This window comes from Acinetobacter sp. MD2 (genome assembly GCF_035615575.1).
GTDB lineage: Bacteria > Pseudomonadota > Gammaproteobacteria > Pseudomonadales > Moraxellaceae > Acinetobacter.
Genome location: NZ_VTDK01000005.1, coordinates 1 through 230,686 on the forward strand (window position 1 = coordinate 1; position 230,686 = coordinate 230,686).

General features: G+C 40.2%; 189 protein-coding genes, 11 tRNA genes and 1 pseudogene (1 of these 201 cut by a window edge). 108 read left to right on the forward strand and 93 right to left on the reverse strand.

The features are described 5' to 3' along the window. On the reverse strand, positions 1 to 737 hold a 737-nt coding region (gene rnhA / locus FXN70_RS08205), incomplete at its 3' end, for a ribonuclease HI (RefSeq protein ID WP_324646984.1). Between the two features lie 210 nt (positions 738 to 947). Here rnhA and FXN70_RS08210 point away from each other — a divergent pair. From FXN70_RS08210 to FXN70_RS08235, 6 genes are all read left to right on the forward strand, one after another. After that, entirely contained in the window at positions 948 to 4,199 is a 3,252-nt protein-coding gene (locus FXN70_RS08210) for a LysM peptidoglycan-binding domain-containing protein (protein WP_324646985.1), read from the forward strand. Between the two features lie 19 nt (positions 4,200 to 4,218). Further along, the gene (locus FXN70_RS08215; protein ID WP_420714395.1) at positions 4,219 to 6,048 is read left to right on the forward strand and encodes an extracellular solute-binding protein; all 1,830 of its coding nucleotides are present in this window, start codon (positions 4,219 to 4,221) and stop codon (positions 6,046 to 6,048) included. Between the two features lie 19 nt (positions 6,049 to 6,067). Then, complete coding sequence (locus FXN70_RS08220) at positions 6,068 to 7,132, forward strand: ABC transporter permease subunit (protein WP_324646987.1); 1,065 nt, start codon at positions 6,068 to 6,070, stop codon at positions 7,130 to 7,132. Further along, positions 7,132 to 8,145 (forward strand): ABC transporter permease, encoded by a 1,014-nt coding sequence (locus FXN70_RS08225; RefSeq protein WP_324646988.1) that lies wholly within the window; start codon positions 7,132 to 7,134, stop codon positions 8,143 to 8,145. Before FXN70_RS08220 ends, FXN70_RS08225 begins: the two co-directional genes overlap by 1 nt. Beyond that, positions 8,120 to 9,730, forward strand: a complete 1,611-nt coding sequence (nikE, locus tag FXN70_RS08230; RefSeq protein WP_324647185.1) for a nickel ABC transporter ATP-binding protein NikE — start codon at positions 8,120 to 8,122, stop codon at positions 9,728 to 9,730. Before FXN70_RS08225 ends, nikE begins: the two co-directional genes overlap by 26 nt. Positions 9,731 to 9,911: 181 nt before the next feature. Next, complete coding sequence (locus FXN70_RS08235) at positions 9,912 to 11,132, forward strand: glycoside hydrolase family 28 protein (RefSeq protein ID WP_324646989.1); 1,221 nt, start codon at positions 9,912 to 9,914, stop codon at positions 11,130 to 11,132. A gap of 203 nt (positions 11,133 to 11,335) precedes the next feature. Here FXN70_RS08235 and FXN70_RS08240 read toward each other — a convergent pair whose 3' ends face one another. From FXN70_RS08240 to FXN70_RS08285, 10 genes are all read right to left on the reverse strand, one after another. Continuing rightward, positions 11,336 to 12,172: a site-specific integrase gene (locus tag FXN70_RS08240; RefSeq protein ID WP_324646990.1), complete on the reverse strand. Its 837-nt coding sequence runs from the start codon at positions 12,170 to 12,172 to the stop codon at positions 11,336 to 11,338. Positions 12,173 to 12,639: 467 nt separating this feature from the next. Then, positions 12,640 to 14,088, reverse strand: a complete 1,449-nt coding sequence (locus FXN70_RS08245; protein ID WP_324646991.1) for a zonular occludens toxin domain-containing protein — start codon at positions 14,086 to 14,088, stop codon at positions 12,640 to 12,642. A gap of 67 nt (positions 14,089 to 14,155) precedes the next feature. Then, positions 14,156 to 14,431, reverse strand: a complete 276-nt coding sequence (locus tag FXN70_RS08250) for a DUF2523 family protein (RefSeq protein WP_324646992.1) — start codon at positions 14,429 to 14,431, stop codon at positions 14,156 to 14,158. Then, entirely contained in the window at positions 14,424 to 15,743 is a 1,320-nt protein-coding gene (locus FXN70_RS08255) for a virulence factor TspB C-terminal domain-related protein (RefSeq protein WP_324646993.1), read from the reverse strand. Before FXN70_RS08255 ends, FXN70_RS08250 begins: the two co-directional genes overlap by 8 nt. Positions 15,744 to 15,816: 73 nt before the next feature. Then, positions 15,817 to 16,101 carry a hypothetical protein gene (locus FXN70_RS08260; protein ID WP_324646994.1) on the reverse strand — a complete coding sequence of 95 codons (285 nt, stop codon included), beginning with the start codon at positions 16,099 to 16,101 and terminating at the stop codon, positions 15,817 to 15,819. Positions 16,102 to 16,126: 25 nt separating this feature from the next. Continuing rightward, the gene (locus FXN70_RS08265) at positions 16,127 to 16,327 is read right to left on the reverse strand and encodes a hypothetical protein (protein WP_324646995.1); all 201 of its coding nucleotides are present in this window, start codon (positions 16,325 to 16,327) and stop codon (positions 16,127 to 16,129) included. A 4-nt stretch (positions 16,328 to 16,331) separates the two neighbouring features. After that, positions 16,332 to 16,523: a hypothetical protein gene (locus FXN70_RS08270; protein ID WP_324646996.1), complete on the reverse strand. Its 192-nt coding sequence runs from the start codon at positions 16,521 to 16,523 to the stop codon at positions 16,332 to 16,334. After that, positions 16,520 to 16,810 carry a hypothetical protein gene (locus FXN70_RS08275; protein WP_324646997.1) on the reverse strand — a complete coding sequence of 97 codons (291 nt, stop codon included), beginning with the start codon at positions 16,808 to 16,810 and terminating at the stop codon, positions 16,520 to 16,522. Before FXN70_RS08275 ends, FXN70_RS08270 begins: the two co-directional genes overlap by 4 nt. 39 nt (positions 16,811 to 16,849) lie before the next feature. Beyond that, a complete protein-coding gene (locus FXN70_RS08280) occupies positions 16,850 to 18,169 on the reverse strand; it encodes a replication initiation factor domain-containing protein (protein ID WP_324646998.1) in 1,320 nt (439 codons plus the stop codon). Next, positions 18,159 to 18,407, reverse strand: coding sequence for a hypothetical protein (locus tag FXN70_RS08285; protein WP_324646999.1), 249 nt, complete (start codon positions 18,405 to 18,407; stop codon positions 18,159 to 18,161). Before FXN70_RS08285 ends, FXN70_RS08280 begins: the two co-directional genes overlap by 11 nt. Before the next feature lie 146 nt (positions 18,408 to 18,553). On the opposite strand from FXN70_RS08285, the gene FXN70_RS08290 reads away from it, so the two are divergent. Beyond that, entirely contained in the window at positions 18,554 to 19,003 is a 450-nt protein-coding gene (locus FXN70_RS08290) for a hypothetical protein (protein WP_324647000.1), read from the forward strand. A gap of 376 nt (positions 19,004 to 19,379) precedes the next feature. On the opposite strand, the gene FXN70_RS08295 is transcribed toward FXN70_RS08290, so the two are convergent. The 4 genes from FXN70_RS08295 to FXN70_RS08310 form a co-directional block, all read right to left on the reverse strand. Continuing rightward, positions 19,380 to 19,455: transfer RNA gene (locus FXN70_RS08295), tRNA-Glu, on the reverse strand. Between the two features lie 26 nt (positions 19,456 to 19,481). After that, positions 19,482 to 19,557: transfer RNA gene (locus FXN70_RS08300), tRNA-Glu, on the reverse strand. Between the two features lie 161 nt (positions 19,558 to 19,718). Then, positions 19,719 to 20,645 (reverse strand): hypothetical protein, encoded by a 927-nt coding sequence (locus FXN70_RS08305; protein WP_324647001.1) that lies wholly within the window; start codon positions 20,643 to 20,645, stop codon positions 19,719 to 19,721. Positions 20,646 to 20,755: 110 nt separating this feature from the next. After that, complete coding sequence (locus FXN70_RS08310) at positions 20,756 to 22,177, reverse strand: amino acid permease (RefSeq protein ID WP_324647002.1); 1,422 nt, start codon at positions 22,175 to 22,177, stop codon at positions 20,756 to 20,758. 155 nt (positions 22,178 to 22,332) lie between these two features. Here FXN70_RS08310 and FXN70_RS08315 point away from each other — a divergent pair, with 155 nt between their 5' ends. Next, complete coding sequence (locus FXN70_RS08315) at positions 22,333 to 23,235, forward strand: lysine exporter LysO family protein (RefSeq protein ID WP_324647003.1); 903 nt, start codon at positions 22,333 to 22,335, stop codon at positions 23,233 to 23,235. Between the two features lie 14 nt (positions 23,236 to 23,249). Here FXN70_RS08315 and FXN70_RS08320 read toward each other — a convergent pair. The 4 genes from FXN70_RS08320 to argG all read right to left on the reverse strand — a co-directional run bounded on the left by FXN70_RS08320 (position 23,250) and on the right by argG (position 26,560). Beyond that, positions 23,250 to 23,325 (reverse strand) — tRNA-Glu (locus FXN70_RS08320). Between the two features lie 20 nt (positions 23,326 to 23,345). Then, a complete protein-coding gene (gene rnt / locus FXN70_RS08325; RefSeq protein ID WP_324647004.1) occupies positions 23,346 to 24,005 on the reverse strand; it encodes a ribonuclease T in 660 nt (219 codons plus the stop codon). Beyond that, positions 23,990 to 25,024, reverse strand: a complete 1,035-nt coding sequence (pyrC, locus tag FXN70_RS08330) for a dihydroorotase (protein ID WP_324647005.1) — start codon at positions 25,022 to 25,024, stop codon at positions 23,990 to 23,992. The genes rnt and pyrC overlap by 16 nt, the downstream gene beginning before the upstream one ends. 177 nt (positions 25,025 to 25,201) lie before the next feature. Then, positions 25,202 to 26,560 carry an argininosuccinate synthase gene (argG, locus tag FXN70_RS08335; RefSeq protein WP_324647186.1) on the reverse strand — a complete coding sequence of 453 codons (1,359 nt, stop codon included), beginning with the start codon at positions 26,558 to 26,560 and terminating at the stop codon, positions 25,202 to 25,204. 454 nt (positions 26,561 to 27,014) lie between these two features. Between argG and FXN70_RS08340 the strand changes: the two genes are divergently transcribed. Together FXN70_RS08340 and FXN70_RS08345 are read left to right on the forward strand one after the other, a co-directional pair. Continuing rightward, a complete protein-coding gene (locus FXN70_RS08340; RefSeq protein ID WP_324647006.1) occupies positions 27,015 to 28,325 on the forward strand; it encodes an MFS transporter in 1,311 nt (436 codons plus the stop codon). Positions 28,326 to 28,485: 160 nt separating this feature from the next. Then, positions 28,486 to 28,575: transfer RNA gene (locus FXN70_RS08345), tRNA-Ser, on the forward strand. Between the two features lie 477 nt (positions 28,576 to 29,052). Here FXN70_RS08345 and FXN70_RS08350 read toward each other — a convergent pair. Then, positions 29,053 to 29,940 carry a DMT family transporter gene (locus tag FXN70_RS08350; RefSeq protein WP_324647007.1) on the reverse strand — a complete coding sequence of 296 codons (888 nt, stop codon included), beginning with the start codon at positions 29,938 to 29,940 and terminating at the stop codon, positions 29,053 to 29,055. Between the two features lie 202 nt (positions 29,941 to 30,142). Beyond that, the gene (gene garD, locus FXN70_RS08355) at positions 30,143 to 31,690 is read right to left on the reverse strand and encodes a galactarate dehydratase (protein ID WP_324647008.1); all 1,548 of its coding nucleotides are present in this window, start codon (positions 31,688 to 31,690) and stop codon (positions 30,143 to 30,145) included. Between the two features lie 361 nt (positions 31,691 to 32,051). Here garD and gudD point away from each other — a divergent pair, with 361 nt between their 5' ends. From gudD to FXN70_RS08375, 4 genes are all read left to right on the forward strand, one after another. Continuing rightward, positions 32,052 to 33,386 (forward strand): glucarate dehydratase, encoded by a 1,335-nt coding sequence (gene gudD / locus FXN70_RS08360; RefSeq protein ID WP_324647009.1) that lies wholly within the window; start codon positions 32,052 to 32,054, stop codon positions 33,384 to 33,386. 336 nt (positions 33,387 to 33,722) lie between these two features. Further along, positions 33,723 to 35,120: an MFS transporter gene (locus FXN70_RS08365; RefSeq protein WP_324647010.1), complete on the forward strand. Its 1,398-nt coding sequence runs from the start codon at positions 33,723 to 33,725 to the stop codon at positions 35,118 to 35,120. A gap of 72 nt (positions 35,121 to 35,192) precedes the next feature. Continuing rightward, the gene (locus tag FXN70_RS08370; RefSeq protein ID WP_324647011.1) at positions 35,193 to 36,527 is read left to right on the forward strand and encodes an enolase C-terminal domain-like protein; all 1,335 of its coding nucleotides are present in this window, start codon (positions 35,193 to 35,195) and stop codon (positions 36,525 to 36,527) included. Positions 36,528 to 36,864: 337 nt separating this feature from the next. After that, the gene (locus FXN70_RS08375; RefSeq protein ID WP_324647012.1) at positions 36,865 to 37,818 is read left to right on the forward strand and encodes a 2-hydroxyacid dehydrogenase; all 954 of its coding nucleotides are present in this window, start codon (positions 36,865 to 36,867) and stop codon (positions 37,816 to 37,818) included. Between the two features lie 145 nt (positions 37,819 to 37,963). On the opposite strand, the gene FXN70_RS08380 is transcribed toward FXN70_RS08375, so the two are convergent. From FXN70_RS08380 to FXN70_RS08400, 5 genes are all read right to left on the reverse strand, one after another. Then, positions 37,964 to 39,262 carry a glycoside hydrolase family 28 protein gene (locus FXN70_RS08380; protein ID WP_324647013.1) on the reverse strand — a complete coding sequence of 433 codons (1,299 nt, stop codon included), beginning with the start codon at positions 39,260 to 39,262 and terminating at the stop codon, positions 37,964 to 37,966. A 303-nt stretch (positions 39,263 to 39,565) separates the two neighbouring features. Continuing rightward, positions 39,566 to 40,453, reverse strand: a complete 888-nt coding sequence (locus FXN70_RS08385; protein ID WP_324647014.1) for an aldose 1-epimerase — start codon at positions 40,451 to 40,453, stop codon at positions 39,566 to 39,568. Then, entirely contained in the window at positions 40,453 to 41,319 is an 867-nt protein-coding gene (locus FXN70_RS08390) for an SMP-30/gluconolactonase/LRE family protein (RefSeq protein ID WP_324647015.1), read from the reverse strand. Before FXN70_RS08390 ends, FXN70_RS08385 begins: the two co-directional genes overlap by 1 nt. Continuing rightward, entirely contained in the window at positions 41,303 to 42,133 is an 831-nt protein-coding gene (locus FXN70_RS08395) for an NAD(P)-dependent oxidoreductase (RefSeq protein ID WP_324647016.1), read from the reverse strand. Before FXN70_RS08395 ends, FXN70_RS08390 begins: the two co-directional genes overlap by 17 nt. 38 nt (positions 42,134 to 42,171) lie before the next feature. Beyond that, the gene (locus FXN70_RS08400; protein ID WP_324647017.1) at positions 42,172 to 43,452 is read right to left on the reverse strand and encodes an MFS transporter; all 1,281 of its coding nucleotides are present in this window, start codon (positions 43,450 to 43,452) and stop codon (positions 42,172 to 42,174) included. Positions 43,453 to 43,746: 294 nt separating this feature from the next. On the opposite strand from FXN70_RS08400, the gene kdgD reads away from it, so the two are divergent. The 6 genes from kdgD to epmA all read left to right on the forward strand — a co-directional run bounded on the left by kdgD (position 43,747) and on the right by epmA (position 50,524). Next, positions 43,747 to 44,658: a 5-dehydro-4-deoxyglucarate dehydratase gene (gene kdgD / locus FXN70_RS08405; RefSeq protein ID WP_324647018.1), complete on the forward strand. Its 912-nt coding sequence runs from the start codon at positions 43,747 to 43,749 to the stop codon at positions 44,656 to 44,658. A gap of 29 nt (positions 44,659 to 44,687) precedes the next feature. After that, complete coding sequence (locus FXN70_RS08410; RefSeq protein ID WP_324647019.1) at positions 44,688 to 46,268, forward strand: aldehyde dehydrogenase (NADP(+)); 1,581 nt, start codon at positions 44,688 to 44,690, stop codon at positions 46,266 to 46,268. 214 nt (positions 46,269 to 46,482) lie between these two features. Then, positions 46,483 to 47,199, forward strand: coding sequence for a FadR/GntR family transcriptional regulator (locus tag FXN70_RS08415; protein ID WP_324647020.1), 717 nt, complete (start codon positions 46,483 to 46,485; stop codon positions 47,197 to 47,199). 238 nt (positions 47,200 to 47,437) lie between these two features. After that, positions 47,438 to 48,397: an NAD(P)-dependent oxidoreductase gene (locus FXN70_RS08420; RefSeq protein WP_324647021.1), complete on the forward strand. Its 960-nt coding sequence runs from the start codon at positions 47,438 to 47,440 to the stop codon at positions 48,395 to 48,397. Between the two features lie 91 nt (positions 48,398 to 48,488). Continuing rightward, positions 48,489 to 49,556 (forward strand): 4-phosphoerythronate dehydrogenase, encoded by a 1,068-nt coding sequence (locus FXN70_RS08425; protein WP_324647022.1) that lies wholly within the window; start codon positions 48,489 to 48,491, stop codon positions 49,554 to 49,556. Next, positions 49,553 to 50,524, forward strand: coding sequence for an EF-P lysine aminoacylase EpmA (gene epmA, locus FXN70_RS08430; protein WP_324647023.1), 972 nt, complete (start codon positions 49,553 to 49,555; stop codon positions 50,522 to 50,524). The genes FXN70_RS08425 and epmA overlap by 4 nt, the downstream gene beginning before the upstream one ends. 38 nt (positions 50,525 to 50,562) lie before the next feature. Here epmA and FXN70_RS08435 read toward each other — a convergent pair whose 3' ends face one another. From FXN70_RS08435 to ahcY, 4 genes are all read right to left on the reverse strand, one after another. Next, positions 50,563 to 51,807, reverse strand: a complete 1,245-nt coding sequence (locus FXN70_RS08435) for a multifunctional CCA addition/repair protein (RefSeq protein WP_324647024.1) — start codon at positions 51,805 to 51,807, stop codon at positions 50,563 to 50,565. An 81-nt stretch (positions 51,808 to 51,888) separates the two neighbouring features. Beyond that, complete coding sequence (locus FXN70_RS08440; RefSeq protein WP_324647026.1) at positions 51,889 to 54,162, reverse strand: NADP-dependent malic enzyme; 2,274 nt, start codon at positions 54,160 to 54,162, stop codon at positions 51,889 to 51,891. 407 nt (positions 54,163 to 54,569) lie between these two features. Then, complete coding sequence (locus tag FXN70_RS08445) at positions 54,570 to 55,283, reverse strand: 16S rRNA (uracil(1498)-N(3))-methyltransferase (RefSeq protein ID WP_324647027.1); 714 nt, start codon at positions 55,281 to 55,283, stop codon at positions 54,570 to 54,572. A 106-nt stretch (positions 55,284 to 55,389) separates the two neighbouring features. Beyond that, positions 55,390 to 56,772, reverse strand: coding sequence for an adenosylhomocysteinase (gene ahcY, locus FXN70_RS08450; protein WP_324647028.1), 1,383 nt, complete (start codon positions 56,770 to 56,772; stop codon positions 55,390 to 55,392). Between the two features lie 228 nt (positions 56,773 to 57,000). Here ahcY and FXN70_RS08455 point away from each other — a divergent pair, with 228 nt between their 5' ends. Continuing rightward, positions 57,001 to 57,540 carry a cysteine peptidase family C39 domain-containing protein gene (locus FXN70_RS08455; RefSeq protein WP_324647029.1) on the forward strand — a complete coding sequence of 180 codons (540 nt, stop codon included), beginning with the start codon at positions 57,001 to 57,003 and terminating at the stop codon, positions 57,538 to 57,540. Positions 57,541 to 57,587: 47 nt separating this feature from the next. Here the strand turns inward: FXN70_RS08455 and FXN70_RS08460 are convergent, their stop codons facing one another. Further along, entirely contained in the window at positions 57,588 to 58,730 is a 1,143-nt protein-coding gene (locus FXN70_RS08460; protein ID WP_324647030.1) for a DUF1624 domain-containing protein, read from the reverse strand. Positions 58,731 to 59,099: 369 nt separating this feature from the next. Here FXN70_RS08460 and FXN70_RS08465 point away from each other — a divergent pair, with 369 nt between their 5' ends. Beyond that, positions 59,100 to 61,034, forward strand: coding sequence for an oleate hydratase (locus FXN70_RS08465; protein ID WP_324647031.1), 1,935 nt, complete (start codon positions 59,100 to 59,102; stop codon positions 61,032 to 61,034). Positions 61,035 to 61,088: 54 nt separating this feature from the next. On the opposite strand, the gene proP is transcribed toward FXN70_RS08465, so the two are convergent. Continuing rightward, positions 61,089 to 62,576, reverse strand: a complete 1,488-nt coding sequence (proP, locus tag FXN70_RS08470; protein WP_324647032.1) for a glycine betaine/L-proline transporter ProP — start codon at positions 62,574 to 62,576, stop codon at positions 61,089 to 61,091. A 526-nt stretch (positions 62,577 to 63,102) separates the two neighbouring features. Between proP and FXN70_RS08475 the strand changes: the two genes are divergently transcribed. Together FXN70_RS08475 and FXN70_RS08480 are read left to right on the forward strand one after the other, a co-directional pair. Further along, a complete protein-coding gene (locus FXN70_RS08475) occupies positions 63,103 to 63,522 on the forward strand; it encodes a YeeE/YedE family protein (RefSeq protein WP_324647033.1) in 420 nt (139 codons plus the stop codon). Continuing rightward, the gene (locus tag FXN70_RS08480) at positions 63,519 to 63,938 is read left to right on the forward strand and encodes a DUF6691 family protein (protein WP_324647034.1); all 420 of its coding nucleotides are present in this window, start codon (positions 63,519 to 63,521) and stop codon (positions 63,936 to 63,938) included. Before FXN70_RS08475 ends, FXN70_RS08480 begins: the two co-directional genes overlap by 4 nt. A 63-nt stretch (positions 63,939 to 64,001) precedes the next feature. Here the strand turns inward: FXN70_RS08480 and FXN70_RS08485 are convergent, their stop codons facing one another. Then, positions 64,002 to 66,206, reverse strand: coding sequence for an OsmC domain/YcaO domain-containing protein (locus tag FXN70_RS08485; RefSeq protein ID WP_324647035.1), 2,205 nt, complete (start codon positions 66,204 to 66,206; stop codon positions 64,002 to 64,004). Between the two features lie 607 nt (positions 66,207 to 66,813). On the opposite strand from FXN70_RS08485, the gene FXN70_RS08490 reads away from it, so the two are divergent. After that, entirely contained in the window at positions 66,814 to 67,995 is a 1,182-nt protein-coding gene (locus FXN70_RS08490; RefSeq protein WP_324647036.1) for a lactonase family protein, read from the forward strand. Between the two features lie 60 nt (positions 67,996 to 68,055). Here FXN70_RS08490 and lipA read toward each other — a convergent pair whose 3' ends face one another. Beyond that, entirely contained in the window at positions 68,056 to 69,069 is a 1,014-nt protein-coding gene (gene lipA, locus FXN70_RS08495) for a lipoyl synthase (RefSeq protein WP_324647037.1), read from the reverse strand. A 208-nt stretch (positions 69,070 to 69,277) separates the two neighbouring features. Here lipA and sthA point away from each other — a divergent pair, with 208 nt between their 5' ends. From sthA to FXN70_RS08545, 10 genes are all read left to right on the forward strand, one after another. Beyond that, on the forward strand, positions 69,278 to 70,693 hold the full coding sequence (sthA, locus tag FXN70_RS08500) for a Si-specific NAD(P)(+) transhydrogenase (protein ID WP_324647038.1): 1,416 nt from the start codon (positions 69,278 to 69,280) through the stop codon (positions 70,691 to 70,693). A 163-nt stretch (positions 70,694 to 70,856) separates the two neighbouring features. Then, entirely contained in the window at positions 70,857 to 71,729 is an 873-nt protein-coding gene (locus FXN70_RS08505) for an urease accessory protein UreD (protein WP_324647039.1), read from the forward strand. Positions 71,730 to 71,831: 102 nt separating this feature from the next. Further along, positions 71,832 to 72,134 (forward strand): urease subunit gamma, encoded by a 303-nt coding sequence (ureA, locus tag FXN70_RS08510; protein WP_324647040.1) that lies wholly within the window; start codon positions 71,832 to 71,834, stop codon positions 72,132 to 72,134. A 12-nt stretch (positions 72,135 to 72,146) separates the two neighbouring features. Continuing rightward, the gene (locus FXN70_RS08515; protein ID WP_324647041.1) at positions 72,147 to 72,455 is read left to right on the forward strand and encodes an urease subunit beta; all 309 of its coding nucleotides are present in this window, start codon (positions 72,147 to 72,149) and stop codon (positions 72,453 to 72,455) included. Positions 72,456 to 72,480: 25 nt separating this feature from the next. Continuing rightward, on the forward strand, positions 72,481 to 74,181 hold the full coding sequence (gene ureC / locus FXN70_RS08520; protein WP_324647042.1) for an urease subunit alpha: 1,701 nt from the start codon (positions 72,481 to 72,483) through the stop codon (positions 74,179 to 74,181). Positions 74,182 to 74,211: 30 nt separating this feature from the next. Continuing rightward, the gene (ureE, locus tag FXN70_RS08525) at positions 74,212 to 74,718 is read left to right on the forward strand and encodes an urease accessory protein UreE (RefSeq protein ID WP_324647043.1); all 507 of its coding nucleotides are present in this window, start codon (positions 74,212 to 74,214) and stop codon (positions 74,716 to 74,718) included. After that, entirely contained in the window at positions 74,708 to 75,370 is a 663-nt protein-coding gene (locus tag FXN70_RS08530; RefSeq protein WP_324647044.1) for an urease accessory protein UreF, read from the forward strand. The genes ureE and FXN70_RS08530 overlap by 11 nt, the downstream gene beginning before the upstream one ends. 59 nt (positions 75,371 to 75,429) lie before the next feature. Beyond that, on the forward strand, positions 75,430 to 76,044 hold the full coding sequence (gene ureG / locus FXN70_RS08535) for an urease accessory protein UreG (RefSeq protein WP_324647045.1): 615 nt from the start codon (positions 75,430 to 75,432) through the stop codon (positions 76,042 to 76,044). A 17-nt stretch (positions 76,045 to 76,061) separates the two neighbouring features. Then, positions 76,062 to 76,634 (forward strand): HupE/UreJ family protein, encoded by a 573-nt coding sequence (locus FXN70_RS08540; RefSeq protein ID WP_324647046.1) that lies wholly within the window; start codon positions 76,062 to 76,064, stop codon positions 76,632 to 76,634. Between the two features lie 170 nt (positions 76,635 to 76,804). Further along, positions 76,805 to 77,050, forward strand: a complete 246-nt coding sequence (locus FXN70_RS08545; RefSeq protein WP_324647047.1) for a hypothetical protein — start codon at positions 76,805 to 76,807, stop codon at positions 77,048 to 77,050. Here the strand turns inward: FXN70_RS08545 and rsmD are convergent. Together rsmD and mrdA are read right to left on the reverse strand one after the other, a co-directional pair. Continuing rightward, positions 77,045 to 77,596, reverse strand: coding sequence for a 16S rRNA (guanine(966)-N(2))-methyltransferase RsmD (rsmD, locus tag FXN70_RS08550; RefSeq protein ID WP_324647048.1), 552 nt, complete (start codon positions 77,594 to 77,596; stop codon positions 77,045 to 77,047). The genes FXN70_RS08545 and rsmD overlap by 6 nt on opposite strands. 5 nt (positions 77,597 to 77,601) lie before the next feature. Further along, positions 77,602 to 79,629: a penicillin-binding protein 2 gene (mrdA, locus tag FXN70_RS08555; protein WP_324647049.1), complete on the reverse strand. Its 2,028-nt coding sequence runs from the start codon at positions 79,627 to 79,629 to the stop codon at positions 77,602 to 77,604. A 392-nt stretch (positions 79,630 to 80,021) separates the two neighbouring features. Between mrdA and FXN70_RS08560 the strand changes: the two genes are divergently transcribed. The 3 genes from FXN70_RS08560 (at position 80,022) to FXN70_RS08570 (ending at position 82,306) form a co-directional block, all read left to right on the forward strand. Beyond that, positions 80,022 to 81,338, forward strand: a complete 1,317-nt coding sequence (locus FXN70_RS08560) for a hypothetical protein (protein WP_324647050.1) — start codon at positions 80,022 to 80,024, stop codon at positions 81,336 to 81,338. Between the two features lie 62 nt (positions 81,339 to 81,400). Continuing rightward, positions 81,401 to 82,060: an adenylate kinase gene (gene adk / locus FXN70_RS08565; RefSeq protein ID WP_324647051.1), complete on the forward strand. Its 660-nt coding sequence runs from the start codon at positions 81,401 to 81,403 to the stop codon at positions 82,058 to 82,060. Positions 82,061 to 82,132: 72 nt separating this feature from the next. Beyond that, positions 82,133 to 82,306 carry a hypothetical protein gene (locus tag FXN70_RS08570; protein WP_324647052.1) on the forward strand — a complete coding sequence of 58 codons (174 nt, stop codon included), beginning with the start codon at positions 82,133 to 82,135 and terminating at the stop codon, positions 82,304 to 82,306. Between the two features lie 2 nt (positions 82,307 to 82,308). On the opposite strand, the gene nth is transcribed toward FXN70_RS08570, so the two are convergent. From nth to FXN70_RS08585, 3 genes are all read right to left on the reverse strand, one after another. After that, the gene (gene nth, locus FXN70_RS08575) at positions 82,309 to 82,971 is read right to left on the reverse strand and encodes an endonuclease III (protein WP_324647053.1); all 663 of its coding nucleotides are present in this window, start codon (positions 82,969 to 82,971) and stop codon (positions 82,309 to 82,311) included. Next, positions 82,968 to 83,765 carry an RnfABCDGE type electron transport complex subunit B gene (locus FXN70_RS08580; RefSeq protein ID WP_324647054.1) on the reverse strand — a complete coding sequence of 266 codons (798 nt, stop codon included), beginning with the start codon at positions 83,763 to 83,765 and terminating at the stop codon, positions 82,968 to 82,970. Before FXN70_RS08580 ends, nth begins: the two co-directional genes overlap by 4 nt. Before the next feature lie 157 nt (positions 83,766 to 83,922). Then, positions 83,923 to 84,702, reverse strand: coding sequence for a ferredoxin--NADP reductase (locus FXN70_RS08585; RefSeq protein WP_324647055.1), 780 nt, complete (start codon positions 84,700 to 84,702; stop codon positions 83,923 to 83,925). 100 nt (positions 84,703 to 84,802) lie between these two features. Here FXN70_RS08585 and tsaA point away from each other — a divergent pair, with 100 nt between their 5' ends. Both tsaA and FXN70_RS08595 read left to right on the forward strand, forming a co-directional pair. Continuing rightward, positions 84,803 to 85,519 carry a tRNA (N6-threonylcarbamoyladenosine(37)-N6)-methyltransferase TrmO gene (tsaA, locus tag FXN70_RS08590; RefSeq protein WP_324647056.1) on the forward strand — a complete coding sequence of 239 codons (717 nt, stop codon included), beginning with the start codon at positions 84,803 to 84,805 and terminating at the stop codon, positions 85,517 to 85,519. 134 nt (positions 85,520 to 85,653) lie between these two features. Then, entirely contained in the window at positions 85,654 to 87,423 is a 1,770-nt protein-coding gene (locus FXN70_RS08595; protein WP_324647057.1) for a GspE/PulE family protein, read from the forward strand. Positions 87,424 to 87,525: 102 nt separating this feature from the next. Here the strand turns inward: FXN70_RS08595 and hemP are convergent, their stop codons facing one another. Beyond that, positions 87,526 to 87,696 (reverse strand): hemin uptake protein HemP, encoded by a 171-nt coding sequence (hemP, locus tag FXN70_RS08600; protein ID WP_324626326.1) that lies wholly within the window; start codon positions 87,694 to 87,696, stop codon positions 87,526 to 87,528. Between the two features lie 139 nt (positions 87,697 to 87,835). Between hemP and FXN70_RS08605 the strand changes: the two genes are divergently transcribed. Next, positions 87,836 to 88,729 (forward strand): thiamine phosphate synthase, encoded by an 894-nt coding sequence (locus tag FXN70_RS08605; protein WP_324647058.1) that lies wholly within the window; start codon positions 87,836 to 87,838, stop codon positions 88,727 to 88,729. A gap of 14 nt (positions 88,730 to 88,743) precedes the next feature. Here FXN70_RS08605 and FXN70_RS08610 read toward each other — a convergent pair whose 3' ends face one another. After that, complete coding sequence (locus FXN70_RS08610) at positions 88,744 to 89,262, reverse strand: tetratricopeptide repeat protein (protein ID WP_324647059.1); 519 nt, start codon at positions 89,260 to 89,262, stop codon at positions 88,744 to 88,746. A 19-nt stretch (positions 89,263 to 89,281) separates the two neighbouring features. Continuing rightward, positions 89,282 to 91,657, reverse strand: a complete 2,376-nt coding sequence (mrcB, locus tag FXN70_RS08615) for a penicillin-binding protein 1B (RefSeq protein WP_324647060.1) — start codon at positions 91,655 to 91,657, stop codon at positions 89,282 to 89,284. A 190-nt stretch (positions 91,658 to 91,847) separates the two neighbouring features. On the opposite strand from mrcB, the gene FXN70_RS08620 reads away from it, so the two are divergent. The 3 genes from FXN70_RS08620 to FXN70_RS08630 are packed head-to-tail and all read left to right on the forward strand — an operon-like array spanning position 91,848 to position 93,489. After that, the gene (locus FXN70_RS08620) at positions 91,848 to 92,756 is read left to right on the forward strand and encodes an NAD(+) kinase (protein ID WP_324647061.1); all 909 of its coding nucleotides are present in this window, start codon (positions 91,848 to 91,850) and stop codon (positions 92,754 to 92,756) included. Position 92,757: 1 nt separating this feature from the next. Then, a complete protein-coding gene (locus tag FXN70_RS08625; protein ID WP_324647062.1) occupies positions 92,758 to 93,030 on the forward strand; it encodes a YeaC family protein in 273 nt (90 codons plus the stop codon). Between the two features lie 45 nt (positions 93,031 to 93,075). Continuing rightward, positions 93,076 to 93,489, forward strand: a complete 414-nt coding sequence (locus FXN70_RS08630; RefSeq protein WP_324647063.1) for a hypothetical protein — start codon at positions 93,076 to 93,078, stop codon at positions 93,487 to 93,489. A 54-nt stretch (positions 93,490 to 93,543) separates the two neighbouring features. Here the strand turns inward: FXN70_RS08630 and FXN70_RS08635 are convergent, their stop codons facing one another. Next, complete coding sequence (locus tag FXN70_RS08635) at positions 93,544 to 94,554, reverse strand: glycosyl transferase family protein (RefSeq protein WP_324647064.1); 1,011 nt, start codon at positions 94,552 to 94,554, stop codon at positions 93,544 to 93,546. A gap of 358 nt (positions 94,555 to 94,912) precedes the next feature. Here FXN70_RS08635 and pheA point away from each other — a divergent pair, with 358 nt between their 5' ends. The 3 genes from pheA (at position 94,913) to FXN70_RS08650 (ending at position 99,972) form a co-directional block, all read left to right on the forward strand. Further along, positions 94,913 to 96,019, forward strand: coding sequence for a prephenate dehydratase (pheA, locus tag FXN70_RS08640; RefSeq protein ID WP_324647065.1), 1,107 nt, complete (start codon positions 94,913 to 94,915; stop codon positions 96,017 to 96,019). A 95-nt stretch (positions 96,020 to 96,114) separates the two neighbouring features. Then, positions 96,115 to 98,361 (forward strand): bifunctional prephenate dehydrogenase/3-phosphoshikimate 1-carboxyvinyltransferase, encoded by a 2,247-nt coding sequence (locus FXN70_RS08645; protein ID WP_324647187.1) that lies wholly within the window; start codon positions 96,115 to 96,117, stop codon positions 98,359 to 98,361. A 147-nt stretch (positions 98,362 to 98,508) separates the two neighbouring features. Further along, positions 98,509 to 99,972, forward strand: a complete 1,464-nt coding sequence (locus FXN70_RS08650; protein WP_324647066.1) for an aminoacyl-histidine dipeptidase — start codon at positions 98,509 to 98,511, stop codon at positions 99,970 to 99,972. A gap of 224 nt (positions 99,973 to 100,196) precedes the next feature. On the opposite strand, the gene FXN70_RS08655 is transcribed toward FXN70_RS08650, so the two are convergent. Continuing rightward, positions 100,197 to 100,826: a hydrolase gene (locus FXN70_RS08655; protein ID WP_324647067.1), complete on the reverse strand. Its 630-nt coding sequence runs from the start codon at positions 100,824 to 100,826 to the stop codon at positions 100,197 to 100,199. Positions 100,827 to 100,946: 120 nt separating this feature from the next. On the opposite strand from FXN70_RS08655, the gene yaaA reads away from it, so the two are divergent. After that, the gene (gene yaaA, locus FXN70_RS08660) at positions 100,947 to 101,726 is read left to right on the forward strand and encodes a peroxide stress protein YaaA (protein WP_324647069.1); all 780 of its coding nucleotides are present in this window, start codon (positions 100,947 to 100,949) and stop codon (positions 101,724 to 101,726) included. Positions 101,727 to 101,779: 53 nt separating this feature from the next. Here yaaA and phrB read toward each other — a convergent pair whose 3' ends face one another. The 3 genes from phrB to FXN70_RS08675 all read right to left on the reverse strand — a co-directional run bounded on the left by phrB (position 101,780) and on the right by FXN70_RS08675 (position 105,479). Beyond that, entirely contained in the window at positions 101,780 to 103,207 is a 1,428-nt protein-coding gene (gene phrB / locus FXN70_RS08665; RefSeq protein WP_324647070.1) for a deoxyribodipyrimidine photo-lyase, read from the reverse strand. Positions 103,208 to 103,291: 84 nt separating this feature from the next. Next, complete coding sequence (locus tag FXN70_RS08670; RefSeq protein ID WP_324647071.1) at positions 103,292 to 103,774, reverse strand: peptidylprolyl isomerase; 483 nt, start codon at positions 103,772 to 103,774, stop codon at positions 103,292 to 103,294. A 406-nt stretch (positions 103,775 to 104,180) separates the two neighbouring features. Next, positions 104,181 to 105,479 carry a D-alanyl-D-alanine carboxypeptidase family protein gene (locus tag FXN70_RS08675; RefSeq protein WP_324647072.1) on the reverse strand — a complete coding sequence of 433 codons (1,299 nt, stop codon included), beginning with the start codon at positions 105,477 to 105,479 and terminating at the stop codon, positions 104,181 to 104,183. A gap of 168 nt (positions 105,480 to 105,647) precedes the next feature. Here FXN70_RS08675 and FXN70_RS08680 point away from each other — a divergent pair, with 168 nt between their 5' ends. Beyond that, positions 105,648 to 107,348, forward strand: coding sequence for a M61 family peptidase (locus FXN70_RS08680; protein ID WP_324647073.1), 1,701 nt, complete (start codon positions 105,648 to 105,650; stop codon positions 107,346 to 107,348). A gap of 81 nt (positions 107,349 to 107,429) precedes the next feature. On the opposite strand, the gene uraH is transcribed toward FXN70_RS08680, so the two are convergent. Continuing rightward, entirely contained in the window at positions 107,430 to 107,831 is a 402-nt protein-coding gene (gene uraH, locus FXN70_RS08685; RefSeq protein WP_324647074.1) for a hydroxyisourate hydrolase, read from the reverse strand. Positions 107,832 to 108,244: 413 nt separating this feature from the next. Between uraH and FXN70_RS08690 the strand changes: the two genes are divergently transcribed. After that, the gene (locus tag FXN70_RS08690) at positions 108,245 to 110,476 is read left to right on the forward strand and encodes an NADP-dependent isocitrate dehydrogenase (RefSeq protein WP_324647075.1); all 2,232 of its coding nucleotides are present in this window, start codon (positions 108,245 to 108,247) and stop codon (positions 110,474 to 110,476) included. Positions 110,477 to 110,628: 152 nt separating this feature from the next. Here the strand turns inward: FXN70_RS08690 and FXN70_RS08695 are convergent, their stop codons facing one another. From FXN70_RS08695 to epmB, 3 genes are read right to left on the reverse strand one after another with little or no spacing between them, the layout of a single operon-like run. Then, positions 110,629 to 112,749 carry an EAL domain-containing protein gene (locus tag FXN70_RS08695; RefSeq protein WP_324647076.1) on the reverse strand — a complete coding sequence of 707 codons (2,121 nt, stop codon included), beginning with the start codon at positions 112,747 to 112,749 and terminating at the stop codon, positions 110,629 to 110,631. Then, a complete protein-coding gene (locus FXN70_RS08700; protein ID WP_324647077.1) occupies positions 112,746 to 114,500 on the reverse strand; it encodes a GTPase in 1,755 nt (584 codons plus the stop codon). Before FXN70_RS08700 ends, FXN70_RS08695 begins: the two co-directional genes overlap by 4 nt. A 27-nt stretch (positions 114,501 to 114,527) precedes the next feature. Then, positions 114,528 to 115,544 (reverse strand): EF-P beta-lysylation protein EpmB, encoded by a 1,017-nt coding sequence (gene epmB / locus FXN70_RS08705; protein ID WP_324647188.1) that lies wholly within the window; start codon positions 115,542 to 115,544, stop codon positions 114,528 to 114,530. A 70-nt stretch (positions 115,545 to 115,614) separates the two neighbouring features. On the opposite strand from epmB, the gene efp reads away from it, so the two are divergent. The 5 genes from efp to FXN70_RS08730 all read left to right on the forward strand — a co-directional run bounded on the left by efp (position 115,615) and on the right by FXN70_RS08730 (position 120,811). Next, positions 115,615 to 116,184 (forward strand): elongation factor P, encoded by a 570-nt coding sequence (efp, locus tag FXN70_RS08710; RefSeq protein ID WP_324647078.1) that lies wholly within the window; start codon positions 115,615 to 115,617, stop codon positions 116,182 to 116,184. A gap of 187 nt (positions 116,185 to 116,371) precedes the next feature. Then, on the forward strand, positions 116,372 to 118,456 hold the full coding sequence (locus FXN70_RS08715; RefSeq protein ID WP_420714400.1) for a carbon starvation CstA family protein: 2,085 nt from the start codon (positions 116,372 to 116,374) through the stop codon (positions 118,454 to 118,456). Continuing rightward, positions 118,453 to 118,752, forward strand: coding sequence for a YbdD/YjiX family protein (locus FXN70_RS08720; RefSeq protein ID WP_324647080.1), 300 nt, complete (start codon positions 118,453 to 118,455; stop codon positions 118,750 to 118,752). Before FXN70_RS08715 ends, FXN70_RS08720 begins: the two co-directional genes overlap by 4 nt. 144 nt (positions 118,753 to 118,896) lie before the next feature. Beyond that, positions 118,897 to 120,108, forward strand: a complete 1,212-nt coding sequence (locus FXN70_RS08725) for an aminotransferase class I/II-fold pyridoxal phosphate-dependent enzyme (protein ID WP_324647081.1) — start codon at positions 118,897 to 118,899, stop codon at positions 120,106 to 120,108. A 67-nt stretch (positions 120,109 to 120,175) separates the two neighbouring features. After that, positions 120,176 to 120,811, forward strand: a complete 636-nt coding sequence (locus tag FXN70_RS08730) for a CatB-related O-acetyltransferase (RefSeq protein WP_324647082.1) — start codon at positions 120,176 to 120,178, stop codon at positions 120,809 to 120,811. 36 nt (positions 120,812 to 120,847) lie between these two features. Here the strand turns inward: FXN70_RS08730 and FXN70_RS08735 are convergent, their stop codons facing one another. Both FXN70_RS08735 and FXN70_RS08740 read right to left on the reverse strand, forming a co-directional pair. Beyond that, entirely contained in the window at positions 120,848 to 121,837 is a 990-nt protein-coding gene (locus tag FXN70_RS08735) for an ABC transporter substrate-binding protein (protein WP_324647083.1), read from the reverse strand. Between the two features lie 3 nt (positions 121,838 to 121,840). Further along, the gene (locus FXN70_RS08740; protein WP_324647189.1) at positions 121,841 to 122,428 is read right to left on the reverse strand and encodes an ANTAR domain-containing response regulator; all 588 of its coding nucleotides are present in this window, start codon (positions 122,426 to 122,428) and stop codon (positions 121,841 to 121,843) included. Between the two features lie 471 nt (positions 122,429 to 122,899). On the opposite strand from FXN70_RS08740, the gene FXN70_RS08745 reads away from it, so the two are divergent. From FXN70_RS08745 to nirD, 3 genes are read left to right on the forward strand one after another with little or no spacing between them, the layout of a single operon-like run. Continuing rightward, a complete protein-coding gene (locus FXN70_RS08745) occupies positions 122,900 to 124,246 on the forward strand; it encodes an MFS transporter (RefSeq protein WP_324647084.1) in 1,347 nt (448 codons plus the stop codon). A 20-nt stretch (positions 124,247 to 124,266) separates the two neighbouring features. After that, complete coding sequence (gene nirB / locus FXN70_RS08750; protein ID WP_324647085.1) at positions 124,267 to 126,807, forward strand: nitrite reductase large subunit NirB; 2,541 nt, start codon at positions 124,267 to 124,269, stop codon at positions 126,805 to 126,807. Between the two features lie 24 nt (positions 126,808 to 126,831). Beyond that, a complete protein-coding gene (gene nirD, locus FXN70_RS08755) occupies positions 126,832 to 128,436 on the forward strand; it encodes a nitrite reductase small subunit NirD (RefSeq protein ID WP_324647086.1) in 1,605 nt (534 codons plus the stop codon). A gap of 140 nt (positions 128,437 to 128,576) precedes the next feature. On the opposite strand, the gene FXN70_RS08760 is transcribed toward nirD, so the two are convergent. Beyond that, on the reverse strand, positions 128,577 to 132,725 hold the full coding sequence (locus FXN70_RS08760; protein WP_324647087.1) for a bifunctional nitrate reductase/sulfite reductase flavoprotein subunit alpha: 4,149 nt from the start codon (positions 132,723 to 132,725) through the stop codon (positions 128,577 to 128,579). A gap of 303 nt (positions 132,726 to 133,028) precedes the next feature. Here FXN70_RS08760 and FXN70_RS08765 point away from each other — a divergent pair, with 303 nt between their 5' ends. After that, positions 133,029 to 133,607, forward strand: coding sequence for a YceI family protein (locus FXN70_RS08765; protein WP_324647088.1), 579 nt, complete (start codon positions 133,029 to 133,031; stop codon positions 133,605 to 133,607). Between the two features lie 359 nt (positions 133,608 to 133,966). Here the strand turns inward: FXN70_RS08765 and FXN70_RS08770 are convergent, their stop codons facing one another. The 3 genes from FXN70_RS08770 to FXN70_RS08780 form a co-directional block, all read right to left on the reverse strand. Beyond that, positions 133,967 to 134,683 carry a glutamine amidotransferase gene (locus FXN70_RS08770; RefSeq protein WP_324647089.1) on the reverse strand — a complete coding sequence of 239 codons (717 nt, stop codon included), beginning with the start codon at positions 134,681 to 134,683 and terminating at the stop codon, positions 133,967 to 133,969. A 148-nt stretch (positions 134,684 to 134,831) separates the two neighbouring features. After that, entirely contained in the window at positions 134,832 to 135,620 is a 789-nt protein-coding gene (locus tag FXN70_RS08775; protein WP_324647190.1) for a 5'-methylthioadenosine/S-adenosylhomocysteine nucleosidase, read from the reverse strand. Positions 135,621 to 135,674: 54 nt separating this feature from the next. Further along, complete coding sequence (locus FXN70_RS08780; RefSeq protein WP_324647090.1) at positions 135,675 to 136,577, reverse strand: 5'-methylthioadenosine/S-adenosylhomocysteine nucleosidase; 903 nt, start codon at positions 136,575 to 136,577, stop codon at positions 135,675 to 135,677. Between the two features lie 457 nt (positions 136,578 to 137,034). On the opposite strand from FXN70_RS08780, the gene tsx reads away from it, so the two are divergent. Then, positions 137,035 to 137,886 carry a nucleoside-specific channel-forming protein Tsx gene (tsx, locus tag FXN70_RS08785; protein ID WP_324647091.1) on the forward strand — a complete coding sequence of 284 codons (852 nt, stop codon included), beginning with the start codon at positions 137,035 to 137,037 and terminating at the stop codon, positions 137,884 to 137,886. A 123-nt stretch (positions 137,887 to 138,009) separates the two neighbouring features. Here the strand turns inward: tsx and FXN70_RS08790 are convergent, their stop codons facing one another. Next, a complete protein-coding gene (locus FXN70_RS08790) occupies positions 138,010 to 139,521 on the reverse strand; it encodes an aldehyde dehydrogenase family protein (RefSeq protein ID WP_324647092.1) in 1,512 nt (503 codons plus the stop codon). 160 nt (positions 139,522 to 139,681) lie between these two features. Between FXN70_RS08790 and FXN70_RS08795 the strand changes: the two genes are divergently transcribed. From FXN70_RS08795 to FXN70_RS08805, 3 genes are all read left to right on the forward strand, one after another. Then, entirely contained in the window at positions 139,682 to 140,863 is a 1,182-nt protein-coding gene (locus FXN70_RS08795; protein ID WP_324647093.1) for a transcriptional regulator, read from the forward strand. A gap of 133 nt (positions 140,864 to 140,996) precedes the next feature. Then, positions 140,997 to 142,712 (forward strand): AAA family ATPase, encoded by a 1,716-nt coding sequence (locus tag FXN70_RS08800; RefSeq protein ID WP_324647094.1) that lies wholly within the window; start codon positions 140,997 to 140,999, stop codon positions 142,710 to 142,712. Positions 142,713 to 142,726: 14 nt separating this feature from the next. Next, the gene (locus tag FXN70_RS08805; RefSeq protein WP_324647095.1) at positions 142,727 to 143,092 is read left to right on the forward strand and encodes a 5-carboxymethyl-2-hydroxymuconate Delta-isomerase; all 366 of its coding nucleotides are present in this window, start codon (positions 142,727 to 142,729) and stop codon (positions 143,090 to 143,092) included. Between the two features lie 109 nt (positions 143,093 to 143,201). Here the strand turns inward: FXN70_RS08805 and FXN70_RS08810 are convergent, their stop codons facing one another. After that, on the reverse strand, positions 143,202 to 144,359 hold the full coding sequence (locus FXN70_RS08810) for a hypothetical protein (protein WP_324647096.1): 1,158 nt from the start codon (positions 144,357 to 144,359) through the stop codon (positions 143,202 to 143,204). Between the two features lie 274 nt (positions 144,360 to 144,633). Here FXN70_RS08810 and pepN point away from each other — a divergent pair, with 274 nt between their 5' ends. The 3 genes from pepN (at position 144,634) to FXN70_RS08825 (ending at position 148,709) form a co-directional block, all read left to right on the forward strand. After that, positions 144,634 to 147,240 (forward strand): aminopeptidase N, encoded by a 2,607-nt coding sequence (gene pepN / locus FXN70_RS08815; protein WP_324647097.1) that lies wholly within the window; start codon positions 144,634 to 144,636, stop codon positions 147,238 to 147,240. 370 nt (positions 147,241 to 147,610) lie between these two features. Further along, complete coding sequence (locus tag FXN70_RS08820; RefSeq protein WP_324647098.1) at positions 147,611 to 147,829, forward strand: cold-shock protein; 219 nt, start codon at positions 147,611 to 147,613, stop codon at positions 147,827 to 147,829. A 220-nt stretch (positions 147,830 to 148,049) separates the two neighbouring features. Beyond that, a complete protein-coding gene (locus FXN70_RS08825; protein WP_324647191.1) occupies positions 148,050 to 148,709 on the forward strand; it encodes an epoxyqueuosine reductase QueH in 660 nt (219 codons plus the stop codon). Positions 148,710 to 148,753: 44 nt separating this feature from the next. Here FXN70_RS08825 and FXN70_RS08830 read toward each other — a convergent pair whose 3' ends face one another. Further along, complete coding sequence (locus FXN70_RS08830) at positions 148,754 to 149,845, reverse strand: zinc-binding metallopeptidase family protein (RefSeq protein WP_324647099.1); 1,092 nt, start codon at positions 149,843 to 149,845, stop codon at positions 148,754 to 148,756. Between the two features lie 302 nt (positions 149,846 to 150,147). Between FXN70_RS08830 and FXN70_RS08835 the strand changes: the two genes are divergently transcribed. Genes FXN70_RS08835 through FXN70_RS08850 form a run of 4 tightly spaced genes read left to right on the forward strand, consistent with a single transcriptional unit; the run spans position 150,148 to position 153,058 of the window. Then, the gene (locus tag FXN70_RS08835) at positions 150,148 to 150,906 is read left to right on the forward strand and encodes a HesA/MoeB/ThiF family protein (protein WP_324647192.1); all 759 of its coding nucleotides are present in this window, start codon (positions 150,148 to 150,150) and stop codon (positions 150,904 to 150,906) included. A 58-nt stretch (positions 150,907 to 150,964) separates the two neighbouring features. Continuing rightward, positions 150,965 to 152,257 carry an ABC1 kinase family protein gene (locus FXN70_RS08840; RefSeq protein WP_324647100.1) on the forward strand — a complete coding sequence of 431 codons (1,293 nt, stop codon included), beginning with the start codon at positions 150,965 to 150,967 and terminating at the stop codon, positions 152,255 to 152,257. Beyond that, on the forward strand, positions 152,254 to 152,655 hold the full coding sequence (gene folB, locus FXN70_RS08845) for a dihydroneopterin aldolase (RefSeq protein ID WP_324647101.1): 402 nt from the start codon (positions 152,254 to 152,256) through the stop codon (positions 152,653 to 152,655). Before FXN70_RS08840 ends, folB begins: the two co-directional genes overlap by 4 nt. Beyond that, positions 152,612 to 153,058: a 2-amino-4-hydroxy-6-hydroxymethyldihydropteridine diphosphokinase gene (locus FXN70_RS08850; RefSeq protein WP_324647102.1), complete on the forward strand. Its 447-nt coding sequence runs from the start codon at positions 152,612 to 152,614 to the stop codon at positions 153,056 to 153,058. The genes folB and FXN70_RS08850 overlap by 44 nt, the downstream gene beginning before the upstream one ends. Before the next feature lie 76 nt (positions 153,059 to 153,134). On the opposite strand, the gene coq7 is transcribed toward FXN70_RS08850, so the two are convergent. After that, positions 153,135 to 153,770, reverse strand: a complete 636-nt coding sequence (gene coq7, locus FXN70_RS08855) for a 2-polyprenyl-3-methyl-6-methoxy-1,4-benzoquinone monooxygenase (protein ID WP_324647103.1) — start codon at positions 153,768 to 153,770, stop codon at positions 153,135 to 153,137. Positions 153,771 to 153,772: 2 nt separating this feature from the next. After that, the gene (locus tag FXN70_RS08860; RefSeq protein ID WP_324647104.1) at positions 153,773 to 155,089 is read right to left on the reverse strand and encodes an MFS transporter; all 1,317 of its coding nucleotides are present in this window, start codon (positions 155,087 to 155,089) and stop codon (positions 153,773 to 153,775) included. 155 nt (positions 155,090 to 155,244) lie between these two features. Here FXN70_RS08860 and FXN70_RS08865 point away from each other — a divergent pair, with 155 nt between their 5' ends. The 6 genes from FXN70_RS08865 (at position 155,245) to FXN70_RS08890 (ending at position 166,603) form a co-directional block, all read left to right on the forward strand. Continuing rightward, on the forward strand, positions 155,245 to 157,836 hold the full coding sequence (locus FXN70_RS08865; protein WP_324647105.1) for an autotransporter assembly complex family protein: 2,592 nt from the start codon (positions 155,245 to 155,247) through the stop codon (positions 157,834 to 157,836). 18 nt (positions 157,837 to 157,854) lie between these two features. Beyond that, positions 157,855 to 162,354, forward strand: coding sequence for a translocation/assembly module TamB domain-containing protein (locus FXN70_RS08870; protein ID WP_324647106.1), 4,500 nt, complete (start codon positions 157,855 to 157,857; stop codon positions 162,352 to 162,354). A gap of 62 nt (positions 162,355 to 162,416) precedes the next feature. After that, positions 162,417 to 162,752, forward strand: coding sequence for a hypothetical protein (locus FXN70_RS08875; protein ID WP_324647107.1), 336 nt, complete (start codon positions 162,417 to 162,419; stop codon positions 162,750 to 162,752). Between the two features lie 334 nt (positions 162,753 to 163,086). Beyond that, a complete protein-coding gene (locus tag FXN70_RS08880; RefSeq protein ID WP_324647108.1) occupies positions 163,087 to 165,726 on the forward strand; it encodes a bifunctional aconitate hydratase 2/2-methylisocitrate dehydratase in 2,640 nt (879 codons plus the stop codon). Between the two features lie 442 nt (positions 165,727 to 166,168). Further along, the gene (locus FXN70_RS08885; RefSeq protein WP_324647109.1) at positions 166,169 to 166,402 is read left to right on the forward strand and encodes a hypothetical protein; all 234 of its coding nucleotides are present in this window, start codon (positions 166,169 to 166,171) and stop codon (positions 166,400 to 166,402) included. A 21-nt stretch (positions 166,403 to 166,423) separates the two neighbouring features. Beyond that, a complete protein-coding gene (locus FXN70_RS08890) occupies positions 166,424 to 166,603 on the forward strand; it encodes a hypothetical protein (protein WP_324647110.1) in 180 nt (59 codons plus the stop codon). A 109-nt stretch (positions 166,604 to 166,712) separates the two neighbouring features. On the opposite strand, the gene rbsK is transcribed toward FXN70_RS08890, so the two are convergent. Then, on the reverse strand, positions 166,713 to 167,648 hold the full coding sequence (gene rbsK, locus FXN70_RS08895; protein WP_324647111.1) for a ribokinase: 936 nt from the start codon (positions 167,646 to 167,648) through the stop codon (positions 166,713 to 166,715). A 578-nt stretch (positions 167,649 to 168,226) separates the two neighbouring features. Between rbsK and FXN70_RS08900 the strand changes: the two genes are divergently transcribed. The 3 genes from FXN70_RS08900 (at position 168,227) to FXN70_RS08910 (ending at position 172,125) form a co-directional block, all read left to right on the forward strand. Then, a complete protein-coding gene (locus FXN70_RS08900) occupies positions 168,227 to 169,477 on the forward strand; it encodes a NupC/NupG family nucleoside CNT transporter (RefSeq protein WP_324647112.1) in 1,251 nt (416 codons plus the stop codon). Between the two features lie 313 nt (positions 169,478 to 169,790). Continuing rightward, on the forward strand, positions 169,791 to 170,738 hold the full coding sequence (locus FXN70_RS08905) for a nucleoside hydrolase (protein WP_324647113.1): 948 nt from the start codon (positions 169,791 to 169,793) through the stop codon (positions 170,736 to 170,738). Between the two features lie 325 nt (positions 170,739 to 171,063). After that, on the forward strand, positions 171,064 to 172,125 hold the full coding sequence (locus FXN70_RS08910) for a diguanylate cyclase (RefSeq protein WP_324647114.1): 1,062 nt from the start codon (positions 171,064 to 171,066) through the stop codon (positions 172,123 to 172,125). Between the two features lie 90 nt (positions 172,126 to 172,215). On the opposite strand, the gene FXN70_RS08915 is transcribed toward FXN70_RS08910, so the two are convergent. Continuing rightward, positions 172,216 to 173,712: a CoA-acylating methylmalonate-semialdehyde dehydrogenase gene (locus tag FXN70_RS08915; protein ID WP_324647115.1), complete on the reverse strand. Its 1,497-nt coding sequence runs from the start codon at positions 173,710 to 173,712 to the stop codon at positions 172,216 to 172,218. Positions 173,713 to 174,027: 315 nt separating this feature from the next. Between FXN70_RS08915 and FXN70_RS08920 the strand changes: the two genes are divergently transcribed. Both FXN70_RS08920 and FXN70_RS08925 read left to right on the forward strand, forming a co-directional pair. After that, on the forward strand, positions 174,028 to 176,277 hold the full coding sequence (locus FXN70_RS08920) for a TonB-dependent hemoglobin/transferrin/lactoferrin family receptor (RefSeq protein ID WP_324647116.1): 2,250 nt from the start codon (positions 174,028 to 174,030) through the stop codon (positions 176,275 to 176,277). A gap of 31 nt (positions 176,278 to 176,308) precedes the next feature. After that, positions 176,309 to 177,115, forward strand: a complete 807-nt coding sequence (locus FXN70_RS08925) for a hypothetical protein (RefSeq protein ID WP_324647117.1) — start codon at positions 176,309 to 176,311, stop codon at positions 177,113 to 177,115. 176 nt (positions 177,116 to 177,291) lie between these two features. Here the strand turns inward: FXN70_RS08925 and FXN70_RS08930 are convergent, their stop codons facing one another. Beyond that, a complete protein-coding gene (locus FXN70_RS08930; protein WP_324647118.1) occupies positions 177,292 to 178,164 on the reverse strand; it encodes an ATP-binding protein in 873 nt (290 codons plus the stop codon). A 159-nt stretch (positions 178,165 to 178,323) separates the two neighbouring features. On the opposite strand from FXN70_RS08930, the gene FXN70_RS08935 reads away from it, so the two are divergent. The 8 genes from FXN70_RS08935 (at position 178,324) to FXN70_RS08970 (ending at position 181,684) form a co-directional block, all read left to right on the forward strand. Next, positions 178,324 to 179,799 (forward strand): DUF3336 domain-containing protein, encoded by a 1,476-nt coding sequence (locus tag FXN70_RS08935; protein WP_324647119.1) that lies wholly within the window; start codon positions 178,324 to 178,326, stop codon positions 179,797 to 179,799. A gap of 16 nt (positions 179,800 to 179,815) precedes the next feature. Continuing rightward, positions 179,816 to 180,616 carry a protein kinase domain-containing protein gene (locus FXN70_RS08940; RefSeq protein ID WP_324647120.1) on the forward strand — a complete coding sequence of 267 codons (801 nt, stop codon included), beginning with the start codon at positions 179,816 to 179,818 and terminating at the stop codon, positions 180,614 to 180,616. 101 nt (positions 180,617 to 180,717) lie between these two features. Further along, positions 180,718 to 180,802: transfer RNA gene (locus tag FXN70_RS08945), tRNA-Leu, on the forward strand. 63 nt (positions 180,803 to 180,865) lie between these two features. After that, positions 180,866 to 180,939, forward strand: a tRNA-Trp gene (locus FXN70_RS08950). Between the two features lie 150 nt (positions 180,940 to 181,089). Further along, positions 181,090 to 181,174 (forward strand) — tRNA-Leu (locus FXN70_RS08955). Between the two features lie 63 nt (positions 181,175 to 181,237). Beyond that, positions 181,238 to 181,311: transfer RNA gene (locus tag FXN70_RS08960), tRNA-Trp, on the forward strand. A gap of 150 nt (positions 181,312 to 181,461) precedes the next feature. Then, a tRNA-Leu gene (locus tag FXN70_RS08965) sits at positions 181,462 to 181,546 on the forward strand. Between the two features lie 64 nt (positions 181,547 to 181,610). Continuing rightward, positions 181,611 to 181,684: transfer RNA gene (locus FXN70_RS08970), tRNA-Trp, on the forward strand. Positions 181,685 to 181,898: 214 nt separating this feature from the next. On the opposite strand, the gene FXN70_RS08975 is transcribed toward FXN70_RS08970, so the two are convergent. Next, on the reverse strand, positions 181,899 to 183,332 hold the full coding sequence (locus tag FXN70_RS08975) for a pyridoxal phosphate-dependent aminotransferase (RefSeq protein ID WP_324647121.1): 1,434 nt from the start codon (positions 183,330 to 183,332) through the stop codon (positions 181,899 to 181,901). Positions 183,333 to 183,555: 223 nt separating this feature from the next. Between FXN70_RS08975 and msrB the strand changes: the two genes are divergently transcribed. The 3 genes and pseudogenes from msrB to FXN70_RS11990 all read left to right on the forward strand — a co-directional run. Then, positions 183,556 to 183,975 carry a peptide-methionine (R)-S-oxide reductase MsrB gene (gene msrB, locus FXN70_RS08980; RefSeq protein ID WP_324647122.1) on the forward strand — a complete coding sequence of 140 codons (420 nt, stop codon included), beginning with the start codon at positions 183,556 to 183,558 and terminating at the stop codon, positions 183,973 to 183,975. Continuing rightward, positions 183,972 to 184,457, forward strand: a complete 486-nt coding sequence (locus tag FXN70_RS08985; RefSeq protein ID WP_324647123.1) for a glutathione peroxidase — start codon at positions 183,972 to 183,974, stop codon at positions 184,455 to 184,457. The genes msrB and FXN70_RS08985 overlap by 4 nt, the downstream gene beginning before the upstream one ends. A 43-nt stretch (positions 184,458 to 184,500) precedes the next feature. Beyond that, positions 184,501 to 184,645: pseudogene (locus tag FXN70_RS11990) on the forward strand (AraC family transcriptional regulator); the annotation flags it as partial. Positions 184,646 to 184,759: 114 nt separating this feature from the next. On the opposite strand, the gene FXN70_RS08990 reads toward FXN70_RS11990, so the two are convergent. Both FXN70_RS08990 and FXN70_RS08995 read right to left on the reverse strand, forming a co-directional pair. Continuing rightward, the gene (locus tag FXN70_RS08990; RefSeq protein ID WP_324647124.1) at positions 184,760 to 185,509 is read right to left on the reverse strand and encodes a YebC/PmpR family DNA-binding transcriptional regulator; all 750 of its coding nucleotides are present in this window, start codon (positions 185,507 to 185,509) and stop codon (positions 184,760 to 184,762) included. A gap of 107 nt (positions 185,510 to 185,616) precedes the next feature. Further along, a complete protein-coding gene (locus FXN70_RS08995) occupies positions 185,617 to 186,180 on the reverse strand; it encodes a 1-acyl-sn-glycerol-3-phosphate acyltransferase (RefSeq protein ID WP_324647125.1) in 564 nt (187 codons plus the stop codon). 253 nt (positions 186,181 to 186,433) lie between these two features. On the opposite strand from FXN70_RS08995, the gene FXN70_RS09000 reads away from it, so the two are divergent. Further along, positions 186,434 to 186,523 (forward strand) — tRNA-Ser (locus FXN70_RS09000). A gap of 374 nt (positions 186,524 to 186,897) precedes the next feature. On the opposite strand, the gene FXN70_RS09005 is transcribed toward FXN70_RS09000, so the two are convergent. Further along, positions 186,898 to 187,695, reverse strand: a complete 798-nt coding sequence (locus FXN70_RS09005) for a MipA/OmpV family protein (protein ID WP_324647126.1) — start codon at positions 187,693 to 187,695, stop codon at positions 186,898 to 186,900. A gap of 119 nt (positions 187,696 to 187,814) precedes the next feature. Between FXN70_RS09005 and FXN70_RS09010 the strand changes: the two genes are divergently transcribed. The 4 genes from FXN70_RS09010 to FXN70_RS09025 all read left to right on the forward strand — a co-directional run bounded on the left by FXN70_RS09010 (position 187,815) and on the right by FXN70_RS09025 (position 193,999). Then, the gene (locus FXN70_RS09010) at positions 187,815 to 188,507 is read left to right on the forward strand and encodes a response regulator transcription factor (RefSeq protein ID WP_324647127.1); all 693 of its coding nucleotides are present in this window, start codon (positions 187,815 to 187,817) and stop codon (positions 188,505 to 188,507) included. Next, on the forward strand, positions 188,504 to 189,685 hold the full coding sequence (locus FXN70_RS09015; RefSeq protein ID WP_324647128.1) for a sensor histidine kinase: 1,182 nt from the start codon (positions 188,504 to 188,506) through the stop codon (positions 189,683 to 189,685). Before FXN70_RS09010 ends, FXN70_RS09015 begins: the two co-directional genes overlap by 4 nt. A gap of 97 nt (positions 189,686 to 189,782) precedes the next feature. Then, positions 189,783 to 190,913: an efflux RND transporter periplasmic adaptor subunit gene (locus FXN70_RS09020; protein WP_324647129.1), complete on the forward strand. Its 1,131-nt coding sequence runs from the start codon at positions 189,783 to 189,785 to the stop codon at positions 190,911 to 190,913. After that, on the forward strand, positions 190,910 to 193,999 hold the full coding sequence (locus FXN70_RS09025) for an efflux RND transporter permease subunit (RefSeq protein WP_324647130.1): 3,090 nt from the start codon (positions 190,910 to 190,912) through the stop codon (positions 193,997 to 193,999). The genes FXN70_RS09020 and FXN70_RS09025 overlap by 4 nt, the downstream gene beginning before the upstream one ends. 232 nt (positions 194,000 to 194,231) lie before the next feature. On the opposite strand, the gene FXN70_RS09030 is transcribed toward FXN70_RS09025, so the two are convergent. From FXN70_RS09030 to ppsA, 15 genes are all read right to left on the reverse strand, one after another. Beyond that, on the reverse strand, positions 194,232 to 195,467 hold the full coding sequence (locus tag FXN70_RS09030; RefSeq protein ID WP_324647131.1) for a chloride channel protein: 1,236 nt from the start codon (positions 195,465 to 195,467) through the stop codon (positions 194,232 to 194,234). A gap of 144 nt (positions 195,468 to 195,611) precedes the next feature. Next, positions 195,612 to 196,685, reverse strand: coding sequence for an alanine racemase (gene alr, locus FXN70_RS09035; protein WP_324647132.1), 1,074 nt, complete (start codon positions 196,683 to 196,685; stop codon positions 195,612 to 195,614). A gap of 18 nt (positions 196,686 to 196,703) precedes the next feature. Next, complete coding sequence (gene dnaB / locus FXN70_RS09040) at positions 196,704 to 198,149, reverse strand: replicative DNA helicase (protein ID WP_324647133.1); 1,446 nt, start codon at positions 198,147 to 198,149, stop codon at positions 196,704 to 196,706. Positions 198,150 to 198,331: 182 nt separating this feature from the next. Next, positions 198,332 to 198,778 (reverse strand): 50S ribosomal protein L9, encoded by a 447-nt coding sequence (gene rplI, locus FXN70_RS09045; RefSeq protein ID WP_324625162.1) that lies wholly within the window; start codon positions 198,776 to 198,778, stop codon positions 198,332 to 198,334. 9 nt (positions 198,779 to 198,787) lie between these two features. Then, entirely contained in the window at positions 198,788 to 199,015 is a 228-nt protein-coding gene (rpsR, locus tag FXN70_RS09050; RefSeq protein WP_004278792.1) for a 30S ribosomal protein S18, read from the reverse strand. A 14-nt stretch (positions 199,016 to 199,029) separates the two neighbouring features. Beyond that, positions 199,030 to 199,419 (reverse strand): 30S ribosomal protein S6, encoded by a 390-nt coding sequence (gene rpsF, locus FXN70_RS09055; protein ID WP_324647134.1) that lies wholly within the window; start codon positions 199,417 to 199,419, stop codon positions 199,030 to 199,032. 135 nt (positions 199,420 to 199,554) lie between these two features. Beyond that, entirely contained in the window at positions 199,555 to 200,316 is a 762-nt protein-coding gene (locus tag FXN70_RS09060) for a DUF3142 domain-containing protein (RefSeq protein WP_324647135.1), read from the reverse strand. 6 nt (positions 200,317 to 200,322) lie between these two features. Beyond that, positions 200,323 to 202,425 (reverse strand): hypothetical protein, encoded by a 2,103-nt coding sequence (locus FXN70_RS09065; protein WP_324647136.1) that lies wholly within the window; start codon positions 202,423 to 202,425, stop codon positions 200,323 to 200,325. 80 nt (positions 202,426 to 202,505) lie between these two features. Next, positions 202,506 to 203,384: a heme o synthase gene (cyoE, locus tag FXN70_RS09070; RefSeq protein ID WP_324647137.1), complete on the reverse strand. Its 879-nt coding sequence runs from the start codon at positions 203,382 to 203,384 to the stop codon at positions 202,506 to 202,508. 10 nt (positions 203,385 to 203,394) lie between these two features. Next, positions 203,395 to 203,721: a cytochrome o ubiquinol oxidase subunit IV gene (gene cyoD, locus FXN70_RS09075; protein WP_324647138.1), complete on the reverse strand. Its 327-nt coding sequence runs from the start codon at positions 203,719 to 203,721 to the stop codon at positions 203,395 to 203,397. Beyond that, on the reverse strand, positions 203,718 to 204,341 hold the full coding sequence (gene cyoC / locus FXN70_RS09080; protein WP_324647139.1) for a cytochrome o ubiquinol oxidase subunit III: 624 nt from the start codon (positions 204,339 to 204,341) through the stop codon (positions 203,718 to 203,720). Before cyoC ends, cyoD begins: the two co-directional genes overlap by 4 nt. A 4-nt stretch (positions 204,342 to 204,345) precedes the next feature. Continuing rightward, a complete protein-coding gene (cyoB, locus tag FXN70_RS09085) occupies positions 204,346 to 206,337 on the reverse strand; it encodes a cytochrome o ubiquinol oxidase subunit I (protein ID WP_324647140.1) in 1,992 nt (663 codons plus the stop codon). Between the two features lie 3 nt (positions 206,338 to 206,340). Continuing rightward, positions 206,341 to 207,384 (reverse strand): ubiquinol oxidase subunit II, encoded by a 1,044-nt coding sequence (cyoA, locus tag FXN70_RS09090; protein WP_324647141.1) that lies wholly within the window; start codon positions 207,382 to 207,384, stop codon positions 206,341 to 206,343. Between the two features lie 296 nt (positions 207,385 to 207,680). After that, positions 207,681 to 208,403, reverse strand: coding sequence for an RDD family protein (locus tag FXN70_RS09095; RefSeq protein ID WP_324647142.1), 723 nt, complete (start codon positions 208,401 to 208,403; stop codon positions 207,681 to 207,683). Between the two features lie 72 nt (positions 208,404 to 208,475). Then, positions 208,476 to 210,899, reverse strand: coding sequence for a phosphoenolpyruvate synthase (gene ppsA / locus FXN70_RS09100; protein WP_324647143.1), 2,424 nt, complete (start codon positions 210,897 to 210,899; stop codon positions 208,476 to 208,478). Between the two features lie 114 nt (positions 210,900 to 211,013). On the opposite strand from ppsA, the gene ppsR reads away from it, so the two are divergent. After that, the gene (gene ppsR, locus FXN70_RS09105; RefSeq protein ID WP_324647144.1) at positions 211,014 to 211,850 is read left to right on the forward strand and encodes a pyruvate, water dikinase regulatory protein; all 837 of its coding nucleotides are present in this window, start codon (positions 211,014 to 211,016) and stop codon (positions 211,848 to 211,850) included. A gap of 62 nt (positions 211,851 to 211,912) precedes the next feature. Here the strand turns inward: ppsR and FXN70_RS09110 are convergent, their stop codons facing one another. Continuing rightward, positions 211,913 to 213,166: a D-amino acid dehydrogenase gene (locus FXN70_RS09110; protein ID WP_324647145.1), complete on the reverse strand. Its 1,254-nt coding sequence runs from the start codon at positions 213,164 to 213,166 to the stop codon at positions 211,913 to 211,915. Between the two features lie 139 nt (positions 213,167 to 213,305). Here FXN70_RS09110 and FXN70_RS09115 point away from each other — a divergent pair, with 139 nt between their 5' ends. Next, positions 213,306 to 213,770: an Lrp/AsnC ligand binding domain-containing protein gene (locus tag FXN70_RS09115; protein ID WP_324647146.1), complete on the forward strand. Its 465-nt coding sequence runs from the start codon at positions 213,306 to 213,308 to the stop codon at positions 213,768 to 213,770. A gap of 13 nt (positions 213,771 to 213,783) precedes the next feature. Here the strand turns inward: FXN70_RS09115 and FXN70_RS09120 are convergent, their stop codons facing one another. Further along, positions 213,784 to 214,524 (reverse strand): YcbK family protein, encoded by a 741-nt coding sequence (locus FXN70_RS09120; RefSeq protein WP_324647147.1) that lies wholly within the window; start codon positions 214,522 to 214,524, stop codon positions 213,784 to 213,786. A 78-nt stretch (positions 214,525 to 214,602) separates the two neighbouring features. Further along, a complete protein-coding gene (locus tag FXN70_RS09125) occupies positions 214,603 to 215,052 on the reverse strand; it encodes a glycine zipper domain-containing protein (protein ID WP_324647148.1) in 450 nt (149 codons plus the stop codon). A 308-nt stretch (positions 215,053 to 215,360) separates the two neighbouring features. On the opposite strand from FXN70_RS09125, the gene prfA reads away from it, so the two are divergent. The 4 genes from prfA (at position 215,361) to FXN70_RS09145 (ending at position 220,039) form a co-directional block, all read left to right on the forward strand. Beyond that, a complete protein-coding gene (prfA, locus tag FXN70_RS09130; protein WP_324647149.1) occupies positions 215,361 to 216,449 on the forward strand; it encodes a peptide chain release factor 1 in 1,089 nt (362 codons plus the stop codon). Then, positions 216,449 to 217,273 carry a peptide chain release factor N(5)-glutamine methyltransferase gene (prmC, locus tag FXN70_RS09135; protein WP_324647150.1) on the forward strand — a complete coding sequence of 275 codons (825 nt, stop codon included), beginning with the start codon at positions 216,449 to 216,451 and terminating at the stop codon, positions 217,271 to 217,273. Before prfA ends, prmC begins: the two co-directional genes overlap by 1 nt. Before the next feature lie 331 nt (positions 217,274 to 217,604). Beyond that, complete coding sequence (locus FXN70_RS09140) at positions 217,605 to 218,924, forward strand: NCS2 family permease (protein ID WP_324647151.1); 1,320 nt, start codon at positions 217,605 to 217,607, stop codon at positions 218,922 to 218,924. 116 nt (positions 218,925 to 219,040) lie between these two features. Beyond that, positions 219,041 to 220,039 carry an adenosine deaminase gene (locus FXN70_RS09145; RefSeq protein WP_324647152.1) on the forward strand — a complete coding sequence of 333 codons (999 nt, stop codon included), beginning with the start codon at positions 219,041 to 219,043 and terminating at the stop codon, positions 220,037 to 220,039. A 38-nt stretch (positions 220,040 to 220,077) separates the two neighbouring features. Here the strand turns inward: FXN70_RS09145 and FXN70_RS09150 are convergent, their stop codons facing one another. Further along, entirely contained in the window at positions 220,078 to 220,638 is a 561-nt protein-coding gene (locus FXN70_RS09150; RefSeq protein WP_324647153.1) for a cytochrome b, read from the reverse strand. A gap of 243 nt (positions 220,639 to 220,881) precedes the next feature. Here FXN70_RS09150 and FXN70_RS09155 point away from each other — a divergent pair, with 243 nt between their 5' ends. Both FXN70_RS09155 and rnhB read left to right on the forward strand, forming a co-directional pair. Then, complete coding sequence (locus tag FXN70_RS09155; protein ID WP_324647154.1) at positions 220,882 to 221,286, forward strand: hypothetical protein; 405 nt, start codon at positions 220,882 to 220,884, stop codon at positions 221,284 to 221,286. 10 nt (positions 221,287 to 221,296) lie between these two features. Further along, positions 221,297 to 221,863: a ribonuclease HII gene (gene rnhB / locus FXN70_RS09160; RefSeq protein ID WP_324647155.1), complete on the forward strand. Its 567-nt coding sequence runs from the start codon at positions 221,297 to 221,299 to the stop codon at positions 221,861 to 221,863. A 160-nt stretch (positions 221,864 to 222,023) separates the two neighbouring features. Here rnhB and csrA read toward each other — a convergent pair whose 3' ends face one another. The 3 genes from csrA to alaS form a co-directional block, all read right to left on the reverse strand. Continuing rightward, complete coding sequence (csrA, locus tag FXN70_RS09165) at positions 222,024 to 222,278, reverse strand: carbon storage regulator CsrA (RefSeq protein ID WP_324647156.1); 255 nt, start codon at positions 222,276 to 222,278, stop codon at positions 222,024 to 222,026. Between the two features lie 240 nt (positions 222,279 to 222,518). Next, a complete protein-coding gene (locus FXN70_RS09170) occupies positions 222,519 to 223,799 on the reverse strand; it encodes an aspartate kinase (RefSeq protein ID WP_324647157.1) in 1,281 nt (426 codons plus the stop codon). A 63-nt stretch (positions 223,800 to 223,862) separates the two neighbouring features. Then, on the reverse strand, positions 223,863 to 226,511 hold the full coding sequence (gene alaS / locus FXN70_RS09175; RefSeq protein ID WP_324647158.1) for an alanine--tRNA ligase: 2,649 nt from the start codon (positions 226,509 to 226,511) through the stop codon (positions 223,863 to 223,865). Positions 226,512 to 227,063: 552 nt separating this feature from the next. On the opposite strand from alaS, the gene FXN70_RS09180 reads away from it, so the two are divergent. Further along, complete coding sequence (locus tag FXN70_RS09180) at positions 227,064 to 228,092, forward strand: type I glyceraldehyde-3-phosphate dehydrogenase (RefSeq protein ID WP_324647159.1); 1,029 nt, start codon at positions 227,064 to 227,066, stop codon at positions 228,090 to 228,092. 28 nt (positions 228,093 to 228,120) lie between these two features. Here FXN70_RS09180 and FXN70_RS09185 read toward each other — a convergent pair whose 3' ends face one another. After that, positions 228,121 to 228,420, reverse strand: coding sequence for an AzlD family protein (locus tag FXN70_RS09185; RefSeq protein WP_324647160.1), 300 nt, complete (start codon positions 228,418 to 228,420; stop codon positions 228,121 to 228,123). Next, positions 228,417 to 229,160 (reverse strand): AzlC family ABC transporter permease, encoded by a 744-nt coding sequence (locus tag FXN70_RS09190; protein WP_324647161.1) that lies wholly within the window; start codon positions 229,158 to 229,160, stop codon positions 228,417 to 228,419. The genes FXN70_RS09185 and FXN70_RS09190 overlap by 4 nt, the downstream gene beginning before the upstream one ends. A gap of 157 nt (positions 229,161 to 229,317) precedes the next feature. Here FXN70_RS09190 and FXN70_RS09195 point away from each other — a divergent pair, with 157 nt between their 5' ends. Together FXN70_RS09195 and FXN70_RS09200 are read left to right on the forward strand one after the other, a co-directional pair. Then, positions 229,318 to 229,770, forward strand: a complete 453-nt coding sequence (locus FXN70_RS09195) for an Lrp/AsnC family transcriptional regulator (protein WP_324647162.1) — start codon at positions 229,318 to 229,320, stop codon at positions 229,768 to 229,770. Positions 229,771 to 229,993: 223 nt separating this feature from the next. Further along, positions 229,994 to 230,686, forward strand: the 5' portion of a protein-coding gene (locus FXN70_RS09200) for an ATP phosphoribosyltransferase regulatory subunit (RefSeq protein ID WP_324647163.1). It continues 474 nt past the right edge of the window; the window shows 693 of its 1,167 coding nt (coding positions 1–693); its start codon is at positions 229,994 to 229,996; its stop codon lies beyond the right edge, outside the window.

The window sequence follows — 230,686 nt, forward strand, 5'->3', positions numbered from 1 at the left end:
ACGGCTTCAACGGCTTCAACGGCTTCAACGGCTTCAACGGCTTCAACGGCTTCAACGGCTTCAACGGCTTCAACGGCTTCAACGGCTTCAACGGCTTCAACGGCTTCAACGGCTTCAACGGCTTCAACGGCTTCAACGGCTTCAACGGCTTCAACGGCTTCAACGGCTTCAACGGCTTCAACGGCTTCAACGGCTTCAAGCTGATCCATTTCAGTTTCATCATCAAAATCTAACCCAAAAGGGTCGTTTAGCAGCCAATCGGTCTCAGGCTTTTTTGTATCTTGCATGGGTGAATGAGTGGTTTTATTGGGTTGTGTGGCTTGATCTGCACCTAAATTGGCTAAGTGATCCGCCATTTCATTGCCTGCATGACCTGCATGGCCTTTAATCCAGTTCCATTCAATGTTACGGCCTTGGCAAACTTGATCTAGTTTTTGCCAAAGATCAGGATTTTTAACATCTTTCCAATTTTTCTTTTTCCAATTGTGAATCCAACTGGTAATGCCATCTTTGACATATTTGGAGTCTGTCCAAATAATCAGATGGGCCTGTTGAGGGCAGGCGAGTATCCCTTCAATTGCTGCGGTCAGCTCCATACGGTTGTTGGTTGTGCCAAGCTCTCCACCATAGATTTTCTGTTCGTGATCTGCATGGATAATATAAGCGCCCCAACCACCTATTCCACCCGGATTTCCGCGACAAGCGCCATCAACATATAGTGTGATTGTTTGTGACATGATACAAAACCCAAACTCAATTGAAAAAGAAAACGTAATATTCTAAACCCAAAATCGTAATATTCGTGCATTGATGCCAACTTTTTAATTTCTTGTAACATTTATCTCTAAATCAGCAGGAGATATAGCCTTGTCTGCTGCGTATGCTTCAATACAATGGCTTGATGTGAATATTACAATTCTCACGACTTTGTTTGGAATCTTACTTATATGTTTAAACCCACTACGGCATTGTGGCAATTTCCTGCACCGCAATTTTTTAAACTTACGCTTTTAAGTTCAACGATGGCCGCTTTGGCACTCACAGCAGGTTGTAGTTCAACCACCACAACGACTCAGCCTACAAAATCCAAACAAGTCGGGAGTGGCGATTATTTAGATGCATCATCTTTAGACTCTTTAGAAGACTTATTATCTGCTACAGATATGCGTGCTGTAGAGGGTGACCGGTTACTGATTTTAAAACATGGCGATGTGTGGAAGCGCATGACGGTTGGTTTTAAAATGGATGAAAATCATTGGGATCCACGAATTGATGCACAGCGTAATTGGTTTATTTCTCGTCAGCCATATTTAGACCGTTTGAGTGCCCGTGCCAGTCGTTACTTGTATCATACTGTAAAAGAAGCTGAACGCCGTGGTATGCCAACCGAATTGGCCTTATTACCTGTGATTGAAAGTTCGTACGATCCTGCTGCAACTAGCTCGGCCGCTGCCGCCGGGTTATGGCAGTTTATTCCAAGTACAGGACGTATTTATGGCTTACAACAAGTCGGTTCTTACGATGCTCGTCGTGATGTGGTTGAATCAACCCGCGCTGCGTATGAGTTTTTAGGTAGTTTGTATAATCAATTTGGTTCGTGGGAGCTGGCTTTGGCCGCTTATAATGCAGGCCCAGGACGCGTACAACAAGCAATTAACCGCAATGCTGCCGCAGGCTTGCCAACTGACTATTGGTCGTTAAAGTTACCTGCAGAAACCATGAACTATGTGCCACGATTCTTGGCTGTGGCACAAATTGTGAAAAACCCACGAAACTACGGTGTGGTTTTACCGCCGATTGCCAATCGTCCCCATTTCCGTGAAGTGAAAGTGCCTGCGGGCGCATCGCTAACCGATATTGCAAATTTAGCAGGGTTAAGTCGACCAGAATTGTATTCATTAAATCCAGGTTATCGTGGGGATACGGTTGAGCCTTCAAGTCCTGCACGGATTTTAATTCCATCTGATATTAGCCCCGCGATTGACCGTAAATTAATGGCATTACAAACCAATTATGCGGGAACCTCTGGTGGTCTTTGGGCAAATAACACGACTGTAACGACAACAACCTCACCCAATAGTACGGTATTAACACCAAGTAAAACGACACCACCACCAATTCAAGCTGCAAAAAATACCGCCAATAATGCGAATCTAACAGCTTTAACTGCTGCAATTAGCCAACCAAGTAGTAATGGTTCAGTGGGACGTACGCAAAAAACGACCCCGCAAAGTGCAGATGCTTTGGCGATGTTTGCCAATAATGCTGACGTACCAAGCGCACCACGGATTCCTGTTGCAGTCACTACATCAACAACAGTAAAAAGTCCCATTTCTGTAGAACCACCAGTTTCACAAAAAGAACGTGAACGGATTTTGTCGGAAATTCGTCAAGATGATTTGAAAAATGAAACTGTGAATAAAGTGGTGAATCCTGTTGCAACAACAGCACAACAACAGCAAGTTGTGAATGAAATTAAGGCGATTGCCCCTGCAGGAACTGAAATTGTTGATCCTTATGATGGAAAAATTAAGCTAACGGCGATTCAAACCAGTTTATCTGTTGCCGAAAATGAAGGAAAAGAGGTCAGTAAAAGTTTTACTTATCCAAAACAATTAGTGGATGCCACGCCTGCCAATTCAGATGAAATGCAGCGTAATAAAGGCAAAAATGTTATTAAAACCGACACAGATATAGTTGTAGTTGCGCCAAAGGGGCAACGTAGCACCTATAAAGTGATTGCAGGTGATACCTTAGCTGTTATTGCTATGAAGAACGGTGTTGCTTGGCGTGATATTGCCAAATGGAATCAGATTGACCCTGACGCACCGTTATTTGTGGGTACAAGCTTATATTTATATGATGCTAAGCCACAAAATAATACGCCGCCATCGGCAGCAAAAGTATCTAAACCTGATAGTTATACAGTGAAAGCGAATGATAGCTTAACTGTGGTGGCGAGTCAGTTTGGGTTAACTGTAAAACAATTGGCAGATTGGAATAAGCTTACGCCAAGCAGTAATTTGTTTGTGGGTCAGAAGCTAAGCCTAGTTGCACCAGATGAAGATAAAACAGCAGTTGCTGAAACAACGAAAAACAGCAAAATCAGTAAAGTCAAAACCAAAGTTTATTTAGTAAAACGTGGTGAATACTTAAAAGTGATTGCAGACCGTTATGGATTGTCGGTACAAGAGTTGGCAGATTTAACCCCTGACTTAACTGTTGCGAGTACCGTAATGGTGGGGCAAAAAATCAATGTGCCTTTACATGAAGTTGTAGATGCGCCTGATACTTCAGTTGCTGACGCGCGTCGTAGTGCAGATAAAGACACCACAGTCACCGAAAGTTATAAAGTACAACGTGGCGAGAGCTTAGCCAGTATTGCCAATAAAGCCAAAATGTCGGTGGCTGATTTCGCTAAATTAAATAACTTGAAAGTAAATAGTACGATTCAGGCAGGGCAAAGTTTGAAGGTGCCTCAAGGTGTTATTGTGCCCGATGTTTATACGGTAAAAAGTGGTGATCATCTGTCGAGTATTGCCGCTCAATATAATTTAACGGTCGATTATATTACTAAATTAAATGGTTTGAGTCGTAATGCGGGCGTGCGCGTTGGGCAACATTTGAAATTGACTGGGTATGTACCTGAGCCAACCAACAGTAGCCGTAATGATTCAGCGGATGCTAGTCGTTATGTGGTGAAATCTGGCGATACTTTAGCAAGTGTGGCAAAAAAATATCATTTCCAAGTGGCATATTTGGCACAGCTGAATGATTTGAAAACCTCATCTAAGCTACATAGTGGGCAAACTTTGACAGTCACAGACGATTCTACACCTGCTAAAGAAGCGAAAAATACGGCTGCTGCAAATACTGCGAAAACACCAGTTTCGACAAAAAGTAGTGAAAGTTATGTCGTACAATCGGGTGACTCTTTAACAAGCCTTGCTAATCAATATAGTTTAAGCGTAAAAGAGCTGGCCGAAATGAATGGCTTGAGTGCAAAAACCAGCTTGCGCCGTGGACAAAAAATCGTTGTGCCGAAATTAACCACGACATATAAGGTGAAGTCAGGCGATTCATTGATTCGTGTAGCGGCTAAATATAATCTCGATGCGAAAACCTTGGCTGACATGAATGATTTAGAGCCGAATGCTGCACTGCGTTTAGGCACAACATTAAAAGTGCCAAATTTATAAGTTTGTGGCATTCGCTGCATTGAGTTTAAGGTGTTGTGCTTGGTTGGGACTTGTTTTGGCAAGTCCTGTTACTTTAGCACAGCTACAAACAACGCCGTATTTGGCACTTGGTCATGCATCGCCTTTATCTTATTTAAAGGCGATGCCTTATGCGAACCCTACTGCGCCTAAAGGCGGCATATTAACGCGTGCAAGTTATGGCACTTTTGATAATTTAAATAGCATGAATGGTAAAGGTAGTGCCACCGAAGGGGTGAACTACTTATTTGATAGTTTGATGAGCAAATCATTAGACGAACCGAATATCTTTTATCCTTTGCTTGCTACTCGTGTCAGTTATGAGCCAAATCATCTCCATTTCATTATTTTTCATTTAAATCCTGCCGCACGCTTTAGTAATGGTCAGCCTTTAACTGCCGATGATGTCAAATTTAGTTTTGATACCTATCAAAAGAAATCTAATTTTGGCTTACAAATGTATTTAGCCGATCTTGCTAAAACGGAAGTTTTATCTAAATATACAGTTAAATTTAGTTTTAAGTCGCAAAATAATCCCAAGATGCCTGCCATTGTGGCAAGTTTGCCCATTTATGCTCGGGCAGACTGGCAACATAAAGATTTTACCCGTGTCAGTTTGGCACCCATTTTAGGTTCAGGGCCTTATTTAATTGCAGGGATGGATGCAGGACGCAGCATTCGTTATCAACGTAATCCACATTATTGGGGCAAAGATTTGCCGGTAAATAAAGGGCGTTATAATTTTGATCAGCTAATTTATCGTTATTATCGTAGTGTAGACAGTGCCTTTGAGGGCTTTAAAGTGGGGCAATATACCTTACAAGAAGAAACCGATGCTAGACGTTGGGTGACAGGCTATCATTTTCCTGCGGCCCAAGCAGGCAAAGTCGTGCAGTACCGTTTTGCACATCGTAACCCGATTATCCCACGCAGTTTTGTGTTTAATACCCGCCGTGCGCCATTAAATGACATTCGTTTACGTCAGGCCATGACCTATGCTTATGATTTTGAATGGCAAAATAAAGCCATGTTTTATGGGCAGTATCAACGGTTGCAAAGTTATTTTGCCAATAGTGAACTTGCCGCTACAGGTAAGCCGAGTGCGCTTGAGTTAAAGTGGTTGCAGCCTTGGTTAAAACAAATTGATCCGATTGCACGCCAAGGGGTGTTAAGCGATTGGCATTATCCTGTTTCGGATGGTGATGGTTTTAATCGTCATAACCTCATTCAAGCACAGCACATTTTAAAGCAAGCGGGCTATGTGATTCGGCACAATCAATTGTTCGATCCGCATGGCAAAGCGGTTAAATTTGAGTTTTTATTGAATCAAGACGCCATGCAGCGGGTGCTGATGCCATTTGCCCGTAATTTAAAAAAACTCGGTATTCAACTTAATATTCGCATGGTAGATACCCCTCAATATATCGAGCGTATGCGCCGTTACGACTTTGATTTAAGTACGAATGATATGCCGCAAAGCCTGACGCCAAGTCATGAGCAAGCACAGTTTTGGGGCAGTCGTGCGGCAACAGAAATAGGTAACTATAATTATGCAGGGATTCAAAATCCTGTCATTGATGCGGCAATTACTGCCATTGTTCAGGCACAAAATCGTCAGCGATTGATTTTGGCAACCCATGTTCTCGACCGTTTGTTACGGTCAGGCTATTATCAAATTTTAACCTACGGCACAGGCGAAACATGGTATGCCTATTGGAACATGTATCGACAGCCGAGCCAAAAACCAAAACTGAGCGCAGGGATTGACTATTGGTGGTCGGACCCAAAAGCTGCACAGCAGTTACAACAGCATGATTTAAAATCATTTTAATGATGAGCGTGGAGGGTAAATGGGGCGTTATGTATTGAAACGGCTCGTATTGATGTTGCCGACTCTATTTGTCATTTTATTGATTAATTTTGTGATCGTGCAAATTGCCCCAGGTGGTCCTGTCGAGCAAGCGATTTTACAGGCACAGCAGTTTCAAATTGAACCAAATCACCCGCACACAAACATGGATGATGCACAGCATTATCAAGGAGCGCAAGGTTTAAGCCCTGAAATGTTGGCTCAACTTAAAGCACAATATGGTTTTGACCAACCCATGGATGTACGATTTTGGCAGATGCTCAAACGTTATGCTCAGTTGGATTTAGGCGAGAGCTTTTTTAAGGGCAAGGCGGTGAGTCAATTAATTTGGGAAAAACTGCCCGTTACCTTGTCGCTAGGTGGATGGAGTTTGCTGCTGATTTACCTGATTGCCATTCCATTAGGCATATATAAAGCCAAGCGGCACGGCAGTCTCTTTGATCGTACCACTTCGTTACTTTTGGCAATGGCTTATGCTGTGCCAAGTTTATTGTTTGGGGTGCTATTGCTGACTTTATTTGCAGGGGGGAACTATTGGCATTGGTTTCCGCTACAAGGTTTAACGTCTGAAAATATTCAACACTTAAGCTTTGTTGGAAAAATAAAAGACTATTTTTGGCATTTAACTTTACCTGTTTTGACCCTCACTTTAGGCGGTTTTGCAAGCTTAACTTATCTTACCCAAGCATCGTTTATAGAAGAAATGCACAAAACATATGTGCTTGCTGCACGAGCCAAAGGTTTGAGCGAAACACAAGTATGGATAGGGCATATTTTTCGTAATGCCATATTGGTGGTACTTGCAAGCTTGCCTGAAACCATTGTTGGGGTATTTTTTGCAGGAACACTATTTGTGGAAATTTTATTTAATTTAGATGGCATTGCCTTGTTGGGTTTTGAGGCGGTATCTGAGCGAGATTATCCAATTATTTTTGGAATATTATTGTTGTATACCTTATTGGGTTTAATACTCAGATTAGTGGGCGATATGTTGTATCACTGGATTGACCCTCGGATTACTTTTGATTTAGAGCGAGCGCCATAATGTCGCGGTTATGGTCTGAACGTGTGCAACGTTTTAAGCAAAATCGTTTGGGATATTTCAGCTTGATTGTATTGGGGCTAATTTTTTTCATTTCAATGTCGGCCAAGTGGATTGCCAATGACAAACCGTTACTGGTTTATTATCAGCAGCAGTATTATTTACCTATTTTAACGTCTTACCCTGAAACGACTTTTGGGGGCGTATTTGAAACAGAAGCCGATTATAAAGACCCTGTGGTACAACGCTTAATACAAACACATGGTTGGATGTTGTGGCCCATGATTCGCTATGCAGCCAATACGCCTAATTTGGACTTACAGCGGTCTGTACCATCACCCCCTAGCCAAGACAATTGGTTGGGCACAGATGACCAAGGGCGTGATGTTTTGGCACGGGTATTATATGGGTTGCGTAACGCCTTGCTGTTTAGTTTTGCTTTAAGCTTAGCCTCGGCGGTTGTAGGTATTTTGGTCGGGGCGATACAAGGCTATTATGCAGGATGGATTGATTTAATTGGGCAGCGCATTTTAGAGATTTGGAGTGGTTTGCCGATGCTCTTTATTGTGATGATTTTAGTGAGCATGTTTAGCCCAAGTATTTATTGGTTATTTGCAATCATGCTATTTTTTGGTTGGACAAGTTTGGTGAGTCTGATTCGTGCAGAGTTTTTGCGGAGTCGTCATTTAGATTATGTCCGTGCGGCGAAAGCCATAGGTGTCCCCAATTATTTGATTATTTGGCGCCATATTTTACCCAACGCTATTACCTCAAGTTTGTCACAATTGCCCTTTTTGTTGATGGCCAATATGACTGCCTTAACAGCACTCGACTTTTTAGGTTATGGTTTGCCGCCAGAAACTGCTTCGTTAGGTGAGTTGCTATTACAGGGTAAAAATAATTTAACTGCGCCGTGGTTGGCATGTGCGGGCTTTATCAGCTTAGCATTGGTGCTAGCTTTATTAATATGTGTTGGAGATGCCATTCGTGATGCCACTGATCCAAGACAACTTTAAAGGTGCTTTTTGCAGGCATGAGGATGGCATGCTCTTAGATGTTCAACATTTGCAAATTCGGACTGAACAACAGCTTTTACTTGAGGATTTAAGCTTTCAACTGCGGGTAGGACAGACTTTGGCTTTTGTGGGGGAGAGTGGTTCGGGAAAATCGCTGACGCAATTGGCAATATTGGGTTTGGCCGCGAAAAATTTAAAGGTTACGGGGCAGATTGAATTTCAAGGTCAAAATTTACTTCAGTGTTCAGAACAATATTTGCAGCAAGTTCGTGGTAAAAAGATTGCGTTAATCTTTCAAGAACCCATGAGTGCTTTAAATCCATTACATACGGTTTTGCACTTGGTTGGGGAATGCTTTTTTTTACAAGGGATGCAGCGAGATACTGTCCAACAGCGTGTTATTGCACTGCTAACTGAAGTTGAATTGGCAGATGCCCATCATTACTTAAATGCTTATCCACATCAGCTTTCGGGTGGTCAGCGACAGCGAGTGATGATTGCTGTTGCTTTAGCGCAAGCACCTGATATTTTAATTGCCGATGAAGCCACGACTGCTTTAGATGCTCATTTGCAAATACAAGTTTTACAGCAACTTAAACGGATACAGCAACAACGCAATATGGCGCTCATTTTAATCAGTCATGATTTGGCTTTGCTACGCCATTTTGCTGATGATGTGATTGTAATGAAACAGGGGCGTGTCATAGAGCAAGGCAATCTTGAGCAGATTTTTTCACATCCCCAACACAGATATACCCAGCAATTGTTAACATGTGATTTTGGCCAAGCTGCTGCGCTTGTACCGAATCGATTAAATTCATTGCTTGAACTTAAACAGTTAAGCATTCGTTTTGCAAAACCTCGGACAAAATTTTGGCGTAAAAAGCAGTTCAAAACGGTATTGACTGCACTCAATTTGACATTACAGCAAGGTGAGTCGATTGGCGTGATTGGTGAAAGTGGTGCAGGTAAAACATCGTTGGCTTTGGCTGTGGCGCGTTTACTACCTAGTCAGGGTGAGATTGTTTTTTTAGGGCAAAACTTAAATCAATGCCAAGAAAAAGCATTACTGGTGTATCGCCACCAATTGCAAATAGTGTTTCAAGATCCTTATAGCAGTTTAAACCCACGTTTGACAGTTGCAGAATCAATTGGGGAAGGGGTAGATCCAAGCTTAAAGCAAATAGAACGTCAACTTAAAATTGAACAGGCTGTGACTGAGGCTGAATTACCACTGTCATTATTGATGCAATATCCACATCAACTCTCGGGTGGGCAGCGTCAGCGTGTGGTTCTCGCGCGTGCGATGATTTTAAAACCCAAGTTACTTATTTTAGATGAACCGACGTCTGCATTAGATCGAGCGACGCAACGTGAAATTGTGTATTTATTGCGGCGTTTACAACGGCAATATCAAATGAGTTATTTGTTAATTAGTCATGATTTGGATTTGGTTCGTGCTTTATGTCAGCAGGTACTTGTGTTACATCAAGCAGAAGTCGTAGAGTTCCAAGCTACAGAGCAGCTTTTTCAATCACCTAAACATTTTTATACCCAACAACTTTTGAAAGCGAGCAGATATTAATTTTTACTGTTGTGATTATTATCGTCTTTCATGTGTTGTTTTGTGATTTAAATCAATATTTATGGTGTGATTGTATTATTTTTTATATAAATAACAAATGCATAACAATTAAATCTTAAAAAAATAATATAAAAAATTTAATATTAAGCACTCTACTTGATTGTTTAGGAAATTATTTTTCATGTTGAATCTTGCACGCGTTTATTCTACAGGAATGGTGTTAGGCGCCAGTATTTTTATGATTCAAACTGCTTCTGCAGCAGACACACGTACAGTAAAGGAACCTGTAATTCCAAGCGCATGTACTATTTTGAAGGCAACAGGCGCAGATGCGACTCAAGTTATTCAAAAAGCGCTTAATGGTTGTTCGAGTGGTCAAGCGGTGAAATTAGTTGCCAATGGTTCGCAAGGTAATTTTTACTCAGGCGCTTTGGTTATTCCAACAGGGGTAAGTTTGTGGATTGATCAAGGTGCAACCTTACATGCATTAAATAAAGCCAGTGCTTTTGACAATGGTAGTGGAACTTGTGGGACTTTAGACACGAAGGGGAATGGTTGTTCTGCACTCATTACCATGAATAGCGCAACTAATTCAGGTATTTATGGTTTAGGGACGATTGACGGACAAGGTGGTGCAACTTTAAGCGATAAGAACGTAAGTTGGTGGACGTTGGCACAACAAGCCAAAACTGCGGGAAGCAAGCAAAATGCACCGCGTTTAATCCAAATTAATAAAGGGAAAAATATTACGTTATATAAAATTACGTTAAAAAATTCACCAAACTTTCATGTGGTATTTAAACAAGGTGATGGCTTAACAGCATGGGGTGTAACCATTAATACGCCAAGTACAGCACGTAATACCGATGGTATTGATCCAATTTCATCTAAAAACGTGACTGTTGCACATAGTTATATTAGTACTGGCGATGATAATGTCGCAATTAAAGCCAATGCTGGTGCTGGTTCATCAAGCTATATGAGCTTTATTGATAATAATTTTGGTGCGGGGCATGGCTTATCTATTGGTAGTGAAACGACAGATGGTGTTTATAATATTGATGTAAATGGTTTGACTTTAAATGGTACAACCAATGGTTTGCGTATTAAGAGTGATGCATCAGCTTCGGGTGAAGTTGCGAATGTGAACTATAATACGGTGACCATGACCAATGTTGCAAATGCATTGATGATGGATACCATTTATGAGAAGAAATCAGGAAGTACCAAAGCGAATTGGCACGATGTGAGCTATAACAATATTACGGTGAATGGCAAATCTAAGTTCATTTTTAATGGAACGAATGCTTCAAAGCCATTAGCTGCAACCATGCGTAATATGCATTTGTCTAATGCAAATATTACGTGGACCAAAGTGAATGCGAATATTTTGCAATATTAATTGATATTTTATGACTTAATATAAAGGCGTAGAGAATGTATTGATAGTGTATCAGTACATTCTTTTTTATTGTGATAGGTGGTGATTAAGTATTTGAGTCATAAAAAAATCCCAACTATTGCTAGTTGGGATTTTTCGAATTTGGCGTCCCTACGGGGATTCGAACCCCGGTTACCGCCGTGAAAGGGGGCTTGCCCCCTTTCTTATTCTTTTTGTAAACTTTTGTAATCTTGCGTTAAAACAGGCAAAACATTTAAGCAATCGTGTAAATTTTCGGGTGCTAAATGGGCATAACGCTGGGTGATTCTTACATCGCTATGACCTAATAATTGCGACACATGGTAAAGCGGAACAGCTTGTTTTATCAAAAAGCTTGCAAATGTATGTCTCAAATCGTGAATTCTCACATCGCCAATCTCTGATCTATCAACAGCATTCTTAAAACCTTTGTAAAAGCTTTTGATGTTTGTATTGGTTTTTTCATTATAAAACACATATTTCTTATGGTTTTTTAACCTAAAAAGGGCATGTATTGATGTGTCATTCAGTGGCTTATAAATCGTCTTTTTGTTTTTTGATAATGAATTGCGAATGATGAAATATTTTTCATTAATGAAAACATTATCCCATGTGAGCGTGAGCAACTCTCCAGATCGACAGCCCGTGTTTAATAGCAGCAATATGTAATCATGCAATGCCTGATTGCCATATCGTTTTGAACACTGGAGAAGCTTGGTGCATTCAGAAGCATTTAAAAAGCGTGGAATAAAATCTTGCTCGAAAAGCTTAAAACCATTAAAAGCATTTTTAAAATTTGCTGTATGTTTGTGTTTTAAATAATAGTTCATTGCAGATTTTATGACATGCAATTCTCTATTTATTGTTGAATTTTTAACACCATCTAACTGCCTAAGCGTGCAATATTCATTGATGATTTCAATTGTAATCTCGTCAAAAGCATAAAAAAATTCCAAATTTTGGAATTTTTCTTGATAACCATGCTTGGATTGAAACAAACCATTTTTGGCATAAAACTGCATTATTTCCCTAACATTCATGTGTCACCCAAAAACAAGAGCAAAAGCAAAGGCAACATCTTGGGGCGTTGCCCCAAACCCCATGAGGGGGATAATCCCCCTCAACCCTTAAAACTGTTCACAGTTTTATCAATCGGGAAATGAGCGCAGAAGCGCACATTTCCTCTTGATAAGTGTGTTTCTATTTATGCGCTGATCAATATGTTTTCCGATAAGCCGAGGCGCTACGCGCCCCGTTTAGTCGGAAAAATATTGACAGTGTATTAGGCATTGCGAACTCAAATAAAAAGCAAAAAGAATTGTAACAGACTGAAATACATTGTTTATAAAGCAAAAACTCATGTTTTCAAAAAACAAACATCGCTCAAAACGCACAGATTTGCGTTTTAAGCGATGTTTATATAAAGACATACAAACACCAAGGCACACACGATAAAACGCAAATTTGACAATAGCTAAAATTTATGCTTCTAAACGCTAGGTTTTGTAATGTCCTTTTCAGGAAATGTTGAAGTGTTTTCTACAACACGAACATTTGATTGATTTAAATTATTGTCAGTATTAGACGTTTGATTAGAAACCAGAGTGGTATTAGTAGCATTAGAGCTATGAGAGCGAAAATAGTCATAAGGGCGGTCTCCAGCCATAATTTTTTTACAATCGTTTTGTGAAACTTTTAGTTTTGTTCCTTGTTCCGTATAAGCGGTGTATTGTCCGTTATATTTAACGCATCCTGCAAAAACGGGTTTGTTGACGACTGTGTACTGTATTGTGTTTGCAATATTTGAATCATCAAAAGGCTTGCTAGGATTATAAGACACACTATTAACTTGGGCATTTTGTTGCACTCCAACCGAGGCACCGCTTTTTGATAACTGATCAAACCATTGTTTGCACTCAGGTTTGTCTAGATTTTCTGCATGCCTACATTTATCAGCTAATTGCTGATTTTGATTGTTCGATGCAATCGTTTTAATTGTTTGTTGGTTAGCACTGGAGAGCTGCTGCACATGCTCTTTTTCTGTTTTGTTAATTTCTCTCTTATCATTCAGACCCCATAAAAGCATAATTGCAGCACAACCAACAAAAAGGGCAAGGGGAATTAAACCCGCAGGCAAGCGTTTTTGGTGTGTATTAATTGTTGTCGATTTATACAGCTTGAAAATACGGTCTTGTGGTTTAAATGAAAACTTAGATTCGCAGTTGAGCTTATTAATAAGCGTGTTTGGGTATTGTCTTGTTGAACCGAATTGATAAACCTTTGGTGTACGTCCGTAGGGCCGTGTGATGTGATAATGCACACCAATCAATTCTTTGACTGTAGGATGTAAAAAAGATGGTGACTGCGTAATAAAATAAAAGTCAAAACCTCGGTGACGATGGACTGTTAAGTCTTGAACGATGTCATCCTTCTTTTTTGTATCTGAATAAGGTTCAACAAGTTGAACCTCATCAATAACGAATATTGAACCATCTGGCGCTTCTCTCCAGTCTTTAATTAATGCCCTTGTGTAATCAATTTTTAAAGCGTTAATGTTGGAGTAGATTGTTCTTACATCTTGAAGATATTCAAACTTTTGTTTGCCTTCTCTCTCATTAATGCGCTCAATAATTTCATTGTATTGTGTTGAGCGTTGAAAATAAAAGTCGGGGCGCAAATCATCAAAATCTTGTGTCAAAAAGTCAAAATAGTCATTCGGCAATACTTGCAAATGTATTTTTAGCTCATGCGCTGAACCTGTTTCAATCTCAAGATAGCCAAAATCAGAACGATATATTTCAAACAATGGCATATTGTGAGCATAAACAACTTTATTTTTCTGCAAATGCACTTTGTTTTTGCGCTCAATTTCATCAAGCTTTGTAACAACAAAAGCGGTTTTGCTTGCACCTGGAACACCCGTGACTAAATGTAACATTTTTTGATTTCTCCTTTGGCGCTGCTATGGTCGCTCGTCGAAGCTCCTCGCTCCCTAGCGCAGCGCCTTATTTTTTTCTTAAAACGAGTTTTGAAATGTTGGCTTGATGCTTAGCGACCATTGCGCCAAGAATGAGCGAAAAAAAGATGTCGAATCCCGACAAACCCATAAGCTGCATTAGTGCAGATGGAATAGAGTTGGCTGTTTGCTCAAAATAGTTAATTGCTTGATGCAAAGCGACTAATGTGACTCCAGTGGTTCCAAGTGCAACGCCTGCACCCTCCAATACATTTTTGAGAAAACCCTTTTGAGTGCTTTTTAAGATCGTAGCTAAATTAATCATCTGTTGTTCGAACCCCGCCTAAAATTAAAGCAGCGATAAAAGCACCCATTGCAATAAGAACAGGTCGCACATAAGTCGAGAGAATTGTGCAAAAGTCTGTAAATTCAAACTTCCAGTCAATATCTATATCTGCAATTTGACCACTTGCTAATTGAATTGATGCAGGGCATTGACCGCTAAAATTGAGATTAGGCGCTTCTTGGTTATCATCCTCTTGTTTTATATCAAGCTCATCGTCTGATGAATCAGGTTCGCCCTTAAAATAGTCAACTGCATCGTTGTATGCAGCTTTAATGCCATCAGCCCACTGGACGGGTTTTTGTATAATTACTTGCATGGCTTCACATACAGACGGCATCCATCCACAGGCAGCAGGTATATCAGTCGTAGATGTTGATGTTGTTGTGCCGTCGGCATTGGTTTTTGTATCTGTTTTTGTGTCAGCGGTCGTATCACTCGGATATGTTGCTGTATTATCTAATTGCGTGACAATTGGTTTTGCTTTTGTATCGTCTTTTTCAGCATCTTGAACAATATCAGCAGCTACAGCACGAACTAATGCCTGTGCATCTGCATCACCTGCTTTGGCTTTATCTAAAACTTGTTGCGCAACATCTGAAAGCGGTCTTGTTTTTGTTTCATTTTGATTATTTGCTTCAGTTTCGTCATAATTTGGATTGATAATCACATTTAAAGCTGCACCGATATTGCCATTATAATTATTTGACCCCCCCATCAACTTGCAGTAATCATCTTCGAAATAAACAGTGGGAGATATTGAACCAAAACCCCTTGTATCAAATGCTGAACATGCAGCAGAACCCGAACTATAGAATTTTCCGTCATATTTATACAAATATTGAGCATATCTACAATCTAAACCATTTTGATTACATGTTGTTGAAGCAACTTTCGGCTTATATTGAACAGTATTATTTGCAGGATCTAAAACGTAATCAACACCATTCAACAAGCCATCTAATACAGTCGTCACTACAGCAGCAGCACCGACACGGCCAATGAATTTTGCAATATCTGCCGCCACTGGAGCAATTGTAGCTGTACCAGTTACAACTTTGTTTGCACCATTTATCAAAACATTTCTAACACCGTCATAAACAACAGTAGCACCGTGAGAAACAGGGTTTGATAAAGACCATGTAGAACCTGCAAGAGAAGCAGATGCGTTTTTAACAAATATGAATTGAGAAACAATAAGCATTGCAACGAGCAAAAAGACATTTGTTCGATGTATTAAAAGACTTTTAGAATTGCCCATGTTGCGCATATCATCACCAATATTGGTATCCAATTTAAGACAGAAGCCGATTCGATCATTTCAGAACCTCAAAGAAGAAGCCCCCCATCACTGGAGGGCATTCGCATTAAGCAGAGTTTGCACCGCGTTTTGTATAACGCCATGCTACAAACAAGCCTAAAACGACAAGCGCAGCAGCAAAGATGATTTTCACGTTAGAGCTAACAGACTGTAAGCCCGTTTGGAATGCTGTTACATCAAGTGATGAATCACCATCCGCAGCATGTGCAGAACCAATCGTTAATGCTGTTACAGTTGCAGCAGCACCGACTTTGGCATAATTGTTGTCAAGAATTTGTTTAACACGAGCTAAACGACTTTTTTTTGATTCATAAACAGCTAATTGATTCATAAGAATCTCCTTTCAGGTTGGTTTTTTACAGCAGTTTTGCTGCCTTTCCGACAGCGACAAAGCCAATAAACAGAACGCAGATTTTTGAAAATTCAACATAAAGAACTTTTGCTTGCGCTCCAGTAATCGCTATTGATTTAAATAAATCGGGTTCAGTGTAAATAGCCCATTGAACACACGTCTGGACGTTGTCTATTGTTTGTAAAACCTCACAGACGTATGCCATTTCTTTAATTCCTAATTGTTTCGAGCATTCCCGCAGTAAAACCGCGGCGATACTCTGCTAAAAATTCGCGCATTAATTCATTCGAGTTGTCGACTAAATCAATGATGTCTTGTTCCAATGGCACATCATTCGTGTATTTTCCAAATGCAAAGCCCTTGGCAAATGCAGCGTCTTGAACGCGCTGTAGTTCACTCATTTTTGAGCCGTTGTAATTGGCTGAACATCGTGAATAATTGTGGTTTGACGAGAACCTGTAGTCACAATTTCAAGCACGATTTTGGCGTTGAATGGAAAATTCAAATCCTGAATTTTTTTAATGTTTTCTGACGAACCCCATTTGTATTCAACAGTTGCTTTGCCAAATCCACTTTGTTCAGCAAGATCTGTCATAACAAAGACTTTGGTGAAATCGTGCTTAACGCCATCAATCGCGTTGTTATAGTGTTTAGCACCAGTAATCACAGCTTCAGTTGTAAATTTCATGTTGTATTTCCTTTTAATAGCCTAAGTTAGAACCTTGTCCTATGCTGGCAATGGCATAGGGGGCATGGATTTTGAGTAATCAAGGTAGAGCGGTTTTAATCGGTCTGGATAGTCATATTTGTCATGTGTCAGAATGTCTAAAAGCAAAGCATCATCTTCATAGAATGATCTGAATGCAGATAGGTATTTACCGAACTGGTGACGTGTGACCGAAATGGCTTTTTCCCATGTAATTTCGGCAGTCTTTTTGATTGTTTCAAATTTCAAAGGCTGCATTTGATTGTCAAATGTATGAAAGCATGGATATGCTGCTAGAAAGTGCTGTGAGGGATGAAGCAAAGCATCTAGTGGGATGTGAAAATCCTTGCCTTTATATTCAACTTCAACACGTACCCAAGGCGATTCTTTACAACCAAGTTGTTTGCCTTTTTCATAAATACGACAGAATTTTGATGATTTTCGATTGCCAATATATGCAGTAGTGCCACTGCCATCAGGTTGCCAATAGTCACCAATAATATTGAACTGGGGAGGGCGACCACCACTTTGGAATCCTTTTAATTCGAATTGTTCCTTGGCCCATTGAACATTTGCAATTTGACCGTCGTGATCATCAAATGCGTAATCAATACGTGTGATTTTGGGGCGATCTGCAAATAAGCATAACCAAGCATGCAAATCTGCTTCCCATCCATAATATCCAAGGGTACAGCCGACACCAGTGATGCTAATTAGCATTGTGTCACGTTGTGAATCACCACCAACGCAGATAAATCCACAACCATTTTCAAGCTTGTAAGCTTCTTTATAGTGGTTAATACCACCATTCATTTTGCATTCGATACCGAATCCGAATATGTCTTTAATCACAGTGCCCATTGCATAAGCATAATCTGAATCAGACACGTAACAATCGGGTAGGTTTAAATGCTCATAACCTTTTAATTTTTCTCTTTTCATTGAGCTAAATGTAGATTTATTCAATGTAAAATTGAGCCAATCTGTTACTGCAACCTCACAATGTGCAGGTCGTCTGAATAAAACAGGTTTTTCACCATCGTCAGTTAAGACCATTTGTGTGTCTAAAAGCGGGTAATCACGGTATTCTTCTTTTAGTGCAAGCTTGATTTCTTCAATTTCTTTTTCAAATTTTCCAACAATAACGGCTTTTTCTTCACTATCACTGGTGTGAATCATTTGCTCGATATAGCTTTTGCGTATCCGAGTTAACGCACGGTTTGCTGATTCCAACTTTTCCCCCGTATTACTAAGGGGGTTAACTCCAGCCCATTCAAATACCTTTCCCCACAGTGGCAATGTGGAGAAAGTCCCATTTGTATGTAATGAATTAGTAGCCATAACGGTCATCTCCTAATTCAGAGAGAAGGTCTTTACATTTTTGATCTTCTGTTAATAGGTCGTCGGCTAAAGCTGTAATGATTGATGATTCAATGCTTTGGGTTTTTAAATATTCTTCAAGATAAACTAATAGTGATGCTGTATAAGTGCATGGGTTTCCCCCAGCTAAGGTTTCAACACCATCAGCATGAATTTTTTTTGCTATTTCTTCATAGCATTTTAATTCTAAATCTTTCATTTTTGGGGTTCCTTAGTTTTCTGGGCGTTCCCTTCGGGCGGGCTTGTCGGTAAACTCAAGCCAAAACGATGAAGCTGTTTTGTCTTGCCCCTTCGGGCGACATCCCTAACGCAAAAGCAAAAGCAGCACGAATAGAGAAAATGTGAATGAGCAAAATATTTTTATTATTGATGGGCATATTTATTGGTTTTTTGATGGGGAGAAGCTCAGTCAAACAAGTCAAAGAGCAAGAACCCAAAAAACCAACTAGACGTGCATTCACGTATAGCCAAAGGCAATACTTAAAAGTGATGTATGCATCGGATGCAGATCGAATCAGAGAGCTAAATCTTTTATCGGCAAATGACAGCATTTTTTTAAGATTGCTAAAGCAAGAATTCTCGAATAAAGATGTCGTAGTAAAAGACAAACGATTCTTTATTGTTGATGGTGAGAAATTTCCAATAGCGATTTTTGAATACAGAGATGGAGTGCAAGGGATGAGAACAATGACCATCGAAGATGGTTTACCTTTGTTTTTATACAAAGGCATACTTTCAAGCGAAAAGATACGTGAAGATGCAAAGCTCATTGATGAGCAGTATCTACGCAAATAAGTATTCTCTTTCATAAAAAGCCCCTTGATTTTTTACTCCATGAACTTTATGTTCAGGAGTAATAAATACCCCAAATGGATAATTATCCTTTTGGGTAAATTAATACTCCATTTGGGGTAAGTCAAGAGGTGAGAATATGTGCAAAGAGTTGGTTGATCTAATAGATCGTGCAAGATGGAAACTAGGAAGCTACAAAAACGTAGCTGAAAAAATGGGAATTAGTGCAGGAAGATTATCTGATTTTAAACATGGAACACGTGTGCCGTCGACACTAAATATTTGTCAACTTGCTGATATTGCGGAATTAAATGTTGCAGAAACGCTATTCCAAATAATGGAAAAGCTCGACATTGAAAATGCCGAGCTTTACCGAATGTGGCGTCCCTACGGGGATTCGAACCCCGGTTACCGCCGTGAAAGGGCGATGTCCTAGGCCTCTAGACGATAGGGACTTCTAGAGTCTTCTGAAAAAATTAAGTGGCGTCCCTACGGGGATTCGAACCCCGGTTACCGCCGTGAAAGGGCGATGTCCTAGGCCTCTAGACGATAGGGACACATCAGAAGTTGGGCGTATATTAGGGTGAATTGAAAAAACTGTCAAACACTTTTTATAGAAAAAAGCAGTTTTTTCAATTGATTGTTTAAAAAATAGTAAATTTAACTTAAAAAAATCTTTTTTGATGAAAGTACCATCAAATTTAATAGGTTGTAAATTTTATATAGGTATTAGGCTGTGTGAATTTATAGGAAAATTTAACCCGGGATGTTGATCTAAAATACAACGAATAACTTGAGGGTGTTGTAAATACCCAATAATTTCATGCGGTTTATCAATAAAGGTGTTAATGAGATGATTCTGCACCGCAGGCTCGAAGTTAAAAAGAGGTGCTTGCATGGGAAAGGTGGTGAGATAGTCATCTTGTGCAAAGAAATTATACCAATCGCCTGTTAATGCTTTTGGTCGTTGCACCGCATGATCAAGATGTCGTTGTACTACATTAAAAGGTAGTGGCGATGCGAGGGTAATAAAGCGCTCGATTTGATAATGTTGCTGTAATTCTTGCAGAACATTGTAGGAAATGACGGTGCCTAGTGAGTGTGCAATGACAATATGCTTTTGGTTAGGCTCAAAACAGGCGTGAATGCGTTCATGCACTTGCTGTTTAAACAGTGGATCATACCAATACAAATAAGCTTCAGAAATAAATTTCTCGACGAGAGACTCGTGTAAATTTGGAAAGTGATTGAGTAAAATCACCATTTCTTTTAAAACACGATCTTTGGCCAATTGCGAGAGCAAGAAGAATTTGTTTTTAAGTGAATAAGGTTGATCTTGCGCATAATGTGGCAATAATGGAATTTCAAAGGCTTTTTGCAGACTTTGGCGATGATGTTCGCGAAATTTTGGCAGTTTGTTAAAAAAAGCCCAGTTAGGCAGCATGGTATTAATATCAAGTGCATTTTTATGGTTATGTTGAGTCAGAATGTCGCCATAAAAAGGAAAAGACAATTTCAAAGCATCGACATCAACGGCTAAATTATTTTTTTCTAGCCCCAAGTTGAAAACTTCTCGCCAATGTTGCTCAAAGCTGTTTGCATCTAAATTTTGTTGATTGATGCCATGAATAAAAATAATTTTCATCTTATTTTAACGTGCTGCCATTGTATTCCATTGAGCATTTAGTATAGGTCGATATAAAAAAAGTGTAGCATTTAGCTACACTTTTATAATAAAAAACAGATGTCTAGCAATTAATGGTTTTGTTTGCGGTAAAATAAGTAGTGACTTAAATAACACAGTGCAATAAAAGCTAAGCAGCTATAAAAGCCAGGTAGCATTGAGCTGTCTTGGGTCATACTAATGCCTGTAATTACGCAGAATACAAAACCTAAAATTGGCGTGAGTGGAAACAGGGGGGCTGCAAAGCGTAAGTCGGATACTTTATGCCCCGACTTATACCACTGGCGACGGAAACTAAATTGGCAGATACAAATTGCAGTCCATACAATCACCATGGTAAATGCGGCCACACCTAACAAGTTTTTGAAGATGGTTTCAGGTGCGAATTGTTCTGAAAGTAACCCTGGAAGTGCGCCAAACATCGTGACAATAATGGCAACAATCGGCGTGCCTGATTGAGTTAATTTCGAGAAAACACGTGGTAATTGTTTTTTAGCAGATAAAGACCACATCATGCGCGACGCTGCATATAAGCCTGAATTGGCAGCCGATAACAATGCAGTAATAATCACAAAACGGATAATATCTTCTGCATATGGAATACCGATATAACCAAATACAGTCACAAATGGGCTGCTACTGACGTGACTTGCGCTTAAACCTGCTTGTTGATATGGCAGTAAGGCGCTAATGACCACAATCGTTCCAACAAAGAAAATAAGCAAACGCCAAATTGCTGCATTAATCGCTTTGGGTACATTATGTGCTGGATTTTCAGTTTCTCCCGCGGCAACACCAATCAATTCTGTGCCTGAGAAGGCAAAGTTTACAATCAGCATGGTCGAGAAAATAGGGAGTAGCCCTTGTGGGAACCAGCCTTGAGCAGTGAGATTGTGGAACAGTGGTGCTTGGTGTGCGCCATGCATTGGAATTAAACCAAAAATGGCAATCAGTCCAAGCAAAATAAAGCTAATGACTGTCACGACTTTGACCAATGCAAGCCAAAATTCAGATTCGGCAAACATGCGAGTTGAACCAATGTTTAAACCAAAAACCAAGGCTGCAAAAATGACGGTCCAAATCCACATCGACACATGTGGGAACCATTCTTGCATGAGCAGTGCTGCCGCAGTAAATTCAGTACCAAGCGTTGCCGTCCAAGTGAGCCAATAGACCCAAGTAATCATATAGCCTGTGCCTGGCCCAATGTATTGATTGGCATATTCGCCAAAAGAGCCTGAAACAGGCATGTGTACAGCAAGTTCACCTAAGCAGAGCATGACCATATAAGCAATCAGTCCGCCAAGGAAATAAGAAATAATGGCACCTACAGGCCCCGTTTGTGCAATGACTTCACCCGAACCTAAAAATAGGCCTGTGCCAATGGCACCACCTAGTGACAACATCACCAAGTGTCGGGTACTCATAGCGCGTTTAAGTGGCGCAGAATTGCCCTGATGCGAAGCATCATTCGGAGAGTGAGATGGCTGCATAAAATTAGTAAATACAGGAAATGAAGCGGGCTATTGTAGAGAAAACCAATAAATGTGCAATAGTGAACTTAATTTGGCTATATTCATCACTGCTGTTGAAAAATGCTACATTAGCAAAAGTTTTTGATATCACTTAAATTTGGATAAAAATTAAAATGCTGAGTTTATTATTTACTTCATTGGCCCCCATTTTGTTGGCTTTGGTTTTAGGTTGGGGATTCGGAAAATTTGCTGCTACATCGCTCAAGCAAAAATTGATTGGTAGTATTACCTATTTAGTGTGGCTGTTGTTGGTCGCGATAGGTTTTCAGTTTGCCGAAGTGCTTGCGAATCCTAAAATTGGTGTATCGGTATTGTGGCATGCTTTCTTGTATGCATCGATATTATCAGGCATCACCTTTTTATGTTTGTATCGAAACACAGCACAGCAGTCAACCGCATGTCTCGCAACACGTAGTTTAAAAGACCTGTTAAGCCCAATTAAAGAATGCATCATTGCCATGTTGATGGTGGTGCTTGGGGTGGTGTTGTATGTGCTATTGAATCATAAAATTTCGACAGGGCATTTATCGAGTAATTTATTATATGTGCTGATCTTTTTAATTGGTGTGGATTTATCGACTGTACAATTGCAAAGTTTAACTAAACGCCATTTTAGTGTGCCTGTGGTGGCGGTTGTTGCAATGCTGATTTCAGCAGGGATTTTATCATTACTTAGCCATTATTCTTTCTTAACGTTAATGATGGTTGGCAGTGGTTTTGGTTGGTTTAGTTTATCGGGCTCATTGATTGCGACTTTGACCAATCCTGAATTGGGTAGTTTTGCACTTTTAACTGATTTAATGCGTGAATTTTATGCAATTGCTTTGTTGTATTTGTTGGGACAGCGGATGCCATATCCTGTGATTGGTGTATGCGGTGCAACTTCAATGGATTCGACTTTACCGTTTGTGAAAAAGAACTGTTCACAATTAGAGGTACAGGTTGCAATTTTTAGTGGTTTTGTATTGACGCTGATTGCACCATTTTTGATTGTGCTATTTGCATCGTTTCAATGAATATTGAAAATAGATGGCGTCCCTACGGGGATTCGAACCCCGGTTACCGCCGTGAAAGGGCGATGTCCTAGGCCTCTAGACGATAGGGACGCTGCGAGGATGGCGGTATCTTATTGATCCGCCGTCATCGTGTCAAGTAGGTTGGGTGCGAGTTTGTTCAAAATATAGCAAAACAGTTCCGCAGTCTTTTGTGTGTCGTATAAAGCAGAGTGTGCTTCTTTACCATCAAAATCAATGCCTGCCTGAATACATGATTTGGCTAATACCGTTTGACCAAACATAACTGCGCTTAAAGTTACGGTATCAAATACCGAAAAACTATGGAACGGACTTTGATTTTTGGTGCCTGTACGTGCGACAGCAGCTTGTAAAAAGCCTAAGTCGAAGTGGGCATTGTGTCCAACAAGTACAGCATGGGTACATTCTTGTTCACGGCGAATTGCAGTCAGTTCTTTAAAAATACGCTTTAATGCCGATTTTTCATCTTCTGCCATTGCCATGCGCATAGGATTGAATGGATCAATACCAATAAAATCTAAAGAGCGGCGGTCTAAATTTGCCCCTTCAAACGGATTAATATGCGCATGTAACGCTTTCCCCGGTACAAATTCACCTTGTTCGTTGTATAAAATAGGGATACAGGCAATTTCAAGCAGTGCATCGGTTTTGGCGTTAAAGCCTGCTGTTTCAACATCGACAACAATCGGCAAAAAACCACGAAAACGTTGACCGATAATGGGTGCAGTTATATCTGTCACACTTTTCTCCATTGAATGGTTTTACCTGCATAAAGCGGAATAATTTTCTGATTATCTAAATAATCAAAACTTTCGGGGATGATTTGGTCTTCTTTTACCAAGGTAATGGTATTGGTATTACGTGGCAGACCATAAAAATCTGCACCAAAATGACTTGCAAAGCCTTCTAAACGCTCAATTTTTCCCACTTGGTCAAATGCTTGTGCATAAAGTTCAATGGCGGTTGGTGCGCTATAACAACCTGCACAGCCACAAGCATTTTCTTTAGCATCTTGGGCATGTGGTGCGCTATCTGTACCTAAGAAAAACTTAGGGTTGCCACTGGTTGCCACTTCAAGTAAGGTTTGCTGATGAGTTTGGCGCTTTAAAATAGGTAAGCAATAGAAATGCGGTTTCACGCCACCGACTAACATGTCATTACGGTTAAATAATAAATGTTGTGGCGTGATGGTGGCAGCGACATGACGACCTTGTTCTAACACAAAATGTGCGGCTTCACTGGTGGTGATGTGCTCAAGTACCAATTTTAAGTCAGGGAATTGTTTTAAAAGCGGTGCTAACACGTCATCTAAAAAGCGTTTTTCACGATCGAAGATATCGACATGTGAATGTGTCACTTCGCCATGAAGTAGTAATGGTACTTGATACTTTTCAAGTTGCTCAATCACCGCATAAACTTTGCGAATATCACTCACACCGTTGTCTGAATTGGTGGTTGCACCGGCAGGATACAGTTTGATGGCATTCACATGTGCAGAATCTTTAATTTTTTTGACCTCACTTGGCGAGGTGTGGTCGGTAAAATACAACACCATGCGCGGGTCAAAGGCAATCCCTTCAGGGATATGCGCGAGAATTCGTTCACGATACGCTTCAGCCTCAGCAACCGTTTTAACCGGTGGCACCAAATTTGGCATACAAATCGCACGGTGGAATTGTTTGGCTAAGTCAGGAACGGTACGTTTAAGTGCAAGACCATCACGTAAATGTGCGTGCCAATCATCTGGCTGAATGAGGGTGATTGTATTCAAGGGAATTCAAACTGAAAATAAAGCAAATGATAAAGCATTTAGGTCAGAATGATAATCCGAGATTCAGATAATTGTTGTAATTCGGATGAGATATTAGATTTGGCATAAAAAACCAACATCGAAATGTTGGTTTTTTAGTTTTCTTACACAATAGACGTGTAAGAAATTGAATTTATCTTACTTTTTTTTGCTTTCTAATTGCGGTACAGCCGAACCTTGTGCAATTGAAAGTAAGCCAGCATTGCTATAAATGCCTAATTTGGCACGCGTATCAATAATATCAAGGTTACGCATTGTTAACTGACCAATACGATCCATTGGGGTAAAGGTAGAATCACCTTTTTCCATGGTTAAGCGTTCAGCTTCGTAAGTTAAGTTTTCTGACTCTGTATTCATAATGGTATAGTCATTACCACGACGAAGTTCTAAAGTAACTGTACCTGTAATGGCTTTAGCCACCCAACGTTGTGATGTTTCACGTAGCATTAATGCTTGTGAGTCGAACCAACGACCTTGGTAAAGTAGACGACCTAAACGTAAACCGTTAATGCGGTATTGTTCGATGGTATCTTCGTTATGAATACCTGTAACCAAACGTTCGTAAGTAATGTGCAATAACGCCATACCTGGAGCTTCGTAAATACCACGCGATTTCGCTTCGATAATACGGTTTTCGATTTGGTCTGACATACCTAAACCATGACGACCACCAATACGGTTGGCTTCTAAAATAAGCTCAACAGGGTTGTCGAAACGTTGACCGTTCAATGCAACTGGCATACCTTCTTCGAAAGTAACAGACACAGTTTCAGCTTGAATTTCGACGTCATCTTTCCAGAATGCAACGCCCATAATCGGCTCAACAATTTTGATGCCCGCATTCAGATATTCTAAATCTTTGGCTTCGTGGGTTGCACCTAACATGTTTGAGTCAGTTGAGTAGGCTTTTTCTTTTGACATTTTATAGTCAAAACCGTTGTCGATGAGGAACTGTGACATTTCGGCACGGCCGCCTAATTCATCAATAAAGGTTTGGTCTAACCACGGCTTATAAATTTTAAGCGCAGGATTGGTTAATAAGCCGTAACGATAGAAACGTTCGATGTCGTTGCCTTTATAGGTCGAACCATCGCCCCAAATGTTCACGTCGTCTTCTTTCATTGCGGTTACTAGCATGGTACCAGTTACAGCACGACCAAGCGGAGTCGTGTTGAAATATGGTACGCCGCCAGTACTAATATGGAATGCGCCACATTGAATTGCAGCAATCCCTTCAAGTGCCAATTGTAAACGGCAGTCGACTAAGCGTGCTTTAATCGCGCCGTATTGTTCTGCTTTTTTTGGAATTGCATCGTAATCGTCTTCATCTGGCTGACCCAAATTTGCAGTATAAGCATAAGGTTCTGCACCTTTTTGTTTCATCCACAACAAAGCTGCTGAAGTATCTAAACCACCAGAAAAGGCAATACCCACTTTTTTGCCTACTGGTACATGCTGCAAGATGGTTGCATTATCAGTCATTGCTAATCCTAAGATATGAAGAGGCACTGCCACACAGGCTGCCCTGAGAAAAATTTAAACGCTTTATTGTAGCACTATCATTCTCATTTTTTTGCGAAAAGTAAGCCACGTGCGAAATTTAATTAAAATTTTAATCGGTCAAAATTTTATGACATCAATTTAACCATTTCATTTTTTAAAAATTAAGCTGTGTTGTGCAAGCCAAAAATGTATGCCTACGCTGTTACTGTGCTTGAAGATTGCCAAAACTTAAAAACGCATTAAGATATAAAAAATATAAATTTGTTGGTTTTAGCTTTATTTTTATTAAAATGATAATCGATTTAAAGTATTAAAAAATATGCGTTATTTAAATAAAAACGTATTCTTTTGTTTTCTTATTAAGCTAATTTAAGTTTGGGTTAAGCTTTCTGCCGTCATTACATTTTATGCTTTGGGTGAAAAATGGACAGAAGATAGGGAGCATCAGATGGTGCAAGCTCAAGCGGAGCAACAAAGTACATCTCGAGTACGGGCAATTTTTAATGTTACTAGTGGTAACTTCCTAGAGCAATATGATTTCTTTTTATTTGGTTTGTATGCCAAATTTATTGGAGAAACTTTTTTTAAGTCTGAAAGTGCTTATGCTGCGTTAATTAAAACATTTCTGATTTTCGCAGTGAGTTTTTTAATGCGTCCAATTGGCGCTTTGGTACTAGGCCCCTATGTAGATCGAATTGGGCGGCGCAAAGGTTTAATGTTGACCTTAACCATTATGGCATTTGGTTCTGTGGTCATTGCATTTACCCCAGGTTATGAAACTATTGGGATTGCCGCAGCGGTTTTAATTTTTGTTGGTCGATTGGCGCAAGGATTCTCGGCAGGTGTAGAGCTTGGCGGCGTGTCGGTTTATCTGTCTGAAATTGCAGATGAACATAACAAGGGGTTTATTACTAGTTGGCAGTCTGCTAGTCAGCAAGTGGCTGTTATTTTTGCAGCATTACTTGGTTTTGGGATTCATCAAATTTTTACCGAACAGCAAGTTTCGGCATGGGCATGGCGAATTCCTTTTATTGTGGGCTGTTTAATTATTCCCGCAATTTTTTACTTGCGTGGTAATTTACAAGAAACGGAGGATTTCGCTTCACGTAAGCATCATCCAACCACCAAAGAAATTTTATCGACATTGGCAAAAAATTGGAAAATTGTGATTGCAGGTATGCTCATGGTGGCAACCACAACCACCATGTTCTATTTTATTACCGTTTACACTCCAACGTATGGCAAGGAAATTTTGCATTTAACCAGCACGCAAAGTTTGATTGCGACTATTTTTGTTGGTGCAAGTAATTTTATTTTCTTACCAATAGGCGGCATATTGGCAGATAAATTTGGTCGTAAAGTCATTTTATTGAGCATGACCATTTTAATTTTATTTAGTGCCTATCCGTTACTCAATTGGTTAACTCACGATATTAGTTTGGCACATATGCTAGTCGTACTTTTTGTGTTGTCGGTTCTATATAGCTTTTATAACGGTGCTTTGGTGGTGACACTTACCGAAATTATGCCAAAAACTGTGCGTACAGCAGGATTTTCAGTGGCATATAGCTTAGCAACTTCGGTGTTTGGTGGTTTAACGCCAGTTATCTCTACTTATATTGTTGAACAAACTGGCAGCCAAAGCGCTCCTGCATTTTGGTTAATGACAGCGGCTGTGGTGAGTCTAATTGCGACCTCTTATGTATTTATGGTCGCCAAAATGCACGTTGTGCCTAAAGCAGCTGCTGTGGAATTGTAAGTTTAGATCCTCATTTGAAATTATTCTTTAATTGAGATGCTTTAAAGTTGTGTAAATTTAAATCATAAATTGATTTTTTGGTGAAACAATATGCAGTTGTTTGTTTTTGATTGAAATATTACTTGATCAAAATCAAGAATCTTTATATGATGGCGCACATGGAAGCGTGGCAGAGCGGTTTAATGCACCGGTCTTGAAAACCGACGAGGGTGTGAGTCCTCCGTGAGTTCGAATCTCACCGCTTCCGCCAAATTTTAAATAAGCCCTTGTTTTTACAAGGGCTTATTTTTTGTCTGTATGTTTACCCATCAATTTACTCCTTATCAAATTTTGGATTCCATAATATTTAAGATGATATCTTTTTACTGGTTTGGATGGTTTTGTAAGTACATGAATAGATAGATTGTCTAAGAACTTCATACAATAGATCATCTAATAATACACGAGCATGGACATTATTTTTGCTAAGATCATTGGTTGATTTTTATGAACCGATCTTTTATTTATGTCTCGTTTTAGCCAAAAATAAAATGGTGAAATTAAAATATGAAGTGCTTGAGTTATTAAGGTAATTGGCATCATTGGTGTTTCGCATAGGCATACCAGACTGATTTTCTTTGGCAAAGTTGCTGCCATATTTTTTAGAAATCTATGTTTCATTGCTGCATTTTTGCTGTAAATTATATCTGTGAAGAAGTGGCGACATCCTTGTTGCCATATGTTGTGGTTATGTAGATGCCGAAAAGAAGCGTTTTTGAATACGTGGGTTACACAGTAAAATTGCAAAAATAATAATCGCAATACCAATTAAACTGGATGTGTCTGGCAGTTCGTGCCAAAAAATAAAGCCCCAAATCCCTGCAAAAACAATTGCAATATAGTTCATTGGGCCAATTTGTCCTGCAGGGGCAAGGCTATAAGCATAAGACATAAATAGTTGACTGGTATTGGCAAGTAAGCCTGCGGCAACCAATAATGCAAGTTCATTCCATGTAAATGCTCGCCAATGCCAAAACATTGGAACTGATGAGATAATTGTGCCGAAAATACAGAAATAAAAGACGATACGTTCTGGTGGTTCGGTATTGGTGAGGGCGCGAACCGTTACAAAGGCCATTGCCGATAAGAAACATGCACCTAAGCCAATAAAAGATAATGCATTAAACATGCCTTGGTCAGGTTTGGCGACAAAGAGCACGCCAATTAAGCCAATTACAGCTGCAAAAATCATTGATTTGGTGACTTTTTCTTTTAAAAATAACCATGCAATCAGTGGAATAAAAATGGGAGATGAGTAACTAAATACCATCGCATTCGAAAGTTTTAAATTGGCAATTGCATAGAAAAAACCATACATTGCGGTAAGTCCCACTAGACTGCGCCAAGTATGCATCCAAAGTTTTTCGGTTTTAACAAAGTTTAAGCCTTGCTTGAACAACATCGGAATAAAAATAAACAGCCCAACAGCATTACGGAAAAAGACGATGGTGGCATTGTCGACTGTATGTGAAGCAAAGCGAATACAAACGCCCATAATTGAAAATAAAAATGCTGATGTCATTAAACACATTAAAGCCTTGGCAAGCGAAATGTCTTTGGTGGCAGGATTCTGCATAATAGGGGTGGGGGAAAATGGAAGACGACCATAGTCTAACAGTAATTATCAGATTGAGTGAAAAATAGCTTAAGAAATTAGACGACTGACATGTGATCAGTCATAAATGAATAAAATTGAAGGATGATGCTTGTGAAAAAAAGCCCGACTGCTGATTTAAAAAGCACTCGGGCATTATAAGTCGGTATAAATCTAGGTCTTTTTAGGTCACAGGTGCAGGGTTAAATACGGCAAGTGAATTATGGATGCCCCAGCGATCTGACCATGTTTGTTGTTCACCACTTGCGACTCGTAAAATCATTTCAAATAATGTCCAACCCACTTGCTCAATGGTTTTTTGACCAATTGCAATGTCACCTGCACTGATATCAATCAGATCATACCAACGATTAGCAATGGTATTGCGGCTAGCCATTTTAATGACAGGAACAGCCGCTAAGCCATAAGGTGTGCCACGCCCTGTGGTAAATACTTGCAGAGTAATGCCTGATGCCATTTGCTGTGTGCCACAAATAAAATCGCTTGATGGGGTTGCTGCAAAAATTAAACCTTTTTTAGTTGGCTTTTGCCCTGGCGATAGTACCTCAACAATTGCAGATGTTCCTGATTTAGCAATTGAACCCATGGCTTTTTCAACAATATTATTCAAGCCACCTTTTTTGTTGCCCGGTGTGGTGTTAGCACTACGATCTACTCGACCTGCAGCCAAATAATCATCGTACCATTTCATTTCACGAATTAAGTCTTGCGCGACTTCCTTGGTTGCTGCACGTGGAGTCAGTAGGTGAATGCCATCACGCACTTCGGTTACTTCAGAAAACATCACGGTACCGCCACAGCGTACAATTAAGTCTGAAGCAAAACCAACAGAAGGATTTGAAGTGACACCCGAAAAAGCATCGCTACCGCCACATTGCATCCCCACTACTAAGTTTGATGCATCGACTTCTTCGCGTTGGCGTAAGTTAAGTTTTTCTAAATGCTGTTTGGCGACCTCTAAAATATGATTGACCATACTTTCAAAGCCATTATGGCGTTCATCTTGCAATTGAATGATGTCTTCGCTGGCAAGCGGAATACGCTTATTTTCACTGCTAATATTAAGTAAACGCTCAGGTTGCATTTTTTCGCAGCCAAGGCTGACCACCATAATTTCACCACCAAAATTTGGATTTAAAGCCAAATTATGAATGGTGCGAATAGGTACAATCGCCGCAGGTGCATCAATTGCAACACCGCAGCCATATAAGTGATTGAGTCCAACCACACCATCAACATTTGGAAACTGTGGTAGTAAATCGCGTTCGATAATTTTCACTACATAATCAACAATGCCTTCGACACAGTTTACACTGGTGGTAATGCCCAACACATTTTTAGTACCTACGCTGCCATCTTTATTTTTATAACCTTTAAAGGTGTAGCCCGTTAATGGCTCTAATTGCGGTGCAGGGCGGGTGGCCATTTCGAGTGAGTCCAGTTCAGGAGCTGTTGGCATTTGGGTGACTGCTTCATTGACCCAAGCCCCAACTTCTAAGTCGATGTTGGCATAGCCAATAACTTCGCCATAACGAATAATTGGTTCACCTTGTTTTAAACCATGTAGTAATACTTTATGGCCTTGTGGAATATCATCAACTAAGGTGATGTTATGGTCTTCAATAAAGGTTGATTTCGCTAAACCACCTTCATTAACGACAATCGCAACATTATCCTGTGGGGTAATTTTGATGAGTAGTGGTTTTTGCATGATTCTTCCTTGAGCGATGATGAAATTACATTGCATTGAGCAGTGTAAAAGCATCTAGTTTTTACTTTTATGATGTATGACATCGTATAACATCATTATGAGTTTGGCAATTATTTAATAAAAAATGAAAGCCTGCTGTCAAATTTTATTTGATTCGTTTTTGATTGTTTTTTATTTTATATATAATTGTATTTAAAGTATATTTATTATTTTTTGTATATTTAATTTGTATTGGATTAAAGATGGAGTAATGTAATTTTTTAAAATAAGTCTTCTTGCAATTCTAGGTGGAATGTTATAGATATGATGTCTTATCTGTTTTAGATATCACGACGATTACTCATATTCTAAGGAGCATGGAATGCCGACGTCTACCCCAATAATTAAATCAATCCGAGCAATTCCTGTAGCAGGACATGACAGTATGTTGCTGAATTTAAGCGGCGCACATGGCCCATATTTTACCCGTAATATTTTAGTCATTGAAGATAATGCTGGAAATGTAGGTGTGGGTGAGATACCTGGGGGTGAAAAGATTTTAGCCACGTTAAATGATGCAAAAAGCTTAGTGATTGGTCAGCCGATTGGTGAATATAAAAATTTACTCAAAACTATCCATCAAACATTTGCGGACCGTGATAGTGGTGGCCGTGGTAATCAAACATTTGATTTAAGAACAACAATTCATGTGGTGACAGCATATGAGTCCGCTCTTTTGGATTTACTTGGAAAGCATTTGAATGTCAATGTTGCAAGCTTGTTAGGTGATGGACAGCAGCGGACTGAAGTGGAAGTGCTGGGCTATTTATTCTTTATTGGCGACCGTACACAGACTAGATTAGATTATGCAACATCACCGCATTTAACCCATGATTGGTATAAAGTTCGGCATGAAAAGGCATTAACACCAGATACCATTCAACGCTTAGCTGAAGCATCTTTTGATCGTTATGGTTTTAAAGATTTTAAGCTCAAAGGTGGTGTGTTGCAGGGTGAACAAGAAGCTGAAGCAGTGACTGCAATTGCTCGCCGCTTTCCTGAAGCACGGGTAACACTTGACCCAAATGGTGCATGGCACTTAGATGAAGCAATTGCCTTAGGCAAGCACTTAAAAGGTGTGTTGGCTTATGCTGAAGACCCATGTGGCGCGGAACAAGGCTTTTCAAGCCGAGAAATTATGGCCGAATTTAAGCGTGCAACAGGCTTGCCAACTGCAACTAATATGATTGCAACTGACTGGCGAGAAATGTCGCATAGCATTCAGTTACAGTCTGTTGATATTCCATTAGCCGACCCACATTTTTGGACGCTTGAAGGCTCAGTGCGTGTTTCACAATTGTGCAAAATGTACAATTTAACGTGGGGTTCTCATTCAAATAACCATTTTGATATTTCTTTGGCAATGTTTACCCACGTTGCTGCCGCAGCTGTTGGTAATGTTACAGCAATTGATACACATTGGATTTGGCAAGAAGGAACAGATCATCTCACCAAAGCACCACTTGAAATTAAAGGTGGAAAAATTCAGGTGCCTACTGCTGCGGGTTTAGGGGTGGAATTAGACTGGGATGCAATTGAGCGTGCCCATGAATTGTATAAGGCTAAAGGCTTAGGTGCACGTAATGATGCCGATGCGATGCAATTTATGATACCGAATTGGACATTCGATAATAAAAAACCGTGTTTGGTGCGTTAAAAAACTAAATCAAAAGAGGGTAAATACCAAACTGTATTACCCCCTTTATTTTTTAAGCACATATCTGATTAGCATTTTAATGTTGCAATACAGCACTATTCTTTCATGATTTAGCATTGCTTAAAAATATCAGTATATAAGAGTTTTAGCGATGAAGTTAAAAGGGAAAAATAGATAAGGTGTATTTGCATCACTATTAAGGATTGTCTTAAGTCAAAAGTCTGCGAGTTAATTCTAAATGATGAAGTGTGATGACAGATAACATATCTAATTTTAGTTATAGGATAAAATTAGTCTGATTGAATCACACGACTCACTATTTTCTATGGAGAGAAAATGGAACAAATTCAACAAAACGGTCATGGTGATACGACCACAAGTTTGGCGACAGCAAAGGCGAGTAAAGCTCGTTTTTATATTGTGGCAATGTTATTTCTTGTAACTGCATTTAACTATGGCGATCGTGCGACATTGGCCATGGTTGCGCCATCCATGAGTCATGACCTCGGTTTAGACATGGTTGGTATGGGCTATATTTTCTCTGCTTTTTCTTGGGCGTATGTGATTGGACAAATTCCTGGAGGTTGGTTACTTGACCGTTTTGGCTCAAAAAAAGTCTACTTCTGGAGCATTTTCATTTGGTCATTCTTTACTTTGCTTCAAGGATTTGTACATATTTTTCATGATGTCAGCATGATTGTGGTTGCATTGTTCATGCTGCGCTTTTTGGTCGGTCTCGCTGAATCCCCATCTTTTCCAGGTAATAGCCGTATTGTATCGACATGGTTTCCTGCACAAGAACGCGGCACGGCTTCGGCAATTTTTAATTCAGCACAGTATTTTGCAACTGTTATTTTTGCACCATTCATGGGGTGGCTCATCCATCAAATTCACTGGCAATCAGTATTTTGGGTGATGGGTAGCTTAGGAATTGGTGTTGCATTTATCTGGCTGAAAGTGATTTATGTACCACGAGAACATCCAAAGGCCAATCAAGCAGAAATTGACTATATTGCTGCAGGTGGAGCACTGGTTGATATCGATCAACAAGTTGCGACCCAAGTGAGCGCAAAACAACCCGTTAAAAAATCAATTCAATGGGGCGATATCCGTTTCTTGCTTTCACAACGCATGATCATGGGCGCATTTTTAGCCCAATATTGTATTAATGCACTGACTTACTTTTTTATTACATGGTTCCCTGTGTATTTAGTGCAAGAACGTCATATGACTATCTTAAAGGCAGGTTTTGTAGCTGCAATTCCTGCAATTTGTGGCTTCCTTGGCGGCATTATTGGTGGGGTGGTCTCTGACTTTATTATTCGTAAAACCAATTCAGTGACCTTGGGACGTAAAATTCCGATTATTTTTGGCATGTTGTTATCGACCTCGATGGTGATCTGTAACTATGTAGGTTCGGATGTGTTGGTGATTGTGTTTATGTCCTTGGCATTTTTGGGTAAAGGTATTGGTGCATTGGGTTGGGCTGTGATGTCTGATATGGCACCAAAAGAAATGAGTGGCCTTAGCGGTGGTTTATTCAATATGTTTGGCAATATCTCAGGCATTGTAACCCCGATCGCTATTGGTTATATCCTAGCTACTACGAAATCGTTCAATGGTGCGCTAATTTATGTTGCCATACATGCGGTATTGGCAATTTTCAGTTACCTCTTTATTGTCGGTAAAATTCAGCGTGTCGAATTACAACCGAAGTTTTATTCAAAAAATTAATCATTTAAAAGACAGTGGATTGTTAAGTTAATCCCTGTCAATTTTCCGTTTATATTGATCAGGATAGACAACATGTTTGAAGCTAAAGTCCCTGTAATTGTTGATATGAAAGTCATTCCATTGGCGGGTTATGACAGTATGTTGTTGAATATTGGTGGTGCACATAGCCCGTATTTTACCCGTAACTTAGTTGTATTGACCGATAATTCCGGACAAACAGGTGTAGGTGAAGCACCAGGTGGGGAAAGTATTTTAAACACCCTTCAATCTGCCAGAGCTCAAATTATTGGTCAACCAATTAGCTTGATGAATAAAATTATTCATCAAGCTCATGTGGGGCAAAAAGGTGCTGATTTTGAAAAATTTGGTGGTGGTGCATGGACTTTTGAGTTGAATGTTAATGCCGTGGCTGCACTTGAAGCTGCATTTTTAGATCTGCTTGGAAAATTCCAAAATGTACCTGTGTGTGAATTATTAGGGCCTGGCAAGCAGCGCGATGAAGTGGAAGTACTGGGTTATTTGTTTTATTTGGGTGATAAAGATAAAACGACACTAGCATATCGAGATGAAAAAAATGCCAATAATGCTTGGTATCAGGCTCGTAATGAAGTGGCATTAGACTCAGATGCAATTGTACGAATGGCACAAGCTGCCGAAGAACGCTACGGCTTTAAAGATTTTAAACTCAAAGGTGGTGTGCTGAGTGTTGAACAAGAAGTAGAGAGTGTTCAAGCACTTGCAAAGGCTTTTCCTGAAGCACGGGTCACAGTTGATCCTAATGGTGCATGGTATTTACAAGAAGCCATCGCTGCCGCGAAAGAGCTCAAAGATGTCGTGGCATATATGGAAGACCCGTGTGGTGCTGAGCAAGGCTATTCAGGTCGTGAAATTATGGCGGAATTTAAACGTGCAACAGGTTTACGTGTTGCGACGAATATGATTTCGACCAATTGGCGCGAAATGTGTCATACCATTGCTTTAGGTGCGATAGATATTCCATTGGCTGATCCTCATTTTTGGACCATGACGGGTGCTATTCGTGTAGCGCAAATGTGTAATGATTTTGGCTTAACATGGGGTTGTCATTCGAATAATCATTTTGATGTATCTTTAGCGATGTTTACTCATGTTGGTGCAGCTGTGCCAGGTAAACCAACGGCAATTGATACACATTGGATTTGGCAGGAAGGGCAGCGTATTACCAAACAGCCTTTACAAATTGAAAAAGGTAAAGTTAAAGTGCCAACTGTAGCAGGCTTAGGTGTAGAGCTAGATTGGGATCGGATTAATCAAGCCCATGACTTGTATAAATCACTGCCAACAGGCCGCCGTAATGATGGTGATGCAATGCAATTTTTAATTCCAAACTGGACATTTGACCGTAAAAAACCGTGCCTTATTCGTTAATTGTGATATTTAGGCATGTCATACTGTCGCATACAAAGCACTATTATGATTGGAATATTGTTTGTAGATACGTTGATTCTTTGTAATTTTACCAACACATAGTGGATTCTTACTGTTGTAATAGCACCTGTCTTTTTAGGTAAAGAACTTGGTGAGAATAAGTTGAATGGTATCTCATATAAAAGACCCTAAAGAGGCAATTGCTTTTAACTAAATATTGCAAATGGATATGAATTTTGTAGCTGCACATTCACTTTTGGCTTTGTTGAGTTATTTATTTATTGTTGGAAAAATTAAGCGACTTGAACTCACAAAACCTGAGTAAGGAACTCTGTATATGAAAAAATTAGCACAAGAAATTTTAATGCTAGGTCCACAAATTGATGTTTATGTTCAGGAATTAGAACGTCAATTTTCAAAAGTGCATAAGTTTTGGCAAATTGAGGACCAAGCGACTTTCTTGAAAGATCATGCTGAAAAAATACAAGGTCTTGCAACCAATGGTGGTCTTGGGGTTAAAAAAGAATTGATCGAGCAACTTCCTTGTTTAGAAATTATTGCCAGTTCTGGTGTTGGCTATGATGCTATTGATGTGGCTTATGCACACAGTCGAAAAATTATTGTGACCAATACACCTAATGTTTTGAATGATTGCGTTGCTGATACAGGCATGATGTTGATATATGCCGTTGCACGTCAGTTAGTCAAAGCAGATCACTTTGTGCGTAGCGGGGCTTGGGGGAAGGGAGCTTATCCATTAACTACCAGTTTAAAGAATAAAGTCTGTGGGATTGTAGGCTTAGGAAACATTGGGCTTGAAGTTGCAGCAAGGGCAAAGGCATGTGGGATGAAGATTGCCTACACCAGTCGAAGTGACAAAAAACTAGACGGCTATCAATATGTTGAAAATATTGAAGCGTTGGCTGAACAAAGTGACTTCTTGGTTCTTACCTTACCAAGTACTCCCGACACCCATCATTTAATTAATGCTAACGTATTAACCAAATTAGGTTCACAAGGGTTTTTAATTAATATTGCGAGAGGTTCTGTGGTGGATGAACAGGCATTAATTGTAGCACTTCAAAATCATGAAATCGCAGGTGCTGGTTTGGATGTATTTGAAAAAGAACCTTGTATTGAGAGTGCGTTATTTCAGATGAACAATGTTGTACTTACACCCCATTATGCAAGTGGAACTCGTGAAACGCGCAAAGCAATGGGTGATTTAGCATGTGCGAATCTATATGAATATTTCACACAGCATAAAGCTATTACGCCTGTTCTTAGTTAAATGATTTAAAGACGTGTTTAAATGCAATTTTTAGAATTAATTCTATGATTTTTGTTAAATAAAACGGCGGTATAAAAAAAGCTCAACTTTAAGTTGAGCTTTTTCTTTTTTTAATTCACAACAAAAAAGTCATAAATTTCGCAGTTTAATTTGCTTTTAAATTAGGCTGTGGGCCATTTTGCGTGCTGGCACTGTGTTTTGCAAAAATCATTACATTACGAAGTGAACCGATTGCATAGCGGTTTTGTAAGCCGTTATCTGCTTCAATTCTGACATCTTGTAATGACACATTACGAATTGGTGATTCAGGTAAGCCGCTAATTAAACCGGCCTGCACGGCATTTGTGGCAGTTAAACGGCGAATGCTAATATTACGCATAATTGGCGTTGTTGAGGTCACCGCTTGTTTGGCAATCGGAACGAGGAAATTTTTATCGTACCCACCAGTCATGCTGCTATATAAAGACGTAAATACAATCGGATAGGTCACGCGATCCATTTTAATATTTTCGGCGGAAATATTTTCTATAATATTACCACGGTCACGGGCTGACTTAATTCGAATGCCATTATCCGTTCCTTGGAAATTAACATTTGAAATTTTTACATTTCGAATGCCATAAACCGTTTCACTTCCAATGGATATACCATGACCTACACCAATACTGGCACGGTCAATATCAATATTTTCACTCATACCCACAGCACCTAATGCTGTTTTGGTTAATCCAGATTTAATCGCAATATTATCATCGTCAGTAGTAATATCTACATTCGATAATCTAATATTTTTTGATGAAACAATATCGATGCCATCGGTATTTGGCGCACTCGGTGGATTATAAACGGAAACATTTTTAACTTGAATATCATTGCTGTTGCGAATAACCACAGTCCACATCGGTGAATTAATAAATTTCACCCCATCTATACTTGAATTTTGTACGTGATCAAACTCGAATAACCATGGTCTTGGCATGCCATTAGAAGGTGGAACATTCGGGAATAGTTTTTGAAATTCAGTGTAATTTCCCTGACTCATCTGCTGTTTTAAACGTAATGCAGTTGCCCAGTCGCTTTGACCTTGTCCATCAATCGTTCCTTCACCCATAATGCGAATATTGTGTGCATGTGATGCAAATAAAAGCGCTTCGCCAGCTTGTGCGGCATTTTGAATATACGCAGCTTTAAAGGTTTTTTGTTTATTCGCTTTTAAAATACTGTTTTTATCTAACTTTAATGTTGTGTTGCTTGGTAAGTTGAGTGGACCGCTAAACCACGTACCCGTTCTTAATTGAACCACGTTATTTTGACAATGATTCAATGCATTTTGAATAATTTCTGTTGCATCTTGATTGGTCGGTTCAGGAACACAGATATTTGCAGCATATACGCTGTGACCAATAAAAAATAATGCACTTGGGATAATAAAATTTAATTTCATGTTGAACATTCCTGTTTATGATTTAACTTATTTAAAAGTTAAAAATATCGATAGATTTTATCGATATTTGAGTCCTTAATAACAAATTGCAACGCTATATTTGAAAAATATAATTCAATTGGCATAATTGATTTTTTAGCAATGATAATAAAGATTACCGTATTTAAATTAACGTTTAATTAATTTGAAACGAGATTTAATTTATTATCATAAGACATCATATAACTCTATTTTTTAGGATTCAATATTATATTGAAAAATATTTTTATTTTATGGTATCTATTTTAAAGTAAATTTAAATGCTTAAAATTCTGATGCAGAAATAGTTTTATATTGTAATTTGACTTGCCATGTCAGCTCATCATTCTGCTTTAAATATTTGAGTCCGGGTTGATTCGGCAAATGATGCGCATTAATAGGATGGCTTACTGGCTCTAAACAAAAAAATGGCTGCTTTAACGGAAAATACATAATTAAATATGCAGCATCTTGGCTGGTTAATTCGAGTTCATAGCCTAAATCGGGTTGTTGAATACGACAAGTACCTTGCCAATCTGAAAAAGCATGATCGACTAAACGCTCGGGCAGTGTGTGAATCGTGGCAAAGTCTAAATCGCATGGTAAATCCACTTCATGGGTAGACAAACCTTGTTCATCACGATGCCACATCTGACCAACTTGGCTTTGAAGTTGAGTGTATTCATTGCGATAAAAAAATGGATGCCAGCCATAACCATGTAGGAATGGTCGTTCATCTAAATGCGTGAGATGAAAATTGAGCGTTAAGCAACCATCGTGTAATTGAATTTGCTGTTCGACTCGAAGATGAACAGGGGACTTACATTCACAGACCAAGCGCACATGATGTTCATCTTGTTCAAGCACTTGCCACGCATGTTGCCACGTGCTGCCATGCATGGCAAATGGAGAGTCGATGGTATTTGCAGGTAATTCAAACCAACCATTCGGTGTGTTTGTCCCGCCTTGAGCAATACGATTTGACCATGGGATGAGTGCAAACGCAGCAGATTGTCGCGCAGTTACAGTCGATTGAATTGGGTGTTCAAGCGTTAATGGGCGCAGTAAATCGAATCCATCCTCTACACGTTGCCAACGGGTGATTGCCCCACCAAGTTCGGGGGCAATGGTAAGCTTGGTGTATTGATCTTGGATTTGAATTAATGCAGACATTAGCGTTTCACTTGTGCTTCATGGAGGCCTTGATAAGGCGTTTGAATGGCAAATACGCTGCCATCAAATTCATTGGCATGTTCTGGTTTTAACGAAGTCACAAATAACGTTTTGAGGTCGCGACCACCAAAAGTACATTTGCTTGGTTTGCTAATCGGCAATTGATACTGGATTAATAATTCACCTTGTGGCGAAAAGCGCAGCACACAGCCGGAATCAATTGCACAAATCCAGTAGCAGCCATCGGTATCTATCGTTGCACCATCAGGGCGTCCTGCATACTTTTGCATATCGACAAAAATACGCCGATTCGATAACTGCCCATGATCAATGTCGTAATCAAAAGCCCAAATTTTTTGAACACTTGGATGCGAGTCTGATAAATACATGGTGCGCCCATCTGGACTAAACGCCAAACCATTTGGCGTGGCAAGTCCTTCTATGTGCGAATGCAATTGCTCGTTCTCGGCACAATACAGTGTTCCCACCAAGCTGCCATTATTTTGGAGGTGCATGGAACCAATCCATGCACGACCTTGGCGATCAACACAACCATCGTTAAAACGTAAATGAGGGTGGGGGTGCTGAATTTGTTGCGTTGTTTCAATGCTCAGTTCATCTTGGTTAAATACCAATTTTGATATTTGATCTTCTTGAAACAGTTTAAAGCTGCCATCGGCATGTTGCATCAGACATCCCGCCATTTGCGGTGTATCCCAATGCTGAACGCCTGTTGTTTCATGCCAGCGATAAACTTTTTTGTCGGTAATATCCACCCAATATAAGCGTTGTTCGCTTGCAGACCATGACGGACTTTCACCCGTCATGTTGACCGCTTTGGCAATAATCTCAAACTGGGCTGACATGGCGAACATCTTCAAATGGGCCAGCTTCGGTAAATCCACCACCTTGATATTGAACGCCTGGGTCAGCAGCTGGTGGATTTTGACTTTGTACAGCTTGCGTATAAGGGTCGGCACTGTGCTGTGGTTGATAACCTAAGTGGCTTGCACCAGTATTATCCCACCATGTTTTGGCATTATTCGATGCGCCAAACACCACGGTATGTCCAACATTAGCCACAGTTAAACCTTTAAAGATCAGTTGCTCTAAATCGTCATAATGTAACCATGTTGATAACATACGTGGATTGTTCGGTTCAGGGAATGCAGAACCAATACGGATACTCACGGTTTCAATGCCGTAACGATGCCAGTAAAAAGTCGCTAAATCTTCCCCATAAGATTTAGATAAACCGTAGTAACCATCAGGTTTACGTAAGCAATCAGTTTCTAGTGTTTCACCACGAGGGTGAAAACCGATCACATGATTTGAACTGGCAAAAATGACCCGTTTTACACCATGTTGACGTGCCGCTTCGTAAATATGGTAGGTACCACAAATATTGGGGCCAAGCACATCTTCAAAAGAATGTTCGGTAGAAACGCCACCAAAATGGATGATGGCATCGACACCTTCAACTAAGTCATGTACAGCGTGTTTGCTAGAAAGATCACACAAGCGTATCTCTTCATTGGCATCCTCTAAATCGACAATTTCGCTAATATCCGATAATCGAATGACTTGGGCATATTTTTGTAGGCGTTGGCGTAGAACTTTGCCTAAACCACCTGCTGCACCTGTCAATAAAATCCGATGAAAATGAGTTGAAGCATGCATGATACTTTCCTTAATAATGCTAAAAATGACGCGTGAACTTATTTGGCTACTTTTAGTTCAGCAAAGCTTTTTACGCTAAACCAGACCAAAATTGCTGCGAAAATATCGAAGCCTGCAAGTAGTGCAAACAATGGACCATAACCAATTTGGGTTACAAGTAAACCAAACAGTAAGGTAAAACCTGCTGCACCTAAATAACCAGACATACCGCCAATACCTGTTGCTGTTGCCACTTCTTTTTTACCAAAAGAGTCAGAGGTAATTGAGTAAAGCGCGCCAGATAAGGTTTGATGTGCAAAACCACCCACACAGAGTAATGCAATGGCTGCATAAGGGCTTGCCACAAGGCTGACACATGCAGGGCCAATCATACACAGTGAACCAAACACCATGACCACTTTACGTGAAGTTTCCATAGACACATTGAAGTGTTTGATTACAAACGGGCTGAGGTAACCACCGAGTACACAACCTAAGTCTGCTGCTAAGAAGGGTAACCATGCAAACATAGCGACTTCTTTAATATTCATGCCACGTTGGGTCATTAAATATAAAGGAATCCAAGCATTAAAGGTCTGCCAAGCCGGCTCTGTTAAGAAACGAGCTGCTAAGATACTGTAAATATTTCGGTTCTTGAAAATATTTTTCCATGTATTTTGTTTTGGTGCATCTGTACTTTCTTCAGTTTCTTGAAAGCGTTGTTCTTGACCATCAACAATATATTGATGTTCTTCGGCAGTTAATGCTTGGTGTTTTTGAGGATGTTTGTAAAAAATAACCCACAAAATTGACCAAATAATCCCAATAACGCCCACCACAACAAATGCAAATTGCCATCCACCGTGAAACATTGCCCAAACTACAATTGGTGGTGCAAGCATCGCCCCAAAACTTGCACCAACATTCATCCAGCCAATCGCAACAGAGCGCTCTTTTGCAGGGAACCATTCCGTTGCAGTTTTTACCCCAGCAGGTAAGCCCGCTGCTTCGGTAATGCCGAGTAAACCACGGAAGAAGGCAAAGCCTTGCCAAGATGTTGCCAAGCTAGGCAGCATACATACAATTGACCAAGCGAAAGCAAATATGGCAAAGCCTGCTTTTGTACCTAAAAAGTCAACAATCCAACCTGCAATCGGTTGCATGAAGGCGTAGCATAACTGCCATGCGGTGACAATATAGGCATATTCTTGTGTGGAAACATTTAAGCTTGTCATCATGTCTGCAGCAGAGACAGATAGGGTATTACGTGCTAAGTAGTTGGTGACTAAGCCTAGTGTGACTAAGCTGATCATCCACCAACGGAGTCCTCTTATTTTCATGATATTTTCCTTTATATCATTAGATGTATGATGTCCTATGATTAGGATATACAAATTATATTCTGAACTCAATATCTGACCATAAAAATATTTCCGATATAATTTTTAATATAAAACAAATGTTTATTTTGTTTTTCAGTGGAATTGCATGTGTTTTTAGACGCACAGTTCACATCTTGTCTATAAAAGTCTTAGTCCCGCATGAAAAAAATAAAAGCAAAAGGATTGCAATCAAAAAACATTGAGGTATGATGTCTTATAACATGTAGTTTTATATCTGAGGAAAATATAATCATGGATGCGCTTGAACTAAAAAAAATTGTTTCTGATGGCTTGCTTTCGTTTCCTGTAACTGACTTTGACCAAAATGGTGACTTCAACCAAGCTACGTATCAAAAACGTTTAGAATGGCTTGCACCTTATGGGGCAACTGCATTATTTGCTGCGGGCGGTACGGGCGAGTACTTCTCTTTGGTTGGGAATGAATATTCACAAATTATTAAAACTGCAGTAGATACCTGTAAAGGCACTGTACCTATTATTGCAGGTGCAGGTGGTCCAACACGCCAAGCAATTGCACATGCGCAAGAAGCAGAGCGTTTAGGTGCGCATGGTATTTTGCTTATGCCGCATTATTTAACTGAAGGCAGCCAAGAAGGCTTAATTGAACACGTTAAACAAGTGTGTAACTCGGTGGACTTCGGTGTGATTTTTTATAACCGTAGTGTATCTCGTTTAACTTTAGAGTCATTACAAAAATTGGCCGATATGTGTCCAAACTTAATTGGCTTTAAAGACAGTTCAGGTCAAATTGATTTTATGACTGCTGTGACGCACAGTATGGGAGATCGTTTCTCTTATTTAGGTGGCTTACCAACGGCTGAAATTTTTGCTGCACCATATAAGGCACTAGGTTGTCCTGTATATTCATCTGCAGTATTTAACTTTATTCCAAAAACTGCAATGGAGTTTTATAACGCCATTCGTAGTAATGACACCGCAACAACCAATCATTTAATTGATAATTTCTTCTTACCATTAATTAAGATCCGTGATCGTAAATCGGGCTATGCGGTGAGTATGATTAAAGCAGGCGCGAAAATTATTGGTTATGATGCAGGCCCAGTACGTCCACCATTAAGTGATATGACACCACAGGACTACCAAGACCTTGCAGATTTAATTGCGACTTTAGGTCCACAATAAATCACATCATTCGGTAAAGGAACGCGAAAATGAGTCAAAATAACGGTCAACAGTTTATTAATGGTCTGCGTGTTGCGACTAATGCGCCAAGTATTGAAAGCATTAATGCAACCGATTATCAACCGACAGGTTATGTATTTAGCCAAGCGACTTTAGATGAAGTTAATCAGGCTGCTGAAGCGGCACATCAGGCATTTTCAACTTATCAAAATACCACGCAGCAGCAGCGTGCTGAATTTTTAGAAGAAATTGCAGTGCAAATTGAAGCACTTGGCCCAAAACTCCAAGAAGTAGCTTCTTTAGAAACAGGCTTACCTTTGGCTCGTTTGCAAGGTGAAACTGGACGTGTAACCGGCCAACTGCGTTTATTTGCTCAACTGCTGCGCCGTGGTGATTTTTATGGTGCACGTATTGATACTGCATTGCCTGAGCGTAAACCTTTGCCGCGTGTAGATTTACGTCAATATAAAGTGGGTGTTGGCCCTGTAGCAGTGTTCGGTGCAAGTAACTTTCCATTGGCATTTTCAACCGCTGGTGGCGATACCGTTGCGGCGCTAGCTGCAGGTTGTCCAGTTGTGTTTAAAGCACATTCAGGTCACATGGCAACTGCGGAATTGGTTGCAGAAGCGATTGAACAAGCCATTGTAGTTAGTGGTATGCCAAGTGGTACGTTCAATATGATTTTTGGTGGGCGTGTAGGTGCAGATTTAGTCAAGCACCCTCTCATTCAAGCGGCTGGTTTTACAGGTTCGCTTGAAGGTGGAATGGCGTTATTTGGCCTTGCACAAAACCGTCCACAGCCAATTCCATTCTTTGCCGAGATGTCGAGTGTGAATCCTGTTGTGGTTTTACCAAATGCCTTAAAAGCACGTGGTGAAAAAATTGCACAAGACACGGTTGCTTCATTTAACATGGGTTGCGGTCAGTTCTGTACCAAACCAGGTTTAATTTTAGGTGTGAAAAGCCCTGAATTTGATCAGTTTGTTGCAACACTAGTTGAAAGCACAACACAAGCTGCGCCACAAGTGATGTTGAACCAAGGAACTTTAAAAAGTTATCATCACGGTTTAGCAGCGCTTGAAGCTGAAGCTGGTTTTGATGTGATTGCTAAAGGTCAGGCGGCAAGCTTGGTGTCTCAAGCACAACCGCATTTAATCCAAGCAGATCAAAGCGTATTGCTTTCGGGTAATCCAAAATTACAGCATGAAATTTTTGGCCCAGTGTCAATTGTGATTGCAGTCGATGACTATGCGACTTTATTGCAAGGCATTGAAGCATTGGCGGGTCAATTGACTGCAACCATTATTATGGATGACGCAGATGCAAATGAAGCTGCACCTTTATTGCAACTGTTTACCCGCAAAGCAGGTCGTGTGTTGTTTAACGGTTTTCCAACAGGGGTAGAAGTCAGCGATGCCATGGTGCATGGCGGCCCATTCCCTGCAACCAGTGATGCACGTGGTACATCGGTGGGAACAGGTGCAATTGAACGTTTCTTACGTCCAGTATGCTATCAAAACACCCCACAAGCATTATTACCTGAAGCATTAAAAGATGGCAATCCACTCAATCTTAATCGTTTGGTGAATGGTCAAGTTACACAAGCTTAAAACAACAATGATTTTATAAAAGTTGTTTGTTTTAACAAGATGGATTGGTAATTGTATCAATCCATCTTGCTTCTGATACGATAAACTTAAAAGTTAGTATCTTGGTGAATGATAATAAAAATTGGTTTGCGTTGGTCAGAGTCTATGCCTTTGAGACAATAGTATAGTAAAATTAAGTAATTATATTTTTTCCCAATTTGAATGAGTTTAGCCAATGACGTCACGCGTGACAAAATCGAGATCAACAAAAAAGCTCAGTCAAGTGATTGTTGAACAATTTATTGATAAAATTCAGTCGGGTGCATTTGGTGTAGGTGAAAAAATTCCAACTGAGCTTGAATTAATTGAGCAATTTGAAGTCAGTCGTTCAGTGATTCGTGAAGCGATTACAGAATTGCGTTCATTAGGATTTGTAGAGACACGTCACGGCATTGGTACTTTTGTAAAAGAACAAATCGTTGAACAAAATTTTTTACTTTCAAATGCAAGCTTAGAAACCATTCACGACATTGTTTCATTATTAGAATTACGCATTAGTTTAGAGTCGGAAGCAGTATTTTTGGCCTGTGAGCGCCGTAAACAAACCCATTTAGACAAAATGAAAATTGCCTTAGATGATTTTGAGTCGCATATTTCATCGAATGTGAATGACGGTACGGTCAAAGCCGATTATGATTTTCATATTGCAATTGCTGAAGCCTCGGGTAATCAATATTTTGTTGATTTTTTAAAATATTTGGGTGAAAAGATTATTCCACGTGCACGGGTTAAATCGATTGAAAAAAGCCCTGAGAACCGTGAAGAATATTTAAAGTCAGTGCATCATGACCATGTTAATATTTACAATGCGATTAGAGATAAAGATGGGCAATTGGCACGTCAAATGATGCGTGCGCATTTATCGAAAAGTATTAAAAAATTTAAGCAATAATATGCCGATGCACTAGAAAATTAGTACAAAAAAGCAGAAGGTGATTCTTCTGCTTTTTTTTTAGATGATGTTGGTGATATTTTTATGCACTATAAATCTGCTTTAAATAATCCGTAGCTACGGCTCAGAAATAACGATCTTTTTTTGGCTAGAAGTTAAGTAGAATGGCTTTACATTAGTGTGATTGTCGGTATGGTATGATGTCTTATCTGAATAATTTTGATTGGATCATATTGTCATGGATCAACTAAAAATCACCTGCGTGGAAAAATATGTACTTTTGCAACAAGCTTTTGAATTTAACTTTCCAGTTGAATATACCGAGCATCAGCATTTAACGCAGCAACAATTTGAACAAGATGTGCATGACCAAGATATCATTATTTTAAGTGATTTAATTTTAACTGAAGCAGTACTTAAAAATAATCCAAAACTTCAGTTATTGGCACTTTGTTCAACGGGCTATAACCACGTCGATTTAGATTTATTAAAAAAATATAATGTGCGGGTGTGTAATATTCGAGGTTATGCAGGTGATGCAGTTGCAGAACATGCCTTTACCTTTATGATTAATTTAATTAAACATTTTCCTGCACAAGTGGCTGGCGTTGCACAAAATGAGTGGGCAAAGGGTAGTAGCGGCTTTTATATTGCTGCCCCGATGGGTGAATTGCAACATAAAACCTTAACTATTTTGGGTAAAGGGGAAATTGGATTATCTTTGGCGAAAAAAGCCGAAGCATTTGGCATGCGGGTAATTTTTGCAGAACGTCAAAATGCCAGTGAATGCCGTGCAGGTTATGTACCGTTTGATGATGCAATTGCCCAAGCTGATGTTTTGTCGCTACACTGTGAATTAACGCCAACCACACAGCAACTGATCAATGCTGATGTTCTCGCAAAAATGAAAGCAGGCAGCCTGTTAATTAATGTGGGTCGTGGTGGCTTAGTCGATCAACACGCAATTATTGATGCAATTGAGTCTGGGCATTTGGCGGGTTATGGTGCGGATGTTTTAGACCAAGAACCACCACCGGTCGATCATCCATTGGTTGTGTTACAACAAAAATATCCCAATGTCATGCTGACAGGGCATGTTGCATGGGCAACCAACGAAGCACAGCAACGCTTGTTTGATATTTTGCAAACCAATGTGAATGCTTTTGTTACTGGACAGCCACAGAATGTAGTGGTTTAACCGATTCTTAAATAGAGAATCATCATCCAATATAGCGCAATTTTCGTGTAGCGGTTATGATGCTGAACATTGAATTTTCGGTAGTGTGCACATGAAAATTGTTGCGGATGAAAACCTTGCATTTACAGACTATTTTTTTGCCGACTTCGCAGAAGTCGAGACAAAATCGGGGCGGACACTCACTCAAGCAGATTTAAAATACTGTGATGCATTGTGTGTGCGCTCTGTGACCCAAGTCAATCAGGCTTTATTAGAAAATACCCCCGTACGTTTTGTCGGTAGTGCGACCATTGGCACCGACCATCTCGATTTAAATTATTTACAACAAGAAAAAATTACTTGGGCAAATGCCGCAGGTTGTAATGCGCAAGCAGTTGCTGAATATGTCATTACGGCTTTATTACATGTGCAACCAGAACTGCTGCATGCCAATGCTAGCTTTACTCTAGGCATTGTTGGGCTAGGAAATGTCGGACGTAGATTAGCTGTGATGGCGCAACTGTTAGGTTGGCAAGTGATTGGTTATGACCCTTTTGTGCAGCAAGATACAATTACCCAAGTGTCGTGGTCTGAGCTATGCAAGCAAGCCCATGCCATTTCTTTGCATGTACCGCTCACTAAAAGCGGCGAATACCCAACCTATCATTTATTCAATGCGCAGCGTTTGGCAAGCCTAGCACCAAGCACCATTTTAATTAATAGTGCGCGCGGCGCAGTCATAGAAGAAGCTGCTTTAATTGTTGATATTTTACAAACGGGGCGTAAAGTGGTGCTAGACGTATTCGAGCATGAACCTCGCATTTCACAAGAATTGTTAGAGCTAGTTTATTTAGTCACGCCGCATATTGCAGGTTACAGTTTAGAAGGCAAGGCGCGCGGGACACAAATGATTTATCAGGCCTTATGTGAATATCTTGCAAAAAGTCCAAACAAAGATTTTCGTACCCAATTGCCTGTGGGTGAGGATTATTTTTCTCAGTTGCCACTAAAACAAGCACTCGCAGATCATCTCAGCCAAATTTATGATATTCGCCAAGACGATGCCAATTTACGTGCGTGTTTAAATAATGGTTTTGTGGATCAGCCATCTTTTGATGCTTTGCGCAAGCATTATCCGCTACGCCGAGAGTGGGCCGCACATGGAGGGCCAGCTGCATGATGAGCTATCAACCCACCTGTGACTTAAATGCATTAAAAGCCCGTGCTACGCTATATCAACAAATCCGACAGTTCTTTTCTGAACGGCAAGTGTTAGAAGTTGAAACGCCAATTTTGTCGCAAGCAGGCGTGACCGATGTGCATTTGGCCTCTGTGCAGGCTCAGCGGCATATGGCAGGCAAAAAACAAACCCATTATTTGCAAACCTCGCCTGAATTTGCCATGAAGCGCTTACTTGCCAGTGGCAGTGGGCCGATCTATCAAATCTGTAAAGTTTTTCGCGATGATGAACACGGACGAAAACACAACAGTGAATTTACCATGTTGGAATGGTATCGACCGAATTTTAGCTTGCAAGATTTAATGCATGAAACCGCAGATTTACTGAATCTGACTTTGGCGGAACGCTTTGGCGAGCTGCGTCCTGTGGTGCTGAGCTATAAACATGCTTTTATGGATCGTTTAGACTTAAATCCCTTACAAGCAACGCTAAAACAGTTAAAAGATGCCGCACATCGTTTAGGTATCAACCTTGATTTAGGCGATGATCGCTTGGGCTATATAGACTTGCTCTTTTCCCATTTTGTAGAGCCAAGTTTAGGTTTTGATGCGCCAGTGTTTTTAACCGATTTTCCACCAGAAATGGCGTCGCTTGCGAAAACCAAACAAGATGAAGATGGCGAGTGGGTTGCCGCACGCTTTGAGGTGTATATTGAAGGCTTAGAGCTTGCCAATGCTTACGATGAATTGGTCGATGCTGCGGTGTTACGTAGTCGTTTTGAGGCAGATAATTTCGAGCGAGAAAAGCTTGGTTTACATGTCATGCCGTTAGATGAATATTTGTTGGCTGCTTTACCCAATATGCCTGCGTGTTCAGGCATTGCTTTGGGGATTGATCGTTTATTGATGATTGCGCAAAACCAAGTGCAACTTGAAAAAGTGATCACATTCCCTGCATCTATTGCATAACAACATGCGTCATATTGTGGTATGACGCATGCTGCTATTTAGCAGCTTTCACCATTTTGTTGCTGTGTCTGCTGCTTTAAGTGAGTCAATGCTTCAATGCGTCGCTGAATGAGCATTTCACCAATATCAGGGCCTTTAATGTCGCTTGGTAAGTCTTGGGCTTTAATGTTACGCACGCATTCAATCGCTTTATACAAATAGTCCGCTTGAGGATAAGGTCTGTTTTCTAAACCCAAACGACCTCGTGCATCGCATTGGCAAGCTTGAATAAAGGCTTCAACACGTTCGGGGCGGCGCAGTACATCAAGCCGTTGCAATAAACGCCATAATGTACCGGGTTTAAGTGTTAAGGCTTGATGACACTTTAAATGCTCTTTGCAGACTGCTAAAGCCAATTGTTTTGTTTGGGCTGGAACTTTGAGACGATCACACACGTCTGTTACAGGTGCAATGCCACGTTCTTCATGCATAATGTGTCGCGGTAAAATATCAGTAGGGGTGAGCGCTTTGCCTAAGTCATGTACCAAAACGGCAAAGCGGACATCTAAACTGTAATTTTCTTGGCAAGCTTGGCGTAATGACAATAAAGTGTGAATGCCACAATCAATTTCAGGATGAAATTCAGGGCGCTGTGGTACGCCAAATAAGGCATCAATTTCAGGAAAAAGTACCTTTAACGCACCACATTCACGCAGCACTTCAAAATACACTTCGGCATTTTTTTCCATTAATGCACGTGAGGTTTCTTTCCAAACGCGTTCCGTGGTTAAGCTGTTGAGTTCCCCCGATTGTGCCAATTTTTGCATTAAAGCCAAGGTTTCATCAGCAACTTTAAAACCATATTCAAAATAGCGCGCAGCAAAACGTGCAACTCGTAACACACGTAAGGGGTCTTCAATAAAGGCATCCGATACATGGCGTAAAATTTTGTGTTCTAAATCTTGTGTGCCATGGTAAGGGTCGTAAATTGTGCCGTGTTCATCTTGCGCAATGGCATTAATGGTTAAGTCGCGGCGAATTAAATCTTGTTCGAGCGTAATTTCAGGGGCGGTGTAAAATTCAAAGCCATGATAGCCCAAGCCTTGTTTGCGTTCGGTACGTGCAAGCGCATATTCTTCTTTGGTTTCAGGATGCAAAAATACAGGAAAATCTTTTCCAACAGGTTGATAACCTTGAGCTAATAACTGCTCAGGCGTTGCACCAACCACGACATAATCTTTTTCGTGATAGGGGTGTCCCAGCAGTTGATCTCGAACTGCTCCACCGACTAAATAAATACGCATGAAAAAACCTCTATTCTGAAGGCAATCATGCAACAGAATAGAGGTTTACACAAGCCTGTTTTTACAGGCTTTTGTGTAATGTTAAGCTTGTTGTTCCTGTTGGATTTCAGCCACAGTTAATGCAGTCATATTCACCAAACGACGAGTTGTTGTGGTTGGTGTTAAAATATGTACAGGTTTGGCCGCGCCTAATAAAATAGGTCCAATGGTTACGTTATTACCTGAAGTTGATTTTAACAAGTTAAAGGAAATATTCGCAGCGTCTAGGTTTGGCATAATTAATAAGTTTGCTGAACCTTTGAAACGCGAATTTGGGAATGCAAATTGACGGATGCCTTCATCCAATGCCGCATCACCATGCATTTCACCTTCAACCGCAAGTTCAGGTGCTTGTTCTGAAAGCAAGCGATACACTTCACGCATTTTTTGCGCGCTTGGATCGAACTCGTTGCTGCCAAAGCTTGAATGCGACAACAATGCAACACGCGGTTCAATACCGAAACGACGGACTTCTTGAGCTGCTAAAATAGTCATTTCAGCCAATTGTTCCGCTGTTGGATTGGTGTTGACATAAGTGTCGGCAATAAACAAGTTACGATCTTCAAGCATTAAGGCATTTAAAGTAAAGAACGTATTGCGGCCTTCTTGTAAACCAATCACATTTTTAACAAAGTCTAAATGGATGTCGTAACTTGAATAGGTTCCACACAACATACCATCGGCTTGACCAAACTTAACCAGCATGCTGGCAATTAAAGTTGAACGACGACGTGCTTCACGCTGCGCATATTCAGGAGTGACCCCTTTGCGTTGCATGATGTTGTAATATTCATCGGCAAATTTTTGATAATCAGGATGATTTTCTTGATCAACAATTTCAATATTTTGACCATTGACTAAGCGTAAGCCAAGTTTTTGAATATTGGCTTCAATAATATGCGTACGACCCACCAAAATTGGGAAAGCCAAACCTTCATCGACCACGACTTGTGCTGCACGTAACACACGTACATCTTCACCTTCTGCGTAAGCAATACGTTTTGGCGCACTTTTCGCTTGGGCAAAAATCGGTTTCATCATAAAGGCAGAGTTATAAACAAACTCTGATAATTGTTGATGATACGCAGTAAAGTCGGTGATTGGACGTGTCGCAACGCCTGAATCCATTGCTGCTTTGGCAACGGCTGGGGCAATTTCTAAAATTAAACGCTGATCTAGTGGGCCCGGGATAATATAGTCACGACCAAACGATGCCGATTTTTCGCCATATGCGGCTGCATCTGCTTCAACATGCGCCATACGTGCAATGGCATGTACGCAGGCAATTTTCATTTCTTCATTGATGGTGGTTGCACCCACATCTAATGCGCCACGGAAAATATACGGGAAGCACAGCGCGTTGTTGACTTGGTTTGGATAATCCGAACGACCGGTTGCCATAATCACGTCTGGGCGAACTTCATGGGCGTATTCAGGTAAAATTTCTGGATCTGGATTGGCAAGTGCGAAAATGATTGGATTTTCAGCCATCACTTTCACCATTTCTTTGGTTAAAATGCCTGCTGCTGAAAGACCCAAGAACATATCCGCACCTTGCATGACTTCTGCAAGCTGCGTTTCTGGAATATCTTGTACATATTCTTTTTTCGAATCATCTAAGCCTTGGCGTGAAGTAGTAAGTAAACCACGAGAGTCCGCCACGATGATATTTTCTTTTTTTGCACCTAATGCGCGAAGCAAATTCAGGCAAGACAGTGCCGCTGCACCTGCACCTGAAGCCACAATTTTAATGTCTTCAATTTTTTTGCCTGTTAACACCAATGCGTTTAAAAGTGCCGAACCTACAATAATACTGGTGCCGTGTTGATCGTCATGGAACACAGGAATGTTCATGCGTTCACGCAGTTTTTTCTCAATATAAAAACATTCTGGTGCTTTGATATCTTCTAAGTTAATGCCACCAAAGGTTGGCTCTAATGCAGCAACAATATCGACAATTTTGTCAGGATCATTTTCTGCAATTTCAATATCAAAAACGTCAACACCTGCAAATTTTTTAAACAGAACGCCTTTACCTTCCATTACAGGTTTAGACGCAAGTGGGCCAATATTCCCTAAACCTAAAACGGCGGTACCATTACTAACAACGGCAACCAAATTTCCACGTGCGGTATAACGAGCTGCGGTGGATGGATCTCGGGCGATTTCTAAACACGGTTCTGCAACCCCAGGAGAATAAGCAAGTGCTAAGTCACGTTGGTTGCTCAGTTGCTTGCTTGGAGTGACACTGATTTTACCTGGGCGTGGAAATTCGTGATAATTCAATGCTTGTTGCTTGAGAGTTTGATCGTCCATTTGCATTCCATATACGACAGTGGATACCAGAGCATCGTGATGCTCTCGGAAAAAATTTAATCGAATATAGCATTAGTTTGTAACTTCGCACAGTTCAAAAGTGCTTAATTTTCTGTATGTATGATGGTATTTTCATAAATTATTATGATGAACCTTAATGTCTTTTTGAATATAGATAGCATCTTAGATAATGCATATGAAAAAGAAAAAAGAGCTTATTTTCAGGTAGATTGGTTTGTATTGATGAAATTATCGCGGATAATCAAATTTTGAATGAAGATAAAACTGTATTTATCTTGTTTTAAGCACAATGATATTTTTGCTCAATGTGCTTAAAATGTGGTCGTGCGCTGATAGATGAAATAGTTAGAATTCATCATCTTACCGCGATGATGATAAATCAAATTTTATGCTGAAATATAATTTAAAATAGAGAGGGCAACAACAGGTGCAGTTTCTGTTCTGAGTACACGCTCACCAATACACCAATTTTGAAAACCTGCCTCGTTTGCTGTGGTAATTTCAGCTCCGCTTAACCCACCTTCAGGGCCAATCAGTAAGGCGATGTTTTTAAGTTGATTGGCATCCAGTTGTAAGGCTTGTTTGTTGGGTGCTAAAACGAGTTTGGTATTCGGTAAGTCTTGCTTAAACCAATCAGTGAGCGTCATCGGTGCTAAAATTTTAGGCACAATATTTAAGCCACATTGTTCACAAGCGGCAATCGCAATGCCTTGCCAATGGTCTAATTTTTTTTGATCACGGTCGTATTTTAAACGCATTTCACAGCGTTCAGATGTTAAAAGTTGAATCTCGGCAACACCCAATTCCACCGCTTTTTGAATCGCATAATCCATACGATCGCCTTTACTCATCACTTGCCCAAGTAAAGCGTTAAAATGTGGTGTACGGTTGATCGGATCAAAAGTATCGACTGAAATACGTGCTGATTTTTTGGCAATATCGACCAAAGTTACCTGATATTCACCGCCTTGCCCATTAAACAGGGTGGCTGTTTGTCCTACTTGCGCACGTAACACTTTCACCCAATGATGAAAAACAGTGTCTGTTAATTCGACCTGCGTATTTACATTTAATTGAGCTTCAATATAAAAACGGGGCATAACATGGTACTCGCAAAAGTTGGGGGGAGAATAAAAATAATCGATTTGATGGATAAAAAGGGCAGTCCAAAGACCACCCTTTATCTGTCATATTTTGACGTTGAACTTAGTATTTATAAGCATCGGCTTTAAATGGTCCTTCAACAGGCACACCTAAATAATCGGCTTGTACTTGGGTCAATTGAGTCAGTACACCGCCAAAACCTGCCACCATTGCAGCTGCCACTTCTTCATCTAATTTCTTAGGTAATAACTCAACGCGGATTTTTGCGGCTTTTTCTGCTTCAGGAAGATCAGCAAATTTCTCATCAAATAGATACATTTGACCTAATACTTGGTTGGCAAAAGAACCATCCATGACACGTGAAGGATGACCTGTGGCATTGCCTAAGTTGACTAAACGACCTTCAGACAGCAAGATTAAATAATCGTTTTCATTTTCTGTGCGGTAAACTTGGTGAACTTGAGGTTTCACTTCAACCCATTTGTAACCACGTAAATAGTTGGTGTCAATTTCAGTGTCGAAGTGACCAATGTTACAAACCACAGCACCCGCTTTTAGCGTGTCTAACATGGCAGCATCGCAGACGTGATAGTTACCTGTGGTGGTCACAATCATGTCGGTGTTTTTGAGAAGGTCTACATTAATGTCTTCTTTATTGCCCGTTTGTACGCCGTTTTTGTAAGGCGATACCACTTCGTAACCATCCATGCATGCTTGCATCGCACAAATTGGATCAATTTCAGACACGCGAACAATCATGCCTTCTTGACGTAACGACTGTGCTGAACCTTTGCCCACGTCACCATAACCAATCACGAGCGCACGACGACCTGACAATAACATGTCTGTACCGCGTTTAATCGCATCGTTGAGGGAGTGACGGCAACCGTATTTGTTGTCATTTTTAGATTTAGTTACCGCATCGTTGACGTTAATGGCAGGCACTTTAAGTGAACCATCTTTCCACATTTCCAGTAAACGTGCTACGCCTGTGGTGGTTTCTTCGGTAATGCCATGAATTTTTGCAATTAAATCTGGATATTCATTGTGCACGATAGCTGTTAAATCACCGCCATCATCTAAAATCATGTTGGCATCCCAAGGCGTGCCATTCACGTTAATTTGTTGGTTAATACACCATACATATTCTTCTTCAGTTTCGCCTTTCCAAGCAAAAACAGGCACGCCACTGGCTGCAATCGCGGCGGCTGCATGGTCTTGAGTTGAGAAAATATTACATGATGTCCAGCGAACTTCTGCGCCCAATTCCACCAAAGTTTCAATTAAAACCGCAGTTTGAATGGTCATGTGGATACAGCCGAGAATTCTCGCTCCTGCCAATGGTTTAGCGGCTGCATAGCGTTTACGCAAACCCATCAGGGCAGGCATTTCTGCTTCAGCCAATTTAATTTCTTTACGGCCGTAATCGGCAAGGGTGATGTCTGCAACTTTATAATCTGTGAATGAAGCATTAACCGCGTTCATTTGGATCTCCTTAATATTCCCTGATGATCGTTGTGTTCGCGGATGCCGTTGTTGATCAAAATCTCTTTATTTTAAAGATTGATCGTAGCGCCGAGCCTAGCAAATTTACCTTAATGTCGCTGTAAATTGTTGCAGCATCCCTCGACTGGTAACATTGTACTTTGAAAAGACTTTAGTGCCAATCGGCTTTTGTTTATTATCGGGCGGATTATTTTAAGGAATTTGACGATGGCAATTGATATCCCAGATGCGTTGATGAATCTTGACGCCAATTGTGGTGTATTTGCAGTATGGATGTTATTGCAACATCATGGCATACAGATGAATATTGCTGACTTAGCCCAAACCTGCCGACATGATGCAGAAGACGGCACATTTACGATTGCCTTGGCGATTGCACTGAAAAAATTAGGTTTTGAGGTGTCATTTTACACAGCACCTGACCCGAATATTGAGGTAATGGAACGCCAATGTTATCAAGATGCACAGAAAATGCAGATTCCCATTGAAGGTGTTTTGAGCTATTCAAAACTACGCAGTGCCATTGAAAATGGCAAGATGGCGATTGTCTATTACGACACTTTAGATGGAATCGGCAATCAATCTTTAGTGTATTCAATTGATGATCAAGACATTTGTTTTTTTGATAGTTTTGAGCCGATGCCTAAGCACATTTTTGAGCAACAACGCCATGCTGAAGGTATTTGTGCACAGGTGATTTTAATCGATGATCGAAACTTTGTGCCCAGTGCCATTCGTTCCAATTAAGTAAAACGGAGTGGATCTTTAAATTTTCGATCCACTCACGTTTCGACTTAAAAATATTTTAAAATTGCAATATGCTTATTTTGGTGTTTGAATTTTGAGAATTTCACCACAGCAGGATACAGTAAAAAAATTAAAATCAGACTGATGATCCACAGTTGATAAACCTCTGACACACCAAAATATTGTCCCTGATTTGCCCCCCAAATGTGGAATGCAATTAAATATAAAGCTTTAAGCACATAGAGGTGTAGCACATAAAAAAACATTGGTACAGAACCTAAAACAATCAGCGGACGTAGCCAATTTTTATGCTCAAATTGATTTAATCCAAGTAAACATAAAATACCTAAACTGACATTCCATAAAATAAAAAATAACGAAGGTGGATATTTGGTTAAGTTAAAAAAGCTCATGGTGGTTTGGCTGAAACTATTGAGATGTAACCAAGGTTGATCACCATAAATATTAATGGCACGCATAATAAAAAACGTAGTCAAACCTGTGATAGCAAATTTAAGTAGTTTTTGATTACGCTCAAGGCTACTTATGCCATCTTTAAAGCAGGCATATCCTAAGCAATAGCCAAGTGTAATAACCCCAATCCACGGTAAAACAGGATAGGTGGTGCGAAGGCGCAGCGATTCGCTCACTTCAATCAAATCTCGGTGATGCAAAATATTCCAAAATGCTTGTAGGGTTTCTGACTGAAAATGTATGTGGTCTAGAGCATTGTGCAAAAATATAATGCCCAAAGCCAATACCCAAAGTAGTTTTTTTGATAAGCCAATCAGTAAGCTTAATGCCAACATACTGATTCCGATTGCCCAAATCACTTGTAAATATAAAACATCGGGTGGGAATTTTGCTGTCCATGCAAAGTTAATCACGGTCAACTCTAGACCAATTAAAAATAAGCCACGTTTAAATAAAAATTCGCGTGTCATTTTTAAGTCATATTTTTGTTGATATAAATAGGCTGAAAGCCCTGTAAGTAACAAAAAAACAGGTGCGCAAAGGTGCGCAAGTGAACGACTGATAAATAAAGCCGGCTCAAGTTGATCGATCTGCATGGGGTCGCTGACTTGATGATGTAAATAAAAAGTTTCACGAACATGGTCAAGTAGCATAATGAGCATAACCAAGCCACGTAAGGCATCGATGGCGTGTAGACGTTGAGAAGTGACTGACATAATAAAAAATGAATATGTGTTTTTATGTTTTGTTATAGTATAACAAATTAAAATAATGTAAAAGAGAATTATTTAAATAGTATGAATGGATACAACAACCTAAATTTCTTTCTACTATTTTAAACAGCATCAATTTATTGAACATGCTTTTATTATTTTATTGAACGACGAGCATTTTATTATTAATTTTACTTTTTGGTAAAATAGGCTTAATCTAATTTTAGATGTTTAAAATTTAAATCAGACAAAAATACTCGGATTAATTTATTGATTTTTATAAAAATATTTCTTTAAAAGTGAGGTGAATCGGCATATTGTATAAACATGACAGTATTAATAATGATTCAATAATACATGTGGAGAAGAACTGTGGAAAACATCACAGCAAAATTTAATCAAATTTTACAAACATCAGAAAATTTCGGTAAGGTTGTACATCAACCCGATGCCAGTTGCGAAGCGGTGACCAATACCGCAGAAAAAACGTTTCCAAATGCCGATTATATGGGAAATTATCAGCGGAATCGTGCTGTGCCCGCGCAATCGTATGCCGACAGCAAAGTGTATATTGTGGGTAGTGGCATTGCAGGGTTGTCGGCTGCGTATTACTTTATTCGAGATGGTGCGATTCCTGCCGAAAATATTACCTTCTTAGAGCAGCTGAGTGTTGATGGCGGTTCACTCGATGGAGCAGGCAATGCCACAGAGGGTTACCTTATTCGTGGCGGCCGCGAAATGGACAATTCTTATGACAATATTTGGAATATTTTTCAGGATATTCCTGCCTTAGAATTGCCTGAACCGTATAGTGTTTTAGATGAATATCGATTATTGAATGATCACGACAGTAACTATTCAAAATCTCGTTTAATTCATCAACAAGGTCAAGTCCAAGATTTTAGCCGTTTTGGTTTAAGCAAAAAAGACCAATTGGCCATGCTGAAATTGCTGCTAAAGAAAAAAGAACAATTAGATGACATCACGATTGAACAATATTTTAGTCAAAGCTTTTTAGACAGTACTTTCTGGATGCTGTGGCGAACTATGTTTGCCTTTGAAAACTGGCACAGTTTACTTGAATGTAAATTGTATATGCATCGTTTTTTACATGATTTAGATGGCTTACACGATTTATCTGTGGTGGTTTTCCCAAAATATAATCAGCATGATACCTTTATAAAACCACTACGCAATGATTTAAAAAACAAAGGTGTAAAAATCCAATTCGATACTTTGGTACAAGACTTAGAGCTTGAACAACAAGGTGATGAAAAAATTGTCCGTGCATTGGTAGTGCAACAGCAAGGACAGTCACAACGCATTGAAATTCGGACGAATGATTTTGTAATTGTCACCACAGGTTCGATGACTGAAGACACCGCTTATGGCAACAATATTACGCCTGCACTGAATCCTCAGCAGGCTAAAGTAAGTGGCCAGAGTGCAGGTTGGCAGCTTTGGAAAAATTTGGCTAAAAAAAGCCCTATCTTTGGTCGTCCTGAAAAGTTTTGTCAGGATATTTCCCGTTCGGCTTGGCAGTCAGTTACTTTAACTTGTAAGCCTTCGGCTTTTGTAGAAAAGTTAAAACAATATGCAGTGAATGATCCATATTCAGGTAAAACCGTAACAGGCGGGATTATTAGTATTACCGACTCAAATTGGCTGATCAGTTTTACCTGTAATCGACAACCACATTTTCCAACGCAGCCCGATGATGTGCTTGTGATTTGGGTCTATGCCTTGTTTATGGATAAAGCAGGTAATTACGTACAAAAAACCATGCCTGAGTGTACAGGCAACGAAATTTTGACTGAACTTTGTTATCACTTGGGAATTTTAGACCAAGTGGATGATGTGATTACCAATACAATTGCCCGTTCAGCCTTTATGCCTTATATCACCTCGATGTTTATGCCACGTGCCAAAGGTGACCGCCCAGAAGTTGTACCACAAGGTTGTAAAAATTTGGGCTTGGTTGGGCAGTTTGTTGAAACCAAAAACGATATTGTCTTTACCATTGAGAGTTCTGCGCGAACAGGACGTTTAGCGGTCTATCAGTTGCTTAATTTAGACAAGCAAGTACCAGATATTGCACCGTTGCAATATGATATTCGTCAAATTTTAAAAGCAGCAAAAGCTTTAAATGATGGTGGTTCATTCCCGGGTGAGTGGCTGTTAACGCATTTGTTAAAAGGGACTTATTATGAGCATATTTTGCCTGTTTCTTCAAAAGTACAGTCACAACAATTTGTACTAAAAAATGCATTTAAAGAATTAAAACAGTGGAAAAAACGGTTTAAATAAGTATGCATAAAAAAGCCTCTAGCTTTGGCTAGAGGCTTTCTTGTAAAAGGTAAATTATTCAATATCTGGATGTTGCTTGGCTAAGTGTTCACGCTTGCTTTGCAAAGCATCGATTTGCTGATCAATCAGTTCGATTTTTTGCTCTAAATTATCATGATATTGTACCAATAATTCTTCGGCTTCTTCAGTATCTACTGCCATTGGTTTAGCACCTTTAAGTGGTAAATTTGCAGTTTCTTTTAAATAAAAAGCAGTGATAATCCCAAAAACGCCACAGATCATTAAGTAATATGCTGGTACCATAATGTCATGGGTGGTTTCAACCAATGCTGCGGTAAGCGTTGGTGTTAAACCTGCAATCACGACTGAAATATTAAATGCAATTGCTAAAGCGCTATAGCGTATTTCTGTTGGAAATAGCGCAGGTAAGGTGGATGCCATCACACCGATCAACATATTTAAAGACAATGCTAAAATAAGTAAACCTAAGAAAATTAAGCCAATATTATTACTATCGAGCAATTTAAAAGCAGGGTAAGAAAATAAAACCAGTGCAATGCTACCGATAAATACAAACGGGCGCCGGCCAATTTTATCGCTAAGTAAACCAACAACAGGCTGTACAAACAACATACCAATCATTACGGCAATAATAATGAGCACGCCGTGGTCTTCTGAATAGCCTAAATTATGTGAAAAGTAACTTGGTAAATAAGTTAATAGCATGTAATAGGTGACATTGGTACAAATGACCAAACCAACGCAAACCAAAAGGCTACGTCTATATTGAGTGATGATTTGCTTAAATCCAATTTTTTCAGGTTTTTTATTCGCAGCTTGATCTTCACTATGCGCTTGAAAGGCGGGGGTTTCATCTAAAGAATGACGTAAATAGAGTCCAATCATACCTAATGGTAAGGCTAAATAAAACGGAATACGCCAGCCCCATTCCATAAATGCTGCTTCACCAATCGAAACACTGATAGCAGATACGACCCCCGCACCTACTACAAAACCTAAAATCGAACCAAAGTCGAGCCAACTGCCCATAAAGCCACGTTTACGGTCAGGTGAATATTCGGCGACAAAAATTGCAGCACCTGCATATTCTCCCCCTACCGAGAAACCTTGGGCAATTTTTACAATCAACAGTAATATTGGTGCCCAAATCCCAATACTGTCAAAGGATGGAATGAGACCGATACCAAAAGTACTCACCGACATAATAATAATGGTCATTGCCAATACTTTTTGACGGCCGTATTTATCCCCTAAACGTCCAAAAAAGAGACCACCTAGAGGTCTAAAAATAAAAGGAATAGAGAATGTTGCAAGCGCAGCAATCATTTGTACGCTTGGAGATGAGTGTGGAAAAAAGACTTTACCTAAAACATAGGCAACATAGCCGTACACACCAAAATCAAACCACTCAATTGCATTTCCCAAAGCCGCCGCTTTAATGGCTTTTTTGGTTTTTTCATAATCGACAATTGCAATATCATCAATTTGGAGTGGCTTTTTTCTTCTTTTAAATGGGCGCATTTACAATTCCTCTAAATGCAATGTTTAGCTTGGTGTTTGATCAACGCAAACACAAAAATCAACATCGTTTATAAGTTGTTAAAATGCGATATTTAAATTGGTCATTTTCTAAAAAAGTATAGGATGCAGATTGAATCTATACTCTTTTTGAAAAGTTATAAATATCAATGAATTAATATTATAGGGTGGATTGAATGAATGGTATGTTGTGTGATGATGAATGAAATGTATTCGTTTATTTTAATTTATGTAATTTAACTAGTACATAGGGCTTGAAGTATGTTAGTGGTTAATTTTTGTGTATTTTGATTGCTTGTGTTAGTGCTTTGTATCTTCATTTCTTGTGAATGCATTAAAAGGTGTAAGACAAGAGTTGGTTGTTTTTAATTTTGCTTGAATATTGAAGCGCTGTGCGATAGTTGATGAAATAGTTGGGTTCAACATACTTTTTTTGATGTTTAAACATGATCAAAATATTGTCATAATTATAAATTATTGGCTTTATCGATCTTGATTTAGGTGAATTATGCCAAATTTCATAGCTGCTTTGATAGGTGGGGCCATGATTGGCTTTGCTACGATAGGTTATTTATATGTAAATGGTCGTATTGCGGGAATTAGCGGCTTAATTGCACAATTACTACAGCCAAAGTTTTTTTTTAATCACTCTGGGTTTTGGTTTTTAGCTGGATTAATCAGTGTATCATTTGTTTATAAACAATTTATAAAGCCTGAAATTGTATTTCAGTCTTCTGTAAAGATGTTGATTATTGCGGGCTTATTGGTGGGTTTTGGAACACGGTTAGGATCTGGTTGTACTAGTGGTCATGGTATTTGTGGGATTAGCCGCTTGTCTTTCAGGTCTATTCTTGCCACGATTTTATTTATCATGACAGGAATGCTGACTGTATATGTAATCAGACATGTGATTGGAGCAGTGCGATGAAAAATGGCTTAGCTTTCTTGTTTGGTTGTTTATTTGGCTTAGGGTTATTAATTTCAGGAATGTCCAATCCACAAAAAGTATTGAATTTTTTAGATATTTTTGGTCAATTTGATTCTAGTTTAATCTTTGTGATGGTTGGGGCAATTGCTGTTGCAATTATTCCATTTCAAAAAGCGAAGCGACATCCTAAAACTTTGTTCAATGATGATATTTCATTGCCAGAAAATAGAAAAATTGACTTGAAGTTAATCGTTGGTGCGATGATGTTTGGTATTGGATGGGGGATTGCCGGCATTTGCCCAGCACCTGCGCTTACTTTAATTGGTCTAGGCTATATTCAAATTTGGTATTTTATTGCCGCAATGTTGGTTGGAATGTGGTTGTATCTTATTTATGCTCGGTTGGCAGGTGATTAATTCGTTGGTAACATGAACCATTTGAACCCCAAGATTCATCTGGTTCACATTCTTTTTGCTGAATTAAAGGCTTAAATTGACTGCTTTAGCACGGGCTTTGTGCAGTTTTTTATAGCTTTCAATTAAGCGTAAATGACGATCAAGTCCTTCAAGCTGCATATTGGTTGGCGTTAAGCCATAAAAGCGCACCGTTCCTTCGACTGAACCTATCACTGCATCCATACGTTCTTGACCGAACATACGACGGAAATTGGTTTCATAATCTTCCAATTCCATTTCATCATCAAGCAGGACTTCTAGCACGACGTTCAGACATTGATAAAATAAACCGCGTTCAACGGTATTGGTGTTGTACTGTAAGAATGCTTCTACTAACTCTTTAGCCTCTTCAAATTGCTCAAGTGCCAGATAAATTAACAGTTTTAGCTCCAGAATAGTGAGCTGTCCCCATACCGTATTGTCATCAAATTCAATGCCAATTAACGTCGCAATTTCGGTATAGTCATCGGCATCACATTCTTCTAAACGTTCAACCAACGCTTCAAGTTGGGCTTGATCTAAACGATGTAGATTTAAAATATCTTCACGGAAACCTAAGGCTTTGTTGGTATTGTCCCAAATTAAGTCTTCTACCAAATAAATTTCAGAATAATCAGGTACTAAAATACGACACGCCGTTGCACCTAAATGCTGATACACCGCCATATAGGCTTCTTTGCCCATATCTTCTAAAATGCTAAATAATTCAGCCGCCTCTTCTTCAGTTGAATATTCTCCATCGTTGGTAAAGTCCCATTCCACAAAATCGTAATCCGATTTTGCACTAAAGAAACGCCATGACACCAAACCGCTTGAGTCAATAAAATGTTCCACAAAGTTATTGGGTTCGGTTACTGCTTCGGATTGGAAAGTTGGCTGAGGTAAATCATTTAAGCCTTCAAAACTACGCCCTTGTAATAGTTCGGTCAGGCTGCGTTCTAATGCCACTTCAAATTTTGGATGTGCGCCAAAAGAAGCAAAAATACCGCCCGTACGTGGGTTCATTAGGGTCACGCACATCACTGGGAAGTCGCCACCCAACGAGGCATCTTTGACTAAAACAGGGAAGCCTTGTTCTTCTAAACCTTGAATGCCTGCCACAATGCTTGGATATTTGGCCAAAACTTCTTGTGGTACGTCAGGTAAGGCAATTTCACCTTCTAAAATTTCACGTTTCACCGCACGTTCAAAAATTTCAGACAAACATTGCACTTGAGCTTCAGCCAAAGTATTGCCTGCGCTCATGCCATTACTTAAATATAAATTTTCAATTAGGTTAGATGGGAAATATACCACTTCTTGGTCGGATTGACGTACAAAAGGCAATGAACAAATGCCACGTTCGGTATTGCCTGAGTTGGTGTCATACAAATGTGTGCCGAGTAATTCATCCTCTGGATTGTAAATTCCAAGGCAATATTCATCTAAAATTTCTTGTGGCAATTCCCCATTTGGGCCAGGTTTAAACCATTTTTCATCTGGATAATGCACAAATTCTGAATTGGCAATGTCCTCACCCCAGAATTGATCATTATAGAAGAAGTTACAATTTAAACGTTCAATAAATTCGCCCAAAGCCGATGCTAAAGCACTTTCTTTGGTTGAGCCTTTCCCATTGGTAAAACACATTGGCGACTGCGCATCGCGAATATGTAAAGACCAAACATTAGGGACAATATTGCGCCAAGATGCAATTTCAATCTTCATGCCTAAATTGGCTAAAATGCCCGACATATTGGCAATGGTTTCTTCAAGCGGAAGGTCTTTACCTGCAATATAGGTGCTACTTTCTGAAGCAGCATTTGGCATCAATAACGCTTGTGCATCGGCATCAATGCTAGATACTTCTTCAATAATAAATTCAGGGCCAGTTTGAATCACTTTTTTGACCGTACAACGATCAATTGAACGTAAAATGCCTTGACGATCCTTGTCCGAAATATCGGCAGGTAACTCTACTTGAATTTTAAAGATCTGTTTATAACGGTTTTCTGGGTCAACAATATTGTTTTGTGATAAACGAATGTTGTCGGTTGGAATATCGCGTGCAGCACAGTAAACTTTGACAAAATAAGCGGCGCACAGTGCAGATGAAGCCAAAAAATAGTCGAATGGGCCCGGCGCTGAACCATCGCCTTTATAGCGAATGGGTTGATCGGCGATTACGGTAAAGTCATCAAACTTTGCTTCTTGTCGAAGGTTGTCGAGATAATTAACCTTGATTTCCATGCTAGTACCTAAATATTTTGATGTGTTGCAAGCAGATAAGATTGCAAATATTGATCGATAAGCCGAATCACAAAGAAGAAATTGACTTAAAAGCAGTCGCTAAAGTTTAAGTTTTATGGGTTAAAACAGACTTTCGCGTTAATGGGGATCTATTATAGAAGTATTTTATCGCATTGATAACTTTTCTCGGTGTTTATGATGGATTTATATAAAAAATAAATTACAGATGCGTATGCAAGTGACTGGATGGAATAATCATGCTGTTTGAATTTCATTGCCGATGTTGTTTTTGCTTTATTTTTACTCAAATGATGAGATGAATAGCTGCATTTACGAAAACAATAATGCGAGAGATGAGTTTATGTTTTATTGTAATATGGTGTGAGTGAAAATGGAATTTAGATGCTATTTCGACAAAATAGCAGCGTAAAAGCTTGGTAAATGAATGATGATGGCGGTCAATAGGGAATCGGCTGTTACTTCATCATGTGAAAGCTTATTCACTTTCATTTGCTCGAGATGGAAAAAATACGTTGAGCAAAGCAGGATTTCGACAGAAAGACTGTTTTGTATGAAATGGAACAACAATTATTGAATGGAACAATACATGACTTTAAAAAAACTTGCATTAATGAGTATTCTCTCTGCATCATCCCTTTTTTCTGTACACAGTTTTGCAGCCGAGCAGGTGCCTGTACAAGAATTTTTTGTGGGTACATGGACCAGTGAGAGTCCAAGTGCTGTGCCTAGTGTGACTGAAAGTCAGGGCATTTATCGGGTTCGATTAAATGCTGATGGTTCATTGGTAGCGTTGGGTTCAACCTCGACCATTAGCCCATCGTGGTTAGCTGTATCAAAAGATCAAAAAACACTTTATAGCACCAATGAGGATGGCCGTGAAATTAATGGTGGTGTCTCGGCATTCAAAATTGATGCTGATGGTAATTTAAAATTATTAAATCGTGTCGATAGTCAAGGACAGCAACCTGCACATGCCGAAGTTTCTCCAGATGAAAAGTATCTTTTAATTTCGAATTACTCTGTGAGTGGTCGAGGTGCGGGCGTTGCGGTGTTTGCATTAAATCAAGATGGTTCGATTGGTCAGTTTGTGCAAAATATTGCATTTGGTGAAGGCAGTAAAGTCATTGCAGAGCGCCAAGCCAGTGGACATGCGCATTCGGTAACTTTTACACCAGATGGTAAACGTGTCTTTTTAGCAGACTTGGGTGGTGATGTTATTCGAGCTTATGCTTATCAGGCAAATGCAAAGACACCATTAAAAGCGACACCTGAGCAAAATTTACGTTTTCCTGCGGGCAGTGGCCCACGTCATTTATTGTTCTCAAAAAATGGTCAATATGCCTATGCAACCACCGAAATGGCAGCGCAGGTAACGGTATTTGCAAAGAAAGCAGGGAAATATCAATTACTTCAACAAGAGAACTTAACCACAAAAACAAATGCAGATACGAAAAGTGCCTCTGGGTTGTTGTTCTCACCTGATGGTAAATTTTTGTATGTAGGTAACCGTGGTAAAACTAACGAAATTGTAGTGTATGCTGTGGATGCTAAGACAGGAAGATTAACATTGTCAGGGCAGTATAACAGTGGTGGTGCAGAACCGCGTGCATTTGCATTTGACCAAACAGGAACGTATTTGTTCGTCTCGAATGTCTTTAGTAATACTGTTTCGACATTTAAGCGTAATGCTGTAGATGGTTCATTGACACCAACACATACTGCACTACAAATTGGTCGCCCAACCGACATTAAATTTATTGCTAAATAAGTTGAGCGTTATATCTGAAATAAAAAACCTCTCAACTTGAGAGGTTTTTTATTTTAGCATTTAAGCTTCAACAGCGTGAATTGCAATTTTCTTGGCAGGATCAGCTTTACGGCGTACCGCAGGCACAGGCTCACCATAATATTGACGGTCGGCAAAATAGCTTGAACGCACCATTGGTGCAGACCAAATATTTCTAAAGCCAAGTTTACGCCCATGTTCAGCATAACGCTCGAACTCTTCTGGGGTCACAAAACGGTCGAGTGGTGCGTGTTGTTTCGATGGCTGTAAGTATTGGCCAATAGTCACATAATCGACACCGTGCGCGCGTAAATCATCTAGCAATGAAATGACTTCTTCTTCCGTTTCACCTAAACCTACCATTAAACCGCATTTGGTTGGTACATCAGGGCAATATTCTTTAAACATTTTGAGTAAGGTTAAAGAATGCTGATAGTCTGAACCTGGACGCATGGCTTTATATAGGCGTGGTACGGTTTCAATATTGTGGTTGAAAACGTCGGGTGGGCATTCAGTCATAATACGCAGTGCGACATCCATACGACCACGGAAGTCAGGCACTAAAATTTCTAATAAGGTTTTTGGACTTAAAGCGCGTGCTTCTTTAATACAGTCGACAAAATGTTGTGCGCCACCATCGAGTAGGTCGTCACGGTCAACCGAAGTAATTACGGCATATTTCAAATTTAAGTTTGAAATGGTTTCTGCCATGTGGCGAGGTTCATCGGCATCGAGTGCATTTGGACGACCATGTGCAACATCACAAAATGGACAACGACGGGTACAAATGTCGCCCATAATCATAAAGGTTGCTGTGCCACCACCGAAGCATTCAGGTAGGTTTGGGCAGGCAGCTTCTTCACATACGGTATGTAATTTTTGTGCGCGTAACGTGGTTTTAATGCGTTGCACTTCTTCTGGTGCAGTCATTTTAACGCGAATCCAATCGGGTTTACGCGGCACTTCAACCGTAGGAATCACTTTTACAGGAATTCGAGCGACTTTCTCTGCGCCACGTAGTTTGACCCCCTGTTCAGGTTTACGGTTACTTGTCATATTCAACTTTTCCACTGTTTGACGATAGCGATTTGCGTGCTAAGTCCACTATTATAACGAAAAATCACATGCTTTAGCGATGAAAACGCATTTCGCTAAAAAATAGTGTCATAAAAGATATATGTTGTGGAAATACAATAAAATCACCGATATTTTACTAAAATTTGCGATAAAATAGCGCCAAAATAAATTGAAAGGGACGTGTTGAATGCGACGCAAGAAAGAAGTCATTCGAGGGAATTTTGTTAAATATGATGCCGTTGTGCTTGGCTCAGGTCCTGCGGGTGAAGGTTCAGCCATGAAACTTGCCAAATCTGGTAAGCGAGTTGCAATTGTCGAAATGCATGAGCAACTGGGTGGCAACTGTGCGCATGTGGGGACTATTCCAAGTAAAGCGTTGCGTCAAACGGTTTCGAGTATTATTCGTTACCAACGTGACCCAATGTTTCAAAAAGTTGGTGAGTGGAAAAAATTCACCATGAAGCAAGTGTTAAGTCACGCGCATCGCGTGATTCAACAACAAGTGGCGACCCATACTCGTTTTTATGACCGTAATAATATTGATGTATATCATGGTCGTGCCTATGTGCAAGACAAAAATACAGTGATGGTGTTTACCCCTGAAGGCATTAAAGAAACCATTATTTTTGATGAATTGGTGATAGCCACAGGTAGTCGTCCATATCAACCTGAAATTTTAGACTTTAAACATCCACGCGTATTTGATTCAGATAAAATTTTAGACCTCGATTACAGCATCAATAAAATTATTATTTATGGTGCAGGGGTGATTGGTTGTGAATATGCTTCGATTTTTATTGGTTTGAATCATAAAGTTGATTTAATTAATACCCAACCACAATTGCTAAGTTACTTAGACACCGAAATTTCAGATGCTTTATCGTATCACTTACGTGAACAAGGTGTTTTGATTCGTCATAATGAACAAATTGATCATTTAGAAACGTTTGATGATCACGTGGTATTGTATTTACAAAGTGGTAAGAAAATTAAAGCCGATGCCATTTTATGGTGTAACGGCCGTTCGGGTAATACCGATGGTTTAGGGCTTGAAAATGTCGGTTTAAAACCAAATAGCCGTGGTCAATTAACGGTAAATGAAAAATACCAAACCGAAGTTGAAAATATTTATGCTGCGGGCGATGTTGTCGGTTGGCCGTCTTTAGCGTCTGCCGCTTATGACCAAGGGCGCTGTGCGGGCGCCAACATGAGTGGTGAGGAAAATGTAAAACCTGTGACCGATATTCCAACAGGGATTTATACCATTCCTGAAATTTCATCGTTCGGGAAAACCGAGCAGCAACTTACCGAAGAAAAAATTCCGTATGAAGTTGGACAATCGTCATTCCGTCATTTGGCGCGTGCGCAAATTACGGGCGATACGGTAGGTGAGCTTAAAATTTTGTTCCACCGCGATACCTTAGCTATTTTAGGGATTCATTGTTTTGGTAATAATGCAGCTGAGATTATTCACATTGGCCAAGCGGTTATGCAAAGCCCGAATAACAGCATGAAGTACTTTATTGAAACCACATTTAACTACCCAACCATGGCAGAGGCTTACCGTGTTGCGGCATTAAATGGTTTAAACCGTTTGTTCTAAATTACGGTTTAGTGCGGTTAAAAAGGATGCTGATATAGCATCCTTTTTTATGTTGTGATAAAAAAGAATGATGAAAATTAATCCACTAAAATTTTAAAAATTCAAACTTGGCGTAATTTTCGCTAATAAAACTCAAAACAGAATGTTGAATGATGTTATTAAGATGAATATTTCGCTCAAACCGCAGCATTCTGCAACGTCCCAGTGGTTCGCACAATTAGAACTGGGTTTTTGTGCGCAAGATGATCGCACTATTTTAAAGCATAGAAAACATTTTGGCCCTATACGCGTGCAAAAAATGTTGTGGCCTGAAAAAACTGGTGTTTGTCACGCCATTATTGTGCATCCACCTGCGGGCATTGCCGGTGGTGATCATTTAAGTTTCCAAATTCATGTAGCAGAAAATGCACATGGATTGGTCACCACGCCGGGGGCAGGAAAATGGTATCAAACCAATGCCAAACAAGCGTTTCAGCATATTCAAATTAAAGTCGATGCCAATGCAACTTTAGAGTGGTTGCCACAAGAAACCATGCTCTTTAATGGTGCAGTTGCTGAAAGCAGCAATCATATTCATTTGGCTCAGTCGGCTAGTTTTATTGGTTGGGACATGTTGGTGATTGGTCGGCAGTCGCGTGCAGAACAATTTGCGAAAGGGCATTATCGTAGTGAAGTTAAATTGTGGCGTGAACAAAACTTACTTGTTGCCGATATTCTAAGTTTTGCAGGTAATGATCGTTGGTTAAGTTCTTGTTTAGGGATGAATAATTGTGCAGTGATGGGAAGCTTGTGGGCGGTTGCACCTGAAAAATTTCGTTCCTCGGTGATTTTAGAACAACAGCTTGAATGGATTCGTGAGTTGATGGTGCGGATGAAAGCTTCTGTTACCTTAACTTTGTTAGGTGATGTGATGTGCGCGCGTTATTTAGGTAATGATGCACGACAATGTCACGATGCATTTGCGGCTATTCGTGCCAAATTACGCCGCTATTGGTTTCTATTAGATGAGGAATTCCCACGAATTTGGCGGACGTGATATCAGTCAAATCGTTTATTTTCAAAACATATAAATAGATTATGCTGTTTTCTAGCATACATTTTGCTTAAGTTAAAACCAGACTAGATTTAGGAAAAATGCATGGAACTGAATCCTACAGAAAAAGACAAAATGTTAATTTTTACCGCCGGCCTAATTGCCGAGCGACGCAAAGCCCGTGGTTTAAAATTAAACTATCCAGAAGCGATTGCTTTTATTTCGGCAGCACTGCTTGAAGGCGCACGTGATGGTATGAGCGTAGCCGAGTTAATGCATTATGGTACGACGCTTTTGAGCCGTGATGATGTGATGGATGGCATTGCAGAAATGATTGCAGAAGTACAAGTCGAAGCCACTTTCCCCGATGGTTCGAAATTGGTCACGGTGCATCAGCCGATTGTATAAAAGGAGAACGCGATGATTCCGGGTGAAATTATAACGCCAAATACTGATATTGAACTCAATGTTGGACGTAGCACCTTAAAAATACGCGTGGTGAATACAGGTGATCGCCCAATTCAAGTTGGTTCGCACTTCCATTTTTTTGAAGCCAATGATGCATTACAGTTTGATCGAGCGCAAAGCAGAGGATTCCGTTTAAACATTGCAGCAGGTACAGCAGTACGTTTTGAACCGGGGCAAAGTCGTGAAGTTGAATTGGTGGCTTTGGCAGGTAAGCGTGAAGTCTATGGTTTTGCAGGTCGTGTGATGGGCGCATTGGATTAGACTAAAAAGATAAGGGTTATTACAAATGAAAATGTCACGCCGTGCATACGCAGAAATGTTTGGCCCAACAGTGGGTGATCGCGTTCGTTTAGCAGATACTGAACTATTTATTGAAGTTGAACAAGACCTCACCACCTATGGCGAAGAAGTCAAATTTGGTGGTGGCAAAGTCATTCGCGATGGTATGGGGCAATCACAATTACTTGCTGAAGATGTTGCGGATACCGTGATTACCAATGCGCTGATCATCGATTGGTGGGGGATTGTTAAAGCTGATGTAGGCTTAAAAAATGGCCGCATTTGGAAAATTGGTAAAGCGGGAAATCCTGATATTCAGCCCAATGTAACTATTCCACTGGGAGCCGCCACCGAAGTCATTGCAGGTGAAGGACAGATTTTAACCGCAGGTGGTGTCGACACGCATATTCACTGGATTTGTCCGCAACAAGTTGAAACAGCACTCATGTCAGGCGTTACCACCATGATTGGTGGCGGGACAGGGCCAGCAGCAGGGACATCGGCAACGACCGTCACGCCGGGTCCTTGGCATATTGGCACTATGTTACAAGCCATTGATGATTTACCGATGAATATTGGCTTGCTCGGTAAGGGAAATTTAAGTTTACCCGATCCAATTCGTGAACAAATCAAAGCTGGTGTGGTGGGCTTAAAACTGCATGAAGATTGGGGTTCAACGCCCGCAGCCATTGATAACTGCCTGACCGTCGCAGATGAATTTGATGTACAAGTCGCCATTCATACCGATACGCTTAACGAAAGTGGTTTTTTAGAAGAAACACTGGCAGCATTTAAAAATCGTACCATTCATACTTATCATACTGAAGGGGCGGGCGGTGGACATGCACCTGATATTCTAAAAGCGATTGGTCAAGCCAATGTTTTACCCTCATCGACCAATCCGACTCGTCCATATACCGTCAATACCATTGATGAACATTTGGATATGTTGATGGTCTGTCACCATTTAGATCCAGCAATTTCAGAAGATGTGGCATTTGCCGAAAGTCGAATCCGCCGTGAAACCATTGCCGCCGAAGATATTTTACAAGATTTAGGCGCAATCGCCATGATGTCATCCGATTCACAAGCGATGGGGCGAGTCGGTGAAGTGATTATTCGCACGTGGCAAACTGCGCATAAAATGAAAGTTCAGCGTGGCGCATTACAAGGTGATAATACGACGCATGATAACAATCGTGTGAAACGCTATATTGCAAAATACACCATTAATCCAGCCATTACCCACGGTATCAGCCATGAAGTGGGTTCGGTTGAAGAAGGGAAGTTGGCGGATTTAGTGCTGTGGAAACCGGCATTTTTTGGCGTTAAACCCTCCATGATTATTAAAGGTGGCATGATTGCAGCTGCACCAATGGGCGACATTAATGCCTCAATTCCAACACCACAGCCTGTACATTATCGTCCGATGTTTGGTGCACATACCCGTGGTGTACATCGAACTTGTATGACTTTCTTGTCAAAAGTGGCGATTGAGCAGGGTGTGGCCGAGCAATTGCAATTAAAAAAAATGATTAGCCCGTGTAAAAATACCCGAAATATCAGCAAAGTAGATATGAAGCATAATTCGTATTGTCCTGTGATGGACGTTCATCCTGAAACCTATGAAGTCCGTGCCGATGGTGAATTGTTGACTTGTGAGCCTGCCGATGTATTGCCGATGGCACAGCGATACTTTTTGTTTTGATTAAATGTATACATTGATGGATAGAATGTAATGAAAATCTACACCCAACGTCTCGACGAAATTGCATCGAATCAACATTTTGAAACGGTCGCGTTAACCTTTGACACCCGCCAAAAATCACGTTTTCGTGCCACTTTAGCCAATGGTACAGATATTGGTGCAGACCTGCCACGTACAGGTATTTTGCGTAGCGGTTCATTTATTGCAACCCGTGAAGGTGACATATTACGTGTAGATGCCAAACCCGAGCAGTTAATGCAAGTGACGGCAAAAACCGATTTTGAATTACTCAAGGCGGCGTATCACTTGGGGAATCGCCATGTTCCCTTAATGTTAACGCCGACCGCTTTATATTTTGAACCTGACCATGTTTTAGCAGAAATGGTTGAAGGCTTAGGTTTAAATGTGACGCAAGTACAACATGCCTTCGAGCCTGAAAGTGGTGCTTATGCACAGCATGCGCACAGCCATGAGCGTTTATCGAAAGCAGAGAGCAACGGTTTAAGCCCAATTAAGTCTTTACACCATGTCCATTAATGCTGCGCAGTTGTTAAAGCTACTTACTTTGTCTTCAACAGCATTACCTGTTGGGGCATATTGCTATTCTCAAGGGGTGGAAACTGCAATTGAAATTGGCTTAGTTCACGATGAAGCAAGCAGTATTCAATACTTTGAAGAAGTATTGCAGATGCTCTTGGTTCGCTTTGAATTGCCCGTGTTAAAACGCTTGATACAATTTTATGACGATGATGAACAGTTTTTACATTGGGCAACCTTATATAAAGCCAGTCGTGAAAGTAAGGAATTATTGGCAGAGTCGCAGCAATTGGCATTTTCTTTGAATGCTTGGATTAAAGATGTGTTGAAAATGCCCGTATTGGTTAAAAAACAATTTGGTTTTGTACCTGTATATGCAGAACTGTGCGGACGACTAAACTTGAACGCAGCCGATGTACTCACCGCATATAGCTTCAGTGTGCTTGAAAACCAAGTGTTGGCCGCTGTAAAAACAGTGCCTTTAGGGCAAATGGCGGGACAACGCATTTTGTGGCATTTACATGGTTTAGTGCCCACAGCTGTAGAGCAAGCTTTGGCGTTAGAGGACGATCAACTCAGTAGTGCTTTACCTCGCTATGCCATGCTCAGTATGCAACATGAAATGCAATATTCAAGATTATTCCGATCTTAATCGTATTTAAAAAACCCATCGTAATGTAGTGAATAACACTCAATTAAAAGGAATGAAGCATGATAGAACGTAGCCCATTACGTGTTGGAATTGGTGGCCCAGTCGGTTCAGGTAAAACTGCGTTAACCTTAAATTTATGTCGTGCGCTGCGCGATAAATACAATATGGCGGTGGTCACCAATGACATTTATACCAAGGAAGATTCAAACTTTTTGACCCGTAATGAAGCGATGTCACCTGAGCGCATTGTTGGAGTTGAAACGGGTGGGTGTCCACACACAGCCATTCGTGAAGATGCCTCCATTAACTTGGCTGCAATTGATGATTTATGTGAAAAATTTGAGGGTTTAGAGCTGATTATCATTGAAAGTGGTGGTGATAATTTGGCTGCAACTTTTAGCCCTGAATTATCAGACTTAACACTTTATGTGATTGATGTGGGAGGTGGCGAAAAAATCCCACGTAAAGGCGGGCCGGGTATTACCAAATCCGATTTACTCATTATTAATAAAACCGACCTTGCACCAATGGTCGGGGCAAATTTAGATGTCATGGATCAAGATGCTAAGCGTATGCGTGGTGAGAAACCATTTTTATTTTCAAATATGAAAACTGAAGATGGTTTGGCACAAATTATCGAATTTATTGAAAAACAAGGCCTATTTAAAGCCTAAGCTTGCAGGAGATGACAATGCAAAAAATAAATAAAGTTTTTATTGCGCTATTGGCAGGTCTACCTGCTGTGGCAATGGCACATCCTGGACATGAGTTTCCTGAACTTGGATTTTTAAGTGGCTTCTTTCATCCATTCACTGGTTTAGACCATATGTCGATGGCAGTGGGTTTGGGTGTTTTGTTGTATAACGCTAAGCAACGTTGGCAACTTACCGGTTTGCTTGGATTGGCATTTTCATTAATGTTAGGTTTTATCGTTGGTACGCAAAATTGGCTTGCAAGTAGTGCTGCGGAATATGGCATTGTGGCATCGCTCTTATTTTTAGCTTATACCTTGTGGCGCAAACAAGAAAGTTTACTACCCATGGCAACAGTTTCGTTGGCCGTGTTTCATGGTATGGCACATGGTACAGAGCTGAGTGGGCATGGGCACTGGGCGGCACTCATGTTAGGTATGGTGAGCGCAATGGCAATTCTTTATGCCGCAGGCTTAGGGCTTGGTGCGTTATTACAACGCTTTTTACCACAGCAAGGGCGTAAAATTGTGGCTGCCTTAGTCGCTTTAGTTGGCTTTATCGGGTTGGCATAATTCTATTTGGTCGCTTTATTTAAAGACATTCGAATTTGGTGTTGTTGGTATAGCCTTCAGTATATTTAAAAAAAAGCATGCAAGATTGAGCGTGATTCGTTACCTAATCTTGCATGATTCTTCATGATTTAAGTTTAAAAATAGTCGCACATTATTTTAAGAGCGGTGCGATGAAATACTTTTGGGCATATTTATTGTGCTTGGTTTCGTTGAATGGTTGCATTGTGCCGCAAGTTCATGCACACCATACACGATTGCCTTCACGTTTAGTTACGCCAATATTGGTCGATAATGGTTATCACGATGATGATGGACGAGAACATGAGCCCATGCAAACACGCCGCGAACAATTGCCAGATGCGTTACGCCGTGAGAATCGCCCCGATGAATTAGACGATCTCACGGAAATTTTATAATGCCTGTTTTTGAAATAAACCTGCGTGAACAATGCCTGCTTTGGTTTGTTTCATCAGTTGCCAAGTTGCAGGAAGTTGTAATTGCTGTAAATCGCGGTCTGCTTCTACATAAATAAAGCCCGCGGCTTTAATGTGTGGGTCTGCAAGAACAGCAAGTTCATGCCATAAGTTTAAAGCATAGGGTGGGTCTAAAAAGACTACATCAAACTGTTGATTCAAGCGTGGTAAAACTTTTTCAGCAATACTGATGTACAATTTACAATTTGCAATATTCAGTAGTTTGAGATTTTGCTGTAAAAATTTAGCCTGTGTTGGGTCAGGTTCAATCATCACCAATTCACGTGCGCCGCGTGACAATGCTTCAAATCCTAACGCGCCCGAACCTGTGCAAATATCCAAAACCATTGCATTTTGAATGTCCCACATTAGCCAATTAAACAAAGTTTCACGCACACGGTCTGGTGTTGGGCGTAATCCCTCTATATTGGCAAAGGGTAGAACCCGTCTTTTCCACTCACCACCAATAATACGTAATTGATTTTTCATTGCATTTATTCCGTAATTTCAGCTTGTGGAGCACTTGGTGCTGTTGCATGTGGTGGTTTAGCCTTTGGTTTGTTTTTATCTTTATTTGGCACGGCATTTGGATCAGCTTGTAAAATATTGTCGCCACTTGGTAATTGACCGGGTTGAATACCAGCAGTCATTAAGCTACCTGTAACTTGGTGTAAGGTGGGGCGAATCGGATTATTTTTACGTTGTACCATCCAATAATCAAATACAGGGCGTGCCAATTGTGCTGCTGCACCGCCATGTCGTCCATTTTCTAAAATTACCGCAATTGCAATTTGTGGATTATCAGCAGGGGCAAAACCCACAAATAAACCATGGTCAAGCTGACGTTCGGTTAAAATCGACTCATTATATTTTTTACCTTGCGCAATACTTTTGACCTGTGCCGTTCCTGTCTTACCCGCAATTTGGTAGGCACTGGTACGAATACCACGCCCTGTACCCGAGTTGATTACATTCACCATTGCTTCACGCATTTTGAGCCAATCATCTTCAGTGCCATTAAACACAACTTTACCATCAGGAGCATTACGAATTGGGAATGGTTTTGAACCTTTCGAGCTGCTAAGCACATGCGGTATGAGGTGATTTCCCTGATTTGAAACGATAGAGGTTGCCATTGCCAATTGAATTGGCGTTGCAGTAAATGCACCTTGTCCAATACTCACGGAAATGGTCTCACCACGTAGCCATTTTGCTTTACGCGTACGCATTTTCCATTCAGGGCTTGGGTAAAGACCTGAGTTTTCATTTGGTAAATCAATTCCTGTCTTTGCGCCAAAGCCAAACTGACGCATCCAGTCATTCATGTGTTCAATACCCATTTGACTGGCCAATGTATAAAAATAAGTATCGCATGATTCTTGAATGGCTTTATTTAAATCTACAATGCCATGTCCGCCTTTTTTCCAGTCACGGAATTTATGCGAGTCGCCAGGGAGGTGGAAGTAACCAGGGTCAACAATTTTAGTTCCCCAGTTGATGACGTTATAGTTAATTCCACCTAAGCCTTCAACGGGTTTAATAGTCGAGCCAGGAGGATAAACCCCTTGCAAGGCACGGTTATATAAGGGCTGGTCTAAATTGTCACGCAAAGCAGTATAATCTTTACTGCTAATTCCTGAAACAAACAGGTTAGGATTAAAACTTGGGCTTGAGACCATCGCTAAAATTTCACCTGTGCGAGGGTCCATTGCGACAATTGCACCACGACGACCCGCAAGTTGTTCAGATGCAACAGTTTGCAAGCCATAATCTAAAGATAAATAGAGATCGTTACCACGTACAGGGTCTTTACGACCTAAATAACGCAGAACGTTACCATGCGCATCGGCTTCAACCGACTCATTCCCCGGTGTACCATGCAATAAATCTTCATAATATTTTTCAACCCCAATTTTACCAATGAGGTTCGTGCCTGCGTAAACATCTTTATTAATACTTTTTAGTTCTTTGTCATTGATACGCCCAACATAACCAATGACATGGGCAAATAATTCGCCGTAAGGATAATAACGCGTCATTTGCGTTTCAATTTTTACCCCTGGGAATTTGTACTTTACTTCGCTAAATTTAGCAATTTCGGTTTCATTTAAATTGAGTTTTAACGTCACCCGTTCAGTTTTTTTTGCAGTTTTAATTCGGCTATTAAATCGGTCAACATCTTCTTGGTTTAAACCAAGAATCGGCATCAGTGCCTTAACTGTATTGTCGATATCATCGACATCGGCTTTGCTTAAGGTAGCAGTAAAAACGGGATAATTATCTGCAAGTAAAACGCCGTTCCGATCATAAATATAGCCGCGTGCAGGGGCAAGCGGTTGTAAGCGAATTCTGTTATTGTCTGATGCTGTGGCAAATTCATTAAAATGAAAAATCTGTAAATAGACATAGCGTGCAATTAAAGCACTAAAACAGAGCACGACAAGCCCAATTGCAATGAAGATACGACTACGAAAGAGACGCTTTTCTTGCTGAACATTCTTTAAGGGGAAATGTTGCTTCATAGTCAGTTCATCAATCTATTGTTGGGCTTGAAAAGCGGACTATTTTAACTCAAGCGGCAAATGAATGAAGCACATTTTTATACATTCTGGGTAAAACTTGTTGTTTTGGAGAAATGGGCACGCAAAAATGAAGCCCAGAGATGAAAAGAGTCGACTCATCGGTATAAAAATGGATTTGTTTAGACATCTATCTTTGTTTTAAAGTCGTTGGAGTGAAGCAATTTACAGGAGTTGTAAATTGCTTTAAATAAAAGCTGCAAATATTTGGCATTTTATGAGCATTTTTGCCAATAAATACCCCGATAAAATACAAATTTGGTATACTTTAAGACATTGTATTGGTTCAAAATAGCACAATCCATCACATAAAACCCCAAACTTGAGAGTGCTTCATGCTGGAATATATTAGTCACTTGTGGCAAGTTTTTCTAAATCGGCCCGATCATTGGGCGGTGATTAGTATTCTTCCTGTGACGGCATTTGTGACTTGGGCGCATGTATGGATGGCGCTCAAAATGGTATTTTTCCCCATTCAATTTTGGGGTGTTCATGTTGGAAATGTGCCCTTAGGTTGGCAAGGCATTGTGCCACGCAAGGCAGGGCGAATTTCGGGCATTATTACCGATAATACCCTTAAAAAAATTGGTTCCCTCAGCGAATTTTTAGAGGCCATGAATCCTGAAGAAATGGCAGGCATTATTGGCGAACAAATTAATCAAGACCTTGAAAACTTAATTGATGAGGTCATGCTTGAACGTAATGCGGTGCTTTGGGAAAATTTACCCTATTCAATTCGCCGCCGTATATACGACCAAGGACATAAACAGCTGCCAAGTGTGCTAGAACATTTGGTGACTGAATTATCGACCAATGTGGAGTCGTTGGTCGATATGCGTGAAATGGTGGTGAGCCAAATGGAAGGCGACCGCCGTTTAATGGTACGGATGTTTTTAAAAGTAGGCAAAAAAGAAATTAACTTTATTTGGCATATTAGTGCGCTGATTGGTTGTTTCTTTGGTTTGTTCCAAATGATCATTTGGTTTTTAGTCCCGTGGCATTGGACCGTGCCATTTTGGGCGTCTATTTGGGGCTTACTCACCAACTGGATTGCCATTTGGATGGTGTTTAATCCGATCTATCCGCACTATGTGCGATATCCACAATTTTTCCGACGCACCAAAAATCATCAATTTCCGTGGATTGTCCCTGTTATTCCGTGCATAGGCACGTATAATATTCAAGGGGCATTTATGAAGCGCCAAGAAGAAGTATCCGATGTGTTTGCCAAAGTAGTGACTGAAGAGTTAATTACGGTTAAAACCATTATGACCGAAATGATGTATGGTCTTCATAAAGACAAAACTCGTCGTATTGTTAAACAACACGTCAATCAAATTATGGATACGCCATTGGTTCGTACAACTTTACAGTTGTCTTTGGGGCCAAAAGCGTATGCACAGTTAAAAACAGACTTGATTGACCGTTCAATTGAAATTACGATGGTTCCCGTATGCGACCCTGCATTTAATGCTAGCCGTGCGCGAAAAATATTTCAGATGTTTCGTGACCGTATCCGCGAATTAACCCCAGATGAGTTTCAGAACTTATTACGTCCCGCATTTAAAGAGGATGAATGGATTTTGATTTTATTGGGTGGAGTCACAGGCTTTATTGCGGGTACAATACATTTGTTTGTTGCTTTTTTATAAGGCTTAACTTTGAACGCTAATATAAAGTTAAGACTGTTTTTTTATAGATGAGGATTTATTAAATGCGCATTATCTTACTCGGACCACCTGGAGCAGGTAAAGGTACTCAAGCTCAGTTGATCTGTAAGCGCTATGATATCCCACAAATTTCAACCGGTGATATGCTCCGTGCTGCAATTCGTGAAGGTACTGAATTAGGCTTAAAAGCCAAAAGTGTCATGGATGCTGGCGGTTTAGTGTCAGATGATTTAATCATCGGCCTAGTGAAAGAGCGTATTGCACAGCCTGATTGTGTGAATGGCTGTATTTTCGATGGTTTCCCTCGTACCATTCCACAAGCTGAAGCTTTGGAAAAAGAAGGTATCGACATCGATCACGTGATCGAAATTGATGTTGCTGATGCTGAAATTGTACAACGTCTTTCAGGTCGTCGTCAGCACCCTGCATCGGGTCGTGTCTATCACACCGTTTATAACCCACCTAAAGTGGAAGGTAAAGACGATGTAACAGGCGAAGATCTAGTGCAACGTCCTGATGACCAAGAAGAAACCATTCGTAAGCGTTTAGTGTCGTATCATAACGAAACTGAGCAATTGGTTGGTTTTTACCAAGGTCGTGCTGCTTCTGGCGAAAATGCACCAAGCTATGACAAGTTAAATGGCTTACGTCCAATTGATGACGTTCAAGTTGACTTGTTTAAAATTTTAGACCAAGCAAAATAATTTTTTGGTTTAAAATTTAACATAAAAGAGTCCTAAGCCTATTTAGGGCTCTTTTTTATATGGATGAACGAAATGTTAAAAGTTGCATTAATTGCATTGGTGGTCGTTAGCTTTATTTTATTATTGGCACTGCTTCGCCAAAGTAAGCGGATGTTAAATGATGTACAAAAACAAAATGCGGCGTTGCCGAAAAAACCGCAACAACGCGAGTTACATCCAAAATTAAAGCAGCATCAAGATCAATAGATTTATTTAATTGCACCAAACTCAAAGCGTTCAGGCCAATTGCATACGTCAGACACAATGCACTCGCCACATTTGGGTTTTCGCGCGATACAGCAATAACGCCCATGCAAAATGAGCCAATGGTGTGAGTCTAGAATAAATTCTTTTGGAATTACTTTAATGAGGCGATGTTCGACTTCTAATACATTTTTTCCTATGGCTAAACCCGTGCGGTTGCCTAATCTAAAAATGTGGGTATCTACCGCCATGGTCGGTTGGCCAAAGGCAGTATTAAGTACGACATTGGCCGTTTTTCGCCCTACACCAGGTAGAGCTTCTAAATCTTTACGGTTGTTTGGAACTTGACTGTGATGCTGTTCGAGTAAAATTTGACAGGTTTTAATCACATTTTCGGCTTTAGAGTTGTATAAGCCGATGGTTTTAATATAACTTTTTAAATTATCTACGCCCAAATGAAAGATTTTTTCAGGCGTGTTGGCAACAGGAAATAGCTTGTCAGTGGCTTTATTTACGCTGACATCGGTGGCCTGTGCTGAAAGCATCACTGCAATTAATAGTTCAAATGGATTGGAATAATTTAGTTCAGTTTCAGGATGTGGGCGCTGTTCGCGTAAGCGTTCAAAAAAGGTTTGAATCTGCTTTTTAGTCATATTTTTACTGCTCATGCACCCTCCATGAGTTTTGAGAGTTCAATTTGCAGTTGTTCAAATTGTTGACGCTTCACCATGTCGTCTCGTACGGATAATTGTTTTTCGAGTTTTTTGATTTGGGTGCGTAATTTGGCAAGTTGAATGGTTGTTTTGGCATCTTGTGTAGCAGGAGCAGCCGTATTTTTTTCTGCCAATTGAATAGTGGGCACAGCAGTTAAAAACTGTGAGAATTCGGCAAACAATTCACTGTCAATTTCGGCACGTACAATAGGGCCTTTGCGTACTATGCTACGCTGCTCTTCACGTTGAATATGTGCATAATAACGGTAGCGTAAATCGTTTTGTTCAGCTTGCTGCTGTACTGGTGTTGGCAAGGGCTGTGGGTCGGCAATTAAGTCAATACAGTCGACAGGGCAAGGCGGAATACAGAGTTCACAACCTGTGCACAGGTCGGTTAAAATTGTATGCATCACTTTACCACTGCCAATAATCGCATCGACAGGGCAAGCGCTAATGCATTTGGTGCAGCCAATACATTCATCTTCACGAATAACAGCTTTCATACGCTGTGGGCGGCCATCGGTTTGAATAGGCCAAGCACTAGCTTCAGCAATCAATTTTGGTCGTTGTAAAATTTCAGCCAAAGCATCTGCCACAGGTTGCCCGCCTGGCACGCATTTGTTGGCGGCTTCGCCTTGTGTAATCGATTGGGCATACGGCAAGCATCCGTCTCGATGTCCACATAAACCACATTGGGTTTGGGGCAATTGTGCATCAATTTGCTGGATGAGAGAAAAGGTTGAACTCATTTGGCTACTAACTACAACGAAAAAGAAGGTGAAATGACAGAAGCTTGTCAGGGTGCGATGTTAACATAAATGCCGCAGCAAGGCGGAATTTTGAAAAAGTAGACGGCTAAAAAAGCAAAAAGCCAACGACAGTGTTGGCTTTTTACCATATTACAGCTTATTTTTCGACAAAGGCACGTTCAATCACGTAATCGCCCATTTCACCCATACGTGGCGATTCTTTTAAACCATGTTGGTCAAGTAATGCTGCCACATCTTTTAAGAACGATGGGCTACCGCAGAGCATTGCACGGTCTGTTTCAGGGTTAAAACGAGGCAAACCAATTTTGTCAAAAATTGCGCCTGTTTCAATTGCGGTAGTAACACGACCTTGGGTGTGGAATTCTTCACGGGTAACTGTTGGGTAATACACTAATTTTTCTTTAATGCCCAGTTCTTCAAAGAATTCATGATTTGGCAATTCATTTAAAATTAAATCTTGATACGCCAATTCACTAACAAAACGTGTACCGTGTACCACAATCACTTTTTCATAGCGTTCGTAAGTTTCTGGGTCACGAATCACAGATAAGAACGGTGCAAGGCCTGTACCTGATGACAATAAATATAAATTTTTACCCGGAAGGAGGTCATCTAAAACTAAAGTGCCTGTTGGTTTTTTTGAAATTAAGATTTCATCACCGACTTGGACTTTTTGCAAAATTGACGTTAAAGGGCCATCTTGCACTTTAATTGAGAAAAATTCGAGTTCTTCTTCATAATTCGCACTGGCAATAGAGTAAGCACGCATTAATGGCTTGCCATTGACTTCTAAACCAATCATCACGAATTGACCATTTTTGAAACGTAAACTTTGGTCACGTGTAGTTTTAAAACTAAATAAAGTGTCATTCCAATGGTGAACGTCTGTAATGCGTTCAACGTTAAAAGCAGCCATTCGAGCAATCTCAAGTACGAATAATAAATTGATAGGTATTTTAATCTAAAATGATACCCGATAAACTGAATATATTTAATTGTCTTTATCAGAAATAATGATGAAAGAATCGATAACCATTCCAATTGTTGGAGTGATGTGTTCTCCCTACAAAGAAAAGTTTGGTATTCCACGTCAGCCTAATTTGGTTGATGTTGAAAGCTATATTGAAATGTATGCACCTTATGACACTGAACAGGCTTTTGAAGGCTTAACTGAATTTAGTCATATTTGGTTGTTATGGCAGTTTCACCAAAATAAAGCCCAAGACAAAACCAGTTTTCGGGCCCAAGTGCGCCCACCACGTTTAGGTGGTAATGAAAAAATTGGCGTGTTTGCAACTCGTAGTATGTATCGTCCTGCACCCATTGGTTTGTCGGTGGTGCAATTAAAACGGATTGTGCGGGAACAAGGGCGCTTGCGGGTGTATGTGCAAGGCAGTGATTTACTGGATGCAACGCCAATTGTCGATATTAAACCCTATATTGCCTATTCTGATGCAGTTTTAACTGCAAACAGTGGCTATGCTATGCAAGCACCAACTCTAAAGCCTGTACGATGGCAGGCAGAAGCGTTATTACAGCAACAGCATTATTTAGAACAAGGTACACTTTCACTGCAAACCTTGGTTGAATTAGAGCAAGTATTGGCTTTAGATCCACGTCCCGCCTATCAACATGACGCTGAACGGATCTATGGATTGACTTTTGCTATCTTTAATATTCGGTTTTTGGTACAACAGGAGGCTGTTGTTATTACAGAAATACAACTCGGCTAAGAAGTATTTGGTTTTATGCGTACCTTTAACTAAAGATATTTTTAAGGTAGATAATCTATATTACGCTATATTGTCATCTAAGGGCACTATATTGGCTGCTTAGTTTTTATGATGGATCTGTTAAGGAAAAGGATATGAGCACAGTGCATCGATTAGATCAATTCTCTTTTATGCTCGATTTGACTTGGTGTGTCGATCAATTGCTTGAAGATGGGAAAATCTCTGAGCGAGATCGTGCATTGGTGCTTACAACACAGCGGACTCGTGCGCAATTGACATGGCATCCGCTGCAATGGATTGCACAATTTAATTTAAAAGATTTGCATCAAGCCGAAGCTTTAAATTTAAGAGTCTTATGTGAATGGCTCGCACAAAAATCTGGAATTCCTTTTTTTAGGATTGATCCGTTAAAGGCAGATGTACCTTCTTTAACTGCAATTATGCCGCAGGATTTTGCATCACATAACCATATTTTAGCGGTTGCAGTCAGTGACACCGAGGTTGTGATTGGTACAGATCAGCCGTTTATGAAGGATTGGCTACCCAATTTAGAGCATCGGGTTAAACCGAAAAAAATTAAACGGGTGTTGATTAATCCTGAGCAATTTCAACGCTATTTGGTTGAATATTATCAGGTAAGTCGTGCGGTGCATTCATCTAAAAATGATTTTTCAGGTGAAAATCAAAATGTTGAAGCATTATTGCAACTAGGGGATTTACAAAACCCCGATGCGAACGATCAGCACATTGTAAAGTTGGTTGACTGGGTGTTTCAGTTTGCTTTTGAGCAAGGCGCAAGTGATATTCATTTAGAACCACGCCGTGAAAAAAGCAAAATTCGCTTTCGTATCGATGGCGTATTACACACCATTTACAATATGCCAACCAATACCCTTAATGCTGTAATTGCGCGGATTAAAATTTTAGGCCGTATGAATGTGGCTGAAAAACGTAAACCGCAAGATGGACGTATTAAAACCAGAACGCCAAAAGGCACTGAAACAGAATTACGTTTAGCAACCATGCCCACCGCTTTTGGTGAAAAAATGGTACTGCGTATTTTTGATCCTGAGGTGTTGGTACGTAGTTTTGCACAGTTGGGTTTTGACGGTAGTTTATTGCAAAAATGGCAAGAAATTACCCAAAATAGTCATGGTATTATTTTGGTCACAGGCCCAACAGGTTCGGGTAAAACGACTACCTTGTATTCGTCATTAAAACAGTTGGCAACGGAACAAGTTAACGTCTGTACCATTGAAGATCCAATTGAAATGATTGAGCCAAGTTTTAACCAAATGCAGGTGAATCATAATATTGATTTAACCTTTGCTGATGGTATTCGTGCCTTAATGCGACAAGACCCTGATATTGTCATGGTTGGTGAGATTCGAGATCGGGATACTGCTGATATGGCAATTCAAGCTGCATTGACTGGGCATTTGGTTTTATCTACGTTGCATACGAATGATGCGCCATCGAGTTTAACGCGTTTACACGATTTAGGCGTACAGCCATTTTTATCTGCCGCAACATTGCTTGGCGTTTTAGCACAGCGTTTGGTACGTAGACTGTGCTCTGAATGTAAACAACTAGCACCAACGGACGAGTATCAATGGAAATGCTTGACCACTGGTTATAGTGTGGTGATGCCACAGCAAACCTGTGTGGCTGTTGGCTGTGAAGCGTGTCGTTTTACGGGCTATAAAGGGCGGGTGGGTTTGTATGAATTTATGCCATTAAGTCTTGAAATTAAGCAGTTGGTGAGTGATAACGCACCTTTAGCACAACTGCGTCAACAGGCCAAAATGGAAGGCGTAGAACCACTGCGGATTGCAGGTGCACGTCAAATTATGGCAGGTTTAACCTCACTTGAAGAAGTACTGCGTGTTGTACCATTGCTATAAGCGATTGAACTTTTAAATAACAAAAGCAGCGATTTCGCTGCTTTTTATTTTTATTGTTTTAATGAAGTTTTTGTTATTTTCAACACCACAAAGTGTGTGGAATTATTTGGTTAGAATTAGGCGGTTGTTGCGGGTTAAGCGTAAGCGATATTCTTCGCCTGCGTGCATAATACGAATTTCACGACCTAGTGCGAATAGATTGTTTGAATGGAGCATGGGCAAAGATTGAGTTGCTTCTGTATTACGGGTAAAAAAGTTAAAAGGTGCGTTCATTTTAGGATATTCCGTGGTGTGTTTGAGTAAATAAATGATAATCATTATCGAATAAACCTGTCAATCTTAATTTTGGCAATTTATAAAAAACTTTGTAACACGTACACTAAGCTTAAATTGGTATAAGAGGGCTTGGCATTTGAAAGCAAAAGTGGATGTAGCGATTGGCTTAATTTTTTCGAAAGCACGTGTTTTGGTGGGGTGGCGTGAAGCTAAACAACATCAAGGTAATAAGCACGAATTTCCAGGTGGAAAAGTTGAGCAAGGTGAGTCACCAGTACAAGCATGTCGCCGAGAAATTTTAGAAGAAGTCGGTGTTGATATTGCCAATTGGCATACTTTTGATGAAATTGAACATGAATATGCGGATGTTTCAGTGCGCTTACATTTATTTTTTGCGAATTTGGCATCTGAACAGTTATTGCAGGTCAGGCAGCCGTGGAACTGGTATACACGCCATGAATTACAATATTTAAATTTTCCTAAAGCCAATGCAGACATTGTGGCACGTTTAAATTTCCCAACTCAATTGAAGATCACAACAGACTTGGCCCAATGCCAGAATCAAGCCGATCATTTGGTTTATTTCCGTCCAGAACAGTGGACGCAAGCCGAAATTCAAGCCGTTGTAAATTTATCAATTCAGCAACAGGCATTGCTCATTTTAAATGAACAGCATTGGCATGCCCTGAATCAACCAGCATTAAAGTTGGCAGGACTACATTTAAAACAGTCGCAGCTAATGCAAAAAAACAAGGGTGATTTAGAAGAAGGTCAGCGTTATTTCGCAGCCTGTCATGACTTAGAAAGTCTACAACATGCACAAAATGTAGGCTGTGAAGCGGTTTTGTTAAGTCCTATTTTAACAACATTAAGCCACCCCAATACAACACCTTTAGGCTGGGAACAGGCAGGGCAATGGATAGGTCAAATTGATGTGCCTGCCTTTGCTTTGGGCGGTATGAAACCTGACCAATTCGTACAGGCGCAGCAATACGGATTTTATGGAATTGCGGGAATTTCACAATTTTAACATTTAGGGCAAATTTATTTTTGCCCTTGGTTGGCCAGTTTTTGAATTTGTAGTAATTGATTGGTGGTTGCATCATCTGAGGCAAGACTTAGTCCACGTAATACCAAAGCTTTGGCTTGTGAAACCTGTTTTTGTGCTAGCGCACTTTGGGCAAGTACTACATAACTTTGTGCAGCTTGTGGTGCAATACGCTGTGCTTGGGTTGCTAGACGCTCAGCTTGTGTATATTGCTGTTGTTTAAGTGCAGCTTGTGCTTGTGCCATGGTGCTTTTAAAAGCAGGTAAGTTAGAGCCATCATTTGCAGAAGGCTGTGGTGCTTGTTTGGGCACAATGACAGTGGGTGAAACGGGCGTACGCTTAATTTCACCTGGATGATAAGGCGTGATGGTCACGCCATTGGCATTGGTTTTAGGTTCAGAAACAGATGGTGCGCTTGTTTGGGTTTTACTTTGATGTATAGGCTGGGTTGGTAAGCCTGTACATCCTACCAACAATGTTGTTGCTGTAAGGCCAAAAACAAATTTTAAACGCATCATTTTGCTCCTGTTATACTTAGTTTGGTTCATAGCTGCCGCTTGAAATCACACGAGTTGGCGCAGCATTATCTGCATCACTCTCATGAATCAAATTTTCAATTCCATCGGGTTGCGATGTTGTTGGTGCAGAAGCATCTGAATCTGGTGCAATTTGATAGCCTGGTAAAGCACAAGCGGTTGATTTATTTGGAACACGCGAAGCCAATAATGGAATATACATCGCACCTACACAGCCCTGTGCTGATAAGTTACCTGTCGCAGAGTCAATCCATTGCCATTGAACATCATTCGGTTGCTTGATGTTGACAGGGCTTTGATGTAATTGCTTCATTACATTAATCCAGACAGGTAAAGCACCTGATGAACCAGTTAATCCTGTAATTTTGTTGTCATCACGGCCTAACCAAACCACGGTTAAATAGCTGCCCGAGAAACCTGCAAACCATGAATCGCGCGCATCGTTGGTAGTGCCCGACTTACCTGCAAGTTTTAAGCTAGATGGTAAGCTACGATATGCCGCTTGTCCTGTACCTGAGTTCATTACCTGTTGCATGCCGTAAGTTAAAATATAGGCACTTGCAGGGTTGATGGTTTGTTGTACATCTAAGCTGTAACGATCTAAAATTTTTCCATTTTGATCGACCACAGAGCGAATGGCTTTGGTTGGATACTTAAAGCCACCTGTTGCAAAGTTGTTATAAATACCCAGTACTTCCATTGGTGACATATTAATTGCACCAAGGAAAATAGAAGGATAAGCAGGGATTGGGCTTGTCACACCAAACTTGCGTAGTTCATTGCTAAAGTTTGCAACGCCAAATTCTTGACCTAAATGAACGGCAGCAAGGTTATAAGAATGTTCAAGCGCTTGTACCATTGGTACCATGCCATGACCGCCGCCACTATAGTTTTTCGGTGTCCAATTTTTACCATTACTTGGAATGCTAATTTCTGTATCGGGTACTAAAGTTGCCCAGTTATAACGTCCTGAATCAATTGCGCTTGCATAAATGGCAGGCTTGAGCAGTGAGCCGACTTGGCGTTTGGCATCTAAAGTACGGTTAAAGCCTGTAAAACTTTGAGTTGAGCCAATTGCTGCAACCAATTCGCCGTTATCAGGGCGTTGTACCAAAACGGCACCTTGCAAATTGCTTAAAACACGTGGGTTTTTGCGACTTAATTCTTCAACTGTTTGTTTTAATGAATTTTGTGCTTTGGTTTGAGCAACTGGGTCTAAGGTTGTAAAAATACGTAAACCCTGATTGGTCAAGTCAGATTCTTGATATTGGCTGCGTAATTGACGACGTACAATATCCATAAAATCGGGGAAGCGTGAAGGACCTAAGGCAGGTTTTTCGACCACGCCAAGAGGGCGAGCACTTTCTTTTTCATATTGTGCTTGAGTGATGTAGTTCATCACTAGCATATTATGTAATACGGTATTACGGCGATTAAGCGCACCTTCAGGATTACGCCACGGATTATACAAAGAAGGACCTTGTACTAAACCCACCAAATAGGCTTGTTGTGCAATGTTCAATTCACGTAACGGTAAACCAAAATAGAATTGTGCGGCTAGTCCATACCCATTAATTGAATAATTACCATTTTGCCCCAAATGAACTTCGTTTAAATAGGCTTCTAATATGTCATCTTTGCTGTAGTGCATTTCAAGCAAAAGTGCCATTAACGCTTCATTCGCTTTACGCTTATAGGTTTGCTCTGGTGATAAGAAGAAATTCTTCACCAATTGCTGCGTGAGGGTTGAGCCACCTTGACGCTTACCCCCCGTAACATTACTCATAATGGCACGTGCTGTGCCACGTACTGATATACCATGATGATGATAAAAATCACGATCTTCGGTTGAAACTAAAGCTTCAATTAAAGGTTTTGGTACATTTTTAAGTTTAATCAGCACGCGGTCTTCGTTGTGCTGCGGGTAAATTCCGCCAATAAGCATGGGTTCTAAACGGGTCATGCCATTGCTATTAGGCTTTGTGGTTTGCACGTCACGAATACTGTCTTGTGCAAATTGAATATTTAAGACTTGTTCAGGTTCGCTACTATCACCAAAGTCAAAACCACGGGTATGTATATAAATGGTATTGCCATTGAGTAAGAATGTTCCCGGGCGAGCATAATTTTCGGCACGTTTATAACCCAAAATGCTCAACTCTTCTAAAAAGTCAGCTTCACTGATCGGTGCTTGATTATAAATTTCGAGTGGACGTGCATAAACTTTTGCTGGAATGTCCCAACGTTGACCTTCAAATTTCGTTCGAATGGTATTGTCCAAACCTACAAGGTAAAAGCTCAGCGCAAGAAAACCGCCAATCACCAAGAGGCAAAAAATAAGTGCAAAAATGCTAAGGCCGCGTTGTGACTTCATAAAAAGTGATAAGCTATCCGAGATAAACAGTGTAATCATGCGAAGCTTTTAAAAAATTTGCAATGATTATTCGTATCCCAATACAAGAATCTGTACAAAACTATAGATCAATCAAACGCTTTGCGGACGTGAAAAAACATTTTGACAACGTGCTATGATAGGTCTGAATCGGAATGGAGCGCTTCAATAGGTGAAAATCTCACACAAGTCATTTCGCAACATTGGATTAATCGGGCGACCAGATAAGTCCTCTGTGGTCGACACACTATGTTTGATTTACGACCACTTGCTAGTTTTAGGTTTGCATCCTATTTTTGATGTTGAAACTGCAAAATTGGTACCGTATCAGGATTGCCAAATTGTAGGGCGACACTTAATGGGTGAGGTGGCAGACTTAGTGGTCGTGGTTGGTGGCGATGGCTCATTACTGCATGCTGCACGTGCATTAGTAAAGTACAACATCCCTGTGGTTGGAGTAAACCGTGGACGTTTAGGATTTTTAACCGACATTAAGCCAAGCATGGTGTTAAGTAAACTCGACCAAGTTTTAAAAGGTGATTTTGAATTAGATAAACGCTTTTTGTTAGAGATGGAAGTGCGTTCTGGCGCTGATGTGCTGTATCAGGCGATTGCTTTAAATGACATTGTGCTGCATTCGGGCCGTTCGGTACACATGATTGACTTTGAGTTAATGATTGATGGTCAATTTGTTTATCGTCAGCATAGTGATGGTTTAATTGTATCAACACCAACAGGTTCAACGGCTTATGCGTTGTCGGGTGGTGGGCCAATTTTACATCCAAGTATGGATGCAATTGCCTTAGTGCCAATGCACCCACATACCTTATCTTCACGTCCAATTATTGTGGGCGATCAAAGTGAAATAAAAATTCGAGTCCAAGAAAACCGCGTGATGCCAATGGTGAGTGCCGATGGTCAAAATAGCGTGGCACTCAATCCAGGTGATGCCTTACATATTCGTAAGCATCCGTTTAAATTAAATTTACTGCATCCACCAGGTTATGACTTTTATATGTCGTGCCGAACTAAGTTAGGATGGAACCAAGATTTTGAAGCGTTAACGCAGCAGGAAGAATGAAATGAATGTTGAACAAATGTTGTCGGTATTAGATGCAGATATTGTTGCCCGACTCAAAACAGCAGTAGAGATTGGCAAATGGCCCAATGGTATTGCCTTAACCCAAGAACAACGTGAAACGTGTATGCAAGCGGTTTTAGCATGGGAATATAAAAACTTACCAGAAGAACAGCGCACAGGATATATTGACCGAGGCAGCAAAAAAGACGGTGAAGAATGTGATGACGATCATCACACACATGAACCTGAATTTACTCCAATTCGCTTCGTTTAATCGATTTGGGATTAAAAATTACACAGGTGGGATTGGAGACTCATCATGAGCACTTTAGGTTTAAGAATCATCGGCAGTTTGTTGTTCTTGCTGCCCGTGCTGACAAGTGCAAAACAACCCATTATATGTGTAATACACGCGAAGGTCATACCAAGTCAAAAATATGGTGCGCCTAAAACTGAATATACGCACCTTAAAAATGACGGCAGACCCATGTTGCTAGTTGGTATTGATATCGTATCGAGTCGTGTTGTAGGTAGTTCTAAACATAGGCAACAGCAGCATTATTGCCAAAGTTTGATTGGTCAGAAAAAAGATATTTATTTGTCAGGAAGCTTTGACCCCAATGACATTCAAATTCATTTGGGTGATGAATTGAAATTAAAGCATCTGCATTTATCTGCCAAACAATATCCGTTTTGGCCTGACTTTTATTATCCGCTAACAGATCATTCTTAACATTGCATAGACCATTGCTTTATGGGTCTATGCAGATTTTTGATGAATCAACAGTTATGCTGAAGGTTTATTTAGGCGCGTTTGCCATAATGTTTTTGCTAAAGTCATGGCGGCATCAAAATCATTCACCACGCGCATGCTATATAACGCAATGCCCATCGTTTCAATCACGGCAACTTCGCCATATTCATGTTGTTGTTTGTCTTCCCAAACTGCTTTAAAACGTGATAATTCAAGTTCTTCTTCAGCACTACTGCGTTCTGCGGTCAGTTTAGGTAATTCATACTCGTACATTTCGCCGTCACGAATACCGCAAATTAAGGTTTTTGCATCAGGATTCCGTTCAAATTCACCGCCTTCACCTTTAATCACCACGCTATTTTGATAACCTAGGTGATGTGCCGTATGTTGGTGCGATGTGCGATACGCAGGATGGAAAATGGCTTGTAAGCTGGCTTTGGCATTAAATGGATTAATTAAACGTGCCAATGTATGAATTGGCGAGCGTAGGCCCATCACATTGCGTAGCCCAATTAACTCATCTAACACTGGAGAAATCACTGCAAGTGGTAAATAGGCAAAATGACGAGTGTTCAGTTGTATCTCAACATCTGCCTGATTTTGACAAATTGGATAGCCTAAGTAGTCGAGTACATTCTCGGTATAGACCCGATTTAAGGTATGACCCGCTGCGCCGTGCATAACCACACGATAACCATGCTGTGCTAAAGTTAATGCTGCCAGTAAGAACCACGGATAATGTTTGCGTTTACCTGCATAAGATGACCAATCTAAATCGACTTCAAGCGGGGTAAATGGGAGTTGATCGCGCGTGGCCTGAACAAAACCTGCCAATTCTTCTACCGATTCTTCCTTAACCCGTAATAGCATTAAAAATGCGCCAAGTTGCACATCTAAAACTTCACCCTTTAAAATAAGTGCAAAAGCATCATAAGCTTCTTGATAGGTGAGGGATCGAGCACCTGTTTTTCCTTTGCCAATAATGCGGATGTACTGTGCAAAAGGATGTTCCAAGTCTTTATATAGATTACGCTTTGTGTTCATATCTGGGTCGCACTATTGGAGTCACTTAGAATCATACCCAATTTTAGCGGTAAGATGCAGTCTTTATTGGGATGAAAAATCAGGGTTTATTCACATTTTATGTCAATCTACGTTAAGTTTTTGGGGTGAATAAAAGAGAATAAAATGCGATATGGCATTGTTTTCAATATATGGTAAATTGAATATGACAGCGCTTGCATATAAGAATTGAAATTGAATGATCAAAATAATTATTTGTTATGGTGTCATCCTATCTTGAGTTTAATGTTTATCGGTAAGATTTCATCTTGAGTAACGTGCTTGATTTGAATATAGTTATACGTGCAATTAATCCGTTAGGCGTATAGGGCGAATAAACATGGTCCATGATGATCATTCAACGACTTCTCTAAATTTAGATCAAATCCGTTCAGATATTGATAGTGTCGATCAGCAAATACAAGATTTACTTAATCGCCGTGCGCGTTTAGCAGAGGCGGTGGCAAAGGCAAAATTTGCAACCGAAGAGAATCCGTTATTTTATCGCCCTGAACGTGAAGCACAGGTTTTGCGTAAAGTCATGGAGCGTAATCAAGGGCCGTTATCTGACTTAACGATGGCACGTTTATTTCGTGAAATTATGTCGGCATGTTTGGCACTTGAAGCACCGCAAAGTATTGCATTTTTAGGGCCTGAAGGCACATTTACCCATGCCGCGGCATTAAAACATTTTGGTCAAGACGCGGTGGTGCGTCCAATTACCACCATTGATGAAGTATTCCGTGAAGTCGAAGCGGGTAGCGCACATTATGGCGTAGTGCCTGTTGAAAATTCATCTGAAGGTGTGGTGAATCATACTTTAGATTGTTTTAAACAATCGAATTTGCATGTGATTGGTGAAGTTGAACTGCGTATTCATCATCAATTTTTAATTTCGGAAAACACCCGTAAAGACAGTATTAAGCAAATTTATGCGCATCAACAAGCCTTAGCACAATGCCGTAAATGGCTCGATGCACATTATCCTGGGGTTGAGCGTGTCGCATTGTCGTCTAATGCTGAAGCGGCGCGCCGTATTCGTAACGAATGGCACTCTGCTGCGATTGCCTCGGATATTGCCGCAAGCACCTATGGCTTAGAAACGCTGCACAGTAATATTGAAGATAATCCTGAAAATACCACGCGCTTTTTGGTGATTGGGCGTGAGAAAATTCCAGTGAGTGGCAATGATAAAACTTCATTGTTGATTGCGGCACATGACCGTGCTGGTGCATTATTGGATATTTTAGAGCCATTTGCGAAGCATCAAATTAGTTTAACCAGCATTGAAACTCGTCCTGCATTACCTGAAAAATGGGCTTATGTGTTCTTTATTGACTTAGAAGGACATATTGACCAAGCCAATGTTGCGGCAGCGATTGAAGAAATTCGCCCAACCGTGAAAGAGTTACGGGTGTTAGGTTCTTATCCTGCTGCGGTACTTTAAGCATATTGCTGTGTGCTGTGAGGCATGCAGCACATTAAACAATAGATTTAAAAAGGGCTAAGGCTTATGTTGTTGCACAAGGCGAGAGGGTAATGATGACATCTCCGCTGTTTCATAAAGTGGCATTTATTGGTTTAGGATTAATTGGTTCAAGTTTAGCTCGGGTTATTCAGGCGCATGGCTTAGCTGAGCAAGTCGTGGCATCCACCCGTTCAGAGCAAACGTTAACCGATGCCAAAACGCTGGGTTTAATCCAACACGGTTATACTTCGCCCGAAGCTGCTGTGAAAGATGCTGACCTAGTGGTACTGGCATTACCTGTGCAGGCCACCGAAAAAGTTTTGCATTTAATTCGCCCTTATTTAAGTGAACATGCCATTTTAACAGACGTTGGCAGTACGAAAGGCAATGTGGTTGAAGCTGCGCAGCGGGTTTTTGGTGATATGTTGCCTGTTGGTTTTGTACCGGGGCATCCCATTGCAGGCAGTGAACACACGGGTGTGCATGCAGGCAAAGTCGACTTATTTGCCAATCATAAAGTGATTTTAACACCACTTAAAAGCAGTGCTGATTGGGCGGTGGAAAAGCTCACCCATTTGTGGCAGGCAGCACAAGCTGAAGTCATTTGCATGGATGTTCAAAAGCACGATGAAGTCCTTGCACATACCAGTCATTTGCCACATTTAATGGCTTTTAACTTGGTCGAGCAGTTGGCAAATCGTGAAGATAACTTAGATATTTTCCGTTATGCAGCGGGCGGCTTTCGTGATTTTTCGCGCATTGCGGCGTCTGATCCTAACATGTGGCATGATATTTTCTTTGCCAATAAAACTGCCATTTTAAAAGCGGTGGATGGTTTTGAACAACAACTTGCAATCATTCGTAAGCTGATTGAAGATGATCAATCAACTCAACTTATGGGCCTACTTGAGCATGCTCAAGCGGCTCGTCAACATTTTAACCATATGCTTGCCAAAAAAACTGCATCGGAGGCACCTGCTGTGACCCAAACTTTTACTATTTTGCCACAGGCACACCAATTTAAAGGCACGTTTAGCGTTCCGGGTGATAAATCGGTGTCACATCGTTCGATTATGTTTGGTGCAATTGCCGAAGGTACAACGCATGTGACGGGCTTTTTGGAAGGTGAAGATGCATTAGCCACTTTACAAGCTTTTCGTGACATGGGGGTGGTAATTGAAGGGCCAGAAAATGGCAATGTCACCATTCATGGTGTGGGTATGCATGGTTTAAAAGCCCCTGAAAAAGCCTTGTATATGGGCAATTCAGGCACCAGTATGCGTCTGCTTTCGGGCATGTTATCGGCTCAAAAATTTGATACTGTGATGACAGGTGATGCGTCATTGTCAAAACGTCCAATGGAGCGTATTGCAAAGCCGCTACGGAGCATGGGTGCTCAGATTCAAACCACAGGTGAAAAAGGGACGCCGCCCGTTAGCATTACAGGAAATCAGACCTTAACAGGTGTGCATTACGACTTACCAATGGCATCGGCACAAGTTAAATCGGGTATTTTATTGGCAGGTTTATGGGCCAAAGGTGAAACTTCGGTAACTGAGCCTGAACCAACCCGTGACCATAGCGAGCGTATGTTACGCGCATTCGGTTATGACGTGAAAACTGAAGGCAATCGGATCTCACTTGTGGGTGGTGGTAAGCTTGTTGCAACCAATATTCAAGTGCCGTCCGATATTTCATCTGCTGCCTTCTTTATGGTTGGTGCCGCTATTTGTGAAAATGCCGATGTGACCTTAGAAGCTGTTGGCATTAACCCAACGCGTACGGGTGTCATCGAAATTTTAAAAGCGATGGGTGCAGACCTAGAAGTGTTAAATGAGCGTATTGCAGGCGGTGAGCCAATTGCAGACATTCGTATTCGTGGTACACGTACGCTTAAAGGCATTCATATTCCTGAAGATCAAGTACCACTTGCAATTGATGAATTTCCTGCCCTATTTGTTGCAGCAGCATGTGCCGAAGGGCAAACTGTTTTAACCGGTGCAGCTGAGCTACGTGTGAAAGAATCTGACCGTATTCAGGTGATGGCCGATGGCTTAATTGCGATGGGTATTGATTGTACGCCAACGGAAGATGGCATCATTATTGAAGGGAAAGGTCAATCAGGTGATTGGTCGGCGATTTTTAATGGCGCAGAGATTCAATCACACCATGACCACCGCATTGCCATGAGTTTTAGTATTGCAGGTTTGCGTGCAGCTCAAGCCATTAAAATTGTGGGCACAGAAACCGTTGCAACCAGCTTCCCAACCTTTACCGAGTTGACTGAGCAAGCAGGATTTAAGATTCAAGTTTCTGAATAAACTTGACTGTTTGATAAAAAATAAAATGCCAATTCGTTCGCGGATTGGCATTTTTATTGTGAGACTTTGATTAACTGAATGTTTTCTAATCCTTGCATAATTGGCTTTTGGTGTATAGTCAAAGTTGCTTGAAAAAGAGAATAAACAATGACAACTGCTGTTGATTTCACCCAACTCGAACCTCAAAACGTATGGGCGCATTTTGCGACCTTATGCCAAATTCCAAGACCATCTAAACAAGAGCAACAACTGCGCCAACATCTGCAAGATTGGGCGATTGCACGTGGTTTAGAAACGTATGTCGACACGATTGGTAATTTAATTATTCGTAAAGCTGCTACCCAAGGCATGGAGCATGTGGCAGGGGTAATTTTGCAAGGGCATATCGATATGGTGACCCAAGCTAATCGGGGTACAGTGCACGACTTTACTAAAGATCCGATTCAACCCATCTTAAAAGACGGCTGGCTAATTGCAGAAAACACAACTTTAGGTGCAGACAATGGGATTGGTGTGGCATTGGCATTGGCTGTTTTAGACAGTGATGATCTTGTGCATGGTCCAATTGAAGTGCTATTAACGGTAGATGAAGAAGCAGGCATGAGCGGTGCGCGCTTTTTAGAAAAAGATGTTTTACAAGGCAAATGGCTGTTTAATATTGACACCGAAGAATGGGGGCAATTGTATTTAGGTTGTGCGGGTAGTCAAGATATTGAAGTGATTCAAAGCCTCACCGCAGTAGCGATAAAGCCTGAATATACTGTAGTCGAAATTCAAGTATTAGGCTTAAGAGGCGGCCATTCTGGGGTGAGTATTCATCTTGGACGCGGCAATGCCAACCTTATTTTGGCGCAATTTTTACAGCAAAATTTAGCTGAACTTGGTGGACAATTGATCGAGTTTTCGGGTGGTACTGCACGCAATGCAATGGCGCGTGAAGCGGTAGCAAAAATTGCCATTTCTCCAATTGCTTTAGATGCACTGCGTCAAAAACTTACACTTGCTGAGCAAGCAGAAAAAACACGCTTAAGTGGTATTGATGATGGTATTGTCTTTAGCTTAACGTTATTAGATGAAGTCGTAACGCAGGCAATTGATGAAAAACAACAACAAGCATGGTTGAATGCTGTGGCAGATTGCCCGTATGGTGTCGCCAAAATGAGTGATACTTTGCCGAATGTGGTGGAAACCTCAAATAACGTTGGTGTAGTACGTTTAACGCCAAGCGAAGGAAGTGCATTACTCATGGTACGTTCAATGGTGAATACTGAGTTACAAGCCCACGTTGCTAAGTTACAAGCACATTTTGCAGAACAAGGTTTAAACTCGACCACAACTGCATTAATTTCAGGATGGACACCAAACCCAGAGTCGGCAGCGTTAAAATGTTTACAACAGGCCTATCTCAACAGTTTTCAAATTAATCCTGAACTAAAAGTGATTCATGCAGGCTTAGAGTGTGGAATTATTGCTGAGCATTATCCTGAATTACAAATGGTATCTTTTGGGCCAGACATTCGTGGGGCGCATGCACCGGGTGAGCGGGTAGAGGTGGAATCTGTAGCGAAATGTTGGATGCTACTTAAAGCCGCACTCGCAACGGTTAATTAATCATAGACTATTGAGCTGCATGGAACATTACCATGCAGCTCAGCCAATTAAGCATCTTAATTTAAGACGTTTTACCAGTCATGAATTCATGCTCAATATGGTATTGCATGTGACCCTTTAACATTGCAACGTATCCATAGCATTAACTTTCATTTGCTGTATGAAATAAGCATAAGCTGGAATATGCGATATTTTGGATGATTGAGTCGATATATCACACAATTTTATATGTTTAAATAACGCTCAAAAACTTGACGCAAAGGCTTTAAATAACCCGTAAAAAAGTGATTTGCCCCTGGAAAAATCGTAATTGGATGCTTTTGTGGTTTTGCCCATGCCACTAAATCATGCAGTAACGTAATATCATCTTCTTCGCCATGTACAAATAATAAATCACCGTTAATTTCAGGTGTTTCATAATGGCGTAAGCCTTTTACGCCTGCTGTTGGTAGGCCAGATAAAATCATTTGTTTAGGGCGTTGGGTCTCGTCTAAAGCTACATAACATTTAGCCAGAACATGTGCGCCAAAGCTAAAACCACCTGCATACAGTGGCAGGTTGGGATAGTGCGCGCGCAATTGTGAAATAACCGCTAAAATATCATGGGTTTCGCCAAAACCTTCTTCATGTGTGCCTTCGGTTAAACCTGCACCTCTAAAATTAGGGCGATAAACCACACAGCCTTTTTCGGTCAATATATTTGATAATAGCATTGGAATTTTATGCTGTGCATTGCCACCTTGTAAGGGGTGCGGATGGCACACCACTGCAACGGCTGTAATGGTAGTTTTAGGTTGATCGACAAATACTTCAATTTTCCCCGCAGGTCCTTGCAGGAAGATGGTTTCAGACATAAGTGACATCTTGAAATAAAAAATAGCTTCTATTTTACCGATAAACATGATGAAAAACACAAATTGGCATTCATTTGAATGGACTGTTATAGTGACCTGAATTAAAAAATTAGGACCATTATGCTCGCGCTCATTTCACCTGCAAAAACCTTGGACTACCAAACTGCATTACCAACAGACCAATTTACGCAGCCACGTCTTTTAACCGATTCGGCTGAATTAATTGACGTCACACGTCAACTTTCGGCCAGTCAAATTGCAAGCTTAATGAGTGTGAGTGAAAAAATTGCCCAATTAAATGCTGCGCGTTTTCAAGACTGGCAGCCCGAATTGAGTTTTGCCAATGCACGCCAAGCGATTTTCGCATTTAAGGGCGATGTTTATACAGGGCTTGATGCTTATGCTTTAAACGAGCATCAGCTTGAGTTTGCACAGCAACATTTACGAATGCTTTCGGGTTTATATGGATTGTTGCGTCCGCTCGATTTAATGATGCCTTATCGTTTGGAAATGGGCACTAAACTTGCCAATGGGCGTGGAGAAAATTTATATCGTTTTTGGGGTGATAAAATTACGCAGCTGATTAACCAAGACTTAGCTGATGCGAATACGGATTTACTGTTAAATTTGGCATCGGATGAATATTATAAAGCGGTGAAAGAAAGTCAGATTCAAGCGCAAATTATTAAACCTGTATTTTTAGATCAGAAAAATGGCAAATACAAAGTGATTAGTTTCTATGCCAAAAAAGCCCGTGGTTTAATGGCACGTTTTATGATTGAGCATCAAATTCAACGAGCTGAAGATTTAAAAAGCTTCCAAAGCGAGGGTTATTATTTCGATGCTAACAATTCATCTGAACAAGAATTGGTTTTTAAACGTGATGAACAAGCGGCTTAATATGTGCTTGAGTTAGGCGTAAATTACCATCATTTACGTCGCTCAATAGTGATTTAACCCAATGCTTTAAAGGCTTCAATAGCACGGACGCGACTGGTTTTTAAGTCGACAATCGGTTGTGGGTAGCCTAAACCTGCTTTATAGCCTTTCACATACGGTGCGTGAATACTTTTATCATCTAAAGTTGCAAGTTCAGGTAGCCATTGACGTAAATATTCACCTTTCGGGTCAAACTTTTCGGATTGGCTGATTGGGTTAAAAATCCGAAAATATGGCACAGCGTCGGTACCTGTCGAGGCTGACCATTGCCAACCACCATTATTGGCAGCTAAATCACCATCAATTAGCTGTTGCATAAACCATTGCTCGCCTTTACGCCAATCAATCAGTAAATTTTTACTTAAAAACATGGCGCAAATCATGCGGACACGGTTGTGCATCCAACCTGTGGCTTTAAGTTGTCGCATACCTGCATCGACAATTGGAATGCCAGTTTTGCCATTTTTCCATGCTTCAAAATCCTGTTTGTCATTGCGCCATTGTAAGGTGCTTGTTTTGGTTTGGAATGGCTGATGCTTCGATACTTCTGGAAAATCAAACAAAATATGTTGATAAAACTCACGCCACAATAACTCGTCAAGCCAACATTGTTGTCCTGCATTTTCTGGTGAAAATTGTCCGTGTTGTTTGTGGAATAATGCTTGAAGGCATTGTCGAATAGATAAAACCCCAATATTTAAATATGCAGCAAGTTGGCTAGTGGCATTTAAAGCAGGGAAGTCGCGCAGTTGTTGGTAATTGAAAACCTCATCTTCAATAAATTTGTCTAATTGCTGTTGGATGTAGTGTTCGCCTACAGGCCAAAGTTGTTGTAATTGATGTGAGATTTCTAAATAGCCTAAGTTGGGTAGTGTTGGAACTTCATCGTTAAAGTCCGTAATAGGTAAATGGGATGCTTGTACTTGAATGTCAGGATAACAAGCAGGCAATTGTATATTTAAACGTTGATAGCAATTTTGTTTAAATGCACCAAATACCTTATACGGTTGCCCCGATTGATTGCGGATACTGCCTATTGGAAATAAGGTTCGGTCTTGATGTGTATAAAAAGCAATTTTTGCCTGTTGTAATTGTTGTTGGCACAATAGGTCGCGTTGTTGCTCATGTACTGCAAATTCAGCATTGGCATGTACTGCTTGAATATTCAATTTTTGGCAAAGTGCCAATAAATGTTGAGCTACATTCTTCCAAAGCGGAATCGTTTGAATAATAAGTGGAATATTCAGTTGTTCAAGTTGTTGTTTAAGCTGTTGTAATTGTCTTAAATACAAGTCAATTTTTATTGGTGCATCGTCATGTATACGCCATTGTTCGGGCGATAAAACCACGTAGGCAATACATTCGGCGTGTTGGGTGGCATGCCACAGTGCGGCATTGTCTGCAATACGTAAATCTTGTCGAAACCAAATCAGTGTTTTCATCAAAAATCTTTTAATTGAAATGCAAGCAAAAAATAGCATAAAAAAATGGAGCATAAAGCTCCATTTTGATTTCAAAAAGAAATCTTAGTGGTGGTGACCGCCTGCGCCGTGAACGTGACCGTGGTCAAGTTCTTCTTCGCTTGCTTCACGAACGTCTACGATTTCAACATCAAATGTCAAATCTTGACCAGCCAATGGGAAGTTTGCATCTACAATTACATTTTCGCCTTCAACTGCTTTAACCGTTACAATTTGAACGCCGTCATCAGTTTGAGCTTGGAATTGCATGCCCGCTTCGATGTTTTCAACACCTTGGAACATTTTTGCAGGAACTTCTTGAACTAGGTCTGGGTTATATTCTCCATAACCTTCTGCGGCAGGAATAGTAACTTTGAATTTGTCACCAACTGTTTTGCCTTCAAGTGCTTTTTCTAAGCCAGGAATAATGTTGCCTGCACCGTGCAAATATGCAAGTGGTTCACCTTGAGATTGGTCAAGGGTTTCACCTTCAGCATTGGTTAAAGTGTAGTGGAATGAAACCGCGTGGTTATTTGCAATAGCAGTCATGTTAAAAATCCATGTCAGGTTAGGGTGACATCATCGCATTAAATGGCAAAGCCATTCAAATGTTGATGATGAGATCTATTGTAAATATCAATGGGGCTAAGATCAAAAAATTCAATGTGAAATTGAAAAATTAATAGAGAATGCTGAAAAAAACTGCTGTTGGTGAGGGTTTAAAGCCTTCTATCCGGCTGTTGGTAGCGCTTTGAATCACTTATTATTCGTTTAATTAGATAATTTTGTCGGGCACTTACAAAAGGTGAGTGGTCTCAGGAAGAATTTAAAGCATATTGGTTGTAATTAAGTTTTTTGCCTGTTGTTAGACACTCAGCCTAAAATAAAAATTTAGGCTGAGTGTCTAATTGGCTATTGATTTAACAATATTTTTTCACTTTCCCTCGATATATACCTAACTTAATGGGAAGATTTTGGCAGGAACCACTGCATCTGTTTTGAAGAATGGCAAGGTGTGTTTGACCCATATCCATAATCTTTCCCACCATGTCGCTTGTTCAAGTGCAACATGGCGATTAATCTTTACATCTTCAACCCATTGGTTATTTTGATAAATTTTTATCGTTGCAAGCTGCATATTTTGATTTAACGGTGCGGTCAATTGTTGTTGTTGTAATTGAACTTGTAACGTTGTGCTGCTGTTACTCACAGGTTGTAAAAATGCACCATTTAATTTTAATAAGCCATTACTTGAATCAAAACTACGCATATCAATTGCAACAGGTTGTTGATACAACGAGGTGGTAATTACTTTGTTCTGATCTGGGGTAATCGTATAACTTTTAATTTGCCCTGAAATCACAGGCAGTTCAGCAATTGGTTGTTTGGCTTTAATTGCCACATCATCACGCGTGTAGTTATAAGCCAAGTTCATTAAACGATGGGCAACTTCCGCACGCATAACAGGGCTTGTTGTACCTAAAACCACCACAATTAAGCGCCGTTCGGGTAAATTCGGGTTCATGGTTGGGCGCTTAGCGGTTAAAGCCAAGTTAAAACCAGCTGCACGAGTAAAGCCTGTTTTTAAGCCATCGACCGTTGGGTCTTGTGTTAATAAAATATTGGTGGCGTGATGAGGATGATTATTCCATGAATAACTGGTTTGTTTAGAATAATACAAATAATCAGGATATTGCTCAATTAAGGCATTGCCCAATTTTGCCATATCGGCAGCCGATGAATAATGCCCATCCATAGTAATGCCCGCTGGATTGGTAAAGTGCGTATCAGTCATGCCCAGAGCTTTGGCTTCTTGATTCATCATTTCGACAAAGTGAGGTAAATCACCACCAATGCGCTGTGCAAGGGTCACCGCTGCATCGTTGGCTGACATGACCACCAAACCTGAAAGCAATTGGTCGATACTAATTTTTTGCCCTGAGCGCAAAAACATTTGCGATTCATCGGGTTGAACTACTTTCACTACGTCATTGGCGGTGAGGATATCCGTCCGTTTCAGCTTGCCCGCCTTAATTTCTTTTAAGGTAATGTAGGCCACCATCATTTTGGTTAACGATGCAGGCGCACGTTGTGCATGGCTATTAAATTCAGCAATGGTTTGACCTGATTGTGGGTCAAAAATTGTCCATGCAGCTGCGGGTACAGAAGCGGGGTCAATATTTAAAATTGCTGCATGTGAAAGACCTGTACATAACAAGCTCAGGCTCGCACACCAAGAAATAAAACGTTTCAACGGGGAATATCCTAGGGGGAAAGAAAAAACACATATTCTATTCATAAGCTTAATTGAAACTTGATTCATTTAATTAGATGAACAGAATGACAGCAGTGCGCCATATTAGAGTAAAAAAGTGCTAAGCTAAAGCTCTGCATAACTTCATCAAGATTAGAATTCTGACTTATGTTGCACTATCAAATAGAGTTTGACGATTATCAACAACACTTAATTCACGTCACCTTGCGTTTTTTGGCCAATCCAACGCAGGTGCTTTGGCTGCCGACTTGGATTCCGGGCAGTTATTTGGTACGTGAATTTGCCAAGCATATTGAAGCTGTTCGAGCTTATGACGAAGCGGGACGTGTGCTGAAAATAAGCAAATTTGAAAAGAATAAATGGCGCTTATTTAACACCGACCATGAACTCATTACGGTTGAATACGATGTCTATGCGTACGATTTATCGGTGCGGGGCAGTTATGTCGATCAAACCCGTTTATATGTGAATCCTGCCAGTGTGTGTCTTGGCTTAGCCGATCAAGAACATGCGCCGTGTGAATTAGAAGTGTTTTTGCCTGAACCACTCAAACATTTTCAAATGGCAACAGGTATGTTGGCAAAAAGTTTAGTCAAAGGGCGTTTTACCTTAAAAGCTGACAATTATATGCAGTTAATTGATAGCCCATTTGAATTGGCAGAACAAGACCGCTTTAGTTTTGAAGCCGAGAATATTCCACATGAATTTGTGATTTCAGGCAAACACAACACAAACTTAACCCGTTTGCAGCAAGATTTAAGCAAAATTTGCCAAACTGAAATTCAAATGTTTGGCTCTGCGCCATTTAAAAATTATGTGTTTATGACCATGGCAACCGGTAATAGTTACGGTGGGCTTGAGCATCCGAACAGTACCAGTTTAATTACCCCACGCGATGATTTACCGCAAGCCAATGAAACTGAAGAACCTTCAGAAGGCTATCAACGCTTTTTAGGTTTATGCAGCCACGAATATTTTCATTCGTGGTTGGTGAAATTTATTCGCCCTGAAAACTTTGATCATTACGATTTGCATAAAGAAAGCTACACATCTTTATTGTGGATTTTTGAAGGATTTACATCCTATTACGACGATTTAATCTTGCTGCGTAGCGGGGTGATTTCGCAAGAATCGTATTTGAAATTGCTTAAAGCACAGATTGACCGTTATTTGCAAAATCCGGGTAAAGCGGTGCAAACGGTTGCCGAATCAAGTTTTGATGCGTGGATTAAATTTTATCGCCCAGATGAAAACACCAATAACGCTGGTACCAGTTACTATAATAAAGGCTGTTTGGTTGCCTTGTGTTTAGATTTAGGTTTGCGTTTACGTGGTTCTAGTTTAGATGCTTTGATGCGCCGTTTGTATGAAAATACTCAAAATGGTATTCAAGTCAATGAGCGTACGATTTTTGAATTATGCCAAGAACTCACGGGCGATGATTGGGTTGAACAAATCAATCACTTAATTAATACCACAGACGATTTACCGCTAGATCAGCTCTTGCCTGAATTTGGTGTGAATTATCAAATTAGCACCCCAAAAGCCTTAGCTTTTGGCCTGAAACTAACAGATAAACCTGAAGGTGTTTTGGTACAACAAGCAAATCGTCATGGCGCAGGTGCGAAAGCAGGACTTTCCGCGCAAGATGTTATTATTGCCATTGATGGTGTAAAAGCATCAGAAAAATTGTTGGCGCAGTATGCAAAACAACAGGGTGAATTTACGGTGTTGGCTTTCCGCCGTGATGAGTTAATGCAATTTACCTTGTTAGGTGGTGAAACATCTTTACAGGCAGTTGAGCTGAACGTGGTGGATGATGCGAAGTTGAAGGCTTGGCTCGATTAAAAGTCAAAAATCCCGCGATTGATCGCGGGATTTTTTCTAGTTTAGGTCTTTATTTTTAGCACAAATAAGCGCTTATTTTACTTAATTGGCATAATAGGTTGAGTAACCATAAGGGCTAATTTGTATTGGCAGCGTGTAATGATCGCTTGAACCATCAATCACAAACACCACAGGAACTTCGGCATAAAAACTGCGCTGATTGCTTTTTCTAAACCAATCACTAGTTTTTAAGATCACACGATAAAAACCTTTATCTAATGTGGTTTTATCTTTTGGGTAGAGCGTATTGATTTGCCCTTGCGCATCTGTTTGACCTTCACCAATTTTAACCCATTGATTATTTTTTTGCGCTTCTAGGCTAATACTTAAATCATTCATAGGTTGACCATTGCCCAAATTCGTTACTTTAACCACAATTGGTTGTTGAGCGAACAGCGTACTACTTACGCACAAAGCCAGACCAAAGACCGCTAATTTATACATTCGGTGTTACCTCATTTCTAAATTTAACGGCTATGTTAAGAAAATTAAGCAGCGTTGAACAATCTAAAATGTAACGATGGATATTTTCTGGTGCGAAGAAAGCCAAATTTAAGACAAAAAAACGCTAACCTGTGTGAAGACAAATAAACAAAGAATATGTCGGTATTTGGTTGAGAAATAGTGTGATTAGGTTGATTGCGTAAGAGATGAAAGCACGGTAATCAAGATTGATCGGAATTCGCTAGAGGTGCGTGAATTTTAGGCGAAATCGCTCAATTTAAACCGATTTATTAGTTGACGGATATGGCTTGAAGGTCGATACTCTCATCGTTTTGTTTCAGTAAACCTGTTTTGCGGGGGCTGAGTCTAAATCTTAGTCCTAAAAAAAATCAATCCAATGCAAGGAGCTAGATATGGCTGGTGAAAAGTCAACAATCATTTACACACTGACCGACGAGGCACCACTGTTAGCGACTTATTCGCTGCTGCCGATCATTGAGACTTTCACAAAACCTGCGGGTGTCGAGATTGTAAAAACTGATATCTCTGTTGCAGCACGCGTGCTAGCAGAATTTTCAGATATTTTAACGGATGAACAGAAAATTTCTGACAATCTTGCCGAGTTAGGCCGTCTTACTCAAGATCCAAATACCAATATTATTAAACTCCCAAATATCAGTGCTTCTGTTGGGCAATTAACAGCATGTATTAAGGAATTACAGTCGAAGGGTTATGCAATCCCTGATTATCCTGAAAATCCAAGCAATGATGAAGAAAAAACGCTTAAAGCACGCTATAGCAAATGCTTAGGTTCTGCGGTAAACCCTGTATTACGTGAAGGTAACTCAGACCGCCGTGCGCCTGCGGCTGTTAAAAATTATGCTAAAAAACATCCGCACTCAATGAGTGAATGGAAGCAATGGTCACAAACGCATGTGTCACATATGGAAGAAGGTGACTTCTACCACGGTGAAAAGTCGATGACTTTAGACCGCGCACGTAATGTCAAAATGGAACTCATCACTAACAGTGGCGAAACCATTGTATTGAAGCCAAAAGTTGCGCTGCAAGATGGTGAGATCATTGATTCGATGTTTATGAGCAAAAAAGCACTATGCGACTTTTACGAGAAAGAACTCGAAGATTGCCGTGAAGCAGGCATTTTGTTCTCTTTACACGTTAAAGCAACCATGATGAAAGTTTCACACCCAATTGTATTTGGTCATTGTGTGAAAATCTACTACAAAGAAGCTTTTGAAAAACATGCCAAATTGTTTGATGAACTGGGCATTAACGTCAATAATGGTATGGCTGGTCTGTACGAAAAAATTCAGACCCTTCCAACTTCTTTACGTGAAGAGATCATTGAAGATTTACACGCATGTCAGGAACATCGTCCTGCACTTGCAATGGTTGATTCTGCAAAAGGCATTACCAACTTCCATTCACCAAACGACATTATTGTCGATGCTTCTATGCCTGCAATGATTCGTGCTGGCGGAAAAATGTGGGGTGCAGACGGCAAGCAGTATGATGCTAAAGCTGTGATGCCTGAGTCGACATTTGCGCGTATTTACCAAGAAATGATCAATTTCTGTAAATGGCATGGCAATTTCGACCCACGTACTATGGGTACAGTGCCAAACGTAGGTTTAATGGCGCAAAAAGCTGAAGAATACGGTTCACACGACAAAACTTTTGAAATTTCAGCTGCGGGTGTTGCCAATATCACCGATCTAGAAACTGGTGAAGTGCTATTGTCACAAAATGTAGAAGAAGGTGACATCTGGCGTATGTGTCAGGTCAAAGATGCACCAATTCGTGATTGGGTAAAACTTGCGGTAACACGTGCACGTAATTCAGGTATGCCTGCAATCTTCTGGTTAGACCCATATCGTCCACACGAAAATGAACTCATTAAGAAAGTTGAAGTGTATTTAAAAGAACACGATACAACTGGCTTAGATATTCAGATTATGTCGCAAGTGCGTGCAATGCGTTATACGCTTGAACGTGTTGCGCGTGGTTTAGACACCATTTCGGTAACAGGTAACATTTTACGTGATTACTTAACCGATTTGTTCCCAATTATGGAATTGGGTACGTCTGCGAAGATGTTGTCGATTGTGCCATTAATGGCAGGTGGCGGCATGTACGAAACAGGTGCAGGTGGTTCAGCACCAAAACATGTGCAGCAATTGGTTGAAGAGAACCATTTACGTTGGGATTCTTTAGGTGAGTTCTTGGCGCTTGCAGTGTCTTTAGAAGAGCTTGGCATTAAAGAGAACAATGCACGTGCGAAATTACTTGCTCAAACGCTTGATCAAGCAACGGGTCAGTTGTTAGACAACAACAAATCGCCTTCACGCCGTACGGGTGAGTTAGATAACCGTGGTAGCCATTTCTACCTTGCAAAATTTTGGGCAGAAGCTTTAGCAGCACAAGATGAAGATGCTGAATTAAAAGCGAAATTTGCACCGCTTGCACAAGTGTTGGCTGAGAATGAGGCGAAAATTATTGCTGAGTTAGCTGCTGTTCAAGGCAATGCTACGGACATTGGTGGTTACTATGCAATTGACCCTGTAAAAGTCAATGCAGTGATGCGTCCAAGTGAAACTTTAAATGCCGCGCTTGCAGCAGTTTAAGGTTTAATTTTATGTGTGAATAAAAAACCGATGCTTAGGCATCGGTTTTTTATTTTGAGGTTAATTTTTATAAATTATCTCAGTAATCTGATCATAGTTGACTATAACGTAGTGTGTTGATAGCTTAGAAAAAAGCTAAAAATGGCAAGCTCTTAATGACCTTGCACATCCACTAAAGAGTCAACCCGCTTTTGAAAATAATCGCCTTGTAAATATCGAATATCAACATTCCATGCATTAGCAAAGCTGTTCATGTCATTAAGTTGTGTTAAAACCATCTCAACGGGATTAATTGACTTGAATTGTTCCAGTGCTGCTTGTAGTTGTTGTAATTCTGCTTCATTACTCAAATTTTGAGTTAGATTTGGATCTAACTGACAAAAATCTAATTTGAGTTGTTGTAATAGCGTTGCACTTTCACGATTTAACCCAAATTGGCGGACAGAAATAGCAATACCTTGTGTCGTTAAAGTCGCTAAGCTTTCTTTAACGTGATCTAAGTGTTTAAATAACTCTAAAGTAGGGAATTGTAAAACTAGCGCTGCGTGTTGACTGCGTACAATCGCCAACAATTTATCTAACAGTCCAAATAACTGCTGTTCTGCATGAAGTAAAATATCAATATTTAGGTTAATAATCAGCTTGGTATTTGGATAACGGGTAATGAAGTTATGCAGTTGTTTGCAGGCTTCAACCAAAATCCAACGATCAAGTTGAATAGAAAGTTCCTGATCTTTTTTGAGCTCATTTAAATCGTTTAGACCCAACCATTGGTTGTTGTGGATTGTGCCGCTAGTGACCTCATAAATATATAACTCAGTATCTTGTTTGTCATAGAGTTGTTGGTATTTTAAGTGAATTGAATTGTCGTCAATTTGTGTTGCAATTTGGGTAAGTAATTGCGATTCACGGTCTAAATGTGCACCTAAAATAGGTGCTTCATTTGGCATTTGAACGGTCGGTTTTTCTTCTAGCGGACTTTCTTTTTGCTCTAGCGTTGAAAAATCTACCGTTTCTGCTGCCATTTGTAGTTTTAAAGGATGTGCAAGGGCTTGAATAACCAGATATTCAAACTGAGCTTGGTTCTCAATTGCTGAGTCGATGGATTGTGCGCCAATCTCAAACTGTGCGGTATAATTTTGATCGCCAACTTGAATTAATTGTGGTTTTAAAAGTGCTTGTAGACTGCGTAATTTGGATTCTACAAATTCCGTGGACGCTGCTTGTAGTAAATAGACATAAATAGAAGGGCTGAGTTTGAGTATATTTGCTTGAGTTTGGACTTGTAAGAATTGTTGTATACCCTGTAAATAATTCAGCATGTCATCTTGATTCAGATGTGCCAGATGAGTATGTGGATGGTTTAATAAAAAAACGATAAGCGTGTTTTTATTGGCAGGTTCGCTTAACATCTTACGATTAAGCTGTTCATAAGTATAAGTGTTTTGTGGCTCTTTTGGCGTTGGTTTGGCTTTTTCTATTGGAGCTGTATTTTCCGTTTCAATGGTCAGCTGTACGATATCTGCTGAGTTTCCTGGCAAAAACTCAACTTTAAGTAAAGGTGATTTGACATGTGGGTTTTGTGAATGAATGTCAAAACGAGCTTGTTCAAAGTTATATTGTGAAATACGTTTAAAGTTTTGTTTAAAAGTTTGTATATCTTGTGGCTGTAAAATATCTAACAGTGGCAAACCAATGATTTCATCTTCATTTTTTAAACCAAATAAGGCTAAATATTCTGCATTAGCTTGCACATGAATACCTTCGTGGATACGTGCGATTGCTATACGATTTTCATTGGAATAATTTTGTAACCGTGTTTCAAATTGTGCTAATTCAGCATTTAGGTAGTTTTGGGTTTGTAATGAACGACTATACGATAAGGTTCGAACTAAGCCAATATAAAAACGATCTGGATAATCTAAATTAAACAGATCATAAACGCCTTTATTAATATAGGTGAGGTATTGTGATGGCGTATAGTCTTCGGGATTAAGTAATAACAAAGGCAATTGATATTGTTTTGAAGCGCGAATGAGCGTTAATGCTTGCTCAACTTTAAAGTCGTATGCACGTCCAAACAAAACAATATCCCAAGGAGTATTTAGCTGTTTTTCAAAATTTTTGACGTCATCAAGTAAATGCGCATGAACTTGATGTCCTTTTGCTGTTAATAGTGTAACAATTTGATTATAGCGTATTTGGTTGTCATCAATAATGAGTAAACGAGTTTCTGTTTGCTTTAACTTATTGGATAAAAATGCATTTCTCATTTCAGACTTTCCCATAGATCTTGTTTTTTCATGGTTTCAGCATGGTTTTGAATAAATTGGTCAAGCAAAACTTGCTCATCTCCATTTAGCAGTTCAAAATTAAATTGTGTAAAGCTCTGACTGACTAATTTAGTTTCGGTCAGATAAATCTTGATCTGCTTTTTCCCCAGACGCAATAAAATTCCCTGTTGGGATTTAAAGGTTTGAGACCCCAAAACTATGATAGACAAATGTGGGAGATTTAACACCTCATTTTTTAAAATAAGTGCAGGATGGTATAATGTTGAGTCTTGATCGGCGCTGAGTTGTACTGCACAGGGGGTAATTTCTTGTGAAAGAATTTCGACTCCAAATTCAAAACGGTTTTCATTTTCTTGTTTGAGCCAACGAATGGTGCCGCCACGCCATGGTGTTTTTTCATTTTCCTGTACTAAAATAAATTCGCCCGCGCGTAATTGTTTTGGTGGAACACTGTCCCAACACATTCGATAACCATTGACACTAATATCTAAAATATTACAGTTATAAATTTGTTTGGTTTCTGGATCTAAGGTTTGATAGCTATGGTGCTTCATTTTCACCTCACTATTCCATGTTGATAGTGCTTTTGAGTTCTTTTGCACACCAATTTTGCTGTTTAAATACAGTGTTTCATTAAATGCTGTGCCATGGGATAGATAAAAATGTGCGCTTTGCAGTCCAAAAGTAAGTTGAATGCTTGAATTAAAATCATAGCGTTCATAGCGACGTTCAGGCATATTGTTTAATAGATGCTGTATATGAAAAATCAACGAAGGCGTTAAATAATGACGCTCAATAGCAGAGATATAATGATTGTTGGGTAGATGTGTTAAATTTATATGTTCTAATAATGCTTGTGTATCAATAAAAAAAACATGCTCAGTTATTTTTGAATGAATATTATTCCATACTGGAGGGAAGTCATTTTCACTATAAACCATATAACGTGCGTCAAGATGACCATGTTTTGAAATTTGAATTAATTTTACCCATTGAAAGGTGCATTGATATAATGCATCAATTTCAATGGGGCGAATTTGTTGAGGGCTTAAAATATCAATTAAACACAACTGGCTATAGGCATAATAAATATGCTTAAGTGAGGGGAGTGTTGGGTTTAAATGCTCAATTGTTTGTAAATGGAATTGATTTTCTTCGGCGAGTTTAAAGAGCTGATGTCCAATCCGCCATTGACCTACCAATGCATTTTTATATAAAACAACTTGCTGATACCTGAGTCGTCCTAATTGTTCTAAGGCATAATAGCAGCTATAGGTTCGAGTACGCTGACGGTTCTTTTTTTGTGTAAAGGTAAAAAGAGAAAACTTTGCTGCTTGAAGCTGTTTATCAAGTTTAAAACTAATATTGAAGTAAATATTGATGAGATAGCAACGAAATTGTTGTGCTAATTCAATCGTGTGTGTGTTGTGACTCGATATGCTATAAAGCTTATCTAAAAAATGTTTTTCAAGAATCCCCAATATTTGTTCGATTGATAAATGCAGGGTTTGAATGAGTTCAAAGCGTAGGAGTTCATCACAATCAAGCTCAGCAATTTCAATGACCGCATTGAGCAATAATTTAGAGGTATCGCCAAGTTGTATTGCAGGCAGTTGATTGATCCATTGGCGAAGAGATGTAGCATCACAATGACAAAAACTTAAGTCTTTTCGATGCTGGCTCATTTGCAGCATAAAAAATTCTGACGGATTAATGCTTGTAATGCTCATATGCTTCGTCTTCCCCAATATATAAAACTAAAAAGTCTGTTCGCCGTAAAGTGGCGTTTTATTATTTTCACCTGCAATTTCCCGTACTAATTTAGGGACTAAGTATCCAGGTAGTGTCGCCAATAATGCTGTATAAATTTGATTGATTTTTTGTGATTCTAAATCAAAATGTTGTGCACCTTTTACTTTATCTAAGACATGTAAATAATAGGGCATGACCTTTGCTTCAAATAAACGATAACTTAGTTGGCTTAAAATTTCTGCACAATCATTGACACCTTTTAGTAAAACCGCTTGATTTAAAACTGTAATTTGATGCATCGCTAGATATTGTAAGCGTTCTATCGTATAAGCATCAAGCTCTGCAGGATGATTTGAGTGTACCACCATCACAATTCGAAGTGTGCTCTTTTTAAGCAAAGCAACAAGTTCATCATCAATTCGGCTAGGAATGACAATTGGAACACGGGTGTGAATGCGTAAAATTTTAACTTGAGGAAGACTCTCGAGTCGTTTAACCCAAAGTTCAAGTTTGGCATTGGTTAGCGTTAGTGGATCACCGCCACTTAAAATAATTTCATTAATTTGCGGGTTCTGCTGAATATAGCTGCGAATATTATCCCAATCATTATTTTTAGGTAAGTTTTCTTGATACGGGAAATGTCTGCGGAAACAGTAACGGCAATGCACCGCACAAGCACCTGTTAGAGTCAGCAAAAAACGAGATTGATATTTATGCAAAACGCCAGGAAGTTGATTGGCTTCTTTTTCCCCGAGAGGATCGGTGACAAATTCAGGATGATCTTCTAATTCTAAATGATGGGGTAATACTTGAAGTAACAAGGGATCTAAAGCATCGCCTACATTCATTTTTGCAACGAAAGCACGAGGAACACGCAGCTTGAATTGTTCAGAAGCTAAAATTGCCCCTGATAATAATTGATCTGTTGAAAGCTGGAGCTGCTGAAGTAACTCTTTTGGATCGGTAATTAGATCACTAAGTTGTGTTTTCCAGTTTTGCTCTTGGTACAAATAGTTTATCATGCGACGTGTTAAAAATAATGCTAGTCTAGCATTAATTGATTTAAGTTCGTAAGTTTGGAGTGAGCCAGTCATGGCCAATTATTCTACAAATGATTTTAAGCAAGGCTTAAAAGTCATGCTTGATGGTAACCCATGTTCAATCATGGAAAATGAATACGTAAAACCGGGTAAAGGCCAAGCATTTAACCGTGTTAAATTGCGTAACCTTCGCTCTGGTAAAGTATTAGAAAAAACCTTTAAATCTGGTGAAGTTTTAGAAGCAGCTGACATTGTAGAAGTAGAAATGGAATACTTATACAACGACGGCGAAATGTGGCACTTCATGGACCCTGAATCATTTGAACAGCTTGCTGCTGATAAAACAGCAATGGGCGATGCTTCAAAATGGTTAAAAGACGATTCAAATGCGAAATGTTCAGTAATGTTATTTAATGGTGTACCATTAAATGTTAACGCACCGAACTTTGTTGTATTACAAATTGTTGAAACTGATCCGGGTGTTAAAGGTGATACAGCTGGTACAGGCGGTAAACCTGCAAAACTTGAAACAGGTGCAGTGGTACGTGTTCCATTATTTGTACAGCAAGAAGACAGCATTCGTGTAGATACACGTACGGGTGAATACCTAGAACGTGCATAATTGTGATTAAATTCATGATGAATAAAAGGGTGACAGATGTCGCCCTTTTTTTATGCCAAAGTCGTAGATAAAAAACAGAAGTAGCGGTGTAAAGTGATAAGGATGAAACAAATTTTATAAAAACAATCAGGTTTTTATGTTGAATAAGGCGAGGGATGTCATGGATCGTGATCTACGTCAGAAAAAAATGTCAGTCACTGCAATGCTCATGTGGGCACTGATTGCCGTGATTGGTGCGGTGTCATTTGGAATGCTAGCATTAAGTCGGGGCGAACAGATTAATGCAGTCTGGCTAGTACTTGCAGCCCTTTGTACTTATAGTATTGCCTATCGTTTTTATAGTTTATATATCGCTAAAAATATTTTTGAGTTAAATCCACGCCGTTTAACGCCTGCGCATCGTTTGGCTGATGGTTTGGATTATGTCCCGACCAACAAATATGTACTTTATGGGCATCATTTTGCTGCAATTGCCGGTGCAGGGCCTTTGGTTGGGCCTATTCTAGCGGCACAAATGGGTTTTCTACCGGGTACAATTTGGTTGTTAGTGGGGGTGGTCTTTGCAGGCGCAGTCCAAGACTTCCTCGTTTTATTTATTTCCACACGCCGTGACGGTCGTTCGCTTGGTGAGATGGCAAAACAAGAACTTGGTACTTTTGCAGGTATTATTGTGATGCTAGGCACGCTTGGGGTCATGGTGATTATCCTTGCGGTATTGGCATTGGTTGTGGTTAAAGCACTTGCCCATAGTCCGTGGGGTGTATTTAGCATTGCTGCAACCATTCCAATTGCATTGTTTATGGGCGTATATATGCGTTTTATTCGCCCGGGTAAAATTGCAGAAGTGTCAATCATTGGTTTTGTGTTGATGATGCTGGCAATTGTGTATGGTGGCAATGTCGCAGCAGACCCATATTGGGGTGCATTTTTCACTCTAAGTGGTACACAATTGACATGGTGTTTAGTTGTATATGGTTTTATTGCCTCAGTATTACCAGTTTGGTTATTACTTGCACCACGTGATTATTTATCGACTTTCTTAAAAATTGGTGTGATTGCAGGTTTGGCGGTTGCGATTGTGGTGGCATTGCCTGAATTGAAAATGCCGGCGGTCACGCATTTTATTGATGGTACTGGCCCTGTATTTGCTGGCAGTTTATTTCCATTTTTGTTTATTACCATTGCTTGTGGTGCAATTTCAGGCTTCCATGCTTTAGTTTCGAGTGGTACAACACCAAAATTGGTTGATAACGAAAGCCATATTCGCATGATTGGTTACGGTGGAATGTTAACAGAATCTTTTGTTGGCATTATGGCGCTAATTTGCGCCACAGTACTAGACCCAGGGGTTTATTTTGCGATTAATTCACCTGCGGCAGTATTGGGGGTTGACCCACAAAGTGCTGTCGATGCGATTCGTCAAATTGGTTTTGTCGTCACACCAGATGCTTTAACAACACTTGCCAAAGAAGTAGGTGAAACTAGTATTTTGTCACGTGCAGGTGGCGCACCAACTTTTGCCATTGGTATGGCGCATATTTTATCTGAATTGTTTAATAACCGTTCGATGATGGCCTTTTGGTATCACTTTGCTATTTTATTCGAAGCACTCTTTATTTTAACTGCGGTAGATGCAGGTACACGTGCTTGCCGTTTTATGGTGCAAGATACTATTGGAATAGTCATTCCTGCCATTAAAACTTCACGTTCTTTTATTGGTAACTTATTTGGAACATCAGTTGCGGTTGGTGGATGGGGATACTTTGTTTATCAAGGTGTGGTTGACCCATTAGGCGGTATTAACTCGCTTTGGCCATTATTTGGGATTGGTAACCAAATGCTTGCCGCAATGGCATTGACCTTGGGTACCGTCATTTTATTTAAAATGAAAAAAGAAAAGTTTGTTTGGGTAACAATTTTCCCAACTATCTTTTTGGTTGTGACCTCTATGACTGCGGGTTGGCAAAAAATCTTTCACAGTAATCCTAAAATTGGTTTCTTGGCACAAGCCAATAAATTTTCTGATGCAATTGCACGTGGTGACGTTATAAAACCTGCAAAAACTTTGGAAGAAATGCACACTATTGTATTGTCCAATCAAATTAATGCCACGCTTTGTGCCTTTTTTATGATTGTATTGGTGGTGATGTTGATTGCGTCAATAGGTGCAGTTCGCCGTGCCTTAGCAAGTAAAACGCCAACAGTAAATGAAGCACCTGCAATATATAGCGATGAAAGCACGGTGGGAACAACACAAGGAGAGCGTGGATGAAGTTTAAATATGCCAAGCAAGGTAGTGTAGTGCTGACTAAAATCATTAAGATGACGATTATGTCGCAAAAGCATTTAGTTCTTTCACCAAAAAATTGGTCAAAAATAGCCACTTTATGGCAACGTTTGCAACAAAGCTTTCGCTTGATGGTGGGAGTGCCTGATTACACCACTTACTTAAACCACATGCAGCAACATCATCCCGATTTAACCCCAATGGACGCTAAAACTTTTTACCGTTATTGTGTCGATGCTCGTTATCCATCGGCAGGAAATTTAAAAAAATGCCCATGTTGAATTATTGGCTAAGTATTTAATTATTAAAGTAAATGGCAGCATTTAGGTGCTGCCATTTTTATATCTTTAGTCGTGGGTAATAGGCAAATGGAGAGGCTATTTTGCTATGCTTGCTGCAAGCATAATTTTTAACACGATGAAAGAATGAAAATATCTCAACGGGCGCAGGCAATTTCGCCGTTTTTTGCCATGGAGTTCGGTAAAAAAGCCGCGCAAATGACAGCACAAGGACAACAAGTTATTCAACTTAATTTAGGTGAACCTGATTTTGGTGCACCGCCTGCGGTGATTGAGGCCGCAAAACGATTGATGGATGGTCGTTCGTTGGCTTATACATCAGCTTTAGGATTACCTGAGTTACGGCAAAAGATAGCCGAGTTTTATCAACAGCAACATGGAGTGAACATCCATCCATCACGAATTATTGTTACGGCGGGTGCATCGGCGGCATTGCTGTTACTCACCGCGGCATTGGTTGATCATGGTGACGAAGTGATAGTCGGCGATCCATCCTATCCATGTAATCGACAATTCTTAAGTAGTTTTGGGGCAAAGGTAAATTTGGTTGCAACTGATGCAGCATCGAATTATCAATTAAGTAGTGAGTTGGTTAAAAGTCATTGGACAGCAGAAACCACAGGGCTGATGATTGCCACACCATCTAATCCTACAGGTACATCAATTGACATTGACGAATTAAAACAAATTTGTGAATGGGCACGTACGCATCATGCATGGCGTATTATTGATGAAATTTATTTAAATTTGGCCGACCCTGATGCCGAAGGCAATGTCCCACAAACAGTATTGAGTTTTGATTCTGATGCGATTGTGATTAACAGTTTTTCTAAATATTTCGGTATGACGGGTTGGCGTTTAGGTTGGTGTGTTGTGCCAGAAAAGTTAGTCCCTATTCTTGAAAATATGGCGCAAAATTATTTTATTTGCCCATCAACCATTGCGCAGTATGCATTAGAATGCTTTACCGAAGAATCTTTGGCAGTCTGTGAGCAAAGACGTTTGATGTTTATTGAACGCCGTAATTTGGTCTTGGCAGGTTTAAAACAGATGGGCTTACCTGTACCTGTTGTACCGAATGGCGCATTTTATATTTATTTTGATGTCCGAGGGACAGGGCTTACGGCTTGGCAGTTTTGTGAGCAGGTGTTGCAAGAGGCACATGTGGCTTTAACACCTGGAAAAGACTTTGGTGTATGTGGTGCAGAGCATTATGTGAGATTGTCATATGCAGCATCGACTGAGCAATTGAGCCAAGCCGTGCAACGTTTAGCACAATTTATGCAGCAATTCAGTTTAGAACAGCAACAATTAAAGCAGCCTAGCACCGCGCTTTAATGTGGTCGAAACTATCTGCTTTAAAGTAGAAACGCTATAATAGTATTTTTTGATTGTTTTGATAAATATGCAACCAGCCGTCACCAACTCGCCTGTTAAACATTGGTGTGAATTTGAATTTATTGCCAAAACAGTCAGTAATCCGAATATTCATATTTCGGGAAATTACAGTTATTACAGTGCTTTTTGGGACAGTGGCTTTGAGCGTTGTGTGGTGCGTTATTTACACGACAAACCATCTACAGCAGAAAAACCGATTGATCAGCTTTATATTGGCAATTTTGTCTCGTTTGGGGCGGAATGTGTGATTATGATGGGCGGGAATCAGTTACACCGCACAGATTGGATTGCCGCATTTCCCTTCGATACACGTAGTTTTGTGGCTGCGGGCGATACCATTATTGGTGATGGTTGTTGGATTGGTAGCCGTGCTATGGTTATGCAAGGCATAACTTTAGGTGAAGGTGCTGTGGTCGCAACGGGTGCTGTTGTGACTAAAAATGTACCACCATATGCTGTTGTGGGTGGCGTGCCAGCTCAAATTATAAAATATCGTTTTCCACCTGAAAAAATTGAAAAATTATTAGCTTTGCAGCTTTATAAATTAGATGAAAAACAAATTTTAAAAATGCGTGAGTTTCTGCAAAGTGATGATGTTGATGATTTAGCTGCCTATATGCTGACCTTACAATCTGAACAATAGTTTTACAGTGCAATATCCACGATTAAACGCCCTTTTTTAGGGCGTATAAATACAGGCTTGTGCAATTTTAAGTGAATCAAAAGTTGGTTTTTGAATTTGTCCCCACTTTTGCATTTGTTGAATGATCCATTCAAAATCTTCTATCTTTGGTGTCGCACTGCCATGAATAAAATGCTGGATGATCTTTTGAATTGTATGATAATGCTGTGTATGCCTTGTTTCAGAACTTTCAAATTGCACAATCTGGTAATCAATTAATAATTGCCATACAGAAGGGAAATGTTTTGATTCTTTTAAATCGACTTGAGCCATTTGAATGGCTTGAGTGAGTGAGTGCACAGTATTGGGGTGTTGTGCTGCCCATTCTTGTGTAAAAGCCAAGACTTTATCAGCAACGGCTGGAATGATATTTTGGCTAGATGCAACGATTTGACTAATACCAAAAATTTCGCCTTGAATGTTCCATGGTTCGCCTACGCAAAAGCCATCAATGCTTTGATTCAAGATGGCATCTACCATATAAGGTGGAGGGAAAGTGGCTAATTTGGCTGTTTTTGCAAGCTCAAGATTGGCCAGTGCCAACCACTCACGTAAACAGTAGTGATGAATGGAATATGGAAAGACATGTGCAAGGGAAAAGCTTTGACCTGCTGCGAATGCTTGGGCAATTTTTTGTGCAGATTGCTGTGGGGAATCGGATGAATGGATGGCTAAATCGTAACTGAGTTTTTGGCTCAAGCTGATTTTGGCACAGTTCTGGCTCAGTACCAGTGAGCTTTGAAAAGGGATACCGACGTGGTCTGAACCAATTGATGCCGCAGGCAGCATAGCGGATAAACAATGTGCTGCGTCTAGCATGCCAAAGGCTAAGCGGTCACGTAAGCTTGCCCACGAAACTTCTTTATTTAGTGTGACCTCTAAACCTTGTGCAGCAAAAAAACCACGGTGTTTCGCCCATAAAATAGCAATGCAGTCCAGAAGTGGAATATAACCAAGTTCGATCTGCGTTTGTTCTAAATTCTGCATGGTTTAATCCTTGATATTGCCACTAAGCAGTGCTTGTGCATCGAGTAAACGTCGAGACATTTCGCCCATTGTAATGCGTTGACTCATGGCATTTTTACGTAAAACTTGGAAAGCCGTATCTTCACTTAATCCATGTAGTTGCATTAGTAAAACTTTTGCTTTTTCAATGTCTTTTCGATCTGCAAGTTTGGTTTTAGTTTCTTTTAAGTCATCTTCTAATTGCTTATGTTTTTTAAATTGTTCAATTGCAATGGATAAAATGGCTTCTAATTTATTGGGTTCAATCCCATCTAAAATGTAGGCTGTTACACCTGCATCAATTGCATTTTTGATGGTATCTTTTTGGCTATTTTTGGTGAATAGCACAGTGGGCAGATTAAATTGGCTAACGCAGTTTTCGATAATGTCACGGTGTGGATTATCCATATCCAATAAAATGACATCGGCATGTAAATGTTCTAAACGCAACATGTTCACGTAATCGATGGTCATGCATGCTACGACATCGAAACCATGTTGTAAAAGGGATGCTTTAATAAAATCTGCGCGATGGGCATCATCATCAAGCAGGGCGATTTTGAGTTTTGGCATATGAGCTAAATGATGGCGTGTGTTCATCGATATGATCTGATTTGGTTGAAAGCAAATTAAATGCCAATCAAGAATAAAATTTTAAATACATCATTTTTTATTCAATATTATCCATACAAATACAATATTTTAAGATCTGTACAAGAATAAAAAATAGCGTTGTTCTTGCGTCAAAATAATGCAGGACTGAAACATTAGGTTTATCACAGCGCAGAATTAAAGCATAGATAAATTTCGAGTTTTATTCTATTTATATTTAAAAATCATAAAATTGGATAAAATTTCATACGGTTGATTTTAGATAAAGCACAGGATTTTTTAAGTTTGGCATGATCATTGCTAATTTATTTATAGGTCAAAGATGACTTTTAAATCTAAATTTTATTGACGGTCAAAGGCGCCCGTTCTGACAGGGTCAGGTAAGGATAAAACTTACGTGGTCTATTTCATGTTCAGTTCAGGAGATGACTTATGTCTGTTGATATGTCTGCAAAAAAAGCAACCTCTATTCAGCTTTTTAATTTTTCTAGTCCGGCTATGCGTGCCTTTCACTTGTCGTGGGTGGCTTTCTTTGTTTGTTTCTTTGCATGGTTTGCCTGTGCACCTTTAATGCCTGTCATTGCGGGCGAATTTCATCTCACCAAAGATCAAATTGCCAATATTAATATTGCAGCCGTTGCAATTACCATTTTGGTTCGCTTGGTCATTGGCCCTTTGTGTGACAAATATGGTCCACGCCGTACTTATACTGCATTACTGCTGATAGGCAGTATTCCTGTATTTGGGGTCGCTGCTGCCAATAGTTATGAGTCGTTCTTATTTTTCCGCTTATTGATTGGTGCGATTGGGGCGAGTTTTGTAATTACACAATATCATACCAGTGTCATGTTTGCGTCAAATGTAGTCGGAACGGCAAATGCCACAACAGCTGGATGGGGCAATGCAGGTGGTGGTGCAACGCAAGCATTAATGCCACTTATTTTGTCGGCATTGATTATGCTTGGCGTGGACAGTGCTTTTGGTTGGCGTGTTGCGTTATTGGTGCCTGGAATATTAATGGTTTTGGTCGGCATTGCTTATTGGAAATTGACACAAGATGCACCTCAAGGCGACTTTAAAGAAATACGTGCATATGGTGCTGAAACCGGCTGTGGTAAAAAAGGTGGCGTGGCAATTTTGGCGCAAGCAGCAAAAAACTATCGGGTGTGGATTCTATTTTTAACCTATGGCGCATGTTTCGGAATCGAAATTTTTATTCATAACATTATTGCCATGTATTACGTCAATCATTTCCAATTTAGCCTCAAAGACGCAGGGTTTGCCGCAGGAATTTTCGGCTTATTGGCGCTTTTTGCCCGTGCGCTTGGCGGTATTTTGTCGGACAAAATTGCACTAAAAAAAGGGCTGGATGGTCGTACTAAAATATTATTTATCATGATTTTAGGTGAAGGGTTATTCCTCGTTTTATTTTCACAGATGCAAGTTGCAAGTTTGGCTATTTTAACCATGACTATTTTTGCTTTATTTACCCATATGGCTTGTGGTGCGACCTATGCCTTAGTTCCTTTTATTGACCGTAATGCGCTAGGTGGCGTGGCTGGCATTATTGGCGCAGGTGGAAATGTGGGGGCAGTTGCGGCAGGGTTTTTATTAAAAGGGATGTCGGATATCCAAAGCTGTTTAATGGTTCTGGGTGTTTTGGTGGTGGTGGCTGCTGTTTCGGTCATCTTTATTCGTTTTAGCACTGAACACAAACATAAAGAACAACAATTATTTGAACAAGCCGTAGCCGAACGTAATCGTCTGCTTGAAGCTTAATAAGACGAAGGAGCATCAACATGAAAATAGTCGTGATTGGCCATGGTATGGTCGGGCATAAATTTTTAGAAACGCTACTAGATACGCAACACCAAGACTTAGAAGTTTGCGTCATTGCAGAAGAACCTCGACCTGCTTATGACCGTGTACATTTAACTGAATATTTTTCGGGAAAATCAGCCAAAGACTTGTCTTTGGTACGTCAAGATTTTGCTGAAGCATATGGTATTGCTTTGCATTTAAATACGCAGGCCGTTGCAATTGATCGTATTGCTAAAGTAGTTACGACGCAATCGGGCTTACAAGTGGCATACGATAAATTAATTTTGGCAACAGGTTCATACCCATTTGTACCCCCAATTGTGGGGAATGATCGTCAAAATTGCTTTGTATATCGAACGCTAGAAGATTTAGACCAAATTCGTACAGCCAGCTTAAATGCAAAAAATGGCGTGGTCATTGGTGGTGGACTACTGGGCTTAGAAGCAGCCAAAGCATTAACCGACTTAAACTTAGCCACCCATGTGGTTGAGTTTGCTCCACGCCTAATGGCGGTTCAAATTGATGATTTAGGCGGGAAAATCTTACGGCAAAAAATTGAAGACTTAGGTGTTTCAGTTCATACCCAAAAAGCCACGCAATCGATTGAACAAGGTAAAACTCATCAGCACATCATGAATTTTGCCGATGGTTCATCGCTTGAAACTGACCTAATTGTGTTTTCCGCAGGCATTCGCCCACGTGATGAATTGGCACGTCAGGCAGGTTTGGTTGTGGGTGAGCGTGGCGGTATAGTGATTAATGATCTGTGCCAAACTTCGGATGAAGATATTTATGCCATTGGTGAATGTGCGTTATGGCAAGGTAAAATTTATGGATTGGTTGCACCGGGTTATGACATGGCTCGGATTACTGCAAAACAGGTATTAAAGTTAGATACTCCAATCTTTAAAGGTGCAGACATGAGCACCAAATTAAAATTAATGGGGGTTGATGTTGCATCGATTGGCGATGCACATGCACAGCGCGATAGTGCTATCAGTTATTTTTATCAAAATGAACAAGAAAAGATTTATAAGAAAATTGTGGTATGTAAAGAAACACAGCAGTTGTTGGGTGCGGTGTTGGTGGGAGATGCTAAAGAATACAACGATTTATTGCAAATGATGTTGAATGGTTTAACTGTTCCTGAACATCCCGACAGTTTAATTGTACCGCAATATGGAGCTGCAAACGTGGCTGCAACAGGAGGAACAGGTGTCGACTTATTGCCTGAAACTGCCACGATTTGTTCTTGTAATAACGTATCGAAACAGGATTTATGTGAAGCAATTTCCGCAGGGGCAACTTCGATTGGCAGCCTGAAAAAATGTACCAAAGCGGCAACTGCTTGTGGTGGCTGTTCGGCATTGGTAACACAAGTTTTGAAATCTGAATTGAAACGTCAAGGTGTTGCAGTTAACAATCATATTTGTGAACACTTTGCTTATTCACGCCAAGAGTTATATCACTTGATTCGGGTGCATAAAGTCGCCTCTTTTGATGCATTAATTGCTCAATTTGGACAAGGACTAGGCTGTGACATTTGCAAACCGACTGCTGCGAATATTTTAGCATCCTGCTGGAATGATTTTATCTTGAAAAAAGACCATGCAGGCTTGCAAGACAGTAATGATTATTTCTTGGGTAATATTCAAAAAGATGGTTCTTATTCGGTTGTACCACGTATGGCAGGCGGGGAAGTAACTCCTGATGGCTTAATAGCCGTTGGTCAAATTGCCAAGAAATATGGCTTATATACCAAAATTACTGGCGGTCAGCGTGTCGATATGTTTGGCGCACAAGTGCATGAATTACCTTTTATTTGGGAGGAGTTAATTGCCGCAGGCTTTGAGTCTGGTCATGCTTATGGAAAGTCGCTACGAACAGTCAAATCTTGTGTCGGCAGCACATGGTGTCGTTATGGGGTGGATGACTCGGTTGGGTTGGCCATTTTTTTAGAGAACCGTTACAAAGGATTGCGTTCGCCGCATAAGTTGAAAATGGCTGTGTCGGGATGTACTCGTGAATGTGCGGAAGCTCAAGGCAAAGATGTGGGAATTATTGCAACAGAAAAAGGCTGGAATTTATATGTATGTGGAAATGGGGGGATGAAACCTCGCCATGCCGAACTTCTTGCATCGGATTTAGATCAAACCACCTTAATTCGTTATATCGACCGATTCTTTATGTTTTATATTCAAACTGCCGATCGCTTACAACGTACCAGTGTATGGCGTGATAATCTCGAAGGTGGTTTGGATTATTTAAAAGCAGTGATTGTTGAGGATCACTTAGGTATTGCAACAGAACTTGAGCAGCAAATGCAGCATATTGTGGCCACTTATCAAGATGAATGGGCAACAGCCGTGACCGATCCTAGCGTTCGGGCGCGTTTTCAAACCTTTATTAATTCAAAACAGGCCGATCCACATATTCAGTTTAGCCAAGTGCGTGGGCAAATTCGTCCTCTAACCATTGAAGAACGTGATACTAAACGTATTGCTGTTGCCAGTGTCTAAGCCAAATGAAATGAGGAGAGTATGATGAACACATTTAGTTCCCAGTTAAAATGGCACAATATTTGTCGTCTTGAGCATATTCAACCCAATACGGGCGTATGTGCTTTGGTCGATGATGTGCAAATTGCCTTATTTCGCGTGAGCGATGAAGCACGCATTTATGCGCTGAGTAACCATGATCCTTTTAGTGGTGCAAATGTGATGTCACGTGGGATTTTGGGTGATATACAAGGTGAGCGAGTGATTGCATCGCCAATTTATAAACAGCATTTTAGTTTGTCTACAGGGCGTTGTTTAGAAGATGCTGCTCAGCATTTACACGTCTATCCATGCCAAATTATAGAGGGAGAAGTTTGGGTTGCAGCACAAGCGCAAAAGACTTATTTAACGCAAGTTGCCACACAACAACAGAAACATCAATTGGTTTTAGTGGGTAATGGATTGGCAGGTATGCGTTGCCTAGAAGATTTATTGGAAATTGCCCCAGACCGATATGACATTACTGTGATTGGCGAAGAACCATGGGGAAATTATAATCGTATTTTATTGTCGCCTGTATTGTCGGGTGAAAAAACGATTGAACAGATTATGCTACATCCACCTGAATGGTATCGTGAAAAAAATATCCGTTTTATTGGTGGAGATTTGGCGGTAAAAATAGATCGGCGTCATAAGCAAGTGCATACGCAGTCGGGTGTGGTCGTAGATTATGACCGCTTAATTTTAGCGACAGGTTCGCGTCCATTTATTCCACCGATTAAAGGCAAAGATTTACATGGTGTACTTAGCTTTAGAGATATATATGATGTAAATCAAATGATCCAATTTAGCCAAAACAAAAAAAATGCAGTGGTGATTGGTGGTGGGTTATTGGGTTTAGAAGCAGCTTATGGTCTTAAACAACGTGGTATGGCGGTAACAGTTTTACATTTGCCTGACCGAATAATGGAACGTCAACTTGATGCCTATGCCAGTGAAATGCTACGTAAAAGCATACAAAAAAAAGGTATTCATATTAAAACTGAAGCGGTAACCGAAGAAATTTTGGGTCAAGATGGTAAGGTGGTTGGGGTGCGACTTGCAGATGGCACACAGCTTGAAGCCGATTTGGTGGTTTTTGCAGTTGGGATTCGAGCCAATATGACACTGGCACAAAATGCAGGGTTACGCTGTGACCGTGGTGTTCTTGTCAATGCAACTATGCAAACTTTTGACCCAAGTATTTATGCCGTTGGTGAATGCATTGAATACCAAGGCGCAACTTTTGGTTTGGTTGAGCCTTTATGGGGGCAAGCATTTATTTGTGCGACCCATTTAGCTGAACGTGGTAGCTTAAGTTTTAAAGCATTACCCACTGCAACGCAGTTAAAAGTGAGTGGTGTAGATGTGTTTTCGGCAGGGAATATTGCACCACAAACGCATTATGACGATATTATTGTGCATGATGAAAAACGACAAGTTTATAAACGTCTAATTCTTCGAGATGACAAAATGATTGGTGCGGTGCTCTTTGGTGATACTGAAGATGGCGCTTGGTATGCCGAACTGATTAGTGATCAAGTCTCGATTGTAGCTATTCGGAATAAACTTTTATATGGACGTGACTTTGCTTTAAAACATGCCAGTTAATGAATAGGTTTCTTATATAAGAATTTACATCTGCTTTATTGGTTTTGACTAAATAAAGTAGATTTCTATAAGAAGTTTAAGATCGAATATTAAAAGCCATCTTTGTTAAGATGGCTTTTATTGGTGTTGGTTAAAAATCCTTAATAGACATCACGCAGGTAACGTTTGTCACGGCTCATTTGCATGACATAATTGGCTGCATGTTCAGCATCCATCTGACCATATTGCATAACCACTTCTTTAAGCGCGGCATCTACATCTTTCGCCATACGGCTAGCATCACCACAAATACAAAAATATGCCCCTTGTTCTAGCCATGCCCATAACGTTTCACCATGTTCGCGAATACGGTCTTGTACATAAATTTTTTCGGTTTGGTCGCGTGAAAATGCCACATCTAAACGGTTTAGCAAACCTTGAGCAAGATAATCTTCTAGTTCCTGTTGATAGTAGAAGTCTGTTGCTGAAAATTGTTCACCAAAAATAAGCCAATTTTTACCACGATGTCCTTTGGCATGGCGCTCTTGTAAGAAGCCTCGAAAAGGGGCGACACCTGTCCCTGGGCCAACCATAATTAGGGGTGTATCTGCATGTTGTGGTGGATGAAATGAAGCCGACTTTTGCACAAAAATCGCAATCGTTTCATCTGTAGCTCGATCTGCAAGAAAGGTCGACGAAACGCCCTTACGTTGTTTATTTTGTTGTTGATAACGTACCGCAGAAACCGTTAAATGAATTTGGTCTGGATATGCTTCGGAACTTGAAGAAATAGAATATAAACGCGGCTGGAGTTTAGGTAAAACACTTAATAGTTCATTCATCGACATACGCACAGGATATTCGTGCAAAATATCGACCAATTGTTTGCCCCATAGCCATTTTTTGAGTTCAGTTTTGTCAGGGGAGTCTAATAATGCATGTAGATAATGATAATTGCCTTTATTGGCAATCAGTTGCAATGCCTTGAGTGGGACTTTAGCAATCTCAAAATGTTCAATGAGGGCTTGGCGTAAAGGCATTTCAACCAAATCAACTCGTGCAACCAGTTGTTCGCCAGCAAGTTTAGTCACACTTAAAAGTTCATCGACCAATTCGGGGCAGTTTTTCGGCCAAACGCCTAGTGCATCACCTGCCTGATATTGAATACCTGAATTTTGAATGTCAAAAGCAAACAGACGCACATCTTTATTTGAACCTGCTTGGTTGAGTGGCTGATTTAAAAGCAACCGTGACATAAAGGGTTGAGCCTTACTGGGTTCGTGTGCTGCAATTTTGGTGGGTTTTAAAGGGGAACTTGATTTTTGTTCTGCTATATTGCTTGTGGTAGGTATTTTTTCCAATAGTTGATTGAACCACTGTTCAGCTTTTTCTTGGAAATCAGTATCACAATCGATACGGTCAAAAATTCTGGATGCACCCAGTTCAGCCAGTTTTTGGTCTAAGCGTTTACCATGACCACAAAATTGATCATAGTTAGGATCACCAAGGGCTAATACGCTATATTGCAGTGCGTTTAAGTTAAGGTTGGATTGGCGATTTAAATCCTCCCAAAAGCCTTGCCCGTTGTCTGGTGCATCACCATCGCCAAAGGTACTGCTAATGCAGAGTAAATATTGGCTGCGCTGTAATTGTGCAACAGAAAATTCATTCATATCGTAACAATTTACAGGGATTCCTGAAGCTTTAATTTTATCGGCAAAGTCATGTGCCAAGCTTTCGCAGTTGCCAGTTTGAGATGCCCAAACAATCGTCACATTGGGTTGTGAAAGCACATTTTCAATTGCTGCATGTGCAATGTTTTCGGTGGTATTTGATTCCGATGTAAAGCTTTGCCGTGCATAATGGCCAGCCAAAACGCCGTTAACCCAGAGTTTATGTTGAGATGTGAACGGTGCATGTTCTGGAAGTACGGGAATGAGATGCGCCGCAGGTGGTGAGCTTTGTAATGCAGATAAATAGCCTGCTAAGTAAATTTTTTCAGACTCATGTAGTTGAGTTGGTGTGAGTTGGGTAATGCCAAAAGTCTGCATCAGGGTATCTATACAAGATGTTTCTATAGCAGGGGGGGGAGGTGCTGTTTTAGTCGGCATATTGGTATCTGAAGATTTTCTAAAGAACACATTGTCTTCATTGGCTGTGGTTGGACACAGTTGTACTGCACAAATTTTAAATTCAGGTTGTTGTGATAGTGGGTCAATCGCATCACTGGTCACAGCATTAATTGCCAAGTTTTCACCAAAAACATCATTCCAATGAAAAGGTGCAAAACAATTACCTTGCATGACTTTGTTGGTAATGACCGCAGGCAAGATTGCTCGACCACGCCGTGAGCGAATTTCTACTGCTTGCTGATTTGAAATATTAAGTCGTTTGGCATCTTCAGGATGAATTTCAAGAAAAGGTGCAGCATTTAGCTTATTTAGAGTGGGGATTTTTCCTGTTTTGGTTAATGTATGCCACTGATGTTGGACACGTCCTGTATTGAGTACAAAAGGATAGTCATCATCAGGCATTTCGGCTGGGTCTAGATGAGGTCGGGCAAAAAAGTAAGCTTTGCCATGTTCGGTAGGAAAAACTAAATCGAGTGCTGGTTGTGTAGGGTGTAAAGGCTGGCTAACGCCATCGTTTAAATAACGAATAGGATGGCGATTTTGTTGGCCTTGTGGTGTATCTAACGGTGGGCATGGCCATTGTAATGGTGTTTCTTTTAAACGCGCATAGCTTGCACCACGCAAGTCATAACCTGTTTTAGGGTTGGAACAACCACAAATTTCATCGAAAATTTCCGCAGCAGAGGAGTAGTTAAAAGCATCTTGATAGCCCATCTCACAAGCGACTTGGCTAATGATTTGCCAATCTGCTAATGCTGCTTGTGGAGGATCAATGGCTTTTTGCATTAAAGTCATGTTGCGTTCGGAGTTGATCATTACCCCTTCAGCTTCTGCCCAAAGGGCAGCAGGTAATAAAATATCTGCATAACGATTAGTTTCGGTGTCTAAAAAAGCATCTTGTGCAATCACAACTTCGGCTGCATTTAAGCCCGCAATGACATTTTGACGATTGGCAACACTGGCAACAGGATTAGTGCAGATAATCCAACAGGCTTTAATTTTACCATTTTGCATTTGTTCAAATAAATCAATGGTGCCTTTACCCAGTTGGATTTTGAGTTGACCTTTGGGCAAATTCCAATAGTTTTCAATAAAATTGCGGTCAGTTTCAGATAGGACACTGCGCTGACCGGGTAGACCTGCACCCATATAGCCCATTTCACGACCACCCATTGCATTGGGTTGTCCTGTTAACGAAAATGGCCCACTGCCCAAGCGGCAAATTGTGCCCGTAGCTAAATGTAGATTACAAATGGCATTGGTATTCCATGTGCCATGCGTGCTTTGGTTTAGGCCCATTGTCCAACAGCTCATAAAGTTTTGGGTCGATCCAATCCATTCTGCTGCTTGTAAAATGGCTGCTTCAGATAATCCTGTTTTTTCAGCCACTAAGGAGGGTGGATAGTCTGCTAAAAAATCGGGCATTTGTGCCCAGCCTTCGGTGTATTGTTCAATAAATTGACTGTTTATTTTTTGGGTTTTGAACAAAATGTGTAATAAGCCATTGAGTAAATATAGATCTGTACCTGCTTTAATTTGTAAAAATAAATCTGCTTTTTCCGCAGTGGCATTTTTACGTGGGTCAACTACAATTAATTTTGCCCCTTTTTTTACCCGATCCATCATTCTTAAAAATAAGATTGGGTGGCAATCTGCCATATTTGCACCCATGACCAAAAAAACATCAGCGTGGTCAAAGTCTTGATAAGAACCAGGAGGTGCATCTGCCCCTAATGACAGTTTGTAACCAGTACCTGCACTGGCCATACAAAGGCGTGAATTTGATTCAATATTATTGGTTCCAATAAAACCTTTGGCGAGTTTATTAATTAAATACTGTGCTTCAATTGACATTTGCCCTGAAACATAAAATGACAGTGCATCTGCACCATGTTGTTGCAAAATTTGTTTAAGTTTTTGTGCTGTATGTGAAATTGCGATGGAGGTTTCGCAGGCTACTTTTTCAGTGTCTTTGGAACTGCGGTAATAGGCTTTTTCCATTCGGCCTGAATGACGTAATGCTTGATGTGCAGATGAGCCTTTTGTGCATAAACGACCAAAATTGGTGGGATGATTTTTATCGCCAATAATTTTAACAACTTTTTTATTTTCAACTTGTAACAACATACCACATCCAACCCCACAATAAGGACAGACGGTTTTGATCATTTCGGCCATACAATTACCTTTGACTCGATTGCTGCAAAATGCATGAAAGTTTAAACATCACCATAGATGAGATTTATATTCATTCATTGTTTCAAGCAGGCATCGTTGGCTGCAATGCTACATATCGTTATGTAACATAAGATTTAAGCAATAAAGATGCCAAAAATAATAAAGCGACTTAAAACTTATAGAATAGATTGAATCACGGGCAGTGTTGCAGGAATGCAACAAATCGTTTTACGCTTAATAATGTACTTTATCTTTAAATGTTTATAATTTTGACAATATTCTAAATTCATGGAAATCATCAAAATGACTTTAAAGGCACTTTCTTTAGGTTTGGCAGTTGCTGTTGCAAGTTCGGTTACTTTGGCTGCACCTGTTGCTTATAATATTGATCCAACGCATACGGCAACTGTTTTCTCTTGGAATCATTTTGGCTTTTCTACACCAAGCGCAAATTTTAGTAATATCCAAGGTGTAATTAATGTTGATAATGCTAAACCATCAGCATCTACAGTGGATGTAACCATTCCTGTAAGCAGCGTAAACACCAATGTAGCTGCTTTGGATAAAGAATTCCAAGAAGAAGGTTGGTTTAATGCTGAGAAGTATCCAAACATTACCTTTAAAAGTACTAAAGTTGAAACCAAAGATAAAAAACATTTCAAAATTACTGGTAACTTAACTGTTAAAGGTGTAACTAAACCTGTGGTGTTGAACGCGGTATTGAACAAGCAAGCTGTTCATCCAATGACGAAATCACCTGCAATTGGTTTAAATGCAACAACTTCATTTAATCGTTCAGAATTTGGTATCGGCAACTACGTGCCGAATGTTGGCGATAAAATCACTGTAAACATTACAGTTGAAGCTGAAGCGAAAAAATAATATTCGTTAAAACGTCTATTTATCAAAGATGAAGCCTGCATGATGTGGGCTTTTTCTTGTTTTAAAATCAGTAAATAAAATGCTTTTTTCTGTTTTTTTAATTTTTATAAACAGAAATTTGCACCAAACCTGCGCTAAGAAAATGAAATTACCAAAACCCATTGATCCAATTGTCATATGAGTTATCTGTAGTTTACTGTCTTGAAAAATGGCTAATCGAACAGATCACGATTGCACACAGTTTGCAGATAGGTAATACCCATGTGATGAATCACATGTTTATTCGAATGCGAAACACGTGCGCTACCGCTAAATATCTTTAAAATAGGATAGGGCAGCGGCCTGCCCAAAACCTAATGTTATAAGTTTAAATTTTTTAAAAATTCGTGGATAACTGCTTGCGCGGCATGTTCAAGCTTTGCTGCATATTTTAGGTTGTCTTGGCGTAACGGTGGAATAGCAATGCCCGCATGGCGTAACTCACAGGTATGTCCAATTAACCAACTTTCTAGGCTGTCTTGGGCAACTTCAATATGAAATTGTAAGCCTAGAATCTGTTTACCTATGGCAAATGCTTGGTTGGGATAAAGGCGAGAGCTTGCTAGTAGGGTGGCGTGTTCAGGTAAGTCAAAAGTATCGCCGTGCCAATGCAAAACCGCAGTATCTTTGAGTGCGGCTAACGGATTATTTTCAACTTCGGCAATGCTTAGCTCACTCCAGCCAATTTCTTTTTCATGCCCTGCATAGACTTTAGCACCCAACGCATGCGCAATTAGCTGAGCACCTAAGCAAATACCAAGTGTTGGTTTATTTTGAGCAAGACGCTGTTTTAATCCTGCAATTTCATTGATTAAAAATGGGTAATCTTCCTGCTCATAAACCCCGATTGGCCCACCTAAAATAACGGTGAGTCCATCATAAGCCAAAGCAGGGCTTAAGTCGTCTATACCTGCCTCAAAATAGCGAATTCGGAAGCCATGCTGATGAAAAATATCTTCTAAAGAACCTAAGTCTTCAAAGGCCAGATGTTGGATGGCATAAATGGTTTTATTTAAAGGTAAATGTGTGCTTTGCATGGGGGTTACACTTTAAGTTACTAGGCTATAGCATTTCTTTTTTTAGTTAGAATGGCAAGTTAAATTTATACAAATTTGATGATTTTTAGTAAGTTGCATCAATTGAAACAAGGATGAGGTCGAGTGACTCATCCTTGATTTTGTATGGTTATTTCTTTTGTGTTGCTAAATATGTTGTTGCTACGTCTAAAGCATAATCTTGGCATGCTTTACCCGTATTTGGATTATATGCACCATTGTTGGTGGCATTATTTGATAACACACGAATCCCTAAAAATGGCACTTTATAAAGTGATGCGACTTGAGCAGCCGAAGCTGTTTCCATTTCTTCTACAGAGGTCTTGTAGGTGTCGTGAAAGAGTTTAATACGGTCTAATTCGTTATTCCAAGTGTCTGCAGAACCAATGACACCTTCAACCACACGGCCTTGAGTATAGGTGTTTTTGATGCTATTTGCTGCTGCAATGAGTTTGTCATCGCCTGCAAAAGTTAAATGACGTGTTGCTTCGGCATCTGAATTATCGTTAGGCAATACATTAAATGGTTTGTTCCAAGTCAGTGCGTTCGAGCCTTCACCTAAGGCTTTTTTAGGGGTAATAAATGCCCCAATATTTTCAGATTGTTTGCCGAGTACAATATCAAACACTTTTAATTCAGGGTCGTGACCACCTGCGGTGCCTTGGTTAATAATTGCAGCAGGATGATAATGTTCAATTGCCAATGTAGTTGCGGCAGCAGCATCGGTCATGCCCATACGGGTACGCGAAATGACAATCGGTTGACCTTTGTATTTGCCTTCCCAAAATTGCCATCCACCATAAGTTTTGGTTTTTACGTTGCTCAGTTTGCTCACCATATGGTCAGTTTCGATATCTAAAGCACCTTGAATGACCACAGGCGCTTGCGCATATAAATGACCTGCGAATAAAAGCCCCATGGCAGTAAGTGCAGATTGACGTAATTTCATATGAGTTTCCTTGTAATGCGAGTGTTACTGAAAGTTTTGAACGTATTGAATAACCAATTTCGCTGAATTTTTTGCAGCAAGTGCCATAAATGTTCCTTCTTCATTTTCACCTGCACCACCGCCTGCAAGGTCTGAAAGTGCACGGAAGACAATAAAAGGGGTATTGTTGGTATAGGCGACATGTGCGACAGCTGCTGACTCCATATCTACAACATTGGCATTGAAGGTTTTAAACACATACTGACGTAATGCGGTATTGTCCATAAAAGACTGACCTGAAACGCCGTTGCCACCAAACACAACTTTGGGTGCATGACTTAAACAGTGTTGATCTGGTGTACATTGCTCAATCTTAGTCTGCGATAAAATTTGTTTGGCTTGTGACAACATTTTTGGGTCGACTTTAAACCATAGCTTTTCTTCAGGGGCTTGCACGCCATTGGCAATTTGTACATTTTGCGGGAAAATCATGCCAAAATTTGGATATGGCGTTTGAAGAAAGCTCGGTGCTTTGAATGTACCATTGACTTCACGAGCCATAATAGATTCTAAATATTGTCCCCATTGTTCGGGCACAGTCACATCACCAATATTTAAAGCAGGATTGACCCCACCTGCAATGCCTGAGAATACAATATTTTTGATGTTAAAGTGATCAAGTGCTATTTGAGTGGTCATTGAAGCATTGACCATGGATATGCCTGATAAAAACAGCACTACATTCTTATCGCCAAGTTTTCCTGTAATAAATTGTGTGCGATTAATGGTGTGCGTTTTGGCATTTTTTAATGCTGCACGGAGCTCTGGAATTTCAGGTTGGAAGGCACAAATGATCGCAATTCGTGGTAAGTGATCAATTCGATCTGCTGCGAAAACAGCACTGTTAACAAGGAGGGCAAGAAAGAAGGCTGTAAATCGCTTTTTCATTCAAAAAATCCAACTTCACAAAACTTTAAAGCTTAAGCAATTCGTATGCCAATTTTAAAGCTTAAAAAGAATTGCCATTATTCATACTATTTAAGCTTGCTGCAAGTGTTAAGTGTATTTGAATGTATGAGTAATGATGGATTTTTACAAAAAGATAAAAAATTCAATAATTTATTAATAAGTATTTTGATGGTAAAAGTAAGTTGTTGTATTTTATGGTTAATAATATATAATATTTGGTTTGAAAAATATTCAGCTCATATAATTTTGTTTTTTCTGAATCTGAAATATTCAAGTTGACCAAAATATGTGTGTTGTTGTTTTAATTTTTGATTAAAAATGTAACAGTGGCATATAACTTGCTTTTACAGAATGCTTTTTAAACGCTATGTATGAGTTGATGTACATATCTGTTTTGAATACGTGTAAATAAACCAAATGCATAGGAGCAATGGTTATGGGTTTAATGAAGACGCTAAGCTGCGCAGTGCTTGCAGCACTCACAGTATGTGGTACGCAAGCTGCAAATGCAGGTGATTTTGTAAACTCAACCCTTTGGGGAATTTATAGCAACAATGTCATGTTTGGCCCACATCCTGCCGAAAATGGTTATTTAGAACTTGAATATTTCGGTCAAAAAGGCCCTGTAGATTTATATGGTTATTTTGATGCACCAAAATATTTCGGTGGTAACCGTAATATTAAAGGTGTTTGGGATAAAGACAGTTCAAAATTATTTATGGAACATGAACCAAAGTTATCAATGAATCGTTTAACAGGTAAAGATTTGTCTGTTGGGCCATTTAAAGATTGGTTCTTGGCAGCAGATTGGATTGTTGACGCTGGTACAACCACAGATTCACGTCAAAATACCTTGTATTACGGTGTGGGTACGTCAATTGACACGCATACCAAGTTAGGTATGAATGTTAACCTCTACGCAAAACAGCAGTGGGAAAACTACGGTGCAGCGAATGCGTATACCTCAAATGATGGCGGTCGTTTACAAGTTCAGTTCTTCTATCCGTTACACACTTTTGAAAATGGCGCGAGCTTAAATTACTTTACCTTTAGTAACTATGACTTTGGTTCGAAGTTAGGCGATAAAACTGAAGGTGGTTATCGTACCAATGAAGCATTTGTTTCAACACATGTATTCTCTTATAACATGAAACATTTACGTCTATTTACTGCTGCACGTTATTTCCATAACGGTGGGCAATGGAAAGATGGCGCAACAACATCTTGGGGCGATATGCTAACCAATAATGGTTGGGGATATTACGTAGCAGCGGGTTATCAATTCTAATTATAACCATTGCTATAAATCAAAAGCTGTAAGATTTTTCTTGCAGCTTTTTTTTGTGGATGAAAAAAATGCAGCTCACTTGCGTCAACTGCATCTGGAAAACTTAAAACGAGTGGCTAAAACTTAGAAGAAGCCCATTGGTTTGGTTGCATAGCTGACCAATAAATTTTTGGTTTGTTGATAATGATCAAGCATCATTTTGTGGTTTTCACGGCCAATGCCCGATTTTTTATAACCGCCAAAGGCTGCATGTGCAGGATACATGTGATAGCAGTTGGTCCATACACGACCTGCTTCAATTGCACGACCAGCACGGTATGAGGTATGTGCTGAACGTGACCAAACCCCAGCACCTAAACCATAAATGGTGTCATTGGCAATTTTAATCGCTTCATCAAAGTCTTTAAAGGTTGTGACCGAAAGCACAGGGCCAAAGATTTCTTCTTGGAAAATCTTCATGCTGTTGTTGCCTTTAAAAATGGTCGGCTCAATATAAAAACCTTCGCCAATTTCGTGACGTGCCGCACCACCCGTTAGAAGCTGTGCACCTTCATTACGACCAGTATTAATACAGCCTAAAATTTTGTCTTGCTGTTCTTGTGAAGCTTGCGCGCCAATCATGGTGTCGGTATCTAAGGGATGACCTGTTTTAATGCGTTTGACACGTTCAATGGCTTTTTCAAGGAATTTATCTGCAATGCTTTCTTGTACTAACGCACGAGAAGGACAGGTACATACTTCACCTTGGTTTAAGGCAAACATGGCAAAACCTTCTAGGGCTTTGTCTAAATAGTCATCTTCTTTATCCATAACATCTTCAAAGAAAATGTTTGGTGATTTACCACCAAGTTCTAAGGTAACGGGAATAATGTTTTCGGTTGCATATTGCATAATAAGTTGGCCCACTTGGGTTGAGCCTGTGAATGCAATTTTTGCAATGCGTGGGCTCGTTGCTAGCGGGCGACCCACTTCTGCACCAAAGCCATTCACAATATTTAAAATACCCGCCGGCAATAAATCTTGAATCAGTTCAACCAACACTAAAATACTGGCAGGGGTTTGTTCTGCTGGTTTAAGCACGATACAGTTACCTGCTGCGAGTGCTGGTGCAAGTTTCCATGCCGCCATTAAAATAGGGAAGTTCCATGGAATAATCTGCCCGACGACACCCAGTGGTTCGTGAAAGTGGTAGGCGATAGTATCTTCATCAATTTCAGAGATTCCGCCTTCTTGGGCACGAATACAGCCTGCAAAATAACGGAAATGGTCAATGGCCAATGGAATATCTGCGGCTAAGGTTTCGCGAACCGGCTTACCATTTTCCCATGTTTCGGCAACAGCCAATAATTCAAGATTGGCTTCTAAACGATCTGCAATTTTAAGTAATAAATTGGAACGTGTGGTTGGAGATGATTTATTCCATTCGGTTTTGGCTTTGTGTGCCGCATCTAATGCCAGATCAATATCTTCAACGGTGGAGCGAGGGACACGGGTAAACACTTGACCATCTACAGGAGAAATATTGTCAAAATATTGACCTTTAACAGGAGCGACCCATTGTCCACCAATAAAATTTTCATATTGAGATTTAAATTGAACTTTTGAACCAGGTTGGTTAGGATCGATGTAACGCATATAAAAATTCCTTTGCTGTAATAATATTCATTCCACAAATTGATTTATTTTTGTGGAGAATTCGGTACTCTGAACGTCGTACACTATATTTAGAATCATAAGCATAAATAGGTTGGAAAAAGGTTGGATTTTTCCGAACAAAAAGTTAAGGAAAGTAACAATGTTGAGTAAGCGAGATTTGCGAAAACATAAAGGCCTTATTGATCAGCTCAGACAAAACATTATGTCGTCGCCGCAACATGCCCAGCGCATTGGACAAAGTATTTTAAGTTCGTGGCAGCGCAGTGTTTTAGCCTGTATTCCTAAAGAGCGAACGGCTGCGCCATTGGCTGAAAAAGTCAAATTTAATGGCAATACGACTTTAAGCAGTGCCTTGCATGCTTGTGAGCGTGAACTGAAACATGTGGCTGAGCAATCTTCGATGGTGCTGGCCATTGGTGATATTGGCAGTACCATTATGTGGACGGCTGCAAGTAATAAAATGTTGAATGTTGCAGAAAAAGTACATTTTGTTTCGGGTGGAAAATGGAGTGAAGATGCGGTGGGAACCAATGCCTTGGCATTGTCTTTAAAAACCCAAGAATCGTGTTGTGTTTTTTCAAATGAGCATTATATGGAGTCGGTACATGATTGGGTCTGTTATGCCACCCCGATTATCGATCCATTTTCAAAACAAGTATTGGGCGTGGTCGATTTATCTACTACATGGGAAAATCATAATAGTTTGGGTGTGTTGGCTGTTGAACGCTGTGCGTCGATTATTCAAACGGCATTATTAGAACAACATCAGCAACATTTATATTTACAGGGTTTTTCTGTCTTTCAAGTGCGCTTAAATGGCAAAGTGCTGGTGTTGACACCACGACAGTTTGAAATTTTAGCAATTCTAGCACTTTGCCCACAAGGCATGAATTTAGATAATTTGCATCAAGCTTTATATGGCGAACGTAAAGTCAGTTTAGGCACACTGAAAGCCGAAATGTCACAATTGCGTGATATTTTAGGTGGCTTATTAGGATCACGTCCGTATCGGTTATTGGCACAAGTGGAAGCTGACTTTTTGCAGGTTGAGCAAGCCTTAGATGCTGGTTATTTGGAAGCTGCATTAAAGTTATATACAGGAACATTTCTTGCAAAAACGGAAAGTCCATTTTTATGTGCATGGCGGGATTGTTTAGAATCACGTTTAAGTGATGCCATTTTTAAAGCCAAAGATACTGATATTTTGTTTAAGCATATTTCGCATATGCCTGATGCAATTGATGCGGTGGAATGTTTAATTGATTTATTGCCATCGGCACATCCTGCACATCAAGTTTTGGCGAAATATAAAGGCATTTAAACCAAAAGATTGGCTATCCGTCGATGCAAACTGAGCAGATCATCGAGCAAAAGTTAAAAACTGCAAGCTCAATTTTATTTCTGCGTTAAAAATCGTTAAGCTATAGCAATTAAGTTAGGTATCGATTGAAGTTATGAAGCAAGCCACTGCATTAAATTTGTTAAAAGCGGGTGAAAATGTATTTTTAACGGGTTCGGCAGGCGCGGGAAAAACCTATACTTTAAATCAATATATTCAATATCTTAAAGCACGAAAGGTTAACGTTGCAATTACTGCATCTACAGGCATTGCCGCAACCCATATGAATGGTATGACCATTCATACTTGGGCGGGCATTGGCATTAAAGATAGCTTAAGCGACGATGACTTAAAGCGCATGAAAGAGCGCAAATATTTAAAAGAACATTTAGAAAATGCCCAAGTGCTCATTATTGATGAAATTTCAATGTTACATGCCAAGCAACTGAATTTAGTCAATCAGGTTTTAAAATATTTTAAAGAAAGTGATGAGGCTTTTGGCGGCATTCAAGTGATTGTTGCAGGTGACTTTTTTCAGTTGCCGCCGGTTGGGCGAAATGGCGAAACCAATCGGGAAAAATTTTGTTTTATGTCGCAAGCATGGGTTGAAGCAAAGTTTCGAGTTTGTTATTTAACCGAGCAACATCGTCAAGACGATGAAATTCTAAACCAAATTTTAAATGCCATTCGCGCACAAAATTTGCAACCAGAGCATTTAAAAGCGTTAAATACCTCGAAACAGCACGATATTGGTGAAACTTTTACCCGTTTATATACGCATAACTTAGATGTTGATAGTCTGAATTTTAAACATTTAAAGGCCATTTCTGGTGATAGTCATCAATTTTCTGCGGTGGTGGATGGCAATGAAAAGCTGATTGAAACCTTAAAATCATCGGTGCGCGCGCCTGAAGATTTAAGTCTTAAAAAACATGCCAAAGTGATGTTTGTGAAAAACAACTTTGATATGGGCTATATCAATGGCAGTTTGGGCGAAATTATCGGTTTTGAAGAAGATGAAACCCACGGAATTTTGCCTAAAGTAAAACTTAATGATGGTTCAACGTTGGTGGTTGAGCCTGAAACGTGGTCGGTGGAAAACGAAGCCGGTAAAATAATTGCCAGTTTTCAGCAAATTCCATTGCGTTTGGCTTGGGCAATTACCATTCATAAAAGCCAAGGCATGACTTTGGAAGCGGCCGAAATTAACTTGTCGAATACCTTTGAAAAAGGTCAGGGTTATGTGGCATTGTCACGCTTAAAGTCGCTTACAGGACTGAGGGTATTGGGTTTTAATGATCAAGCGCTCGAACTTGACAGTCTTGCCATTAAAGCCGATCGGCGTTTTCAAGAATTGTCCAATGAAGCAGAAACACATTTTGCCGAAGCAGATTTAAGCGCGCAGCATAAAACTTTTATTCGTCATTGTGGTGGCACATTAAGTGAAACTGAAATTGCACGTAACGAAAAAAAATTAACCAAAGCGGGTAGTAAAGCGAGTTATAGTGCGGCGACTTTAGATGAAACCAAAGAACTGTTTGAAAATGGGTATGAAATACAAGATATTGCAGTAGAGCGTGCTTTAACGTCTGCAACCATTATTAATCATTTGGGGCGTTTGCATCGTGAACAAGGCTTAGATATTTCGGTGGCTCATCCGGGCGATGAAGTGGTGGAACAAGTACGCAAAATTTATAAGCGTTTACAAAAAACCAAACGTGCTGAACATTTTAATGACGATGGCTCTATTAAATTACGACCAATTGTCGAAGCAACTCAGCCCAAAATGGGCTATGATCAAGTCCGTTTAGCACTGCTATTTATTCAGTAAAATAAGGAAAAGTTATGCCACACCTGATTGTAGATTATTCTCGGAATATTCATAACTTAGCGCAGGAAAAGCTGTTAAAACATTTAAACCAAGCACTGATTACGACAGGTTTGTTCAAAGCAGCAGATATTAAATCACGGATTCATAAAAGTGACGTATTTGTAATTGGTGATAACGATGAGTCGCAAGCGTATATTCATAGTCGTTTGTTTATTTTAGAAGGGCGAACCAATGAAGAGCGTGCATTGTTGAGTCAGACCTTACTCACGGCACTTAAAAATTTTAAAGGTTATGAAGCTTATACTTTAAATTTACAACTTTGTGCTGAATTATTAGAAATGCCTGTTGCTAATTACGCAAAAGCTGAGGTACAGATGTAATCTTCATTTTTCTGTCTCTATTAGGCGGAAGAATTAGAGCAAATAAAAAGTTCAAATTGAGTTAATCGATTTGAACTTTTTAGGTTGATTTTTAAAATTTATAGGTGTTTTATTGGGTGAAGTAATGATCTTGATGTTGGCATTTTTGGCAGGTTAATGACACGTAACTGCCGGCATCATACTCCACATCCAACTGATTTGAACCACAGTGCATACAGCGTTTGTCAGAATAAAAGCTGAGCCTTGGTTCAATTTTACGCCATAAATGCTGAATCGGCTGACTGAAAATGCGCTGATCATAGTTTAAGAACTTGATATATAAAATTTCACTCATGCGGCTTAAGCTTAAGTGCTCAGGGCGAGGGAAATTACTTGTTTCCCATTTTTCTGCAATTGCACGTTCACGATATTGAATTAAGGTTTTTTTTAGTCGATGGGTGTTAATAAAACCATCATTACGGGCTTCAAGTGCATTATTTTGCTGTAAATAGGATAGTGCGGTGTGAATCATCGAAAAAATTTGCTCGACCGCAAGGCTGTCTAAAAGTCGATAACACAGCTGTGCGAAACTGGCATGGCTTGAAAATTGTACTTTCCAGCTTTGGCAGACAGCTTGGGTAAATTGAATAATTTCTTGGTACAGCATTTGATACAGCGTTTCTTTCACTTCATCGCTGTGTTGAAAGGGAATGCCTTGGCGTAAATCTTCATAAAACCAATGGCGAAGCCGTTGGGCAACACTAAATAAACTTGGTTCGGCATAACCATCTAAGCGCACATTTAAATAAAAAGTGGTTGGATTTTCGACCACTTCTGTTGCTATTAATATTTGTTCATAAATCAGTTGTTTCAGCAATTGCTGTTGAAACTGATAGTTTGGTGAAATAGGTGAAAATTTGAGCTTATCCCAGTGGATATATTCATCATGTTGTACATCTTCACGGGCAATATCATCTAACAGTGCCAATAAAAATAATTTATGCAATAACGATAATTTGTTGAGTGACTGAATTTCGAGTTCTTTTTTGGTTTGGTGCTCACGACGTTCTTGTTGGCGTGTGGCTTTGATCATTTTTTTACGTTGTTTTTGACACGCATCGCAGTGGCAACTGTGACGATCATCTTGAAAAAGTCGATGTTCGCAATGGCTGCATTGATGAAAAGATAAGTCTTGATCTGCAAATTCAGCATCCACCCAGAACATTGCTGCGCGGCACAACGGGCAGAGTGTACTAGCATCGAGTTGTTTTTGCAGAATTTGAATCACGTGGGTTGCGCCGAAAAAAGGACAAGTGCTGATTATACAGCGAAGCGTTTAAAAAAGCCGTGTATTGTCATTTTCTATGAGCCATTACATTTTGTATTTTGCTCAAAACCAGTTGGTATAAAAGTTGCCTTTTAAAGCAACAATTAATTGGGTAATGGTTGCTTTTGAATTGAAAAAAGCTTTTTTTGCCCAAATATATTGAACATCAACAACGCGCTTTAAAAACAAGGCGTATGATAAAACTTAAATGATACGCCAAAGAATAGGATGAGTTATGAATATTGCTGCGAATCCAGTGGTTGAAAGCAACGACACTGTTTATTTAAAAGATTATCAAAAACCTGCATTTTTAGTCGAATCTATTCATTTGGATATTCAAGTCTATGATGATTATACCTTGGTAGATTCCACCTTAGTGATGCAGCGTCAAACTGCGGGTAACTTGGTGTTGTTGGGGCGTGATTTAGAGCTAAAAAACATTAATTTAAATGGACAAGATTTAACTGCCGATCAATATCAACTTGATAGTGAACAATTACAAATTATTGATGCACCCGATCAAGTCCTGTTAAAAACTCAAGTGATTATTCATCCTGAAAGCAATACGCAGCTTGAGGGTTTGTATCAAGCAGGTGATTTATTTGTTACTCAAAATGAGCCTGAAGGTTTTCGAAAAATTACCTTTTATCCAGATCGTCCCGATGTTTTGTCGGTATTTACCACACGCGTAGAGGCCGATAAAAAATATCCTGTGCTTTTAGCTAATGGTAACTTGCTTGAAAAAGGTGAGGTGGATGAGAAACGCCATTTTGCGATTTGGCAAGATCCAACCAAAAAACCAGCCTATTTGTTTGCTTGTGTGATTGGTGATTTGGCTGTACTCAAAGACCATTACACCACCTCGGAAGGGCGAGAAGTCGCACTCGAAATTTATGCGATTGAAAAAGATATTCCAAAATGTCATATTGCCATGCATGCCTTAAAGCATTCAATGCGTTGGGATGAAGAGCATTATGGGCGTCCATACGACTTAGACAATTACATGATTGTGGCTGTGAGCCAGTTCAATATGGGCGCAATGGAAAATAAAGGTTTAAATATCTTTAATACTTCATGTGTTTTGGCAGATGAAGAATACACCACCGATGCTGCAATTATGCGTGTGCAATCGGTAATTGCGCACGAATATTTCCATAACTGGACGGGTAACCGTATTACTTGCCGCGATTGGTTCCAATTGTGCTTAAAAGAAGGCTTAACGGTTTTCCGTGACCAATCTTTCTCAGAAGATTTACAGTCGGCTGCGGTGCAACGGATTGATGATGTTGCAGTATTAAAAGCCCATCAATTTCCCGAAGATGCAGGCCCATTGTCACATCCACCACGTCCTGACCATTTTGTGGAAATCAATAATTTCTATACCGCAACGGTGTACGAAAAAGGTGCGGAAATTAACCGTATGATGGCAACCTTGCTTGGCAAAGAAAAATTCCGCCAAGGAACGGATGAATATTTTAATCGTTATGATGGTCAAGCGGTCACGGTAGAAGATTGGGTCGATGCGTTATCGGTTGGTTCAGGCGTAGATTTATCTAACTTTTTAACGTGGTATAACCAACCAGGTACACCAAAACTTCAAGTTACCGCAGAATACGATGCGCAAAAGCAAAGTTACCGTTTGCAATTGACGCAAAGTTTAAAAGCACATCCTAAATATCCAAATTTAAAAGCAGTTCCTATTCCTGTGGCATTGGCGTTATTTGATGCCAAAACAGGTGAGCAACTCACACTCAATTCAGCATCATTATTTGTAAATGGTGTGAAAGATGGGGTGTATTTGTTTGATCAAGACACCGCAAGCATTGAATTTACAGATGTAACGGAACAGCCAGTCGTGTCTTTGCTGCGTAATTTTTCTGCACCTGTCAATTTAGAGTTTGACTATAGTGATGATGAGCTTGCATTTTTAATTCAACACGAGACCAATGGCTTTAACCAATGGCAAGCTGCGCAAACTTTGCTTGAGCGGGTATTACTGCAAGATCATGCAGTTGATCCATACATTCAAGCGCTTAAAAATACGCTGCCTGCTTTGGTTAAACCAGATCCACTCTTGGCTTCACGTTTATTTGATGTGCCAACCGAGGGTTATTTAGGTAGTCGGATTGATCAAAATTATCAACCTGAAATCATTCAACAAAAACGTAATGCGGTATTAAATACGCTTGCAAAAGCATTGGGCGATTTTTGGAAAAACACGTATTTATCGTTAGACCCAAGCTTACAAACAGAGTTTTCCCAAGCGATGGGCGAGCGTGCCTTAAAAAATATCACGCTTGCAATGTTGGCACGTCAGGGCAATGATCAAGCCTTTGAGCTGGCGTATCAACAGTATCAAACCACGCAAAACATGACTGAACGCTTAGGTGCACTACGTGTTTTGGTTTGGAATGATGCACCACAAGCACCTCAGGCATTGCAAGATTTTTATGATCGTTATAAAGATGAAGCATTGTCATTAGATCAATGGTTTATGGTGCAAGCTGCTAATCCAAATGCAAGCAAAGCGAGTATTCAAGCCTTAACTGAACATGCTGATTATGACTTAGGCACACCGAACCGAATCCGTTCGGTCAGTGGTGGGTTAAGTAATAATCCTGTGAATACATGGGGTTTTGGTGTTGAGCATTATATTGGTTTGGCAGCATATTTAGATCAGAAAAATCCAATTTTAGGTTCGCGCTTACTGCAAGTGTTGTCACGTTGGTACACTTTGGCAGAGCCACAACGTGGTCAGGTGCAAAATGCATTAATGGCATTACAACCACTGGTGAAATCGAAGAATGTGACGGAAACTTTAAATAGTATGTTAAGCATTTAACTAAATTGCGAGGTTTCATAATTTAAAACTGAAATCATAAAAGCCCATAACGAAAAATTGTGGGCTTTTTTTTGGCTTATTATGTGAGTTTTTATATTTCAAATACTTAGATTGAATTTTGTCGGGTGAAAAAGTCGAATTGTAGCGAAAAACAGCAATAGAAAAAAATTAGATCTACATAGACGAAATTAATCAAGAAAAGAGGTTGTAAAAGGCGTATAACCCTGTATAGTAAGCCCTAACTAGAAAAATATTCATGTTTCAGTAAAGTCACCTTGCTTCGTAGTTTTAATTTTTAATCCTTCGTTTGTAAAAGATTTATCAGGTTCATCGTATATTTTTTATAAGTTCAATTTATGAGGATTTAAAAATGAGCAACACAACTCTTGGTACTGTAAAATGGTTCAACGAAACTAAAGGTTTTGGTTTTATCAGCACTGACGCTGGCGAAGACATTTTTGCACATTTTAGCGAAATCGCAACTGACGGTTTCAAAACACTTATCGAAGGTCAACGCGTAGAATTTACCGTTGTAAACGGTAAGAAAGGCTTACAAGCAAGCAACATCAGCGTTGTTAAAGCACGCTAAGTTTTTGCTGTAAAAGCTTAAAAGAGCCCACTCATTGAGTGGGCTTTTTATTGGGTATCATTTTGTAGATCAACGGATGATGAGTCCGCTGCTCTAAAGAGCAGTAATTATTGCATGGGTGCTTGAAATCAAAACAACACCAAATCGGATTTTATTAAATCGTGTCATAATAGTGCATCAATAAGCATGGTGACAATGCTGCCCGTTTGTGAGATCGAGAATTTTTATGCAAAGAGTAAAGTTAGAGCTGCCTGAGCAGGCCGATAAATTATTATTACATTCATGCTGTGCACCATGTTCAGGTGAGGTCATGGAAGCATTGATTGATTCTGAAATTAACTTCTCTATTTTCTTTTATAATCCCAATATTCATCCTGTAAAAGAATATTTAATTCGTAAAGAAGAAAATATTCGTTTTGCCGAAAAGCATAATATTGAATTTATTGATTGTGATTACGACACCGATAATTGGTTTGCCCGTGCTAAAGGTATGGAGGATGAACCTGAAAAAGGCATTCGTTGCACCATGTGTTTTGATATGCGTTTTGAGCGTACGGCACTGTATGCACATGAACATGGCTTTAAAGTGATTAGCAGTTCATTGGGTATTTCGCGTTGGAAGAATATGCAGCAAATTAATGATTGTGGTGTTCGTGCGGCATCACATTATCCTGATATTCAATATTGGGATTATAACTGGCGCAAAAATGGCGGCGCACATCGGATGATTGAAATTAGTAAACGTGAAGAATTTTATCAGCAAGAATATTGTGGCTGTGTGTATTCACTACGTGATACCAACCGTTTCCGTCGTAGCCAAGGGCGAGATCGGATTAAAATTGGGGTACAGTATTATTCTGCCGATGAAAGTAACGCCTAATTTTTTATCTGTAGTAATAAGCGTAAAATGATTTCGTTTTACGCTTATTTTGTTTCAAGCTGAGGTAAAATATTGGCATGGATGTATTGTAAGCCACGATGAATAAAGCGCAGTTTATCTAACACTGGATTTGATAATACGAACGGATAAGCATCGTCTAGTCCCATACTGCGATTCAACGCATTTAAAATATAAGTCAGTGCAAACCAATTGTTAATCACCAGTTCAAAATCCCGTGCCAATAAAGGTGCTTCGGTAAAGTAAATTTGTGGGTCGGTTGGTAATTTCCCTTCTAGGCTTAAACCTGAGTGATAGGCTGTGTCTAGTGTATCTGCCATGTGTAAATAATGTGCCCAAGTTTCTGCCCAGTCTTCCCAAGGGTGTGCACAGGCATAACGGCTGACATAAAAGTCAGTCCAATTTTTTTGCGGCCCATTTTCATAATATACGGCCAATGCTTCGCCATAGTCGGTGCGTTCATCACCAAAATAATGCCGAAATTCATCGAGCCAATCAGGGCAATAGTGCTGCATTAAATCGAAATAATAATGTCCGCTTTCGTGGCGAAAATGTCCCAATAAGGTACGATAATTCTCCTCCATATGCATGCGGGTTTTTACCCGAATCACCACATCGGCTTCGCTAGCATTTAAGGTAATAACACCACCTGCATGGCCTGTAAGTACAGGTTGGTCGGGGTAAGGCATTAAAAAGTTAAATTGCAGCCCTAAATGGTCTTCGGGGTTTTGTTTTGGACGTGGAAAAATATCGAGCTGCTTGGTTAAATATAAAAAACGTCGTTTTGCGGTTTCAATATGGCGCCAATAGTTTAAATGTTGGGGTTCAGATAGGTCGGGAATCGTATGCGTGAGTTGGCAAGACTCACAATAAGGGTTGCTTTGCTGAGCAGGAATGACCCAATTACACGCTTGATAAGTGTGATAATTATGACAAGGTTTGTAGTAAAGGCTCTGATCTTCTAAGTCTAAACTGCGCCATGTTAAAGCATCAATTTTGGCGAATGTGCCCATAGTATTACGATTGAGCTGAAAGCCAAGCACGCTCGAACAGTTTTCACAAACCGTATTTTGAAAGAACACGCGATGCTGACAATTTTGACAATAGAAAATTTTCATTGCGATGCAAGGCTCATCTATTTGAAAACAATATTATTTGATCATACGCAATTTATCTTCAGGCGCTAGTCAAGAAATAGAACTTTATTGCAAGATTTACAAAAATATTCAATAAGAAAACCACTGAGTGGTAGCTTGAGGAATGATAAAAATAAGCTGATTTTTTAAGAGATATGTATGATCTATGTTTAATGGTGATCGCACTAAAATATCTTGATTTTAGCTTAATTTTTACATAAAAAAGGCTAAACTGAGCAACTGAAAATTAAAGGGAGAGCGGTGTGTCGTTATCGCATGAAGACATGGCTTATGGACAGCTTAGTGAAGATGAAATGTTGTTGTATAGCCGTCAAATTTTATTGCCTGAATGGGATTTGGACGCACAAGAAAAGCTCAAGCTTTCTAATGTGTTAATGGTTGGTGCTGGTGGGATTGGTTGCTTATGTGCTGAGCTTTTGGCGCGGGCAGGGGTGGGTAAAATCACCATTATGGATGCTGACCAAATTGAGATGAGTAATTTACAACGTCAAGCAGGGTTTAATCAGCATGATCTTGGTCAATTCAAGGCCCAAACTTTAGCCAAACAGTTGCGTGAAATTAATCCGCATATTGAAATTGAATATGTGAATCAACGCTTAGACGAACACAATGCCAAGCATTGGATTCAATCGCAAGATTTAGTGTTGGATGGATGCGACCAATTTAGCACCCGTTATTTGGTGAATGCAGTGTGCTGCAAGTTTGATGTGCCATTGTTAAGTGCTTCGGCGATTGGTTTTGAAGGGCAATTGTTTATGGTGATGCCTGACAGCGCTTGTTATTGCTGTTTGTTTCCGAAAATTGACCAAGAAGATGAGCAATTGCGCTGTGCCAATTCAGGTGTGCTTGCGACGACGCCCAATATTATGGCCAGTTTACAAGCCCATCATGCACTGCTGTATTTAGGTTTAAACCGAATACCATTAAAACAAAAGTTATTGCTTTGGAATGGTTTAACTATGCAACAACGTATTTTAAGTTTTGCACAAGACCCAAACTGCCCGCATTGCCGTGCACGATAGGCAGAGCGCAATCCTTTTGTTACACTTAGAGGTAGATTGACAGGGCATGTACTTTGCGATGAAAAGAAAGATGTTACGAGATGGTTTGCGTTCGGTTGCCCGTATGGGTGAAACTGCGGTGGTTGCTGCCAAGGCAGGAATTAAATATGCCACCGAAAAACCCAGTCATGCCAAATTATTGCGTGAAACTTTTGAGTCTTTAGGTTCAACCTACATTAAATTGGGGCAGTTTATTGCCAGTACCCCTTCACTTTTTCCACGTGAATTTGTTGAAGAATTTCAAGGGTGTTTAGACCAAACCCCGAAATTGCCTTTTAGTTATATTCAAGAGGTTTTGCACACTGAATTTGCAGGTAAAAATTTAGCAGATATTTTTGCATTTATTGATGAAACGCCGTTGGCATCGGCATCGATTGCTCAAGTGCATGCGGCGCGTTTGGTGAGTGGCGAAGATGTCGTCATTAAGGTGCAAAAACCAGGTGTTGAAACCATTTTATATACCGACTTAAATGTTCTTCACTTTGCGACCAAAGTGTTAGAAAAAGCAGTGCCGAAAGTTCGGTTTGCATCTTTAGCAGATATTGTCGATGAAATTAAAACCCGCATGGTGCGTGAAGTCGATTTTATTGAAGAAGCGCAAAATTTAGATGACTTTGTCGACTACTTAAATACCACGCAAAACCATGCTGCCACTGCGCCTAAAGTTTATCATCAATACTCCACTCGTCGTGTGCTGACGATGCAGCGCTTATATGGCGTACCACTGACCAATTTTGATTTGGTTAAGCAATTCAGTAAAGACCCGTCACAAGTGCTAATTACCGCCATGAACACATGGTTTGGTAGTTTAATGATGTGTAAAAGCTTTCATGCCGACTTACATGCAGGTAATTTAATGTTGCTTGAAGATGGTCGTGTTGGATTTATTGATTTTGGAATTGTGGGACAATTACAGCCACAAGTGTGGAGTGCCTGTATTGCATTTATGGATGCCTTACAACGTACCGAATATACTGCAATGGCTGAAAATATGCTGAAAATGGGCATGACCTCACATAAGGTAGATATTGCGGTTTTAGCGGCGGATATTGAACGTTTGTTTGGTGGTGTAGTCTTAGCCGACCCACAACAAATTTTGGCCAGTAATCCTGCCGATTTAAATGACATTATGCTCGATATGGTGGCAGTGGGTGAGCGTCATGGTATTCACTTTCCACGAGACTTTGCCTTGTTGTTTAAACAAATGTTGTATTTTGATCGGTTTATGCGTGTTTTAGCACCGTATACCGACATTTATGCCGACCAACGTCTAAGCATGATTCAAGCAGCAGAGCAAGGTGGGTCAAGATGACACACGCTGATGTTATGCCAGATGCGATCTTAATTGAAGGTCTAAAAGTAGAAACCGTGGTGGGGTGTTTTGCTTGGGAGCGGAAAATTTTACAGCCATTATTGCTCGACCTTGTGGTAGAGCATCGTTTACAAGCTGCGGCTTTGTCGGATGAACTTGTAGACACTGTAAATTATGCCCAAATTTGTGAGCTATGTGCCGAAGTTATTCAAACGGCACAGCCTAAGTTGATTGAACATGCCGCACATTTAGTTTTAGAAAAATTATTTCAGACTTTTGATGGTATTTCTCGTATTCGTTTAACCATTCGTAAACCTGCAATTATTGCAGAAGCCCATTCGGTAGGAATTCGCCTTGAGCGCCAACGACACGATTTTTGCTCTCGCACTGGCGAGTAATTTAAGTCAACAACAGCATTTTTCACTGGCGTATCAGCAAATTGGGTCGTGGGGAAAGGTGAATTTTTCAAATGTTTATCAAATTCCATGTCGGGATGATGTGGGAGATGACTATTGGAATGCAGCATGTTTGCTGATAACTAATTTAAGCAGCTCTGAAGTAGAGTCACGCTTGAAATGGCTTGAGACATTGTCTGGGCGGTTGCGTCCGTCGCATCAAATTTCTTTAGATGTCGATTTGATTGCATGGGGAAACACGTTAACCAATATGCAGTGGAATCGTAAAAAGTTACCGCTTGCTGTCGATGTCAAAATTCCTTTATCTGAGCTGTGGCAGCATGTCGATTTACAGGTGAGTGGTTTTCAGTTTCCGAAAATTAATTTTAACGTTGATTTGGCGTGACCTAAGCCACTTATGTAGATGAGCATCCAACAAAAATCCGCCGTAACGGATTTTTGTTGTGGGTAAAGCTTGTGGGTTAAAGGTAATAGCTGGTTTTGGTCATTAACTTGGAAATACCTGTCATGGTCATTCGCACAGGTAAAGGTAAATCAATGCCACCTGCGTCAAGTGCGGTATCACGATGATGTAATTCGTCAGTATTCATTTGTTCTAAAATTTGTCGCGAACGTTGGTCTTGTGCAGGCAATTGTTGTAAATGATCTTCTAAATGTGCACTGACTTGGCGCTCAGTTTCTGCCACAAAGCCTAAGCTATATTTGTCGCCTGCTAAACCTGCACCTGCACCCATTACAAAAGACAAGCCATACCAAATGGGGTTAAGAAGGCTGGGTACGCTATCTAGCTCTTTTAAGCGATCTTCACACCATGCCAAATGGTCTTGCTCTTCAATTGCGGCTTGTTCCATTTCATGGCGTACTGTAGGAAGTTTTGCCGTTAATGCTTGTCCATGATACAAGGCTTGAGCGCAGACCTCACCGCTGTGATTGACGCGCATTAACCCCGCCACATGGCGTGCTTCACTCACAGAAAGATTAGCATCGCTATTTTGTGATGGATTTTGGCGATGTGCGGCAGTTGCGCCGGGAACTAAACTACGTAATGCTTGATCAAAAGACTGAATCACCCGATCGAGGGCAGTATAATGGCGCATAATTAATCCTCTAAAGCATTCGGTGTAGTATTAAGCAAAGGCTTGAGTTTTCGCAATAACCATAGGCAAAAAAATGCACTAAAAATAGCAGTTGCACAAAATAACCATTGCATTGGTATGTTTAGAACGCTTAAAAGCACAATCGAAAATAAGGCAGATGCGACCATAAAAATTGCATTAAAAATATTGTTGGCAGCAATAATCCGTGCGCGATGTGAACGAGGTGAATAAGCCTGCATTAAGGCATATAGCGGCACAATATAAAAACCGCCGCTAATGCCTAATAAAATAATAGCCAGCATTACATGGTAATAAACCATGCCACTTTGAAACATATCGGCAATACCTAAAGGGCTTTTGTGGTTTGGCACAACAGCCATGCCCCAAGCCAAATAAAATGCAAACAGCGTTAATCCGATTGCACCAATCGGCACCATTTTGATATTCACGTCTGATCCGCCAATTTTACGGCATAACAAAGAACCCACGCCAATTCCGACAGAGAAAAAGGTTAGTAATAAACTCACCACATTTTCAGAGGCATTTAAATAATGATGGGTCAGTTCTGGAATTTGAGTTAAGTAAGATGCGCCGTAAAACCAATACCATGAATTACCCAGTAGAATCAGGAAAATGACTGGAATACTTTTGGCATATTGTATGGTTTGCCAACTGGTACGGAAAAAGTTCCAATCAATTACCAAATTTGAGGCACTGCGAGGTTGTTCTAAAATAAAGCGACTTGCAATATACCCTAAGACTGCAATGACTAAAACTGTAACACACATCCAAATTAAGCTGTCATGGGAAATGGAGATAATACTGCCTGCTAAAATCATTCCAAATAAAATTGCCAAAGACGTGCCCGTTTGAAATAAGGCATTGCCTGACATCAGTTCATTCGGTTTTAAAATATCCGGTAAAATGGCATATTTAATGGGGCCAAAAAAGGTTGAGTGAATTCCCATGCCAAACAATGCCAATAACAGTAACCACAATTGATGGGTCATAAAACCAAGGCTTGCCACGAGCATAATTACAATTTCAATGGTTTTAATGATGCGAACTAAACTTGAACGTTCATATTTATCGGCAATTTGTCCTGCGGTCGCAGAAAATACAAAATAAGGCAAAATAAAAAGCAGTGCCGCTAGATTATTTAAGGTACTAACATTTGCTGACGCATGCTGAATTAGGCCGTAGGTAATCACCAATAACAGCGCTTGTTTGTAAACATTGTCATTTAAAGCCCCAAAAAATTGGGTCAAAAACATGGGCAGGAAACGCCGTGACAGCAGTAAATTCTGTTGTTTTTCCATGATTCTTGCGCTCTAAAATTTAAGATTTGTGAGTTGAACAGTATCCCATAAAAAAAATCATGTATGATAGTCATAGTTTAGGTTTTGGTTAATGATCAATAGCCAAGATGAGATGAGAAATAGCTGACTTTTAAAATTAAACGGTTGTTGTTTTTATGCAGGCTCAAACACACTTTAAAAAAATGCTGTTAGTGCAAAGCTTACAGCGGATTCTAAAAACAACAGAGTTTCGTCAATCGATGTGCGCGGGGCTTGTTTTCGGACTGTGCTCATCTTCGGTGATGGCTGAAAATGTTTCGACAGCGAATCAAAATAATAATATTGATAGTTTACAAATGTTGCAGCAACAACAGCAGAACCCACAGTTGACCGAATTTAAACCAATTACCTTAAATGATTTAGACCAAGTGCCTGAGGTGACGGTCAATCAGAGTATGGTAGATGAAATTAACCGTCAAGCCGAAGAAGCCAAACAAGCTGCGGCAACGCAGCGTCTTGACAATCGTACACCGATAGTGGAACCCAATAATTTGGTTACTGAACCTAATATTCCTGCGGTGAATGTCGACCACGTTATACAAGAAATTCAAAATACGCGTAGTATTGTGGTGACGGAAGCCAACAATAACCAAAATAGTAATATATTAACGGATAGTGATTTCGATGCCACGCCTGAACCTGCCGAAAAGCAAGGTTTGTTTAAACGCTTGATCCGTAAAATTCATCCAAAAAGTGATACAGGCACTATGGTGTCGATTCCAAAAATCAGTGTAACGGTTGAAGGTGCGCCAACTGTACTTGCAGAAAATATTAATAATAAATTATCAAGTTTCACCCAAGAAGCATTTGAAGATTATAGTTCTGCTTTACCTCAGCTACGTGCAATGGCGACACAAGCTGCACAGGCCGTGGGTTATTATGATGCCAAATTTCAATTTACCCATGTATCTAATACTGCAGTAAACGTAAAAGTAACACCAAATGAAGCGGTGAAAGTAACGGCTGAAAATATTGAGTTTAGTGGTCAAGGTGCAAATATTCCTCAATTTCAATTGATTCGTTTAATTCCAGATTTAAGTGTTGGTGATGTACTTAATCATGGTTTATATGAGCAAATGAAAACACGTATTAGTGACACGGCAAGCGATAATGGTTTCTTTGACGCGTATTGGCGGTTACATGACGTAAAAGTGCAATTGCCTGATAATACTGCCGATGTGAATTTGCGCTATGAAACAGGTGAGCGTTATAAATTAGACAATGTTCAATTTAAAATGAATGATCCGTCTAAACCATTGCCATTGAAACTTAAAGTATTACAAAGCATGGTACCGTGGAAAGAAGGGGATGACTATGCGTCTTGGCGTGTAAACACATTGGCAAATAATTTGACCAATTCACGTTATTTTAATTGGAGTGTTGTTGAGTCGATTAAACCTGATCCAATTACCAAGCCTTTAGAACTCGCACCCGATGTACAACGCGCAGTCGACCAACAGCAATTGGATAGTGGGCAGACTCAACTACAAAGTGTACAAACGAAAAAAGTGATCTCCGATCAAGAGGTGAGCCAAAATGTGGTCAGTGAAGACCAGTTTGCAGGGACACAAACTCAATCGTCAGATGCACAAAAGCAATTAACTGCCACACAGCAACAGCAAAAGACAGAAAAACAAACATTACAAGATCAAGCCCGTGCAGAAAAAATGATCCCAGTGGTCGTGATGTTAAATGCAGATAAGCTCAATAATGCTGAACTTGGTGCGGGCTGGGGAACCGATACAGGTGCGCGTATTCGCGCGCAGTATCGCCGTGCAATTGTGAACAGTTCAGGGCATTCATTTGATGCCAATATGGAGTTATCACAGATTCGCCAATCAATTGATACCCGTTATAGTATTCCATATAAGCATCCATTGAACGATTATTTCAATATCGTAACGGGATATGAGCGTGAAGAGTTCTCGGGTGTTGGCCCAGACATGAGTTTAACCACAGAGTCGGCAATTATTGGCGCTGACCGTGTGATTAAAAACCCGCTTGGACGTTGGCAACAAACCTATGGTGTGCGTTATCGACTCGATAAAATTCATCAAATTGGTGAAGTAAATAGTGCAGATGTTCCTGACGCATTTTTAAAACCGGGTTCAAATCCACAGCAGCAATCATTACTTTTGGGTTATCAACTTTCACGCACCGATAGTAATGATGCAGTCAATCCAACCAAAGGTGTGAAACAAAGTTATAAAATTCAACTCGGGTCTAAATCGGCACTTTCAGATGCAAATATGGTGATTGTTGATGCAAATTGGGGTTTTATTTATTCTTTAGGTGAAAATTATAATCATCAATTTGTGGGTAGCACTAATTTAGGTTATATCTTTAGCGATGATTTTGCTAACGTACCTTATAATTTACGTTACTTTGCTGGTGGTGACCAAAGTCTTCGCGGTTTTGATTATAAAACATTATCACCGACCGAAAGTGGCTATAAAATTGGTGGCCAAGCCTTAGCGGTGGGTTCATTAGAATATAACTATCAGTTCAAGCAAGGATGGCGTGCGGCTATTTTTACCGATGTCGGTAATGCATATGACAATAAATTTTCGAATCCAACAGCCTATAGTGTCGGTGTTGGCGTTCGCTGGCAATCGCCAATTGGCCCAATTCGCCTAGATGTTGCTTCAGGTATTTCCGATGAAGGTCATCCAATTCGCTTACATTTCTTTATTGGCTCACAATTATAATTAGGACGTGTTTTTTCTATGGCTGAACAAGCGCAAAGTGTTGCAAAAAAACCTGCAAAACGCCGTATTTGGATCAAAATTATATGGCTCATTAGTTTTTTACTGATCTTATTGGTTGGGGCACTTGCGATCATGTTCTCTACAGATCGAGGCAGTCAGTTTTTATTAGATCGTGTATTGAAGAATCAGAAGATGATTCAGTATCACTATGAAGGCGGTAACTTTTTAAATGGTCTGATGCTCAGTCAGGTTGACCTGAATTTAGACTCCATTGAGGTAAAAGTAAAACGTGCAGATGTGGTGATTGGTTGGCGTGCGATTGTGCAAAAAGAACTGCATTTTAGTCGTGCCAATATTCAACAATTAGAAATTATTGATAAAAAACCATCTTCCAATGAACCATTCAAGTTTAGTCCAATTCGACTGCCATTCACCTTACGTTTAGACCAAGCCAAGCTTGATAAGCTCATTATTCAAACCACGACGACCAAAGTTGATTTTAATGATATCCATTTGAATCAAGCACTATGGGAAGGAACACAATTACAATTCCAAAAGTCACGCTTTGATATGGGCTATTTGGCAGTAAAAGATGCGACAGGTAAAATTAATTTTGAAGGTAAGTATCCACTGCATGCAACGGCAAAAGTAAATATTCCAGCGTTAAGTAGTATTAATATTCATGATATTGCCTTACATGCCACAGGCAGTTTAGACACAATTACGGCAGGAATAGCCACCCATACGCCAGATTTATTAACTGGGCGAATCATTTTGCATCCTGTACGTGAAAATGTCCCGATGTTTGGCCAACTTAATTTTAAAAACTACCATCTGCCACTTTTAACCGATTATGAATTATTTGCAAAATCAGGTATTGCCAAACTTAAAGGCACTGCTTCGGGGCTTAATATTCATTTAAATACGGCCTTAAGTGGAAAAAATATTCCGGAAGGTCAGTATCAAGCCGACATGTATACTGACTATGTGCATCAGTTAAAAATTAGTCATTTGAATGGTCGTGTGATGCAGGGTGCAATTCAGGCTGCTGGGGTTGTCAGTTGGGATAAATTTGTCGATTGGGATGTAAAGGGTCAAATGAAGGGCATGCATCCAACCGATCAATTGTTATCATCGAATATTCAAGATTTTTTACCTAAAAATTTAGATGGTCAATTTGGTTCGACAGGAAGTCTTGAAAAAGGGTTGAATGTCACGGGTATGGTGAATTTTGATAAAGCTGAGCATTTCAATTTTAATTTGAATCAGGCAGCGGAAATTCATCAAAAAGTACAGCCCATGCTAATAGCTTTAGATTGGAAAAATATTGACCGTGCAATGCCTTATGTCGGATGGGTGACTAGTGATCATGGTCGGGTCGATATTAAAGTGGGGTCAACCCAAACCGATATTCAAGTGAATACCCAAATTAAAAAGCATGAGCAGGATGTCTTACCAACTGGGCAATATCAGGCAAAACTATTTTTAAAAGATAATGACTTGCATGTGCCTGAATTTAAATATATCACCCTACAAGGTGGTTTAAGCGGTCAAGCGATTGTGGCTTTGCCAACCGATAAACGTGAGCTGAAATGGAATGCTGAATTAAAAGCACAGAATTTTAATCCACAAACTATTACTACAAGTGCTCCAATTGATTTATTGGATGGTGGCTTTAAAGCCAATGGCTATGCACAAAAAAATCAGCAGATTATAGAAGTAAAAGCACTGGATTTACGTGGGCGTTTACCACAGCAAAATAATGAAATGGTGCGTTTAACTGGTAACAGTACTGCTGCCATCATTCTTAACGATGAAAAAGCGGGTGGTGGTCTCAAAGGCTATGCGGTGCGTTATAACGGTGCTTTACAGTCAGACCGAGTCGCAAATAGTACGGGTGCTTTGCAATTTAATATGTCGGGAACATCTGATTTTATTAAAATCGCTAAATTTAGTCACGATGGCGTGGCAGGTAAAATATTGGCGGATGGTTCGGTAAGTTTAAAAAATGGCATCAGTTGGAAAGCCAATGCATCGTTAGTGCATTTTAAACCACAATATTTTGTTGCCAATACCACAGGCGAAGTTTCTGGTGTTTTACAAAGTTCTGGGGTTTGGTCAGATCGTTTAAAACGTATATCACTACAGCAGTTAAATGTTGCAGGTGTGTTGAATCGTCAAGTGATTCGGGGCAAAGGCAATTTATCTGTTGTTTTAAATAGTGGAAAAAATGGTTTAGTACCCGAGCATTTTGAGGCCAATAATTTATTCTTGGCTTATGCAGGCAATCAAGTACAAGCGACAGGCAATGCACAAAAATTACATGTCGAAATCAATGCGCCTGCGTTATATGCAATTTACAGTGGTTTACGGGGGCGAGCTTATGGTTATTTAGATTTCGTCACTCAGCCGCGACTTAAGGCAATCGCCAATTTGGCAGTGGATAATTTTGGCTTTAAAGATACGCTCAGTATCCAAAAGTTACGTGTGAAAGGTGAATTACCCACGTCTGATACAACAGCAACAGCCTTAAAAGCAGAATTGAATACCATGCATTGGGGTAATCGTGAGATTCAATATGCAGCGGTGACCATGAGTGGAACACGTAAAGCACATTTACTACAACTGCAAGGTTGGAACCGTTATTCTAAATTTTATGTGCAATTTGCAGGTGGCTTTAATGCCAATAACGATTGGCTGGGTCAGGTACAACAAGGGGTGTTTGACTCGGTACGTGCAGTATTAAAACAGCAGCAAAATGCCAATGTCATCTATCGTACTGCGAATAAGCAATTATATGTTGGTCAGCATTGTTGGCTCAGTAATGAAAGCCAATTGTGTTTTGACCAGCCGATTCAAGTCAGCCCGACTATGGGTAATGTCTCGTTTGTTGCAAAAAATTTAGACTTAAATGACTTTGCTGCCTTTATGCCAGATGGTTTAGCCATGACGGGTAAAATGAATGGCTATGCAAAAGCGTCTTGGGCTGATGGAAAACATCCAAATATTGATGCCAAATTAATCACGCAAAATGGTCAAATTGGCATGACAGCGGACGACCCTGATGATCCATCCACCACCACCAGTTACCAACAATTAAGCCTAATGGCACATAGCGTTACAGAAGGTTTACAGCTTCGTTTAGATGCAAAAACCGCTGATATTGGTACGGGTTATGCCAATGTGGTGATTAACCCTTACGATGATCGTTTGCCGATGCAAGGTGAGTTGGCTTTTGATCAAGTTGATTTAAAATTCTTAAAACCTTTTATTCAAGATGTGCGTTCGATTGGTGGCGTTTTAAGTTTTGCAGGTAAAGTCAGTGGTACTTTAACCAAGCCATTAATGACGGGTGATTTAAGGCTGAGTAATGGCAACTTAAGTATGTTGTCATTGCCTGTAAATATTAATAATTTGCAAATGTATTCGGCAATTCGTCAAAATCAGGCTTCAATTGAGGGTGCATTTAACAGTGGGCGTGGTGTAGCTAAGTTAAATGGTGTATTTGATTGGTCGAATGAACCTCACTTACAACTGGGTTTAAAAGGCGATAATTTATTGATTCGTCAAGCACCATTAATCACTGCTTTAGTAAACTCAGATTTGAATTTGGATGTTTATCCGTTTAAAAGAAATGTATCACTTAAAGGTCAAATTGAAGTACCACGTGCACTGATTAATATGCCTGAATCATCTAAACCTGTTGTGAACGTCTCAACCGATGTACGGGTATTGCATGCAGGACAAGATCCATTAACGATATTACGTCAGGCGCGACCATGGAATGTACAAGCAGATATTGATTTAAGACTGGGAAATCAAATTATTTTCCAAGGCTTTAATAGTCGGATTCCATTAACGGGACGTTTGTATTTAACTCAACGCGGACTTGAAACTGCCATGAGTGCCAATGGTGCGATTGGGATTAGCCAAAAAGTTAAAGTAGAGGCTTACGGACAAAGCTTGGACTTAAATCGTGCCATTGCGCGTTTTAATGGGCCGCTTTCTAATCCAACTTTAGATATTGATGCAACCAAAACTATTTCAAGTACGCTGGTGGGTGTGCGTGTCATGGGAACGGCAAGTGTGCCGAATATTCAAGTCTATAATGATGGTGGCTTATCTGAGCAAGAAGCCTTAAATGCCTTGGTTACTGGGCGAATTAATGAAGGTAGTAGTAGTTTAAGCCAAACTGAAAGTTTTAAATCGGATGTAAACAACACTTTAGCTGCGGCAGGGATTAGTTTAGGCTTAGGTGGAACACGTGCCTTTACCAACCAAATTGGTCGTACCTTTGGCTTAAGTGGTTTGGCATTGGATGCACAAGGTACAGGCGATGATACGCAAGTGAGTGTAACGGGTTATATTACTCCAGATTTATATTTGCGTTATGGCGTTGGGGTATTTACCAATGTGAATAAATTAACCTTACGTTACCAAATGAACAAACGATTGTATTTAGAAGCGAGTCAATCGCTAGAACGTGCGATAGATATTTTCTATAATTGGCGCTTTTAATTGAACCTTGATCTGCCAATATGGGCAGATCGTCAATCTTGCACCATGTGTGGAGACAGTATATGAAAAAGTGTTTATTGGTGATGATGCCATTATTTGCGATGGCGGGCTGTGGGCAATCGAAACCTTTAACATCACAAGAAGCATGGCACAATTTTTGTCAGACCATTCCAAGTGCGGCTTACAATATTATGACTGATCGTCAGCAAAATATTGCCAAATCTGCTGCAATTGAACATGCGAAAAAATTGCAAGAACCTCATGCGCAAAAATTCTTGGTAAATTTAATTGAAGAAGCCTATAAAGTTCCTGTTTATCAACAATTGAATCAGCAGCAACAAGCGATGGAAGATTTTAGCAAAGGCCGTGATGAAGCCTGTATGAAAGAAATGAATTAACAATAATTTAATTGAAGATGTCTATTGGTATGAGTGGTTAATCCAATTTAAGTATTTGACAAATAGGCATCTTTTTATCATGTTTTAATTTATTTCAGATTTTTACGCTTGTAACCGTCAATTTATGACACAAAATAAAAAAAGCAAGCCGAAATGAGGTTATTTTCAACAAATGACTATTTCAGAAAAAAATAATCGTCATCATAAACAAATGCTTTGGGTGGATTAACTTTTAGGCTCAAATTTAGTAGAATTTACATTGTCCAGATTACTTATGAAGCTATAGGACAGGCTGAAATCCATAAGTAACTTTTACAAAAAGAGGAATATCACCGTGCTAGAAGCTTACCGCCAACACGTTGCTGAACGTGCCGCACTCGGAATCCCGCCGAAACCCCTTGATGATGCTCAAACTGCTGACCTAGTCGAATTATTAAAAAACCCACCAGCAGGTGAAGAGGCGTTCCTCGTTGATTTACTCGAAAACCGTGTTCCTGCGGGTGTTGACCAAGCGGCTTATGTAAAAGCAGCTTTCTTGGCAGCACTAGCAAAAGGCACTGCAACTTCACCACTCATTTCTAAAGAGCGTGCTGTGTACTTACTTGGTACGATGCTTGGTGGCTATAACGTTGCCCCTTTAGTTGAACTTTTAGAAGATGCAGAATTAGCGGCGTTAGCTGCTGAAGCATTGAAAAAAACTTTACTGGTCTTTGATGCATTCCATGACGTTGCAGACAAAGCCAAAGCAGGCAATAGCAACGCACAAGCCGTATTACAGTCTTGGGCAGATGCAGAATGGTTTACTAACCGTAAAGATGTGCCAGAAGAAATTAAACTGGTTGTTTTTAAAGTCACTGGCGAAACCAATACCGACGATTTATCGCCTGCGCAAGACGCTTGGAGCCGCCCAGATATTCCATTACATGCCAATGCAATGCTTAAAAACGAGCGCGATGGCATTCACCCTGAAAAAGCTGGTGAAATTGGCCCACTGAACCAAATTAAAGAATTGGTTGCTAAAGGTCATCAAGTTGCTTATGTAGGTGATGTTGTTGGTACTGGTTCAAGCCGTAAATCTGCAACGAATTCTGTGCTTTGGTTCTTTGGTGATGAAATTGCTCATATTCCAAATAAAAAAGAAGGTGGCTACTGCTTAGGCACAAAAATTGCGCCAATCTTCTTTAACACAATGGAAGATGCGGGTGCTTTACCTGTTGAGATTGACGTTGCCAACATGAATATGGGCGATGAAATCATTCTTAAAATTGATCATGCAGCGGCAAAAGTCACTGCGTTTAAAAATGATGAACAAATTGCAGAATCTGACTTGAAAACGCCTGTACTTTTAGACGAAGTTCGTGCGGGTGGTCGTATTAACCTGATTATTGGTCGTGGTTTGACCACAAAAGCGCGTGAAGCTTTAGGCCTTGAACCATCAACATTATTCCGTACTCCTGTGCAACCTGCTGCAACTGGTAAAGGTTTTACCCAAGCACAAAAAATGGTGGGTCGCGCATGTGGTTTACCAGAAGGTCAGGGTGTTGTTCCGGGCACATACTGTGAACCAAGAATGACTACTGTTGGTTCGCAAGATACCACAGGTCCAATGACGCGTGACGAGCTAAAAGACTTAGCGTGTTTAGGTTTCTCTGCAGACCTTGTAATGCAGTCATTCTGTCACACTGCGGCATATCCAAAACCAGTTGACGTACAAATGCAACACACGTTACCTGACTTCATTATGAACCGTGGTGGTGTGTCACTTCGTCCGGGCGATGGTATTATTCACTCTTGGTTAAACCGTATGCTATTGCCTGATACTGTTGGTACTGGCGGTGACTCGCATACGCGTTTCCCAATTGGTATTTCGTTCCCAGCGGGTTCTGGTTTGGTTGCATTTGCGGCAGCGACTGGTGTTATGCCACTGGATATGCCTGAATCTGTACTTGTGAAGTTTAAAGGAAAAATGCAACCGGGCATCACTTTGCGTGACCTTGTACATGCCATTCCTTACTATGCAATCAAAGAAGGCGATTTGACTGTAGAGAAAAAAGGTAAGAAAAACATTTTCTCTGGTCGTATTCTAGAAATCGACTTAACAGAAATGGAAACTGACCTCACTGTTGAGCAAGCATTCGAATTGTCTGACGCTTCGGCTGAACGTTCTGCTGCGGGCTGTTCAATCACGCTTTCTGAAGAAAAAGTCGCTGAATACTTACGTTCAAACATTACCATGTTGAAATGGATGATTTCACAAGGCTATGGCGATGCACGTACTATGGCACGCCGTGTTGAAAACATGGAAAAATGGTTGGCAAATCCATCGCTTCTTCAAGCCGATGCTGATGCTGAATACACCAAAGTGTATGAAATTGACCTTGCTGATATTAAAGAACCGATTCTTTGCTGCCCGAACGACCCAGACGATGCAAAACTTCTTTCTGACGTTCAAGGTGACAAAATCGATGAAGTATTCATCGGTTCTTGTATGACCAACATTGGTCACTTCCGTGCAGCGGGTCAGTTGCTTGAGAAAGTGCCAAGTGGTTCATTGACTACGCGTTTATGGTTAGCGCCACCAACACGTATGGACGAACATCAGTTAATGGAAGAAGGTTTTTATAATACCTATGGTCGTGCCGGTGCGCGTACTGAAATGCCGGGCTGTTCATTGTGTATGGGTAACCAAGCACGTGTTGCGCCGAATACAACCGTGGTTTCAACCTCTACACGTAACTTCCCGAACCGTTTAGGTCAAGGTTCTAACGTGTACTTGGCATCTGCGGAGCTTGCATCTGTTGCTGCTGTGTTGGGTAAATTACCAACACCAGAAGAGTACCAACAATATGCTGCGCAAATTGACAGCATGTCTGCTGACATTTATAAGTATTTGAACTTCGATAAGATGGGCGAATATACTAATGCTGCGGATAAAGTAGATACCAAGAAAATTGCTGCTGCTCAGTTGACTTAATTATTTGATTATTAAGTTAAAATGAGTTAAGAATAAGGGTTGATTAATCGGCCCTTATTTTTATGAATAAAGTGAAAAAGGGTAGTGTTTCAAAAAGTATGCTGATGTTATTTTAATCGGATGTTAGATGTGATGAGGTCTTGAAAAGATAGTATTTTATTTGAAAATTTTTTCAAGAATTTTATTGACATTTTAAGTCAGTATACAATTTAGAACACCACCCAAATTAATATTATGGAAGGCGAAGAGTTTATTGATTGGATTTATAGCAATCTTGGAAAATTATCTGAAAATACCAAAGTTAAATTAGGAATTATAAATATTCCTAGCTTGAGTTGGATTTAATTAAAATATTCTTTATCTATATAGAAAACATATACATATTGTATTTTTATTGTTATTATTTACACAAAATTACATATAAGTAAAGATAGGTTGAAATGTGAAAAAAAAGATATTCATTCTTAGTCTAATTATTTCCCCTTTATTTGGCTGCGCATCCACCGTTGTAACTTATGATCATTTTGGCCAGATGACAGGTTCATGTAAAGCTGTGAAAGGTTTTTTGATTGGTGGGCGAGCCGCTTGTTATGGATATGCAAATCCATTAATGATGTCGGATGGAACATTAGTCGATATTCCAGAAGAAGCTAAAATTTCTTTACGTAAATATTAATTAAACAAATAGGATTCAAATATGAAAATTGTACTTTTAACATTTATCACATTAGCTGGGGCTTTAACGGGTTGCGCATCAACAGTTAAAACCTTTGATTCAAATGGCCGTCCAATTGGCTCATGTGAGTCTAAACTTGGTTTTGGTGGTGGTACGGCATCGTGTACAGGGTATGCCAATCAAGAAGGTAAAGATAAGTAAATAATAAAAAGCCCCGCATATTAGCGGGGCTAGTCGTATATGAATCAAGTCATATACTGTATGAGGCTCATCTCAAACTGTGCGTATTAAACCACAAAACAATTTAAAATTATAGTGCTGTTTGTGTGTTAAGAAACGCATCAATTTCTTCACGCCATGGTACAGAAGGCTGACCACCCGAACGGGTAACCGCAATTGCTGCTGCTGCATTACCAAAACGTGCAGCATCAAGCGCAGTTTTTCCTTCAAGCAAAGCAGTAACAAATGCGCCATTAAAGGTATCGCCTGCGGCAATGGTATCAACAGCTTTGACTTTAAAGCCTGCAACCAATTGCCCCTGACCATTTTCACTGAGCCAAACACCACGTGAACCCATGGTAATCACCACAGTTTTAATGCCTTTGCTATGTAAAACATAAGCTGCTTCGGCAGCATCTTTTTCATCGTGAACAATGACACCAGTTAAGCTCAAGGCTTCGGTTTCGTTTGGTGTAATAATATCAACTAAACGCAATAGCTCTTCAGGCAATTCACGTGCAGGAGCAGGGTTCAAAATAACTTTTACATTGGCTTGTTGTGCAATTTTTGCAGCAGCAATAATGCTTTCAAGTGGAGTTTCAAGTTGTAGCAATAAAGCCTGAGCCGAGCGAATCAGTTCAGCATGCTGTTGCACATAATCTGTGCTTAAACAAGCATTTGCACCTGCACAAATACCAATACAGTTCTCGGCAACGGCATTCACAAAAATCAGTGCAACACCTGTCGACTGCTGTGCAACGGTTTGAATTGCGTGTGTGTCTACACGGTCTTGTGCCAACTGTTGCTTAATCTGCGCGCCAATTGCATCTTCGCCTAAGCAGGCAATAAAACTAATGTCGGCACCACTACGACCTGCGGCAACAGCCTGATTGGCACCTTTACCACCAAAAGCAACTTGGTAATTGTGGCCAGTTAAAGTTTGGCCCGGATGAGGAAAATGTTCAAGGGTTAAAATATGGTCAGCATTAATACTGCCTAAAACAACCAATTTTTGGCTAGAACTCATGTTTAACCTAAATAAAAAAAGCTTATATTTGGTAAATGATACCGTGTTTGAACATAAATTAATGCAAAACTTGTTTTGTTTGGTCAGATTATTTGCATTGTGATGATGTGAATGTCGGGGGGAGTTGTCAGTTATTGATCGTATAAAAATAAATTTTAAGTTTTTTTTCTTTTTAAAAGATTGGCTTAACAGTATCTATTTTGAATGATGATATACAAAAAGCATCGCAAAAATTACAATAAACAAAAAAAGGGTCGATATTTTTTGTAAAATTTGTTAAATTTATCGACCTAGAAGTAGTTAAAATTAAATTTTTGTTGATTAACAAAGAATTAATTTTAATTGCTTCTTTTTTGTGCGCCTTATTTCTCTGTATAAGTTGTTTTTCGCATAGACAAAGTTTGTTGCCATTTTACATGGCATAAAATTTGTATTGCTCCTTTGGCTCAAGATTGAGTACGACTTATATAAATTTTTGAAATTCAACATTTTGTAAGCTAAGTGATTGCTCAGCTGACTGCTGTTTTATCGTCATTTTATCGATAAACCTTGAGCACGCTTAGGTTACGGAGAACTGTATGTTTTATTACCGTGGTCTGATTGGAATTTTAATTCTTTTGTTGATTGGTTATATTTTTTCCAATAACAAGAAATCGATCCAGCTACGCACCATTTTACCTGCACTTGGCTTACAATTTCTGTTGGGTGTTGTCATTTTATATATCCCTGCGGGCAAATATGTATTTGAACAGCTTGCGATGGGGGTAAATAAAGTCATTAGTTATTCAGATGCGGGAACTTCATTCTTATTGGGTGCTTTAGTTGGCGACAAAATGAATAAAGTCTTTGATGGTGCAGGATTCATTTTTGCCTTTAAAGTCTTGCCAACAATTGTATATGTGACGGCTTTAATTTCAATTTTATATTATTTGAAAATCATGAATGTACTGATCAAAGTATTAGGCACTGTTTTTCAAAAATTACTCGGTATTAGTAAAATTGAGTCCTTTGCAGCGGTAACCACAATTTTTATTGGTCAAAATGAGTTGCCAGCAGCATTACGCCCATTTTTATTAAAGATGAATAAAAATGAGCTATTTACCGCAATGTGTAGCGGTATGGCAGCAGTTTCAGGCTCGGTGTTGGTGGGTTATGCAGGTTTAGGTGTTCCAATGGAATATTTGCTTGCAGCATCGCTTATGGCGATTCCGGGCGGGATTTTGTTTGCACGCCTGCTTAGCCCTGCAACCGAAGCATCTACCGTTGAAGTGAAAGATGTAAGCTTTGGCGAACACAAACCAAGCAATATTATTGAAGCTGCAACCACAGGCGCAATGCTTGGTTTAAAAATTGCGGTGGGTGTTGGTACGGTTATTATGGTGTTTGTTGGCTTACTTGCACTCTTAAATGGCTTAATTGGTGGTGTGGGTAGCATTTTTGGTTATTCAGGTTTAAGCATTGACTCTATTTTGGGTTATGTTTTATCACCTTTAGCTTACATGATGGGCGTAGACTGGAACGATGCCAGCCTTGCAGGTTCATTGCTGGGTCAAAAATTAGCAATTAATGAATTTGTGGCTTATTTGGGTTTAGCACCACATTTAGCTGACCATACTATTTCTCCACATACAGCGGCAATTATTTCGTTTGGTTTATGTGGTTTTGCCAATGTGAGTTCGATTGGTGTTGTGATTGGGGCATTTAGTGTGGTTGAGCCAAGCTTAACGCCTGTATTGTCTAAACTCGCCATGCGTGCTTTGCTTGCTGCAACATTGTCGAACCTGATGAGTGCCACTATTGCGGGATTATGTTTAGGTTTTTCTATGTAAAACTTAAGCATTCCGTGTTGTATGCAGAAAAGGAACTTTTTAAAGTTCCTTTTTTAATATGTCATTTTTGAAATTAGAAAATCCTTTATTTCATCTAAAACAGATTGTATTCAAATAGATATTTGGACTGGCATGATATTTAAAATAGTAAAACAATAAACACCAAAAAAAACAGATTTAGTTGACCCTGCATTCTTATGGTTGAATAATATTCGCTTGCTGAGTATTCGATTTGGTTTTTGAGCTGAGATCGGTTTAAATACACGCCTCAAACGAAGTACTCGTTTTTATAGTTATGATAAAAGGTAATTCAATGTCTCAAGCACCGACTCAAATCATCATCGACACCGACCCAGGACAAGATGATGCAGTGGCAATTTTATTGGCGCTTGCCAGTCCTGAACTCAATGTTTTGGGAATTACCACTGTTGCAGGTAATGTGCCGCTGGATTTAACCCATGTAAATGCACGCAAAGTATGTGAATTGGCAAATCGTTCAGATATTCTAGTCTTTGCAGGATGTGATAAGCCTTTAAAGCGTGCTTTGGTAACGGCTGAAAATGTTCATGGTAAAACGGGTTTAGATGGGATTGAATTGCCTGAACCAAGCATGCCTTTACAAGCACAGCATTCGGTTGATTTTATTATTGAAACACTACGTAATGCACCTGAAAAAACCATTACAATTTGTTCATTAGGTCCAATGACCAATACTGCACAAGCACTATTAAAAGCACCTGATATTGCAACTAAAATTGCTAAAATTGTTTTGATGGGCGGTGGTTTCTTTGAAGGCGGTAATATTACGCCTTCTGCTGAATTTAACATGTTTGTAGATCCAGATGCTGCAAAAGTGGTCTTTGGTGCAGGTGTTCCATTAACCGTGATTCCATTAGACGTGACTCATACCGCACTCACCTCTAAAGCATGGGTAGATGGTTTACGTGCAATGAACAATCTAGTGGGTACAGCCGTTGCGGCTTGGACGGACTTTTTTGAGCGTTACGACATGGAAAAATATGGTTCAGAAGGTGCGCCATTACATGACCCATGTGTAATTGCATATATGTTAAAGCCTGAATTATTTACAGGTCGTCATATTAACGTTGAAATTGAGGCAGATAGCCCATTGACAGTCGGTGCAACAGTTGCCGATTGGTGGGGGGTAACGGGTCGTACCGCTAATGCTGAATTTATGAATACAATTGACCGTGATGGATTTTTTAATTTATTAACTGAACGTTTGTCACGTTACGCATAAAATTTTAGAATATGCAAAAAATCAGGGCAACTTGCCCTGATTTTTTTTGAAAAATGCCAAGCTCATTGTATTAAAAATATACTGGTGATTTGCTATGTAAAGATATTGTGTCATGCTTGTAAAAAAATTAAAATCTTTAAAATAAGATCAAGTGAATCAAAGAAATGATAAGGCACACAAACAATAGGCATGATTCTGTTGACGATTGAATCCTATTTTTTTTAATTCAAATACTTGGGAAGATGTAATAAATAATCTGATTTGGAATGCTTAGATAAAGAATAGTTAAACATAATTACGATAATGTTGATTGGTCGGATAAAACATGCCTTATTTACAAAAAGATGAAGAATTACAAAAAGCGCGCAATAAGCGTTTTGTTCGCAGGGTATTTTTCTTGCGACAATTAGGTACATTATTATGTTTTTGCTCTTTTTTATTTGTACTTCAATCCATGAGTTATGGTAGTTGGATTTGGTATCTGCTGGGCGTCAATACCTTTATCTGGCCAACCTTGGCATATATATTGAGCCAATTTGCAAAAGATCCAATTAAAATTGAGCAACACAATTTAGTTGCTGATACATTTCTTGGTGGTATTTGGATTGCATTAATGGGAGCTAATCCTTGGCCATCATTAATTTTAATCTCAGTTTTTATTGCAGATCGTTATGCTGCAGGTGGTTGGAAGCTTTTGCGCATTTCGATGTTGGCTTTTATTATTTCTTTTTCAATCGTTTGGGTGATCCTTGGTTGTCCTATTAATGCTCAAGTCACACCATACATTATGTGGTCTACACTACCATTAGCGACTGTGTACATGATTGCTTTAAGTGTTGTTTCTCGTCATCTTTCTATTCAGATGAGTGCTAAATATCGCAAAATTGAGAAAATGGCGATGATGGATCCACATTTGCATATTCCGAATAGGCGGCTTTTTGAGCAACGGTTGGTTAGTACCTTTCTGCAAGTGCAACGTAGTCGATACCGTGCTTATTTAATGCTTCTAGATGTTGATCATTTTAAAGAGGTCAATGATACTTATGGACATGAGACGGGTGATTATGTTCTTGCTGAAATTTCAAATATTTTAAAGGCAGTCATTCGACCCAAAGATATTCCTGCTCGTTACGGTGGTGATGAGCTTGCATTGATTGTTTTTGATTATGAAGATCAACAAGTTTTAGCATTGGCTAATGAGATTTGCCATCGTGTGGCACAATTGAAACTGCCGAATGACCAAAAATTTCAAACCAGTATGAGTATTGGGATTGCACCTGCAAAAGCATCTAGTTCGACTATACACTGGTTAGAACAAGCAGATAAAGCACTTTATAATGTAAAAAGACAGGGGCGCAATGGAGTGAAATTAAGTCAATTCAGTTAAAGTTCTGACTATTGATGTCGTATACATGCTGTAGATGAAGATGTAAAACACCATCTCGCAATTTAAGCAAGCGAGATGGTGTTTTGGGTTCTATTGAGATGAAGGCATCGCAAACTGCTTGGCTTCACGTACGCTTGCCGAAGGCCAACGTTGGGTAATGGTTTTGCGATGGGTGTAAAAACGCGCACCATCTGGCCCATAAGCGTATAAATCACCAAATAATGAGCGTTTCCAACCGCCAAAACTATGGTAGGCCACAGGTACAGGTAATGGCACATTAATGCCGACCATGCCGACTTGAATATGCGTACTAAAATAGCGTGCAGCTTCACCGTCACGAGTATAAATACACGTGCCGTTACCATATTCGTGATCATCAATCAGTTGCATAGCTTCTTGCATAGTATTTACACGAATAATTTGCAAAACAGGGCCAAAAATTTCTTGTCGGTAGCTGCTCATGTCTTTAGATACATGATCAATTAATGTTGGGCCGACAAAAAAGCCATTTTCATAGCCTTGAGGTGCAGCATTGCGACCATCCACAACAATGGTTGCCCCTTGCTGTTCGGCACTATCAATAAATCCAATCACTTTTGCTTTGTGTTCAGCAGTAATTACTGGGCCAAAGTCATTGGTTTTATCAGAGAAATGACCTAGCTTTAACTTGGCAATTTCAGGCTTTAATTTTTCGATTAGTAGGTCTGCTATATCGTCTCCGACTGCAACTGCAACAGAAAGCGCCATACAGCGTTCACCTGATGAACCAAATGCTGCGCCAAGTAACGAGGCTACGACATTGTCGATATCGGCATCGGGCATCACAATGGCATGGTTTTTTGCACCGCCAAGGGCTTGGCAACGCTTGCCTGCGGCTGTTGCTGTGGTGTAAATATATTCGGCAATTGCGGTTGAGCCGACAAAACTGACGGCTTTAATACGTTTGTCATGTAATAAAGTATCGACCGCTTCTTTATCACCATTGACTAAGTTAAATACGCCATCGGGTAAGCCGGCTTCTTTGAGTAATTGGGCAATAAACAGCGTTGAAGATGGGTCGCGTTCAGACGGTTTTAAAATAAAACAGTTACCGCAAACAATTGCCATTGGAAACATCCATAACGGTACCATCACTGGGAAGTTAAACGGGGTGATTCCGGCAACAACACCTAGCGGTTGGAATTCGCTCCAAGAGTCGATATCTGGACCAACATTTTTAGAAAATTCGCCTTTTAAAAATTCCGGTGCGCTGCAGGCGTATTCGACATTTTCAATACCGCGTTGTAATTCACCAGCGGCATCATGCACAATTTTTCCGTGTTCTTCACCAATTAACGCACAAATTTTTTCTGCATTTTTTTCTAGTAATTCTTTAAATTTAAACATCACACGCGCACGTTTAATGACTGGTGTATCCCGCCAAGCAGGGAAAACGGCATGTGCAGCAGCAATAGCAGTTTCTACAGTTTGTTTACTTGCAATGGCCACATGTTTGGAAATTTCACCGGTCGCTGGGTTATAGACCGCTTGGGTGCGCGTCGCTTCGGTAGAAATTTCACCTTGAATGAAGTGCCCAATGATGTTCATTTTAATATCCTTGTTGTGGGTTTTTAATGGCGTGGTACGTCCAGAATTGTTGCTATCGTTTTAGCATATCTTTGCGATGAGGTACACGGCTAAGATTCTGTTTTCCGTACATCTATATCAATTTCGGTGTTCATTTTTTTCAATTCAGTGACTTTATGTATTCGAAAAGAAATATTTGTAAATAGTAATAAAGTTGATTATCATTCGCATTTGTTTGGTTTCGTTTGCACTTATCTAAAAAGATAAAAGAGTGAATCAAAAACTTATTTTAAGAATGACGATCAATATTACTTGAACAATTAAGGCCGTTTTAGCATGCAACATTATCGAAATGCAGTTTTAAAAAACTCTAATTTGACTGAAAAAACTTCTTTTTTTCAGCAGAAGTACTTATCTTTTTATTTGTCAGTCGTGATGATGGGGATGGCAGGTCAAGTATTAGCGGCAGAAGAAACAGATACTGCGCAAGTATCCAAAGATTTACCAATTATTACGGTTTATGCAAATCAAGAGCCGAAAAAACCTGAAACGGTGACTCAAATAAACCGAGATAACTTGGATAAACTAGGCGCGGGAAGCATGTCGGATATCGTAAAATATTTACCGCTCGTGACTGCGCCTAAAGCGGTGAGTGGGGGTGGAAGTGCTTGGGATGGTGCAGGGACAAGTGGTTATAACATTCGCGGTGTCGATGGTAACCGTATTGGTTTGGATGTTGATGGCATCGACTTAGCCAGTGCTGCGCCTGAACCTGCATCGCTTCGAGGCAATAGTTTTGGGGTTGGACGAGATTATATTGACCCTGAAATGTTCAGTGAAATTGAGATTGCATCAGGCACAAGTAGTGTAGAAAAAGATGGTATTGGTGGGCGTGTCTCATTTAAAACCAAATCGTCAGAAGATTATTTGAGCAGTACAAAGCAATTTGGTGGAAGTTTTAAAAATGGATATAGCTCTGCTGATGATGCGTGGTTTAGCGCATTGACAGCGGCTGCGGGCAATGAAACGGTAAAAGCGCTTGTGGCATATGCGCATCGTGATGGTCATGAAACAAAAAGTGAAGGTAAATTGGCAGAGAATCCAGTGGATTGGACATCCGATGCAATTTTAGCAAAAGCGCTATGGAACTTTACTTCAAATCAACAACTTGGATTTACCTTCGATTATTATAAACGTAATGTAGATCGTTTCATCGATAGTCAAACCCTTGGACGGACTTATCCGCGAGGGGGATCACAAAATGAAGTGGCAGAACGCAGTCGTTATGCGCTGGATTATGTATTAAAAAGTGATGCTATGCTTTTAGATCGTTTAAGCGCTCAGGTGTATTATCAAAAAACCACGAATGATAATTTGATGAATGCTTTTTATTTAACGTATCCGCGAAAAATTCAAAATAATTTTAGTAGTGAAGTCTGGGGATTAAATGCTCAAGCTCAAAAAACATGGAAAAATCATCAATTTAATTATGGTTTCGATGCCAGCCAAAGTAAAGATGATCGACCATGGATTTCGACCAATTTAACCACTGGTGCGGTCACGAATACGAATTTTATGGTGGCATCCGACACACAAAAATATGCGGCTTATTTCAATGACACCATGACTTTTAATGTGGCGGATCGTGATTTACAGGTGATTCCTGGGTTGCGTGCAGAATATCAAAAGTTTGACCCTAAAAATACTTCAACGGTATTGTTGACGGCACAAAAGCAAGATCAAGTCCAAACCAACAGTAGTCACTATGTCGCGCCAAATTTTGCCATTTCTTATCAATTAAGTCCTGATTATTACAGTTATTTCAAATACAACCGTGGTGTGCGTGTGCCAAGTGCTACGGAAATGGCTGGAAGCTACAACCCCGGGCGTGGCTATTCTGTTATTGGCAATACAGAGTTGAAAAAAGAAACCAGTGATGCCTTTGAATTGGGCTTAAAAATGACCCCTATTGAGGGTATTGGTTTTAATATTTCAGGTTTTTATACGAAATATCATAACTTTGTTGATTATGCCGAACTGCCTCAAGCGCTTGATCGTGATATGTTTACTTACCAACTACAGAATATTGCCAATGTCAATATTTGGGGGGCTGAGCTTTCTACTCGGGTTGATTTAGGGCAATTTATTGATCATGCCGATGGCTTTAGTTTGGCACTTGTGGCAGGGAAGACCAAAGGCAATGCCAAAAATAGTGCGGGGGATAAAACCAATGTGAATTCGGTACAGCCTGAAAAAGCCAGCTTTACTTTTGGTTATGATGCACCAGAACATGTGTTTGGCTTAGGACTAACAGCCACAGCCGTTGGCTCTAAATTGGCAACGCAAGATGCCAGTATCGACAGTTCTGGCAATAACTATCGCCGTGTTGCAGGTTATAGTATTTACGATTTATCGAGCTATTGGAATATCACTAAATTTATGAAAATTAATCTAAATCTGAACAATATCTTTGATAAAAAATATTGGGAATACGCAACAGTTGGCACATTAACCTCAGACAATTTAATCGACCGCGCCACCATGCCAGGTCGTAATGTTGTCGCAAGTTTAGAGTTTAAATTTTAATTTTTAATCAGAAATGTTTTGAGTAATTTATATGAAAAATCTTAAATTAGCCGTATTGGGTTGTGCAGTCTTATGTAGTTCCATGACAATGGCTGTACCCACAATCAACTCTTTACAAACACAAGCTTATGGTTTGTATGCGCTGTATCATCCAGAAGTAAAAAATACAAATGTATCTACATTTAGTCAAAGTTTTGCTGAAGACTATAACGACCTATTTAAAAATCAAAAAAGCGTTAATCGAGAACAATATCTTCAATTTGAGCAGGAACGATTAGCATCGGTGATGCAGCAACGCCGTGATATGTCGGTGAAACAAGCACATGTTCGTTTTGGGGTATTAAATAGTAATAAAGACGATAAAATTACTTTAAAAGAATATCAGGCGGTGGGTTTAAAAACCTTTGATCATTTTGATAAAAATCAAGATGGGCTTGTAAATGCGGCGGATGCACAATTGGACAAAACCCCTACAGGGACGCACGATGGCTTAAAAATCAAATCACCACTTTCAATGCCAATGCCATCTACCGTGAATGATTTTATTCAGATGTATGCGGTAAATAATAACTCGTATGTGACATTGGGCGATTATTTAAGCCATCGCGACCAACAATTTTTTGCAACCGATACCAATAAAGATGGGGTATTGTCTGAGCAAGAATACGTGACTGAATTTACCCAACGATATGATGAGCATTCTGCCAAAGCAAAGAGCGAATATGATGTGATTTTTACACAGCAATTCCAAAGTATTGCAGGTAAAAAAGATCGTATTACCCAAAAAGATCTTCAGAATTATGCAAAAAAGCTCTACAAGAGCCTTGATGTGAAGTGATTTAAAGCAATATAAAACATGCTTTAACGATCTTAGAGCTAAAATGAAGCAGATGAATTGAACGATTTATCTGCTTTGTCTGTGCAAAAAAACTTTAATCACACTCAACTAGAGCAAAGCATGAGTAACTCAAATGCTTTGCGTGAAATAATGAAAGAAAAGATGCCACATGCAAACTACAGTTGATTTAATTGATTTAAACCAATCCAATGTTTAGAAAATTGATAAGCGGCACGTCCGGAACGCTGCCCTCGCATTTGACACCAACGTAAGGCTTCTGCACGAACATTATCGTCAAAATCTAGATGAGATAGCGCTAAATAATGTGCCACAATGTCTAAATATAACGCCTGATCCATTGGATAAAAGGATAGCCACAAGCCAAAACGATCAGACAATGAAATTTTTTCCTCAACTGCTTCTTGTGGATGTAACTCGGTATATTGTGGTACATCTACTTTGGTGATGGGCGTGTTTTCATGCATAAATTCGGGCAATAAATGGCGGCGGTTACTGGTCGCATAAATCATAAAATTATGCTGTCCCGACTCTAAAGACCCATCTAAGACACTTTTTAAGCTGCGGTAATTTTCATCTTCAGCATTAAAAGCAAGGTCATCGCAGTACACAATATACTTTTCAGGTCGGTCTTGAATAAGTTTCTGAATTTCGGCCAAATCAGATAAATCATCCCGTTCAATTTCAATTAAACGTAAGCCTTGATCGGCATACTCTGTGAGTAATGCCCGAACCATCGAAGATTTTCCGGTGCCTCTGGAGCCGGTCAGCAACACATCATTGGCAGGGAAGCCATTTAAAAATTGTAAGGTATTTTGAATAACTTTTTGTTTTTGTCGTTCAATACCTTTTAAATCATCAAGTCGAATTTTCTTAGGTTGATGAATGGGTTTGAGTTGCTGTTGCTGCCATTTGTAGGCAGGTGCAGAAAAATCAATTGCGGTCTTAACAGGAGGCAACGTCTGTTGGAATCGCTCTAGTACATTGTGTACTAAGCTGAGCATATCGTCCGAAATTTCAAATTGAGTCATAGTCATTCTTCAGATGAATTAAAAGGCGCATCTAAGTATTTGGGGGAATTGCATGAAATTAATCAAAATAGCAATTGATCTTCATATTAGACATAAGTTAACGTGAAAGAAATAACCAATTGAATTAAACCATCAAGATGGTTGGGTGACTGAGAAAACATGCTGACGATATTAACTGACTATACGCAAAAAAATCGAATTCATCAGTTGCAAGCACAGCTTGCGCATGCGCACAACTATCAAGAATGGAAAGAAATAGCCTTACAATTAGATGAAGAATCGGGCATTCAGCAGTGGAAATACGAAAATTCCTCACCTTATTTTGATGCAGAAGTGATTGCACATCGCTTAGGTTTACTTAAAAAATACCGTCAACAGAATCGTATTAAAGATTTAATTTATATTTTACGTGAAGGTTTAACCTACGATATTGCCAATATTTGCCATCCAATGTTGTTTGTGGTGTGTCATGTTGGAACCAAAAAAATCATTGAAGAATATATTGATGAGGTCAATTTAGGCTTAAAGTATGTGGCAGAAAGTGAATCTTTAGACTTCTCACTTGCTGAAAAAATTCAATTTTTTAAAAATTGTCAGGTGGCTTATGGTCAGCCTGCACTCATGTTTTCAGGTGGTGCGACTTTAGGTTTATTTCATAGCGGCGTATGTAAGGTGCTACGTGAACATGACCTAATGCCGCGGGTGTTGTCGGGGTCAAGTGCAGGCGCAATTATGGCAGCAATGCTAGGCGTATCTAGCCCTGAGGAGACCGACCGTATTTTAACGGGGCAGCATATTTTTAGTGATGCTTTTCAGTTTAGGTCGTTTAAGTCATTATGGAAAGACAAAGGCGGTTTTGCTGATGTGCGTCATTTAAAACGCTTTCTGGTGCAAAACTTAGGTGATTTAACCTTTGAAGAAGCACATCAGCGTTCAGGACTCAATATTAATATTGCAGTTGCTCCTTACGATGCCTCGCAAAATGCCTCAATTTTAAATCGTTTTACCGCACCCGATTTATTGGTGTGGAGTGCCGTACTTGCCTCATGTGCGGTACCGATTTTATTTCCACCTGTAAAGTTAACCGCAAAGCGTTATGATGGTCAGCATACGCCGTTTATGGCCAATACCTTTTGGGTGGATGGCAGCATGCGTAGTGATTTTCCACAAGAAAAAATGTCACGTTTATATAATATTAATTACACCATTGCTTGTCAGGTGAATCCGCATATTGTGCCGTTTATGCAAAGCGATGCCGAACGTTATCGCCGTGATTTACTCAGTTGGCCTGAGCGAATTATTCGCCGTCAGGGCAAAGTTATTACGAAGGGCTTAATGGATTTTACTCGTGAACGGATTGGCTCTGTGCCACAAGTTCGGCGTTTGTTGGATAATGTGCATGGCATTGTAGATCAGCGTTACTATGGCGATGTGAATATTTTTGCTCATTATAATTTAAAGCATTATATGTACATGATGCAGAATCCACGTCCTGAATTATTTAAAATCTTGCAAAAAGAAGGCGAGCGCGCTACATGGCCTAAAGTTTCAGTAATTGAGATTCATGCACGCATTGGGAAAACCATTGAACATCTCTTAGTAGATTTAACCCAAGCAAATACTCGTAACCCTTAAGCTATTGCATTTTTCAATGACAAATCCATTATTTAATCCACAGGATTATGCGTTGATGATAGAGAAAACGCCGCTTCAAAGTCTTGCTTTGGGGCGGCATATCTATCTATTACAGCAAGAAGCGCACTATTTTTGGTTAAAAGCACAAGATGCGAGTGGTCATCCTCAATGGATGAATGGTTTTCAGCGAGAGCTTGAAATTTATCATCATTATTCATCAGCAACATTTATCTTGCCTGCACAACTTTTAAAATCAGATCCGCAGCAAGCTTTTCCCAATTTATTGAAAATTGAATATGCGGCACCTGCATTGTCTGAACTGCAATGCTTATCTATACGACAAATTCAACAAAAGCTGTATACCATTTTGGATGCAGTTGCTGCTTTGCATCAAAGTGGTTGGTTGCATGGTGATTTAAAAGCATCGCATTTACGCCAATATGGACAACAGGTAAAACTGATTGATTTTGAACAAGCACAATTAATTGTTGAAAGTAAGCAACTTCAGCCGATGGATGCAACGCCACGTTACATGGCACCCGAATTATTTCATTTGGCTGCTAAAAGTGTGCAAAGCGATTTATATGCCTTAGGCATTGTTTTTTATGAATGGCTAAGCACTCGAAAAATTCAGATTGTGAATTATGATGATTGGGCAGTTTATCATTGTCAGCAGTCGGACTTTCAGTTGCCAGAGCATTTACAACAGTTTCAAGCTTTGTTAAACGGATTACTTGCAAAACAAAAAACAGCCCGTTTTATTACAGCGCAACATGCAATGCAGTGTTTGAATGCGTGTGAATGGCTTGGGCAATAGCTTGTTTGGTATTAAGTGTTTTTTATTTAAGCATTCAAATGGTTTTTGCAGAAATAAGACTTGTTAATTTGCGCGTGCATGGTTAATATAGCGACCAAGTTGGGGGCGTGGCGAAATTGGTAGACGCACTGGATTTAGGTTCCAGCGCCGCAAGGTGTAAGAGTTCGAGTCTCTTCGCCCCCACCAAATTTAAAAAGCAAGACAATCGACTTGCTTTTTTTATGAAGAAAAGATTAAGCTTCATAAAATAGAGGATTGGTGTAATGGTAGCATGACGGTCTCCAAAACCGTTCGTCAAGGTTCGAGTCCTTGATCCTCTGCCAAATATTTTAAAAGCTCAACATTGGTTGGGCTTTTTTATTGCCTGAAATTTAAGATTCAGAAAAAGTTTGAAAATGCTCTTATTTTATAACCAGTTGATTGAGTAAGGGCTTGCCAAAGTGAGCGATGCTCGCTAATATAGCGACCAAGTTGGGGGCGTGGCGAAATTGGTAGACGCACTGGATTTAGGTTCCAGCGCCGCAAGGTGTAAGAGTTCGAGTCTCTTCGCCCCCACCAAATTTAAAAAGCAAGACAATAGACTTGCTTTTTTTATGAAGTAAAGATTAAGCTTCATAAAATAGAGGATTGGTGTAATGGTAGCATGACGGTCTCCAAAACCGTTCGTCAAGGTTCGAGTCCTTGATCCTCTGCCAAATATTTTAAAAGCTCAACATTGGTTGGGCTTTTTTATTGCCTGAAATTTAAGATTAAGAAAAAGTTTGAAAATGCTCTTATTTTATAACCAGTTGATTGAGTAGGGGCTTGCCAAAGTGAGCGATGCTCGCTAATATAGCGACCAAGTTGGGGGCGTGGCGAAATTGGTAGACGCACTGGATTTAGGTTCCAGCGCCGCAAGGTGTAAGAGTTCGAGTCTCTTCGCCCCCACCAAATTTAAAAAGCAAGACAATCGACTTGCTTTTTTTATGAAGAAAAGATTAAGCTATCATAAAATAGAGGATTGGTGTAATGGTAGCATGACGGTCTCCAAAACCGTTCGTCAAGGTTCGAGTCCTTGATCCTCTGCCACATATTTTAAAAGCTCAACATTGGTTGGGCTTTTTTATTGGGTGGATTTAAGTAGTAAGTGTAGCCGTATAAAGCATAATTATTATTTTACTCGGTGTTTTTCACACGAGGTTTTCGCTTAAATAGGCTCAATTCAGTTTTAAAATTTGTCATAACATGCGCTTTAAAATAACAATGCCAGCAATATTGCTGGCATTTTTTATAGTGTACGATTCTAGCGTAAAGTCGCTAAATAGCGTCCAATGCGCGTAATCGCTTCTTTTAATTCATTTTCGGCAGGTAGGAATACCACGCGGAAATGATCGGGTGTTGGCCAATTAAAGCCCGTACCTTGCACCAGTAACACTTTTTCTGCGCGTAACAAATCAAGCATCAGCTTTTCATCGTCTTGAATCGGGTAGATTTTTGGATCTAGTTTAGGGAAGCAGTACATTGCACCTTCGGGTTTTACGCAGCTAACACCTGGAATTTCATTGAGCATATTCCATGCAATATTGCGTTGTTCGTACAGGCGGCCACTTGGGCGGATTAAATCGTTAATCGATTGATAGCCGCCCAAAGCTGTTTGAATGGCATATTGTGCTTGGTGGTTTGCACATAAACGCATAGAAGCGAGCATGTCTAAGCCTTCAATATAATCACTTGCGCGTGATTTATTGCCTGTAATGACCATCCAACCCGAACGAAAACCTGCAATTCGATACGATTTTGATAAACCATTAAATGAAATACACAATTGATCGCCTGCAAGTGCGGCTAAAGCGACATGTTCAATTCCATCGTAGACAATTTTGTCGTAAATTTCATCTGCAAATAAAATCAGATCGTATTTTTTTGCCAGTGCGACAATTTGTTCCAAAATATGGCGTGGATAAACTGAACCTGTTGGATTGTTCGGGTTAATGACCACAATACCACGCGTGTTTGGCGTAATTTTGGCTTCCATGTCGGCAAGGTCTGGATACCAGTGATTCTCTTCATCGCACTTATAGTGAATGGCTGTGCCACCCGATAAATTTACTGCCGCAGTCCAAAGTGGGTAGTCAGGCATTGGAATGAGCATTTCATCGCCATCATTCAATAAACCTTGCATAGACATAACAATGAGTTCTGAAACGCCATTGCCGACATAAACATCATTCACGTGCATGTCGCGAATGCCTTTTTGTTGGTAATACTGGCAAATGGCTTTGCGGGCAGGGAAAATGCCGCGCGAGTCGGTATAGCCAATGGCATTGGGTAGGTTTAATGCGACATCATTAATAATTTCTTGTGGTGCTTCAAAGCCAAAAGGGGCGGGGTTGCCAATGTTCAGCTTAATAATTTTATGACCTTGTTCTTCCATTTCGTTGGCGGCACGTAGCACTGGCCCACGAATGTCGTAGCAAACATGCTCGAGTTTCGATGATTTTTTAATTTCACGTGGGGATTGATGCGGAGTGTTCATCTTGTGCGCCTCGAAAGGAGTGGGGATTATTGTTTTTGCATAACGATATAAATAGCTTTTAAATGTTTCTGTTGTGACTAAATCCAGTCCATGTTGTGCTTTGAGTAAGCCAACAATCTTTTCGTGGGTGAAGCCTTGGTCTTGATATTGCTTGATGATCGGCAACAGATTTTTAAAAACAACGCTTTTCTTTTGTGACATTTTAGATGCCTAAATAAAAGTGAGCTTAAGATTATCATTATTTTTGCTTACCTAGTAGTGTGGCTGAACTAAAATTGCTTTTTATTTTTGTAATTTGCTTTCTTTTTGCTTTTTTATGTTTTGTGCTTGATAAATTCATTGTAGGGGACTAGAAATTTTACTGTGAATCACGTAAATATAAGATAATTTTATTTGAAACAGCATAATAACCAAGGAAACAGCCATGGGAAAAGTAAATAAATCAGATCGTGAGTGGCAAAGATCGCTGTCAGCAGAAGAATATCGCATTACCCGTCAGAAAGGGACAGAAGCACCTTTTACAGGAAAATATTGGAACAGTCACCAATCGGGTGTGTATGTTTGTCGGTGCTGTGGTGCGGAATTGTTTAGTTCTGATGCGAAATATGACAGCGGTTGCGGCTGGCCAAGTTTTTATAAGGCACTTAATAATAGTGCAATTGAGGAGCATGAAGATGTGTCACATGGAATGGATCGTGTAGAAATTGTATGTCATCAATGCGATGCACATTTAGGCCATGTTTTTGAAGATGGTCCACAACCTACGGGATTGCGTTATTGTGTCAACTCGGCATCTTTAGACTTAAAATCACAACAAAAAAGTGATGAGGGAACCTATCCATGACACATCTGTATCAATTTGAAGCTGAGCGTTTAGATGGACGTGTTGAGTCCATGCAGGACTATCAAGGCAAAGTCCTGTTAATTGTTAATACGGCAAGTAAGTGTGGGTTTACTCCACAGTTTGCAGGGTTGGAAAAACTTTATCAGCAATATAAAGACCAAGGCTTGGTTGTGCTAGGTTTTCCATGTAATCAATTTGGGGGGCAAGACCCTGCTGCCAATAGCGAAATTGGCGATTTTTGCCAGAAAAATTATGGCGTCAGTTTTCCAATGTTTGCCAAAGTGGATGTGAAAGGCCCAGAGGCGCATGCAATTTTCCGTTTGCTTACTCGTGAAGCGAAGGGCATTTTAGGTAGTCAGCAAATTAAGTGGAATTTTACTAAGTTTTTAGTGGGGCGGGATGGTGTGGTTTTAAATCGTTATGCACCAACCACAAAGCCTGAGAACTTGGTGAAAGATATTGAGGTTGCATTAGCCGTTTGAGTTGCTTAAATATAAAGATGTAAGGCGCTGCTGTGGATGATTGATGGATAAAACGGTGAAGTTTTGGGTTGATCCGCGCATGCCTTATATTGAAACTCGCCAAGCATGTCAAAGTCTGGTCTGCTATCAATCACATCGCCATCCGACTTTTTTAATGGGCGCTATTGACGAAGGTGAGAGCTCATTTAGTCGTTATTTTACCCAAGCGGAAACCATTCAAAAAGGCAGTGTTGTTGGTTTAATAACAAACAGAAAAAAGGGATTCAACGATGGAATCCCTTTTTTATCGTATTCATCAGACCTTAAGCGTCTAATTGTTCAAGTACTTCATCAGAAAAATCAACATTGGTGTAGACGTTTTGTACATCGTCTAAATCTTCAAGCATATCAATCATTTTCATGATTTGTTTGGCTTGGTCGATATCTGTAATTTCGGCCTTTGTTGAAGGGCTCATTACCACTTCTGCATTGTCAGATTTTAAGCCTGCCGCAGTTAACGCATCTTGCACATCACCAAAGCTTTCAGGTGAGGTGATGACTAAAATTTCAGTTTCGGTAATTTCGATGTCATCTGCGCCTGCTTCTAAAGCAACATCCATGATGCGGTCTTCTAAGCTCACGTCTTCAAAGGTAATTTCGCCGCGCTTCGTAAATAAATAAGATACTGAACCGTTAGTACCTAAGTTACCGTTGGTTTTGCTGAAGCAGTGACGTACGTCTGGTACGGTACGGTTCAGGTTGTCGGTCATGGTTTCCACAATTACCGCAACACCACCAACGCCATAGCCTTCGTAGGTTACTTCATTTAAATCGTCGTTATCTTCACCACCAGCACCACGCTGAACAGCACGGTTGATCGCATCACGTGTCATATTCACAGATAATGCTTTTTCAACGACTGCACGTAAGCGGGGGTTGCTTGCTGCATCGCCACCGCCAAGCTTAGCTGCAGTTACAATTTCACGAATATATTTGGTGAAAACTTTAGCACGGCTGGCATCTTGTTTTGCTTTACGATGCTTTGTGTTTGCCCACTTAGAATGACCCGCCATGTAAATATGCTCCTAAAAAGATTGGTCTATGCCATATCAAAAAACCGCGTGATTTTAGCATAATCAATTTTGTTAAACAAAGAGGATTTCATAAAACCTGATAAACTTTAAGGGTTTTGTGGCTCTGGAATCAGAATGTCTAACTTTGCGAGTTCTTTATACATTTTTTGTAAGGTTTGTAAATCTTCATCTAAATTGTTGGGATAAATTTTTCCAATAATGCCACCTTGTTTGGTGCGCGGATTGGCATACATTAACACAATTGGCACATTGGCTGCTTTGGCAATATGCCAAAAACCTGTGCGAATCGGTTTACGGTCTTCACCATTTTTAGCACGAGTGGCTTGTGGGGCAATCACAAGATTAAATTTATCATTGGCATTAAATAACTCGACCATTTGTGAGACAATATTTTGGCTTGATTTACGGTCGACAGGGATCGCGCCAATTAAATTTAAGATCGGTTTGAGTGGCCCTTTAAAAAGCTCTTTTTTCATTAAAGTATGGATTTTAATATCTACAATTTGGCATAAAGCAAGGGAGAGTACAGCATCCATCATCGAACTATGTTCAAAGCCAACAAGGACTTGTTTATCTTCTAGAATGCCTTCAGGCACATGATAATTCCATCCTGAAAGTTTAAACGTGAGTTTGCCGAGTTGCTTTTTCATATCAAATGATGCCTTTAAGGTAGAAAATATTGCAATTGGTCTTGATTGTAGGGGAAAGCAGGTAGAAAGAGTAGTATTTGTATGCAAGTGCCTAAGGCAAATATTTTTTCGGTTTGTGTTTATTTGTTCATGGGTGATTTTTGTTTCAATTTTGGCTAATTGTCATGTTTTTTGTACGGCTTTTAATCGAATAGAAATTTTAAGTGAAAAAATATTTGCCAAAATTGAACTTTGCTTATATTATGGCGCACATGGAAGCGTGGCAGAGCGGTTTAATGCACCGGTCTTGAAAACCGACGAGGGTGTGAGTCCTCCGTGAGTTCGAATCTCACCGCTTCCGCCAAATTCAAAACAAAGCCCTGACAATGTCAGGGCTTTGTTGTTTTCGGGTTTATCAACGTACGTTTGTAGTAAGCAAAATAAAAAATGAACGTATTATAAATCTATATATTTCATAGTAGTATCTCAGAAAGTTTGGTCTCTGAAAAATCGGACACGGTTCAACATCCATAGCTAGTATTTATGCATGGTGGATGATTTTAAGGTTAATTATTCGTTCAATTACTCATGGTAAAATTAGAGTAGATTAACTGTTTATTAATCTATTCTAGGTTGAATAAACATTTGTAGCTAGTTCCATCAACTAACATTTTTTTTGTGCTTTAGCAACCACTTCCCATTCATCATAAGACAGAATGGGAAGACAATACGCTCAATCTAAAAACTATAATTCAAACCAATATTTGAAATCAGTCGATTGCGCTGTTGAATAATCGGACTGGCTTGAATATGGTCTGCTAATCTTAAATAGGTCACGCCTGTAAAAATTCCCCAATCTGCATTAAATTGGTGAATCCAATTTAAATTCAGCTCGGAATCTATCAGTCCACTTGAGGTGTGATAGCTTGAAAAGCCACTGGCCATACTTTGTTGTGGCGTAACGCCATAATGTGTATTGATATAACGCGCATCCGCAGCGCGTATTGTGCCTTGTAATACTACGGTATTATGTTTGGTCTGAAGCGGAACCACCGTTAGCGATGCTTGAAGTTGTGAACCTTGGTTGTGTGTGAGTGGTAGCGTTACTTTAACCTCTGGAATCAGCCACGGGCGGATTTGCCAACCCACCGCAATTGCAGTATTTAGACTGGTTTTAATCTGCCCCAAACCTTTTAGTCGGTTTGAACCCTCTCTCCAGTTCGAATTTTTATCATCACGTCCAAGGTCGTAACCTAAGCTATGTTCTAAATACAGCCCATTACTTGCTGGCAAATCGTAGCCAATGCCTTTTTGCGTATCGACAAAAAAAGCTTTATAGCGATATTGAATAAGTGGAAGTATTTGATAATAGTCATCTTTACTTCCCGAATAACGCGGTGAATTTTGAACAACCACGCCAACTAGATTGGGAGATTGATCGGCATCTGCATCGCTTTGTTGAGTATCTTGTGCATTAGAGAATGAACAAAAAATCACACTCAGTACAAAACAGTAGATTTGTGGTTGAAATTGCATTAAGTTCCTCTTCACCTGAGTTCAACAGGTTGCTATAGTTTTATCAGTTCAAATAACTTTATCTGTTGTGTATCAATAGACATTCAGGAAATATTCAAGAATGTGTCAAGGCAATCAAAGTGAATAAAGAAACAGCATTAATCATTGAAGATGATCAGGATGCGGCAAGTATTCTTGAAGCATATTTAAGACGTGAAAATTTTGACGTATTGATTGCTTACGATGGTAAAAAAGGCCTAGACATGGCTTTGCGGATGAAACCGAGTATCGTCTTGCTCGATGTTATGCTACCGCTGATGAATGGCACAGAAGTTCTCTCAATGCTACGCAGAAAGACCGATATTCCTGTAATTATGCTCACAGCAATGGGTGATGCCAGCGATAAAATTGGCGCACTTCGTTATGGCGCAGACGATTATGTGGTCAAACCGTATCATCCCGGCGAGGTGATGGCACGTGTACAAGCAGTTTTGCGGCGTTTAAAGCCCGCGCGGGATAGTGCTGAAATTTTAAAATATCAAAACCTAAGTGTTGATGGTGTGGCCATGACCGCCATAATTGAACATGAGACGACACGCCATCTTCTCGATTTAACTCCAACCGAATTTCAGTTGCTGACCAGTTTGGTCCGTTCGCCACTCAAAGTATTTACCCGATTCGAACTTTTAGAAGTTTGTTCACCTGAAAGCAATGCACTTGAGCGCGTGGTCGATACACATATTTATAATTTAAGAAAAAAACTGGAAAGCGCAGGCTTGCTTGGCGTGGTGATTAATGTTCGTGGCATTGGTTATCGGTTTGCATCGCCATGAATCATACCAAGTCACACAGTTTATGGCGCTGGTTTAGCCTACGGATTCTTTCATTGGCGATAGGTAGTATTGTGCTGATTGGACTGTGCATGTGGTTGCGTTATTACCTTTTAAATTGGTGGGTACTCAGGCAAATGCCAGTGGCAACCCAACAAGAATTTTTATATTTACGCCATCATTCAGGGACGGATTCGCCGCGTTTTCACTATTTGGTCGATACTTGGTTTGGGCCTGCTTTTTCAGATCCTTCTATTAACTCAACCGATTGGACATTATTGGGAATCTTGGTCATTGTGGTGATTCCTGTCATGGTGATTTTTGGTCTTCGTGCGGCACGACCGTTAGCGCTTCAATTTAGTCATCTTGCACAAGCGGCGCAGTCGGTGAGTGAAGGACAGTTCTCCGTGGTTGCACCACAAGAAAAAGCAGCGCCAGAGGAATTACTGCAATTAACGCATGATTTTAATACGATGGCGCAGCAGTTGGCGCGCTATGAAAAAGAATTACGCCATTCGCATGTGGCGCTTGCACATGAATTACGTTCGCCACTTACCGCAGCAATTGGCCGTTTACAAGGCATGCGCGATGGCGTGTTTCCGCTAGAACCACAGCAACTAGATTTATTAATGCGGCAGATGCAGCATTTAAATCAGTTGATTGGTGACTTACATTTTTTATCCCTTGTCGATGCCAATCAATTAAGTTTGAATCTGCAAGCCTGTTGTTTGCATGACATTTTGGCGGAACGCATGAACTGGTTACAACCCGATTGTTTGCAATCGGACTTTGTTATTCATAATGCTATCAATCCTGCACTTTATGTGAATGCCGATCCCTTCCGGTTGGGGCAACTCATCAGCATTTTGCTAGAAAACAGCTTGCGTTACGCTGCCGAAGGAAAAAAGATGAGCATACAATCGATTGAAACATTCAACGAAGTGACTTTAGAATTTCGAGATTATGGCGCAGGCGTTTCGGAAGAATTTTTGCTACAAATCTTTCAGCGTTTTACTCGTGCAGAGCATTCCCGTGCGCGTCATTCGGGCGGCAGTGGTTTGGGCTTATCTATTGCAAAAGCGATTGCTGAAGCACATCAGGGAAGTTTAAGCGTGAAAAATCATCCAGAAGGTGGATTGTTATTTCGTTTAAGCCTAAATAAAAATAGTGAGAAAAAATAGATTTTGAGCAAGGCAATTGACAATATCTTGATAAATTATTGGATATCTCTCGATTTAGCCTTGCTGTAATAACAACATCAGATTTGAGTTGTGATCTATGTTGTTATTTTATTCCTTGGCTTGCCATAAGCCGTTTGATTTTTCCCGATTAACAAAAACACTGCGTCAAATTGGGCTATCGGTGGCGATGGTCTTACACATTACAGCATGTTCACAACAAAAGCCTGAACCACCACAGCCACGACCAGTACAAACCATCATTGCCAAAGTGAACACCGAAACAGCGCAAGCGCAATATGTCGGTGAAGTTGTTGCCCATACTGACACCTTGCTTGCTTTTCGTTTGGCTGGTCGGGTACTACAAGTTCATGCCGATATTAGCGATCAGGTTAAAGCAGGTCAGGTTTTGGCCACTTTGGATGATGCAGACAGCAAAAATCAGCTAGAGAGTCTGCGTGAAAATTGGGCCGATGCTCAAACTGCAACCCAACTCAGCAAAAGTAATTTACAAAGAATGCAGGCACTTGCCAATACTGGTGCAATTTCAGCAGCTGACTTAGATCAAGCGCAAGCCAATTACCATTCGGCCCAAGCGAGGCAGCAAAGTTTGCTCGCCAATGTGAAAAACGCACAACAAAATTTGGGCTATAACCAACTGCTTGCACCTGTATCTGGCGTGATTTTAAATCGTAGCGTGAATGTCGGGCAGGTTATTGAAGCTGGACAACAAGCCTTTGAGATTGCATCGAATGATACCCGTGATGCGGTTATGCAAGTGGCTGAAAGTCAGCGTTTGAGTTTGCAGCATCTTAAAAATATGCGAGTTCAGCTTATTTCCGATCCAAACATTAGCGCAAAAGCCACCTTGCGTGACATCAGCCCACAAGCCAACCCCGATACACGAACATGGCGTGTACGATTATCTTTAATTGATGTACCCGCGCAAATGGCACTGGGTTCGGCTGTAAGTGTGACTACAGATGATTTTTCGGCGCCGCAAACCATTAAAATTCCTGCCTCTGCACTGACACGAGATGGGGCAAAAGCGGCGGTTTTTGTGGTCAATGCAAATCAGACCCTTATGCTGCGTGCAATACAGATTGACCATTACAGCGCAGATGATATTTACATTCGTCAAGGGCTGAAATCGGGTGATCGTGTTGTAACAGCTGGGGTGAATAAATTGATTTCAGGTGAAAAAGTCGCTTTGCAGGAGGCAGATCAATGAAATCTAACACGCCACTGCGCAGCTTTAATTTATCTGACTGGGCGATTCAGCATCAACAATTCATGATTTTTTTGATGGTGATGATTATGCTTGCCGGCGGATGGGCTTATCAACATTTATCTAGAGAAGAAGATCCTTCATTTACCATAAAAACTGCGGTGGTTTCTGCACGTTGGTTGGGTGCCAATAATCAGGACATGGTGAATCTGGTCACCAATCGTTTAGAACAAAAAATTCAAGATTTACCTTATTTGGATGATGTGCAAAGTTATACCCGTTCTGGGCAAACCACTATTTTTGTGAATTTACGTGACGATACGCCGCCGAATCAGGTGCCTTTATTGTGGAATAAGCTTCGCCATCAAATGGATGATGTGCGTGTAAATCTACCGCAAGATGTGCAAGGCCCAGTGGTGAATGATCAATTCGATGATACTTTTGGCACCATTTATGGTTTTGTGGCCGACCGTGGTTTTTCCAATATTCAGCTGCAAGACAAGCTTGATCAAATCAAACAACGTCTGCAATCTATTCCGAATATGGGCAAAATTAGTGTGCTTGGTGTGCAAAATTCACAAATTGTTCTACGTTTTTCACCGCAGAAAATCGCCAGTTTGGGTTTAGATTTAGAGCGTGTGGTGAAAGCCATTCAAGCGCAAAACAGTGTCGTCCCCATTGCTCCATTACGTACCCGCCAAGATCAGGTGGAATTACAGGTTTCGGGCGCGTTTAAAAATGAAGATGATTTAAAACACGTGGTTTTACATATTGGCTCGCAATTTATTGCATTGACGGATATCGCAAATATTGCAGTTGAACATCAATCACCACCGCAACCTGAATTTCATGTCAATGGTCAGCCGGCAATGGGGCTTGCAATCGCTATGGCCAAAGGTGGCAATATTTTAAAGTTTGGTGAAGATGTTAATCAAGCAATGCAACAGATTCAACAGCAATTGCCGGTTGGAATGGATATGCTCAAAGTTGCCGATCAGTCTCAAATTGTGCACAGCGCGGTAGGTGAATTTTTGCAAGTGTTGCTTGAGGCCTTGATGATTGTGATTGCCGTTTCATTTCTTTCTTTAGGTTTACGCCCAGGTTTTGTGGTTGCCGTTGCCATTCCATTGGTTTTGGCATTGACCTTTTTAGGCATGTATTTGACCGGCATTGGCTTACAGCGCATTTCTTTGGGTGCGCTGATTATCGCCTTAGGTTTATTGGTTGATGATGCCATGATTACGGTTGAAACGATGGTGTCCGAACTTGAAAAAGGACAAACCCTGCGTATTGCCGCAACAACAGCATTTAAAACCACGGCTTTTCCAATGCTGACTGGCACATTAGTGATGATTTGTGGATTTATTCCGGTTGGTTTTGCTGCATCCAGTGCTGGAGAATATTGTTATTCGATGTTCGTGGTCATTTTAATTGCATTACTCAGTTCGTGGCTTGTTGCCATCTTATTTTCACCGCTGTGTGGAACGTGGATGATGCGTAAACTCCAATTTTCTGCATCATCTCATCAACATAATAATTGGTTTTATAAAAGCTATGCGCACATTTTAGCATCAGCATTGAAGCATAAAATGCGGACATTGCTGCTCTCATTGGCGTTATTATTTTTTGCCTTATTGGGCGTAACGCAACTTAAAGGTGAGTTTTTCCCGACATCAGATCGGTCTGAATTATTGGTGAGTTTAACCTTACCGCAAAATGCAACCCAACAAGCCACTAAAGCACAAGTGCAGCGTTTGGAGCATCTTTTACAAGGGCGTACAGAGATTGATCATTATTCAAGTTATATTGGTTCGGGCGCGGTGCGTTTTTATTTGCCAATGGATGTGCTTTTAGACAATGAAAACATTGCACAATTGGTGATTGTGGCGAAGGATTTCGACTCTCGTCAAAAATTACAGCAATGGTTGCAAAAAATCATCTCTCAACAATTTCCACAATTGATTACGCGTATTTCGCCTTTAGAACTTGGGCCTCCTGTTGGCTGGCCGATTAAATATCGGGTCACTGGTGAAAATATGAATACAGTCAGAGCAATTGCCAGTGAACTTGCAGGGCAATTAAGTCGGCAGCCTGAAAGCCGAGAAGTGAATATGACCTCAGGAGAACCACAACGGCAGATTCATATCAATATTAATCAAATTCAAGCACGTGCCGCAGGGTTAAGTACTGAACAAATCACGTCACAACTGGCAACCATTTTTTCAGGGCAATTGGTTACACAGTTACGACAGGGGACACATTTAATTGACGTGGTGCTTCAAGCAGATGCGCAGTCTGAGCAGCAACCTGAAATTTTAAAACAGCTGAAATTGACCAACGCGACTGGCGAAAAAATTCCTTTAGAACAGGTGGCTCAAATTGAATGGGGCGTGGATGATCCTGTTATTTGGCGCAGACAACGCCTGCCATTTATTATGGTGCAAAGCGATATTGCTGCGAATTTAAATGCAGAGTTTGTGTCGACAAAATTTGCCAACCAAGTCGACAAACTGCGTGTGCATTTACCTGCTGGTTATTCAATTGAAGAAAAAGGCAGTGTTGCCGAATCAGACAAAGGCAATGCTTCGGTCTTTGCTATTTTACCCATAACGGTACTTTTGATGTTGATTTTACTGTTTATTCAATTACAGCAGTTTTCTAGAGTTGTACAAGCCGTTGTTATTACACCATTTGGATTAATCGGTGTGGTGATGGCAATGTGGCCAACCGCAACACCGATGGGCTTTGTGGCCTTATTAGGCATTATTGCCCTTAGTGGCATGATTATTCGTAATGCCGTAATTTTAATTAGTGAGATAGACCGACATTTACAGCAAGGTGTTGTACTTGAACAAGCCATTCAAATGGCAGCATTACATCGCTGTCGTCCAATTTTACTCACTGCATGTGCGGCCATATTGGGAATGATTCCAATTTCTAGGCAAGTATTTTGGGGGCCGATGGCTTATGCCATGATTGGCGGGCTGGTTGCGGCAACCATCTTCACATTAACATTATTACCTGTGTTGGTCAGCTTAATGAATGATTTTGAGAAAAGGTTTAAAAGATATTTGCGTATAGAGCCTTAATAGTAGCCACTTATTTTCATACCCACTTGTTAATGAGTGGGTATTTGATTGATGAATAAAGAATTAGCAATCCCGACTGTTCAAATGTAGCGCTAATATCCACTTTTATTGTAATACCTCTTCATCATGCACTAGCTCAGGAAATTAGTTTTAACATTCAGCCTCCAATTTAATTTCGCTATCCAACTTAAATGGTTAATGACGGAGTTGAATCACTTACTCAACTGATTTCTTATTTAAATTGTGAATTTTGCAACCATTTAAATACAGGCAAGGCGGTTAAAAAACATAAGCAAATTGGATATAAAAAGCTTGGATTAAAGCGGGTTAATTCTAATAAAAAAATAGTTGCAGTAATGGGCATTGCAAATGCGAGGCCTAAAAAAATGGTTGCACCAATAATGGCAGCTGTAGCGACGGGAATATACGGTAAATTAAAGTTCCATAAACTTGCCGCTAAAAAGGCAATGAGTCCGCCAAGCATCATACTTGGGGTAATACGTCCACCATAAGCACCGGCAAGGGTAGCTAAAATTAATGCAAGCCATTTAAATACAAATAAACCAAGTGCGTAATTTGTGCTTAAACCTAAGCCAAAACTGAGTTGGTTGGCAGCTTTACCATTGCCTAAAATTTCAGGATACCATATCGAAATTAAGCCGATTAAAGCAAATGCAGCAATTGCAATCACAATAATAATCGGTTTGTTGCGTGGAATAGTAGGGAGTTTTTTCATACTTTTTTCAAATAAAAAAACACCTAAACCTAAAATGGGGCCGATTAATAACGCAAAATAAACAAGATGTGCATTATATTCTAAAATACCCAAAGGGTACTGAACTAGGTCGCCTAAGCCTAAGCGCGCAACAAAAACAGCAGTTACACAGCAAATAAAGGCTGCAAGCATAAATTCAGCACTCCACGACAATAGCAAGGTTTCTAACACAAAGACAATTGCTGCGAGCGGAACATTATAGACGGCTGCCAAACCTGCACCAGAAGCACAAGCAAGTAAAATCTTACGTTGCTTTGCATCTAGCTTAAAAATTTTAACCCATTGATTGGCAAAGGCAGCACTCATTTCACGTGGTGCGACTTCACGCCCCAAAGGTGAACCCATCGCCACAGTAATAATTTGCAATAAGGCATGTGAAATGGTGGTGAAAAAGGGTAGGTCTTTATTATCGTGATTGACCGCCGCTTTAATATCGACTAATGGTTTGCCATAACGATGGATTGCATACCAACCCAAACCAACCACACCACCACAGAGCACCAGCGCATAAAAGCGGCGCTCGGGTGACGCTTGTTCAACCACTAGGCGAAAAGGAATCTCTGCATGCAGGGGTGCGCCAAATGTAAGATGTTGCAAGCTATGCATAAGCAAGGTTAAGACAATGCCGATACAACCAGCAATAATACCAATCATCACCAGTGACAGCATAAATTTAGGACGCAAAGATTCCATTCAATTTCCAAAGTGGGAAAAATTGTCCCAAATAGTAATCTATTTTTCTTAAAAGTATATTGTAAAGCTTAAATTTGAGGGGGGTAGAGCATGTTTTCTGAGAGATAAAAAGGCATATTAAGGATAATATGCCTTTGAAATAGATTACTTTATTTGGCGTGATGGTCGATTACTTAAACGACATAAAAGTTCATAACCAATTGTTCCACTGGCTTTGGCAACGTCATCGACAAGGCGCTGTTCGCCCCAAAGCTCAACTGTATCATTCAATTTAACATTTTGATTTGTGACATCAATCGTCATCATATCCATGCTGACACGGCCAAATAAAGGCAAAGTTTTTTGATTCACAACAACAGAATTCGGTTGAATATATGCGCGTGGGTAGCCATCGCCATAGCCAATAGAAACAACCGCAATGTCCATTTCTTTTTCTGCTGTTACCATTGAGCCATAGCCAACTTTTTCACCTGTTTGAATATGGTTCAGTGCCATGATGGCTGCATTAAAGGTCATGACAGGTTTTAAGTCTAATTCATGAACAGATCGATCTGCAAATGGTGAAGCGCCGTAAAGCATGACCCCAGGGCGAACATAATCAAAATGTAATTCGGGCCATTTCAAAATAGCAGCAGAATTACAGCAAGACGCTAAAATCGGCATACACGCGTCACGAACCTGTAAAAATTGTTGCTTTTGTTGTTCGTTGAGTGGGTGTTCATCACAGTCGGCATTGGCAAAGTGCATGGCAAGGACACATTCAAAACCTGCTGCTTTTAAGTTTTGAATCACGCTAATGATTTCATCGATTTTAAAACCTAAGCGGTTCATGCCGCTATTGAGTTTAATCCAAACTTTTAATTTTTGAGCTTGGTAAGCTGTTTGGTGTTGCAGAAGCCAGTCAAGTTGCTGCTGCTGATGAATCATGCATTCAAGATTTTGCTCAACCGCAATTAGCATCTCAGCTTCACTAAATACACCTTCAATTAAGGTGATGGGCTGTTTAAAACCCAGTGCGCGGATTTCTAAAGCCTCTTGCAAACAGGCAACCCCAAAAGCATCTGTAGCAGCTAAAGCACTCAGACTATTTTCAATACCATGACCATAAGCATTGGCTTTGACCATGCTGACAATTTTTGATTTTGGCGCAAGCTGTTTCACTCGATTTAAATTATATTGTAAAGCTGCTTGATTAATAATCACTGTCGCTTGGCGCACCTTGAAACTCCTTAAATGTTATTCATTGTCATCAAACTGGTTGTAATATTCAGGTGAAAGATTACTAAAGCGAGTATATTGCCCTTCAAAAGCCAAACGTACAGTACCAATTGGCCCATTACGTTGCTTACCAATGATGATTTCGGCAGTACCTGCTTCTTTTGATTCTTTGTTATAGACTTCGTCACGGTAAATAAACATGATTAAGTCGGCATCCTGCTCAATTGCACCCGATTCACGTAAATCTGACATGACAGGACGCTTATTGGGGCGATTCTCGAGGCTACGGTTCAGCTGTGAAAGTGCAATAACAGGGCAGTTCATTTCTTTTGCTAAGGCTTTTAAGCTGCGCGAAATTTCACCAATTTCACCTACACGGTTATCACCCATACCTGGAACTTTCATTAATTGAAGATAATCGATCATGATGCAGCCAAGTTTGCCACCATGTTGTTTGGCAATTCGGCGTGCGCGTGCGCGAAGTTCGGTAGGTGGTAGGGCGGATGAATCATCAATATAAAGCTGTTTTTCTTGCAATTGCAGAATCGTGCCCGTTACCTTTGACCATTCATCGCTGTCGAGTTTACCCGAGCGTAAATGTCCTTGATGCACTTTGCCGTACGATGAAATTAAACGCATGGCAATCGAGTCGGCGGGCATTTCCATCGAAAACACCAAGGCTGGTAAATTACAGTTAAACAACACGCTCTCGACCAAATTCATGGCAAAAGTGGTTTTACCCATTGATGGACGTGCCGCGACAATAATCATGTCGCCTGCTTGCATGCCTGAGGTTTTGTTGTCTAGCTCTAAAAAGCCTGTTGAAAGCCCAGTAATGCTGCCTTCAAGTTGAGAAAGTTCACTTAATTTATTAAAAACATTCGCTACAACCTCGGTAATGGGTTGTGGGCCCTCATTCTTTTTGTTGTTGTTATGCTGTTCAGCAATTGCAAAAATATTGGTTTCGGCTAAGTCTAAAATCTCGCTGACGCTACGCCCTTTGGTGTCGTAGGCATTAAGTAAATTTTCATTACTTGCTTTAATCATGCTGCGCAGTGTTGCAAACTCACGAATTTTTGTTGCATAAGTTTCTAAATTATAGAAACTTGCAGGGGAGTCTGACATCAACTGCATCAGGTAGTCTTCACCACCAATTGCATCAAGTAAGTTTTGTTTAACGAGCCAATCGTTAACTAAAACTGCATCGTAAGGAGAGCTTTCTTGGGCAAGTTTATCAATTGCTCTAAAAATGTATTTGTGTCGTGTTGCGTAAAAGTCATTTTCACTTAAAAGGTCGCTGACTTGTTCAAAAGACTCTGCTACAGTCATGAGTGCAGCCAAAACTGCCTGTTCAATCGACAGGTTGTGTGGTGGTGTTCTAAATTCTTTCAACTGACCCGATTCGGTATTTTTGTTATCCACAGCAGCGGGTTTGGGTGTTGTTTTGGCATTCGCCTGAGACATAGATAACCTTAAAAGCAAGAAAGAAAAAGGAGCATAAGAATGCGCTGTTATCTTAAAACAAAACCAAGAAACTGCAAATCTTATTCACGATTCAAATGATGAGATAAAATTAAAAAACCATACATAAAAGTATAGACATAAAAAAAGAGCATGCACAGGCATGCTCTTTTCTTTGCAGCGAATTACTCAGATACGATAGTAACGAGTACTTCAGCAACAACATCATGGTGCAATTGGATTGCGATGTTGAATTCGCCAGTATGACGAAGTGCACCGTTCGGTAAACGAACTTCAGCACGGTCAACTGCAAGGCCAGCATTTGTTAATGCATCAGCGATGTCACGTGTACCGATTGAACCGAATAATTTACCTTCATCACCAGCTTTTGCAGTGATTACGATATTTACTTCGTTTAATTGGTCAGCACGTGCTTGAGCAGCAGCTAAAATATCAGCTTCAGCTTTCTCAAGTTCAGCACGACGAGCTTCAAAAGCAGTTGTGTTTGCTTCAGTAGCAGCTACAGCTTTACCTTGAGGGATCAAGAAGTTACGGCCGTAACCAGCTTTAACTGAAACTTTATCACCAAGTTTACCAAGGTTTTTAATGCGTTGTAATAAGATAATATCCACAGCTCAACCTCACTTATGATTGTCAGTGTAAGGGATCAAAGACAAGTAGCGAGCTTGTTTAATTGCTAACGCTAATTGACGTTGGTAACGAGCTTTAGTACCTGTAATACGGCTAGGAACAATCTTGCCGTTTTCAGTGATGTACTGTTTTAAAGTGTCGATATCTTTGTAGTCGATGTACGTAACGTTCTCAGCTGTAAAGCGGCAGAACTTGCGACGACGGTAAAAACGTGCCATTGATGTTCTCCTTATTACGCTTCAACAGAATCTTGGTTAGCATGAAGAGCTTCTTCACGTTGAGCTTTACGCGCACGCTTTTCTTCAGCACTTTTAGCAAGTAAAGATTCTTCAGTGATCGCGTTTTCACGACGGATAATGACATTACGAATAATTGCATCGTTATAACGGAACAATTCTTCTAATTCATTAAGCGTAGTTTGACCACATTCAACATTCATTAAAATGTAGTGCGCTTTGTGAATTTTGTTAATTGGGTAAGCCAATTGACGACGGCCCCAATCTTCAAGGCGGTGAATTTGACCTTCAGCTTCTTTAATTTGTGAGATATAGCGTTCAACCATACCCACAACTTGATCGCTTTGGTCTGGATGTACCAATAGTACGATTTCGTAGTGACGCATTGTCAGCTCCTTACGGTTTAGACAGCCCCTAAAAACAATATTTTAGAAGCAAGGAGTCTCGATAAGTTTATCGAGTCGCAAATTGCGAGCAGACATTATAGGTAAATTTATCGACAAACACAATTTAATATTCAATTATTTACCTAAAGCCTGCGAAGGCGGCGCTCTGAGTAAAAATACAATAAAACCTTTAAAATTTGGATCAGAAGAAAAATTTAAATTCGGATTCCATTCGCCATATTGCACCAAGCCAATTTTATATGGCAATTGCAGTGCTGAAATTTTGCTTAAGTAGGCTTGATACTGCGGAATTGTGCGTGAACCTTGATACGTCTGAATTACCAATTCATTAATATTTTCTCTAAATAGCCTAAGTGTATTTTTATCTTTTAAGTTGGTCCAATCCATCAAGCTAGTAGTACTTAGTTGATATTGTTTCGGCAGTTGTGTTCTTAAGCGCTGTAAAAATAGGGCATAGTCATGCAGGTTTTTAGTGCGGGCATCAAAGTCAATTTGTATGCCGATAATCTGATTACCCGCATGTTCCCATTGTTTAACACGCTGTAAAATCTTTGTTAATTCATCGCCTTGCCAATTTAAATGATGATTGCGAAACACCAACCACACTTTTTGTTCGGGAATGCTAAGAACAGGCACGCCTTGTTGAATAAATACGGAGCGTTGATTGCGTGAATTGGCTTGAATCTCGCCTTGTAAAACATAAAGGCTTGTTGCTCGGCTTAAATAAGGCGCAGAAGGGATTCTGCCCCATAGCCAAAATTCCTGATATTGGTTGGCATCGACAGAAAATTTATTTGGGGCAGCTTGGATTGATGGACAAAGTATGAATCCACCAATCAATATATAGAGTAGCGTTGAAAAAAGCGGCTTCAACATGCTTATTTACCAATAATATTTCAACGATTTTGCCCATGAGGTATTTGGATAATCACGTTTAATTTGGTCATACCATTGTTTACGTACGGGTTTTGCAACCTCGGCATCTCCACAATCGTTGATGCCACTCGGTGAATAGCACATAATGGCGCGGTATAGCGCATAGGCTTGTAACTCACTTTTTTGGTTAGATCTAATCAGGCTTTTATAGACATTGCCACGTGCAAATACGCTTCCTTCAAAATGATCATTCAGTGTTGTACTTTCAGAATCATCATATTGCCAGCCAAAGTAAGACGCTCGAGTATATTCGCCCATACAAACGTTAAGTAAGGGATCTTTAGGTGATTTTTCTAGTTGCTGCGTTAGTGTTGGTAAGTTTGGACATTTGAGTTGTGGACTAATGCTTGTACCATTCCAAATAAGACCGGAAAATGGTGCTTTATCTTTATATTTTTCCATGCCATTGAACGATTTATACTGTGCTGCATCTGCTGGTAATTCACGATAATATTGATTAAATAAACTGTAATTTTGATGCGTTAACGATTTACTTAATAACGTAAATAGCGCGGCTTGCTTTTGGTCATTGTTGGCTTGGTTGCTTTTAATAATTTGTTGTAATGCGTTTGGATTAGAGTGATCAACAATAAAGTTTTTTTGCAAGTTTAACTGACGAATCGTTGAATTTTTACCAATAAAAGCCGCCACTTCTTGTTTTTTGATTAGATATGGCATCAGCGCTAATTCAAATAGCCCACGCGCGTCACTACGTTTGGCTTGCGCTAATTGTTCTCGCCAGTAGCTTTCAGCCTGTGTCGGATTAACCTGATCAAGAATTTTTCCCTTTAAAAAACGTTGACTCAGTTGTAGGTAAGGCTGTTTGGCACTATTTGACGTGGTTAAAACACTTAAAGCTTCACGCGGTTTATTTTGCAAATAGAGCAAATGTGTGGCTTGTAAATATTGGAACAATTCTGGTTGCTGCTGAAAATGATTTTTTTGGGCATTCAGTTGTGTCCAGCTGATAGGCTTATAACCTTCGGTTTGGCTATCCCGCATCATCATTAAATCATAGGTGGCTAAAAAGAACGGATCACTTAAACTACTTGGTTTGAATTTACTGCTACCAAATATCTGACGGTCAATTTCCGCAGGCAAAGCTTGCATGTCTAGGTTGTAATAAGGCGATTTAGGATTTTGTATTTGCCAAACCAATTCGTTGATCAGCGCAGGTTGTTGCCCCCCAAGCCAAAAGGCGCGGCGTAAATAACCGCGTCCACTAGCAGCATATTGTCCATTTGGATATAACTTTAAGTAGCTACGGATGGTGCTAAGTAGTTGTTGAGTTTGTGTAGAATCAATTTTATTTAAATCTAAGTCGCCATATTGCCCAACGCCTGAACTAAAAACTAAATTCAGGCGGGTTCGAATCAGCATATATTGGGCAGTTTCTTTAAGCCAAGCATCATCAACCGTGCTCAGCACCGCATAAATTTTATCTGCAATTGCATAATTTGCATTATAAAATGCAATGCTGGCATTTAAATAAGAGGCATATTGGCGTGCAGTAACTGACCACTGTGGATTCACCGCAAGCAAAGCAATTTTTTCACCGCAACCTGTAATCTTGTTGCGCGCGCTAATGAGTTGTTGTTTTTCATTTGAGCTAATATTTTTATTATTTTGCACCTGTTGAATAAAACCACTTTTGCCGCTTGCAAGCGTTCTGCAACGTTCATCTAAATAATCATCCGATTTATTTGAAGGCTGACGTGCATTATTGATTTTGTTTTTACTCATTTGAATGAGTGTGTCTGCTTCAAAAGGAACTTGCGCATAGGTTGACGTCCAAAGATCGGAATCGCCTTTGATGGGTTGCAGCTCTGCAAGCCCTAAATCACTTAACAATAAGCTCATATTGACTTGATTGTCATTTAAGGGAATGAGAACAGGTAAGTTACTGCAAGCATCATATGACTTGCCATCTATACTAAAATTTGGACTACATGAAAAGTCTACACCTGCATGCGCGGCGCTACTAAGCAGTAATAGTGGACTGACTGAACTGAGTAAAAGTGTTGTTAAAATGGTTTTTTTTAGTTTCATAGCGAGTAAAAATCATTATTGTTGAATTTATGATAGCAAGAATTACCAAAAAAAAAGATAGAGTTGAACTCTATCTTTTTTTAGAAAATTGGTAAATAAGGTGCAGGGGAGTGATAGCTAAAGCTAAAGCTCAGACTTAATGCTGTAATTAGAATTACAGAATATAAAAAGTAGCCTTTTGCCCAGACTTGATCATTTTCTGCTTTAAAGCCAATAATCGATAAATATACCCAATACGCACACAGCGCATTAAAAGTAATTAAGAAAAATATGTTGGTATAACCAAAGCAATATAAACCGTTTAACACCGCAGTAAATAACAGTACATAAATTAAAGATTCAATTTTGGTACGTAAGATAGAGCGAGCAACAGGCAAAATTGGAATATTTGCTTGTTTGTAATCGTTAAAGCGGTAAATTGCAATTCCCCACGAATGAGGCATTTGCCAAAGACCATAAGCCAAAAAGATTAGTAATGCAGCCACATCAAACTGATGTGAAACCGCAGTATAACCAATTACAGGTGGACAAGCCCCTGAAATACTTCCAATTACCGTTTGGTGAATTGAAGTGCGTTTTGACCATAAGCTATATAGGCAAACGTATACAATAAACCCAAGCACTGCAAATGCAGTTGCGTACAGATTCACGAAGAAGAATAGGATACCTAATCCAACTGAGCCTAAAACAGTTGCGTAAATTAAAGCAACGTTTGGCGCAATGGTTTTCTTTACTAAAGCGCGGTTTTGGGTGCGTTCCATTCGATGATCAATATCTTGATCAATGAAATTATTAATCACACAGCCAGATGCCACAACCAAAGTTGTACCAATAAGGGTAAAGAAAAGTAAGAGGATGTCTACAGAGCCTTGAGCGGCTAAGAAAAAGCCGCCCAAAGTGGTAACGAAGTTACCAAAGAGTATCCCTGGTTTTGTCAGGAGGAAATACTTTTTTAACATGACGACCAGTTTAGATCATCATGTTGTAATGTAGATAGTTCATAACCCAAACTGAACCAATCAAAAGAATGGCAACAGTTAAAATCGTATAGATAAATGCAATCACATTCCAACGTTGTTCTTCAGATGAGTTCATGTGCAAGAAGAAAACTAATTGTACAAGAACCTGAACAACTGCTGTAATCGCAACAACCGTTAGTAATAATCCGCGACCAAAGCCACCCGCCATCACCATGCCAAAAGGAATGATGGTGAGGATGATGGATAGGATAAAACCAACAGTATATTGCTTTACATTACCATGTGATGCATCGGATGAATGATGATCATGACTCATGAGATAACTCCCATTAAGTAAACAACGCTAAATACACAAATCCACACGATGTCGAGGAAATGCCAGAACAAGCTTAAGCAAGCCAAGCGACGTGTATTTGGTAAGGTTAAGCCGTTTTTCTTGATTTGGAACATCAAGACCAACATCCACACTAAACCAGAAGTTACGTGGATACCATGCGTACCAACTAAGGTAAAGAATGCAGTCAAGAATGCACTGTGGCTTGGGCCATGGCCTGCAGCAACAAGGTGATGGAATTCATTGATTTCCATCCCAATAAACATTGCGCCAAATACCCAAGTTACCATTAACCAAGTCAAAACACCATTGACGTTATTTTTATAACGTGCAAGAACTGCAAATCCGAAAGTCACAGATGAAATCAAAAGTGCAAATGTTTCAATTAAAACATAGTTTAATGATTCACTAAACAATTCGAATGGACCTGGTGTGCCTGCTGGTACATGTGTGTGTAATACAGCATAAGCAATGAAGAGTGTACCGAATAGTACAAGGTCACTCATCAAGTAAGTCCAGAAACCAAAGACCGTAATGTCAGTATCATCATGGTGATGATGATCATCGTGTCCGTGGTTGTCGTGATGAAGTACTTCAGCCATGGTCTTAGTCCTTCTTCAAATGTTTTTCAAGGATGGCAAAGCGTTCATTTTCAATACGTTCAACCTCAGCAGCAGGAACGTAATAATCAACTACTTTTGTATTCGAGCTACGAATGAAAGTAATGATTGTTGAAATGAAAGCAAGTACAACCAACCACCACACATGCCAAATTAAACCGAAGCCCATTACGGTAATGAACATTGCCAAAGCGAAGCCCGCAACGCGGTTTGTTGGCATATGAATATCTTCATAATGTGTTGGTTTAACATAAGCAACACCATTTTCTTTGTCTAACCAGAAGCGATCAATTTGGTCGCCTTGTGGTAAATAAGCAAAGTTATAGAACGGTGCAGGAGATGAAGTTCCCCACTCGAAAGTACGGCCATCCCAATGGTCGCCTGTGTAGTCGATATTTTGGTTGCGTTGTAAGAAACCAACCACGATCTGCATAACGAAGCAGAAAATACCAATTGCAACAAGTACAGCACCAAACATTGCAATTGCAATATATGGGTCCCATTGTGGGTTGTCATATGTATTCAAACGACGTGTCATACCCATGAAACCAAGGATATAAAGTGGCATGAATGCAAAATAGAAACCAATGAACCAGAACCAGAATGCAGCTTTACCCCATGCTTCGTTCAAGCTCCAACCAAACATTTTTGGCCACCAGTAAATAATACCAGCGAATAAACCAAATACGACACCACCAATAATTACGTTATGGAAGTGGGCAATTAGGAACAATGAGTTGTGAACAAGGAAGTCGGCAGGTGGAACCGCCATAAGTACGCCCGTCAAACCACCGATACCAAAAGTAACGAGGAAGCCGAAAGTCCAAAGCATTGGTGTTGTATAGGTGATGCGACCTTTGTACATGGTGAAAAGCCAAGAGAACATTTTCACGCCTGTAGGAATGGCAATAACCATAGTCATAACACCAAAGAACGCATTTACGTTCGCACCCGCACCCATGGTGAAGAAGTGGTGAAGCCATACGATTAAAGATAAGACCGCAATAGCAGCAGTTGCGTAAACCATTGTGCCGTAACCGAACAATGCTTTGCGCGAGAAGGTTGGTACGATTTCTGAGTAAATACCAAAAGCTGGCAATACAAGAATATATACTTCTGGATGACCCCAAGTCCAAATCAAGTTTACGTAAAGCATTGGGCTACCGCCAAGCTCATTGGTAAAGAAGTGGAAGTCGAAGTAACGGTCAAGCGTTAACATTGCAAGTGTTGCAGTTAACACAGGGAAAGTTGCCACAATCAGAACGCACGTAAATAACGCAGTCCAAGTGAAAATAGGCATATCCATGAGTTTCATGCCAGGCGCACGCATCTTAATCATCGTAACTAAGAAGTTAACACCTGTTAACAATGTACCCAAACCTGAAATTTGTAGTGCCCAAATCCAGTAGTCAACACCAACACCTGGTGAATATTGAATACCTGAAAGTGGTGGATACGCTAACCAACCTGTTGCTGCAAATTCACCCAATACAAGTGAAAGCATAATTAACCCAGCAGCACCAGCAAATGCCCAGAAACTGAATGAGTTAAGTAAAGGGAAGGCAACGTCACGTGCACCAATTTGAAGTGGTACAACAACGTTCATTAAGCCAACAACAAGTCCCATTGCTACGAAGAAGATCATAATTACACCGTGTGCGGTGAAGATCTGGTCGTAATGGTCAGGGTGTAAGTAACCTTCACCGCCGCCACGAGCAAGGAATAATTGTAAACGCATCATAAATGCATCGGCGAAACCACGAAGTAGCATCACAACCGACACAAGTACATACATAATACCAATTTTTTTATGGTCTACAGATGTAAACCATTCTTTCCACAAGTATTCCCATTTTTTAAAATAAGTAATACCTGCAAGAACTGCAAACGCACCAATTGCCATAACGGCAACTGTAACGAGTACGATTGGTTCTTTAGGGATGGCACCCCATCCCAGTTTACCTAATAGCATATCCATGTTTTATTCCCCTGCAGCTGCTTCATGTTGCATGTTGGCATGAGAAGCGTTTTGTTCTGCACCATGGTAATTGCTCATATACTTGTCGATGACTTTCTTGAACAATCCAGTTTCAACTGAAGCATAGTAAGTGACTGGGTGTGGCTTAGTTGGGTAAGGACCCATACGTTCAGCTTCTTCAGCAATCGCTTTTTCTTCAGGAGATTTTGCATCTGCTAACATTCCTTCGATTTGGTGTTTAGAACGTTCACCATCACGAAGTGATTGAAGGTCTGCAAAATCGAGGTTCTGTTTTTGCACTGCAGTTGGATTTACTTCAGTACCTTTACCCGCTTTTACATCAGCAACCCATTTGTCAAAATCGGCTTGTGTAGAGCTATGCGCTTTAAAGTGCATTTGCGAGAAACCATAACCACTGTAGTTGGCAGAGAAACCACGGAATTCACCAGGGGCATTCGCTAACATATGTAGGTGGGTTTGCATACCTGCCATTGCATAAATTTGACCTGCTAACTCTGGAATGAAGAATGAGTTCATTGTAAAGTCAGAGGTAATATGGAAGTGCACAGGCGTTTGCTCTGGGAAGCGTACTTCATTGATCGTTGCAATTTGTTGCTCTGGGTAAACAAAAACCCATTTGTACGGCTCAGCAATAACTTGGATATCAAGCGGTTTAGTCGTTGATTCTGCGTCAAGTGGGCGATACGGATCGTATTGGTGAGAACCCCACCAAGCGATATAAGCAAGAATCGCAATAATAATGATAGGAACACCCCAAACTACAATTTCAATTGCAGTTGAATGTGCCCATGTCGGTTTATAGTCTGCATCTTTATTCGACGCGCGATATTTCCAACCAAACCAAAGTGCCATGATGATTGAAGGAATCACCACCAATAGCATTAAATAAATCGCTGTCATCATGAGTCCACTTAGACCATGAGCGACAGGACCTTTTGAGTTTAGAAGTACTAAATCACCCCCACACCCAGTTAAGAGTGCAGAAATCGTAGATAAAGACAACACAGTTAAAATTGTTTGTCTCATTGTACAACCTCGGTGAAGAGTCCCATTTACATTTAGAAATATGGGATAGCGATTATAGTGACGGATGCGATTATAAGCTCGATTTATCAAAAAAAGAGATTATCGTTGCATACTGACACCGCTACTTTGTCGGGCATTATGCCCTATATTGCTCCGCTACGCCATATTTAGGCATAGCAAAAATAGGGGATTTAAATCCAATCTATTAAGTTGGATTTAAGATTCCCAAAATAAAAACTGTGATAAATCATTTGGCTAAATTTAGAAGCCGAATGTTTCATAGGGTATGGCTTGAATCACTTTTGACGATAAATCACCTTGGTTTTAGCGAGTAAATCGTGCAAAGTTTGTCTTTTTTTACCAAAAGCAAAGGCGTAGTCTAAAATTGTAATAAAAGGCATGAATAAAAGGTTGAGAATGATAAACACCACGCTACGTAATAAAAAGATGCGTGTTAAACCGACTTTGCCCAAACTCTGAGCATCAATAATTTGTAGCCCTAAAGCGCGTTTGCCTAAACTTTGCCCTGTCTTTGCCAATAAGAAGGCTTGCAGTGCTAACATGATGATCACATAGACTGCCATAATTTGCCATGCTTGAGGTGGAATAAGCAGCAGAACTTGTTGCTGGACTTCTGCGCTAATGGTTTGCCCCTGTAGTTCTAGAAACTTTTCTTTAGTGGTTTGATCCATTATGAATGAAGGCACTGCAAAGAATGGAATCCATAAACTAAAGTCGATAAGTTTGGCTGCCGCACGTCTTGCCCAAGAGGCTAATTGTGGTTGCTTGACTTCAATATGAAAATTGGGCTGTGCTAGATTCTGAGTAGAGGCAGTGTAACCTTGCGGCTGGTAAATATTTTTACCTTGGGTTAGTTCGCCTAAGGCTTTCCATTCAGACATACCTTGATGCCAAGCAAGATCGGTAAGCAAAATTTGTTGGCTCGCGAGCATTTGGTTAATTTGTTCTAATGTGTACGGGCCCGCTTGCTGATTGTTGCGTGCTAAATAAATTTGCATATTAATAATTACTCTTTATTCAATAAAAAAGACCCAATGCATGGGTCTTTTTTAACATGTTTTAAGTTTGACTTAAAGCTGTTTGGTTTTTTCTTCTGAAAGGAAGAACCACGTATCAAGTACAGAATCTGGGTTTAATGATACAGATTCAATGCCTTGTTGCATCAACCATTGTGCAAGATCAGGATGGTCTGACGGGCCTTGACCACAAATACCGATATATTTTCCTGCTTTACGACATGCATGAATTGCCATAGAAAGTAGTACTTTTACAGCGGGATCACGTTCATCAAATAAATGTGAAACAATGCCTGAGTCGCGGTCTAAACCAAGGGTTAATTGGGTTAAATCGTTAGAACCAATTGAAAAACCATCAAAATGTTCAAGAAATTGTTCAGCCAATAGTGCATTGGTTGGTAATTCACACATCATAATAACTTTAAGGCCGTTTTCACCGCGTTTTAAGCCATTTAATGCCAACAACTCAATCACACGTTTGGCTTCAGCAACGGTACGCACAAATGGAATCATGATTTGAATGTTGGTTAAGCCCATTTCATCGCGTGCTTTTTTCAAGGCACGGCATTCAAGTTCGAAACAGTCGCGGAAGTTTTCTGAAACATAACGGCTTGCACCACGGAAACCAAGCATTGGGTTTTCTTCTTCAGGCTCGTAAAGTTTGCCACCAATTAAGTTGGCGTACTCATTCGACTTGAAGTCAGACATACGTACAATCACAGGTTTATCTGCAAACGCTGCGGCAAGGGTTGTGATTCCTTCGACTAATTTTTCAACGTAGAATTCTACAGGTGAAGCATAGCCTGCGGTACGTGCCATTACTGCGGCACGTGTTTCGCGTGGCAGACTATCGATATTGAGTAGGGCTTTTGGATGCACACCAATCATACGGTTAATGATGAACTCTAAACGTGCTAAGCCAATTCCGCCATTTGGAATTTGAGCAAAGTCAAAAGCACGATCAGGGTTACCCACATTCATCATAATTTTGAATGGAAGTTTTGGCATAGATTCAATTGAATTGCGTTGAATTTCAAAGTCCAAAGCACCTTCGTAAATAAAGCCTGTATCACCTTCAGCACAAGAAACAGTAACTTCTTGACCGTCAGTTAAAACTTCAGTTGCATTACCGCTACCGACAATCGCAGGAACACCAAGTTCACGTGCAATAATAGCGGCGTGACAAGTACGACCACCACGGTTGGTGATAATCGCTGCTGCACGTTTCATAACTGGTTCCCAGTCTGGGTCGGTCATGTCTGAAACCAGTACGTCACCTTCTTGTACTTTGTCCATTTCTTTAATAGACGACACAATGCGGACTTTACCTGCACCAATACGCTGACCAATTGAGCGACCTTCAGCAATCACAGTCCCTTTTTGCTTAAGCAAATAGCGTTCCATTGTACCGACATTTTGACGGCTTTTTACCGTTTCAGGTCGTGCTTGTACAATGTACAGTTGACCATCATCACCATCTTTCGCCCATTCGATGTCCATTGGCGCACCGTAATGTTGTTCGATGATGAGTGCTTGCTTAGTAAGTTCATGTAATTCGTGGTCATTTAAGGCAAATTGTTGACGATCTTGTTTTTCAACATCTACAACAACAACCGATTTACCTGCTGAACCATCTTCACCATAAATCATTTTTTGGTGCTTAGAGCCCAAGTTACGGCGAATAACTGCATGTTTGCCGTTGTTGATTAGTGGTTTTGAAAGGTAGAATTCATCAGGATTCACTGCACCTTGCACGACCATTTCACCCAAGCCATAAGATGCTGTGATAAAGACCACATCACGGAAGCCTGATTCAGTGTCTAGAGTAAACATAACGCCTGCTGCGCCTGTTTCAGAGCGTACCATGCGTTGTACGCCTGCTGAAAGTGCCACAACATCGTGTGCAAAACCTTGGTGAACACGGTATGCAATTGCACGGTCGTTATAAAGTGATGCAAAAACTTCTTTAATTGCGATGAGGATGTTATCAATCCCACGAATATTTAAGAAAGTTTCTTGTTGACCTGCAAAAGAGGCATCAGGTAAATCTTCGGCAGTTGCAGATGAGCGTACTGCAACTGCAATTTCAGGATTACCACTTGAAAGTACAGTGAATGCTTCACGAACTTCTTTTTCGAGTGCTTGAGTTAACGGTGTTTCTACAATCCATTGGCGGATTTTTGCACCTGTTACTGCGAGGGCATTCACATCCTCAACATCGAGCTGATCTAGTTCAGCTTGAATTTTAGCATTCAAACCACTTTGCTCAAGGAATTCACGATACGCCGCCGCAGTTGTGGCAAAACCACCCGGAACGGATACTCCTGCGTTAGAAAGATGGCTGATCATCTCGCCTAATGATGAGTTTTTACCACCCACCAATTCGACATCGTGCTTTCCTAATTTTTCTAGACCAATTACGCGCGCTTCCAAAGTAGTCTCTCCACTTTTGCAGTCTATGACCCATTGCCTGATCATGTTAAAAACATCGGTACTTAGTCGTTTTTTGCTGTCAACTAAGCGATAGTTCTGTAAGATGCGATTACTATAAAGAATATACGTTACTAAGACAAATATTTGAGGAGATTTTTCATGCCTGAAGCGAAACAAATTAAAAGAAGTGTATTTTTCATTTCTGATGGAACAGCCATTACTGCCGAAACCCTTGGGCATTCACTTTTAGCACAATTTCCTAACGTAAGCTTTGATGTACATATCATTCCGTATATTGCAACCGAAGAAGCGGCGATGAAAGTTGTTGCGGAAATTAATGCGTGTCAGCATGAAGATGGCAAATTGCCACTCGTATTTGATACTTTAGTCGACCAGAATGTACGAGACATTATTAATACCGCAAAAGCCATCAATTTGGATGTATTTGAAGGGCTAATTAGTAAGTTAGAACAAGAGTTGGGTACGCGTCCGACTACCTTGATTGGTCAGACTCATGCAGTAACCGATACCGAATATTATAAAGCGCGTATTGATGCAGTTCATTTTGCTTTAGACAATGATGATGGTGCGCGCACGCGTCATTATGACAAAGCCGATATTATTTTAATTGGGGTATCGCGTTCTGGTAAAACTCCAACGTCTATTTATTTGTCTTTGCAATTTGGGATTCGTGTGGCGAACTATCCACTGACTGAAGAAGACTTAGATGACAACCGTTTGCCTAAAGTGCTAAAAGAGCATAAACATAAATTATTTGGTTTGATGATTGATGCTGAGCGTTTGGTGGCGATTCGTAGCGAGCGCAAAGCCAATAGCCGTTATGCCAGTTATAGTCAATGTCAAATGGAGCTACGTGCGGTTGAAGGGATTTATATTTCAGAAGGCATTCCGTATTTAAATGTTTCTGAAATGTCGATTGAAGAAATTTCAACTCGCGTGTTGCAAATGACGGGGTTAAAACGCCGAATTGGTTAAATTGTAAATGTGATCATCAAAAAGAGCTGACCAAGATCAGCTCTTTTGCTTTTGAAGATATGTTATTTGGAGTAACGACTAAGTGCTAAACCTTCGATACTAATATCGGTTGGTTTTTGGAAGATAATATCGCTGAGTAATTTTCCTGAACCACAAGACATTGTCCACCCCAAAGTGCCATGACCGGTATTTAAAAATAGGTTTTTGTATTGGGTTGCGCCAATAATGGGGGTACTGTCTGGGGTCATTGGGCGTAAACCTGTCCAAAAACTGGCTTGTTTGACATCACCACCTGGAAATAAATCATTCACCACCATTTCTAAGGTTGCGCGGCGTTTTGGATTTAAGCGTAAATCAAAACCACCAAGTTCTGCCATACCACCTACACGAATACGATTGTCAAAACGGGTCACGGCAATTTTGTAAGTTTCATCCAGTACAGTCGATTGTGGCGCAAGGCTTTCATCGATAATAGGTGCAGTGATCGAATAACCTTTAACCGGATATACAGGAACATTTAAACCTAGTGGTGCAATAAAATCACGGCTATAACTACCAAATGCCAATACATATTGATCGGCTTTTAAAGTGTCATGACCGACTTTTACCCCTGTAATTTGGTCACCATCCCAAGTCAGTCCGGTTACTTCCTGATTAAATTTAAACTCAACACCCAGTTCTTTGGCCATTTTTGCAAGTTTATTGGTAAATAAGTAGCAGTCACCTGTTTCATCGTTGGGTAATTGTAAGCCACCACTTAAACGGTCTTGGGCTTGAGCGAGCGCAGGTTCAACCAAGGCAAGTTGGTCTGGTGTAAGTAATTGATGAGGTACGCCACATTCTTCTAACACTTTAATGTCACGCTGTACTGCTTCAAGTTGTGCTTCGCTACGGAAAACTTGCAGTGTTCCACCTGAGCGATTTTCGTATGTAATGCCAGTTTCTTTACGTAGTTCGCGTAGGCAATCGCGGCTATATTCAGCTACACGTGTCATACGCTCTTTATTAATTGCATAACTTTGTGCATTGCAATTGGCTAGCATTTGTGACATCCAGTTTAGCTGCCACATCGAGCCATCTAAACGAATGGCTAAAGGTGCATGTTGCTGAAACATCCATTTGATTGCTTTAAGGGGAATGCCCGGTGCTGCCCAAGGAGTTGAGTAACCTGGAGAAATTTGACCTGCATTGCCAAAACTGGTTTCTTCGGCGGGATTGGGCTGACGGTCAAGCACGGTTACTTTTGCACCTTGTTTTGCTAAATAATATGCGCTTGTAACCCCAATAACGCCGCTACCTAAAATGATGACGTGCATCCCAATCCCTCTGGTTAATTTTTTAGTTGATTTGCCTAGTATAGAGTTAGATAATCAGTTTTTTTCACTGTTTTAGTTGGCTAAAGCAGGTAAAAAATAGTTTTTTGTCGTGCAAAAATGGATTTAAAAGGAAAAAATAATGCGTCCATTAGATCGTACTGATCGGTTGATTTTGGAAATCTTGCAACAAGAGGGGCGCTTAGCAATCAGTGAACTTGCTGCACGGGTGAATTTATCAACAACACCGTGTTCTGAACGTGTAAAGCGACTTGAGCGTGATGGCGTGATTATGGGCTATTATGCGCGTGTGAATCCGAATTATGTAGATAAAAATTTACTGGTTTTTTTAGAAATTAAGCTGTCTGCAAAGTCGGGCGATGTTTTTGACCGTGTTGCCGAAGATTTAGCACAAATTCCAGAAGTTTTAGAGTGCCATCTTATTTCGGGCGAGTTTGATTATTTAGTCAAAGCTCGCTTAAAAGAAATGAGCGCGTATCGGCGCTTACTTGGTGACTTACTCAAAAAATTACCTGCCTCTGCTTCATCACATAGTTATGTTGTTATGGAAGAAGTAAAAGAAGGTCTCTATTTGAATTTGCTTTAATCATGATGCAAAGTTATTCAATAATTTCTGCACAAGGTGAACTGTGCCAAGTGTGGTCTGCTCCCCAAGTTCGAAAACCTTGTGTGTCAATATGAATTTGCCCTGTGGGATAAACGCCAAGCCCCATATTGTAGCTTTTACCTTGCTGTTGCCAAAATTTACATAATTGCTGTTTGTTTTGGTGAATAAATTCCCAGTCTTGTGCCGAGGGTTGTGGCGGACCAATTCTAAAATCAATGGCGTTGTTATTTAAATGGCTAGATGACTTTGCACCGCCAACACAGCGGTTTAAATCCGCAGGACGATAGCTTGAGGTGAGTTCAATGTCTGAGATGAATTGTTGTTGTAACAGTTGATTTAAGACTTCTAAAGTGGGTTGCATGTGTTGCCAAAGCTCAGGTGTCGGAACACTAAACTCATCACTGGCACAGCGTTGCCAATCTCGTGCTGATCGAAAAAACTCTTCGTCAGGAATGGGTAAGCGAATGTTGTGTTGCGATAAAAAAGATTTATAGTCACTGACTTGTTGTGAGTGGTTGGCTTGTAATAACCATGTCTGATAATGAACTGATGGTGTCGTGCCCAGTGGAATATGTGACGGATGGCGTGCAAGTACTAGTGGGCTAGTTTGTGTTGGTACAGTTTTAGTTTGAATAATAGGTTGAGATGGTAGTTTTGAGGGGGAGAGGGTGGATTGGCAGCCATAGAAAGCACTGCAACAGAGCAATAAACTAAAAGAGCGATATAACTTCATTATTATCAAATCGAGGGACTAGTATTGTTATAGTGTAACAATACTGCGACCCGAGTTATATAGCGAAAGCGTAAGTGATTAACGATAATTATGGTGATGATGGCGATGGTGGTACGCGCGAGAATCATAATAACGTTCACGCTCTCGTTCTGCACGTTTGTTGTTGGCTAGATGATTACCTAATGCTGAACCACCTGCTGCACCAAGTGCAGATCCAACTAAGCCACCATTACGGCCACCCATGTTGTTGCCCACGCTATAACCTGTTGCGCCGCCCACCGCACCGCCAATAGTTGACGACGTACGATTATGGCGATTACTGGCAATTGCTGCACCTGCACCGCCACCCACAGCCGAACCAATTAATGCGCCGCTGCCACCGCCTATATGGCGACCAACGGTTGTGCCAACAACGCTACCTAGGGCACTGGTCAGTGCAACATCGGTTGAGCTTCCCGCATAGGTCATTTGAGTCAGGCTGGTGGTTGCTAAAACTGCTGTGACCAAAGTCATTACTAATTTTTTCATGTGTATTCCATGACATTTAGGGAGATATTTTCTAGCTAGTAAAAGTAACAAAATAATTCTAAAAACCAATGGAGAACTTAATGATGATTGAGTACTTTTAGTTAACCTTTGTATGTTTTGTATTAAAATAAATTATAAAACGCGCATACTGTTACACAGTGAGGAATTATTCATCAATTTTGAAATCATATTGATTAATGGTGCGTGTCTATCAAAAAGACAGCAAAATAGGTACACTGTGCGGCATTAAAATGAAGTGATTTGATCATTTCAAATCAAGTTCTGCCTATATTTGAGATAGTTTAACAATGAAAGAAACATTGCGGTTACGTTTAGACCAACTCACCGACCGTCATGAAGAATTAACCGCTTTATTGGCGGATATTGAAGTGATTTCTGACAATAAACGTTTTCGTGCTTTATCCCGTGAACATAATGATTTAACTGAAATTACTGAGGTTTGGAAGCAATATCGTCAGGCAGAAGAAGATATTGCCACCGCAGAAGCAATGCTTTCCGATCCTGATTTTAAAGAGATGGCAGTTGAAGAAATTAAAGAAAATAAAGCTTTAATTGAACGCCTTGATGGTGAACTTGGCATTTTAATGATTCCAAAAGATCCGAACGATGCAAATGCGGCGTATTTAGAAGTCCGTGCAGGAACGGGTGGTGATGAAGCGGCAATTTTCTCGGGTGATTTATTTCGCATGTACAGCAAGTATGCTGAGACCCGAGGTTGGCGCATTGAAGTATTATCGGAAAATGAAGGCGAACATGGTGGCTATAAAGAAATTATTTGCCGTGTAGATGGTGAAGGGGTCTATGGTCGCTTAAAGTTTGAAAGTGGAGCGCACCGTGTGCAGCGTGTTCCTGCAACAGAGTCGCAAGGGCGTGTGCATACTTCTGCGTGCACCGTTGCTATTTTGCCTGAGGTGGATGTCGACACCACAGTTGAAATTAATGCCTCAGAACTAAGAATTGATACTTATCGTGCTTCGGGCGCAGGTGGTCAGCACATTAACAAAACTGACTCGGCAGTGCGTATTACGCATCTTCCTACAGGTGTTGTGGTTGAGTGCCAAGACGAACGTTCACAGCACAAAAACAAAGCCAAAGCGATGGCGTTGTTGGTGTCGCGTTTAGAGAATGCCAAGCGCGCAGCAGCAGATGCCGCAACTTCAGAAATGCGCCGTGATTTGGTGGGTTCGGGTGATCGTTCTGAACGTATTCGTACTTATAATTATCCGCAAGGACGTATGACGGACCATCGTATTAACTTAACTTTATATAAGTTAGATGCAGTGATGGAAGGTGATTTAACTGAATTGTTAGATAGTTTGCATCGTGAATATCAAGCAGACCAATTGGCAATGTTGGCACAGGAAAATGGCGGCTAATGAATATTGGACAAGCGCTAAGTTTGCGTGGTGACCCTGACAGCTATGAGCGGCAGGAAGCCACATGGCTACTTGAGCATATATTGGGTTTAGGCGCGCTGGCATTAAAAATGCGTTCGATACAAATATTAAGCCATGCTGAAGAACAAACCTATTTAGATGGTTTGATGCGTTTGTCTAAGGGTGAGCCGTTAGCTTATGTGATCGGTTCGCAGCCATTTTGGAGCCTAGATTTAAATGTAACAACAGACACTTTAGTGCCGCGTCCAGATACAGAAATTTTGGTTGAAACTGTGTTAGGTTTAGAGTTGCCACACGCACTTTCGATGGTTGATTTAGGTACGGGAACAGGGGCAATTGCGTTGTCTTTGGCAAAAGAGCGCCCGCATTGGCAGGTGTTAGCTACGGATATTTATCATCCAACGCTAGATGTTGCAAAAAGTAATGCGGCTAAGCATGAGCTAATACACGTGCAGTTTTTGTGCAGTGCATGGTTTGATGCCATTCCTGCCCAAAAATTTGACTTAATTGTGTCGAATCCACCGTATATTGATGCTGACGATATGCATATGCAAGATTTAGCCACAGAACCACGTCGTGCATTGGTTGCAGCAGAACAAGGGTTGTCTGACTTGCGTGAGATTATTGTGCAAGGTAAACAATGGCTTAATTCACAAGGGTGGATTGTGCTTGAACACGGTTATGATCAGGCGCAGGCTGTACAAGCAATTTTTGCAGAAGAAAACTTTAGCCAAATTAAAACGGTGCAGGATTATGGCAATAATGATCGCGTGACCCTTGCACAGTGGTTGGTGAATAAATGATAAACCGCAGAGTTTGATATATTTAATCTATTGTTATTTATTGTTTTTTTGAAATTTGTTTTTTTATGAAGTCATTCACTCCATGAATAAAGTTGTGTTATACTTCAGTTACCAAGAATATACATGCGTAATACCAAGTGTGTAGATCCAAAGAAGAGCTGCATTGACATGCAGCTTTTTTAATTTTTAGTGCGCTATCGTTTTGTCTAATTCGATGGCATTTGATTTACATCGTGTGCTGGTTGGATCAGCCAACACATCATCGTTGTCTTGCCATTGTTTAGAAAATTCAAGCATGAGCAGGCTAGACAGTTTTATCTAGGGCTATCTTATGGCGACTCCTCACTCTTCATCTGGTGTACTTGAGCGTTTGTTTAAATTAAATGAAAACAAAACCACTTTAAGAACAGAAATTTTAGCGGGCATTACCACATTTATCACCATGTGTTACATCATCATTGTGAATCCAAATATTCTCTCTGCTACAGGGATGGATCACGGGGCGGTGTTTGTCGCAACTTGTATTGCTGCTGCTGTGGGTTGTTTGGTGATGGGCTTGCTTGCAAACTATCCGATCGCACTTGCACCTGGTATGGGTTTAAATGCATATTTTGCTTTTTCAGTATGTTTAGGAATGCACGTGCCTTGGCAGACTGCTTTAGCGGCAGTTTTTGTGTCGGGTCTCATTTTTGTACTGATTAGCTTTTTGCGCATTCGTGAAGCTATTGTGAACTCAATTCCAATGTCGCTTAAATTTGCAATTGGCGGTGGTATTGGCTTATTTCTGGCTTTAATTGGTTTGAAAAATGCAGGTTTAGTGGTTCACAATGATGCAACATTAGTTGGATTGGGTAGCCTGACCAAACCTGAAGGTTTGTTAACGCTTCTTGGTTTTTTAATGATCGTTGTTCTACATCATTTTAGAGTACGTGGTGCGATTATTATCAGTATTTTAGTGATTACTGGGCTTGGGTCATTACTTGGTTTAAATCATATTCAAGGGGTTGTTGGTGAAGTGCCATCAATTGCCCCAACATTTATGCAAATGGACTTTAAAGGTCTATTTACTGCAAGCATGGTTGGCGTAATTTTTGTGTTTTTCTTGGTCGATTTGTTCGACTCAACAGGGACATTGGTTGGTGTTGCTCATCGCGCGGGCTTGTTACAAGATGGCAAATTACCGCGTTTGAAAAAAGCTTTATTTGCCGACTCTAGTGCCATTATTGCTGGTGCGGCGTTGGGAACTTCATCTACAACGCCTTATATCGAATCCGCTTCGGGTGTTGCGGCAGGCGGTCGTACTGGCTTAACTGCTGTAGTCGTAGCGTTCTTATTCCTTGCTTGTTTGTTCTTTGCACCACTTGCACAGTCTGTTCCAAGTTTTGCAACTGCACCTGCACTTATGTTTATTGGTGTTTTGATGATTCAAGGCATTGTGAATATTGAATGGGAAAACATCACTGAAGCTGTTCCTGCATTTTTAACGATTGTATTTATGCCATTTGCATATTCAATTGCTGATGGTATTGCAATGGGTTTTATTAGCTATGCCTTAATTAAATTATTTACAGGTCAAGGTAAAACTGTACCGTATATGGTATGGATTATTGCGGTATTGTGGGTGATTAAATTCGTTGCTTTTAGTGGCTAAGATGACGTACTTGCTATGTGGTGAGTTATGGCTATTTTTATAGCGCTGCTGTAATCGGCGCGCAGGGTGTAAACTCCAATTGTGTTTACACCCTTTTTCTTTTTTCGGGAGATGATATGCATCATGCTGAATTAATTCGTGCTTTACCTAAAGCTGAACTACATGTCCATATTGAGGGTACATTTGAACCTGAACTTATGTTTGCAATTGCAAAACGTAATCAGGTAGAGATCCCTTTTAAAAGTATTGAGGAAGTGAAGCAGGCGTATAACTTTCATAATCTGCAATCATTTTTAGATATTTATTATGCAGGCGCTAATGTTCTGATTGTAGAACAAGATTTTTATGATTTGGCATGGGCATACTTTGAAAAATGTCATGAAGATCGTGTTGTACATACTGAAATGTTCTTCGACCCACAAACTCATACCGACCGTGGGATTGCCTTTGAAACGGTATTAAATGGTTTGCGCCGTGCATGTTTAGATGCACAAAGCAAACTTGGCATTAGCTCAGAATTAATTATGTGTTTCTTACGCCATTTAACTGAAGAAGCTGCATTTAAAACCCTAGAGCAAGCATTGCCTTATAAAGATGTAATTGTGGGGGTTGGGCTAGACTCAAGTGAGCTTGGACATCCACCATCAAAATTTGAGCGTGTTTTTGCAAAAGCACGTGAAGAAGGCTTCTTAATTGTGGCACATGCAGGGGAAGAAGGGCCTGCTGCTTATGTGTGGGAAGCCTTAGATTTATTACATGTAAATCGGGTTGACCATGGTGTGCGCTCAGAAGAAGACTCTGAATTAATGGCGCGTTTAAGTAAAGAGCGTATGCCATTAACTGTATGTCCTTTAAGTAATTTAAAGTTATGCGTTGTTGATGATATGAAACAACACAATATTAAGCGCTTATTGGGTCAGGGTTTATGTGTGACAGTCAATTCTGATGACCCTGCTTACTTTGGCGGTTATATGAATGATAATTTCTTTGCAATTACAGAGGCATTGAATTTAACTGAAGCTGAATTAAAGCAATTGGCGATCAATTCATTTGAAGCGTCATTCTTAACGGAAGCAGAAAAAGAGAAATGGATTAATCAAATCCATGCACTTTAAAAAAAAGGCATTTCAATTTGAAATGCCTTTTTTTTTAATTATTTTTTGGGCTGACGTGTCATGCTTTCTAAAATATGATCTTTATCAATAAAGTGATGTTTAAGTGCTGCGAGGATATGTCCTACAATCAGCAGACCAGAAAACCAAGATAGATAAACATGAAGTGGCTGAAAAATAGCAAGTAGTTTAGGATTAGGTTGTACCAAAGTTGGTAAATTAAATAAGTACATGACAGGTGCAGGATGTCCTGCTGTCCAACTAAATAAACAGCCTGAGATTGGAAGTGCTACCAGTAAAACATATAAAATAAGATGTCCAATATGTGCTAAAACTTTCATTTGCGGCGACATAGTGTTAGGTAATTTTGGTGCAGGATGCGTGTAGCGCCAGAAAATGCGAATGAGGACTAAAAATATAATGGTTGTTGCAATATTTTTATGTAATGTGATGACCGTATCTAAGAATTCTCCATCGGTAGCATAGTTTAAAAAATTTCCGCTATAAAATCCAATGATCCATGCAGTGATAAAAATAAGTGCCATAATCCAGTGTAGGATTTGTGCGGTACGGGTGTAATATTGTGGCTTGCTGGTATCCATAGAAAAACTCTTGATCAAGTGGCGAGCAAAATGATTTGAATTGTAAAATTATAGAGTAATGTTTGGAAAGATCATTCAAATAACTGAGTGTTGCATTTATAGAATACTCTGAAGGGTATATGAGGATATAATTTATACATTTCTTGAGTTTTTCCTTAAAAAATACAGAAAAATAGCATTTAATTTTCTCGTAATCAGGCAAAATGCAGCCTGAATTTATATGTCTTTTAGGATTGTCTAAAAATGAAAAAGAATTTTTTTGCATTAGCTGTTGTATCATCTCTTTTATCAGCATGTGCTGCTACTGATGGTATGGCAACGGGGGCACAAAATTCTGCAAGTGGTTCAACTTATGGCACTGCAGCACAGCAAATTGGAATGACTGCGATTAAAGTTGCGATTAACGCAAAATGTACGACTGAATTGAGTCAAGTACCTGCATGGAAAACCATGAGTAAGGCATTAAGTGCGGAGCAACAACAAACGGCACAAAGTAATATTTGTGGCTGTGTGAGTGAAAAAGGTCCTGAAAATGTGACGGCAGTTGACTTGGCAACAGCTGCAATTGATCCTGCTGCGCGTACAACGATTGTAAGTAATACGATTACGCATACTTTAAATCAGTGTATGACAGCTGCGTTAAAATAAGATGATTTCGATGAAAATTGCAGGTGTAGATGAAGCAGGGCGTGGGCCATTGGTGGGTTCGGTGGTTGCAGCAGCGGTGATTTTAGACCCTAATAATCCGATTGAAGGTTTAAATGACTCTAAAAAGTTGACCGAAAAGAAAAGAGAAAAGCTTTTTATTGAAATTCAAGAAAAAGCATTGGCATGGTCAATTGCTGAGGCCACACATGCAGAAATAGACGAACATAATATTTTGCAAGCGACTTTTTTAGCCATGAAGCGTGCGGTGGCGAGTCTCAATATGATGCCTGATAAAGTCATTGTCGATGGAAACCATATTCCAAAGGGAATTGAAATTTCCTGCGAGGCGATTATTGGTGGTGATGCATTGCACGCTGAAATTAGTGCGGCAAGTATTTTGGCTAAAGTCACCCGTGATCGGCAGATGTTTGAGTTGGATGCACAATATCCTGAATATGGGTTTGCGAAGCACAAAGGATATCCAACAAAAGCACATTTTACTGCAATTGAACAATTTGGCGTTATTGCAGAGCACCGCCGCAGTTATGCACCTGTTAAAAGAGCACTTGGACTTTAAGTTTGAGACGACAAAACAAAAGCGATCTAAAAAGATCGCTTTTGTTTTTTAGAATAGACGGATAACCGTACTATTCACCTCGATTTCTTGCATCAAACCTTTTTATTTCTTGTTATAAAATAAATGGGGAGGTGTTGATGATGCAAGGTAGCGACGTTAATTAGCGGTTGAACTGATCTTGGTTTGATTCATCATTATAAAATGACGGTTGATAGTCCTGATCAAGGTTTTGTAAATGTTCGTGCATTGCGCGTTCATGTTGAATACGTTGATAAATTTCTTCGCGATGAACAGATACTTCTTTGGGAGCGTTGACACCAATGCGGACTTGGTTGCCTTTTACACCAAGTACGGTCACACTGACTTGATCCCCAATCATTAATGTTTCTCCGACACGTCGAGTCAGAATCAGCATGTTTGTCTCCTTGCTTAAAGCTAAACTTGCATTACGGTTGTAAAGCAAAATTTAAACCAAAATCTCAAAAAAGAATATGAATCATTTGTTGATAGATCGCAAAGATTTGATCTATGAATAAATAATTGTAATATTCTCTAAATATTACCCGCTAATATAGCAGAGCCACTCTATTGAGAATAGAGTGGCTCTGCTTTTTTATTGTATATCCTTCAAAAAAATGAAGGATTTACTAAAAAGTTAGGCGCGTGCGCTACTTTCACCGTGTTCACGGTCTAAGCCGAATGCAGTATGTAAACTACGAACAGCCAGTTCTAAATAATTTTCTTCAATTAAAACTGAAATTTTAATTTCAGAAGTTGAGATCATTAAAATATTGATGCCTTCTTCTGCTAAAGCGGTAAACATTTTGCTCGCAACGCCTGCATGTGAGCGCATACCTACACCGACAATCGACACTTTAACGATGTCATCACGTACGCTGACTTCACGTGCATTAATTTCTTTAGCAGTATTACTCAGAATGGTTTTTGCTTTAGTGAAATCGCTACGGTTGACCGTAAAAGTAAAGTCGGTCGTGCCATCTTCTTCGATGTTTTGCACAATCATATCGACTTCAACATTGGCAGCACCAATTGGTGATAAAATCTTTGAAGCAATACCTGGCTCATCAGGAACACCTAAAATGGTGAGTTTCGCTTCATCACGGTTAAATGCGATACCAGAAATAATAGGCTGTTCCATAGTGTCTTCCGCTTCAGTGGTAATGAGTGTGCCAACGTTTTGTTTAAAGTCTTCATCAAATGCACCATCGTTGTCGTTATCAAAACTTGATAAGACGCGTAATGGAACTTGATATTTTCCTGCAAATTCAACCGAACGAATCTGCAATACTTTTGACCCTAAAGATGCCATTTCGAGCATTTCTTCAAAAGAAATACGATCAATCTTTTTCGCTTTAGGGGCAACACGAGGGTCGGTGGTATACACACCATCAACATCGGTATAAATTTGGCATTCATCTGCTTTTAATGCAGCAGCAAGCGCAACGCCTGTTGTATCTGAACCACCACGACCAAGTGTTGTAGTATTGCCAAATTCATCTACGCCTTGGAAGCCTGCAACCACAATCACACGACCTGCATTTAAGTCGGTGGTCATCGCATCGGTTTCAATCGACTCAATACGTGCTTTGGTAAAGGCGCTGTCTGTTTTAATACACACTTGGCGACCTGTATAAGATTTAGCTTCTACACCAATCGAGTTGAGTGCCATCGCTAACATGGAAATCGTCACCTGTTCGCCTGTTGATACCATTTGGTCAAGTTCACGCGGGTCAGGTGTTTCGGTAATGGCTTTGGCAAGTGCTAATAAGCGGTTGGTTTCACCACTCATTGCAGAAACGACCACCACCACTTGGTGACCTTGGTCATGCCAACGTTTTACACGGCGAGCAACATTTAAAATGCGCTCTGGCGTACCCATTGAAGTTCCACCATATTTTTGTACGATTAATGCCATAGCTATTCCATATAAGCCATGACCCTGAGCGGCGTTCAGGGTCAGTTACACAAAAGTGAAGTCTTAGTTTTGCCCAAGCCAAGCAGGCAATGCTGCAAGAACAGGTGCAAACTTGTCGTTTAGTGGCGCGCCACCTTGTGCTAAGTCAGGTTTACCACCACCTTTACCCCCAAGTTCGGCACTTAAGTGTTTGATGATGTCACCTGCTTTTAGAGTTGCAGTAAATTGTTTTGGTACAGATGCAATCAGGCTAACTTTGTCGCCTTCAGTACCTGCTAAAATAATAACTGCATCTTCTAATTTTGATTTGACACTGTCATGTAGGTTGCGAAGTGATTTTGCATCCATTTGAACAGTGGCGATCAGGGTAGAACGCTCCGCAATGGTTTGAACTTGGCTTAAAAGTTCTGCCGCTTGGAAGTTTGCTAACTTTTGGTTAAGCTGTTCAAGCTGTTTTTGTAAGGCTGAAGAATGTTCTACAGCGGCTTGAACTCGTTCTACCGTTTGATCTTTTTGTGCTTTTAATAACACATTGATATGTTGAATATCGGCATCGGCTTTTTGAGCAACTTCAATGGCTTTGGTGCCTGTGACCGCTTCAATACGACGCACGCCTGCGGCTACACCACCTTCAGAGGTGATTTTAAACAAGCCAATATCGCCTGTGCGTTTAACATGAATACCGCCACATAATTCAATTGAGAAGTTTTTCTCATCAATGATTGAACCCATTGAAAGTACACGTACTTCTTCGCCGTATTTCTCACCAAACAGCATCATTGCGCCTTTTGCTTTGGCAGATTCGATGTCGAGTAACTCGGTAGAAACCGCAGTATTGGCAATGACTTCGGCATTAACTAAGCGTTCGATGAGTTGTAATTGCTCAAATGAAACAGGTTGGTCGTTGGCAAAGTCAAAACGTAATACTTCTGATGCAACCAACGAACCTTTTTGTTGTACATGCTCGCCTAAAACTTGGCGGAGAGCCGCGTGTAATAAATGCGTTGCCGAGTGGTTGCGTGCAGTTGCTGCGCGTAAATCCGCTTTGACAATAGCATTCACATTTTGTTCAGCTTTTAAGCTTCCCATAGTGACAACACCTTGATGAACAAAGGCTGCACCTGATTTTTTGGTATCTTGAACTTCAAAAATACCCGTATCATTTTGGAAAATCCCTGTATCGCCAACCTGACCGCCACTTTCAGCATAGAAAGGCGTTTGGTTGAGTACGATTAAGGCTTCATCGCCCTCAAAGACTTCATTAACCTGTTCACCATCTTTATAAATCGCAACAATTTGACCTTGGCTTTGGGTTGCATCGTAACCATCAAATTGGGTTTCGCTGTCTACTTTTACAATGCTGTTGTAGTCAACATTAAATTTGCCTGCATCGCGTGCGCGTTGACGTTGTGCTGCCATTTCCGTTTCGAAACCAGCTTCATCAATCGTGAGTTCGCGTTCACGGGCAATATCTGCGGTTAAGTCAGCAGGGAAGCCATAGGTGTCATACAGTTTAAATACGACTTCACCTGGAATGATGTTACCTTTTAAGTTGCTAAGTTCGCTCTCTAATACTTTTAAGCCTTGCTCTAAAGTTTTGGCAAACTGTTCTTCTTCTTTCAGTAATGCAGCTTCAATACGTTCGCGGTTTTCGATCAGTTGTGGATAAGCATCACCCATAACATCAATTAGCGGTTGTAACATTTTGTGGAAGAATGTGCCCGTTGCACCCAATTTATTGCCATGACGGACTGCACGGCGGATAATACGGCGCAATACATAACCACGACCTTCGTTTGAAGGGTTTACACCATCGGCAATTAAGAAGCTACAAGAACGCGCATGGTCTGCTAAAACACGTAAAGAAGGCTGGCCTTGATCTTCAATACCCACCAATTCAGCCGCAGCTTGAATTAAATGTTTGAATAGGTCGATGTCGTAGTTTGAGTTGACATGTTGTAAAACTGCCGAAATACGTTCTAAGCCCATGCCAGTATCGACCGCAGGTGCAGGAAGTGGATGTAAAACGCCATCTGCTGTACGGTTAAATTGCATGAAGACGTTGTTCCAAATTTCAATGAAACGGTCGCCATCTTCTTCAGGTGTGCCCGGTAGGCCACCCCAAATGTGGTCGCCGTGGTCAAAGAAAATTTCAGAACATGGACCACATGGGCCTGTGTCACCCATCGCCCAGAAGTTATCTGATGCGTATTTTTCGCCTTTGTTGTCGCCAATGCGGATAATACGGCTCGCATCGATACCTACATCTTTGTTCCAAATGTCAAAAGCTTCATCGTCAGTTTCATAAACAGTCACGTAAAGTTTGTCTTTTGGCAGACCTAACCATTCTTCGCTAGTTAAAAATTCCCAAGCGTAAGTAATGGCTTGTTGTTTGAAATAATCACCAAACGAGAAGTTACCCAACATTTCAAAGAAAGTGTGGTGACGCGCGGTATAACCGACATTGTCTAAGTCGTTGTGTTTACCGCCTGCACGGACACATTTTTGTGATGATGTTGCGCGAACATAATCACGTTTTTCCAAACCAAGGAAACAGTCTTTAAATTGGTTCATGCCCGCATTGGTAAAGAGCAAGGTCGGATCATTGGCAGGAACAAGCGAGCTTGAGGCGACACGTGTATGACCTTTGGTTTCAAAGAAATGCAAAAAGGCTTCACGAATTTCAGCGGAAGTCATAAAACGTGTACTCACAACAAGTCACTCCATTATCATTTTGGCTAAACACATTTTAAATTTTATCATTTAATAAAAGTTAAGAATGCGTGGCGTATAAATTTTACAAACGCCAAAGTATAACGAAAAATAAGGGTATGACCAATGATTTTGGCTATAAATCGTGACAAAACTGTGAAAAATGATGCGCTTATTTTGTGCTTTGGCGTGGTTTAAATCGTGGATTGGCGGTTTAATGCAATTGATATTGTTGTTGTGGTGGTAATTTGATCACTTTTGCTATGGTGCATCAGCTTCAAGTTTGTCATTTGGGATGACATGGCTTTAGTAGTTAAATTGAATAAGCTGTGTCTGTTGTGCTTCACTACAACGCTGATAACGTGCTGCAGTAAATACGCTGCCTGAAAAACCATCAAAAAAGAAGAAAGATAGGATTTTGAATTTGCACATTTGGGTTTAAATTTTAGCATTTTTGCCATTATAACGGGATTGTTCGCAATTCAACTACCATCGGCATCTTGAATGTTTTAACATGAGCCGCTTATCTGCGTTTATCAGGAAATCTCAATCATGCAACGAGTGGCTATTAATGGATTCGGTCGAATTGGTCGAAACGTCGTGCGTGCGTGGTTTGAAAGTCCTGAGCTATTTGGTTTTGATATTGTTGCAGTAAATGATGTAGCTGATATTGAAACTTTGGTTCATTTATTTAAATACGATTCGACCCATGGGCGCTTTAAAGGTCGTGTTGAAATTATTCAAGAACAAGAACAGCATTTTTTATGGGTATGTGCGGGGCAGCGCCAACTCAAAATTCAAGTCTTGTGTGGGTCAAATCCAGACCAATTACCGTGGGATAAACTCGAAATTGATGTGGTCTTAGAGTGTACAGGGTTGTTCCGCTCTCGCGCTGCGGCAACACGGCATGTTCAGGCAGGCGCTAAACGCGTGATTATTGGTGCAGCGCCATTTGATAGTGTCGATGTTGCGGTGGTTTATGGTGTAAATCATCAGGATGTGAAAGTCACCGATCAAATTATTTCTAGTGTCTCGTGTACTACGCAGGCGCTTGTCCCTTTGGTGAAGATTTTAGATGATCAATTTGGAATAGAATCTGCTTTAATGACAGAAATCCACGCGGTGACCGCCGATCAATCGGTTTTAGATCATGCACATCGAGACATTCGCCGTGCCAGAGCCGCAGGACATAATTTTATTCCAACCACATCTAGTGCTTTAGGTGCGCTTAAGCAAGTGCTGCCAAAAATGGAACATCGAATTGATGGTTATTCAATTCGGATTCCAACCATTAATGTGGCTGCGATTGATTTAAGTTTTATTGCACAGTCAGAAATTTCGGTTGAAGTTTTGAATCAGGCATTTATCGATGCCTCGCAAACCATCTATAGCAAAATTATGGCCGTGACCGATGAAGCATTGGTGTCGAGTGATTTTAATCATTCGCCAGAGTCGCTAATTGTCGATTTAACCCAAACAATGGTGGTTGGGCGACAAGCTAAAGTTTTTGCATGGTATGACAATGAATGGGGTTATGCGAACCGCTTACTTGATTTATGTGCGTCGTTTGAACGTGCTTAATGTGAGAAAAATGCATGATGCAATCACATCATGCAAGTACCAAGCGTAAAATTGCCGCCGAAAACATACTAATAATCACGGTTGGGAGTAATGAAAAGCGGCTTGCTGCCAGTAAAGTAATTGCCATTGCAATTAAGTCGGCAATATTGTTTTGTACAAAATAAGGCGCAATCACTGAAATGAGTACACAGCCCGGTACAACTTCTAAAATATTGGCTTGGCGTTTGGTTAAGGTCTTATTTTTAAGTAAAACATAACCTAAAAGCCGTGTCATATATGTAGTGAACGCAATACATACAATAGCCAGCAGTGTTGAAAGATGGATCATGCGTCTTCATCTCCAGCTAAAAAGAATGCAGTTGCAATTCCTGTTATTGCACCAATTGGAACGTACCAACCTTGGGGTAAATAATGATATGCAATAATTGCTGCAATTAAACTGACAAACCACGGACGCGCCGCAGAAAAACCTTTCCACATGCCTTTAAGTAGGACTAAAAATACTGCAGGAAAAGCCATATCAAAGCCTAAGCGTGAAATGTCGCCAAGTATTGGGCCAATTACGCCGCCAAGCGTTGTGAAACTAATCCACATTGCATAAAGGGCAAAGCAGATTCCTGAATAAAACGACATGCTAAATTGTGGTGAGCCATAGTTTGATTTTCTTTGTGCATCGGCTAAGCCTAAAGCCCAACTTTCGTCACACATAAAAAACAAAGCAGGGAAGGCTTTAGAGTTGGGCAAGTGCTTTAAATATGGCACTAAACTTGCGCCCATTAATAAATGACGGCTATTGACCAAAAAAGTAATGAACATCAGCATTAAAATATGAGGGGGATTGGTCCATACTTCTAAAATGGCAAACTCTGAACCGCCTGCAAAATTTAAGCCGGTTAATAGCGGGATTTCTAAAATACTAAAGCCTTTGCTGGTGGCTTGCGTGCCTAAAACCAGCGCAAAAGGAACAATGCCAAGCAGCACAGGAATAGATGCTTTTAGTCCGCGCTTAAATTCAGCAAAGTCCTCAGACTCATTTAAATTTTGTACCGCATCTTTCCAAGCCAACATGACGATTTACCTTTTGTTACTTTGTTCGAGTTTAGTTGGCTATTGTAAAAATATGGTCTCGCTATTTGGCACTAAAAATAAGAAATAAAAGCTTGTATTTGGGTTTTATATTTCAAATAATAAACATAAATTGAAATTTTATGCTTAGGATGTGGTTTTGGATAAAATTGATACACATATTTTGCAGGTTTTGCAGCAAAATGGAAAGTTGCAAAATAATGATTTGGCTCAAAAAGTAGGATTATCTGCATCGCCCTGTTTACGCCGTGTTAAGCAGCTCGAAGATGATGGCGTGATTGAAAAATATGTGGCTTTAATTAATCCTGTTAAAGTCAATTTAGGTTTAACTGTATTTGCACGAATTTGGTTAAAAGACCAAGCAGCAAAAACCGTCAATAATTTTGTCGATGCGATTCAAGACTTACCCGAAGTGGTGGAATGCCAACTCATGGCGGGGGATTGTGATTTTTTCTTACGGATTGTGGTGGCTGATTTAGAAGCTTATCGGAAATTTCAGATTCAACGCTTAAATAAAATTGCTGGAATTCAAAATGTAAAAACAGAAATTCCCTTACAAAACATTAAGCAAACCACTGCTTTACCTTTATAAGCGTTAGAATTGCCTAAGATGCGGGCAATCAAACTTAATGACTTGAATGTTGAGTCAAAAAGATTGAAAAAACGTAAGGCATTACCCAATTTTTCGGTTTATACTTTTCTAAAATTGTCAGGTGCATGAGCATAACTTACGTGCTAGACTAGGAGAAATCGGGTGTGTTCCCGATTTTTTTATGCGGATTATGCCCGCTTCGATCAAATTTTAGGTTGTTAGCATGCCCATTTCAGAGACCTGGTTATTGCCTGATGGCGTAGCCGATGTGCTACCCGAACAAGCACAAGTAATTGAAACGTTTCGTCGTGAAGCACTCGATTATTTGGCAGTTCATGGTTACCAATTGGTCTATACACCATTTATTGAATATATCGAATCATTATCTTCACTGTCTGAGCCAAATCAGGACTTAGATTTAGTGTCGTTTAAAGTAATTGATCAATTGTCAGGTCGTCTGCTTGGTATCCGTGCAGATATGACACCGCAGGTTGCACGTATCGATGCACATGTACATGCAGTTGAAGGTATTGCGCGTTATTGCTATGCAGGTACTGTACTGCATACGCGTCCGCAGGGTTTAAGCGCATCGCGCACGCCACTTCAATTAGGTGCTGAGCTATTTGGTCAACAAAGTACCGAAGCTGATATTGAACTCATCAATGTGATGTTAGGCTTGCTTGGACGCTTTGATTTCTTAGAAGGTGCGCATTTAGACCTAGGTCATGTTGGCTTATTCCGTAGTTTAGTGAAAAAAGCCCAATTAAGTAAAAGTACTGAAGCTGAGCTTTCAGACTTGTATCAACGTAAAGCCTTGCCTGAATTAAAACAATTTACGGCCAACTTAACGTTGGGTGATGACTTTTATATTCTAGGTCGTTATGCCAGTGATTTAGATGCACTACAACAATATTTA

What these genes read in the sequence shown, in the direction of transcription:
- FXN70_RS08210 (WP_324646985.1), top strand. Translation starts at nt 948, where the DNA reads ATGTTTAAACCCACTACGGCATTGTGGCAATTTCCTGCACCGCAATTT.
- FXN70_RS08220 (WP_324646987.1), top strand. Translation starts at nt 6,068, where the DNA reads ATGGGGCGTTATGTATTGAAACGGCTCGTATTGATGTTGCCGACTCTA.
- FXN70_RS08225 (WP_324646988.1), top strand. Translation starts at nt 7,132, where the DNA reads ATGTCGCGGTTATGGTCTGAACGTGTGCAACGTTTTAAGCAAAATCGT.
- nikE (WP_324647185.1), top strand. Translation starts at nt 8,120, where the DNA reads ATGCCACTGATCCAAGACAACTTTAAAGGTGCTTTTTGCAGGCATGAG.
- FXN70_RS08235 (WP_324646989.1), top strand. Translation starts at nt 9,912, where the DNA reads ATGTTGAATCTTGCACGCGTTTATTCTACAGGAATGGTGTTAGGCGCC.
- FXN70_RS08240 (WP_324646990.1), bottom strand. Translation starts at nt 12,172, where the DNA reads ATGCAGTTTTATGCCAAAAATGGTTTGTTTCAATCCAAGCATGGTTAT.
- FXN70_RS08245 (WP_324646991.1), bottom strand. Translation starts at nt 14,088, where the DNA reads ATGTTACATTTAGTCACGGGTGTTCCAGGTGCAAGCAAAACCGCTTTT.
- FXN70_RS08250 (WP_324646992.1), bottom strand. Translation starts at nt 14,431, where the DNA reads ATGATTAATTTAGCTACGATCTTAAAAAGCACTCAAAAGGGTTTTCTC.
- FXN70_RS08260 (WP_324646994.1), bottom strand. Translation starts at nt 16,101, where the DNA reads ATGAATCAATTAGCTGTTTATGAATCAAAAAAAAGTCGTTTAGCTCGT.
- FXN70_RS08265 (WP_324646995.1), bottom strand. Translation starts at nt 16,327, where the DNA reads ATGGCATACGTCTGTGAGGTTTTACAAACAATAGACAACGTCCAGACG.
- FXN70_RS08270 (WP_324646996.1), bottom strand. Translation starts at nt 16,523, where the DNA reads ATGAGTGAACTACAGCGCGTTCAAGACGCTGCATTTGCCAAGGGCTTT.
- FXN70_RS08275 (WP_324646997.1), bottom strand. Translation starts at nt 16,810, where the DNA reads ATGAAATTTACAACTGAAGCTGTGATTACTGGTGCTAAACACTATAAC.
- FXN70_RS08280 (WP_324646998.1), bottom strand. Translation starts at nt 18,169, where the DNA reads ATGGCTACTAATTCATTACATACAAATGGGACTTTCTCCACATTGCCA.
- FXN70_RS08285 (WP_324646999.1), bottom strand. Translation starts at nt 18,407, where the DNA reads ATGAAAGATTTAGAATTAAAATGCTATGAAGAAATAGCAAAAAAAATT.
- FXN70_RS08290 (WP_324647000.1), top strand. Translation starts at nt 18,554, where the DNA reads ATGAGCAAAATATTTTTATTATTGATGGGCATATTTATTGGTTTTTTG.
- FXN70_RS08305 (WP_324647001.1), bottom strand. Translation starts at nt 20,645, where the DNA reads ATGAAAATTATTTTTATTCATGGCATCAATCAACAAAATTTAGATGCA.
- FXN70_RS08310 (WP_324647002.1), bottom strand. Translation starts at nt 22,177, where the DNA reads ATGCAGCCATCTCACTCTCCGAATGATGCTTCGCATCAGGGCAATTCT.
- FXN70_RS08315 (WP_324647003.1), top strand. Translation starts at nt 22,333, where the DNA reads ATGCTGAGTTTATTATTTACTTCATTGGCCCCCATTTTGTTGGCTTTG.
- rnt (WP_324647004.1), bottom strand. Translation starts at nt 24,005, where the DNA reads ATGGAGAAAAGTGTGACAGATATAACTGCACCCATTATCGGTCAACGT.
- FXN70_RS08340 (WP_324647006.1), top strand. Translation starts at nt 27,015, where the DNA reads ATGGTGCAAGCTCAAGCGGAGCAACAAAGTACATCTCGAGTACGGGCA.
- FXN70_RS08350 (WP_324647007.1), bottom strand. Translation starts at nt 29,940, where the DNA reads ATGCAGAATCCTGCCACCAAAGACATTTCGCTTGCCAAGGCTTTAATG.
- garD (WP_324647008.1), bottom strand. Translation starts at nt 31,690, where the DNA reads ATGCAAAAACCACTACTCATCAAAATTACCCCACAGGATAATGTTGCG.
- gudD (WP_324647009.1), top strand. Translation starts at nt 32,052, where the DNA reads ATGCCGACGTCTACCCCAATAATTAAATCAATCCGAGCAATTCCTGTA.
- FXN70_RS08365 (WP_324647010.1), top strand. Translation starts at nt 33,723, where the DNA reads ATGGAACAAATTCAACAAAACGGTCATGGTGATACGACCACAAGTTTG.
- FXN70_RS08370 (WP_324647011.1), top strand. Translation starts at nt 35,193, where the DNA reads ATGTTTGAAGCTAAAGTCCCTGTAATTGTTGATATGAAAGTCATTCCA.
- FXN70_RS08375 (WP_324647012.1), top strand. Translation starts at nt 36,865, where the DNA reads ATGAAAAAATTAGCACAAGAAATTTTAATGCTAGGTCCACAAATTGAT.
- FXN70_RS08380 (WP_324647013.1), bottom strand. Translation starts at nt 39,262, where the DNA reads ATGAAATTAAATTTTATTATCCCAAGTGCATTATTTTTTATTGGTCAC.
- FXN70_RS08385 (WP_324647014.1), bottom strand. Translation starts at nt 40,453, where the DNA reads ATGTCTGCATTAATTCAAATCCAAGATCAATACACCAAGCTTACCATT.
- FXN70_RS08390 (WP_324647015.1), bottom strand. Translation starts at nt 41,319, where the DNA reads ATGTCAGCCCAGTTTGAGATTATTGCCAAAGCGGTCAACATGACGGGT.
- FXN70_RS08395 (WP_324647016.1), bottom strand. Translation starts at nt 42,133, where the DNA reads ATGCATGCTTCAACTCATTTTCATCGGATTTTATTGACAGGTGCAGCA.
- FXN70_RS08400 (WP_324647017.1), bottom strand. Translation starts at nt 43,452, where the DNA reads ATGAAAATAAGAGGACTCCGTTGGTGGATGATCAGCTTAGTCACACTA.
- kdgD (WP_324647018.1), top strand. Translation starts at nt 43,747, where the DNA reads ATGGATGCGCTTGAACTAAAAAAAATTGTTTCTGATGGCTTGCTTTCG.
- FXN70_RS08410 (WP_324647019.1), top strand. Translation starts at nt 44,688, where the DNA reads ATGAGTCAAAATAACGGTCAACAGTTTATTAATGGTCTGCGTGTTGCG.
- FXN70_RS08415 (WP_324647020.1), top strand. Translation starts at nt 46,483, where the DNA reads ATGACGTCACGCGTGACAAAATCGAGATCAACAAAAAAGCTCAGTCAA.
- FXN70_RS08420 (WP_324647021.1), top strand. Translation starts at nt 47,438, where the DNA reads ATGGATCAACTAAAAATCACCTGCGTGGAAAAATATGTACTTTTGCAA.
- FXN70_RS08425 (WP_324647022.1), top strand. Translation starts at nt 48,489, where the DNA reads ATGAAAATTGTTGCGGATGAAAACCTTGCATTTACAGACTATTTTTTT.
- epmA (WP_324647023.1), top strand. Translation starts at nt 49,553, where the DNA reads ATGATGAGCTATCAACCCACCTGTGACTTAAATGCATTAAAAGCCCGT.
- FXN70_RS08435 (WP_324647024.1), bottom strand. Translation starts at nt 51,807, where the DNA reads ATGCGTATTTATTTAGTCGGTGGAGCAGTTCGAGATCAACTGCTGGGA.
- FXN70_RS08440 (WP_324647026.1), bottom strand. Translation starts at nt 54,162, where the DNA reads ATGGACGATCAAACTCTCAAGCAACAAGCATTGAATTATCACGAATTT.
- FXN70_RS08445 (WP_324647027.1), bottom strand. Translation starts at nt 55,283, where the DNA reads ATGCCCCGTTTTTATATTGAAGCTCAATTAAATGTAAATACGCAGGTC.
- ahcY (WP_324647028.1), bottom strand. Translation starts at nt 56,772, where the DNA reads ATGAACGCGGTTAATGCTTCATTCACAGATTATAAAGTTGCAGACATC.
- FXN70_RS08455 (WP_324647029.1), top strand. Translation starts at nt 57,001, where the DNA reads ATGGCAATTGATATCCCAGATGCGTTGATGAATCTTGACGCCAATTGT.
- FXN70_RS08460 (WP_324647030.1), bottom strand. Translation starts at nt 58,730, where the DNA reads ATGTCAGTCACTTCTCAACGTCTACACGCCATCGATGCCTTACGTGGC.
- proP (WP_324647032.1), bottom strand. Translation starts at nt 62,576, where the DNA reads ATGCGCCCATTTAAAAGAAGAAAAAAGCCACTCCAAATTGATGATATT.
- FXN70_RS08475 (WP_324647033.1), top strand. Translation starts at nt 63,103, where the DNA reads ATGCCAAATTTCATAGCTGCTTTGATAGGTGGGGCCATGATTGGCTTT.
- FXN70_RS08480 (WP_324647034.1), top strand. Translation starts at nt 63,519, where the DNA reads ATGAAAAATGGCTTAGCTTTCTTGTTTGGTTGTTTATTTGGCTTAGGG.
- FXN70_RS08485 (WP_324647035.1), bottom strand. Translation starts at nt 66,206, where the DNA reads ATGGAAATCAAGGTTAATTATCTCGACAACCTTCGACAAGAAGCAAAG.
- FXN70_RS08490 (WP_324647036.1), top strand. Translation starts at nt 66,814, where the DNA reads ATGACTTTAAAAAAACTTGCATTAATGAGTATTCTCTCTGCATCATCC.
- lipA (WP_324647037.1), bottom strand. Translation starts at nt 69,069, where the DNA reads ATGACAAGTAACCGTAAACCTGAACAGGGGGTCAAACTACGTGGCGCA.
- sthA (WP_324647038.1), top strand. Translation starts at nt 69,278, where the DNA reads ATGCGACGCAAGAAAGAAGTCATTCGAGGGAATTTTGTTAAATATGAT.
- FXN70_RS08505 (WP_324647039.1), top strand. Translation starts at nt 70,857, where the DNA reads ATGAATATTTCGCTCAAACCGCAGCATTCTGCAACGTCCCAGTGGTTC.
- ureA (WP_324647040.1), top strand. Translation starts at nt 71,832, where the DNA reads ATGGAACTGAATCCTACAGAAAAAGACAAAATGTTAATTTTTACCGCC.
- FXN70_RS08515 (WP_324647041.1), top strand. Translation starts at nt 72,147, where the DNA reads ATGATTCCGGGTGAAATTATAACGCCAAATACTGATATTGAACTCAAT.
- ureC (WP_324647042.1), top strand. Translation starts at nt 72,481, where the DNA reads ATGAAAATGTCACGCCGTGCATACGCAGAAATGTTTGGCCCAACAGTG.
- ureE (WP_324647043.1), top strand. Translation starts at nt 74,212, where the DNA reads ATGAAAATCTACACCCAACGTCTCGACGAAATTGCATCGAATCAACAT.
- FXN70_RS08530 (WP_324647044.1), top strand. Translation starts at nt 74,708, where the DNA reads ATGTCCATTAATGCTGCGCAGTTGTTAAAGCTACTTACTTTGTCTTCA.
- ureG (WP_324647045.1), top strand. Translation starts at nt 75,430, where the DNA reads ATGATAGAACGTAGCCCATTACGTGTTGGAATTGGTGGCCCAGTCGGT.
- FXN70_RS08540 (WP_324647046.1), top strand. Translation starts at nt 76,062, where the DNA reads ATGCAAAAAATAAATAAAGTTTTTATTGCGCTATTGGCAGGTCTACCT.
- FXN70_RS08545 (WP_324647047.1), top strand. Translation starts at nt 76,805, where the DNA reads ATGAAATACTTTTGGGCATATTTATTGTGCTTGGTTTCGTTGAATGGT.
- rsmD (WP_324647048.1), bottom strand. Translation starts at nt 77,596, where the DNA reads ATGAAAAATCAATTACGTATTATTGGTGGTGAGTGGAAAAGACGGGTT.
- mrdA (WP_324647049.1), bottom strand. Translation starts at nt 79,629, where the DNA reads ATGAAGCAACATTTCCCCTTAAAGAATGTTCAGCAAGAAAAGCGTCTC.
- FXN70_RS08560 (WP_324647050.1), top strand. Translation starts at nt 80,022, where the DNA reads ATGCTGGAATATATTAGTCACTTGTGGCAAGTTTTTCTAAATCGGCCC.
- adk (WP_324647051.1), top strand. Translation starts at nt 81,401, where the DNA reads ATGCGCATTATCTTACTCGGACCACCTGGAGCAGGTAAAGGTACTCAA.
- FXN70_RS08570 (WP_324647052.1), top strand. Translation starts at nt 82,133, where the DNA reads ATGTTAAAAGTTGCATTAATTGCATTGGTGGTCGTTAGCTTTATTTTA.
- nth (WP_324647053.1), bottom strand. Translation starts at nt 82,971, where the DNA reads ATGAGCAGTAAAAATATGACTAAAAAGCAGATTCAAACCTTTTTTGAA.
- FXN70_RS08580 (WP_324647054.1), bottom strand. Translation starts at nt 83,765, where the DNA reads ATGAGTTCAACCTTTTCTCTCATCCAGCAAATTGATGCACAATTGCCC.
- FXN70_RS08585 (WP_324647055.1), bottom strand. Translation starts at nt 84,702, where the DNA reads ATGGCTGCTTTTAACGTTGAACGCATTACAGACGTTCACCATTGGAAT.
- tsaA (WP_324647056.1), top strand. Translation starts at nt 84,803, where the DNA reads ATGAAAGAATCGATAACCATTCCAATTGTTGGAGTGATGTGTTCTCCC.
- FXN70_RS08595 (WP_324647057.1), top strand. Translation starts at nt 85,654, where the DNA reads ATGAGCACAGTGCATCGATTAGATCAATTCTCTTTTATGCTCGATTTG.
- hemP (WP_324626326.1), bottom strand. Translation starts at nt 87,696, where the DNA reads ATGAACGCACCTTTTAACTTTTTTACCCGTAATACAGAAGCAACTCAA.
- FXN70_RS08610 (WP_324647059.1), bottom strand. Translation starts at nt 89,262, where the DNA reads ATGCGTTTAAAATTTGTTTTTGGCCTTACAGCAACAACATTGTTGGTA.
- mrcB (WP_324647060.1), bottom strand. Translation starts at nt 91,657, where the DNA reads ATGAAGTCACAACGCGGCCTTAGCATTTTTGCACTTATTTTTTGCCTC.
- FXN70_RS08625 (WP_324647062.1), top strand. Translation starts at nt 92,758, where the DNA reads ATGAATGTTGAACAAATGTTGTCGGTATTAGATGCAGATATTGTTGCC.
- FXN70_RS08630 (WP_324647063.1), top strand. Translation starts at nt 93,076, where the DNA reads ATGAGCACTTTAGGTTTAAGAATCATCGGCAGTTTGTTGTTCTTGCTG.
- FXN70_RS08635 (WP_324647064.1), bottom strand. Translation starts at nt 94,554, where the DNA reads ATGAACACAAAGCGTAATCTATATAAAGACTTGGAACATCCTTTTGCA.
- pheA (WP_324647065.1), top strand. Translation starts at nt 94,913, where the DNA reads ATGGTCCATGATGATCATTCAACGACTTCTCTAAATTTAGATCAAATC.
- FXN70_RS08645 (WP_324647187.1), top strand. Translation starts at nt 96,115, where the DNA reads ATGACATCTCCGCTGTTTCATAAAGTGGCATTTATTGGTTTAGGATTA.
- FXN70_RS08650 (WP_324647066.1), top strand. Translation starts at nt 98,509, where the DNA reads ATGACAACTGCTGTTGATTTCACCCAACTCGAACCTCAAAACGTATGG.
- FXN70_RS08655 (WP_324647067.1), bottom strand. Translation starts at nt 100,826, where the DNA reads ATGTCTGAAACCATCTTCCTGCAAGGACCTGCGGGGAAAATTGAAGTA.
- yaaA (WP_324647069.1), top strand. Translation starts at nt 100,947, where the DNA reads ATGCTCGCGCTCATTTCACCTGCAAAAACCTTGGACTACCAAACTGCA.
- phrB (WP_324647070.1), bottom strand. Translation starts at nt 103,207, where the DNA reads ATGAAAACACTGATTTGGTTTCGACAAGATTTACGTATTGCAGACAAT.
- FXN70_RS08670 (WP_324647071.1), bottom strand. Translation starts at nt 103,774, where the DNA reads ATGACTGCTATTGCAAATAACCACGCGGTTTCATTCCACTACACTTTA.
- FXN70_RS08680 (WP_324647073.1), top strand. Translation starts at nt 105,648, where the DNA reads ATGTTGCACTATCAAATAGAGTTTGACGATTATCAACAACACTTAATT.
- uraH (WP_324647074.1), bottom strand. Translation starts at nt 107,831, where the DNA reads ATGTATAAATTAGCGGTCTTTGGTCTGGCTTTGTGCGTAAGTAGTACG.
- FXN70_RS08690 (WP_324647075.1), top strand. Translation starts at nt 108,245, where the DNA reads ATGGCTGGTGAAAAGTCAACAATCATTTACACACTGACCGACGAGGCA.
- FXN70_RS08695 (WP_324647076.1), bottom strand. Translation starts at nt 112,749, where the DNA reads ATGAGAAATGCATTTTTATCCAATAAGTTAAAGCAAACAGAAACTCGT.
- FXN70_RS08700 (WP_324647077.1), bottom strand. Translation starts at nt 114,500, where the DNA reads ATGAGCATTACAAGCATTAATCCGTCAGAATTTTTTATGCTGCAAATG.
- epmB (WP_324647188.1), bottom strand. Translation starts at nt 115,544, where the DNA reads ATGATAAACTATTTGTACCAAGAGCAAAACTGGAAAACACAACTTAGT.
- efp (WP_324647078.1), top strand. Translation starts at nt 115,615, where the DNA reads ATGGCCAATTATTCTACAAATGATTTTAAGCAAGGCTTAAAAGTCATG.
- FXN70_RS08715 (WP_420714400.1), top strand. Translation starts at nt 116,372, where the DNA reads ATGTCAGTCACTGCAATGCTCATGTGGGCACTGATTGCCGTGATTGGT.
- FXN70_RS08720 (WP_324647080.1), top strand. Translation starts at nt 118,453, where the DNA reads ATGAAGTTTAAATATGCCAAGCAAGGTAGTGTAGTGCTGACTAAAATC.
- FXN70_RS08725 (WP_324647081.1), top strand. Translation starts at nt 118,897, where the DNA reads ATGAAAATATCTCAACGGGCGCAGGCAATTTCGCCGTTTTTTGCCATG.
- FXN70_RS08730 (WP_324647082.1), top strand. Translation starts at nt 120,176, where the DNA reads ATGCAACCAGCCGTCACCAACTCGCCTGTTAAACATTGGTGTGAATTT.
- FXN70_RS08735 (WP_324647083.1), bottom strand. Translation starts at nt 121,837, where the DNA reads ATGCAGAATTTAGAACAAACGCAGATCGAACTTGGTTATATTCCACTT.
- FXN70_RS08740 (WP_324647189.1), bottom strand. Translation starts at nt 122,428, where the DNA reads ATGCCAAAACTCAAAATCGCCCTGCTTGATGATGATGCCCATCGCGCA.
- FXN70_RS08745 (WP_324647084.1), top strand. Translation starts at nt 122,900, where the DNA reads ATGTCTGTTGATATGTCTGCAAAAAAAGCAACCTCTATTCAGCTTTTT.
- nirB (WP_324647085.1), top strand. Translation starts at nt 124,267, where the DNA reads ATGAAAATAGTCGTGATTGGCCATGGTATGGTCGGGCATAAATTTTTA.
- nirD (WP_324647086.1), top strand. Translation starts at nt 126,832, where the DNA reads ATGAACACATTTAGTTCCCAGTTAAAATGGCACAATATTTGTCGTCTT.
- FXN70_RS08760 (WP_324647087.1), bottom strand. Translation starts at nt 132,725, where the DNA reads ATGGCCGAAATGATCAAAACCGTCTGTCCTTATTGTGGGGTTGGATGT.
- FXN70_RS08765 (WP_324647088.1), top strand. Translation starts at nt 133,029, where the DNA reads ATGACTTTAAAGGCACTTTCTTTAGGTTTGGCAGTTGCTGTTGCAAGT.
- FXN70_RS08770 (WP_324647089.1), bottom strand. Translation starts at nt 134,683, where the DNA reads ATGCAAAGCACACATTTACCTTTAAATAAAACCATTTATGCCATCCAA.
- FXN70_RS08775 (WP_324647190.1), bottom strand. Translation starts at nt 135,620, where the DNA reads ATGGGGCTTTTATTCGCAGGTCATTTATATGCGCAAGCGCCTGTGGTC.
- FXN70_RS08780 (WP_324647090.1), bottom strand. Translation starts at nt 136,577, where the DNA reads ATGAAAAAGCGATTTACAGCCTTCTTTCTTGCCCTCCTTGTTAACAGT.
- tsx (WP_324647091.1), top strand. Translation starts at nt 137,035, where the DNA reads ATGGGTTTAATGAAGACGCTAAGCTGCGCAGTGCTTGCAGCACTCACA.
- FXN70_RS08790 (WP_324647092.1), bottom strand. Translation starts at nt 139,521, where the DNA reads ATGCGTTACATCGATCCTAACCAACCTGGTTCAAAAGTTCAATTTAAA.
- FXN70_RS08795 (WP_324647093.1), top strand. Translation starts at nt 139,682, where the DNA reads ATGTTGAGTAAGCGAGATTTGCGAAAACATAAAGGCCTTATTGATCAG.
- FXN70_RS08800 (WP_324647094.1), top strand. Translation starts at nt 140,997, where the DNA reads ATGAAGCAAGCCACTGCATTAAATTTGTTAAAAGCGGGTGAAAATGTA.
- FXN70_RS08805 (WP_324647095.1), top strand. Translation starts at nt 142,727, where the DNA reads ATGCCACACCTGATTGTAGATTATTCTCGGAATATTCATAACTTAGCG.
- pepN (WP_324647097.1), top strand. Translation starts at nt 144,634, where the DNA reads ATGAATATTGCTGCGAATCCAGTGGTTGAAAGCAACGACACTGTTTAT.
- FXN70_RS08820 (WP_324647098.1), top strand. Translation starts at nt 147,611, where the DNA reads ATGAGCAACACAACTCTTGGTACTGTAAAATGGTTCAACGAAACTAAA.
- FXN70_RS08830 (WP_324647099.1), bottom strand. Translation starts at nt 149,845, where the DNA reads ATGAAAATTTTCTATTGTCAAAATTGTCAGCATCGCGTGTTCTTTCAA.
- FXN70_RS08835 (WP_324647192.1), top strand. Translation starts at nt 150,148, where the DNA reads ATGGCTTATGGACAGCTTAGTGAAGATGAAATGTTGTTGTATAGCCGT.
- FXN70_RS08840 (WP_324647100.1), top strand. Translation starts at nt 150,965, where the DNA reads ATGAAAAGAAAGATGTTACGAGATGGTTTGCGTTCGGTTGCCCGTATG.
- folB (WP_324647101.1), top strand. Translation starts at nt 152,254, where the DNA reads ATGACACACGCTGATGTTATGCCAGATGCGATCTTAATTGAAGGTCTA.
- coq7 (WP_324647103.1), bottom strand. Translation starts at nt 153,770, where the DNA reads ATGCGCCATTATACTGCCCTCGATCGGGTGATTCAGTCTTTTGATCAA.
- FXN70_RS08860 (WP_324647104.1), bottom strand. Translation starts at nt 155,089, where the DNA reads ATGGAAAAACAACAGAATTTACTGCTGTCACGGCGTTTCCTGCCCATG.
- FXN70_RS08865 (WP_324647105.1), top strand. Translation starts at nt 155,245, where the DNA reads ATGCAGGCTCAAACACACTTTAAAAAAATGCTGTTAGTGCAAAGCTTA.
- FXN70_RS08870 (WP_324647106.1), top strand. Translation starts at nt 157,855, where the DNA reads ATGGCTGAACAAGCGCAAAGTGTTGCAAAAAAACCTGCAAAACGCCGT.
- FXN70_RS08875 (WP_324647107.1), top strand. Translation starts at nt 162,417, where the DNA reads ATGAAAAAGTGTTTATTGGTGATGATGCCATTATTTGCGATGGCGGGC.
- FXN70_RS08890 (WP_324647110.1), top strand. Translation starts at nt 166,424, where the DNA reads ATGAAAATTGTACTTTTAACATTTATCACATTAGCTGGGGCTTTAACG.
- rbsK (WP_324647111.1), bottom strand. Translation starts at nt 167,648, where the DNA reads ATGAGTTCTAGCCAAAAATTGGTTGTTTTAGGCAGTATTAATGCTGAC.
- FXN70_RS08900 (WP_324647112.1), top strand. Translation starts at nt 168,227, where the DNA reads ATGTTTTATTACCGTGGTCTGATTGGAATTTTAATTCTTTTGTTGATT.
- FXN70_RS08905 (WP_324647113.1), top strand. Translation starts at nt 169,791, where the DNA reads ATGTCTCAAGCACCGACTCAAATCATCATCGACACCGACCCAGGACAA.
- FXN70_RS08910 (WP_324647114.1), top strand. Translation starts at nt 171,064, where the DNA reads ATGCCTTATTTACAAAAAGATGAAGAATTACAAAAAGCGCGCAATAAG.
- FXN70_RS08915 (WP_324647115.1), bottom strand. Translation starts at nt 173,712, where the DNA reads ATGAACATCATTGGGCACTTCATTCAAGGTGAAATTTCTACCGAAGCG.
- FXN70_RS08920 (WP_324647116.1), top strand. Translation starts at nt 174,028, where the DNA reads ATGCAACATTATCGAAATGCAGTTTTAAAAAACTCTAATTTGACTGAA.
- FXN70_RS08925 (WP_324647117.1), top strand. Translation starts at nt 176,309, where the DNA reads ATGAAAAATCTTAAATTAGCCGTATTGGGTTGTGCAGTCTTATGTAGT.
- FXN70_RS08930 (WP_324647118.1), bottom strand. Translation starts at nt 178,164, where the DNA reads ATGACTCAATTTGAAATTTCGGACGATATGCTCAGCTTAGTACACAAT.
- FXN70_RS08935 (WP_324647119.1), top strand. Translation starts at nt 178,324, where the DNA reads ATGCTGACGATATTAACTGACTATACGCAAAAAAATCGAATTCATCAG.
- FXN70_RS08940 (WP_324647120.1), top strand. Translation starts at nt 179,816, where the DNA reads ATGACAAATCCATTATTTAATCCACAGGATTATGCGTTGATGATAGAG.
- FXN70_RS08975 (WP_324647121.1), bottom strand. Translation starts at nt 183,332, where the DNA reads ATGTCACAAAAGAAAAGCGTTGTTTTTAAAAATCTGTTGCCGATCATC.
- msrB (WP_324647122.1), top strand. Translation starts at nt 183,556, where the DNA reads ATGGGAAAAGTAAATAAATCAGATCGTGAGTGGCAAAGATCGCTGTCA.
- FXN70_RS08985 (WP_324647123.1), top strand. Translation starts at nt 183,972, where the DNA reads ATGACACATCTGTATCAATTTGAAGCTGAGCGTTTAGATGGACGTGTT.
- FXN70_RS08990 (WP_324647124.1), bottom strand. Translation starts at nt 185,509, where the DNA reads ATGGCGGGTCATTCTAAGTGGGCAAACACAAAGCATCGTAAAGCAAAA.
- FXN70_RS08995 (WP_324647125.1), bottom strand. Translation starts at nt 186,180, where the DNA reads ATGAAAAAGCAACTCGGCAAACTCACGTTTAAACTTTCAGGATGGAAT.
- FXN70_RS09005 (WP_324647126.1), bottom strand. Translation starts at nt 187,695, where the DNA reads ATGCAATTTCAACCACAAATCTACTGTTTTGTACTGAGTGTGATTTTT.
- FXN70_RS09015 (WP_324647128.1), top strand. Translation starts at nt 188,504, where the DNA reads ATGAATCATACCAAGTCACACAGTTTATGGCGCTGGTTTAGCCTACGG.
- FXN70_RS09020 (WP_324647129.1), top strand. Translation starts at nt 189,783, where the DNA reads ATGTTGTTATTTTATTCCTTGGCTTGCCATAAGCCGTTTGATTTTTCC.
- FXN70_RS09025 (WP_324647130.1), top strand. Translation starts at nt 190,910, where the DNA reads ATGAAATCTAACACGCCACTGCGCAGCTTTAATTTATCTGACTGGGCG.
- FXN70_RS09030 (WP_324647131.1), bottom strand. Translation starts at nt 195,467, where the DNA reads ATGGAATCTTTGCGTCCTAAATTTATGCTGTCACTGGTGATGATTGGT.
- dnaB (WP_324647133.1), bottom strand. Translation starts at nt 198,149, where the DNA reads ATGTCTCAGGCGAATGCCAAAACAACACCCAAACCCGCTGCTGTGGAT.
- rpsR (WP_004278792.1), bottom strand. Translation starts at nt 199,015, where the DNA reads ATGGCACGTTTTTACCGTCGTCGCAAGTTCTGCCGCTTTACAGCTGAG.
- rpsF (WP_324647134.1), bottom strand. Translation starts at nt 199,419, where the DNA reads ATGCGTCACTACGAAATCGTACTATTGGTACATCCAGACCAAAGCGAT.
- FXN70_RS09060 (WP_324647135.1), bottom strand. Translation starts at nt 200,316, where the DNA reads ATGTTGAAGCCGCTTTTTTCAACGCTACTCTATATATTGATTGGTGGA.
- FXN70_RS09065 (WP_324647136.1), bottom strand. Translation starts at nt 202,425, where the DNA reads ATGAAACTAAAAAAAACCATTTTAACAACACTTTTACTCAGTTCAGTC.
- cyoE (WP_324647137.1), bottom strand. Translation starts at nt 203,384, where the DNA reads ATGTTAAAAAAGTATTTCCTCCTGACAAAACCAGGGATACTCTTTGGT.
- cyoD (WP_324647138.1), bottom strand. Translation starts at nt 203,721, where the DNA reads ATGAGTCATGATCATCATTCATCCGATGCATCACATGGTAATGTAAAG.
- cyoC (WP_324647139.1), bottom strand. Translation starts at nt 204,341, where the DNA reads ATGGCTGAAGTACTTCATCACGACAACCACGGACACGATGATCATCAT.
- cyoB (WP_324647140.1), bottom strand. Translation starts at nt 206,337, where the DNA reads ATGGATATGCTATTAGGTAAACTGGGATGGGGTGCCATCCCTAAAGAA.
- cyoA (WP_324647141.1), bottom strand. Translation starts at nt 207,384, where the DNA reads ATGAGACAAACAATTTTAACTGTGTTGTCTTTATCTACGATTTCTGCA.
- FXN70_RS09095 (WP_324647142.1), bottom strand. Translation starts at nt 208,403, where the DNA reads ATGCAAATTTATTTAGCACGCAACAATCAGCAAGCGGGCCCGTACACA.
- ppsA (WP_324647143.1), bottom strand. Translation starts at nt 210,899, where the DNA reads ATGATCAGGCAATGGGTCATAGACTGCAAAAGTGGAGAGACTACTTTG.
- ppsR (WP_324647144.1), top strand. Translation starts at nt 211,014, where the DNA reads ATGCCTGAAGCGAAACAAATTAAAAGAAGTGTATTTTTCATTTCTGAT.
- FXN70_RS09110 (WP_324647145.1), bottom strand. Translation starts at nt 213,166, where the DNA reads ATGCACGTCATCATTTTAGGTAGCGGCGTTATTGGGGTTACAAGCGCA.
- FXN70_RS09115 (WP_324647146.1), top strand. Translation starts at nt 213,306, where the DNA reads ATGCGTCCATTAGATCGTACTGATCGGTTGATTTTGGAAATCTTGCAA.
- FXN70_RS09120 (WP_324647147.1), bottom strand. Translation starts at nt 214,524, where the DNA reads ATGAAGTTATATCGCTCTTTTAGTTTATTGCTCTGTTGCAGTGCTTTC.
- FXN70_RS09125 (WP_324647148.1), bottom strand. Translation starts at nt 215,052, where the DNA reads ATGAAAAAATTAGTAATGACTTTGGTCACAGCAGTTTTAGCAACCACC.
- prfA (WP_324647149.1), top strand. Translation starts at nt 215,361, where the DNA reads ATGAAAGAAACATTGCGGTTACGTTTAGACCAACTCACCGACCGTCAT.
- prmC (WP_324647150.1), top strand. Translation starts at nt 216,449, where the DNA reads ATGAATATTGGACAAGCGCTAAGTTTGCGTGGTGACCCTGACAGCTAT.
- FXN70_RS09140 (WP_324647151.1), top strand. Translation starts at nt 217,605, where the DNA reads ATGGCGACTCCTCACTCTTCATCTGGTGTACTTGAGCGTTTGTTTAAA.
- FXN70_RS09145 (WP_324647152.1), top strand. Translation starts at nt 219,041, where the DNA reads ATGCATCATGCTGAATTAATTCGTGCTTTACCTAAAGCTGAACTACAT.
- FXN70_RS09150 (WP_324647153.1), bottom strand. Translation starts at nt 220,638, where the DNA reads ATGGATACCAGCAAGCCACAATATTACACCCGTACCGCACAAATCCTA.
- FXN70_RS09155 (WP_324647154.1), top strand. Translation starts at nt 220,882, where the DNA reads ATGAAAAAGAATTTTTTTGCATTAGCTGTTGTATCATCTCTTTTATCA.
- rnhB (WP_324647155.1), top strand. Translation starts at nt 221,297, where the DNA reads ATGAAAATTGCAGGTGTAGATGAAGCAGGGCGTGGGCCATTGGTGGGT.
- csrA (WP_324647156.1), bottom strand. Translation starts at nt 222,278, where the DNA reads ATGCTGATTCTGACTCGACGTGTCGGAGAAACATTAATGATTGGGGAT.
- FXN70_RS09170 (WP_324647157.1), bottom strand. Translation starts at nt 223,799, where the DNA reads ATGGCATTAATCGTACAAAAATATGGTGGAACTTCAATGGGTACGCCA.
- FXN70_RS09180 (WP_324647159.1), top strand. Translation starts at nt 227,064, where the DNA reads ATGCAACGAGTGGCTATTAATGGATTCGGTCGAATTGGTCGAAACGTC.
- FXN70_RS09185 (WP_324647160.1), bottom strand. Translation starts at nt 228,420, where the DNA reads ATGATCCATCTTTCAACACTGCTGGCTATTGTATGTATTGCGTTCACT.
- FXN70_RS09190 (WP_324647161.1), bottom strand. Translation starts at nt 229,160, where the DNA reads ATGTTGGCTTGGAAAGATGCGGTACAAAATTTAAATGAGTCTGAGGAC.